The organism is Algoriphagus sp. 10J20-15 (genome assembly GCF_055809615.1).
Genome location: NZ_JBVVUG010000045.1, coordinates 1 through 230,686, shown reverse-complemented (window position 1 = coordinate 230,686; position 230,686 = coordinate 1). Strand labels below are relative to the sequence as shown.

Here is a 230,686-nt window from a genome sequence, read left to right as displayed (position 1 = left end):
AAAAACTTACTAATTGGCGGCGCTCCTGTTGGTTTTTCTTTGAAAGATGAACTGGTTAAAAACGGCATTGAAGCTTACCAAACCTATGGTATGACGGAAACCGTATCTCACATCGCTGTAGCAAAAATCGAAGAAGGAGATTTGATTTATCGCGTTCTTTCAGGAGTTGAATTTGGAGTAGATGAAAGAAATGCCCTATGGGTAAAATCGGCTTCGAGTAACAATGAATTAGTCAAGACAAATGATTTGGTCGAGCTAATCCATCAAAACTCTTTTAAATGGCTAGGAAGAGCTGACTTTGTCGTCAACTCAGGCGGAGTCAAGCTTCATCCAGAACTATTGGAATCAAAAGCTGAAAGTACCATTCATCAATTCTACCCAACTGCTTCATTTTTCTTTTTTGGAATGAAAGATGTAATACTAGGTGAAAAATTATGTTTGGCAGTAGAGTCAACTAATATCAACAAGGAAGTAAGTCAGCAACTTCTAAAAGCGCTAAAGAAAGTCATGAACAAATATGAAATCCCGAAAAACACTTTTGTCATCTCCTCGTTTTCAAGAACGAACACCGGGAAAATAAACAGACCTAAAACCATAGAAAATTTATGAAGCTGGCAATTCTAAGCCTTTTATTTCTTTTCAATTTCAATCCAAGCCAAGAATCGTATGGTACGATTGAGTTGGTAATCTCTGAAACGTCCAGTGACGAAGGCGTTATTCAGCTACTCATTTTTAACCAAGAAAAAGGCTGGCCAGAGTCTTTGGATGATGCCCTAAAAATAGTGACTCTTCAACTCAAGAACGGAACAGCTAAGCAAACTATCCCTAATGTACCCGCTGGAAACTATGCGATAACAGTTTTTCATGACCATGACGAAGATGGGAAAATCAGGAAAAACAAGATCGGCTACCCCATAGACCCTTTTGGCTTTTCTAATAATCCAAGCTTGCTTTTTGGAGTTCCTTCTTTTGAAAAATGTAATCAGAAAGTTACGGCAAGTAAGACCACCCGGTTCGAAATTGATCTACGCTAAATCTTTTTTAATCTAAAAGACCTACTTTTGCAGTGATGAAATCGAGCATTACGAAGAAAATCGCATGCAGGTAGACTTACCCATCTTGCGAGATTCCATGTGCCCTAAAAAATCAAATTATTAACACATGAAAAAGAGTAACGACCACACAAGCGGAGTTGTAATTGAATTTGATTCAGGAGTAATTCCGCCACCATATAGTCATGTGTATAGATTGTCCTTGGACTGGAGCACATCTGAATTAATCGCAGAATTAGAGCTACACTATACTGATAGAGAGGACTTGACCGAAGATGAGATTTTAGATGAAGGATTTACTGCTAATGATGATTTCAGCTTCAAGGGCAAACTTGATATTATGTCTGGAAAAAAGTAGTTTCAATTGAATTCGAAAAACTAAGTGGAGCGGAAGGCATCTAGAAGAAGGCGGGATCGTTCTTTCAGCATTAGAAAACGGTAAACCTGGGCCTCATCAAAAGCTCCTGTTGAGCAGGAAGCCCTGGCAAATGCTTGCTCAGGATGTGATTCAGGCTATTTACGAGACTTCTAAGAAGGAAGCTCCTTTGACAGTGAATTACCGTCAAGTGACCAACGAAGGAAGTAATGATTGCTCAATTACCATGAATTTCTCCACTCGTGAGGCAGTATTCACGCTGAAAAATGAATCCAGAACAATCAACTGGGAATATGCCGTTCAATTACTGAAACTCGTCTTTTCTCCAGATTACAACTATGAGATAGCCAAAGAAACTGCTGGAACAAAACGAGGTGAATACATCGAATGCGGAGATGGGTATTGGCATGAGTTAGGAAAAGGGGTTATCAACATTGACAACTCATTTGATGCTGTTGGAAGAATAAAAGATGGATTTGAAAACCTGATAGAGGAATAAAAACATTCTGCAAATTGCATTTAAAAGCCTGATTCGTTTAACTTTAGCTAAACAGAATCAGGTTTTTTTATGGAAAAGAATAAAATTTTTCTCAGCCACAGACATTCCGACACACAAAGTGATTGTCATCGAATCAGGGAAACGCTAGAACAAGAATTTGGTGAAGATGCTGTTTTCTTAGACATAGAAAATCTTGAGCCTGAAATTCGCTTCGCCGACGCGATAGATAAAGCACTAAAGGAAAGCAAAGTCGTGCTGGTGGCCATAGGCCCAGACTGGTTTGGTGATCCTGACCAAACTGGAGTTACCAGACTTTTTCAAAGAAAAAAAGACTGGGGTCAGAAGAGAAGTAAGTGTCCTGCACTTGCGAAACCGGATACCCGAGTGATTCCTTTGTTGCTGAAGGGTGCTTCTAGACCCACTGCGGATCAGTTGCCTGATGAACTAAAAGAACTTGCAGACTTACAAACTTTTGAAATATCAATCACCCGATGGAAATATGATTTGGGAGTGCTAGTGGAAGCACTTGCGAAACTTATCCCTAGAAAGAAGAAACCTGCTGGTCAATTCCCATACAATCCTACCCCAATTCCAAGACCTAAGAAAAGCTGGTGGGGAAGAAATTACCTTTGGGTACTTGGGATTTTTGTAGTGCTGATGATTGTAATGATCAGCAGTGAGGAGTTTCAAGATGGATATCAAGATGGACTTAATGGTTCAGAAACTGTTTATGATGATGAATTTTTGGATGAACCAGAGGAATCACTAACCAGTATATATGTGATATATACTGGAGATGATTATGGTTGTGCATTAGATCTGAAAATAAATATTGGAGGCAAAATATTCACTCCTGTGGGAAATGAATATTTGATTTCAGGATTAAAACAAGGCACTCAACCCTATTCTATAACTGGAATAATTGGCTGTCCAAATCAAGGAACATGTACTGCGAATGGCTCTGGGCATTTGGAAATTATTCCTAATGGAAATTACTATGTAAGTTGGAATACAACAGAAGTAGGCAATTGTGCTATTAAACTATCCATGCACTAGTTTCTCCGAGATTCTCTTTCAAAACCTTAGAATATTTATTTAACGCTTATCCTTTTAGCGTCCTGAGGTCTGCCCGAGTATCTGAGATCATTTCTCCAAGGTCTTCCAAACTTAATGGCTTTTTCTTGTCACCAGGATTTGGAAAATCAGTACTGATAAAGGCCTTCGCTTCCCATACTTCGACAACATCCTCACCTTTCACCTCGTAGGGTTTGTACTGCTCATTGTCAGAAACCAAGAATAGTTTGCCATTATCGCTCAGGTAATTGAACACGCGCTTATAGACTACACCTTCTGTATCTGTCACGAGCACATAGGTTTTGCCACTTTTGATATCTTTCAACTGGTCGACATACGCACCGATAACTATGGTGCCTGAAGTCAAAGGAAGCATGGAATCTCCCGCTAGCTCAAACGCACGATAGGTAGCCTGCTTAGATAATGTTGGAATCTGAAAACTGAGGCAAGCTCTCCATGTATTCCGTATCGGCAAATCCATTTAGATACCCAGCTGATGCCTTCTGCCCTACCAGCGTGATATTCTCTTTTTCGTCTTCGTCACATGCAATCGTCAAAATATTGATTCCTCGCTTCTGTATTGCCTTTCTCCCCAGACTCTCAATATCATGATTTAGAAGCTCTTCCATTCCCACCTCCAAGATGTCACATAGCTTTCCAAGCGTCAATAACTTTGGTTCAGACCTCCCATCTTCATAGGCTGAGATCATAGTACGCTGCACATCTAATTGATCTGCCAACTCATTTTGGGTGATACCTTTTTGCTTTCGCAAAAACCGGAGGTTGGAAGCAAGGTTTTTCATGCTGAGTACAAATAAAAGTTATGATCTTCTGGACTAGCCGGAATTGGGAAAAATGGATTCATGTTCATCGCAGCACTTCTTCTTGCGCTCCATACGCTGTTTGATCTCTTCAATGATTTCCCCAACAGGCTTTGGACCATTCACAAGCAAATAGCCGTATTGTGGTTTAATCTCGTCTTCAATAAAAAATTTCACTTGGCAATTTCCTGAAGCCAAAGTCTTGGTAGTGATGCTGATCTTCTCTTGATTTTCCATAGTAGATTCTTTTAACATCAGCTAAGATATAAATGTTGCTTTTATAAACATAAAGATGATTGAAAAATAAACATTTTACTCCGACGTAAATTGTCAATTATGTTTTCCACCCTGAGAAAAGCAATAAAACACCTAGAACATATCAGCTTTTTCTTTGAAAACCCATGTATATAAATATATTATTTACTACTCAATAGAGCATTTGACCGCTTAGCCAATTATCGCTCTTTATCTTGAACAATAGTTCGTTCATTTGGCTTAAAGTCTTTGACTAAAATACCACCAAAAAATCTCTCTATGAATGGGAGACCAGCTTTTTTTAAAGCATCCAACTAACCTACACCAATGAAATCTTACCTCTGTCTATTCCTATTATTTTTAATTGCTGTACCCAAACTTTCAGCCCAAACTTATTCGATAAAAGGAAGAGTAAAACAAGCTGGTACAGAAATCACAATTCCAAACGCCACCATTTTACTTCAAAATTTACCTGATTCCATTCAGGTAGATGGAATGATTTCAGATTTGGATGGTGAGTTTGAGATTACAAATGTGAAGAATGGGGAATACTTGCTGAAGATTCAATATTTAGGCTACGAGAACCTTTATAAGTCTATCAATGTCACTCAGGATATTGATATAGGTGTATTAGGCCTAAAGGAAGAAGCTACTGCATTGGATGAGGTGACGATCAGCGCTAGAAGATCCCAAGGAGAACAAAAAGGAGATACTACGCTTTTTAATGCTGATGCGTTCAAAACTATGAAAGACGCTAGTGCTCAGACATTAATTGAAAAACTCCCTGGTGTAATTTCACAAGATGGTTCCTTGCAAGCGCAGGGTGAAGCAATCACTCAAGTATTGGTGGATGGGAAGCCATTTTTTGGTGGAGATGTGACAACAGCACTGCAAAATCTTCCTGCAGAAGTAATCCAGGGAATTGAGATTTTTGATCAAAAAAGTGATAAAGCTCTTCTAAGTGGGTTTGATGATGGTGAACGTATGAAAACCATTAACATTATCACTAAACCAAATCGTAGAAAAGGAATATTTGGAAAAACTACTGCAGGATATGGAACTGACGATCGTTATTTAGCAGGGGCAAGCGTTAATTCGTTTAACGAAGACCAGCGAATTACTATCACAGGACTTAGTAATAACATCAACGTCTTGGACTACTCCAGTGATGCAAATATTCAGAGCAACAACCGTCCTCAAAATGGCATAGTCAATACCAATATCTTTGGAATTAACTATTCGGACAATTGGGGTGAAAAAATAAAAATCAGTGGCAGCTATCAATACAACAACCGTAAAAACACGAATGAATCAAGTCTGATCAGAGAATATGTTACCAGTTCTAATTCTGGCCAAATCTATACAGAAGATAGTCGAGAAACCCGAACTAGACAGGATCACCGCTTCGACATGAGATTGGAATATAACATCAACGAAAATAATAGAATCTTATATCGTCCTAGATTTTCAGCAAGTTTTGAAAAAGAAAACTCTGGTTTTTTTGGGAAAGTGTAAATGCTGAGGGACCTCTTAACCAGACTGAAAATATTCGGTCAGCAGACAATGAAGATTATGACATGTTCCATAGATTGTTTTACAGTCATAAATTCAATAAGGAAGGTAGAACAATAACCCTTAGTGCAAATACTGGTAGTCATGGGAACAATGATAACGCGTTGCGAACGGCTACAAACATTTATTTTCAACCTGATGAGCGGACCGAAATTATCAATCAGAACATCACACGTGACCGCTCTGGCTACGATTGGGAAACAGGAATTTCTTATACCGAACCATTAAGGAAAAAATGGTCAGATGGAGCTGGAATACGAAATCGGCAATAGATTTAACGATTCTGATCAGTTGACTTTTGATATTTTGAATGATGATATCAGTAACCCTAATTTAGAACTCGACACCGCTTTAAGTAATTCATTTGAAAGTAAATACCTTAGACATGAAGTTGAGCTTGGGTATCAATATCAATTGGAGAAATTGAAATTTCAGGCAGAATTGGAATATCAGAACGCAAACCTTAAAAATGATCAACTATTCCCTGCCGTAGGAACAATAGATCGGACCTTCCAAAGCTTCATGCCTACCATCAGATTTGATTATACCATATCATCTACTACAAACTTTGAGATTGATTATGATACTGATGTGGATGCACCGTCGGTGGGTCAATTGCAAAACGTAATAGATAACTCTAATCCACTGCAATTACGAACAGGTAACCCAAACCTAGACCAGTCCTATTCCAATAGAATAAGGTTTAGATTTCGTAGCAACAACCCAAGAAAACGACCGTTCATGGTTTGTTTTTGCCCAGTATAATCTGACAGAAAACGCCGTTTCCAATAGTACATTTACAGCTGAGGAAGCTACTGAATTGCCAGGCGGGATTATCCTGGAAAAAGGTTCTCAGCTTTTCAGGCCAGTAAATTTAGATGGGTATAAAGACTTTAGATCTTGGGTGAGTTATGGTATTCCCCTTGACTTCGTCAAGTCCAACTTTAATATCAACGGAGGATTTAGCAGCACGAAAAGGCCTGTAATGGTTAACAACCAAATAAGCTTCAATAACTCTCAAAGGATCAGTACAGGTATATCGCTAAGTAGTAATATTTCAGATCAGATAGACTTTAATATCTCCACACGTTTTTCATTTAACAATGTGGAAAACACGCTAAACGAAAGCCTGAATAACGACTTCTACAACCAGCGCTCAAGGTTAAACTTAAGCTGGATTATTTGGGAGGGTTTTATCTACAGACTGGATGTAAACCATCAATTGAACTCCGGACTCTCTGAAGGATTTGATGCGAATGTAGTATTGATGAATATGAGTTTAGGTAAAAAAGTTTTTGCTAACCAGCGCGGAGAAATTTCTTTAAATGCTTATGATATACTTGGACAAAACAGAAGTGTGTATAGAAATGTCACTGACGCATTTGTGGAAGATGGCCAAAACAATGTGATGCAACGCTACTTCATGTTGTCCTTCACTTATAATATCCGCCATTTCAATAAAGGAACGGATATGGATGACTACAAAGAACTGTATAATAATTAATAGAAAGGCCTGATGGATACAAATTCATCAGGCCTTCTTTTTCTAATTTACGCTAAAAGAGATTCACATTCCTCTATACAACTTCTGCAAGCCTCTGCGCATTGTCTACAACTGTCATGTGTATGCTTTTCACACTCCCGGGCGCAATTATAACAAGCATCGACACATTGCTGAAGATAAATAGCGGTATCGAGAGAACTTTTGTTTGTTGATGCAATACAGTCTTTGCAGGCATCTATACATCGTTCGCAGTACATTGATACAATCTTGCATCCCAGGCCGATTACTGAGCATGATTCAATACAGATAGTACAAGATTCTATACAGCTTTCAAATGTCACAATAGCATTGTTTTTAATCATCGTTACTGAGCTCATAAGAATATATTTTTTGGTTTAAGAAATGAATTACCTAGGTCACCTAATGGAAATTAAAGCTTAATTGAGTCTCAGAATCTTAGATAAATCATGTTGGTTTTATCCTTTAGGAATTTCAAAAAACCTGCCATATAAAAAACAGCTCAAATAAGCTATTAACATAGTTTTTTAAGGTAGGACCATTCACTATTATCCTTAGTTGAGGTAGAATATTCTCAATTTGTTGAGTTGGGTAGCATGAAAATTCGTCCAATAAAAAGGAATCCCCGAAACTTTCTTGAATGAATTTCAATTTGCTTACTAACTATTAAGCAATCACCTATTTTGAAAATGAACCTACCCTATTCTATACTTGACCTTGCGATCATTCGAGAGGATTACGATGCCAAAGATGCCTACCTAAGAAGTTTACAAGTGGCTCAGAAAGCGGAGGAACTTGGCTATACCCGCATGTGGCTCGCCGAGCATCACAACATGGCCAACGTCGGCAGCTCCTCTCCTCAGGTATTGATTGGCTATTTGGCAAATGGAACTTCAAAAATCCGTCTGGGATCCGGAGGAATTATGCTTCCCAATCACAGCCCACTGATTATTGCCGAGCAGTTTGGTACACTAGCGACACTTTATCCTAACCGAATTGATCTAGGACTTGGAAGAGCTCCAGGAACCGATCAGACGACAGCGACAGCTTTACGAAGAGGGCGACATGAGTCTGTGCAGGAATTCCCAAATGACCTGATGATTTGAGACGCTATTTTTCAGAGGAAAATATGGATTCGAAAGTTCGAGCCTTTCCCGCAGAAGGAATAGACGTTCCTATTTATCTCTTGGGCTCAAGTATGAGCAGTGCAGTATTAGCTTCGCAAAAAGGATTACCCTACGCATTTGCAAGCCACTTCGCACCAGGCTACCTAATCAACGCGTCAAAATACTATAGAGAAAACTTCCAGCCCTCTGAGTCCTCTCAGAAGCCCTATTTCATTTCTTGTGTAAATGTAATCGCTGCGGACACTGACGAGGAAGCTCGACCGACCTTGGCCACTTCGTTTTATCAAACTGCTTTGGGAATTATCCGAGGAAAATCATATCCTATGCAAAAAGCCTGTGAAAAGTATGGAAGGAGTCTGGTCAGAACCAGAAGCTGCTGCAATTCAGAATATGATGGCTTGTACTTTTATTGGAACAAAAGAATCCCTCAAACCACAATTTGAAAGCTTCTTCAAACAAGTGGAAGTCAATGAGCTGATGGTGTCTACCAACATCTACGAGCCTGCAAAAAGGTTAAGATCATTGGAAATCACTGCAGAAGTTTTAGGATAAAATAAAAGGGGATCGAATCCCCTTTTATTTTTTATTCATCTGCTAAACTATCGACTGGATTTCCTAAAGCTGCTTTTACAGATCGGTAACCAACTGTAGTGGCAGTGATCAAAAGTGAAACTGCAATGACCAACACATAGAGGCCTAAAGGAACAGATGTCTGATAGGCGAAATTTTGCAGCCATTGATTTGTGAAGTAATAGCCAAGGGGAACTGCTATCGCAAATGCTATGAATACAAGTAAAATGAATTCCTTCGAAAGCAAGAAAGTTATTTGCGGAATAGAAGCACCAAGCACTTTTCTGATTCCTATTTCCTTTAGCTTCTGACCCACCATAAATGAGATCAAACCATATAATCCAATAGAGGAAATTATGATTGAAAGTACTGCAAAGACTTTATAAACCAGCGCCAATTGATTTTCCCTCTGGTAGAAATTCGCAATAGTTTCATCTAGAAATTTCCCCGAATAGATCGCGTCTGGATAGATAGCCTTGAACTCATTTTCAATACTCGTGAGCGTTTCCTTACCTGCATCTTTATCTAGTTTCAATCCTACAACTTCATATTGAGATTTTTCTGTGGCAATGATAAAAGGTTTGATTTCCTCTCTCAGGGAGTTTTGTGCAAAGTCCTTAACCACGCCGGTAATCGTCATCCAAGGTCCACCTCCACCGATAGTGATCGTCTTGCCAACTGCATCTTGAGGATTCGTTAAATTGAGCTTCTTAGCCATGGTTTCATTAATTACTGCCTCCTTTAGGGTATCGCTTTCTGAAAAACCATTCCCAGCTAAAAACTGTAAACCAAAATTCTCGAAATAATCAGCATCTCCATACTTCAGGAAAGTCATGAATTGTACATCTTCCCTTTTTCCATCAAACCAAAAATTAGAAGCCCAGTTATTATTAGAGGAAGGAACATCACTTGAAATAGTGACACTTTTGATTTGAGAATTCGACTCCAAACGCTGCTTCAGCACATCCAACCTACCGTCTTTTGACTCCTCTGAAGGTAGGTCAAAGTAGTAAACAGCTTCCTTCGAAAAACCTAAATCAGCATCCTGAATCTCTGTCATTTGCTTGACTGCGATCACCGTCGCAATCATCAGCACCTGCGCAATCACAAATTGCAATACTACTGAAACTTCTTCGTAATGAAACCCCGCCTATTTGAGCCACTTGAATCTTGTTTTTCAATGCCTGAATTGGCTGAAAACCGGAAAGAATCAATGCTGGGTATAGTCCTGAAAGAAAAGTGACACCCAAAATTATTGCCGTAGAAAACAAAAGAAATGTAGGAGTAATCAATTGAATAGACTCAGGCACTTCGGCTACTTTGCTGAGAAAAGGAAGCAAAATCGTCGCTGCCAGCGTAGAAATGACAGCCGAAATAAATACAACCATAAATGTTTCTCCAAAAGATTGTCCAATCACCTGCAACCTACTTCCTCCCATTACTTTCCTGATTCCAACTTCCTTACTTTTCCCTATTGCCTGTGCAGTAGATAGATTAACAAAGTTGATAGAAGCCATGATTAGAATAAAAACACCAATCAATCCAAGCGTATAAATTGTCTCTTTTCTAATCATATCGCCACTGATAGGGTCAAATCGAGTATCGAAGTGAATATCTCCCATCGCTTGTAGGAAAAAAGATTTCTTTGAAGTCCCGCGATCCTTGTAGTTCTTTTCTGCGAAAGCAAGTAATTGTTCGTTTACCTGCTCTGCAGACTCAGACTGTGGAAGCTTCAAATACAGTTGGAAATTACTTCCAAAACTTCCCCACTCATCAAAGTAAATATTAAAAACCTCCTCGTTACTTTGTAGCGTTTGATACGAGGCAAGCATGTTAAACTTGAAATTGCTATTGTCAGGAATATCCGCCACAATACCTCCAACGCTTGCCTCCACGTTCTTGGATAAAAGAATAGACTTTCCAAAAGCATTTTCCCAGGTCCCAAAAAGTTTCTTCGCTTCAGTTTCTGTCAGGACCACTTGCCCAGGCTGATCTAAGGCTTTAAGATCACCCGCTAAAACTTTCACATCGAAAAGCGACGAATAGTTACTAGTAGTGAAGAATGCATCCTCCACCATAAAATTATTCTCTCCATTGCTAGTGACTGCATTGTCAATGGTGACAAATACATAGGAAGTCATTACTGGGACAACATTGTCAACGCCTGATAAGTCATTTTTCAATGCTTCGGGCATAGGTGGAGAAACACCAGGAGTATAACTAATACCATCTTGATAATCATCCTGAGTAACCACACGGTATACCCGATCAGAGTTGGATTGAAAATTATCGTAACTGAGTTCGTAGTTAACGACAGTGAAAAGCAAAAAAGCAGCTGTAATTCCCAGCGTCAATCCAAAGATGTTGATCAAGGTCACACGCTTACCTTTTACAAGGTTACGCCAAGCGATTTTAGAGTAAATTTTCCACATAGTTTAAATGTTATAAATTCTGAAAAAGCAGGAGAATCAACTATCCGCCGACGTGAGTGTCCCCACTCACGTCATATAAGAATAGTAAGAATCCCTTGAGCGAAGATTAAACCAGAAAAAAAGTAGCTCAAAAAGCTCTAAACAATGATTTTGAAATATCACGCCCAAATATCCCGAACAATTTTGTTCGCTTTCGGGCGAAGATGAATTTTTTCAAATCAGTAAAAAGTGCCGAATTGAATCGACAATCATCTCCTGATTTTGGCTTTTATATTCGACAAAAAACCCAAAGAATTAAGTCTTTGGGTTTTGTTTTAAAAATACTTCTGCGCCTTCTCTGCGCTTCCTCAGTGCGCTTTGCGGTTATAGAAACATCATCCTCCAAACTTCCCTTTCAGGGCAGCCAGTTTATCAGCCATTGATCCTTCTGGTTCTTTTCTCTCTGGTTTAGAAGCTGGTCTTTTCTCCATCTTTTTACCTCGCTCCGCAAATGGATCTGACTTCATACTCAGCGCAACTCGCTTACGAGGTATATCAACTTCCATCACAGTCACCTGCACTTTTTGATTGACAGAAACAATCTCATTTGGGTCTTTCACAAAACGATCAGCCAGATGACTCAAATGAACCAATCCATCCTGATGAACTCCCACGTCTACAAAAGCTCCAAAAGCCGTAATATTTGTCACTACGCCTGGAAGCTTCATTCCTACTTTCAGGTCAGACATGCTATTCACTGATTCCTCAAAAGCAAAAACTTCGAAGGTCTCACGAGGATCTCTTCCCGGCTTTGCAAGTTCCTCCAAAATATCCTGAAGCGTAGGAAGACCAACCGTTTCAGAAACGTAATTCTTTAGGGAAATCCGATTTCTCAAATCCTCCGAACTCATCAAATCTGACACCGAGGCATTCACATCTTTAGCCATTTGCTCCACCAAAGCATAGCGCTCCGGATGAACTGCAGATGAATCCAACGGATGCTTTGCCTTGCTAATTCTTAAGAAACCAGCTGCCTGCTCAAATGCTTTCTCTCCCAATCTTGGCACTTTCTTCAATTGAGCGCGACTTTTGAATGGCCCATTCTCATTTCTGAATTCAACAATATTCTGAGCCAAAGTTGGCCCCAAGCCAGAAACGTAGGTCAAGAGTTGTTTGGAAGCAAGATTCACTTCCACTCCTACTCCGTTTACAGCAGACATCACAGTATCATCCAAGGCATTCTTCAATGCATTCTGATCTACATCATGCTGGTATTGACCTACTCCAATTGACTTCGGATCGATCTTCACCAGTTCAGCTAGCGGATCCATCAATCGCCTACCGATTGAAACTGCTCCTCTGACAGTCAAATCCAGATCTGGAAATTCCTCACGCGCTACATCTGAAGCAGAGTAAATGGATGCTCCTGATTCGTTCACCATCGTTACGATCACCGATTTTGGAAGACCCAGCCCTTTTATAAAAGCTTCTGTCTCACGCCCAGCAGTTCCATTTCCAATAGCAATTGCTTCAATCCCAAATTTCTCCACCAATCCTTTTACGTTCATCGCAGCCTCCTGACTTCTGCGATTGGCTTCATGAGGAAAAATAGCTTCATAGTGCAGGAATTGGCCTTGTGGTCCTAGGCAAACTAACTTGCAACCTGTTCGGAAACCTGGGTCAATTGCCATCACTGACTTTTCGCCCAAAGGTGCTCCTAGAAGCAGCTGGCGAAGATTCTCAGTAAATACTTTGATTGCTTCCTCGTCGGCTTTTTTCTTGGTAAGCAATCGAATTTCAGTTTCCATGCTTGGCTTAAGCAATCTCCTGTAGCAATCTTTGATCGCTAGCTTCACTTGATCCACAGAAGAATTGGAAGCGTCCTCTAAAATCATCTTTTCCATCTGATAGATAGCAGAAGCCTCTTCAGGAACAGAATCCAACATTAAAAACAATTCTTTCTCTCCTCTTCTCATCGCCAAAACGCGGTGAGATGGAGCCGATTTTATGGGCTCAGACCATTCGAAGTAGTCCTTGTATTTTATAGCTTCCTGTTCTTTTCCTGGCAAAACCTTCGAAGAGAAAACTCCCTCTTCCAAAAACAGCTTCCGCATTCTCTCCCTTAATTCAGCCTTTTCATTGATCCACTCTGCCATAATATCGCGGGCACCTTGCAAAGCTTCCTCTGCATTGTTAACCTCCTTAGAGGCATCCACAAACTTCTCTGCTTCAGCATCCAGATCAATAGATTTTTGCTCAAAAATCTGCTCAGCAAGTGGCTCCAAGCCCTTTTCTCTGGCAATGGTTGCCTTTGTTCTACGCTTAGGCTTATAAGGCAAATAGATATCTTCCAGCTTTGACATAGTCTCCGCTGCCTCCACTTTACTTTTCAATTCAGGAGTTAATTTTCCTTGCTCCTCGATTGACTTGAGCACAGCCTCTTTTCGCTTTGCCAGCTCTCTCAACTGTAATACCCGGTCACGAATAGCAGCTACTTGCACTTCATCCAGTTCACCAGTTGCTTCTTTTCTATATCGGGAAATAAATGGAACCGTTCCGCCCTCGTCCAGTAACTGCACCGTGGCATTTACTTGATGTGGTTTGATTTGTAGTTCTGTGGCTATTTGTACTTCGTAATTCATAATGGATGGAATCAAATCTAGCTTCGAAGGTAAGGCATTAGAATGGGTCGGAATGAATCAAAAAGTCAAAATCTGTGAGGATAGTTACTAAGGGATTGATTTTAAGATTGTAAAATTGGAAGATTTTAAAATTGAAAAATTTCGTCAAATCGAGTGGTTCTACCGTAAATCGTATTTCGTACTTCGCAAAATCATTGTTTATTAAAACTTAAAAGAGTTAAATGTGCTTCCTCGTTGGATTTGGTACATTGGACTTTGGACTCAAAAAATGGATTGGAAAAAAGAAATTAAAAGCTGGGGCATCATGCTCAGCGTAGTTGCATTTTTATATTTCACAGGGCTTTTGCCAGTAATTATGGGCGGAATACAATCTGTCATGCTATCTACAGGCTTGATCAAACCAAAACTGGAAATTCCAGACCTCACCGATAAGCAATTCGACTATCGAGGTAAATTCCTCACGTTTGATGGGCAGCAAATTGATTTGGAAAGCTACCGAGGCAAAACCTTGTTCATAAATCTTTGGGCTTCTTGGTGTGGGCCTTGTCGTGCTGAAATGCCCCATATTTCCGAATTATATAAATCAGTACAGGAAGAGCCCGACTTAGAATTTCTCATGATTGGGATTGACAATAACATAGAGAAAAGTCGTGATTTTATAGAAGGTAAAAGCTGGACATTCCCTACAGCACATGCTAGTTTTGGTTTAAATCAAAGCCTGCAAAGCCAATCTATCCCAACTACTTTGGTAGTAAACCCTGAAGGAAAGATCGTTTTCTACCAGGAAGGAATGAGTAATTTTAACACTGACGAGTTTCGGGAATTTTTATTGGGACAGGCCAAGCTTTAAGTAAAAAAGTCTCGTTATTGGGGTAATTAAAAGCAGGAATTTGAGCAAAAACCAGGTACTATTCGTCAGGCTCTTAATAATTACTCTCTTCAATAGTTTGGAATTTACTTTATTGAAAAGAATTAATTTTAGAGTTACGTTGCTCTTGTAAACTCAATTTTGAGTTTATTTGATTCCCATTTTCAGCATTTATGAACGAAACCATCACTTCTCAGCACGAGCCAGAAATAGACAAAAGCAGGCTGATAGATGCTGTATTGGAAGAATTTCAGAAGTTCACAACGGGTGTAGCTGATCAAGTTGGCTCAGAAGAACTCTACACCTATCTATTCAAAAATGGAAGCAGCTTGCTAGCACACTATTGCGAAGCGGGCGAAGCATGGCTAGACTCTGTAGAAAATAATGTCGAAATCACAGATCCTGACCATTACCTAATTCACTTTTCTTATCCAGACAGGATCAAATCAAGTTTATTACTTGTGAGAGATGTGCTCCTTCAGCTCAGCATAGCCCGGCTTCGGCATTCTGAAGGTTTAGTTTCGGAAGCTAAGATTCAAGAGCATTTTGAGGAGTCTCAAGAGCTGCTCACTACTGAATTAGAAAAATACCTACATTATTTCCAGCTTGAACGTAAAGCTATTTTGGGTAAACCTGAAGTCCTCAGGAAGAAAATTGGAATCAGTCAAACATTTCGCTAATCCTTGGAAAACATTCCATTCCCAATTTCAGACCATCTCTGGCCAATTTGATGAAATAAATCTTAACGATACCAGGCTAAAGCAAACCATTGACCAATACAGTCTGATTCATGAGTTGATTCTACAAATGAGGACAGACGTTCTCAATAAAAATTCCCTCTTTGAGCAGAAGGCCCTTTCCAGCTTAGAAGACCTTACAAAAATCAGCGAAATTGAGCAACTCAACTCCACGTTAAAGTCTTTTGAGGATCTAATTAATTTAGGTGTTGGAATGGAAATCCGGTCGGAAAGCACCTTAAGAAATCTGGAAGATTCAGTAAATAAACTTACATCGCTTTCCGTGCCTGTAGATTCTGAAGGTGGGTATCTAGTAGTGAAAAAAATAGATTTTAGAAAAACTTCAGAAAAATGGCTTGACTACGAAATCCTTCCCTACCTCACTGATCTTTGGGATCTCCAAGAAGCTACTTTTTCTCCGCTGCTGAATATTGCTACGCAAATCAAAAGCAGTTTGCTTGTAGCGAAAAAAACACAACAGATTGCAAGTTTTGACGCTGAAATCAGCTCGTTAAATTCGATCACAGAACAACAAAAAAATGCTATCAAACAGAGTAAAGACCTTATCAAGCATATTGAAGATGTTCTTTCTCAAAGCTACAAAGTAACTGAGCTCTATACTTCAGAAGAATACCTTAAAGTCCCTTTTCAAACTAATTTCTCCAGACTGAAATCAAGTAAACAAGGGAGCTTCCATTCTTATTGGCAGAAAATGGCTCATGTCTTCAAAAATCTAGGTAAGCAGGTGAAAGATGCTAAGGAGAAATCACCACATCAACGATTGGATATTGCCCTACAGATTCTTGAGACAAGAAATGAAAAGGAAACACCAGACCATTATCATTCTTTATTTCTAAACAAAAACTTTATCGGAGACCTATTTTTGGTTAGGCGAAGCGAGCAGGAAAAAGAAATTGAAAAAATTATAGGCTATTGGAAAAAAGGCCAAAATAGGTCATTAGCAGTTTTAGGAGATCCTCTCTGCGGCAAATCAGCCATTTTGGAGTATATCACGCATCAATTCAAATCAAATGAAGTACATCATCTCACTCCAGGATCGGAAATCAGCATAGAAGGCAGAAAACTAAAGGTGGGAAAAAATTTGGAAGAGGTATTGAACTTTGTTAAAAGATCAGTTAGCAATTCCAAACCACTTATAGTACTGGATGATTTGCATCTTTGGCGAGATTCAAGCTCTTCTCTACTCACAAATGCTGAAGCTCTAATTGATTTCATCAGCTCTATTTCTTCCAAAATATTCGTGATAGTAGGGATGACAAATGCACTTCGGGTTCATTTAGATACCAGAATGAAATTCTCTCAAGGGTTTACTAATTTGTTGGATGTAAACACCTCCACCTCCGACGAAATTTATAAGGCAGTAATGCTGCGTCATGGTGCTTCTCATCGATCGATCTTTGAAAAGGATGGAGTTAAAATGAATGAAATCCAGCTTCAAAAGAAAATCGCCGTGGCTTACCAAAAAATTTGATTTTAATATTGGTGCTGTATTGCAAGCGTGGATCTTTTGTACAGATGTTCAGGAAGATGGGTCAATTCGCTTTTCAGAAAAAGAGACACATCTCAATGATTTCTTAGCTATTGCTGAGCTTCTCATATTAAAAAATTGTTTGCTTTTTGGATATTCCAGTGATTTGGAACTCAAAAACTTGTTTACCGACAGATACGAAAATGAGTACAAGCCTGCCGTAAGAAAACTGCTGAATATTGGCGTTTTGGACCGGGATGCCAATGGGTACCTAATCGTAAAAAACACAGTGAGACAAGACCTTTATTCTATTTTGAAATACAGAGAATTACTCGCCTAATCAACCAATTTTACTATGAATCATTGGAATGATCTCCTTGTCTTAATTCTCATCGTATCAGCGATTTACCTAGCACTATCGCTATGTTTTTTCGGTCTTACCCGCTATGTCCGAAAAAGGAGGATAAGTGAAAAATATTTAATTCTGATTAATAAATTTCGACTCTTTTATAAGCCAACGGCTTGGCTAGTAGTTATAGGTGGTTTTATAGCTTTAGACCCGGTTACACATGGTTTTATCATTTTGTTAGTCTTAGGTGTTGGCTACAAGCATCTTGGGAATTATATCAGCGGACTTTTCCTCAGATCTAGTCCCCTGCTCGCTATTCATACGCTGGTGAAAGCTGGGAAAATCCGTGGCAGAGTGAATAAAATCGGAAGCTTAGGAATGGTACTTGGAACCGATCAGGGTGAGCAATGGGTCTGGTTTAATTCCTTCGATCGAGCGGGTTTCACCTTGATTTCCAACCAAACAAATGAGCAACAACGCTCTCTTTATCTTAAATCCGAACATTCGAAGGAAAAGTTAGAGAACTTGATTTTCGATCATCCGATTTTAGCGCTGGGGAAGCCCTCCAATCTAAAATCGCTTAGTGCTGAGAACACGTACTTGCTCCACTATACTTTGGTGAAAGGTGCACAGCAAGAAGATCTCACCAACTACCTGAATGATCACGATATCCAAACTAATTCCACTGAAAAATTTAACTCCTAATGGAACTTATATCCTCTTATAACTTGATCATTGAGTTTTCGGTGATAATTATTTTATCCTTTCTATTCAACGGTCTATCAAAGAAAACGAACATTCCTGCAGTGTTGATGCTGATCGCTCTGGGCCTGATACTTCAATATATCCTCGGATATTTCACCACAGAAACTATCGATTTTTTCCCGATTTTGGAGGTTTTAGGAATCGTTGGCCTTATTATGATCGTATTGGAAGCTGCACTAGAGCTAGAACTCAAGCGTGAAAAGCTCATCCCTATATTAAAATCTCTGGCAATAGCATTGATCGGTCTGATGCTCTCGACCTGGGCAGCAGCAAGTATTCTATATTATTACATTCCTGAGATGACCATGCAGTCCGCATGGCTTTATGCTACCCCACTTTCCATTCTTTCGAGTGCTATTATTATCCCAAGCGTGGCAGGGTTGAAAAGCAAAAAAAGGGAATTCCACATCTATGAAAGTACATTTTCAGACATTCTGGGAATTATGCTTTTCTACTTCCTCACCGGAAAATTAAATCCTGCTGAGGATTCTGGTTTGGTAGGTTTTGGAGGGAATTTCTTGTTGACTGTCGCTATTTCGTTGATAGCTAGCTATGCAATTATTTTGATTTTTCAGAAAATCAAAAGCAATGTGAAGCTTTTCTTGTTGATCGCTGTTTTGTTGCTTCTCTATGCATTAGGCAAAAAAATGCATCTTTCTTCTCTGATTATCATTCTGATTTTCGGGTTGGTGATCGCAAACATGAAGTTATTCTTCAAAGGCAAACTTTCCCGCTTATTGGACTATGCGAAAGCACATCAGATTTACCATGAATTGCACACAATCACTGCGGAAACAGCCTTTGTGGTTCGAACGCTTTTCTTTGTGATTTTTGGGTTAACTATTACCATTACCTCACTTTTTGATCTACAAGTAGCCTTAATCAGCTGTCTCCTGATCGGCTCAATCTATGGAATTCGAATTGTTCTATTACTGATTTTTGAAGGCAAAGACATTATTCCTCAAGTATTCATTGCTCCTAGAGGATTGATCACTGTTTTGCTTTTCTATGGGATTCCTAAGGAAGCTCAAATCGATAGTTTCGAGCCACGAATTTTACTTTTCGTCATCATTGGCACTAGCTTAATCATGACTTTTGCTATGATCTATGAAAAGAAAAGATCGTCGCAAGCAATTGATCAAGCGAATAGCAGAGCTGTGGGATCCGTAAAGTGGAAAGCACCTAGCGTACTCGAAAATTCGGACTCCAAATCTTAAAAAACAGTTACTATACCTACAGAAAACTTCCTTCAAGTCAATTTCGAATAGTTATCGTTGGCGACTTCGAAGATTTATCGTAATCTTAATTTTTCGACCCGATAACCTATGAAAAAGTTCTTGTTGAGCACTGTGCTCATCTTTTGCCTGTACAATTTCAATTTTGCCCAAACTTCCACGATTCTTTGGTACGATCAACCAGCTGTAGAATGGGAAGAGGGACTGCCAGTTGGAAATGGCAGACTTGGAGCAATAGTTATGGGTTTACCTGAACAAGAACACCTTCAACTTAACGAGGATTCTCTCTGGCCAGGAGGATATGAAGATTGGGGATTGGCAGAAGGAAAACGGGCTGATTTAGATCAAATTAGAGCCTACCTACTTGCAGGCGAAAACAAAAAAGCAGACTCATTATTGGTATTGAAGTTTTCCAGAAAAGGAGTGACTCGTTCTCATCAAACAATGGGAGATTTATGGTTTGACTTTGGCTATGTGGAAGCTGAAAACTACCGTCGAAGCTTAAATCTAGAAACTGCTACTGTACTCACTCAATTTATAAGTGAGGGCTTTGAATTCAGCCAGGAAGTTATTGCCTCTGCGCCGGACGATGCGCTAGTCATTAGATTCAAAACCAATCATCCTGAAGGTTTCAACGGTAAAATCACCATGAGTCGCCCAGAAGATAAGGGCTTTGCGACAGCCAAAACAGTAGCCCTAAATGAAAGGGAACTTGAGCTATCTGGAATGGTCACTCAGCGCGGAGGACAGCTTGATTCCAAACCAGTAGAGATTTTGAATGGAGTGAAATTCCGCACCCTACTTTTCGCTCAACATCAATCGGGGGAGATAAGCACAACCGACTCCACAATGGTAATATCTGGAGCCAAAGAATTTATGCTGAAATTGGTTTCTGAGACGTCATTTTATCACGAAGATTATGGAGCAGAAGCGGATCGCCAATTAGAAAAAATCCAGTTAAAAAGCTGGGGAGAAATTCTTCGCTCCCATGAGGCTGAATATGCCTCCTGGTTTGACCGCATGAGCCTGCAGCTTGGAAATGAAGAGCCGGATAAAATCGCCACAGATCAAAGAATTGAGCGAGTCAAAAATGGAGAGTTGGACTTACATCTTGAAAAATTGCTTTTCGACTATGGTAGGTACCTCCTAATTTCTTCCAGTAGACCCGGAACTAATCCGGCAAACTTGCAAGGACTCTGGAACAAGCATATCGCTGCACCTTGGAATGCAGATTACCATGTGAATATCAATTTGCAAATGAATTATTGGCCAGCCGATGTCACAAATCTGAGTGCACTAAACCAACCACTTTTTGATTTTATTGACGGTGTAATAGAAAATGGAAAGAATGCAGCCCGGGAAAACTTCGAGATGGCAGGATCGATGGTTCCTCATACGACAGATCTATGGCAAGTTGCCTTTTTACGTGCTGCTACAGCTTATTGGGGAAGTTGGATCGGTGCTGGAGGTTGGATCGGAAGACATTATTGGGATCATTATTTATTTACTCAAGACAAGCAATTTCTCGAAGAGCGGGCATTTCCAGCATTAGAGACAATCTCAGCTTTCTATTCAGACTGGCTGGTAACCTATCCTTCAGATGGTACTTTGGTTTCCTCTCCTTCCACATCTCCAGAGAACCAGTTTGTCAATGCAAGAGGAGAAGTAGTGGCTTCCACCATGGGAGCAGCCATGGATCAGCAGATCATCGCAGATGTTTTCAACAACTATTTGAAGGCATCAGAGCTTTTGGGAAAGGTGACCCCACTTCGTGAAAAGGTGAAAAATCAACTGGCAAATCTTCGGCCTGGCGTTCAAATAGCGGAGGACGGAAGAATTTTGGAATGGGATCAGCCTTATGAAGAAAATGAAAAAGGGCACAGACATATGTCACATTTGTATGCTTTCCACCCTGGAGATGCCATCACATCAAGTGAAACTCCCGAAGCTTTTGCCGCTGTTCGTAAAACACTAGAATATAGATTAGCTAATGGTGGAGCTGGAACAGGTTGGTCACGCGCTTGGTTGATTAATTTTTCTGCAAGATTATTAGACGGAGAAATGGCTCATGAGCATATTCAAAAGCTGCTCTCACAATCACTCTACCCTAATTTATTTGATGGTCACCCACCATTTCAGATCGACGGGAATTTCGGTTATACTGCCGGAGTCGCTGAGATGCTTGTGCAGTCCCATGAGACAGGCCTCATCCGCTTGCTACCGGCACTCCCTAAAGCTTGGGAGAATGGCAGTGTGAATGGACTAAAAACCAGAGGCGATTATACAATAGATATGACTTGGGAGGCTGGAGAACTAAAAACCTGTAGAATTCATGCCGGGAAGAGCGGTAGAATTTTGGTGTTTTATGACGGATCAGAAATGGATATAGATCTTGAAAGAGGACAAAGCTTCGAAGTGGAATTGTGAACCCTGTTTTGATGTACTATTAAGGTTAATTGAAAAAACTCATCTCTTCTGCACTATTAGAAGTCTTTTTCATGTAGCAATCGCTAAATTCAAACAATGATCAGAAGATTTATCACTTTAATAATATTAACAATATTCATATGGCTTATTTGGTCATTTTATGGGAGAAACACTCCTTTGGAGGAAACCAAAAGCCAAATATCTATTGTCCAGGAGATTAACCCTTGTGACTCACTATCTAGGAATATTCTGGGCATTCAGCCTTACATGGAGGTGCCAGACTATTATAATCAAGCAAATTTCAAAGAGAAAATTCATGGCTATTTGGATGCTGCCATGAGAAAGAACTTCATTCAAACAAACACAATTGTTATTTATCCGGAAAATATAGGCACGTGGCTGTTTTTGATTGATGAAAAGCGTAATCTAAATAAGAAAAAAACACTAAATGAAGCACTGAGAACTCTAGCACTCAGTAATGCTTTTGATTTTTTTTTAGGTTACATCAAAACTGGGGATGAGACAAATAAAGAGTTCTCATCTATAATTAGAATGAAAGCCAAATCAATGCTGAAAGTATATAATGAGACCTTTGGAGAGCTGGCTTTGGAGGCCAATACCTATATAGTTGGAGGCTCCATACTTTTACCTGATCCAAGAGTGGTAGATGGTCAGATTTATTTAAATCTTTTAGGTCCACTTTATAATACTTCCTTTCTATATGGGCCAGATGGGAAAGTTATTGGGGAACCTATCCGCAAGTCATACCTCAATAATTCAGAAGAAAGCTATACAACTCCCGGAAATCCACAAAATCTTCAAATCTTTGATTTACCATTCGGTAAAATATGCATAATACCATTCAATGACACCTGGCATGCTCAGTCTTATGAAAATGTAATTATTGATTCTGCCGAAATTATTTTGAGCACTTCATTTCTAAGAGATAATCAAACCGAGTATTCAACATGGATAGGCTATGATGGAAAAATAGACCCAGAAAACCTGGACCTCAATGATATAGGTAATCTTTCAAACTTAGAAGCTTGGCGGAAATACAGCTTTCCAAAAGGCATTAGAAACACAAATATTAAGGTAGGACTTAATGTGTTTTTCAGAGGAGATATTTGGGATTTACATCCTTCGGGTCAGCCTCTTGCCGTGCTGAATGATCACATTCTTCCTGTCACTCCTGCTGGAAAAGGTGGGGTTTGGTCATTGAATTTCTAGAATGGATAGTTTCTGGCTACAAGTTTTGGATGTTGAAATCGTATTTAATAGTTTGACAATCAAGTTGTCAACTTTCCTAATAAAGCTTACATTACCTTATCACTAAATCCTGTTATCATGAAAACATTTCTAAGTGCGACAGCGGTTTGCCTAGCGATTACCCCAACTTTCTCGCAGGAAGTTGTAATTCCATCCACTGAAGTTCAAATCAAAACAGCAGTAATGGCTGCTCCAGAAGAAAAACAAGCAGATGCAACCGTATTTGGGTACCATGAAAATGGAGAACTTGTAGAATTGAAAAAAGGCACTAATGAAATGATTTGTATCTCAGATGACCCAAGTGCTAAAGGTTTTAGCGTTTCCTGCTATGCTTCAGATTTGGAGCCATTCATGATCAGAGGACGAGAATTGAAAAATGAAGGAAAGTCGTTTCAAGAGATCTTTGACACAAGAGAGGCTGAAGCAAAAAATGGTAAACTCAAAATGCCCAAAGAAGGGGCTACTCTTTATGTGCTAAGTACTGATGCGGAAAAATATAACATGACAACTGGGGAAGTGTCTGATACTTATTTAAGATATGTTGTTTACCTACCTTGGGCAACTGCTGAGACAACTGGTCTTCCACTGAAACCTAGTGCACCAGGTATGCCTTGGATCATGGATCCGGGTACGCACCGGGCGCATATCATGATTACTCCTCCGAGGGATTAAGTGAAGTTCTCAGATTCAAGGGCAATTAATTAAAAGAATGATTTTACTTTTGGTTTATTCTCGATAAATAAATTTCCCTTAAATGCCTCTTTTCGCAGAGCAGACCTTTAAAGGTCTGGACTACACCCAAGTACCACTTTCTCCTTCAGAATATGAACATTGCACCTTTGAACAGTGTAATTTTTCAGGGCTTGATTTGAGAGGTAATAATTTTGAGAACTGTACTTTCAAAAATTGTGACCTAAGCAACACAAAAGTTCCAGACGTATCTTTTCAGCAAGTAAGATTCGAACATTGCAAAATGCTAGGCATTCACTTTCATGCGAGCAATCCATTTCTATTAGAATTTATCTTCAGCGGATGTCAACTTGACTATTGTAGCTTTTACAATCTGAAGATCAAAAAATCAAAATTCATCAATTGTAGGCTTTTGGAAACTGACTTCACACAGGCAGATTTGACTGGATCTGATTTTCAAGGTTCAGACTTAAGCGGAACTACTTTTGACCAAACTATCGCAGAAAAAGTTGATTTCAGGAATGCAAACCACTATTCTATTGATCCGGAAATAAACAGAATCAAAGGTGCACGATTTGATTTGGATGGTTTACCTGGTTTGCTTGGAAGGTATGGGATTAAGATCGGCTAACGTTCTGGATAAAGGCACGGGTATTCACCTTTTATTGGCGCACTTTAGGATGATGATGTAGCATCCTGGTCATTAGTCTTTGATTTGATCCTTATCCTGAATTAATAGAACCCAATCTTCTTCGGGCCCAGAAGTTGGCGGCTGAAGTGAGAGGGAACTAGAAGGTTTCAGTTTTTTAATTGCTGTTTTCTTACCATTTCTCGGGTTATACCAAATTCCTTGAAGCTTATCTCCTGTCATTTCTGTCAAGTCTAACTTCACTTGCCTCGGTTTGGCCAAATAGACTATCACATATGAGCCATCGCTGGCTATAGCTGCTCGAATCTGATCTTCATTTTCTGGGTTTTCGGATAGTATCAAATTCTGATTGGATATAATCTTTGTAAAGTTTATTTCTTCAAAAAACCTCCTGAAATACTTCATTGATTCAGCTCCTGGTCGCTCTAATGCTCCTTTCCAATCAGTAAGCGTAGGAATCACAAAAACCTCCCCTTCCTTATGCATCTGCCAAACAGCATTGTTGCCATAGGTATATCCTGCCACTCCTGCGAGCATATCCCAATAAGCTAGCACCCTAACATCATATCCTGTAAAAAAACCTTCCGGAAAAACCGATTGGTCACGAATATTCCCCTTTTCATCTACCTTATCAGCAAATTCTCCTGACTTAAAAGTCATGTATTTCCAAAACTTCACTGGAATATCTTCATAAGCTGGCTCCCCATCGACCGTTGGTTTCTGAGGCCTTAAAGCAAGATCCTTTCTGGCAAATCGATATACTTCCAAAAACTTTTTCTCATGTCCACTTTGATACATGTTGAAGTCCAGCCAATCGGGATCATCCAATGCATCTGAACTAGAGCTAAATCCCCGGGGATGAAATGTAGTCAAATGGCGGTTTTCGTCACCTTCTTCCAGTCCTTTAGCCATAGCATCCCAAATTTGAGCGACTTCTTCATTAGCTACCATTCGATCACCTCCTAATATCCAAACGAGGTCACTATTTCTATACCGCTCACCCAGAAACCGTCCATAAGTCTTAGCATTTGCCGCATCAAAAATCAATGGACCTGCTCCTGGATTTGCACTAAATATCTTGTCTCCCCAAGTAGGCAAAATCCCCATGGTCAAACCAAGTCTGTTAGCTTCTTCAATAATAAAATCTACATGGGCGAAATAGGCTTCATTGGGTTGGGTAGGATCCAAATTATGAAAAGGCAAATCACCATTTGCATTGGGCGTTTTCACCCCATCTCTTTCTGCCAAAATAACGGCTTGAATTACAGTAAAACCTTGCTTGGCGCGCGTTTGAAGATATAACTTAGCTTCTTCCTGATTGAGTCTATGAAATAACTCCCATGCAGTGTCTCCCAACCAAAAAAATGGTTCTCCTTCAGAATTCTCAAAATACCTACCATTTGGCGTAATCCTCAAATCTTGAGCATTTCCCAGATTTAGGAAGGTAAAAAAGCATATAACTAGTCCTATTATCTTCTTCATATTAGTTGGGAATGTTACGTGTTCTCTACTCCTGCCACTACCATTTTTATAGTATTGTAATCGTATTTTCCTTCAAAATGAATTCTTAGAGCTTGTAGATTTTTGATATTCTCGATTTGCGAACTGATCTCGGAGATCACCTCCATCGGTAAACAGTCTTCTAACTCCACTCTTCCTTCTTGAATTCCTTTTGCCAAATGCCCCTTGATGGTCGATTCGGCTAATCCTCGAGCCACCACGATATCTCCAATGCTCTTACCTTCATTGATCATCGCAAAAGTTATCTCGTAAGTCTCTCCCACTTTCCGCTTCAGATTTTTCTTGCCGGTCTTTTTCCTACCTGTTTTATTACTGGCAAATTTTGGATTATCCGCAGCTGCTTGCTTCGCTGCTTCAGCCAATCGAAGTCGGAGATTGATTTTATCTTGCTCCAAATCACTCATTTTTTCGGGAATACCACCATCCATGATTGAGGAGATCAAACGACTCACCTTGCTGATCTCACCGTACTTTCTCAACAAGCTAACTTCCAATTCTTCCAAGGAATTGGCATAGGTCTTTGTTCTGGAAAATCGCTCCACTTCAGCTCGATGAATAAGTATTTTCTCAAGTGCTGTTTTCAAAAAACCCTTGAAATAGGAAGCTCCCTTGTCCAATCTCTCCATTAATTTCTCTTTGTCATTCTGCTGCAAGAGAAAACGTAATTGATTGCTGAATTTTCCAGCCGTCGCCACTTCATTTCGAATCAATGTGGCGATTTCTCCCACAGCTTTTTGCATCTCAGGATCTTCAAACTCCAATGAGCTATCATTCTTTCGCTGGAAGCTGTTTATTTCTTGAAGCAAACCAGCCAAATCAAAGGTTTCTCCAGACAATAACGAAAGGTATCGCTGCTGATATGCTCCCAAAAGTTCATCCAGTTTCGCGTTCTTTTTGGCAGTCTCCACAAACGACTGTACCTGAGAGTCTGACTGTAAGGCATTATTTTGGATTCTTGTTCGCAAGATTAATCCTTCCAAACTTCTCAGTCTACTAAGAGCGACGTACACCTGTCCAGGTGCAAAGGCATTACCAACATCAATAATCGCCTGATCAAAGGTCAACCCTTGGCTTTTATGAACTGTCACAGCCCAAGCAGTTTTAATTGGATATTGACTAAATGTGCCAATCACTTCCTCCTCCAATTCTTTAGTATCTGGATTGATGACGTATTTCTTATTTTCCCAGATTTCCTTCCGCAATTGGTACAAAATGCGTTTTCCTTCCAGCATCACTTTGATGGAATCTTCTTCCAATTCCTCCACAGTTGCAAGCTTTCCATTGAAGTAATCTTGATTTCCCGATGAATCATTTTTGATAAACATCACCTGGGCTCCTACCCTTAATTCGAGGGATTTGGGAAGGGGATAGATATTTTCAGGAAAATCATTTTCAATTTCTGCTTCATAGAACTTTGACTCACCTTTCAGTGCCATCAACCGATCCCGATTAATCTGGTCAGCTTTATAATTGTGTGTTGTAATTGTAATGCAGTCCTTTACTTCGGCGATTTCTTCCTGCGTCTTATAGTGCTTGTTCAGAAGTGCTATATCTTCAGAAGTCACCATATTCTCCCTGAGGTGATTCAAAACTTGAATAAAGTCCTCGTCTTGCTGTCGGAAAATTTTATCCAACTCTAAATAGACCAAACCTGAGTCTTGCAAAACCCTAGCTTCGAAGAAATGCATACTTGGGTAAAACTTACTGAGCACTTGCCATTCATTATCTCTAACTATCGGCGGTAACTGAAATAGATCCCCAATCATCAATAGCTGAACACCTCCAAAAGGTGTATTAAAATTCCTTTTGACACTCCGAAGTCTATAATCTATAGCGTCCAGCACATCTGCCCGCAACATACTCACCTCATCAATGACCAATAGCTCAATAGATTTTAGCACATTTTTCCGTAGCGCATTTAGCGGATGTTTTCGAACCAGGGTATGTTGAGTAAAACACCCATACTGATCAGAAAAATTGCCCTCGGGCTCATTCACCGGGAGAAAAAAACCAAGTGGAAAAAGGAATTGCGAATGGATGGTAACTCCGCCTGCATTTAGTGCTGCAATTCCTGTAGGAGCTACGATTACGTGGTTTTTATGTGTTTGTAAAGCTAGGTTTTTCAGAAAGGTCGTCTTCCCCGTACCTGCCTTCCCAGTCAAAAAAATCGGTGCTCCGGTATTGTTGACAAATTTCGCAGCCAGCTCAAGTTTGTCAGTACTTTGATTTCCCATTAGACGAAACTACTATTTTTAAAAATGAATCGATTGGAGAATGAAGTCAAAAACTTCATTTAACTAATTTCGATTTTTTATTTGCAATCCGCAAAAAGCTTAAACGCAACTTACAATATAGAAAACAACTTATTTAGTACAGATCAATAATTGTCTTCTAGGTAAGCTCCTAAAACAGAGAAAAGGATTAACTCTCTGAATCTATCCACATATCCGCTGCGCAATTAATTACCCAATTCGCCCGAAGCCAACACATAAAAAATCTTAAAAAAAGAAGGGGAAACGTGCAAAAGGCATCAATTGTCTGATGGCACACCTTTCGTTTCTTATTAATCAACCGCAACCTAACACTAAACCCAACTAATCATGAATACCCAATATCATTTCCCAATTAGTAGTTCAACAGCAGCAAACTGTACCGTCAAAACAATTAGCGATGAAGTAGTAGGAAGTATCAAGGACATCATGCTGGACACCGAAACTGGTGAAATCGCTTATGTAGTCCTTGCGGTAGATACCGGATTTCTAAATCTTGGCAACAAACTCTTAGCTCTTCCTTGGGGGGCATTTGATTTTCACAGTCACCAACGTGGTGTCATTCTGGTAAAGATCAACAAAGAAAAGCTTGAGAATGCTCCAGGTTTTGACAAAGACGACTGGCCTATAGGTCCGCAGCATCAATTCATCAACGACGTTCATACATATTATGGTTTTGACAGAAGAAGAGCGTTAATTGAATAGGCGTGGCGCTCTGAATCTGTTTGGCTCTCCAATCTTGGGGAGCCTTTTTTGGTACCTTAATACCAGAGGGATCAGCATTAAATGAGTTTCATCAATATGGAAAATTTGACCATAACACCTAATCTCCCTCAACAATTGAAAGACTTGGCAATTCCATTGAATTCTGATCACTAATCCTATCTCCTTTTCCCACCATCAGGCGGATCTTGTTCCTTCATCAGGATTTGCATCAGGTCACCTGGTACTATTTCCAGCATTCCTTCTCTTAGAGATTCCCAAATTAGATTGAAAGTACCTCGATACACATTTCGTTCTGTCTGAAAAGTCGCTGTTTTATAATTCTTATTTTCTGGAAGGTTATTGCTTGAGGTAAGAACATTTGCTACGATAGACATCAATTTCTTCTTTTGTGCATTGTCATCTCTTAGCTCAAGTTTGAGATCATCGTACTGGAACTTCATGAAATTAGAAGAGGAGAACCGTGTCGCATCCATTGTGATTTCTAGCTTTTGCATGCTACCTGAAGTAATATTGACAGAAACCAAGTCGCCTAGAATCCCATTAAGTGATGGCAGTGAAAAAGGATCCACACTAGCTTCCAAATGAAAATTCTCTTTGGTACTATCGCTTGTATAAGGAACTTTGACATCCATGCGCATCGGTGCAAAACCGTTCAATACTGCTTCACCATGAATAAGTAGCTCGCCAGACTGTAGAGAATCCAAAGAAACTGCATGGGATATTTTGGCCGAAAGTTGCTCGAAAATTAGGCTCCCAGGTTCAGATTTCCCCTCTGAAATCTGGGAATAGGTGATTTTTGAATTCATCACCTTAATGGTATCTATCTCTAAAGGAAAGGGAATTTGCTCCACCATTCCTTCAAACATAGGTTTTTCTGGTTCAAAAGGCCGCGGCTTATTTTTATTCCTGACATCATGCAAATGCAGGCTATCTATTGTCAGCAATCCAGCCACTACAGCCCAGTTGCCATAGATATTACTTTGTGCATTTATTTGTTCAATCCGTATGTGTTTAACATCTACTTCAATGAAATCCTTTTGAACCTTTGCTTTTTTGGCTACTTCAATATTGGTATCCTTATATTTCAGCTGAAGGTCAAAAAAATCAAATTTTTCCTGTTTAGAATCATAAGCCAAAGAACCTAGGGTGAAAGTTTGATCTTGATTGATGTTTACTAGCAGGTTTTTCATGCTGGTCTTTATACTTTCCAATTTGAATGGAATGGCATAATTCACCCGAACAGAATCTGTCTCAAGATTTACCGCATCTATTTCAAAACCTTCAAAACTCCCAAACTTCCTGACGGAATCAGACTTGGTATAAAACTCCCCTGACCCATCTGTAAGCACTACATTGTGGATAATACCTCGTGACACCAAATCACCAAAAAGGCCTTGAAATTCTTTAGACATATCTGCAGGTTTTGACGCAATAGAATCATTCCTGACAAATATGAAATTTGGTGAATCAAATCGCAGTTCATCTATTTCTGCTACTTTTCCAAAAATAAACCCAAACATATTCACCCCATCTAGACTTAGGGATTTCATCGTGCCAGTGATAGTAACTGACTTTTCCTCTTCCACTGGTAAAATCGAAATGCCATGCAGCCCTATTTTACCTCTAAATAACTGAAAATCAACATCCTCAAAAAGAATAGTATAGGCTCGATCTTCTTTACCATTAATAATTTCAGGTAATTTCTGAACGACCCATTTTTCCAAGATAACAATTGCGACTATGGCTAAGAAAATCAGAATTCCTAAGGCCCAAATAATTTTTTTCAAGGGGAGATTTGTAAACTAGCGTAAGGATAAACCTATCAATGGATAATTTCAAAAAGATACAAATAAATAATAACTAAATCATATTGCATTCTTAGATCAAGGTAGCCACACCAAAGCCTTATCCAACCATATAAATAAAAAGAGAAAACAACGGAATGATTTTAATTCTTTCGAAGCATCAAAAATCATTAACTTCCACTTTGATTCGCTTACTTTTCTTGAAACAAATTAATTTTAGATAGTTAAAAAGTGAGAACGAGCAATTCAATCCAACATGAAAAAAACATCTTTTGTATTAGTAGTTTTTTTACTGGGGCTACACTTCAGTTTATTTGCTCAAGAAAAATATCCAGAATTCAAGGTTCTCACCTATAATATTTACCATGGCGAAAAACCTGATTCTCTAGGCAAGCCCAACCTAGACGATATCGCCAATCTGGTAATTTTACTTCAACCTGAGGTGGTTGCGTTCCAAGAGGTGGACAGTATGACGACTCGTTCCGAAGAAATCTACGGTAAGAAAATTGACTGGATAGCCGAACTTGGAAAGAAGACAGGCTACAGGAGCTACTTCGCAAAAGCAATGGATTTTGCAGAAGGTGCCTATGGCGAAGGTATTTTAATCAAAAAAGCGTTGAATTACACCACCTTACAGCTACCTACACCTGTAGAAGGAGAAGCTAGAGCTGCGGCATGGGCAAAAATTGAATTGAGAGACAGAAAAGAACTTTATTTTGGGGCCACCCACCTATGCCATCAATTCCCAGAGAACCGCCTTGCGCAATTGGATTCTATGATTAGCTATGCAGATTCACTTCCCAATCCAGCATTTTGGGTAGGTGATTTAAATTTTGATCCTGCCTCAGAGGAATATAAAAGTATTCCTGAAAAATGGAGTGATGCCGGAATGGTAGCAAATGACACAACACCAACGTTCAATTCAGAGGAAGGAAAAAGAATTGATTACGTATGGTATGATTCAGAATATTTTGAGCTTGTGAATTACCAGGTAATTGACGCTACATTCTCTGATCATTATCCCGTTTTAGTTACCCTTCGATTAATAAAACCCTATAAAGAATGAAAAAAACAGCCCTCTTTCTGGTCCTGACTTTATCTATTGGATTTTTTTCCTTTCAGCTCTTATCAACAAATACTAAAGATCCTGATTGGCAATCACTTTTCAATGGAAAAGATATGAAGGATTGGATTGTGAAAATCCGTACTCATGAACTGAATGACAATTTCGCAAACACATTTAGAGTAGAAGATGGCTTGATGAAAGTCAGATATGACGGTTATGATCAGTTTGATCAGCAGTATGGTCATATTTTTTACAAAAAGCCATTTTCCAATTACCTGCTTCAAGTAGAGTATAGATTTGTAGGTGAGCAAGCAAATGGTGGTGAAGGATGGGCGACTAGAAATAGTGGTGCAATGCTTCATTGCCAAGACCCTAAGACAATGCTGAAAGATCAAGACTTCCCGATTTCAATAGAAGCACAATTTCTCGGCGGAAATGGAAAGGACAAAAGGAGCACCTGTAATCTATGTACTCCGGGAACTAACGTAGTTATGGATGACAAACTTATAACTTCACATTGTGTAAATTCTACGTCTGAAACTTATCATGGAGATCAGTGGGTCACTGCAAACTTTATTGTACTAGGAAATGGTGACGTACATCATCTGGTAGGAAAAGACACCGTTTTGAGCTATACTAAATCTCAGATGGGCGGAGGTAATGTAAACCCAGTCGATCCAAAAGTAAAAGTAGATGGTCAAATGCTAACTGGAGGGTGGATTTCATTACAAAGTGAAAGTCATCCAATTGATTTTAGAACAGTTCGAATTATTGATCTAGACCCTATCAAAGACGATCAGGCTAAATTAAAGGCTTTGGTCTCTGAAAAACTTAACGATTAAAAGTCAAGATTGGAATCGAGACTTTTACGAAAAAAAACAAAGGCCGCTAATCATAATGACTAGCGGCCTTTGTTTTGATAACCGGAAGTAATAAACCTCCGATACGTTTGCTAAACTCTAACTCCGGTATTACCTCCACCTGATAAGGTGATATTTACAGGGGCATTTGTTTTCCAGTTTCCACCTGTAAAGTCGGGCACATCAATGGAATTGGACCTGTTTGCAACAGACCACTCACTTAGAGGAGATATACTACTCCAAAGTGCTGCATCATAGACATCTTGATCTAAAGGAAGGCCATTTCTCAGGCAGTCAATCAATCTCCAGTCCATCATAAAGTCCATACCTCCGTGGCCCCCTACTTTTTTTGCCAACTCCCCTACTTTTTGGATAATCTCAGGGGTGTATTTGGTTTCCAAATCTTTGAATTCCTCCTCTTTCAACCAGCCATGACCTTTAGCTACTCTTGGTTGAGGATACTTTTGAGCGTAGCCCTCTGTCCCGCTCACCACATGAAGTCGTGAATAAGGACGCGGTGAAGAGACATCATGCTGAATCATAATCGTCTTTCCATGCTTAGTTTTTACCATGGTTGTATTCATATTTCCACGGAATTTTTTCTCAGCATAGGAAGCAAAGAAATTATCCTGTTCAGCCAATTTCACAGCCTCAGCATGCATAGAGAAATCATTGGAAGATGTTGAGGTCAAAAAGTCCATTTGATCTCCTCTATTGATATCCAATATTTGGCAAATTGGACCAAGACCATGAGTAGCATACAGATTACCATTACGGTAATTCTCTTTCAGCCTCCACATGTCCTGATAACCACCATCTTTTTTGAAATTCAATGAAAGTAAATCATGAATGTATGCTCCTTCCACATGAAGAACCTCTCCAAAATATCCCTCACGCTTCATTTTCAAAGTCATCAACTCAAAGAAATCATAGCAGCAATTTTCCAACTGCATGCAATGCTTCTTGGTACGCTCAGAAGTCTCCACCAATTGCCAGCACTCATCAAGTGTTCGCGCTATAGGCACTTCACAGGCTGCATGCTTGCCAGCTTCCATGGCATACACAGACATAGGAGTATGCCATTCCCATGGAGTAGCGATATAGATCAAATCCAGATCATCTCGATCCATCATTTCTTTCCAGGAATAGGCATTCCCAGAGTAACCATCAGGCTTATGCGGAGTATCTTTTAATTGAGCTTTTGCTTTTTCAACTCGCTCAGGCAGCAAATCGCAAAGCGCTTTGATTTCTACATTTTCTATTTTACTCAATCGATCAACAGCACCAGGCCCTCTCATTCCAAGTCCCACTATTCCGATGCGAACTGTATCAATTTTAGGAGCAGCAAAACCACTCATATTGAAAGATTGAATGCGATTAACACCTTGCTTAGCTTGTAAAGGAAGATTCTCAAATTCATTGGCGAGGGTAGATCCCGCCCCGAAAAGCCCCAAACCTACCAAGCCGGTTGATTTCAGAAACTCTCTTCTCTGGTTATTTTTCATTTTATTATTATTAATTATAATGGTCATCCCATAAAGAATCCAGAGGAATCTCACAATTTCAAAAACAGGCCATTTGGCGTGATTTTGAAATGCTCAATTTCAGGATGCGTTTTTTTATTGACTTGGCTAATTAATAAAAAAATTAAGGAAGTATGGGCACCTTACAAATAAAAAAAACCGAAAGCCAGTGGCTTTCGGTTATCTCCAATTATAATTTGGGACTATTAAATCAAATTTTCTTAGCAAGGATTACATTCCAGAAATTAGATAATAGACAAAAAACTAGGGGCGATTATTCACTTTTCAACAACTTTTAAACGAAGGACTGTTTGGATTCTTCGATGCAAAAGTAAATGTTAACTACCCTGGGTAAAAAATGACATAAATCAAAAAACTAACGGCTTTAAGGCTGCAAAATTTAAGATCAAAAGGACATTACTGATAATAAAAGTTATATTGAAAGAAGAAAATTGGTTTTTACAAGACTCCAGCAATTCTAATTATTAGCTAGGTTTCAAATTATTCATTTCGAAAAATGAAGTTTTTCAGATTCCTTCTTCCCTGCCTTCTGATACTTTTGGGTATATATACTTCTAGTGCTCAGGATATCTCTACCGCAAATAAAAACGATACAATTACTCTTGCACAAGCATATATGAACTTGTATCTGGTAGAAATTTATTTTGACACCATTCCTGAAGAACGTTTAAAAAAGATTATTGCATATGAAAATGACCAAATCAAGGCTATAACAAACAGCACTTTTATTAGAGCAAATTCTTCCCTTTATAATTTCACAAATGCACTTTTTTATCAAAATCAAACAAAGCTTCTGCACCGTAGCAGAGATGAAGTAAGTCGTGGCTTATTACGTAGATTGAAAAGTTTACTTGATCGAGGAATTAATTATTACAACTCTGCCAAAATTGAAGATTTCCAAACATTCGATAAAAAAGAAAATAGCTTTTTTGAATTGATCAAATTTGATCAAGAATCAAACCTGCTTTTGAAATCAGAAATCAGAAGCTTGAAAAATGAATTAAACACCTTGTTTAACGAGGATCTTTATCCTGACTTTCAGCGCATTTTTCTAGCTGCAAAAAATAAAAACCAGTTCCATATTGATTCTCTAGAATTCTATGCTGGCATCTATTCTATGCCACTTAGTAGGGAAATCATAACTAATAAGCCTGATTTTCAACCATTTTCTTTTGGGGATCCTAATTTTATTAACCCGGATTATACAGCTGCTTCAAGATTGGATTTGTTATCAAGGTATGTTCAACTAAAATATGTAGTATCTAAAAGAACTCGAGTTGGGCGGAATTTCAATAAAAGACTTTTATATGATCAATTCTATGATTTCAAAAGTAGCGTCACAAGTGAACGGGATAAATTTATTAAAGAAGAATTGAACGCTAAAGTCCTCGAAGCCCTTTATCGAGAGCTATGCAACAAGTTCCCTTTGGATAAGGACAACTTAGGTGAGGAATTAAGTAACGGAGGCTCTGCGATGGTGCAAATGCCTTCTAACAGTTTACAATACTATTTTTTCCCTAACCCAGCTCCACTTGCATCTGCAAATTTCATAAAAGCAGACTTTAAGCCATCCTTATCTACTCTTGGCCAGGTAGATTCATTTCTCAGAAAAGATCTAGTAGAGGCAGGATACAAAAATCAACTCCATTACTATTATGATATGGATGGCTTTGCATTGACCACCAGTTTGGAAAAATTCCGCATCGATGGTTTTTCAGTACCAACAGAACAGCGATTTACTCAAAATCTAGGCGGTGATGGAAAGTTCACCTACTTCGAGATTTTTAAGTCCATGTTTTTTAAGGTAGAGTCTGAGTTTAGGATGTTTGCATTTATCGTCGCATCAAACCCTGCCACAATGAGCAATGTTGCTATGACGCCAGGGGTTTCACAGCAATTGTTAAAAAACAGTTATGACACCCTCCCAGATGACCTGAAAAAGACAAGTCTGCCAAATAAAGTTCTCTCGATATTTGTTTATCATTTTCACCAAAATGATATAGGAGAAGTGCCTGAACTTGATCTTAGCGGAAAGCTTACTGTGCAAGATCATCTAAAAACTGCAGGACTATTAAATATTGTTCAGTGAAAGTTATTCTATCGGAAGTCTTTTTGAAATATATTCTTTAAAAGGGAATTTTTCACGAATAGTAATTCCATTTTCTAAAACAATATCAACTCGAATTGTATCACAAACACCCCAGCCCAAATAGCCAATTGAAAAAGAAGAAGTCTGATCTCTAGAAGTCCGAATACTATCATAAAATCCTTTACAAAAATTGTATCTAACTTCCTTTATTTCATTTTTCCTAAATGACGGAAGCTCAAGCCAAAATGTGAAATTATAATTTTTCTTGCCTCCAGATAAGGTGTTAGAGGGACTAACGGATGCTCTTATTTCCACCAAACTGTCTATTGGAGCAACTCTTTCCATTTCTAATAAACCTTTCAAGTCATCTTCACTTAGATTTTCATATTGATCTCCCTTACCTTCAAGCAATAGTCTAATTAATTCGTCAGAGTAATTCTTTTCTATAGTCACTGCTTTTTCCGCTTCTAAAGCATCATTTGCACTTTTTTGAGCTTTAAATGCGATTAAAATAAAAAGCCCAGCGACCACTACAAACACTCCAACTGCAACTTTCAAAAACATTGACTTCTTACTCTTCACCAAGTCATCATACTTCTGCTTGGCCTCCCTCTGCTTTTCCTTCTTGAGCGCATCTCGACTTTTCTCTATCCAATTAAGCTCCTCTTCACTTAGCTTCAACTTTTTCAAAGATGGCTCGATATAGATAAGCTGCTTCTCAGTGAAATATTCCCTTGCTTCTTCATTTACTCCGACCTGACTTCTAATCAAGCGTTTAACTTCCAGGAGCGAAGTTTCCTCAACACTTCTCCGTTCTGCGATTGGCTTGGCTAGGGAATCATGGGAAATCTCAAACGTATCTGTATTCTCATTGTAGCGAAGGAGTCGGCTATTGGAAAAAACCTCTACCACGTCATTGACCATTTTTTGGTCTAAGTCCGGTAATCGGTCAAACAATTCATCTTTAGTGATAGGGTCTTTTGTACCTTCCAATGTGGCAAATGGAGAGAGTATTTTCCAGATTATAGAAGAATTCAAGGTCGGGTAGTTTCCGTTCAATTCTTTAGAAATATCAGCTACCTGTTCCTCTAGAAAATTGCTCAAGATATCACCGATCTTACCCATTTCATTCACTTTTTCAGAAGTGAATTCAGCCGGTTTTTCTCTCCTTTTGTCTCCAGTTATATTCAGGTATAGCTTATCCAAAAATACCTGCAAAAATGGCAATTGTATGGTCAGGGATTTTTTGTCGCCTTTGATTTTGTGAAAAATAGCTTCAGCAACTGCATCTTCTTCTCCTTCCTTGATAGATATATTTGATCCTTCATATGCCGTAGCTCCAATAATCACTTGCTTGACCTTGTCCAAATTCATTGGTTCCACACGCAATTTCTTGCGAAACAGCTGAGGAATAGCCCGCTCAAAATCAAACAAATACCCCAAATACTCCTCTCGAATAGAGAATATCAACTTTACAGGTTGACCTGATTGGAGAATACCTTGTATTGTTTCTATGAATATTTGCTGCTCGGTAAGAGAGCCAAGGATGAAAAGCTCCTCAAACTGATCAAAGATCAAATACACAGGTCTGAAGTTCTTTTGATAAACTGCCCGAATTGATTTACTGATTGGAGTAAGTTGCTGACTCGAATTATCCGCATCTATTTCCCATTCGTCTAGATAGCTTGTTTCATCAAAATCCAAATTCACCTTTCCTCCAGCCTTTTCCAAAGCTGATTTCAAAGATTTATTGATATCAGATCCGCGTCGGATCATCAGATCCAGCCAATCATGAGGCTGAAACTTGCCAGCCAAGCCACAATTGATCAAACTCGTTTTGCCTGTTCCAGACGCTCCATACACAAGAACTGTTGCCGATTGAAAAACCATCTCGTACAAAGCTTTGATCTCCTCATCCCTTCCAAAAAACACATTTCTATCTTCTCTTTGATAGGAGTCAAGAAATTTGAAAGGGTACTTTTTCATGGGGATTCCAAGTTTGTGGGTTATAAAAAATTAAAATGAGTCTTCAGCAAATTCTTCTTCTACACCTGTCAAGGCTTTTTTAGCTTCGAAAAACAAACTGTAAACCTTATCAAGGTTCATATCTATTCTATTTCCCTTTTTGGAAAGCCAGGAATTAAGCACATTCAAACTAGAGTCGCTAGGTCTTGGATTATCTGATTTACTGATGACTTCCTTGCTATTATCTTCGATAAAACTATAGTTGAGACTTAGATCATCATACGTATTTGCATGAGAATAAAAGCAGATTTTTGAACCACCTTCTAACTTCAATCCATTCAAATCAATGATAAAAGGATCGAGAATTTATATTATTCCGATAATTATCCTTAAAAATAATCACGGCATGAGAAATCACCGGAGATGACTCTCTTCGCACATTACTTTGACTCTCATTATTTGCCAGACTCTCTCCTATCAGCAAGGTATAATTGTGCAGATATAACCCTTCCTGATCATTTCTCTGCTGATTAAAATCTATCTCATTAATAGAGATCATTCTGTATTCTGACAAGAAACTTAGCCTCTCCAATACCACCGCCAGATTTTCTTCTGTTTCCCTACAGTCTTCAAGGGTGTAAGAGGCATTTTTTAAAAGCTGCGATGACTCATTTAGTTTTTGGCAAGCGTTCCATATATCTCCGCCTTCCTGAAGGCCAGGGAGCAAGTCTAGTGATTCGGAAATGAGAAAATCTAATTTATTGTCAGTATATATTTCCAGCAAATGACTTAGCAGTTCTACAAATTCAAGGATATCTTCTTCAGCAGCATTTCTGAAAAACTTGACTAGGGCATTCTTCTGGGATGTAGAAAACTCAATTTTACCGGCTAACTGATGATCCCATAAGCTTCGAAATTAGAGCATAGCAAATAAGTTGTAAGCCTCGCTTAGCCGTAATCTGGCAGTTCTCCAAATACCTCATCATTTTGCTATCAGAATAACCCTCTGCGCCTATAGACATTAACTTTCGGATTTGGCTGCCTATCACCCCAACATATCCACTTATGATAATTCTCTTAGCTGTTTTTACCAAATCCGCATTTGCTGCCCAGTCCGCATTTGCGGATAAAAAATCACCAGCTTTCCGATTATGAGTACTAATAGCTTCTAGTAGACTTTTAGTCAGAACCTCATTAAATCTATTCTCTACCTCTCCCGCCTCCTTTTTAGAGGAGGAATGACTAGCATTTTCAACTTCCTTGGCAGGTGAGCCAGATTCGTATTCCTGCAAAATCATGTCCAGCTGACTTCTGTATTTATTAACGAGATTGTCGATTGAAGTGTATTCAGTGTGAAAATGGCCTAGCTCTCCTAATTTCTTTTTGAAATCTAAAAGGGTATTAATTTCGTCTGTGATAGCGCCCACATTAATGGAAGCATTTTTAAAATAGGTCCAAATCCTAGGTTTACCTTGTGCTTTGAAAATTTCGTATGCAGTGTAAAATTCTTCGGCAGTGTATTTTCCAACCTTGGTATAGAAAAGACATAAAACTAAATCACTCTGGCGAATAGCTTCATTGTATTCATCTTGTAGCCGAGTACTCGAAATGGAATCTTTGAAAAACTCCCATTGCTCTAACTTTAAGTAAATTCCTTTGGTGTGTAAACGATCATTTTCTCGGGAAATAAAAGCTCTAAACTCTTCCCGGTCCTCTTTCAATTCTGACGAAGAGGCAATAAAAATTCGAATCGTTTTCATAGGTTAAATAATTAGTACCGTATCACCTTAAAGAGCTCTCCTCTCAACTAAACCAACATTTATTCTTTAATGCTGCGTTTAATATAGATAAAATTTTGCTTTTGGCAGGCTTATTTTATGGATTACATCCATTAGACTTCAATTCTCTAAAAAATACTTTTGCATCACCTGCTCAGCCATTTTGCCCTGAGGACTAAAGTCAGGCTCGCGATGTTTCCCTTCAGGATACCACTTCCAAAAAAACACCCCAGCCATCAGGATTCTTTCCATGCGGTTTCAAAAAATGCTTCATAGCAAAGCGCCTGCATTTCCTCTGAGAGTTCGGTTTCCCTGCGTTCATTTGGCCAAACCCAAGGCTCTTTTGCTGCATCCACAGTATTGCAATAGCCAATCTCCGTGAACATTACAGTTTTTTGGTATTTCCGAACCACTTTATCAATCCTTCCAATACTCTTTTTCCAACCTGATTTTAGGTCTGATAAATCAGGATCTGCTTTGGTGGAAAGTGGAAAATATGCCTGAATCCCTATGTAATCCAGCGCATCCCAAAATTTGACCTGCTCAAATTCAGTGAAATTGGCAGCATAAATAAGCTTACCAGAATAGACTTTGCGAATTTCAGCAATCACTTTTCTCCAGTCTGCTTCCCGCTCCGAAGTCATTTCCAATTCTGTCCCAACGCATAGCATCGGGATTTGGTGTTCCTCTGCCATCACCGCATAATCAAGAATGAAACCTGTGTAGTTTGCAAACCATTCCTCCCAATCCGCCTCATTTTGCATGGCTATTTCTCCAGGCCAGCTTCCCCTTACCCAAAGATGGGGCTTGAGCATATTCATAATACCATGACGAGCTGAAGAATCAAAAGTCGCTTTGATTCCTTGAGATGATTCACCCCACCATTTATTCTCATTGTGTGTATCCCAGCGGATTTCAGGCTTATTCTTTTCAGTTTGCCATCCGAATGGAGTTTGCGAAAGCGCATCTGCACCAGTCGTCTTCAATGCTTCTAATTCTGGGCCTTGGAGTGGCGACCTACTTCCTACCCAGCATACCCCTCTCCATTTTTCAAGCGCTATTACACTAGTATTTTCAGGTAAAAACCACCAACTCAACCCTAACAGCAGAACGACTCCTACTGAACTAAAAAGATATGTTCTTTGGGTCGAAAGGTTCATTTTGCCAGCATGGTTTGGATTACGATTTCTTCCTGCAGGGTTTTATGAACAGGACATTTGTTGGAAATCTCCAAAAGTCGCTGCCTTTGCACTGAATCCAATTCTCCTTCGATTTCTATTATTCGGGTAAACTGACTGACTTTAGCGGAAGATTCCTCAGGATTTTCACTATCCGCCAAGTGTACTTTCTCATGGTTGAGAAAAACAGAAACTTGTTCCAAAGGCCACTTTTTTCGCTCAGCATACATTTTCAATGTCATAGCGGTACAACTTCCCAACGATGCCATGAGCAGGTCATATGGATTTGGCCCCAAATCTGCCCCACCTACATCTGTTGGCTCATCAGCAATCAAATGATGGTTTGGCGTCATCACCTCAGTCGTATATTTCTCACCGGAAAGACGTACGAAAACCTGATTTCCTCGCGTATCATTCGGTTCTTTTTCTTCTTCAACTATCACATATCGCTGACTCCAGCTTCCAATCACCTCGGCGATATATTCGGAATCCTTTGGATTGGAAATCAAATGGTCAGCGCCATCCAAAGAAATAAAACTCTTCGGGTGTAAAGCCGCATTATATATTTCAGCGGCATTGGATACCTCCACTATTTCATCTTGCGGAGAGTGCATCACCAACAGGGATTTCCGAAGCTTTTTCAGAAAGGTATCTAAAGGCTTTTGTTCCAAATCATCCAAAAACCTCTTCGAAATCGTAAACGGCCTACCACCTATATTCACTTTTGCCTTTCCGTTTCTCTCGATTTCAGCAACACTCTCGGAAAAAAGATTTTGAACATGCCCAGGATATGCCGGCGCGCCGATGGTGACCACAGCTTTGACTTCTGGCATCTCAGCAGCCGCATACAATACTGCAGCCCCACCAAGTGAATGACCAATCAACATCTTCGGAGATTTGTATTCCTCAGCCAAAAAATTGGTTGCATCAATCAGATCACTCACATTTCCGCTGAAACTTGATTCTTCAAATTCTCCCTGACTCATACCCAATCCTGTGAAATCGAAGCTTAGGGTCGCTATCCCATTTTGGGAAAGTGCCGCACAAACACGCGTCACAGCTGAGAAATTCTTCGAACAGGTGAAGCAATGTGCAAAAAGTGCAAAAAAATGAGGTTTCTGATCCGCTGGCAGATATAAATGTGCCGCAAGCTCAAAACCATTTCTGTTATTAAATTTCAGTCGTTTTGGGTTCATTTTCAGATTATTTATCCAAGGGTTGCACGTTGATATTTTCCAGGTTTATCTCTGAAAGTAGCTCTAATTTTCCAGCTTCATAAAGCTCCTGCATCTTTTCTACAGATACCGATTCATCAGCAGGCTTGAGATTCAGGTAGTTTTGAAAGCGAATTCCACCAACTTCCTGGACAGCGCTCACCTCACGCATTCTTACTCCTCCACCATCTGTGTGATAGCTGTAGGCCATATAATCTATAAGAGAGTCCTCTGTACCTATCCAATACAAAAACTCATCATCAAAGTCCTCTCCCCCACCTTCCTCAGCAAAAGTCACTTTGATCAAGTTATATTTCTCACCGTTGAGCGCTGTTTCTCCTAAAGATTCCTTGAATACCGAAGGATCGTTGAGCCCATATGGGAGAAAAGCGAAATAAGCTACCGAGTTAACGGAGCGGGAATATTTACCAATCCATTCCTCAGAAAGTGTATCTATTTTGATACCATTCACAGTTCTAACAAAACCATCGTTATTCAGGAGATCGACTACATTTCCCGTAGAATCAGCAAATTCTCTGATGTATTCAAATCGATCTGGGGTTTTCAGGATAATGTAATGAATGTCCCGAAAGTCAAATTCCACTTTTGAATTCCTATAAGACTCTCCCCCATGCGCTTCAATTGCCTTGTCGACGATTTTCTCAGCTTCGGTTCTGGAGTCACATGCGGAGAAAAGAGTCAAACCACACAGGAATAAAAAGAGGTATTGCAATTTCATATTTCTAAAGTTTGTATAAGCCACGACTTAATTATTCAAAAGTTAACTGATAGTCTGAAAATAAATACTCCGCTTGTACTAACTGAGTTTTTCCGTCTTCATCAATCGTATAGTTTTTTTGTTGCTTTGCCAATAGCAAGCCTGTTGCCTCATCATAGGTAACAATTTCTATTAGCCTCTTTTTACCGTTACTATGCAGTTCTAACGCAACAACTTTTTCAGAGATTGGATCTATGTAAATCCAGTTTTCATCTAATCCTGACATAAGAGATATGCGAATTGACTCTACGGAATTGCCGCCTTTCAACGTCTTCCGGCCTTCATAGCTGAGGTTCGTATTCTCATCTAGGAGCGTCCATGGCTGCGCAAAAGCAAAGTAAGCTGCATCTATTTCAGCTCTTTTCGCTTTCAAAAACCCCTCATTTTCAATGGAATTTTCACCCATTTGATAGCTCGTTCTACTTCCGTTGAAATTAACGACATGAAGAATACGGTCCTTTTTCCAGGTCAACTTTGCTTCGAAATAAGGTTTCAGACGGAATTCTACCCATTGCTCAGATTCACTTTCTATCGTTCCATTTTCATCCAGCAACCGTGTCATCTTTTTAAACTTGATACTCGTAATATTCTCCCAATTCTTTGAAAGTTGATGGGCTTCGATTGACTTTTCAAGGAGTTTCTGCGCCTGCTTTTCTGGGCTGGGCGTGCAAGAAAAAATGAAGAGAGGTAAGAGAAAGAGAATAGAGATTTAAAGTTCATTTGGCTAATAGAGATTTGGTAGATGATCTAAAATAGTCCCAGTATATAGCTAGAGCTAGCAATGAGTATTCTAAGAAAAGGAAAATTGGGTTTTCTAGGTAGTTTGGATCGCTATAGGCTTGGTACGAAAATATCACAGCAAAAGTCCAAATCAGAAAGGCTTTTTGACCAGTAAATAAACTCAAACCAAAAGCCGGAATCAGATACCAAGGGTGAACCACAGGCTGCAAAACCAGATAAAACAAATAGACCAACACCCAAAGGTCTATAAGCTGAAAAAGATTTGAGGTCTCCTTCTCCAAGAAAAATATAGAATTCCGACAAAGGTAATTCCACTTAGAATAGATATCAGTTCCCCGATGACATTATACCCTTTTACCCAATAGCCAACTTCCCGTAGCAGGTAGTAGATCGAGGCATTAAATTCAAATTTACCTTGGTAAAGCTTCAAGCTTTGGAGAAAATGAACCAGGAATTATCAATCAAAAGCCAACCAAAACTCGCAATGATAGCAATGGTAGATCCTATCCAAAAAGCAATAGATTTTCTGGTTTTCTCAAAAGAGAAGAATGTAGGAATCAGCATCAAAGGCAGCAACTTCATCCCAATCGAAAGCCCCCAAAATCCTCCTGTAAGTGCTATTATATTTTTACTCAGCGCATAAACCGACGCCAGTAAAAGTAGTAGTACCAAACCTTCAAAATGAAGATTCCCGGTAATTTCCATGATGACCAGTGGATTCAACCAATACAGAATAAGCTTATTTGAGGAACGCTGAAAATGATCAAACAGCTTTAGTAAAAGAAAGAAAACACCTATTTCTCCTAGAATCAGTAAAACTCGCAATAGCAGAATCCCGCCCTTTGTGTCAAGATTTGCACCCCAAGCAGCGACATAGAATATCGCTTGATTCAAAGGCGGATAAACAGAGAAATACTCCGGCGAATTCATCAGCTCAAAAAGCTTCTCCAAATACAGATTTGAGCTATCTGGATTATTTTGAAGCCAATCTTTAGGAGTTTTCAGATAGGGATTTTCACTCATCTTCACCATCTCCCCATCCCATAGAAATCTTGGATAATCATCCGACCACTTGGGAATAGCAAGTAGTAAAGAAAGGCGGATGAGTAATCCCCCTACAAAAACCCATTGCCACTTCAACTGTGTGCTCAAAAAATAAAGAACAAGCATTCCTCCGAAAAGGAAGCTGTAAGTCGAGAATGTCAACCAGAAATTTTCTCTTGGAATATAATAGGCCAAGTAGAAGAATCCTACTGCCAACAACAGGCAGATCAGAGGAATCAAAAGCCGCTTAGGCGATTTGGTCAAAGCCCTAAGCTTTTGCGAAGCGACTCATCCTGAAGACCATTTTTACGCCAGTAGTCCATCATTTGCACACTTTTTCGCACCGCTGTAGTCACTTCTTCTGTGCCGTCTGATTTGGTTTGGGTTTCTTGCCAAGACATCGATTTCGTATGGAAAGGCATCGACGTATTTAATCAGCAATTTTCTTCCAATTTCTTCATAGATCACTTCAATCTCAGCCTGATTGGAGCCAATCTTTCTCTTAGAGATCACGGCGCTTTCAGCGTCAAGAGGAAGGTGGGGAGAAGCGGTTAAAAATCAAACTAGGAATTAATTTCTTGTGACCTGTAGGAACGAGGTCAGGATTTAATCGGATCAAGTTGAAAATCTCATCTTCAGCCATCGCACTGATGGATAACTCTTGATCCCCTTCGGACTCGAAATAGGAGAACAGATTGGCTTGGTACTTATTGTTTTTCCAATTGAGCTGCGCAAATGACTGTCCACACCATTCAGTCATTGAAGCTGTGATTTTCGGGGAATTCAGATCATCATAAACTGGCGTAAAAACGGACAACATGGTATGATAAGGATATACTCCAGTCACAAAATCCCGGGTCATATTCAGCTTCATCACCTTTATAGCTCCCTTTCCTGCAGCAGAAGGATCATCCACCTTTACCTGCTTGCGTTTGGAAAAGTCCTCCGTCACAAAGATCATTACCGCATTGCCATCCCGCTCTTCACCATATCGCATTTGCTTAAGCTCAAATACATTAATCTCAGCTTTATTCTGATACCAATGCGAAGCAAATTGCTCCTCATCAATGGCTTTTCTGCCGGTGGAATTGCAGGAAGAGAATATGAACAGAATTAGACCGAGGTTGAATAAATTTTTCATATTCATAAAATTACTAAAATCAAATTGAAGCCTTAATAACCAAGTCTTGATACTTATGTCTTGATACTTGTTTCTAAAGCCTCACCAATACTTAAAAATCGTATAAATAATCTTATACCCAGCTCCAAACACCCCTTTTACCGTTCCGCTAACTTTAGATACCCCAATTCTCTTGCGGTAATTCACTGGAACTTCTGTGTAGCGAAGTCCAGCTTTATGCGCTTTGATCTGCATCTCTATAGTCCAACCGAAGTTCTGATCAATCATATTTAAGTCCATTAACTTTGACCAAACAATCGCCCGAAATGGTCCCAAATCAGAGAATTTGGCGCCTTGCATGTATTTCATCATCGTAGTTGCCAGCCAATTTCCAAATACCTGCGGAAAAGTCATCGAGCCAGATTCCCGCTCTCCCATTGCCCTTGATCCTATGACCATCTCAGCTTTGTCATCCAAAATCGGCTGAATCAAATCCAATAACTCTTCAGGATAATCGCTATAATCTCCGTCTAAAAAGACGATAATATCTGGTTGAATATCCTCTTTTTGATCCAATCCATTGCTGTCAAACAAGCTTTTCCATAGCCTTTCTGAGGCTCGAAAACCACCTTTGCACCAGCAACTTCCGCTACTTTTCCAGTAGAATCTGTAGAGTTATTATTCGCAACAACGATATTCCTCACAATAGCCGGAACGTCTCCGATCACCTTCGGAATGGATTTTTCCTCGTTGTAAGCGGGGATAATTACATCAATAATTGGTGGATTGTGCATCAGCTATTATTTGCCTAGACCGTAGGCTTTGAAAGAGGAAAAGAAAACTAGGCCATACCCTACCGCGAGCATGAGGTGAAAAGGTAACATCTCGAACGTGCCCCAATAAATATGAAGGCCAACCATGCCTGAAAAAACCAGCATCAAAATTCCTTCCATCCAGGTAGTTGCAGGAATTTTGAACTTGAGGTAGTGATTGCTTTCTAAGCCAGATCCGCTTTCGAGATTGAATTTCGGAGTACGGATAAAAGGTGATTTTTTACCTGAAAGGCCTTCCCAAACTGCCTGTGCATTGTGCAATGCCAAGCCCATAGAAACCGAAAGGAAAAGAGGCAACATATAGATCGCTTGAATGAGACTTCTTAAGAAACTTCTCTTTTCGTAGAAATACGCAACCAAATAGACTCCAGCAATGATTACAAAACCTATCATGAATATACCAGCAAGTCTAAATAGATTGGCGGAAATCATCCCCTGCATTCCTGCCCACCACACACCAATACTACTTAAACTCACCAAAAAGATTGCGATAAAAAGGCTGCTATTGAACAAATGAGCCATCGCATGTATCTTGATCCCGAAAGGCAAATCTTCCCCCAAAACTGCTTTTGCGTGCTTTCCAGCACACTCGGCACCTCCTTTTGTCCAGCGAAACTGCTGAGACTTGACTGCCGACATAATCGGAGGGAGCTCAGCCGGAGATTCAATTTCTGGTCTGTAGACAAATTCCCATCCTTTGCGCTGCGCGCGATAACTCAAATCCAAATCCTCTGTAAGCGTATCGTCTTGCCAGTCTCCCGCATCTATAATGCAGGACTTGCGCCAAATGCCGCCAGTACCATTGAAATTGATGAAAGCATGCTGGCTATTTCTACCGATTTGCTCGATCAGAAAATGTGCGTCCAAAGCAAATGCCTGTAAGCGCGTTAATAGAGAATAATTTTTATTTAAATGTGTCCATCGCGTCTGCACCATTCCGACTTTTTCTGAAGAGAAATAAGGGATCGTTTTGATCAGAAATTCAGGATCAGGAACAAAATCCGCGTCAAAAATCGCAATGAATTCTCCGCTTGCTTTTGCCAAACCCTCCTTCAAAGCTCCGGCTTTAAATCCAGTCCGATCTGTCCGATGAATGTATTTGAAATTGATGTCTGGAAACTCCTGAATTTTCCTCTGAATAAGCTCAGCAGTCTGATCAGTACTATCATCCAACACTTGGATTTCCAGCAATTCCGAAGGATAATTCATTTTGCCCACAGCCGCTATCAAACGATCAACGACATATAATTCATTGAAAACTGGCAGTTGAATGGTGACTTTCGGCCAAGACCTTGGGATTTGATGAGTCACTTTTTCCAAATACTTTTTTGAGCGAAGAAAGCTCAAAAGCAAATGCCCTTGAGCAAGGCTGTAAAGGAAAATAAACAGCATTCCCAGGGCATAAATCCCAATCAAAATATATAAGAAGATCATTTACGCATTTATCTTGATGGAATCATTTCCAATAATTATTGGCATTTCGTTGATTCGATTTTCGGTTGAGCCATTTTCCAATTTCAGCACCCCACGCGGGCAAACTGATGAGCAAACTCCACATCCTACACAGCTAGATCTGACGATTTCCTGTCCACGCTGTGCATACCAGCGCACATCAATTCCCATCTCACAATGCGTGGAGCAATTGCCACAGGAGATACACTGACCGCCGTTTGTGGTGATCCTGAATCTGGATTTGAAGCGCTGAACTAAGCCTAAATAAGCAGCCAAAGGACAACCAAATCTACACCAAACACGGTTGCCCATGAATGGATAAAAACCAGTTCCGACCACGCCCGCGAATACCGAACCAATCGCAAAACCATAGAACGAATGTAATTGGTTCGTGACATTCCCCAAAAGCGCAAAACCAGAAAAGTAATTAGCTATGGTCAAAGCTGTCATCAGCACCGCCAAAACCAATACACTGTGAATAATAACCCGCTCATATTTCCAAGCCTTCAAGGATTTGTCAGAAAGTTGGCGATAGGGATCACCAAGCGTTTCAGCTAATCCTCCACAGCCGCAAACCCATGAGCAATACCATCTTTTGCCAAAGAAATACGTGAAAGTCGGCACTCCAATTACGATGAGCAAAATCCCCCAAATCAACATAAACAACCCTACTCCACCCGAACTCAAAAAGGTATCGATCTGATAATCGTAGAAGAAATCGTAATCAAGTGGCCAGATGTTTTTGAAATCAAAATAGGGCTGATTGAGTAAAACGAGAATTTCCGGGATCAAAAAAGCAAAAGCTGTCTGGAAAAACATCACCGATGCCGTGCGAAGTTGCTGGTACTTATTGCCTCTATACTTTCTAAACATCCGCACTCCCATCACGATGATTGCAAGTGTGTAAATCGTACCGTAGAGGAACCACTGACTAGCAGGATTACCACTTAGAATCATACTCAGCGGAGTTACCATCCAGACTTGATTCACGATATAGGCTGGAAACCAATACAAAATGATATAGAAAAGAATCAAATACGCTCCAGTTATCATTCCCATCCATCCACGGTTTTTCATTGAGGAATGGAAAATCCCGTTATTTTTGACTCCTGCAGGTTCATCTTGATACTTCGGAAGATTGTACATCAAGCCACCTAAAACCGCAAGTCCGATTGATAAACCGAAGAAAAGCCATGGATTATCCCTCACAGGGCTACTCAAAGAACTTTGCGCTAGCGGAAAACTGTAATCATCCCAGATCACCTCATCCCACTTTGATCCCTCTTTCAGCGCATCATTATATGAGTTGAAATTCTCTTTGAAAGTTGCAATAAATGAGAAATTAGAAGAGTAAGTTTCACCATACATTGGCGTAAGAATCTCAGCCATTTTCTGCTGATGAATATCTTTTGTATTAGCTAAAACTTGTTCTTCAGTAAGTGTATAATTCCCTAAAAAGGGCATCACTGTGAAGATCGCTAAACCAATCAAAAACAATCCTATACCGACAGTCTGGATAATCTTCATACGCTTGCTCCGAATAGTTTTTGGATAAATGATTTTTTGGAAACTTTGACATTTCCTCCGAATTGGTCTTTAAAAGCCTTTTGAATTTCAATATAATAAGGCGCGAAAAACTCAGGATCGAAATTGGCTTTATCAAGTTGGGAAATCACCTTAGCTCCATCCCACTTTTCTTTAATAGCTTGATCAAAAAACTCATGTCTAAGTCTAAAACCGAAATTATTTACACCAATAATTTTATTCTGCTTATCCATGAGCATTCGGAAAGCCACTTTGCCTCCTGCGTGCTCCCAATAAAAAGATTTCACATTTTCGGAATCCCATTGCGCAGGGACTGTGCCGTAGGTCTGGTATTCAATATCCAGAAATTTGGCTGAGTTAAACCAAACCCCAGGCTGGTATTTGACCTTTTCACCTGCCAAGATATAGCCTAAAGTTTCTCCATGCATTCTGCCCGTATACCAAACTTGTTCCACCTGCTTACGGTCTGCTGCCGGTGCCTCATGAAACTCGGCGCAATCACCGATGGAATACACATTTGGAATATTGGTCTGAAAGCCGAAATCTACTTTTACTCCCCGATTGACTTCCAATTCAGTGTTTCTTAGAAAATCTATATTTGGAGTCACACCGGCAGTCAATCCAACAAACTGGCATTGGATTTCTTCTCCTGATTTCGTTCTGATTGCTTTTACCCGGGCATTTGGATCAGAGATAATCTGGTCTAATTCCTCCTTTAGTCTAAGATCGATATGATGCTCTCGCATGTGGCGACTTACCAATTCTGACTCTTCTTTTGGCAAGATATTATTCCAAAAACCAGCTTCTCTTACTAGAAAGGTCACCGGGATCTTCTTGTAAGCAAGCATTTCGGCCATTTCAATACCGATCAAGCCTCCTCCTACGATCACCGCACGTTCCACACCGGATTGGGTGTTTTTCTCCATCAGCTCTAAATCCTTCTTGGAATACAAACCTTGCACTCCTTGCAGATCCTCACCAGGCCAGCCAAACTTATTTGGTTTAGAACCTGTGGCGATGACAAGCTCATCGTAACTCAAATTTTCTCCTGATTTGAAAAGAAGAGTCTTACCAGTAAAGTCAATTGACTTGACCCACGCCTCTTTCAATTCGATTCTGTTTTTCTCCCAGAACCAATTCTCGTAAGGCTGAGTGTGCTCAAATTTCATGTGGCCCATGAACACATACATCAAGGCTGTTCTGGAGAAAAAGTACTTTGATTCACCTGAAATCACGGTAATCCTTAAAGATTCATCAAGCTTCCGTAGCTGGCGAGCACAGGTAATTCCTGCTATTCCATTGCCTATGATGACCACATGGCGATTTGAACTCATTGGTTGGGGGTTGAAATAAGACTCAATTTGAAATTTACCAAAAACTTGGTTCTATTCGTTCAGATTCCAATCATAATCCAAATGGGACACTTTTGCATCTGGCTTAATTTTGACTTTACTATACTTATTTAAAAAGTCAATTAGGCTCCCATTCTTGGTGAAATCACCTTTGAACCAGGAGAAAATTGAAGAAATCTGAATAGCATTTGGGGTGATTTTATTTTTGGTGGAGTCGTTGATAAACCCTTTGGCTACTTTATCCAATTGGGAATCGATTGTTTGGGCTTCGAACGCTTCATTCAGCAATGGTGGACAGGAAACAGAAGCGCAATTAATCGCAAAGTGGATTCTAGGTTCTTCAAATTCTTTTCTCAAAATAGAATGCTCAATTTCATCCAAACTGGATTCTTGGCCTCCTATTGAGAAAAACTTGTAATGCCACACATCTTTGATCATCGGGATCTTCAATTTTGGCCCAAGATCCTTGATGCTTTCCACTGGATAATTATCCACAATTAATTTCACGGTGAAGGCATTATATGCATTGATCCAATAGGCCAATTGCTCATCTTTTGACCAATTTTTACGATCTGGAGCATTTTCACTCAGACTTTTCACATAGGATTCAAGTTTCGCTTTTTCTTTGATAAATCCCTTGTAGTTCACCTTTCCATCCGCGCTCACGTTCGCCTTAAGCAATTCATTCCAAGCTTTATGACTTGGTGGAGTGGTTCCAGCTATTCCTGGGACTGAACTTTGACAGCTAAAAAGTATAATACTCAGCAGGACGATTATATGTGATTTTAGATTTTTCATTTGATATTGTTTTGAACTGATTTACGATCAGAGCCCAAGTAAAGATGTAGGGAAATAGAAATAGGTCGCGGACAAGACCAAAAATGGCAATTAATAAACCTTTTCTCCCTTATTCAACCAAATACCCCAGGATTTGGAATAGGTATGCACTTGATTTGTGGGAGATCCTTCGTGGAAAATTGGTCTTTCTTCGTTTGCCCATTCTATCAGTCCTCCATATAAATTGTATACTTCGCTAAACCCCGCTTCTTTCAGTTTCTTACCTATTTCTTGAGATCGGGCTCCCACAGTGCAATAGACTAAAACGGGCTTATTTTTATCTAACGAAGCCAATTTCTTCATTGAAAAAGTTTCGTAACCCACCCAGTTTGCACCCTCAAGATGACTGACAGCAAATTCTTCTTTTTCACGGGTATCGAGGACTTGATACTTATTTAAATCTTCTATCTGATCCGGTTTTAAAACTGGAAAACCGGGATCGTAAAGTGTAGAAAGTAAAACTTTATATGCTATGGATTGCGCATGAGCCTTGGGTGAAATAGCCCACATACTTACAACTAAAATCAGGGCAAGAAAGAAGGGAGTGATAAGTACTTTCATACTGCATCAACTCCAAAAACCTTGTGGCTGTTCATTTCAGCCATAAAAATCAGAAAGCTTTACTAATCCATTTTTATCCAAAATGATGATCTTCTTGCCTTTGAGTTCGATAAGCTTATCTTTTTTGAATTCAGATAATAGTCTAATAACTGATTCTGTAGCAGTACCAATTAAACTTGCCAATTCCTCACGACTCAGCACCAAATCAATCTGCTGTGGTTCTGATCCATCCAGTCCATAGGTGCTGGCAAGTTGCAAAAGTAGATATGCCAAACGCTCACGAATACTCTTTTGCGAAGCATCTACGAGCTTTTCTTCCATCACTCCGATTTCATGGCTGAGCGCTTTGGTGAGTTTGGTGAAAAATGGTCCGTTGCTAATGACGGTTTTGAGGAAAGACTCTTTGGGTATAAAACAGATTTTGGCATCCTCAATCACCATAGCTGAGTTACTGTAATTTTCCTCCCCAAGTAAAGCCGAATAACCTAGAAGTCCGCCTTTATTAGTTAGATGAATAATTTGCTCCTTGCCATTAGATGCAGTTTTATAAACTTTTACCACACCGGAATTCACACAATACACGCCCAAAGGTTTTGCTCCTTCGTAATAAAGCATCTGCCCTTTGCGATGTGAAATCATATTTTTATTGTCCGAGATATTGCAGGCTTGCTCTTCTGTAAGGTCGGAAAACATGGAGAATTTCCGGCTGGCACAAAGATCACAGGGGTGAATGGAAGAATTCTTGGACATACTCAAATAATATGATTTCAGATACTGCGAGGATACTTCTCGCAGGTAAATTTACAACAATGCATTTAAACTGGAGGTTCAGGGAAAGTTTTCTCTTGAGTAAACTTCTCTGTAGAGGTATTAAAGCTCAGGCAAATATGCTGGAGTCCATTGCTAATGACCAAAAAAGGAGTCTTTAATTCCTTATGGTACATGCATGCTTGCTCTATTGTTTTTTGCGATAGTTTAACCTTAGGCGCCTTGCATTCGATCAGCAAATAGGGTTTGCCATTGGTATCCCAAACCACCAGATCTGTACGTTTCAAAAGTTTGTTATAGACTAAGCCCTTTTCCAACGCTAAGAGCCCTTTTGGGAATTTCAGCTGAGTGATCAGAAAATTAATCCAGTGCTGACGAACCCATTCTTCAGGCGTGAGCACTAATTGCTTTTTGCGAAGCGCATCAAAGACCCACATTCTTCCACCTTTCTCTTGAAGGTGAGGCTCGAAATGAGGGAGATTAAGTTTAGGTAACTGTATTTGATCCAGATTAGAATCCATGTGTCAAAGATGGCGAAAATCGCTCAGTTGGGAAAAGTAGATTTATTGACCTAGTCAAAATCTAAATAAGGGGAAATTTTATCTATCCATTCCTCTTTAAAAATCTTGATTCGTTTCAAATCATCCGAAGAATGAAAATTTCCATGCTGCTTACGAAAAGCTATCAAAACCTTAGATTCTGAATAACTGAAATAAGGATGCTTGCCAAGCTCATCGACTTCAACTTGATTGATTTTTACTTTTTTAAAAATAGCAGGTGAAAAATCAAAATACTCCCAGATGGCATCGATTGTTTCTGGTTTCAAGCCATAAACTTCAGTGAGTTGATTTTTGCTGTGAAGACCACCCAAACTCTCCCGAAACTTAACAATTCTGCTTGCTGTGCTTTGCCCAATACCTGGTACTATCTGTAATAATACCGAGTCAGCTTCTGAAAACGGGATACGCTTTAGGTTATCGAGCTGCTTCTCATTTGACTTTTTGATAATTGTGTCCTCAGGATTGAAAACTGGGTATGGAGAACTCACGAGGACTACTCCCGAAGCTTCTAGACTATCCAATGTTGCCAAATACTGAAGATGGAAATCCTCAGCAGCGCCATTTCTAAGTTCTTTTAGAATCCTAGTAGATAAAACCAAGAGTAACAAAACTGGAATAAGCATCACAAATCCTCGTGATTCCTTTCTCGAAAACCCCAGGTAAATTTTAAGCCAATAAAAAAATCTAGCGTTCATAGTACTTGAAAAAAAATGATGGAACTATTCAACTAAATATAAGTTACTAGTTTTAGATTAAGTTTTCAATAGCTCAAATAAATTTGAAAAAAGAGAACTATCTTATTTAGATAGATTCCAAATTAACAGATCCTTCCACAAAATGGGCACTTCCCGTGCGTATGTCTGTTAAATTTGTAGCCCAAGCTTAAGTATGATGCAAGTCAATTTTAGAGCCCTCAGTTTATCCCACAAAAATGCACCTGTTCAAATCAGAGAAATCATTTCTCTAGACGAAAAGGCCGTACACGGTATCTTGCTGAAAATCAAAGACTTTTTTAACTTAAATGACACATTAATACTTTCCACTTGTAACAGAACGGAAGTATACTACAGTCATGATCAAGATATCAGTACGGAGCTTATCAAGCTAATTGGGCTTGAAAAAGGACTGGTTGATATCGTTAATTACCTGGAGTATTTTGAGGTCATAAATGATGATCGCGCTGCAATTCGACATTTGTTTCGTGTTTCCATGGGTCTGGAAGCTCAAGTCGTAGGTGATATTCAAATATCAAATCAGATCAAAAGAGCCTATCAGGCATCTGCGGATCTGGATATGACAGGACCATTTCTTCATCGTTTGATGCACACGGTCTTTTTCACCAATAAGCGCATAGTGCAGGAAACAGCATTCCGAGATGGAGCAGCATCTTTGTCTTATGCAGCCATTGAATTGATTGAAAGCTTAACTTCGAACACCTTCGAACCAAGAATTCTATTAATCGGTGTCGGCGAAATCGGTGAGGATGTGGCTAAAAACATGGTTCATCTCCCATCCGCAAAAGTCAAAATCACGAATAGAACCTTATCCAAAGCAGAGCCAATTGCTGCAGAAATGGGCTTCGAAGTCGTGCCTTTTGAGAATTGTTTGGACGCAATGGAAGAAGCTGACGTAATCGTATCGTCTATTCAGCGTTCTGAGCCATTTATCACTAAGGAATTGGTGAAGAAATTTCAGATCAATAGCTACAAATTACTAGTGGATCTCTCTGTGCCGAGAAGTATAGAAACATCCGTTGAAGACGTACCAGGTGTAATACTATATAATGTAGATAATATCAGAAGTAAGGCATCTGAGACACTGGAAAAAAGATTGGCTTCAGTTCCAAGGGTAGAAGAAATTATAGAAGAAAGCATCAAAGAGTTTTTCGATTGGAAAAAGGAAATGATCGCTTCTCCTACTATCAATAAGCTTAAGCAATCTTTGGAACAAATCCGTCAGGAGGAAATGGCGAGATTTATGAAAAACGCGGATAAAAAAGAATATGCCGTGATTGACAAAATCACCAAAAGCATGATGCAAAAAGTCCTCAAAGTACCAGTGGTACAACTTCGGGCCGCATGCCAGCGTGATCAAGCAGAGGAAATGATCCAAATCATATCCGATCTGTTTGATCTAGAAAGAGTAAAAACAGAGTAGTTATCGCTAACTTATCTAATAAAAATGACCAAAGGATTGAATCAAACCTTTGGTCATTTTACCTTTAGGACCATTCCGAAAAAACTACATACAAATGCATAAAAATTTTACGTTAATCGTAAGCCTCTTTCTTACTTTTTCTATATCTAAAGTTGCTCATTCTCAATCCTGGGAGGTATATAACACCAATATTCAGCTACAGTCACGCCTGATTTATGATAACATTGATCTGCTGAGTGAAACAGTGAAAATTGGTAAAAAAGGGAATGAACTTTCTTTGCTCTCTAATGACTTGAGGCCGGCCGTTTCCTTAGTAGGAACTGAAGTGTATCAATATCTGGAGCCATGGATTCTTGTCAAAGGACCAAAAGGAATCGGAGCATTTCATGAATATGGGCAGCAGGTTTTGCCATTGGAATACGAAAAAATCCAAACCTACTTCAATATGCTTTTGGCAAATAAAGGGAATGAGTATTGGTTGTTTGAGCGAGGAAAAAACAAAACCACCTATCTCGGGGAATTAGATGAAGCCAAAATCACCAATACAGGTTTGATCATTGTGCGAAAGGGAAGTGAATATTCTATGCCCTTATCTTCCAATCCTGATAAGGTTTTCGATTTACTCTCAGATAATGAAGGCGAGTTTGTCTTGGCCAAGGAATCTAGTGGTTTTGGATTGATCAATAGAGAAGGTAACTACGTTTTGGAGCCTATCATTCAAACATTAGAGCACACTCACGGTAATTTCTTTTATGGATTTAACCAAGATCAGTATTTACTAATCGAAGGAAATGACATCAAATCAAACATTCGATACAATTCATTTCATAAGATCACTTTCGAAAATGATATCATGCTGGAATACATTCACGGCAAACTTCGTCGTGTGATGGAAGACGACGGGATTTTGCTGGATGATGTAGGTATGACTAAAGTGGAAAAAACTGGTAAAGACTTGTATGCAGTTTATTTTCGAGACGATAAATTAGGATTGCTAGGTAAAAAAGGATGGTTGGTACAACCTATGCTTGATGTAGAAGAAATTAAGCGGGGAAGCGAAGGGCTTTTCCCAGCAAAATCTAAAGGTGCGTATGGTTTCGTTAATTCCAAAGGCACTTGGGTCATCAAACCTCAGTATGTGGAAACGACATTATTCTCAGAGAATATTGCGGCATATAAATCAAGCTTAAACTGGGGACTGATCAATTCTACCGGCGAGCTGATATCCGACGCTGTTTGGGAAGAGATCAAGCCTTTTCAGAAGGGATTTGCGATAGCAAAAGCAAACAGCAAATATTTCCTTTTGAACACGTTTGGCTCAGCTGTGAATACAGATGGCTATGACCATATTTACCGAACCAGCGATGGATATTTCATGATAGAGCAATCAGGCAAAACTGGTCTTCTGGACAGTGAAGGTACAGTTGTTATTCCTGCAGAATTTGAAGCGCTACGAAGAGAGCGCAAGAATTTCATTGTAGCTCAAAAAGATGGACTTTCGGGTATCATTGATGAAGCTGGCGAAGTCATTCTGCCTTTGGCCTACGAAGAGATATTGATTGATTTTGCGAATGGTCAGATTCTCACAAAAAATAAATTTGTTCCCACGGTGATTCAAACCGTTGAGGAAACTAGTAAGAAAAACAAAAAAGGGGCCTAAGCCCCTTTTTTTATTTTTTCTCGTTTTTGCCTTTGGTAGAATCTTTCGATTCAGAGTCCGAGTTGGCTATGGATTCCCTCATAGATGTGTCCGACTGGATATTTTCCATTTTATAATAGTCCATCACACCAAGTCTCCCACTTCGGAAAGCTTCTGCTAAAGCTTTTGGAACTTCAGCTTCAGCTTCTACCACTTTCGCTCTCATTTCCACATTTCTAGCTTTCATCTCCTGCTCTAGAGCTACCGCCATAGCACGTCTCTCTTCTGCTCTTGCCTCAGCTACTTTCAAATCAGCTGATGCCTGATCGATTTGTAATTTCGCACCAATGTTTGTTCCTACATCGATATCAGCGATATCAATCGAAAGAATCTCGAAAGCTGTTCCTGCGTCCAATCCTCTCTGAAGAACGAGCTTGGATATTTTGTCGGGATTTTCAAGGACACTCTTGTGTGTAGCAGCCGAACCGATAGAAGTTACAATACCCTCTCCTACTCTGGCAAGAATCGTTTCTTCACCGGCTCCACCTACCAACTGAGCAATATTTGCCCGAACAGTGACTCTTGCCTTTGCGATCAATTGAATCCCATCAGCAGCCACTGCGGCTACATTAGGAGTATTGATCACCTTTGGGTTTACCGAGATCTGAACAGCTTCAAAAACATCTCTACCGGCCAGATCAATCGCAGTCGCCTGCTTGAAGGTCAAATTGATATTTGCTTTATCTGCTGAAATCAGGGCTCTGATTACGTTTGGTATATTACCTCCAGCCATGTAGTGCGTTTCCAGGTCATTTGTAGTCAATTGTAATCCCGCTTTAGTGGCAGTGATCAGGGAATTTACGATAATACTAGGTGGTACTTTTCGGATTCTCATCCCTATTAACTCACCTATTCCTACTCTTACATTAGAAAATTGAGCTGTAATCCAAAGATTTACAGGCACAAAATATAAGAAGATGAATAGTAAGACAATTCCCGCTACTGCTGCCACGAGAATAAACATTGAACTTGATGGGTCTAGTGCCTCCATATTATTTAACTAAAATTGTATTGTTTTCGATTTTCATAATTGTCACGGTTGATTCCACTGGAATAAAACCATTTTCTGACTTCACCTCATACACTTCGTCCCCAAAACTAGCTTTTCCGATTGGTTTTAGATCTGAAGTGGTTTTACCCTGCATTCCTACCTGTAAGTTATCTGTTCGTCCATCAAATGCTCCTCCTGTGATTGCAGACTTAAGAGAGAAGCGATCCCAAACCCCTGAACTGAAACCATAGACGATAGCTGCAAGATTTAAAATAACGGCGACAGCCGTAATCCACCATGCAATAGCCGGATCAAAACTCAAGAATGCATAAGCAATTCCGGCCAAACTTACCGCGAGGCCAAAAATCCCAACTACAGTAGTTCCAGGAACAAAAAGCACCTCAGCTAATAATAGTATAAGGCCAATGAATAAAAGGCTTGATAAAACGACGACTGTCATTGACTAGGTATAAATGAATAGATGTGTAAAATACAAGATTCCTAGTTACCACTCATTAAGAAGTACAAAAAAAGCCCGGATAAATCCGGGCTCTTAAATCAATATGCTTTTGCAAAGAGGACTCTTCCTTTAGAAGGCTTGCCTGAATAGACACAAACTCCCTCCTCCTCTTTCCTGTCCAAAGGAATACATCTAATCGTGGCTTTAGTGAGATCCTTGATTTTCTCTTCTGTCTCAGCAGTACCATCCCAATGAGCAGATAAGAATCCTGTTTTCTCCTCTAATACAGATTTAAACTCATCCCAAGAATTAACTTCTGTAGTCATTTCAGATCTGAAATTTAAAGCCTTAGAATAAATCGTAGCCTGAATTTCCTCAAGCATGCTAGAAATTTTCCCTGAGATTGGCTGAGATACCAATTCAAATTGCTCCTTTGTCAACGTATCTCTTCTGGCAATTTCAATGGTACCATTTTCCAAATCTCTAGGGCCGATGGCAATTCTAAGCGGAACACCTTTCAATTCATGCTCTGCAAATTTGAATCCTGGCTTATGGGTATCACGATTGTCATATTTGACAGAAACCCCAGCTTTGCGAAGCTCTGCCATGATTTCATTTGCCTTTTCAGTTATCGCATCAAACTCTTCCTCTTTTCTGTAGATCGGTATAATTACGACTTGTATTGGAGCCAATTTCGGAGGCAATACTAATCCATTATCATCTGAGTGAGCCATGATCAATGCTCCCATCAATCGTGTACTGACACCCCAAGAAGTACCCCATACATATTCCAGACCACCTTCTTTAGAAGCGAATTTGACATCAAATGCTTTGGCGAAATTCTGTCCTAAGAAATGTGACGTACCTGCCTGAAGCGCTTTGCCATCCTGCATCAATGCTTCAATACATAAAGTATCATCTGCACCTGCAAAACGTTCAGTTTCTGTTTTTCTTCCTCTTACTACTGGCAAAGCCATAAAGTCTTCGGCGAACTGAGCGTAGACATTCATCATTTGCAAAGTTTCTGCTTCAGCTTCCTTTTTAGTTGCGTGCGCGGTATGACCTTCTTGCCAAAGGAACTCAGTAGTCCTTAAGAATAGTCTAGTTCTCATTTCCCAACGAACAACATTCGCCCATTGATTTACTAATAATGGAAGGTCTCGGTAAGACTGAACCCAATTCTTATATGTACTCCAAATAACAGTCTCTGAGGTAGGACGAACAATTAATTCCTCGTCCAGTTTTGCTTCTGGATCAACAATTACACCGCTACCATCTTCAGCATTTTTTAGTCTATAGTGAGTGACTACTGCACATTCTTTTGCAAAGCCTTCAACATGACTAGCTTCTTTGCTTAAAAATGATTTTGGTATGAAAAGGGGAAAATAAGCGTTTAAATGACCTGTCTCCTTGAACATGCGATCGAGTTCAGCCTGCATTTTCTCCCAAATAGAATAGCCGTAGGGTTTGATGACCATGCATCCACGTACTGCTGAATTCTCTGCCAAATCGGCTTTTTTTACTAATTCATTATACCAAAGCGAATAATCCTCGCTTCTCTTAGGTAGTCCTTTACTCATTGTGATTGGTTGAGATACAGATTATAGTTAAATTTGCTTAACTTATGCGGGGCAAATATAAAGTAAAAAGTATAACCCTTCACCCAGGTGCCCGTATAAGAAAGTAACAATTAAACTTCTACTATGAAGAATTCCGTAATACTTACAACATCATTAATCTTAGGATCGCTTTCACTCGTCTCCTGTAGCACTAATAAACTAGCTACAAGTGATGGTGGTGATAATTTGTATTTCATGGCCTCTGATGCTAAAATAGCAACTGAGTATGCGGTGCAAAACAATAATCGCGAGCAATTCCAGACACTCTCATCTACGGAAGCAGTTCCTCAGGAAAGCTTTAGTTCGAGAAATGTTAATCCTGATTACATTGCCAGGTATCAATCCGAAGATCTATCTTCAGATGATGATATAGTCTATTTTGACGAAGGAAGTGAAGAAACAGGAGAAGCAGATATTAATGCTTACGATAATTACCGAGTAAATAATACTGGCTCAAATTTCAATTCCAATACAGCTTTTAATATGGGGTTGAACATGGGAATGGGTATGATGTATGGAATGAATCCATGGAGCATGGGCGGTTTCTATAATCCATATATGGGCTTTGGTTTCAGACCTGGTTTTAGCATGAATATTGGTTTCGGATTTGGATTTGGTAACCCTTACATGAGACCAGGATTTGGTTATGGTGGGTTTTATGATCCATGGAGTCCATGGGGAATGCCAATGTACGGAATGGGTGGTTTTGGATATCCTATCTATGGAATTCCAATGTATCCAGGAAACCCAATCTATGTGCTTCCTGGCGGAGAATACGGAGATAGACGTGTAGTAAGAGGATCTCGAGGCACCCGTGGTTCATCTCTAGCTGCATCTTCCAGAATTGCTGGAGTTTCCAACGCTGCTTTACAACCAAGCACAGCAAGAGCACAAGCTAGAAGAGATGTTTTAAATAATAATGCTTCTTCAAGAAGAGTAATTTCTAATTCAGATAATTCAAGAGTTTCTGCACGGGATTTCAGTTCCTCACAAAACGATTACTATAATTCATCGGCACGTGAAGGAAGCACTAGAAATGTTAATTCTGCCGCAATGAATAGACCCGTCTCTAGAACGAGAAGTGCTATGCCATCAGCAAGACCAAGTATTGGAACGAGCAATTCACGTTCGATCAACACGGGCAGAAGTGGATCATCTGTAAGAACTACATATCCAAATTCTTCTACAAGATCTACTAGTCCTTCTTATAATAGAAGTAATGTTCCGTCAAGAACCTCGTCTCCATCTTATAATAGAGGTACTACAAATACTAGAACCGTTACGCCTACTAGAACTGTAACACCATCAAGAAGCAGTATGCCTACTATGAGTTCACCAACTAGAAGTTCTGGCTCAACTGGAGGTGCTACTACTAGAAGTACTAGCGGCGGAAGTTCAAGCCGAGGTGGTAGAGGAAATTAAAAAACTATAAGTATTTACCAATCATAGGGCAGTGTAATCACTGCCTTATTTTTTTCCAACCAATTATTGGCTTACTCAAAAATCTTTGTGTTAATGAGTAATTTTGAAGAAAGAATAAAGATATAGTAACATTTTCATCTACTTATTACGTTTATTTCTTACACCCAAATCAAATCTAAATGAGAATATCCATTCTGGTTTTATCCTTTTGCCTTATTTCGTCCTCTTTAGCTGTAGCTCAAAGTGGATACTATGAAGATGCTTACAGATTTAGTCTAGTTAAACCCGCTGGTACAGCCAGAATAATGGGAGTTGGCGGAACTCAATGGTCACTTGGTGGTGATGTTTCCAACATTGCAGGTAATCCTGCAGGCCTCGGCTTCTTCAGATCTTCTGAAGGTAGTCTCTCCGTAGGCTACGCAGATTGGGGAGTAGAGACAACTCACTTAGGACAAAACAGAAATTATAATACGACAAATTTTTCCTTGCCGAATTTAAGTTTTGTTATAGCAAAACCTAAAAGTGAATTTGACAGAGGAGCATTCAAAGGTGGGTCATTTGGAATAAGCATTCAAAGAATAGCCAATTTTAATACCGAGTATGGCTTTTTTTCTGACCAGCCAGGCGAAACCTCCATTATTGATTTCTATCTTCAGGATGCTAATGGATTTCCTGAAAATCAAGTTGCCAATTTTGGTGTGACAGGTATGGCTTATAACACCTATCAAATTAATCCAAGACTAGATAGTAATGGAAATGCCATCGTAGGAGAATATGAGCCAATTAATGGTTTCATTGCTCCCTTTCAAGATGAAAACATCACTCAAGAAGGGAGTTCCAGTCAGATCACCTTCGCTTATGGAGGCAATTTCAACTATAAATTATTCATTGGCGGGTCTGTAGGGATAAGAACATTAAATTTTAACTCCAGAAAGATCTATAATGAGGAATTTCCAGAAGGCCCTCTGCTTAACACCAACCTTCAAGAAAATCTTTACATCAATGGTGGAGGCGTAAATATTAATTTAGGTGTCATTTATAAGCCAATCGATTATCTAAACCTAGGTTTTACTTTACAGACCCCTACCTGGTACGCCTTAAATGATGAATACAGCGCAAGTATGGTCGCTAATTATGATAATTACAATTATGAGCCAGAAGACATTGTTCTTGGACGTGTAGAGGATTTTACCGATATAATTGTCAGTTCCTATAACTTGAATACTCCATTTAAAATAGGTGGTGGAGCTACAGTTTTCTTGGGGAAAAATGGATTTATTTCAGCTGATGTTGATTGGGTTGATTACAGTGCAGCCAGACTCAATTCAAGAGATTTTGACGAGGGGCCTGATAATTTAGAAATCCAAAACCTCTACACCAGCACAATCAACTTCAGATTTGGAGCAGAGTTCAAAGCAAGTAATTTCAGATTTAGAGGAGGGTATGGATATTATGGTGATCCTATTCTAGGATCAGATTACGATAGAAGTACCCAACAGATTAGTGGAGGAATAGGAATGAAAATTAATAGATTGAATCTTGATTTTGCTTTAGTGAATCAAAAATTCAACACTCTTTATTCGAGCTATCAGGTCTTAGATAATCAAGGGAATAATATCGGGCCAATTACAGAAATCAAAAATAATCTCATTAATGGAGTTCTAACGCTTGGCCTCAGCTTTTAAGCAATCGAATCAATTCTGAAACCAAAAGCTCAGCGGAGAAATCTTCTCCGCTGAGCTTTATTTTTGATTGGCGATAGAAATAATCTCTTTCCACTTGCAAACTTTTCAGCTTCAACGTGATTTCACTTTGATCCATACCAGAGAACATTGGCCTATTTTGAGCTTTGGCTAAGCCTAATCTTTTAGATATTTCTTCTAAGGGTACATCAAGGTATACAGATACTGATTTCTCATTAATCAGATCCATGTTATCATTAAAACAAGGACATCCACCACCGGAAGCTAGAACATAGGATTCCTCTCTATTTAAAAAATTTCCTAAAACTTCAGTTTCTTGTCTTCTAAACTCTCCTTCTCCATACCTAGAGAAGATGTCAGAAATACTCATTTGTGACCTTGCTTCTATCAATGTATCCAAATCATAATAAGGGAATTTCAATACAGAAGCAAGTTGCTTTCCAAATGTACTTTTGCCCGATCCAGGAAGTCCAACTAAAACTATTTTAAGATCTTTGCCCATTTTCACTTCATAAATAGATCTAGCACCTCACTGGCATCTGGAGTATTATTATGATGAAATTTTGCCAACACTTCACCATCTTTTAAAACCATAACCCCTGGATTGGATCTAATCATGGTTTTCACTACAGTAGCATCAGCTTGTAATGAAAGTACATCCCAAGCTCTAGAGGAAGTGAAATTCTGAATTTCATCCTGAGAGGCTGCTGCTACAAAAACGAGCTGAACGGGTGATCCTGCGAGGGATTTCACTAATTGATCAATCTCTGGTAAATTCGCATCACTCATTTTGGCCATGCTGCTTACTAGGATCAAAACTTTGTTTCCAGTGAAAACTTCTTCAGAAAAATCACCTTCATCGTTCCAAACTGCAAAGTCTGAAATCTTTGGTAAAGCATCTGGGTTTTTCAAATTCATCTCTACAAATTCCAGGCTTTCATCTGAAGGATATTGGTCGAATGTAACGAGCTCACCATCTTTTTTCATAACATATGAATATTCTAGCGTGGCTGAAGGCTGCATATTTTGAGGGATATTTACTCCCACTTTATAAGCTCTAAAATCTATAAAAGGCAAATTTCTAACAGCTGTAATTGCAAGTACAAAGCATAAAATTAAGGCAGACATGGTCACAACTTTTGCCCACTTTGGAGAACTTTTTGGTAAATCATCCTTGAACAAAAATAAAATCCCGATCAGTACAACTAGTATTAAGTCCTTATAAAAAGATTCCCAGGGAGTGAGTTTAATAGCATCACCAAAGCACCCACAGTCTGTCACTTTATTAAAATAGGCGGAGAAAAAGGTGAGAAAAGTGAAAAACAAAATCATCAGTGACAGCGCCCAGACGGTGAATTTTGTTCGAACTCCAAGGATCAGCATGATTCCTAACACCACTTCTAACACCACTAAAAAAATCCCCAACTCCAAAGCAATAGGTTTTAGGTATTCAAAAAAAACAGCTATATCATTGGAGAAAACATCAAAATACTCTTCGAGTTTAATAGAAGTTCCAACCGGATCATTGACTTTTATCAGCCCCGAAAAAATAAAAAGGCCTCCTACAATAAATCGAATAACCCATAAAAACCCTTGCTTAACCATGGTAATTTAATTTAATCAAACAAAACACTGCATAATTGATCATATCCTGATAGTTAGCTTCAATACCTTCAGACACCAAAGTTTGACCTTGATTATCCTCTATCTGTTTGGTTCGAAGTAATTTCATTAATATAATATCTGTAATTGAGCTAATCCGCATATCACGCCAAGCCTCCCCGTAATCATGGTTCTTATTCTCCAAAAGACCGCGTGTTTGACTTACCCAGTGATCATAAGCAGGTTCTAATTCCTCGAAAGGAATCTCCATTCGCTCGTCTTTTAGATAACTTATCTGAAGCAAAGCAATCAGACAATAATTTATAATTCCAACAAAATCATCTTCAATCGGATCATTCACCTTTTGATTTCCTTTTTCTTGAATCGAGCGAATTCTTTGTGCTTTTATAAAAATCTGATCTGTAATAGAAGGTAAGCGAAAAATCCTCCAAGCTGTACCATAATCTATAGTCTTCTTACGAAATAGTTCTTTACAACGGCTGATAACTTCCGTATATTCGTTACTCGTTTGCGTCTCCAAAGTCTTTTAATTTAATGTTTCCTCTACCGGGCAAGTCTTCTAAAATCGAAGATAAATCATTTCCCCAAAAAAACACCCTTCAAATAGATGGACGGCTAATCAGTTGGGATAGGCCACAGCTGATGGGCATAGTCAATCTAACCCCAGATTCGTTTTTCGAAGGAAGCAGAGCAGAAAAATCTCTGGAGAAGGTAGCCAAATTAGTTAAATCTCATATCTCATATGGTGCTAGTATTCTGGACCTAGGGGGTTATAGCTCGAGACCAGGTGCTTGCAGAAGTAAGTCTCCAAGAAGAACTTGACAGAGTGATTCCAGCTGTGAAATGGATTTCATTCAATTATCCTGATATTTTAATATCAGTTGATACCTTTCGGGCAAAAGTGGCGGAGGAGTCAAAATACTCAGGAGCTCATATCATAAACGATATTTCTGCGGGAGAACTAGATAAAGATATGATCCAGACCGTTGCGAAGCTTCAAGTACCATACATCGCCATGCATATGCGAGGAAATCCTCAAAACATGCAGAAAAAAACGAATTATTCAGATATTTTAGGAGAAATATTGTATTATTTCGCTGAAAAACTGGAACAATTCAAAAAGTTTGGCATCAAAGATGTAATAATTGATCCTGGATTTGGATTTGCTAAAACCCTAGAACAAAATTATTATCTGCTCCAAAATCTTCACCAGTTTCAATCGCTTTCATCACCTTTAATGGTAGGTGTTTCGAGAAAATCGATGATATCAAAAGCATTAAATGTAGAAGCTAGTGAAGCATTAAATGGCACCACTGCTTTAAATATGTTTGCTTTATGTCATGGTGCAAACATACTAAGAGTACATGACGTTAAAGAAGCTAACGAAACAGTAAAATTATTCAACACTTTATACCCTTGACCTTACTTTTCAAAATAGGATTTTTAGATATCTCCATCGTTAATATCATTGATATTGCATTGGTGGCCGCCTTATTGTATCAAGTTTATAAACTTCTTAAGGGAAGCGTTGCAATCAAAATATTTCTTGGCTTCCTCTCCATTTATCTGATTTATTTATTGGTGAGAGCACTGAGGATGGAGCTTCTTTCTGCCATCTTGGGTCAGTTCATGGGAGTTGGTGTAATCGCTGCTATTATTATTTTTGCACCAGAAATCAGAAAATTCCTGCTATTAATAGGTAGATCCTCACTCCTTTCCGACGATAATGTATGGAAAGACATGCTGTTCTTCTGGCGGAAAAAAGACAATTCACTTTTCAATATCAGTCCAATCATAGATGCTTCCAAAACTCTTGCGGGTAGTAATACTGGTGCATTGATGGTCATCTCCAAAAGTACTGAATTGAAATTCTATGCTGAAAGCGGCGATATTCTGGACGCAGAATTATCCAAAAGACTTCTCATTTCTATTTTCAATAAATATAGCCCTCTTCATGATGGGGCTGTAATCATACACAACGGCAAAATCAAGGCCGCACGGTGTATTTTGCCCGTAACTGAGCGTGAGGTGCCTGCACAGTTTGGACTTCGTCACAGAGCTGCTATTGGAATGTCCGAGACAACTGATGCGATTGTTTTAATTGTCTCAGAAGAAACTGGTCAATTATCCATGTCCAAAAATGGAAAGATTTTGCATAACATGTCTTTCCAGGAAATCAGAGAGACAATCAATGATTATCTCAACAACCTTGATGTAGATTCCCGCTTCGAAGATATCGAGGAATATGAGTTGAAAAAGCGAAGAAAGCTTGCCATGACTAGCAAATCAGCATCATAAGAAAAACTAACTTCTCATTTTAAGAAGTTGATTTTGGGAAGATACTTTACTTTTAAACCCTTGTTGATTCTGTATGTATTCAGAGAGATCATAAAGATTTCAAGTAAGTATATAAAAAAGATGCCGCCAACTCTGACATATAAATAATTATAGACTAGAGCAGGGCTTACATCACCATTTCCAGAAAAGTTAAAAAACCCCATTAACCAACCACAAAAGGTACTCCATAAGTAATAGACTAAAGCCCAAGTAAGCTGGAAATTCACTAAGCTTCGTCCTAATTCACTCACACCAGCAATTTTATCCTTCCGACTCATCCAGAGTATTAGTGGCAAAACAACACCAAGAAGTGGTAGGACTATGAAAATCAAACCTGACAAATTCATTCCTAGCAGATATCCCTTATCCTCTGTCTGAGTCCAATCCATTACCTCATCAGGACTCAATCCAAAAATTTGAAATAATCGTTTCACAGTGTCCAACCTAGGTACTGCCTCAGCATTCTCCATTCTTTGAACTGTTCGCAAACTAACTCCGGCAGATTCTGCCAGTTCCTCTTGTGAATATCCATTCTTTAAACGAAGAGTTTTCAATTTTACGCCAAGAGCTTTACTATCCATTTTCTTGTTCATTTAGTAGAATTCAAATGTAGTTTTGTGGCTTCACAATACTAGCGACTAGGATACGTCATTCTTACGTCATTTGTGTCATACCGATTAGAAGCTTCTTAAGCTACCGTTCATAAATCCAAAAGTCCTCAAAAAAATTAATTCTGGGATTTATTTCATAAAAAAGTCAAGTTATCGTTTCTAAGTAATGAGAGTCAAAATCACCTTTCTCAAAACTAAATCAAAATAAGTTTTCACCTTGAAATAACTATGGATTAATCTTTGCTTCAGACTAAATTCATAAGCAAGACCCGAATTATCAAGTACCCGTTTACAAATGAAAAAAATTCCATTCTTACAAATTGCATCCTTATTTATACTTTTTTCAGCAGGCGCTTGGGCAACGCAAGCCTATATGCCAGAATTAAAACAGCAACTTAAAGAAACCTATTCAACCTTAACAAGCACTTCTAAACCAAAAAAATCAGCTGAAAATCCCGAACCAATAGAAGTGGAACTGCCTCTACCAAGGATTATTCCTCCCATACCAGAAGGCATTATCACCAAAGAATATGACAAACATCTCTTCGCTGGAGAAAACAATGGCTTTGGTGTAATAGAAAATGAAAGTCACTTCAATAAACTCATCGAAGAGGGCCAACTCATACTAATAAATGAAGGGAATGGATACGAAGTAATGAAACTTACCCATAGCCATCCTTACATCACCCCCTATTCAAAGGTAGTGCTGGAAGAACTCGGGATAGCTTTTCAAACATTGACAGATAAGGAAAGTACCTTCACACTCACATCAGTAACGCGTACTCCAGAACAGCAAAAAAGCCTCAGAAGAAGAAATTCAAATGCAACTTCTGGAGAGAGCTCTCATTCTTATGGAGTCTCTTTTGACATCTCCTATATACGATTTAACGGAAAGAAAAATTGGAATAGAAGCAAACAGAAAAAGCTTGAGAAGATCCTTAATGAGTTTCAGGACGAAGGCAAAATTCTTTTTATAAAAGAAAGAAAACAGAGCTGCTACCACGTGACCGTGAGATAACTGATTCTGGACTAAAGAAGGAAGGGCAAAACCCAATTTTACTTTTTATTAGAAAAATTCATCAAAAAAGCCGGGAATCTCTATAGAATCCCGGCTTTGATATTTCTGAGGTATACTTACCTCCTACCTGCATTATCAGGCAAAAACTTACTCTATTACACCTAATTCTTTTCCAACTTCCGTAAATGCTGCAATCGCCTGATCCAAATGCGCTTTGTCATGTCCTGCAGATATTTGGACACGGATTCTAGCCTGTCCTTTAGGAACTACCGGGTAGTAAAAACCAATGACATAAATCCCTTTTTCCAAGACTTTTTCGGCCATTTTTTGCGAAAGAACAGCATCGTAAAGCATAATCGGCACGATAGCATGCTCACCTGGTTTGATATCAAATCCAGCAGCAGTCATTTTCTCACGGAAGTACTTCGTATTTTCTTCCAATTTATCCCTCAATTCAGTGGTCTCAGAAAGTAGGTCAAAAACTGCTATTGAAGCACCTGTGATAGATGGCGCCAAGGTATTAGAAAACAAATATGGTCTGGAGCGCTGACGTAGGAGTTCCACTATTTCCTTCCTTCCTGAAGTAAATCCTCCTGAAGCTCCACCCAATGCTTTTCCTAACGTACCTGTGATGATATCAATTTTGCCCATCACTCCGCAATGCTCATGCACACCACGGCCAGTTTTGCCCATGAAACCGGTAGAATGACACTCATCCGTCATCACTAGCGCTTCATACTTTTCAGCCAACTCCACGATCTTGTCCAACTGGGCAATCGTGCCATCCATAGAGAAAACTCCATCAGTAACTATGATCTTCTGCTTAGCTCCCTTTGCAACAGCATCCTTCAGCTGAGCTTCCAGATCCGCCATATCGTTATGCTGGTATCGAAATCGCATGGCCTTGCAAAGACGAACCCCATCAATGATAGATGCGTGATTCAATGCATCAGAAATTATCGCATCTTCAGGGCCCAATATCGGCTCGAATACGCCCCCATTTGCATCAAAAGCAGCGGCATAAAGAATCGTATCCTCGGTGCCCAAGAATTCTGAAATCTTCCTTTCCAGCTCCTTGTGAATATCCTGCGTACCGCAAATGAATCGCACAGATGACATTCCAAAACCGTGTGAATCAATCGCAGCCTTTGCTGCTTCGATCACTTTGGGATGAGAAGAAAGTCCCAGATAATTGTTAGCACAGAAGTTCAAAACTTTCTGACCTCCGGCGATAGTGATTTCTGCAGATTGTGGAGAGGTGATTACACGCTCTTTTTTGAAAAGACCTGCTTCCTCTATTCCCTTAAGTTCCTCTTGCAATTTGGGTCTGAACTGATCGTACATGATAGCTAGTTGATTTTATGTTATTCAAAAACGTCTTATTCCTTTGATCAAAAATCCTGCTCAGGAAGCAGTTTTTTCTTAGTTTTGCAGTCGCAAACCCAAATATAAACAAAAACCTAGAGCTCCTCTTAGGTTGATTTTCAAAGAAAGATTAATGGAAAAAATCCTTGTAATAGGCGCTGCAGGACAGTTGGGTTCAGAACTTACTCGTTCTCTGGCAGATCAGTTTGGTGCAGAACAAGTAATTGCTACAGACCTCAATGAATCCGCAAAAGTTAAATTTGACTTTTGCCGCTTTCAGGTTCTCGATGTGATGGACAAGGATGGCTTGAGAAACCTGGTCAAAGATGAAAAAATCACCCAGATTTATCATTTAGCAGCCGTCCTTTCTGCCGTTGGTGAGAAAAAACCTCTTTTTGCCTGGGAACTGAACATGGAAAGTTTGCTACATGTTCTTGAACTTGCCAAAGAATTCAAGCTTAATAAAGTTTATTGGCCATCGTCTATTGCAGTCTTTGGACCGAATACTCCAAAAATCAACACGCCTCAATACTGCGTAAAAGAGCCAAACACTGTGTATGGTATTTCTAAGCAAGCTGGGGAAAGATGGTGCGAATACTACTTTCAGAAGTTTAATGTGGACGTTCGCAGTCTTCGCTATCCAGGTTTGATCGGCTACAAGTCACTTCCTGGTGGTGGCACAACCGATTATGCCGTGGATATTTACCACAAAGCTTTGGCAGGTGAGAAATTCGATTGCTTCCTGCGTGAAGATAGTTCTCTTCCCATGATGTACATGCCCGATGCGATTAAAGCCACCTTGGACTTGATGAATGCTCCCCGGGAATCTGTAAAGATCCGATCTAGCTATAACTTGGCTGCTATGAACTTTACCCCAAAAGAAAGTTATGAGAGTATTTTGAAATACATGCCCGATTTCAAAATCGAATATAACCCTGATTTCCGTCAGGCAATTGCTGATAGCTGGCCGGATAGCATTGACGATTCCTGCGCCCGGAAAGATTGGGGCTGGCAACACGACTATGACTTGGACGCTATGACCAAGGATATTTTGGAAAATCTTCCAAACTTCAGATTCTAATATCATCACCCTGCTCCTTAAAAGCAGGGTGTTTTTTTTTAATCGCTTTGTGCGAAGAGTATAGATGATTCAGAGGATAAGCTTCAATGCCGTCTCCCCTTCTACCACGGAAAGATCACAACAAAAACTGAAAAACACTTTTTTAAATTCATTACCACACACCTATTTGGTAAGTATTAGTCCTTGCGCACTAACAATCTGTAGATATCTTTTTAAACAATCAATTATTCCTTACTTTAAGGTTTCATTACTATCTAGATGAATAAGCTCAAAATCACACTATTCCTTACAATTGCTGTGTTGGTAGCAATTACTGGCTTTTTCTTTTTTGGAACGGAAAGAGAAATAGACTACAGCACAGAGATCAAACCCATCCTGAATAAAAATTGCATTACCTGCCATGGAGGCGTAAAGAAAAGTGGTGGTTTCTCAGTACTTTTTGAAGAGGAAGCCTTCGCCATCACGGAATCTGGGCACGCTGCAATTATCCCGGGAGATCCCAATGGGAGTGAATTGATCAAACGACTTACTTCTTCTGATCCTGAATTGAGAATGCCCTATGAGAAAGAACCTCTTTCCAAAGATGAAATAGAACTACTCGAAACCTGGATTAAGCAGGGAGCGAAATGGGGAAAGCACTGGGCATATCAAACAGTGCAAAAACCTAAAGAAATAGACACTAAACTTGCAGCCGGCCTTTACGCCGACGAGAACTCTGAATCTTCCAATTCCATAGATTTTTATATAGCCAAAAAGCTGGAGGAACAGGAACTTGAATTTTCTCCACAGGAAAACCGCTTGAAATTACTCCGAAGAGCTGCATTGGATATTACTGGGCTCCCTCCTACCAAAGAGATCAAGGAAGCCTTTTCTTCTGAAAAAATCACCTATTGAAGAGGCTGTAGATCAAATGTTGGCTAGCACAAGCTATGGGGAAAAATGGGCTACCTGGTGGCTGGATATGGCAAGATACGCAGATACTAAGGGCTATGAGCGCGATGTAAACAGAACGATGTGGCCTTATCGCGATTGGGTAATCAGGGCATTCAATGCTGATATGCCTTACGATGAATTCACCATTAATCAATTAGCAGGAGATTTACTTCCAAATCCAACAGAAGATCAACTGACAGCCACGGCTTTCCACCGAAATACCATGAATAACGATGAGGGTGGCACACAGGATGAGGAATTTAGGGTTGCCGCCGTGCTGGATAGAGTGAGTACCACCTACGAAGTATGGCAAAGCACCACGATGGCATGTGTGCAATGTCACAGCCATACGTACGACCCGATTAGGCATGAAGAATTCTATCAGTCTGCTGCATTTTTCAATAACACCCGTGATGAGGACACGCATGACGAGGAACCAAGACTCAGGTTCTATTCACCTGAGGAAAAAACTAAAATAGAAAGCATTATCCAATGGGTGAAGGAAAACGAAGGCGTAAAAGCTGCAGAAGCCAAGAAGGAGTTCCTCACCTATCTTGAGCCGAAATACCCATCCCATAGTGCAGTTGACTTTGTAAATGCGACTTTACTGGATAGTAAGTGGTTAGGCATTGAGGGAAACGGTTCCGCATATTTAAAAAACATCAATACGCAGGGATCAGACCAACTTCTGATGGAATATTCTGCAGGGCTGGATGGTAGCACGATGAGCATTAGAAAAGATGGACCTGAGGGCGAACTTTTAGCCTCATTTCCTATCAATAAAACCGGGCAAATTATCCGTCCTATTCCATTCAAATCAGTTGAAGGAACTATTGATTTATTTTTAGAAATCAAAAACCCTAATTCAAAACCTGACCAAACTGCGGCTAGATTTATCTGGTTTGCTTTTGTCCCAAAATTGAAAGGTGAAGAAAAACCTGGCTATGCTGCTATGCAGAAAAGTTGGGTAGATATTCTCAATTTCAATGGAACCAAGCTCCCGATTATGATCGAAAACCCAGACTACATGGCCAGGGACACTCGAGTATTTGAAAGGGGAAATTGGATGATTTTAGGTGACAAGGTAAAACCAGAAACACCAAAAGAGTTAAATCCTTGGAAGGAAGAATGGCCTGCAAATCGACTTGGATTTGCCTATTGGCTGATGGATAAAGAAAATCCATTAACCTCTAGAACCTTAGTAAACCGCGTGTGGGATCAAATCATGGGAAGAGGAATCGTCAGCACTTTGGAAGACATGGGAACTCAATCAGACCCACCTTCACATCCGGAGCTGTTGGATTATCTGGCTTGGAAAACCATGAATGATTACCATTGGAGTATTAAAAGTCTTATTCGTGAAATAGTCACCTCCAAAACCTATAAACAATCTTCAGTAGTTTCTCCGGAACTTTTCACCAAAGATCCTCAAAACAAATATTACGCACGAGGACCAAGGTTCCGGTTAAGTGCGGAACAGGTGCGCGATCAGGCACTTGCAGTCTCCGGTCTTTTGAGTGAAAAAATGTACGGACCTGGGTAATGCCTGCCCAACCCGATGGCATCTGGCAAACAGTTTACAATGGCGGGGACCTGGACAGAAAGTAAGGGAGAAGATGCCCACCGACGGGGCATTTATACCTTCTTAAAAAGAACAAGTCCCTATCCGGTCTTTCCTGTCCTTTGATGCAGGAAGCCGTGAAGTATGTTTGAGTAGACGATTAGTAACTAACACTCCATTGCAGGCCTTAGTGACGCTGAATGACCCTGTTTATTTGGAAGCAGCCTACCATCTTTCTGAGGATATGCTAGCACATGGCAATTCAGATCCTGAGAAAGCGATTAGCTATGGTTATGAGAAAATGATTTTGACTCCTATTTCGGAACAGAAACTAACTGCCTTGGAAATATTACATGAAGAAGCAATAGCCCAGTATTCTAAGAATCCATCAGAACTTGATTCCTTCTTTGGCTGGAAAGACCAAAAAGTAAACGCTGAGCAAGCCGCCATGACAGTTGTGGCGAATGCAATGCTGAATTTGGATGAATTTATAACCAAACCTTAAAATGAAAAGCTTAGATAAAATGCTCGTTGAGTTTGCGCAGCAAAAGCTGGCAAAGCAAACAAGAAGACATTTCCTAATGGACTGTGTCTCCAAAGTTGGTGGGCTGGCAATGGCGCCATTAATGTTTGGCTGTGACACAGGTTCTTCTGCTTCTTCTAAGGGGATTAAATCTTAGTGAAAGAGACCTGAATCCCCTTTCTCCACTGCCTCCACCTTTTGGAGCCAAGGCAAAATCCATTATTTATCTTCATATGGCTGGCGCTCCTTCGCAATTGGAGCTATTTGATTACAAACCTGAATTAGTAAAATATCATAACCAGCCTTGCCCTCAGTCACTGCTGGAAGGTAGAAAATTCGCCTTCATCCAAGGCACTCCAAACATCTTAGGACCCCAAGCCAATTTCTCCCAACATGGACAATCTGGCGCCTGGATCTCAGATTACCTGCCTCATTTTTCCAAACTTGCTGATGACGTTTCATTCATAAAAGCAGTACACACCGATCAGTTCAACCATGGCCCTGCTCAGCTTTTCATGCAGACAGGAAGTGCTAGACTTGGAAGACCAAGTTTGGGAAGCTGGGTAACTTATGGATTGGGTACAGAAAACCAGAATCTACCTGGGTTTGTCGTGCTTACTTCAGGGGGAAAAACTCCTGATGCCGGCAAAAGCGTTTGGGGCTCAGGATTTTTACCATCAGTCTATCAGGGTGTGCAGTGTCGATCCAAAGGCGATCCTGTTTTGTATCTGGATGATCCTGAGGGAATGAGTAGAAATCTGAAGAAAAACGTCATTGACGCTATCAATAAGGTAAATCAGGAGGAATTCAATACCTATGGTGACCCTGAGATTCTAGCTAGAATCAATCAGTATGAGATGGCCTACAGAATGCAAATAGAAGTTCCGGAGGTAATGGATATCAACGATGAACCCGAGTCCATACATGAACTTTACGGGACTAAACCAGGTGCTGAATCCTTCGCCAACAACTGCCTATTAGCTAGAAAAATGGTAGAAAAAGGTGTTCGCTTTGTACAGCTTTATGACTGGGGTTGGGATACTCACGGAACAGACCACGATGGTTCTATTGATATGGGGCTTCGCAACAAATGCCGAGAAATAGACAGACCGATTTCAGCTTTACTTCTTGACTTGAAGCAAAGAGGGATGCTCGAAGACACCTTGGTAGTCTGGGGAGGTGAATTTGGAAGAACTCCTATGCAGGAAAATCGTGGTGGAAAAACTTCAGGGATTTTTGGGTAGAGATCATCACGTAGATGCCTTTACCATGTGGATGGCTGGTGGTGGTATCAAACCCGGCGTAACTTATGGTAAGACTGACGACTTTGGATTTTCCGGAGTTGAAGACAAAGTATCTGTTCATGATATTCACGCTACAATCCTTCATTTGATGGGTTTTGATCATGAGAAATTCACTTATGATTTCCAAGGCCGCCCTTTCCGACTAACGGACGTTGAAGGTGAATTAATTAATAAAATATTAGCTTAATCCTGCATGCTCACAAGAATTACCCTCCTTGCTTTACTATTTACCTTATTTCTTTCTCCAGTTTTTTCCCAACAAAAGATCCAATTCTTCCAGACAGATTGGGGGAATCAACTTCCCATTGACGAGTTTCTGCAACGTGTAAAAAATGATGGATATGATGGGATTGAAACATGGTTTCCATACGATGAAGCCAAACAAAAAGAGTTAAAAGCCGGACTGGAAAAATATGACTTGAAAGTGATTTTCCTTCATGGTACAAGCAAGGGACTTCCATTTGCCGAATCGCTAAAAGTCTATGAAGAAAATCTCCAAAAGATAATTGCATGGAACCCAGTAAAAATCAACTCCCATACAGGATCGGATTATTGGACTTTGGAGGAAAACAAAGCCTTTATCGAGGTAACCACCAAAGCAAGCAAAGCCTCTGGTATTAGCATTGTTCATGAAACTCACCGCAGTAGATTTTCTTTCAATGTCCCACTCACCGTGGAAATGCTCAAGCTAGCGCCGGAATTACGACTAAACCTTGACATATCTCATTGGATGGTAGTTCATGAGCGATTAATCGGTTTGAATGATCCATTGCTACAGCAAATCCTTCCGAATGTAGATCATATACATGCTAGAGTCGGTTTTGCCGAAGGCCCGCAAGTGAACAATCCCGCCGCGCCAGAATGGGCGTCTGCTCTTAAAACCCACTTGGATATTTGGGAGCATATCATCCGTAATTCTGGTCAGGAAGTATTTACGATCACGACAGAATTCGGTCCTCCGCCTTACTTACCTACAGTACCCTTTTCCAACGTCCCTATCGCGGATCAATGGGAAGCCAATGTGTTTATCATGAAAGCAATTAAAGAACGCTTCGCAAATGATTGATTTTATCTTGCCATTGTTCGGGCGATTTCACCCGATTTTAGTTCACTTACCAATTGGCTTTTTGGTGTTTGGAGTTATCCTGATTTTTTGGTTTGGAAAGAAGTACTCGATCTATTCCCCAATCATCCAGTTAGCATTTTTACTGGGTGGTATTTCCGCTGGTCTGGCTAGTATCAGCGGTTTTTTGCAATACCAGAATGAAGGGTATGGCTGGGAAACAGTGAAGTTTCACCTCATCTTAGGTATACTTACAACCATATTTTCTTTTGGCTTGTGGTATCATTTGAAAAGAGCTGCTTCAACTCCAGCACAGTTGAAAATCAAAGGAGCAGGTCTAATTATGATAATAACCATTACAGGCCATCTAGGAGGCAACATTACCCATGGGGATGATTATTTCACAGAAGTATTACCTCCCGAGCTCCAAGCTTTACTTGGAGGAGAAGTAAGCATTAATGAACCTCTTGAACTTCCCGCAGATAATTGGGAAGAAGTAGCGTTTTACACGGGAGCTGTTCAGCCGATTTTGGATCAAAATTGTAAAAGTTGCCATAACCCTAAAAAACTAAAGGGAGAATTAGACCTCAGTTCTTTCAAAGGAATTCAAAAAGGTGGAGAAGATGGTTCGGTGCTTACCTCAAAAGATGCTGAGGAGAGTTCCCTTTTCACGCGAATGATTTTACCTGAGGACCATGACGACCACATGCCTCCAAAGGACAAGCGTCAGCCAAGAAAGGAAGAAATCGAATTGATCAAAGCCTGGATTGAATCAGGAGCATCTGAAAGCAGGAAACTTGGTGAATCCAACATTTCGGAAGAATTGATAGAACCGTTTTTCAAGAAAATTGAAAAGCCTTTCTATCCTGAGATGGAAGTTGGAAAAGTTCCTCAGGATTCCATTTCCAAACTAAAAGACCGAGGTTTTTTTGCGGAAGTAATTAAAGAAGGGTCTTCCTTTCTAAATATCAGCTGCATTAATTTTCCTGCTTTTACCAATGCAGACTGGAATTTGTTAATCTCAGCCCTAGAGCAGATTGTATATCTAGACCTTACGGGTACAGCCATAACTGATGCGATTTTTGAGTCAATTTCCACTCTGCCCAATTTGACAGTTTTGAAGCTAAATAAGACTTCTATCGATGGCTCTCAATTAGATAAACTAAGCAGTAACAAAAATCTAAAGCTGCTCTATCTTAATGAAACCAAGGTAGCAATGGACAAGCTTGACAAACTTCAGGGTCATCCAGCGCTTGAAAAAGTGTTTGTCTACAATACACCGGCAGCAGGATCGGGGGAAACTTCGCAATTCAGTTTTCACCTAGAAACAGGCAATCTCAGCTTACCGCCCTTACCGACGGACACCATTGTTTATTGAAAAACGTCTCCCGCTCCGGCGCAATGGCGCAAAGCTTTTATTCTTGACATTCAAGGAATCTTTAGCTCTTTTCACTTGGACTAATTCAATATATGTTAAACGCTAAATAATGAATCCAAAAAAAATGGGGCTGGTTAACTCAATTACTTTGCGCCGTTGCGCCTTCGCGGGAGACTTTATTTCAAATGCCCCTCAATCACCTCTGCATCAAAGCCTAAACTCAAACTTCCGTCTTTGTAAATAATCACTGGACGCTTGATCATACTTGAGTTTTCTTCAAGTATCGGGATCGCAGTTTCCTCGTTTTCAAGGGCTGATTTCTGCTCATCACTCATTTTTCGGTAGGTTGTTCCTTTCTTATTCACTAAAGAAGAAAGATCTGTTTTCTCCAAAAAACCTTCTAAAAGTGCAGCATCTGGCTTCTGCTTTTTATAATCGATAAAGTCATACTGCACTCCTTTTTCCGCCAGGAAATCGAAGGTCTTCTTCATCGTATTGCAATTCTTAATTCCGTAAACTTTGATGGACATATTTTATTTGTTCTTTTATTAAAACGAATTTGATCCAAAATAGTCCGAAAATCAACTTTTAACCTTTAAAAAATAGCCGTCAATCCAATCAAGAAATTTAAAGCTTAGTGATTATATTGGATGGAGATCCTTAATTATGAAATGGGAATTAGAAGGTTATTTCAATACAATCCTACCTAATGAGTAAATTTGAAAAGCTTTTATTAAAGGTTCTCTCTGGTAAATCGGATAAAAATCTATCCATATCGGATTTGAAAACGTTAATTATTCAGCTAGGCTTTAAAGAAAGAGGCGGTGCAGGTAGTCATACGATTTATAAAAAAGAGGATATTCCTGAAATAATAAATATTCACACAACCAAAGATGGCCAAGCAAAACCCTATCAAGTAAAACAAATCAGAGAAATCATCATCCAATTTAAACTTTCAAAACAATGAGCAAATACGGTATCTTCGTTTACTGGAGTGATCAAGACGAGTGCTTTGTATCAGAAGTACCAGAATTACCCTCTATCAAAGCACATGGTGACAATCAAACAGAGGCATTGGAAAATGCTCAGCAAGCAATAGAACTTTGGCTAAAAATTGCCAAAGAGGATGGGATGAAAATACCAGAACCAAAAGGTAAGCTACAATATGCTTAGCTTGCCCTTTGGCTTTGAATAAATACAAAATCTACAACCCCAATATCTCCACCATTGCTTCCTTATGAGCAACCAAGATCTGGTCGATCACATCATCTTTCAAAGCAGTAGATAAGAACAAACTCTCAAATTGGCTCGGCGCCAAATATACTCCACGCTTAAGCATAGCCTGAAAATATTTCCCGAATAAAGCCGTATCAGAAGCCTTTGCTGTTTCAAAGTCAAACACTGGAGAATCTGTGAAAAACAAGCTATACATACTTCCAAAGCTGTTTACCGTGTAATTCAACCCTAAATCCTTATTGATACTTTTAATGCCTGCGGTCAATCTCTCTCCGATGTGAGTTAACTCCGTATAGACAGTTTGATCTGTATTCAGATGATTTAGCATCGTCAAACCTGCTGCCATGGCAATTGGGTTGCCTGAAAGTGTCCCCGCTTGATAAACAGGTCCAGCAGGAGAAACAAATTCCATGATTTCTCTCTTCCCTCCGTAAGCTCCCACTGGCATACCACCACCAATGATTTTACCCAAGGTCGTCATATCTGGAGTTACTCCAAATACTTCCTGTGCCCCACCTTTTGCTAAGCGAAATCCAGTCATCACCTCATCGAAAATCAACACAATTCCTTCTCTAGTACAGATATCTCGAAGACCTTGAAGGTAACCTTCCTTCGGAAGACACAGCCCCATATTTCCTGGAACAGGTTCTAGTATTAAGGCAGCGATTTCCCCTGGGTTAGCTGCTACCAATTCTTCAATTGCTTCTAGATTATTATAAGGAGCGATCAAGGTATCCTTGGCCGTTCCTTTGGTCACTCCTGGAGAATCCGGATCGCCCATAGTCATCGCCCCTGAGCCGGCAGCGATCAAAAATGAATCCCCATGACCATGGTAGTGCCCTTCCATTTTGATAAACTTATCCCGACCTGTAAAACCTCTAGCCACTCGGATCGCAGACATGGTCGCTTCGGTACCTGAGTTCACCATACGAACTTTCTCGATAGATGGAACCATGCTTACGATCAACTCAGCAATCTCCACTTCACGCGCTGTGGGAGCACCGAAAGAGGTGCCATCTTCCATTGCTTTGATTACAGCATCTTTAACTTTTGGATGATTATGCCCGAGAAGCATAGGCCCCCAGCTATTGATCAGTTCTATAAATTTATTTCCATCCTCATCGTACAAGTAAGCTCCATCAGCTTTTTTGATAAAAAGTGGATCTCCACCTACAGCTCTAAAGGCACGAACAGGCGAGTTCACACCACCTGGAATGAAATTTTGGGCTTTTGCAAAAAGCTCTTTACTCTTAGAAATATTCATGGTTTAATCTAAAGGTTTCAATTCGCCTGCTTCTAATTCAAACAGCGGCACATATTCATTGTTGTGACCTCCTTGAAAATTAAATCCCCAAGTTAATCTACCCGCTTCAAATGCTTTTTGATCTAAGTTTCTTCTCAAATCAAAGCCCTTTGTAGCAGACATATTGGAAGACACCCAGTTGATCAGCTCCGCTCCAAGTGTGGAATTAATGCTAGGTAAATTCAGGTACTTATTGTAAAATCTATTTCGGAATTGCTGCATTGGCGCTCCGTAGAAATTCAAGGTATTGTTGCCAATGAAATAGAAATTTGGAAACTCCAGCATCTCATAATTAGCAAAATTGAAGCTTAACCAAGAATCCATTACTACGGTTGGAATGGAGGTAGTGATAGATTCCATCAAGGAAAACACCGGTTGAGCTATGGAAGGGTCATCTGATAATAAAACAACCTGATCTACAGAAACAGCTCCTTCTCCACTTTTCACACCTAGTCCCTGCATAAAGGCACTGACGTTTCGAGCATTTATTTGTTCGAATTCAGTTAACTGAAATCCAGCTTCTCCCAACTGAGTTTGAAGCATCTTCGCCAGCATCTCATCACGGGAACTTCCGCTATATCCTACTGCAACTCTTTTACCCCAATTCTGCTTCCTCAAACCTTCAACAATCCCATTGGCAATAGAACTCACAGAAGGTCTAAACAAATAGCTATAATTTAACTCTTCAAATCTTTCCCCGAGATTAGACAGGGGATGAACAAATGGAATCTTTGCTGTCTCAGCAAAACTACTGACCAAATCAGACTCTTCTGGATAGATTGGCCCAATTATCACATCAGCTGAAGCAATAGCGGGATCAGCAAGCAAGTTTTGCAAATGCGCAGCATCTCTCTTTGAGTCAAAGGTCAACATGTTCACTTGTGTTCCCTTTATCTTCAATTGCTCTACACCAAATTCTAACCCTTGATACAGTTCAAAGACAAAATCATTTTGAGGAATGCTGGACAAATTAGATCGTGAGGAATTAGTGAATGGTAAAATCACTACGATGTCCAACACCTGATCTTTTACTACATTTTTGTTTTCATTCGCCTTGCCTTGCAACTCATAATAAGCTGCACGTTCTGTGGCTGAGAGAATGGTTTGACTTTCCAAGACTCTTTTCAGAGCTTCTCCATAGCCCTTATTTTCTTTGAATTCAGAAAGATTTGCAATCATAAAACTTGCACTAACCTGCTTCAGGTTTTCAAAAGTGGCATTTTCAGCCATTGACATAATCTTATCGTCCTTTATCTTTTTAATCGTCTGCAGAGCTTCTACATTCTGTTGATTTTTGAAATAAGCTATCGCTAAAAGATATTTAGCCTCATCAGCCTTAGCCCAATTTCCATTTATAATTGGTTCCAAAGCTGCTATTGCCTGGGCAGGTTGATTTGCACCTAATGCAGCTTCTCCTAAATGAAAAGCTGCGTAATTAGCTAGGTTTCCATATTCTTTTGAATCTGTAAATTGCTTAAAAAGAGGGATAGCTTCCCAGTAATTTTTGGCTGCAAGTTCGGATTGTGCCTTGCGATAAGCATCCGGTGTAGGGATTTGAGCATATGCTAAGCTCAGGATGAAAAATACCGGAATTACTAAAAGATTTTTTTTCATTTTATTGAGGTGAATCAAACATCAAAACAGGGTTTGCAAATTTAACCCATTATTTTCAAACCCAAAGTTCAGGCCGAAAAGCCATGAAAAGTAAAAACCCGAAGAAATAACTTCGGGTTTTTATTATTTCAAATTTGAAATTTCAAATCTCAAATTTTTCTATTCCCACTCAATGGTTGCAGGGGGCTTAGAAGAAATATCATAAACAACTCTGTTTACACCTTTAACCTTATTGATGATGTCATTAGAAATCTTACCTAAAAACTCGTAAGGCAAGTGAATCCAATCTGCGGTCATGCCATCCACAGAACCAACGGCTCGTAGGGCAACAACTTTCTCATAGGTACGCTCATCTCCCATCACGCCAACAGACTGAATTGGAAGCAGCATCGCTCCTGCTTGCCATACCTGATCATAAAGACCTGAATCTTTTAAGCCTTTGATGAAAATATGATCAACTTCCTGAAGTGTTTTTACTTTCTCAGCAGTCACATCTCCCAAAATACGGATTCCAAGCCCCGGTCCCGGGAATGGATGACGCCCGATGATAGTTTCCACAATGTCCAACGCTCTCCCCACTTCACGAACCTCATCTTTGAATAGGGTATTCAAAGGCTCCACTACAGAAAGCTTCATGAAATCAGGTAAACCACCCACATTGTGGTGAGATTTGATCGTAGCAGAAGGTCCTTTCACAGAAATAGACTCAATAACATCTGGGTAGATCGTGCCTTGTCCAAGCCATTTCACACCTTCAAGCTTATTTGATTCTTCGTCGAAAACCTCGATAAAAGCATTTCCAATAGCTTTTCTCTTTGCTTCTGGATCAGTAACACCAGCAAGTGCATCATAGAACTTTTGCTTGGCATCTACGCCAATCACATTTAGTCCCATGTGCTTATAAGAATCCAATACTTCTTCGAATTCATTTTTGCGAAGCAAACCATTATCCACAAAAACGCAGATCAGCTGATCGCCAATCGCACGGTGAATAAGTGTAGCAGCCACAGAAGAATCAACTCCTCCAGAAAGCCCCATTACTACCTTGTCTGAACCGATCTTAGCTTTTAAATCTGCAATACTCGCATCGATAAACACATCTGAAGTCCAGTCTTGGGAACAGCCACAGATTCCTACCACGAAATTTCTAAGTAGGTTTTTTCCTTCAGTAGAGTGAGTTACCTCTGGGTGGAATTGAATGCCGTAAGTTTCTTCATTTTGAATTTTGAATGCAGCCACACGAACAGAGTCTGTGCTCGCAATTACTTCAAAATTCTCAGGCAAATTCTTGATCGTATCCCCATGTGACATCCAAACTTGCGAACCATGGCTCATTTCCTTGAGCAAATCGTAATGATTGTCAAGGTGACTAAGATTTGCGCGACCGTATTCTCTAATCTCAGATGGAAGCACTTCTCCGCCATATTTCTGTGCTAAAAGTTGAGAACCGTAACATACGCCCAAAAGAGGAAGTTTGCCTCTCAAAATATCCAAGTCCAAATCAGGAGATCCCTCATCTCTTACCGAGCAAGGAGAACCTGAAAGTATCACTCCTTTAATGTCGGAGGTGATTTCTGGAACTTTGTTATAGGGGTGGATTTCGCAATAAACATTCAGCTCTCTAACTCTTCGGGCGATGAGTTGTGTGTACTGAGAACCGAAATCGAGGATCAAGATTTGTTCTGCCATGCGCAAAGGTAAGCAGGTCAATTAAATTGAGGAAGTGATCTTGGAAAATTTACAGAATAATGTTTGGTCTTAACGGATTGTCGGATTGTAGGATTGTCGGATTGGAAAACTGGAAGATTGGAAGATTTGGGTAAGAAGTTGGAAAGTGGTAAGGTTGGAAAGTGATTACTCTTCGTTAAAACACCCAAAAATCACTGACAACTATTTAATTAACAATCTTTTAGTTAAACAACCTAAAGAAAGTTTAGTATTAAAGAAGATTAGTAGTAATTCGATAAATCAACTTCTAAACTTTCTGTATATGAAATCACATCGACTACTTCTGATCCTTTTCTTTTTTGCATTCACACCGATCTTTACAAATGCGCAGGAAAAACCTAAACTACAATACACAGTAGGCTTAGGCTCTTCCATCGATGGCATGAATGATCTTTATGGTCTCAATTTCTCCAATGAACTCAATGTAAGGCTTGGCAAAAGAACCTCATTCAATACAAGCCTCTCATTCTATCAATCACTAGGCAGCTACAATGAAAAAACCTTGCCTACGTATTCTAGCGGAAAAAATGAGGAACAATCCTCTGGAATTTTTATCACTCCATCTTTTAAGTAGGACATTATTCAGCGGCCTTCCGGATTCAATTTGGCATTTTCAGCTGGACCATCACTACAGCTAGGTGGAGAGACATTTATTCGCTCGGATCCTTTTTCTTCGGAAACAACATCCACTGCCTACATTACCAACAAATATCAGCGTGTCGGCTTGTTTATGGAATTAGAAGCTGAGTGGAACTCCAAGAACCCTAATCGAAAAAATGCGGTCAGCCTCTCTGCTTTCGGAGCAAACAATGCCATGCCGTGGTACCTCAATGCTACATATAAAATGAGATTTAAAGTCGGGAAGAAATAACTCTAAACGGCTATCTTGCGGCCTTCAAGCGATCGAATTCAACTTTCCAATATGTATTTAAAAACTTCCTTTTCCCTTCTTCTCTTCGTTCTAAGCATAAGTTCTTTTGCTCAAAACGCTCCACTTCAGAAAGTTACTGATCCTTATTTTAAGTTGGTAAGACCGGAATTCAAAGGTGATTTGGCCTATGAAACAGTGGCTTTTGTGGAGCAATACTGGAGACTTGCCGGGAATACCGGCTTTAATAATACGGTATATCGAATTGCTGAGAAGCTCGAAGCGTCTGGATATGTTTTGGAGGAAAAAGCAAAGGACTCAGATCGGTTCACCTACAGAATAGAAACCAGGGAGATGCGTCAGCCAACTTGGGAGCCTGTTTCTGCTTCCTTGGAAATAGTTGGTTCCAACGAAACCTTACTTTCCTCGGAGACCAACCGAAACATGATTTATATGTACTCCTCCTCCACTCCTGCTGAAGGAATTACCGGGGAAGTAATTTATGTAGAGAGCAAGGAAGCTCTTTCCTCTGTTGATTTAAAGGGAAAAATTCTCTTTTCGGATCAGGTTGGCTACAGAACTTTGCAGTTAGCCTTAAAAGATAAAGGCGCTGTGGGTGTCTTGACTTATGATATGCCTAGCTATTTGCAACCTGAGAAAAACGTTACTTCTATACAGTTTCGAGGTTTGAGACATGATGCCAATAATCCTGCTTGGGCGATTGCGCTTTCTTTCGAAGCAAAAGAAAACCTGAAAGCTGAGCTGGCAAAAGGAAAGGTGGAAGTATTGGTAAAGGCAGAAACGAAGATTTATGATTCAGCTGAACTTACTATTGTTGCTAATGTCAAAGGATCAGAATTGCCTTTGGAAAGCTTTGTTTTCTCCGCTCACATCCAAGAGCCTGGCGCAAATGATAATGCTACTGGAGTGGGTACTCAATTGGAAATGGCGAAAATCACTGCTGAGTTGATGAAGCAAGGCAAACTTGATCTGAAGCGTACTTTGACTTTCCTATGGGGAGATGAGATCATTTCAACGAGAAGATATATAGAAGAAAAAGATAAGCGTGAAGCCGATATCAACTGGGGAATTTCCTTGGATATGGTGGGAGAAAATACAGACGTAACTGGCGGAACTTTCCTAATCGAAAAAATGCCAGATCCAAGTGCCATTTGGACTCGTGGAGAGGATAAACACAGCGAATGGGGTGGCAGACCTTTGAAAATCGAAGACATGAAACCTCACTATTTGAATGACTTTATCCTGACCAACTTCGAAGCTCAGGGAGAATATGCAAACTGGGTAGTGAAAACCAATCCATTCGAAGGTGGATCGGATCATACCCCATTTCTACAGGCAGATATTCCAGGATTGTTACTTTGGCATTTTACAGATCAGTTTTACCACACGGATAATGATCGTTTGGATAAAGTCTCTCAGAAAACGATGGTCAATGTCGGTACAGGAGCTTTAGTATCGGCTTATACGCTTTTGAATGCGGATGAGACGACGGTAGATCAACTGATGCTAATGATCGCAGCAAAAGCCCAAATACGATTGCTTACAGAAGTTCAGCTTAGCAAAAAAGCTATTGCAGACGGTGGATCCAAAGAAGATGAGCAAAAAATCCTAGACACTTGGGCGGACTATTATGCAAAAGCTATGGATTCTATCAAGGACTTAGTTCCTGCAGATGATGAAAAAACATTGAGGAGAATAGTACTAGCGAAAGAGGCGATCAAGGCGCATGTACCTAAACTTTAGAATCAATGGAAATACGCCCAGCAAAGGCGCTGCGCAAGTACTTCATTTTCTAAACTTCCACCCTCATCACCTCTTTTATTTTAGATAGAACGAAAAGTTATCTTCAGCAAAAATTGAATTTGATAATTGACCATTGATCATTGTCCATTGCTTATTGATCATTGCCCATTTCCAAAAGCTCTTTTAGGATTCTCTTCCAAAAGCAATTTCCAATCAGCTTCATCAAATCCTTTGTCATTCAATACAGGCATCAGCTTTTCGAAGATATTGGTAAAAGGTACAAAATCTCCTCCATCTGGTTTGGCTGGATCGTACCAACCTGCGTCATGAGAAATCAAGACATTTGCCAAAATCTCCTTATCCTTCGCGAAAAGTAAGCGTTCCATATATTCATCCAATCCCCAGCCTATTCCATCCAAACTGATCCAAACTCCAATTTGAGCTGCCTCTAGGTAATTCTGAAAATCCTGCTCTGCCTGGGCATGTACCCAAACAAAAGCTGAAGGATCCACTCCCATTTTCTGAAGAATCTCAACTTCCTGTTTGGCAGTTTTCCAAATTCCTGTGTGGGAATAGATTTTCAAACCGGTTTTCTCATAAGTCAGGCCAGCTGCTCTGACCAGTTTCGAGTCCATTTCCCCCAAAGGATCATCTTCGTTGACCGAGATTTTGATAAAGCCTGGTTTGATGCCAGTTCCTTCTATCCCATCCTCGTATTCAGCAATCCATCTCTCTGACAACTCTTCAGCTGTTTCTGTGAAAGCATAATCAGGCAAAAACTTTCCCTTTTGCGTTCCATAAAGTCCAGTATTTGTGATAAGTTGAATTCCGGATTGCTCACTCAGTTTTTTAAGCAAAACTGGATCCTTTGCTAAATAGGAAGGTGTGCAGTCAAAAAAGGTCTTTACTCCATATTTCTTCACTTCGAGTAAATAAGGCATAACCTTAGCGATTACCTCTTCTTGATCATAACGTGCTGGAGAGACAGAATCCGCACCTATAAAATCCACCAGCATATGCTCATGAATCAATGTTAGCCCCATGGAATCTGTAGAAATCGAACCAGAAACTGTATTAATGTAACTGGTTTCAGAATTAGGCTTGGAGCAGGAAAAAGAAAAGATCAATATACTTAGTCCAACTACTAGAGAATGCTTCATATATAAAGCTAAGCAACTGCTCCAGATTAAGTCAACTGAATTTTAATTGATTTACTTCTTATCAAATATATATCCGCTTTTCAAACAGTAATAAGACAATGATATTATAGGCTTTGGTAAACACTAACACTTAGGCTGCTTCGGTCACCTGTCTTCGGTCTTCTGTCAGGGTGAGCAAAGAAATTATGGGTGCTGGTAACTTTGAGGATAATCATATCTTACTGTTTTAAAGAAGACATTCCTCCGTCTATGTGTAATATTTGACCTGTGACCCAAGAAGATTTATCATCTAAGAGAAATAAGGTTGCTTCAGCTATATCGTCTGGCGTGCCTATTCGACCCAAGGGATGTCTTTTATCTGAAGCTGCGCGCTTTTCGTCCGTGCTTACCAATTGCTTCGCCAGCGGTGTGTCCGTCAAAGATGGGGCAATGGCATTAACTCTTATCTGATTAGGTGCCCATTCTGCTGCCAAGGATCTTACTAATCCTTCCACAGCACCTTTTGCAGATGCTATTCCAGCATGAAATCCCATTCCCGTTTGTACAGCTACAGTGCTGTAAAGTACAACCGAAGCCGCTCCAGATTTTTTAAGACCTTTCATACATGCCTGAAGCGTTTTGACTGCACCAAAAAAATTAACCTCCATCTCAGTTTTAAAATCCTCCATCGAAATCCTATGGAATGGTTTGAGATTGATTGAACCCGGACAGTAAACTACGCCATCGATTACCTCAGGCAAATCCTGCAATTCTGAAGAGTCTTCTGTAATATCGATTTGATAATTTCCTTCACCAGTTCGGGAATAGAGAAACAAATTTGCTCCGCCTTCCTTGGCTAATGCAGCGACAGCTTTTCCTATTCCTGAATTCCCTCCTATGATGACAATATTCTTTCCTTTCATGTGTTTAAATGCTTTTAGGTTAAAGCATTTTGAGAGGGGGATTGTTTGAATTTTGTCCTATTTCAACTCATAAAAATAAATTGTCTGTACGTCCTTCTCCACTGCATCTGGATCTTCACCAGGTTTGGCATTGGAAAAAAGCACATCACGAACTGACCATAAATTAACATCCCATGTTCCTTCCCAGAGTTTTTCTTCTCCCTTGAAAATTTGGTAAAACTGTTTCTCTTTATATTTTTTTACTAAAGCCTCAAAATCAGAACCTCCAACTACATTTTTTGGCAAAGCATCTACTTCATCCTGAGGAGCCGCCCCTTCATACTGGGTCAACAAGTAACCATTTGAAAATGCATAATTAGTATATTGTGAACTGGCTAATGACTTAAAAAAACCATCAAAATTGATATCCCTATTTACTGGTTGTATCTTTTTGAATTGATCTCCAGGATTTAAAGCTTGAAATGATTTAAACTCAAAAGATGGAAGGTCATAAACATATAGCTCTGGGGAGTTGGGAAATAAAGCAAAAATCTCATCACCTATAAAACGCACAATTGGATCTAAACTATTGTATTGCCCAGGGGTTATAGCCATAAGTGACTGCTCAGGAATATATTGTGATTTTAAAATATCCAAGGAATTAATATCTCTAAGCGTCATAAAGGGATAAGATGTACTAAACTCTTCTGAATTATAGACTTTTTCTCCTGAATCATTATCAACAGAAAAAGTATAGAGGTAATTTTTATAAACCTCAGCAGCATTACTTCCTCCAATCCTATGAGTCACAAGGGAAAAATCAAGAGGCTTTTCTTCTTTCAAAATGAAATCAAGATCATAAATGAATATGCCAGCATGCGTTGTAATTAAAATCTCATCTTCCCCATAATAATCAGCAGTGGTAAAATACCTTGCTTTAAAACTATCCCTTCCATCTTCACTCCGATTCGCGCTTGCGAGGACTTCTCCATGTTCACTAATTCTTAAAAGTTCATCTTTCTTCCAATCAAAAAACAAATATTCAGAATGATCTTCTTTAACATCTATCATTCCCAATTCGGTCAATCGATCTATCACCAAACTATCGGTAATCACCAGCTCGGGAATATAGGCATCAGATTGTTTTTCATCGGTCTTTTCGCTGCAAGCGAGGGTAGCAGTAAAAAGTAGGAGCAGTAAAAATTTCTTCATAGGTGTGATTTACTAACAATATAAATTTTTTGATAATTCGCAGTAGGTAAAGTAGTCAAATTTTTGAAAAACTAGTTTATTACCTCTTTCATAGCAATTCAATGAGTTATCACCGAGTCCAAAGCACACTGAGATTCCCCCAAAGTTGAAAAAAGCTCAGTCAAGATTCCCTAATAATCATCAAATAAATGCACCCTATTCCTTAGGCCATTTTGACGAAATTAGAATGTTCACACATTTGCTGATTTAGACTAAATCTTTGTGTCCGATAATTGATTCACTAGATTTAAACTTCAATATGAGGGCTACTTGTGTCTCATGATAAATCTCTGCGTTAAAAAACTACCTAATAAAATTAAGCTTATAGCTATGAAAAAGTATATTTTTCACCTGTTAGTAATATTTTCATTTTCATGTAATTCAGATACTAGCGAGTATTTTGTCATTGATAAAAATTCATCCAACAGGTCCATTTTCATCAGCGAAGATTCCGATGAATTGGTGAAATGGGCAGCTAATGACCTTGCAGAAGACTTAGAATTCATACTCGGAACCGAAGTTACAATTAGTTATACTGATAAATTCAATCCTGATGACAAAGGAATTTATATAGGGAAATTTGATGATCCATTAATTGAATCCTTACCTGAAAAGCTCAATAGAAATTTAAACGGTGAATGGGAAAAATTCCTTATCAATAAGCATGAGGAAAATCTCTTCATTGTGGGCAGCGACATTAGAGGCACTGTGTATGGGATTTTTGAACTTACAGAGCGAATCGGTATATCACCGTGGAAATGGTGGGCAGATGTCCATCCTCAGAAAAGTGAAGGGGTCGAATTGAAATTGCCTGTCGGAGGAATTGAAGCTAGTCCTTCCGTGCAATACAGAGGGATATTTTTGAACGACGAAGATTGGGGATTACAACCTTGGGCAGCTAATACCTTCGAACCAGAAACTGGAGATATAGGCCCCAAAACATACGAGAAGATCTTTCAATTGCTGCTTCGCCTGAAGGCTAACACCATATGGCCAGCGATGCATCCTTCCACTAAGGCTTTTTTTAGCATTCCAGGAAATCGGGAAATGGCGGAGAAGTATCACATTTCCATAGGAACCTCACATGCTGAACCCATGCTCCGAAACAATGTGGATGAGTGGGATGAGGAAGCCTATGGTGATTTCAATTATTTCACCAACAGTGAAAACGTCAAGCAGTATTGGCAGGAGCGAATCACAGAAGCCAAAAATGGGAACAACATTATTAGCATGGGCATGCGGGGAATCCATGATTCGGGAATGCAAGGAAATGCTACTCAAAAAGAACGAGTTGAACTATTAGAACAAATTTTTCAGGATCAGCGGAGTATTTTGTCAAAAACAATCGACAAACCTATCGAAGAAATCCCTCAGGCATTTACAATCTACAAGGAAGTATTGGATCTGTACAATGATGGCTTACAAGTTCCAGAGGACATCACGCTGGTTTGGACCGATGACAATTATGGCTACATCCGCAGGTTAAGCGATGAGCAGGAACAGGCCAGAAAAGGTGGCGGCGGAGTATATTATCATTTGAGCTATTGGGGTAGACCTCATGATCACCTCTGGCTCTCTACCACACAGCCTGGGTTGATATGGTATGAAATGACCAGAGCCTATCAAAACGGAGCCAAAAAACTGTGGATTGCCAATGTAGGAGATATTAAGCCTGCTGAATACGATATAGAGTTTTTCCTAGACCTAGCTTGGGACATCAATAGCATCTCTGAAACTACCATAAATTCCCATTTGGAGGCTTGGAGTTCTCGAGAGTTTGGGGAAGTCCATGGGGAAGAGATCGCCAATATCTTTGCGGAATATTATCGTTTGGCATTTCTACGCAAACCTGAATATATGGGATGGAGCCAAACTGAGCCGACCACAACAACAAGGATCACGGAGTTTAACTCCGAGGAAGCAAACCGCAGACTTGAAGCTTATGCTAAGCTGGTAGAAAAAGTAAATGCGATAAAGTCTTCCCTATCCAAAGAGCGTCTTGACTCCTATTTCCAATTAGTGGAATACCCAATAAAAGGTGCTGCGCTAATGAATGAGAAATTCATCCTTGCTCAGGAATCATACCTAAATCCAACTAGTGATTTAAAGGATAAACTCGCGAAGCAATCGCAACAAGCATACGATAATATTGTGGTGCTTACCAAAGAATATAACCTCAAGATCAGCAATGGTAAGTGGAATAAAATGATGTCTATGCATCCTCGAGACCTACCTGTTTTCTCCATGCCAAACTATCATCAGACAGACCAGTTGCCTGAGAGCAAAAATACAGCAGGAGGCCCCACTCTTTCTCCGCCTATTTTTATGCAGGGAAATGAATATTCTAACGCCCAAGGTGCAGCAAATTACCAATGGAAAGCAGTGGAAGGATTAGGTTACAGCAATGCCGCTATGACGCTATTCCCTTTTGCAAACCTGCTATTTGAATCAGAAAAACCATACTTGGAATATCAATTTGACCTGCAAAATCCAGGAAAGCATGTAGTGGAACTACGATTCTTACCTACTCATTCAAACAATTTTGATCAGAAGATATGGGTATCAATCGATGATCAGGAGCCCAAAGAATTCTCTTTAAATACTCGTGGAAGAACTGAAGAGTGGAAGGAAAATGTATTGAGGAATTTTGTAAAAGTGACTTACCCGATTCTCATTGATAAATCAGGGAAACACAGCCTGAAAATATCAGTCAATCAGGTTGGAATAGTACTAGATCAACTCGCTATTAGTCAAGAGGGGCAGGATAAATTCTATGAAATAGTGAAATGACCGAATGACCAACAGCTGCATAGAGCACCTACCTTAAAATTCCAACTTCCTCCAAGTGAATAGCTACCTTATTGACTAGAAAGAGAAAGTATGGTACTACTATCTAGAGACAAAACTAGTTCACCCCTTGCTAGGCAAGAAAATAAACCCAGTGCTCCTTCACGCTTTCTTCGAGCCCTTTGTGGCTAAAAACTTAAACAAAAAAACCGAGCTTCTCTGCCCGGTTTAGATGTTGGTTCTTGTTTCCTTAATTACTTCTCAAGACTTATGTATTGCATGAACTCGGTACGCGATTGCTCGTCTTTTTCAAACTTCCCAGAATAGAAAGAGGTAACTGTGGAACTTTGCGTGTCTTTCACTCCTCTGGAGCTCACGCACATATGATAGGCATCGATAATGACAGCCACGTCATCTGTTCCTAGCGCTTCTTTCAGTTCATTACCGATCTGCATGGTCAATCGCTCCTGCACCTGAGGCCTTTGAGCGAAATACTGAACGATTCTATTGATTTTAGAAAGTCCAATTACGTTTCCATTGGAAATGTAGGCCACATGGGCTTTACCGTAAATCGGCACGAAATGATGTTCGCAGTGAGAATGCACAGTGATATCTTTCTCCACCAGCATCTCATTGTATTTGTATTTATTTTCAAAAAGCTTAGCCACAGGCTTGTTCTTCGGATTCAAACCTGAAAACACTTCCTTCACGTACATTTTTGCAACGCGATGTGGAGTTCCTTTTAAGCTATCATCCGTGAGATCCAATCCCATGATATGCATGATTTCTCTGAAATGCTTTTCAATTAACTCGACTTTCAGTTCATCATCCATTTCGAAAGCGTCCTCCCGAAGTGGCGTTTCTAGGGAAGTTCCCACATGCTCATCTCCAATATCCTCAGCAGATGCCCTTGCGATATTAATTCCCATCGTATTCAACAAAGTTTCTTTCTGTTTCATAAAGTCGAATTGTTAACTCGAATTTTCGATCAATTTTTTCCCTTAAAATATTCCAAATAACCACTGCAATATTCTCAGCGGTTGGGTTAAGTTCTTTGAATTCATCGGTATCCAGGTTTAAATTTTTATGATCTAATTTTCTTAATACATGCTCTTTGATCAAATCACTGAGCACTTTCATATCGTAAACATACCCAGTTCGCGGATCCACTTCTCCTCTCAATTTCACTATCAATTCATAGTTGTGGCCATGAAAATGAGGATTATTACACTTTCCAAAAACGGCTTGATTTTGCTCGTCCGACCACTCAGGGTTATGAAGACGATGCGCTGCGTTGAAATGTTCTTTTCTATAAACTGATACTTTCATTGAATGCTGAAACAGCCGCTTTTCTGTTTTTGTTTGAATTATTTTCCTATTTATCTGTTAGGATACTTGGAGCGTCCTGAATGACAGTGAAATAATTTTGGGAAGGCAAAATTACAGAATAATAATTTGTACCAAAATCTAAGGCTATCCTTCACCACCCGAAGAACTGAGAAAGTCACTTAGAAGGTTCCCTGAGAAATTTCACATATTTAATGACCAAAATCATAAGATACTGACTTCAAGCTCGTTTGATCTCATGGTATATCCTATTAAATTTGCAAAATCACCCAAATGCTTATGCTTAATCAAACCATTGCGATTACCCTCCTATTGTTCATAGGGATTTTCCCAAACCCAGAATTCAAAGAAAACTCAACAAACATCCTAACTCCCATCGATCCAGTCTCTGTGACTTACGATGCATTACAGGCAAAAAATGGAGTTTTACCTTCCAAAGAAGTTTTCAATTTAGCTATCCAAGGTTGGAATAAAATGAAGGACAATTTAAAGTCAAAAGTACTTACAGTTATTGATTTTAGCCTTCCATCCACCGAAAAGCGCATGTGGATTATTGATCCTGAAAAAGGAGAAATTCTACTGAACTCTGTAGTTTCTCACGGAAGAAATTCTGGAGACCTGATGGCAAAAACCTTCTCAAATGTGCCTGAATCATTCAAAAGCAGTCTTGGCTTTTATAAAACTGCCGAAACCTACTCTGGCAAACATGGCTATTCTTTAAGACTAGATGGTTTGGAAAAAGGCTTCAATGATCAAGCTAGAAATAGAGCAATTGTAATTCACGGAGCTGACTATGCCAAAGAAGAATTTGCTAAATCTGTCGGTAGATTAGGTAGAAGTTTAGGTTGCCCAGCGCTTCCAAGTGAACTTTCTGCCCAAGCAATTGATCTAATAAAAGACGGTTCACTACTTTTTATCTTTGGAAAGGACCAAAATTACTTAACTAAATCAAGCCTGATCAAGGCTTGATTTAGAACTTCTAAGCGCTTTCAGTAGGGCCGCATCTCTTTCATATACATCAGATCGAAAATTAGCTTTTCCATCTTCACCCGCCCAGAAAGTCATATAGACTAGCACGACTGGGATTTCTCTTTCCAATTTCACCACTTCCTCAGTATCCTGATGCATGGCTTCCTGCGATTTTTTCATCATCCCAAGACTTGTCATTGATCAATATCTTAGCGAATTGATCTGGATTCTGAATTCGGATGCATCCGTGACTAAGCGCTCTTGTTTCTCTTTCAAAAAGGCTTCTCGCCGGTGTATCGTGAATGTAAATATTGTAATCGTTTGGAAACATGAACTTTACCAACCCTAAGGAATTATCTCCTCCAGGTTTTTGACGAACACGGTAGCCTGTTTCTTTAGCCAAATTGACTTGGGAAGCTTTTACTACCGCTCCATTTCCGTCTACTACTTCCATGTTTTTCTGAGAGAGGTAATTCGGATTCTTTTTTACAGAAGGTATAATCTCATCATTGGTAATAGATTCCGGGATATTCCAATACGGGCTAAATACAATGTAGCTCATCGGTGCTGTGAAAGTCGGTGACTCATTATATTCTTTACCAACAATCACTTTTGCTGTAAAAGCCGTATCCTGATTTTTCATATAGTCTAACTGATAATTGGCAATATTTCACCAGGACCATCTCCTGATCCCAATCCATCTTGGGCATCCATCGTAGTCTTTCCATATTTATGGAAGCTATATCGATCAGGTTTTGAGGGGATTTATTAAGTGATTCGGCTACTAATGCTCCAATTATTCCGTCAGGATTCATACCATTTGACTCCTGATATTTCTGAAGTCCAGCAAACATGGTGGAATCAAAAAGCGTAGGATCCTCTATTTCATAAGGTTTCAAAAAGTCCCAAAACATGAGACGCTTACGTAAAGCAGGAATAGCAGCGTGCTGATCTCCTACTTCAATCGCACCTTCCACAGGTTTAAATTCCCAGGTAAGCGTATCATTTTTTTGGATTGTATACAATTCCTGTATAGCCTTCCTTCCTTGCGCATACAGATCTGAGTTTGGGTAAAGTTTTTCAAAAGTCTTCTCTACTGAACTTCCTCCAGCTACTTCCTTCAGCATTTCCGAATAGTTATTTTCTGTCTCCTTCTCCTCAAACTTCCAATTTGGATCAAGAGAGGACGGATTTACTTTCCCATTTTCCAAATCATGAGCTAGACGGAAAAAGGCATCGGTAAGCAATAATTCAAGGCTAACTTTCTCATCTGAAGATAAATTTCTGAATTTCTTGTTTTCCTTTTCAGGAGTGGATGATAGTGCATAGATCCGCTCTAGATGGTAATCTTCAGGTTGCAAGCCATCGTATTTCGAATCCTCTATTTGTTCTAATAACTCTTCTCCATTTTTTGAAAGAGACCCGTTGAAGAGCCATACTTCCATATATTCTCGATCAGTATAAAACTCTTCAATGGAAACCGCATAATCTGATTCAGCTAAAACTCCAGCTTCTCCGGATATAAAATACTGCTCAAGTTCGTCAGTGATATCAGATCTTCTTTGGTTAAAAAACCAGACGAGACCTACAGCAAGTAAAACAACTGCAGCGATGGGGATAAATATTTTCTTATTCATAAAAGGCGTATTGTACAGCCTTTTATTAAGTCAAAGTTCGTACGCTTAAATAGCACAACCGATAATAGCCCCAGATTTAAACCTTTCTAATTCATTTTCAAACCCTTAAGAAAAATTTAAACTATGAAGTCAAATCTAAGGAGACTGATCACTGAGACTATATTTCCCAAATTGGGGCAAAACACCTGATTTAATCTCGAAGAGCTTCCAAAACCTCAGCATCGCGATCGTAGATATCCTGACGAAAATGTCCTTGTCCTTTGGAATCTGCCCAGAATGTTAAGTACAATAATACTACAGGAATTTTACGATCAAGATTGACAATCTCCTCTCTGTTCTGGTGCATCGCCGAATTAATCTTATCCGAAGTCCACGCTTTGTTATTGCGCAACAATAGTTCAGCAAAAGTTGCAGGATCTTGAATACGAATACAGCCGTGACTTAAGGCGCGATCTTCTCTTGTAAAAAGACTTCTTGCTGGCGTATCGTGAATGTAAACACTGTGCTCATTTGGAAACATAAACTTCACCAATCCCAAGGAATTAGTAGCACCTGCTTCTGCCTTACCATGTAAGGAATAGATTTACCACTCCAATTCACAGATGCAGGATCTACTGCTTTGCCTGAAAAAGTGACCACTTCCATATTTTTCTGTGACAGGTAATTCGGGTTTTTTCGCACAGCAGGCATCACTTCATTTCGCACAATAGAAGTTGGAAGATTCCAATATGGGCTAAAAACTATGTAACTCATGGCTGAAGAGAAAATCGGTGATTCATGATATTTCTTTCCCACGATCACACGCGTCGAAAAAAGTGTATCCCGATTGCTTAGGTAATCCAATTGATAATTGGCAATATTAACCAAGATCATTTCGGCACCACGTAGCGTATCAGGCAACCAGCGCAGTCGCTCCATATTCACAGAAGCCTTGTCAATCAAATCTGTCGGAGATTGATTGAAAGCATTAATCGTATTTTTACCCAATGCTCCGTCAGGTTCTAAGCCATTTCTTTGTTGGAATTTCTGAACAGCCAAAAACATTGTGGAATCATACTGCTTTTCATCTTCAAAAACGTAAGGTTCCAAAAATTTCCAAAAAGCTAGCCGCTCCCTTAAGTTTGGAATTCCCCCATGAGTTTCCCCAACTTTGATAGTTTTCGAAACTTTGACAGCTTTCCAATTGAGAGTATCCTGCTTGCGGATTTCATCTAAACCCCGGATGACCTCGCGACCTTTTTTGTAAACCGTGATCGTAGGATAAAGAGTCTCTAGGGTTTGACGAATTTGCTTCTTTTCTACAGCTGCTTTGAGTAAATCGGGGTAGGAAACTTTAGAAGTCTTTGTGGTAATTTCCCAATCACCAGCTAACTTCTTTGGATCTACTTTCCCTACTTCCAGATGTGCTGCCAAATGGAAAAAAGCGTCAGAAAGCAATAAATCAACATCTGCTAAGTCATCCAAGGCATTAGGGGTGGCTTGTTTTTTATTGGATTCAAATTGAAAAAAGAATTGATTGATTAAGTCTAGGTGATAATCCTGTGGATTCAGCCCGTCAAACTTACTTTGATTAATTTCAAACCGTAGCTCATAAGCCAATTCTGTAAGCACACCCTTTTCTGTCCAAACAGGATTAAATAACCTATTGGAATAGAAATGATAAATTTCGCCTTTGGCATAAAGCTCCTGCTGTAGCACATTAAGTGGAACATCTGGCTGATCCAGCTCCAGTCTGATACGAATATTATCCTGGAGGTCCGTGTTTTGACCAAAACAAAAAAGCCCCTGAGTAGTACTCAGGAGCAAAAGGAGTATAAATCTCTTGATCATATAGCTTGAAAGATTATTCAACTTCGAAGTCCTGATACTTTCTACCAAGTGTCCATGCTTCTTTTAGCATTTCCAGAAAGCCTCCCATTTTGTGAAGGGGAATCAAATTTGGTCCATCGCTGAGTGCTTTGGAAGGATCTGGATGTGTTTCTATAAAAAACCCATCTATACCCGTCGCCGCTGCAGCCCGCGCCAAAATTGGCGCAAATTCCCGCTGTCCTCCGCTACTTCCGCCTTGTCCTCCTGGTTGCTGTACGGAATGCGTGATGTCAAAAACCACTGGAGCAAACTGACGCATGATAGGAAGTCCGCGCATATCAACAACTAGATTGTGGTAACCTAGGGAAAAACCTCTCTCAGTGAGGCATACATTCTCATTTCCAGTTGACCGCACTTTGGTCACCGCATACTGCATATCCTCAGGTGCCATGAACTGACCTCTCTTGATTTTGACAGCTTTTCCACTTTCGCCTGCGGCTAAAAGCAAATCCGTCTGCCGACATAGGAAAGCTGGAATTTGAAGCACATCCACGACTTCAGCCACATCTTTGACCTGATAGCTTTCATGGATATCTGTCACCAAAGGAACGTTCAAAACATTCCCTACACGCTGTAAAACTTCCAGCGATTTATCCATACCAATACTTCTGAACGAACCAGATGAAGTTCTATTTGCCTTATCAAAAGAAGCTTTGAACACATAAGAAAATCCGTGCTGTTCGGCCCAATCTTTTACTTTGGTACCAATCTCCAGGCAGATATCAAAGTTCTCTACAGCACAGGGACCGGCAAATAAAACAGGTTTTTCTTCTCCCAAAATCACCGAATCAGTGATCCGCATGGGCTTATTATTTCTTATCATTTTCGGTTTGGGATAAAGTGTCAATTAAGGGTACAAGTTGTTCGTTTGAATGAAGAAGCAAATCTCCTACTTCTCTAAAAACGCCCTCTCCTCCTTTAAATCTAGAAACATAGTGCGCAATCGGCTTCACGTATTCCATTGCATCGCTAGAAACTACCGCCAAGCCTACACGAGATAAAATCGGCAAATCAATTAAGTCGTCACCGATGAAAGCGACTTCCTCAGCCTGCAACTCAAGAGTTTCCAAAACCTCATTAAACTTCTTACCCTTGTTCTTGACACCATGGTAATGAAAGTCAAACTTTAGCTCTTCACAGCGATTTTGGACCACGTAAGATTCCCTACCCGTGATGGCACCTACCATTAAGCCACTTTTGCGAAGGTGATAGACGATCAATCCGTCTTTGACATTGAACTTTTTAAACTCCAGCTTATTATCATCGTAGATAATTCCGCCGTCTGTCATCACTCCATCGATGTCCGTGATGATTAATTTTATTTTGGCTGCTCTCTCCCACACTTCATCAGAAATGTGAGCGAAGTATGCAGCTACTATTTTTTCTGTTTCCATTGAATTGAATAAAGATCGAGCCTTCTTTGCTCGAGGTTTCGTACACTTCCCGCTTTCCGCTGCTTTGTCAATAAATCCAAATCCACATCCGCCACAATAATCGTTTCCTCATTTTCGGAGGCCATAGCAACTACTGCATCATGCGGAAAGGAAAAGTCTGAAGGAGAATAAATCGCAGCCTGGGAATATTGAATATCCATGTTTTCTACTTTTGGTAGATTCCCCACAGATCCTGTGATAGCAACATAACATTCATTTTCTATTGCTCTGGATTTTGCGCAGGTATTTACCCGAAGGAAAGCATTCTTGGTATCTGTCCAAAAAGGAACGAACATAATGTCCATTTCCTGTTCAGCGAGGATTCTTCCCAATTCTGGGAATTCCACATCATAGCAGATCAAAATCCCGATTCTACCTGCATCGGTATCGAACACATTGATCCCGTTTCCACCTTGAAGACCCCAGTAGGATGCCTCATCAGGCGTAATGTGCAGCTTGTATTGCTTATCCTGCGTACCATCTCTACGACAGAGGTAACTTACGTTTCTTAGCTTTTTACCATCGTACTCTGGCATAGAACCCGCAACGATATTCACATTATAAGAAACAGCCAAGTCACTCATCCTGCTGACAATCTCATCTGTATAATCTGCCAGATTACGGATGGCTTCAGAAGCATCCATATCATTGAATTCTGCCAAAAGTGGTGCATTGAAGAATTCTGGGAGTAGGCAGAAATCGGACTTATACCCAGACACCGTATCCACGAAAAATTCCACCTGCTGCATCAGATCGTCCACATTGGAGAAGCGGCGCATCTTCCATTGAACTAATCCAAGACGGACAATTGACTTCTTGTTACCGATTAGCTTTTCGTCCTTTTCGTAATAAATATTGATCCACTCGAGAAGCGTGGCATAAGCTCTGGAATCAGTGTCTGATGGTAAATATTTGGTAATAACTTTTCTTACGTGAAATTCATTAGCCAGCTGGAAAGACAAGACTGAGTCAAAAATCTCCTTGTTTTTTACCAGATCTATGTATTTCCGAGGAGTCATCTCGTCAGCGTAATTCGTGTATCCAGGAATTCTACCTCCTGCGATTATAGATCGAAGATTAAGATTCTCGCAAAGCTCTTTTCGCACATCATACAATCTACGCCCAAGCCTCATTCCCCTATAATCGGTATGTACAAACACATCTGTTCCGTATAGGGTGTCGCCATCCATATCGTGGGTGTCGAACTTCCCAAAACCCGTGATCTGATCGTAGGTGTGGTTGTCGCCAAATTTATTGTAGTCGACAACCAGACTCATCGCTGCGGCCACTACTTTACCATTATCTTCTATCGCAATCTGGCCTTCAGGAAATGCTTTTAACTGGTTCTTAAGCTCTTCTTTGGTCCAGGCCCCACCTTGATTTTTATAAATAGAGACCATGATTTCCCGGATATCATCGTAATCCGAGAGTTTAATATTTCTAAGCTTCAGCCTATGCTCCAGCTCTTCTTTTTGCTTGCTCATGTTTCAAAATTAGCCAAATTCAATTAAATATCTCCATTCACTCTTATCCAACAAAAAGAAAACGAACAATGCAAAGGATTGCATGTTTTAACAGAATTATAGTACATTAAATGCAATTCTGGATAGTTGGGGCTAGAAGAAAAATAAAAGTAAGTAAGAATTAAATGCAACAAGAAATAAAAGAAGTGGCAGAGGAAAAAGCGCAGGGTTTTATTGAGTGGATTGAGCAAGTATTCAACTACAGCCTGGTTAACCTTGGAGATTCTAAGCTAACCGTGGGGCTGATTCTCACCTTAATTATCTCATTTGTAATACTTTTTATAGTTACTGAATGGATCAGAAGATTTCTGGTTCACAAGATCTTAAATCGCTATCAGATTGATTCGGGCACAAGAGCTTCGATAGGAATGATAGTGAAGTATGTGCTCATTCTGGCAGGAGTATTCTCAATTCTTCAGACAAATGGCGTTGACTTAAGTGCTTTCGGAATTCTTGCAGGTGCCTTGGGTGTAGGTATTGGTTTTGGTCTACAAAACATTACAAATAACTTTATTTCAGGGTTAATTATACTCTTTGAGCAACCCATAAAAGTGGGAGATCGCATCGAGGTAGGTGATGTGACGGGAGATGTAATTAGAATTTCGGCTCGATCCACCACCATTGTGACAAATGACAACATTACCATAATCGTCCCGAACAGCCAGTTTATTGACAGTCCAGTAATAAACTGGTCCCATAATGATCGAAATATTCGCTTCAATTTTCCGGTAGGCGTGTCCTATAAAGAGGACCCTGAAAAAATAAAAGGCATCTTAATCGAAGCAGCAAAAGAAAATGCTGGAGTCCTAAATACTCCTGCCCCTGACGTACTTTTTGACAGCTATGGAGACAATAGCATCAACTTTACGCTTAGAGTTTGGTCTTCAGAGTATATTAACAGACCAAAAGTGCTGAAAAGCCAATTATATTATGCCATCTTCAAAAAATTTGGTGAGCAAGGAGTTGAGATACCATTCCCTCAACGAGATCTTCACCTTAAATCGGGGTTTGATAAGTTAGAAAATTAGCCTAATTTTCACCCATGATCCCTTTTACGGAAGATCAAGTGGAGGCTTTCTATGAAAAAAATTCTATTCATAATTCTATTACTTTCAACGACAGAAGCCTTCTCGCAAAGTTTTTATCGTTTTCGGTTTGAAGAACCTTGGTCATTTTCTGCAAGTGCTGGAATGACACAGTATTATGGAGAATTGTATTCCTTTTGGAAGTATAATGAAGGTATCCAACCTGACTGGAATGCGAATATAGCAGCACATTATACTTTTGGGACTAATCTCAGAGCTAGAATGGATTTCTCCTACATCAAAATGTCAGGTCAAGATCCCCCCTCAGACCCGAGAGCATACAGAACCCCCAGAAACCTACATTTCAGAGCACAAAACTGGGAGGCTACAGCTATGGTGGAATACTATTTAAATCCTGTAAAAGTCCCAAATATCCATCGCTCCCTACTGAATCCATATATTTTTGCGGGACTCGGTATGTCTACTAACAACCCTACCGCTGAGCTGGATGATGAGTGGGTAGATTTGCGACCTCTGCAACTGGAAAACAATCCTTACAACCGATATATCATCACATTTCCGATGGGGTTAGGATTAAAGTATAAGATGAACGTGTATATGGATCTTTTCCTGGAAGGAAATTACAGATTTACTCTTACTGACTATATGGATGATATTTCAGCCTATAATATCAGTGAATTTTATCTAGACTTGGTAGATGATTATGTGACCGGAAACAATCCGGATAGACTACGATTAGCAGTTAGAAATCCGAATTTCCTTGATGATAATGGGTTACCAGATGTGGATAAGATCCTACGAAATAACGGGAGAATACGCCGTGGTTCTGGTCTGACGCATCGGTATGATGGCTACATGACTATAAATTTTGGAGTGGAAATTTATCTCTCTCCTGACATTTGGGACAACTTCTTCTTTAGAAACAGAGTGTACGAAAAAGCATTCAGATTCTGGTAAGCTAGCCTTTAACACTTAGCACACTCAAACCACTTTTGAAAATCAAAGTTTCGGTAGTTTCTACTAGATAGGAAGGAGCAAGACTATGATCACCCGTTACCAAAATAAGCCATTTAATATTCTGGGTTTCGGCGAATGCAATCATGCCCTTTTCTACTTCTGTGTCATTGAAAATATGCTTATAAAAAGTCAATTCCTCGTGTCCTTTCTTAAACCAATCCATTCTTGAAGTGATTTCTTGAGTGGAGGTGAAATGAGCAGGAATATTGACGAAAAGTAAGTGGACGGTGCTTTTGAAGAGCTTTATAAGTGGCTTGATTTTTTCAAAAGCTACTTTGGATTTTGGTTCAAAATTGGATGCAAAAGCAACTTTCCGGAAATCATTTCCACCTAGAGGTTCTTTCACTGCCAAAACAGGGCAATTAGATTTTCTAAGTACCTTTTGTAAGGTTGATCCAATGAAGTTTCCTTCTTCATACCCTTTACCATAAGCACCAAGCACCAGCATATCAGGATTTTCCTCTTGAACTACCCGAAGGATTAATTCATTAGGAACACCTATTCTAACAATTTGTCGGATTGGGGCTTTGGCTGGAGCAATCTTAAGAATATAATCCGGCAGCACTTCCTGAGCTTCTTCAAATTCTTCGATTAAATCCGGATAGTTTTTTTTCGCCTCATCGGAGAGTAATTCCCAATCCACTTCGGATGGAATAACTGTAACACAGAGTATCTCTGCACCCGATTTAGCACTGATTTTTTGAGCAGTTTTGAGTGCCACCACTGAGTACGAGGAAAAATCAAAGGGAACGAGGATCTTTTTCATGATTGAAAGGGAAATGATTGATCCTAAATCTCTACATATTCAACTCATTTTTAGCTGTCAAGAATCAGTTAAACTCATGATAAAAATTAGTATAAGTCATTCTACAGATCCATTTCCATTTTGATATCGCAGCGACAGTATTTGCCAGGCTCAAGGTCAGAATCTTTAAATCCCAACTTCTCATAAATTCTTAAAGCTGGGATTAGCTTGGAATGTGTGTAGAGCACCACCTTCTTCCCTCCCATTTCCTTGGCTTTTTCTAAAATCGCCAGAGCCAGCATCATTCCTATTCCTTTTCCTTTCGCCTGCGAGGCAACCCCCATTTTGATAAGTTCATAAACCTCATCAGAAACCTTATGCAGACCTACGGTACCAATGATTTGCTCTCCCTGCTTAGCAAAAATAATCGTACCCCCAGGCTGGATAATCGTCTCCTCTGGACGGTCGAACTGGGCCTGATCAAATGGCTCAATCGAAAAATAATCTTCCACCCAAGCTTGGTTTATTGATTTGAAAAAAGGGCTTAATTCAGGTGAATAGGGTATTATCTCAATCTGATCCATCAGTACAACTTTTTAGAATATGAATGCTAAAGTAAAAAGAATCACTTAGCTTAGAAATACTAAAACCACACTTCCTTTTTATGAAAAACAAGAGCTTCATTTTCGTACTTCCCTTACTTTTCTTGGCTTTCCTTGCAAATGCTCAGACACCGGAGCAAAATCTGGAAAAACTGGGGCTCGCCCTACCCGAAGTTGGTACGCCAATAGCAAACTATGTGAAATGGAAACAAGTCGGCAATCTGCTATACGTATCAGGAACTGGACCAGATGTCATAGGGAAAGTTGGCGCAGAGCTGACCGTCGAAGAAGGTTATCAGGCAGCACGAGAAACAGGACTGGAAGTCATCGCTATGCTAAAGGCCGCAACAGGTGACCTAAGCAAAGTGAAACAGTTTGTGAAAGTATTGGGAATGGTTAACTCCGATCCAAAATTCGATAAACAGCCCGCTGTAATCAATGGCTTTTCTGATCTTATGGTAGAAGTCTTTGGAGAAAAAGGTAAGCATGCCAGATCGGCCGTAGGAGTCGCTGCATTACCAAATAATATGGCTGTGGAGATCGAGGTAATAGTGGAACTTGAAGATTAATTTTCAATCACATTTAAATCTCCGATATCTTCCATTTAAAAAGGAAAAGAGAAATGATTATTGTTCTTCTTGATCAACTTCTTTAGGGTCTGAATAAGTTAATTTGCCATTCTCAGATGTATCAACATTCATAATTTCCGTTTTCCTAGGCACATAGAGTTCCATGTAATTGCCTATTTTTCCTGAAATCTCCTGGGTATATACATCCACGCTAAAATGGTTTTTCCAAATAATGAAACTCCTAAATCATTTGCAGATATTATTTCAAGATCAAATTTTTGAGGAGAAATAAAATGCATGATAGAGAGTTTCGAGTTATTTACACAGAGCGTATTAGTATCTGCAACAGTGATAAATAGAGAATCGTGCTTAAAGCCAAATAATTCAATATTAAATCGGTATGAGCTACGAATATGACTTTGAACACCCAGACCTATTGGAATACCCAAGATTGCAGCCTTGTGCTTTGTATAAGATTGAGCTATAATCTCTCAAAGCGCATATTATAAGCTAGCGAGTAATAAGCAGAATAAAATCTGCAGGAATCTAAGAATTTTTATCTCTGCCTATCTGCGGGAGATTCTCAAGAAAGTCAAGGTAAAACCCGGCTTCTGGAGAAGCAGTATAACGATAACAAATAGCTGCCTTCTCTGCGTTTCCCTCTGGGTGCTATGCGGTGAAATAAAAAAGATGCCACCTCCAAACGGAAGTGACATCTAACCACTTAACCCCAACTAATCACTCTTTCTATGCAAGGAAAAGCGAAGCAATCCCTAACACTTGATCTTTGTTAAGCGGTTCATCCCATCCTTCAGCAACTGCCGCCGCATCTATTCCAGTTAGATTTACCACGTTTACACCCCCGTGTGATACGTTATCTTCACCAGCATAAATCGGTTGAGTCGCTGCTGGAAGTGATCCTATAGAGTCATTGGTGATCCATCCTTTCACATCATCCTGACCTTTCTTTGTTCTCAATCTTCTGACCATAGAAGCATGCCTAGCTTCCACTGAGTGTATAGAAAGTGCAGCAGTCAAAACCACATCATTTTCCATAACATTTCCTGCCTGTCCCTTATACGCTCTCACTCCTGTGTCTTCAAAAGCTTGAGAAAGCGCCAAGAATGTAGGGTAATCAGAGAATGGCATAAAGTTGCCTCCAGCCGTAAAATCAAATTCCGGTTCAGCTACTGGTGTTCCCATTAACACGTTAGAAATTACCTCTTGAAGGAAATTCACATGAGCCAATTCATGATCTCTGATTTTGGTGAAAATAGCCATATCAGCCCCATCAATTACGCCTGACTCTATCCCCATCTGATAATATCTATACTCCAAATGCTCCAAGGTTAAGGCGTAATTCAATACACCTATCAAACTTGCAGTATCTGCCTTTGCTACTTTAGGCAAAGCTGACAGAATTCCAAGAGGCACAGCAGCCATAGCTACTTTTTTACTCATGTCTCCAAACTGGCGAAAGGCCTCTCTTCTGGAGAAAAAAACTTCCTTCTCTTCCGGACTATTTGTATCCGGGCACATTTTATCTAGCAATTTTAATAAGTTCATATCTAGTGTAGTTTAAAGTGGTTGATTATGATGTTGGTAGTTGGCTAAAATCTATTGGTGTAGTCACGTACGTACTTGCGGCAGTCAATACCTGGCTGAAAGTCAGCGTACGCTCAAGCCCATTGGCATCGATCAAATCATCACCTGCAAAATCAGCAGAACCTGGATTGATCAAATCTCTGATCGCAGCTGCATGTCTAGCTTCTACCGATACAATTTTCCCCGCTATCAAAAGGTAATCTACGTTCTGAATATACTGACCAGCCCCATTGTATGCAGCTACTCCCAAGTCTTCAAAAGTTTTGGCAGCGCCAAGCACTGATGTTCTGCTGCTGAAATCTATAGAACTAAAATCAACTTCCAGATCCGCAATGGCTGCATCTCCTAATGCTGCTTTGAAAAACTCTCGGTGCGCTCTTTCGTGCTTTTCCAAGTCGCCCATGATCGTTTTTTCTTCCGCACTGGCATTGTTGAAATAGGATCCTTGCAACACTGCAGCATAAAACGCTGCTTCCAATTGCTCGAGTGCATAAGCATAATTTAAAATCCCGATATCTCCTGAGCCTAGCATTACGCCATCTCCTACAGGAGGCATTGGATTCAGATCTTCTACATCTTTACAGCCTACCATGATCAATCCCGCAGCGGCTACTGATAGTGAGCCTGTTTTTAGGAATTGTCGGCGGTTGGCATTTTTGACCAGTCCTTGTGGCTTAATTACTTCATTTTTCATTTTCTGAGTGTTTAGGTTAATAATCCGGTTATGGTTTTCATTTGAAAAGAATCAATCACGCATCAGAATTAGAAGAGGTGATTTGAAAAAGAGTTACGAGCTAGGTTGGTCGATTGGATTTAGGACAAGAGGAATTATTCTAAAAAAAATTGGAAAAAGGACCTAAGTATGAAATGACATAGGTTAAATTGTAGGTTACACCCTATATAATGCCCGCTAAAATCTAAAACATGAAATTATTTTTAGTGCCAAGTTTAATCGCTCTCAATGCTACTGTTCTTTTTGCCCAGCAAAATCCTTCCTCACGAGAGATGGACAGAATCAATTGGATGGAATTTGCAGAGTTTGTTCCCGAGAAAATCCCCACTGTTCTCTTGCCTACAGGCACCCTCGAACCGCATGGCGTGGTCAATAACGGAGCAGATAATACCGCTCCTACAGCTATGGCAAAAGAAATAGCAGAAGATGTGAATGCGCTCATTGCCCCAACCCTAAATTATGGGATCACCGGTAGCATGGCTGCATATCCAGGAGCATTTCAAATCACAGAAGAAGCCTATCGTCATTTTATCAGAGATATCTTAAAAGGTCTTGCCAGAAATGGATTTAAAAATATTATCATTTTAAACGGCCATGGAGGAGGACAAACTAAAGTTCTGCAAGAAGTAACGGCCGAAATTTCAAATGAACTTGGCGTAAGAACCTTGGTAATCAATTGGTGGTCGTTTGCATCCGATGTTACTATGGAGGTTTTCAAAGAAGATGGTGGGCATGCCGGACTGAATGAGACTGCTTACATTCAGGCAATTGACCCTACCCTGGTTCATAAAGAAAGATACAGAGCCGATTTGGCAACTGCCTATCCTGAAGCGGGAACCTGGTCCGCCACTCCATTCCCTTCCTCTATAGCATTATATCAGGAGGGACAGGGATACCCAAATTTTAATCAAGCTCAGGCAGATGAATACTTCCAGAAAGTAAATGCAAAGGTTTCTAAATTTATTAAAGAAATAATTCAAAAATGGGACATGGCTGGACTACACTAAGCATGTAACCGAAGTCTTTGAAGAAAAACCAAAAAGGAATCAATAATCACTACTTGAATTTAAATAGCACCGATTATGAAGCGAAACATTTTTAAACTTGGGTATCAAGGGTTATGCGTCATTATGACTTTATTCCTCTTTACTAATCCAGCTTTTAGCCAAGAACATGAACTGGAATTCAAAAAAACTGTAATTACACGGGATTTTCTCTCTGAAGGAGTGGCAGTGGGCGATATGAATAAAGATGGTCAGCTGGATATAATAGCAGGCTACTATTGGTTTGAAGCGCCGGATTGGACACGTCATGAGATATCTCCTTCTAAAGTTTTTGACCCAAGAAAAGAATACAGCAATTCCTTTTTGAACCTAGGGATGGATGTAAATCTCGATGGCTGGGATGATGTGGTCATTATAGATTATCCGGGTACTCCTGCTTATTGGTTTGAAAACCCAAAAACAGAAAGTAACAACTGGAAAAAGCATATCATCGCAGACTCAGTGGGCATCTCAAATGAGTCTCCTGCATTTGTGGACATTGATGGGGACGGCCGCCTCGACATCTTGTGTGGTGACTATGAAAAAAGACAAATTATCTGGCTCCAAGCTCCAACCACACCTGAAGCAACTGAATGGAAGCGCTTTAATATTTCAGAAGAAAATGTACCTGGAACTGATCGTTTTTCGCATGGCTTAGGCTACGGAGATGTAAACGGTGATAAAATCAAAGACGTAGTGATCTCCGAGGGTTGGTTTGAAGGCAAAGCGGATAAGAATTCCGGAGACTGGATTTTCCATCCAGTGCTCATAAGTGATCCAGCTTCCCACATGCAGGTTCTCGATGTCAACGGAGACATGGATAATGACGTGGTCAGTTCCTCAGCACATTCTATGGGTATATGGTGGCATGAGTACAGGAATGATACAACGTTCAAAACTCACCTCATGAGTAACATAACAGCCCAAACCCATTCCACAATTATGGCTGATCTGAACGGAGATGGAGATATGGAAATGATCACTGGAAAGAGGTACTTGGCACACAATGGAAATGACGCGGGAGACGAAGACACCCCCTACTTGCTATATTTCGAATTCACCCCGATGATAGGCCCGTTTTTCCGCGAGCACATCATTGATAATGACTCGGGAGCCGGTCTAAACATTGCCGTTGAAGACATGAATAAGGATGGAAAACCTGATATCGTTATTGCAAATAAGAACGGGATATTTTTGTTTGAAAATCAACTGAAGTAAAACAGGGAATCAGTTTAACCTTCAATTGGTAACCGTGGTGGAGTCTTTAACTGTGCCCATAAATACACATTTAACCGCTAAGCATCACTTATGCGCCAAAATTCACTGGTACTGAGCTTCTATTGATAATAACTTACCTTTTATCAATGAACCTGATATATTTGAGGGTGCAAATCGCATATTCCGAAATAATAAACCTCTAATATTATTTTTAGCATGTCTAAAATTTCCCTTCCTATAATAGCAATTATAGGCACCTTTCTAGCATTCGGATGCTCAAAACCCGACACCAGAAAAGCTGACTTAGAAGAACTTACCAATTACTATCCACAGTACCCCCTAGACACAGCCAAGCATGGCGCAGACAGTACCGAGCTGATCATGACTAATTTTGCGGGACCGGATATAGTTCCATCACCTGCAGCATTGGCGGTATCTCCCGACGGCAACGTGTTTGTTGGGGTAGATATGATGGGTTCACTTGGTAAAGAGCCTGGAAAAGGAGCAATTGTACGACTCGTGGATAGTAATAATGATGGCGAACTGGATGCCCACACGGAGTTTGTCAAAGTGGATAACCCACGTGGAATAATCGCTGTAAGAGATCAAGTCTTTGTTCTCCACACACAATTTTCCGAAGAAACTGGAAAAGCCGAGGGAATGAACTTGGTAGTTTATGAAGATAAGGATAACGACGGGGTAGCTGATGGCCCATCCAAAATGCTAATTGAGGGAATCTCATCACCTGAATCCATACGTTCCCGTGGTACAGATCACTCTACTAATGGAATCAGAATGGGTATCGATGGCTGGATTTACATCGCAGTTGGAGATTTTGGGTTCCACAATGCCACTGACAGAGATGGAACGCAAATGACTATGCTGGGTGGAGGTATAGTCCGAGTACGGCCAGACGGAACCGAAATGGAAGAATACATCCATGGAACAAGAAATATCTACGATGTCGCGATAGATCCATTTATGAATATTTATACGCGTGGCAATACCAATGATGGAGGTGGCTGGAATATTCGTTTCATTCACTATACCCAATCCGGTGAGTACGGGTACCCTAACTTTTTCAAAAACTTCACGGAAGAAACCATACCAGCACTGGTTGATCTAGGTGGCGGATCAGGTACTGGTAGTTACTTTATGGATGATGATCGCTGGCCAGCAAAATACAATCACGTGCCAATGATGGCGGATTGGGGCCGCAGTCAATTGTACATTCACAGGGTAACTATGGATGGCCCTGGTTTTACTCAGCAGACTGAAGAATTCATCAAACTTCCTCAAATCTCAGATTTAGATGTCGATGCCTCCGGACGCATGTTTCTCGCTGCATGGGATGGGGCTGGCTATTTTGGCAGTGAAGAAAAAGGATATGTAGTAAGAGTAGTACCTAAGGATTGGACTTACGAACCTTTTCCAGACTTGAAAGCCGCAACTCTTGACGAATTAACCGCTTTACTTAAAGCCACTAATTCCGTTGCTCGCTTTCATGCTCAGCGTGAAATGCTAGCTCGTTTCCCTGAGGAAGCTGGTGCAGCAGCACTTTCTGTTGCCACTGATAAAACTTTACCGCTGGAAGCTAGAGTTGCGGGTATCTACACTTATGCGCAGGCTACTTGTGAAAATGGAAATGGGGAATTGGTAAAACTTAGTCAGGAAGAGAAAATCAGAGAATTTGCCTTAAGAGCTCTGGCGGATCGTAAAACCTGCCTTCAGGGAGTTCCACTAGACCCATTCATTGAGGGAGTCACTGATCCTAATGACCGTGTGAAGTCCGCGGCAATTGTTGCTCTGGGAAGAATAGGCAATCCAGAAGCTGCTGAGGAATTGCTAAAAGTGAAAGTTCCAGCTTCATTCAAGCAGCCAGAGAAAGGCACCGAAGGCCCACACGCTACACCTAATTCAGCCATTATTCTTCCACATATTGCAGTAAAATCACTAGTTAAATTGAATGCAGTTGATGCTGCAGTAGATGCTATTGGTACGGAGAATTCAAAAATCGCACTTTGGACTTTGCGCTACATGCATGATCCGAAAGCAGTGGATGGCTTGATCAAAGCCTATGGCGATACTGATGACATGGAGTTGAAAGCTGAGATTTTGGGTACACTTTTCTAGATTGTATAAGAAAGAAGCTCCTTATGACGGTTCATGGTGGTGGGGAACTCGCCCAGACACGCATGGTCCGTATTACAAAGGCATCACTTGGGAGGCTTCAGACAAAATCAAAGACTTCTTGGTAGGTGAACGTAATGCCCAAGAGGACCCAACGAAAAGACAATTCTTCACTGAGCTAAACGAGCGTAATCGAATGGATATAGAAGAGTTTGGTGAAGAGCAATCCAACTTGGTGATTCAGGAAACAGAAGTGGATCTGGAGAAAATCAAAAGCAAAAAAGGACAGGTCGGAGCTTCTTCTATCGAAGATGTGATGATCGCAGTACAAGATCTCAAAGGAGATCCAGTGAAAGGCAAAACCCTCTTCACCAGCCAAGGATGCATAGCATGTCATAGTATCGAGAAAGGTCAGCCGCTGAAAGGTCCATTTATGGGGCAGATAGGTTCTATTATGAACCGTTCTCAGATCACTGAATCTATTCTGAAGCCGAATGCATCTATCTCACAAGGTTTTGCATCAGTTCTGATCGACACAAATGACAACAAATCTTATATGGGGTTTGTCACAGCTGAGACCGCGGACGAAGTTGTAATTCAGGACATTACTGGTACAGCAACTAAACTTGACAAAAGCACTATCAAGACTCGTAAGGTGATGGAAACTTCCATGATGCCTCCAGGGCTTGCTAATTCACTTTCTTATGAAGAGCTAGCTTCGTTAGTGACCTATTTGGAACAGCAGAAATAAAAGACTGCGAGATTTATACCATTTCGAAAACACCTTGGGATTTTAAGATTTCAAGGTGTTTTTTTTTGATTTAACTGCATTACCCTGGAATTGCCCACTAAGTTCGACTCCCCGCCACGGCCAGGCCCTCGGGGTCGTACATTCTTTTTGGTTGTTCGTCAAACCATGGGTTCCACCCATGGCTATTGAAAAGTTAGATCTCCCGAAAAAAATCGGGACAGGCATTTCAGGATCTTTTCATTATCAAATGGTCCTTGATATCGAACACGAAGTGGTAAAACCTTTCAATAACCGCGGGTGCAACCCGTGAATGATCAATTATCAATATTCAAACTCAATGATCAGGGGAGAAAGTTTAAACTCATTCTTGCGCTCTCTGCGAAATCCTCTGTGTCCACCGCGGTTAAAAAATGATTTGTTAGGATTTAACAGCAGAGTGCACGGAGGTTGACGCTGAGGGAACAAGCCAAAGTCGTCCTGCTGCTCCAGAAGCTGCACTGAGCTGAAAATGATCAATTATCAATATTCAAACTCAATGATCAGGGGAGAAAGTTTAAACTCATTCTTGCGCTCTCTGCGAAATCCTCTGTGTCCACCGCGGTTAAAAAATAATTTGTTAGGATTTAACAGCAGAGTGCACGGAGGTTAATACAGAGCTCACAAGCCAAAGTCGTCCTGATGCTCCAGAAGCTGCACTGAGCTGAAAATGATCAATTATCAATATTCAAACTCAATGATCAGGGGAGAAAGTTTAAACTCATTCTTGCGCTCGCTGCGAAACCCTCTGTGTCCACCGCGGTAAAAAAATAATTTGTTAGGATTTAACAGCAGAGTGCACCGAGGTTGACGCAGAGGGAACAAGCCAAAGTCGTCCTGCTGCTCCAGAAGCTGCACTGAGCTGAAAATGATCAATGATCAATATTCAAACTCAATGATCAGGGGAGAAAGTTTAAACTCATTCTTGCGCTCTCTGCGAAATTCTCTACGTCCACCGCGGTTAAAAAATAATTTGTTAGGATTTAACAGCAGAGTGAACGGAGGTTGACGCAGAGGGAACAAGCCAAAGTCGTCCTGCTGCTCCAGATGCTGAACTGAGCTGAAAAATGACCAATGATCAAAGTTTAATCTCAATGAACAAGGACTTGCACTTGGCAAATAGCCATTTCGTACCGTAGAAACGATCCATCTGTAGCCACAGGCAAACATCCTATTTCCTCTAAGTTATCGCAAAGAACCTTTAAAGTGAAGCCTGTTGCGCCTAAGCGACGAGGGTATGAGAAGACGTTTTCAATGAGCAATTTTAAAATTCAAAACGCAAGAAGGAACTCCCTGCAAGGCTGCTTAAAACCCTAGCAAAAAATCATCGATCCATTACCCAACAAATGGAAATTCATTCCAACATAGGGGAAGGTACTCACAGTCCTATCAATGATTATCCGCTTTGGCAGGCCTCAAACCCTACTAGGCTGGGATGGCACAAATCTGGAATAAGTCAGTTAAAATAATCAACTCACTTAACCAACTATCAAGATGAACATTTCAAATAATTTTCAACTTAGTGCATCAGATGCAATATCCCGCAATGTGAAAACCGCAAGAGATGAATCTGTAGGCTCCATCAAGGACATCATTTTCAACACTTCCACCTTTCAAATTGACTATGTGGTATTGAAAGTAGATGATGGATTCCTCAACTTAGGTTCTAAACTCTTGGCTTTGCCGGCAGAATCTTTCAGTTTCCATCCGCATCAAGACGATGTGATCATAGTGAAGGAAACAAAAGAAACCTTGGAAAATGCACCCGGTTTTGACAGCGACGCATGGCCTACTGGTCCGCAGGGTGAATTTCTTCACACGGTTCGTAGCTACTATAGCGCAGAAGATCGTAGTTTGTATGGAAGGTATGATCTGGAAAACAGAGCCTACTATGATGACCAAGATCGCTTCGATATTGGAGCAGAACGTATTCGGGATGAGAGATATGGTGATGGCTTCTTAGAAACGGATCACCGTGGCGATAGACAGTCCGATATAAGAAGAGGTGGAAATCCACTTCTGTAAAAAAAAGATTAAACAAGTCAGACTAAAGGCTAACCCGATATGGGTTAGCCTTTATTAATTTGGGTAAGCTTTCCATGCTTAATGGACGCCATTAAAAAACTCTCATTATGTTTCTGTGAATTCTTACAACTTGGTATCTTCCTATCAAACGATTTTTTACTTTTGAAGAGTTAGTATTTACTAAAACCTTACACCTATGCGTTTCGCACTTTTCACTCTTCTTACTTTTTTGATAGCAAGCTCCGCTTCATTTGCTCAGAAATCATTTCACAAGAATAAAGTAATCGCTCATCGTGGCGCGTGGAAAGCACAAGCACATCCTCAGAACTCTTTGGCTTCTCTCAAAGAAGCTGTGAAGCTAGGCTGTGAAGGTTCTGAGTTTGATGTGTGGATGACCTCCGATGGAGTTTTAGTAGTAAATCATGATGCGGATTTCGAAGGTATGGAAATCGAAACCACTACTTATAAAGACCTTTTAACCATTAAACATGAAAATGGCGAGAAGCTTTCGACCGTAGAAGAATACCTAAAAGCTGGCAAAAAACAGAAAGGCACCAAGTTGATTTTTGAAATCAAGCCATCCAAAATCTCTGTAGAACGAAGCGTTGAAGTGGCAGAAAAGTCCGTTCTAGCGGTGAAAAAAATGAAAGCTCAAAAATGGGTGGATTACATCACATTTAGCTACGAAGGCGGTTTGAAAGCTATTGAAATGGATCCCAATGCAAATGTAGCTTACTTGACAGGAGACAAGACTCCAGCAGAATTGAAAGAGGCTGGATTTTTCGGTTTTGATTACAATATTAATCTGCTAAAAAAGAATCCTCAATGGATCAAAGAAGCGCAGGATCTGGGGCTAACAGTAAATGCTTGGACAGTGAACTCTGCGGAAGATTTGAATTGGTTTCTTGATCAAAACCCGGATTTCATCACCACAGATGAGCCGGAGTTATTATTTAAACTGATCCAAGAAAGGAAGTAATCACGGCGCTTCGACTGCTGACTATTTTCAAATAAACCCTTCGATTTCACAAACCAAAAGCATTGGGTGTCGTTTTTGTTCCTTCTACAGGAATATACCCAATGTTTTATGGACAAGTTTTATCGAAATGTATTTGTACTCCTGAGTGCAGTGAGCAGTTTGTTGTCTTCCTATGCACTTGCCCAATCATCCCAGTACACTTTTCAAATCAACGATCAGCTTGACGAAAGAATCTATGCGATAGACCGCCTTACTTTCTATGAAGACCAGAGCAACGAGCTGGAGCTTAGCGACATACTCTCCAATCCAATTAACGGCAAACTCAAGATCAATCCTGACTTCAACAAAAATAAGTTTTCAACCGAAAGTACCTATTGGGTCAAAGTAGCAATTCAGAAAACACCGCAAAGTAACAAGCAGTGGCTGATGGAATTTTATGATCAGACGATTGATCAAATAACAGCCTACATACCCTCGGAAAGCGGATATAAGGAATTAAAACTCGGTGATAAAGCACCTTTTGGAGACAGAATCTTTGCACATAAAAACTTTCACATCCCTGTAGAAAATGAAACTCCAGGAATAGCCACCTATTATTTCAAAATCAAATCTTCGCAGAAGGCTGACATCCGTATTGCCTTCAGATCCTACAATCGCTTCATCTATTATGCACTAAATGAGTACTTCCTTTATGGCATTTTCTATGGAATGATTCTGATTATTTCACTTTACAATGGATTGATTTATCTGGCTATTAAAGAGGTGAAATACCTGTATTATGTATTCTACTTACTAAGCGTAGGTATTTTTGCAGCTTGTGTAGATGGGATCGCATTCCAGTATTTATGGCCCAATCATCCCGAGTGGAACCAGCCTATATCGGGCCTCTCCAGCTTTTTGATCATCGTATTTGCGCTGCTTTTCTCCACTCACTTCCTCAATTTGAAGAGGAGATTCCCCAGCATGCATCGCTGCTTTCATGTATTGCTCCTAGCTAAAACAATTCTTTTCGCAGCTGGAATTGCTTTTTTTCCAGCGCTGTTAGAAATTCAGATTTACGATATCATTCCCTTCTTTCTCATACTTTTTTCCAGCGTTTATGTCTTGGTAAAAGGCTACAGCGTAGCACGTTTATTTGTAATTGCTTATGCTATTCTTTTTTTGGGAGTAGCACTGAAAGCAATGGTCCACACAGCCATTATTCCACACAGCACAGTAATTTACTACAGTTTGCACATTGCCTTTCTGATGGAGATGTTGCTGCTAACTTTGGCACTTGGTGATCGGGTGAAAATTTCTAAAAGACAATCGTGATCGGGCATTACTTCGCTCTCTTCGTCAAGCAGAGGCAAATGCCCAGCTGAAAGAAAAGGTCAATAGAGAATTGGAGCAAAGAGTCAATGAAAGAACTCAGGAACTGGCTAAAAAAGAACCAACTCCTCCTAGAATACAATCAGCAGATCCTAGAAAAGGATGAAGAAATTAAGCGTATTAACTCCATTTTGGATAAAGACATCTGGAAACTAAAGTCTCAGATCAAGGAGAACCTACAGGCGAGAATCACCAATAAACGGATGAGCTATGAAGATTTCAAAAAGATATTCCCAGATTCTACCGCTTGCCTTCGTTCCCTGGAGCAAGTCAAATGGGACAATGGATTCTCATGCAAAGCTTGCGAGCATACTAAATTCTCGAAGAGCTCAAAGGTTTTTCACCGTCGATGCTCACGTTGCGGTCATATAGAATCAGCTACTGCCGGGACGATTTTCCACGGTATCCGTCTCCCGATTGAAAAAGCATTTTACCTGTCCTACACCGTCATTTCCGAGCATAGCAAACTCACGCTGGAAGAGCTTTCCCAGTTGCTGAATCTCAGAGTAAACGCGATAAGTAGCTTCAGGGTAAAGGTCAAATTGCAACTTGAAATGAAGGGGATTCATCAACCTGAATGGGAGGACATCGTGCTGGAGAGATCGCATGAACTCAACTGATTTCAAGCAATTATCATTGGTAGTCAAATCCTGATAATAAAGCGTGAACGAAATTCTAAAAACGCCCTAAATTAATTAAATAGACGTTTTTTCAATGAAAACAAAGCAGGAATTGACATCCAGAAATCGTTAGTTTCCAAACATTTTTTCAATCGATTTCGAAGTTATTTTTTCTTAAAATCTTCCAGTGGTGGTAGTTTCATTTACCACTGGAGCAAGTATGTGTCTCTAGTTATTAACTAAACCAAACCCAATACGCCAAATGGAAAAATTGCTACCTGAGCGGGGAAATACTTGGCATCTGAACAAGTATTTAATTTTAACCCTTCTCCTATTCTCATTCTTTACTGTCCATGATTCGTTTGGACAAAATGTTCCGGTCAACGGCACTGTTGTCGATGACACTGGATTTCCTCTTCCAGGAGTGAATGTGGTCATCAAAGGAACCACCAACGGAACTGTCACTGACCTTGATGGTAAGTATTCCTTAGAAGTCCCAGAAGCCGCAGTTTTGGTATTCACCTTCGTGGGATTTCAAACGGTAGAGGAGCCAATAAATGGAAGAACTACCATTAACGTGACACTTGGAGAAGATCTATCTGATCTTGATGAGTTTGTAGTCGTCGGATATGGTATTCAGCGTAAAAGCGATTTGACAGGTGCGATCTCCAGTGTCAAATCTGAAGATATCAGTCGACTGCCTGTTTCCGATGTGACCCAATCTCTCCAAGGACGCGTCAGTGGTGTCCAGATTACCCAAAATTCCGGTGCTCCAGGAGCGGGCTCTACAGTTAGGATTCGTGGTGTCGGCACATTGAACAATTCAAATCCTCTGTATGTAGTCGATGGGATGCTGCTTGATGATATCAATTTCCTAAACCCAAATGATGTGGAATCCATGGAGGTATTGAAAGATGCCTCTGCCACGGCTATTTACGGATCGAGGAGAGTGCAAATGGGGTAATCATCGTCACTACCAAACAAGGTTCATTTGACACAGATACGCGAGTAACTGTGGATGCTTACACAGGTGTGCAGCAAGTAGCTAATAAAATCAACCTAGTAAACGCCCGTGAATTTGCGCAACTGGCAAATGAGCTGGAGCAAAATGTAGGGAATCAGCCAATTTATAATGTAAATGATTGCCAGGAAGGAACAGATTGGCAAGAATACATCTTCAGAAATGCTCCAATCAATAACATTAGCATTGGCGCGAATGGAGGTTCAGCGAAAACAAACTTCAACCTAAGTGCGAATTACTTCAATCAACAAGGTGTGGTCAAAGAATCAGAATTCGAACGTTTGACAATCCGATTGAACAACCAGTACAAAATGAGCGAAGCAGTGACTTTTGGTCACAACCTTTCTTTCATCTATTACAATCAGCAAAATGAGCCTGGGGTAATTGGAAATGCATATCGTGCGTATCCGATTTTCGAGCCTACTCAGCCTGATGGAAGCTATACCAACACAGCTCCAGTAGGAAATCCCGCTGCACAGTTTGAGTACAACTCAAATAACCGCACCAACAACTACCGTGGAGTGGGTAACTTCTTCATGGATGTGAAATTCCTTAAGAACTTCACCTTCCGAAGTAATGTAGGTCTGGACCTGGTATTTCAGGACTCTAAGAGCTTTACTCCTGTTTACTTTGTCTCCCCTACCCAGCAGAATCCAGAGAATTCTGTAAATGTTTCCAATATGAGAAATACAAATATTCTCTGGGAGAATACACTGAACTACAGCAAAGAGTGGGAAGACCATCGACTTAACTTGCTGGGCGGTATTACCACCCAAGATTTCTATACAGAATCCCTAGGTGGAGGAAGAAGGAATCTTCCAGGTGAAGACCCTTCGCTATGGTATTTAAATGCCGGTGAACTGACTTCTCAGACCAATTCTAATTCAGGAGAGTCCTGGGCTATGCTTTCCTATCTTTTCAGAGCAAATTATACGTTCAAAAACAAGTTTCTCTTTACAGGTACATTTAGGAGAGATGGATCTAGCCGATTTGGGGAAGAGAGAAGATATGGAAATTTCCCTTCCATTGCACTTGGATATAACATCATCGAAGAAGGATTTCTTCAAAACCAAAATTTCCTTTCCAATCTTAAAATACGCGGTAGCTGGGGAAAAATCGGTAACGACAAGATCTATGTTTATGAAGGCCGTCCTGTAGTAAATGGAAATCAAAACGCCGTATTCGGTGAAAATGAAGAGTTGGTTTACGGTGCGACAATAACCAGGCTTTCTAATCCATTTATTCAATGGGAAGAAACAGTTACCTCAAATATTGGTTTCGAGTTTGGCTTTTTTAATGAGAAATTGACAGGTGAGTTGGACTATTACACTAGAACCACCAACGACATCCTGGTAGCAGTTCCGATTCCATCTTATGTTGGTGCATCCAACAATCCTGTTGTCAATGCAGCAAATGTGAAGAATTCAGGGGTTGACCTTACGTTAAATTGGAGAGATCAAAAAGGTGACTTTTCCTACAATTTTGGAATCGTTGCTTCCACTGTGAATAACGAAGTATTGGATTTGGGAGATGGTAATGAGGCTATCTTCGGAGGAGCTGTAGGAATCTCAGGCTACCTCGGGTCCAGAACGATCGTAGGTGAATCAATCGGACATTACTATGGCTACAAGACAGCAGGTGTGTTCCAAAATGAAGCTGACCTTTCTTCCATTCCAAAGCGAGGACCAGAAGTAGCTGGTGACTTAATCTATGAAGATACCAATGGAGACGGAGTTGTCAACAGCAATGACCGGGTAATTCTTGGAAGCCCAATTCCTGATCTGGTTTACGGTTTCAATTTCGGCTTTGACTACAAAGGCTTTGATCTACGTGCAGATTTCAACGGTACACTCGGAAACGAAATCTACAATGCCAAAAAGCAGACGCGTTTTAATACCTACAATTTTGAAACAACTTACCTAGACAGATGGACTGGTGAAGGAACCAGCAACTCTGAACCTAGAGTAACTAATGGCGGACACAACTACGAAGTCTCAGACAGATTTGTAGAAGACGGTTCTTTCTTGAGATTGAGAAATATCCAAGTTGGCTACAGCTTCTCTGAAGTTGTATTAAGCAAGGTGAAGCTTCAAAACTTCCGAGTTTATCTATCAGGTACGAATGTCTTGACTTGGACAAAATACTCTGGCTACACGCCTGAAATCGGCGGTGGAAATGTACTAGGAACTGGATATGACAGCGGTCTTTACCCAGTAGCAAGAACGTTTAATGTAGGTGTTTCAGCCAGCTTCTAAACCCAAAAACAAATGAAAAATAAGATAAACCATAAAATAGCAGTCCTAGGCCTCGGCATTCTGATGAGTGTTGGGATAGTATCCTGCGAAGATTACTTGGAGAAAGCACCATTAGGTCAACTCACTTCCGAGAATTTCTTCAAAGATGCAACTCAGGCAACTCAAGCGGTTAATGCGATTTACGCGCATCTGAGAAGTTTCAATGTGCATGTATTTTCCTATATAGGTGTAACAGACATCGCTTCAGATGATGCAGACAAAGGTTCTGTGCCCGGCGATGCGGGATTCCTGCAGGACATCAATGACTTCACCTTTGACGCAAATAATTCTGCAGTAAACGGAATATGGTCAGGTTATTTTCAAGGAATATTCCGCGCTAATCAGGTGATCGCAAATGTCCCTGAAATCGATATGGATGAGGAACTAAAAACTCGCCTCGTGGGTGAAGCTAGGTTCCTAAGAGCCTATTTCTACTTCTTTTTAGTGAGAACTTATGGAGACTTGCCTTTGATCGAAACCCCGTTGAACCCTGATGAGTATCAACAAGCGCGGGTATCCAAAGAAACGATTTATGCATTCATAGAGGAAGATTTAGAATTTGCGGCAGCAAATCTGCCAGAGAAGTCTGAATATCCGGCTTCTGAACTAGGTAGAGCTACAGCTGGAGCTGCAAAGTCATTTTTGGCTAAAGTGCACCTTTTTCAAAATGAATTTCAGGAAGCCTATGATATGGCTCAGGAAGTGATCGCCAGTGGTGAATATGAGCTTTATCCCGATTACGAAGGCATTTTCCGTAGAGAAGGTGAGCATTCTTCAGAAAGTATTTTCGAAGTGTCCACCGTTGCGCTCGAAGCTGGTGGTGGCGGATCTCAGTTTAACGAGGTGCAGGGAATCCGTGGCAATCCAAATAACGGCTGGGGCTTCAATGGACCATCGGATGATTTGATGGCTGCTTATGAAGAGAATGATCCAAGACTTGCAGCGACCATAATTAACGAAGGTGATACTTTGCCTTCAGGAGAGATTGTGATGCCAGATCCAAATATGGGTGCTAATGCCCGTTTTAGTAGAAAAGCTTGGTTGCCGGAAAGACCACCGTCTGGCTTTGGTAACAGTGGTGCAAATATCCGCTTATTCAGATATGCTGATTTGCTTTTGATCGCAGCAGAGGCGGCTAACGAAATCGGAAATCCTAGTCAAGCGCTTGAATATATAAATATGGTAAGAGAGCGTGCCCGTCAAGGCAATGCAGATATTTTGCCGGATGTGACTACTACCGATCAGGCAGATCTGAGAATGGCCATCTATCAAGAACGAAGGGTAGAACTTGCCATGGAGCAACACAGATATTTTGATTTGGTGAGACAAGGAAGAGCACAGGAAGTGTTCGCAGCACTAGGAATCACCTGGACTCCTGGCAAGCATGAAGTTTATCCAATACCTCAGTCAGAAATCGACATTAGCGGAGGTTCAATCATCCAGAATCCGGGGTACTAAACCCCTTGACTCCCGCTTACTTGCTGTGGCGGGAGTCTCCTTTTCTTTTATATTTCACCTAATTTTTAAGCTATGAAATCGAACATCAATCAGTCCACAAACCAAAGAATGATCATCCGCGATGTGAGATTCCACGTGACAATTAAAATCAAGTAACACATGAAAAACCCTTTGCCCCTCCCCATTCTCACCTTAGCTGTATTTTCATTTGCTTGCCAACAAGCAGATGAAAATACCAATACCATCAAGGCGACACCATATGATATTCATGTGGAACTCTCTTGGGATAAAGATCCAAAAGCAGACTCCTATGGAGTATGGGTAAGTATGGATGATGATCACTATACCAGACGGGCTGTGCTAGAGGACACGATTTACTTGGATTTCGTGAATGACCTCGGGATGGAACTGGATCTGAACTACGAGGTCAGAGCTTATTCTGGTGAGGATTCTACCATCGTTGGAAGAGCTGCCACCAAAACTCATAAAATGACGGATGAAGAACTTCTGGATATGGTGGAGTTCTATACCTTCCGCTATTTCTGGGATGGAGCTGAACCGAATTCTGGTCTAGCTCCAGAGCGAATTCACATCGATGGAGAATATCCGCAAAACGATGCCCACGTCGTAACAACGGGAGGTTCTGGAATGGGCATCTTCGGTCTGATCGCAGGGATGGAAAGAGGCTGGATCAGTAAAGAACAAGGAGTAGCACGATTTGAGAAAATCGTGGGTTTTCTGGAAAAAGCTGACAAGTTCAAAGGGGTTTGGCCGCACTGGATAAATGGACAAACTGGTAAAGTGCAGCCTTTTGGCCAAAAAGATAATGGAGGCGATTTGGTAGAGTCTGCCTTCCTGATGCAAAGCCTTATCGCCGTTCGGGAATATTTCAAAGATGGAGATGAAAGACAAAAAGCGGTTGCAGACCGAATAGATCAACTCTGGAAAGAAATGGACTGGACATGGTACACTCGAGACGGGCAGGATGTGTTGTATTGGCACTGGTCTCCGGAGTATGCTTGGGACATGAACTTCCCTCTGGAAGGATACAACGAATGCCTCATCACCTATGTACTCGCAGCTTCCTCTCCTACTCACACGATTGATCCAGCAGCTTACCACAAGGGATGGGCAAGAAGCGGAGGAATCAAATCCGATAAGGAAGCTTTTGGCTATGAATTGATCTTAAAGCATAATGGAGCCGAAGAAAAAGGCGGACCACTTTTCTGGGCACATTATTCTTACTTGGGACTGAATCCTATGGGACTGAAGGATCAATACGCAGACTATCAAAAGCTAAATACTAACCATACGCTTATCAACCGAGCACACGTAGTTGAAAATCCAAATGGATTTGCCGGCTACGGAGAAGATCTCTGGGGACTGACTGCTTCCTACTCTATCAACGGCTATAATGCGCATTTTCCTAGAAATGATACAGGAGTAATTTCGCCAACTGCTGCGATTTCATCTATTCCTTACACTCCGGAAGAGTCCATGAAAGTGATCAAAAACCTCTATTACAATTATGGTAAAAAGGTGCTTGGAAGATATGGTTTCTATGATGCTATGAGTCCTGAGCATGATTATTATCCTGAGCGATACCTTGCGATCGATCAGGGCCCGATGGTCGCTATGATAGAAAACTATAGAACTGGACTAGGCTGGAAATTATTTATGGGAGCACCTGAAGTTCAGGAAGGATTGAAAAAGCTGGGCTTTGAAGGTCCAAACATTGCTAAATAGAAAAGTAGATATACTTTTACGATCAGTTAATCCCCCTATCCATAGTTGGCTAGGGGGATTACTTTTTACAGGCTCAATTCACTTTGATCGAAGATCACAATCCTGTAATTTCCGATCAAAATCCCCTATCATGACATCCTCCAATCTTCTGAAAGTAGCGCTAGCTCAAATTTCACCCGTTTGGCTAGACAAATTTGCCACACTTGAGAAAGTAAAAACTTCTATCAAAGAAGCTGCGGCTCAAGGTTGTGAGTTAGTTGTATTTGGAGAGGGGCTGGTACCTGGTTATCCTTTTTGGATGTCAATTACCAATGGATCCGCTTGGGATGATAAAGTGCAAAAGGAAATTCACGCACATTATTTAAGAAATTCGGTTCAGATTGAAAAAGGAGGTTTGCTGGAGATTCAAGAGCTAGCTAAAAGTTTGAAAATTGCTATTTATTTAGGAATCATCGAAAGACCCATAGATAGAGGTGGCCACAGTATCTATTGCTCGCTGGTGTATGTTAACACTGATGGTGAAATTAAATCCGTTCATCGCAAACTTCAACCTACCTACGAAGAACGGCTCACTTGGGCTCCTGGGGATGGAAATGGGCTACAAGTTCATACGTTAAAGAAATTTACTGTCGGAGGGCTCAATTGCTGGGAAAACTGGATGCCTTTGGCAAGAACGGCCTTGTATGGTTTGGGAGAAAATCTCCATATCGCAGTTTGGCCAGGAGCTGTCAGAAACACAGAAAATATTACCCAGTTGATTGCTCAGGAAAGTAGATCCTTCGTTATTTCTGTTTCCAGTTTGATGAGTAAAACTGACTTTCCAGCTGACACACCTCACCTAGATTTGATTCTTGAAAACGCTCCCGAAATTTTAGCGGATGGCGGTTCCTGCATTGCAGGTCCAGATGGCAAGTGGATATTGGAACCTGTAGCAAACAAAGAAGGCCTTTTGATTGAGACCTTGGATTTCAATCGAGTATTGGAAGAGCGCCAGAACTTTGATCCCGTTGGACATTACTCTAGACCTGATGTGCTTCAGTTGAGTGTGAATAGAGAGAGGCAGGCGAGTGTGAAGTTTGTATAACCGCGAAGGACGCAGAGTTTTCCGCAGAGGACGCAATTTCAGGTAAATTATCAATTGAAATTGTTTGAATATTCAACCGAACCCCGCCCAACCCAAAGACCGGCCTCTTGGGGCTAATACAGGCCTTGCCTTTGGGGGATTTTCCAAAAACAATTATTTTTAAATGCATTCATTTCAGTTCAAACAAATGCCAAAGGCATTTATAGTAATAGCCCAGAATGAAATTCTGGGTTTAGAATAAGATTATATCAATAGAGTGCCAAAGGCACGATCAGTTACCTAATTTTCAAAGTTGCCCCATCGGGGCTAACTATGGGTAGAAAGAGAAAAATCCGGTAGGTTGCTGTGCCTTTAGGTACAGCGCTATATTAATAGCTTATTCACAGAGCCGTACCTAAAGGCACGGCCGATGTAAATTTCATCAATCCCCTACCTATAGTTCGGCTCTAACGGGATTGGAAAAATCAAATCTCAAACTACTTGAATCGTAAATCCTAAAACAAGATTTCACTTATAGCTAGGTTATTACGAATCGTGCCTTTGGCACTCTAAATCACTTCCCGTCACCAAATACCCCGAATTTCGCTACGCTGTATTCGGGGCTGATACTAGTTTTGCCTTTGGCAAAATATTCGCATTCCAAGTTGAAAACTCACTTTTACAATTAGGAAAACTGAAATGCCAAAGGCATTTATAGTAAAAGCCCAGAATGAAATTCTGGGTTTAGAATAAGATTACATCAATAGAGTGCCAAAGGCACAGTCGGATCTCCAATTATTAATGATCAATCAAAACTAACTGCTAAATACCAGCGCCCTCTGTGGTGCCTTAGTGTCCTCCGCGGTTAAAAAACCTTTTAATTTCCACATACCGAGACATTTCCCTAGATGTGACGGGAATTGAATCTATTTTTGACGTATGAAATCGAGTATGACTAAAAAAGTCACACACTGGCAAGATCTAACCATGCGAGATTCCATCTGACCATAAAAAAGTAATTATTAACAGATGAATACCATGACTGTAGAAAGAACCATATCCATCCGGGGACTTTTTCGGATCAGCAGACCGATTAATCTGTTGATGGTGGGATTCGCACAGTTCATGACCGCTTATTTTTTGTTAGGCACTACCAATGCCGGCTTGCCTGTTCTTCAGGATTACAAACTGTACTTGATCATTTTCTCCACCTTATTGATCACTGCTGCTGGCTACATGATCAATGACTATTACGATGTCAAAATCGACTATGTCAATAGACCAAATGAGGTTGTAGTGGGGAAAGGAATCAAAAGAAGAGTCATCATTCTGCTTCACTCATTTTTAAATTTCACTGCGATTGGGCTGGGTTATCTCGTCAGTCCAAAAATTGCTTTCATCAATTTTGTAGCGGCATTTTTACTTTGGATTTACAGCAATCAGCTTAAAAGAGAACCTTTTATTGGTAATGTGACCGTTGCATTTCTTACTGGACTTTCTATTTATATCATTGCTATTCATTACCAGAAAGCTGAGTTACTGGTTCTGACCTATGCCATATTCGCTTTCTTCCTTAATCTCATTCGTGAGATAATTAAAGACATAGAAGATAGACAGGGAGATAGAAAACACGGATGCAGAACATTGCCAATAGTACTTGGCTTTCGCAAAACAAAAGCAGTTATTTTCCTAATTGCGGCAGTATTTATCTGTGCAATTTTGATTGTAATGTTCAAACTTGACCGACCCATTATTTTTGCCTATTTCGGTGGTCTGGGCATCTTTTTTATGTATTTCATGTACCGAATCTATGTGGCCGACCGAAAGGACCATTTTACTCAATTAAGTACTATTGCTAAGGTTTTGATGTTGGTTGGGACGCTGAGTATGAGCTTTTTGTAAATATGCTTAACCAAGCTAGTAAGTCATATTAAATTTCAGTAGCCATACAATCTATCTGATTATTTACGACTTACGAATTACGATTTACGACCTCAATAAAACCTCAAGCCCAAACCCCAGGAATTCACCTTCAATTCTGGAAGAAAGCCCCTAAATCTTAAATCCGAAATCATAAGTCACAAATCTTCCCTATTTTCAGGCAAATTTTTCAATCATGCTAGACAGCAAATTACTTGTAATCAAGATCGGGTCGAATGTACTGACTCAGGAAAATGGACTTCCTGATTTAGATCGCATGGAAAAGCTTGTGGCCCAAATCCAAGCGCTAACCTCTCTCGGGAAGAAAGTCGTCTTGGTAAGTTCGGGCGCAGTAGCTTTTGGGAGACAAGCAATTCCTCTTCCCGAGAAACTCAACCCAGTTTTCAAAAAACAAATCTGGGCTTCCACCGGTCAAATCCGACTCATCAATCAATACCAGAATTTCTTCGAAAAACATAAGCAGCCCGTTGCGCAGATCTTGGTGACCAAGGAGGATTTTCGGGATAGAAAGCATTTCTTGAACATGAAAAACTGTGTGCAAGCCTTGCTTTCACAGGGCATCTTGCCTATTATCAATGAAAATGACACGGTTACCATTACCGAGCTGATGTTCACCGATAACGATGAACTGGCTAGTCTCACCGCTGCGATGATCAATGCAGACACCATGATGCTGCTTACGAATGTGGATGGGATTTTCACTGGAAACCCTTCAGATCCCGATTCTCAACTCATAGAAAAAGTAGCTTCTAAAATGCCTGAAGTTTCTAACTATATCTCAGCGTCCAAGTCATCTTTTGGCCGGGGTGGAATGCTTACCAAGTATGCCATGGCCAAGAAATCTGCCGATCTGGGCATTCAGGTTATAATCGCTAATGGCAAGCGGGAGAATGTATTGGGAGAATTTGCTGACAAAAGCTTGCGATGTACTTGGTTTGAACCTCAAAAAGCAAAACATGGTGCAAAGAAATGGCTGGCCCATGGAGAGCATTACTACGTAGGAGAGATCACAATCAATGAAGGAGCGAAAAGCTCCCTCACGGCAGAGGTAATCCGCAGTCTCTTGCCAATTGGAATTATTAAACTTGAAGGAGAGTTTTCCAAAGGAGATATACTTCTGATCAGAGACGAAACAGGTCATAAAATCGGCCTGGGGAGAGCAGAGTATTCCTCCAAAGTAGCCAATGAACGCATTGGCCAAAAGAACCAAAAAGCATTAATACACTACGATTACCTCTATATTTTCGATCATGACTGAGTACCAAGATATTTTTGAAGGAGTAAAAAAAGGAGCTAGAAAACTGACTGGACTCAGTAATGAGAAGGTAAATCAGGTCCTACATAATCTGGCTATTTTGGCGGTGGAGAACACCTACTTTCTCCTCGAAGAAAACCAGAAAGATCTGGATCTCATGGAGCCAGACAATCCCATGTATGATAGGCTTTTGCTGACAGAAGAACGAATTCAAACTATCGCTGGAGAAATCATTCAGGTGAGTGCATTACCAAGTCCGCTTCATCATGTCTTGGAAAGTAAAACCCTTGAAAATGGACTGTCGCTTGAGAAAACTACCGTGCCGCTTGGTGTAATCGGCATCATTTACGAGGCTAGACCCAATGTAACTTTTGATGTATTTACACTGGCTCTCAAATCAGGAAATGGATTGGTACTGAAAGGTGGTTCGGATGCTGATCATTCCAATCGTGCGATTATGAGTTTGATCCATCAAGTGTTAGAAATCAATGAGCTGCCAACGGAAGCATTCCAGCTTTTGCCTGCGGAAAGAACAGCCACGAAAGCACTCTTGGAAGCAGTTGGTTTTGTCGATGTTATTATTCCACGAGGGTCTCAGGGCTTAATCAATTTTGTCAGGGAAAATGCAAAAGTGCCAGTGATCGAAACTGGAGCCGGTATCGTGCATACTTACGTCGATGAATCCGCGGATTTGGAAAAAGCGAAAGAGATTGCCTATAATTCCAAAACCCGTAGACCCAGTGTATGTAATTCTCTGGATTGTCTAATAATTCATGAAGCACACTTGTCCGTTTTAAATGATTTGATTCAGCCGATGTTGGAAAGCAAGGTTCAGGTTTTTGCAGATGAGGAAGCTTTTGCAGCTCTGGATTCTCACGAATTGATTTCAAAAGCTAATGAGTCTCACTTTGGAACAGAATTCTTAGGGCTGAAATTAGCCATCAAAACTGTGGCAAATCTGGATGAAGCCTTAGATCATATTGCTATCTATTCTTCAAAGCATTCTGAAGCTATAGTTGCTGAAAACCAGGAGACTCTTGATCGCTTTTTACTGGAAGTGGATGCAGCGGCAGTTTATGCAAATGCCTCCACAGCTTTCACTGATGGAGCTCAATTTGGTTTGGGTGCAGAAATCGGCATAAGTACCCAAAAGCTCCACGCTCGTGGACCTATGGCGCTGAAAGAGCTTTGTAGCTATAAGTGGATCGTGAGAGGAAATGGACAGGTCAGAAAGTAGTTCGCAGTTTTCAGTGGTCAGTTTTGAGTTTATAGCCCTTCCCTTTTCTTTATGGAAAGATTGAAAAATTGGCCGGAAATGACCTTTGAGGTGTAATCCCAAACGCCAGAGGGTTTGGGATCTCCTCGAAGGTCTTCTACTCGAAACCTTCGAGGTTAGAAAAAAACCTCAATGGTTACCCTGCGCTACAGTAGATTTCCCTTAATTTCGCACCAACCCATCAAAATCAAATATTCCCTTGAAACGTCTCGCAATCTTAGCTTCAGGATCTGGTAGTAATGCTGAAAAAATCATGGAGAATTTCCAGAATTCAAAAATTGCAGAAATAGCACTGGTTGCTTCAAATAAATCAGATGCTTTTGTGTTGGAGCGTGCAAAGAAATTCGATGTTCCTACTTTTACTTTTTCCAGAAAAGACATGGATGCTGGTGTTTTGCTTGAGAAATTACAGGAAGAAAATATTGATTGGGTGATTCTGGCAGGCTTTTTACTGAAAATCCCGGTTGAGTTAACCAGAGCTTTCCCTGATCGAATGGTGAACATTCATCCAGCTCTTTTACCCAAATACGGAGGAAAAGGAATGTACGGAAGCTTTGTGCATGAGGCCGTAAAAGCAGCTGGAGATACAGAAACAGGCATCACCATTCATCTTGTCAATGAAAACTACGACGAGGGAAGAATCGTGTTTCAGGCTTCTACCCCACTCACTTCAGAGGACACACCAGATTCCATCGCCGAAAAAGTGCATGCATTGGAGCATAAGCACTTCCCTGAGGTGATTGAAGGGTTATTGTGACATATAACAACTTATAAACACATCAAAATCATTAACAAGTGAAGTGAGGTATTAAAGCGAAAATCAAATTTATATTCTCACCTATCACCTTACCTGCATCCACTTTTTACTCTCCCGATCCACAAAGGTGATCGGCACAAACTTATCCGTAGGAGCTCCGATAAAATAAACGGTCCAGTTTGGATCATGTTTGGTGAGCATTTCGGAGATACAATCTGCTCTGTGAGCAGTAGGATTCAGACAATCATCCCAATAAAATAATTCTACTTTGTAATGAAGTGACTTCACTTCATTATTGATGATCACCTGGATGTCTATATTTTGTTTGCCAGTGTAGATTCGGGATAGGAATGGCGATGTGACTCATGTGTTTGTGTGTTTTGGGTAAGGATTAATTCATGAATTGGAGATAAAGTGGTAGAAAGTTGGAATGTTGAAAGGTTGAAAATCTCCTGTGGGCATCTTGACTCTTGGTTCTAGATTTTTCAAACTTCCAACCTTAATAGACAAATCCCTTCCACTTCCATGCCATCTAGAAAGCATTAAAATGGCTCTATTTGGCATTAAGCCACTATTTTTAACCGTAAACACCGAACAATTTTGTCCGCATTTGGGAAAAGTATTTTAAGCACTAGTATATTGTTATTTCATGATCAACTCTAAACAATTATGAGCAGCACCAGTCACCACGATGAGAAAATTGCGAAAATGACTTTCTCTTCGGTCTATCCACATTATGTCACCAAAGTGGAGCGAAAAGGAAGGACCAAAGCCGAATTGCATGAGGTCATTACTTGGCTAACTGGTTTTGATGAACAAGGCATTCAAAACCAAATCGAAGTAAAGTCAACTTTTGAGCAATTCTTTGCGGAAGCAAAACTCAACCCTAATGCCAGCCTAATCACTGGCTCCATCTGTGGCTATAAAGTTCAGGAAATCGAAAATACGCTTACTCAGAAAGTACGCTACCTTGACAAGATCGTAGATGAATTGGCGAAGGGGAGAAAAATGGAAAAGATACTGAGGAAAGCTTAAAATGAAATCTTCACCTTGGTTTGTATCTTCACAAACCGAAGTAATCCTAGGAAAGTTTGCCTTTCGTGATGACACGAACGGCGGCAATTGAGCGTGACTCGAACTACATCTTAGGAGTATAAAATGGTAAAGTTTAAGGGTTGCAAAGTCTTGATACTTATGCCCAGATACTTGATAAACCAAACTCACTCACTTTTCAAACTATCCACCGGATTCCTAATCGCTGCTTTAAATGCCTGGGAACTCACAGTTGCTAAGGCTATTAGTATGGCTACCAAACCTGAAACTGCAAATACCCACCACTCAATATCGATTCTATAGGCAAAATCCTGAATCCACTGATTCACCACATACCAGGAAACCGGAACGGCAAGGACGATAGCAACCAATACCAGTTTGATAAAGTCCTTGGAAAGTATAGCGACCACCGTAGTCACCGAAGCCCCCAGCACTTTTCTGATTCCTATTTCCTTAACGCGCTGCTCCAAAGTGAATGAGACTAGTCCAAAAAGCCCCAAACAGGAAATCAGAATGGAAAGCCCCGTCAGCATTCCTACGATGGTATTTACTGTTTGGTCAGCTCTATACAATTCTGTAAAGTGATCGTCGAGAAACTGATACTCAAATTCCCGCTCAGGGATTTGGGTATTCCAGATGGATTCGATCTGGGCAAGCGCTTCAGGGACATTATCTCCACTTATTTTTACAGATAATTCCTCAAAACCCCAATTGCGCTGATTAAAAATGGTCAAGGTTTCGATTTTATGATGGAGAGAATTAAAGTTGAAATCCTTTACCACTCCCACTATCCTACCTGCCGAGTCCATTCCGCTGAATCCAAATTGCGAACCTATCAATGACTCGATATCCCTACCCTCTCCATCTTTCAAAATAAGCTCTTTGGCGAGGGACTCATTGATCAGATAGGTATTTCCATTGTCTGCCTCAGTGTCGTTAAAATTTCTCCCCGCTATCAATTCAATTTCATACACATCCAAAAAATTAGGATCTACTACAACCTGCGACGTAGCCAGATTTACCGCTGGGCCTGTTCCGTGAAATGTAATTCCTGTCTGGTGAAGATTATTGCCAAGTCTCTGGCCGGAAGCCGTCACTTCTTCCACTTGCGAACTCCCCAAAAGAGTCTGTTTGAGCGCTTCATACCTATCCGTAAAACGCTGGCCAAATGGGATAGTGATTATTTGCTCATGGGTAAATCCAAGGTCCTTTTCCTGCATGAACCTTACCTGCCGAGAGGCAAACAAAGTAGAAATAATCAGGAAAATAGCACAGCTAAACTGTACGACTACCAAAACATTTCTGAAATCAGCCTTCCTTTTTCCAGTAACTGGAGAGCCCTTCAATACTTTCACTGGATTAAAATTCGAAAGGTAAAGTGCAGGGTACAAACCGGAAAGAATTCCTACCATAACAGCCCCCAGCAGCATAAATCCAAAGAATAAAGGATTAGTAAATAAAGGAAATTCAAGTTGGCGCTGACTGAATTGGTTTAAAAAGGGTAATGCCAGAAATACGAAAACCGCCGCCAGCACCATCGCCATCAAACTTATCATAATTGATTCTCCAATAAACTGTAAGTACAATTGGGACTTCGATGCGCCTGAAGCTTTCCTCACACCGATCTCCATGGCACGGCTTATTGATTTGGCTGAGGATAAATTGACAAAATTGATCCCCGCAATAAAAAGAACAATCAATGCGATGTAGAAAAATATACGGGTATAGGCTCCGTCAAATTTTTGGTAATTGATATAATCATGGGTAATGTCTGTAGATCCAGCATGGACTTCACTTAGAGGCTGAAGGAAAAGTTCGTACCCTCCTGCTCTTTCTTCTCCCCATATGGGAAACCAAAAAAGCAGGGAATTTCGATTCCATTCCTTCAATATCCGCTCCTTCACTCAATTCCAAGTAAGTAGTCAACCAATTCCCCCCCCAATTTTCCATGGCCTGAGGACCTACATAACTACTGAAAGAAGTCAACCCTTCAAATTTGAGATGGGAGTTTTCAGGAATATTTTCCAATACAGCCGTCACAGTATATGAGATTGTATCTTGTTCTGATAGTGTGAGGGTTTTACCTACAGGGGACTCTTCGCCAAAAATCTTGCACTTTTCTCCGTCAGCACTAAGCTATGAGGCTCGGACAATGCAGTAGCTGGATTTCCTTCTTTCAGTTTAAAATCGAAAATCTGAAAGAAGGAAGAATCAGCCCAAAAGGTATCTGAGAGCATTGATTCCTTACCTTGGTCCTTAAACCTGAGCTCACCACCCCGTCTGATTCTTGTGAAATTCGTGATTTCTGGAAATTCCTCCAGCAAAGTCGGACCCATGGGATACATGGACAAGGCTACTTTCTGTGGTGCCACCATACCTTCCCATTTCTGCACCTCGTCTAAACGATAGATATTCTTGGTGTGAATGCTATCAAAATTCCGTTCATAATTCACAAAAAGCATGATGAGAATACAAACCGCCATTCCTATGGACAGTCCGGCAATATTCAGAAAAGAAAAAAGCTTGTTCTTCCTGATATTTCTGAAGGCGATTTTAAGGTAGTTTTTCCACATTTTTTTTTGAGATTGAAAGATTGGAAAATTGAAATAACTTGTCCGCTGTGGCGGATTGGAAAATTTTCGACTTGGAAAGTTGTAGGGTTATAATGTTGTAAAGTTTTAAGGTTGTAAAGTGGCAAAGTTTGAAGGTGTTACCCTGAGCGAAGTCGAAGGGTTGCAAAGTCATAGCTGCCTCATCTTGGCTCTTGACTCTTGATTCTAACATCTTGATACTTATGTCTTACTACTAGCTACTCTATTCACTCTTCAAGCTCTTCACAGGATTCAGCATAGCAGCTTTTACAGCTTGGAAACTTATTGTCACCAAAGCCACAATTACAGCCAGAACTCCTGAGATCAAGAATACCCACCAATGAACTGGCACCTGGTAAGCGAAGCCTTCCAACCACTTGTTCATTGAAAACCAAGCCACTGGAGTAGCGACTACTATCGCGATCAAAACCAGTTTGATAAAGTCTTTGGATAGTAATCCTACTATACTTCCGATGTTTGCACCTAATACCTTTCTGATTCCGATTTCTTTGGTTCTCTGCTCTGCGGTGTAAGTTGCCAAGCCTAACAAGCCCAAACAGGCAATCAGTATCGCCAAAACAGAAAACGTAGTGAAGATCTGTCTGAACCTGAAGTCAGATTCGTATTGTTTATTAAAATCCTCATCGAGAAAGCTGTAAATGAATGGTCTGTGTGGAGCCAATTCTTTCCAAACTCCCTCAATCTGAGTAAGAGTTGCAGGTAGGTTTTCACCTTTCACTTTGAGGCTCATATAACGGCTGGCGTAGGCTTCAAAAGGCAAAGTCAAGGGTTCCACAGTATTGTGTAGACTGACGTAATTGAAGTCTTTCACTACGCCAATCACATTTCCTGCTCTGCCCCACTGGTCAAACTTTTTCCCAACTATATCAGCAGGATTTGCATAGCCATATTGCCTGGCTGCAGCCTCGTTGATCACCAATGCCAGAGTCGAATCCGAAGGAAAATCTCTGGAATAGGATCTCCCTGCTATCAGTTCCAATCCGTAATGATCTATAAAATCCAAACCTACTTGAAAGATGGGCTGTGCCTGCCCTACCATTTCACCGTCGGAAGTCTCCAGTGTGGTGTAAGCATTTGGAAAGTGACTTCCCGGGACGCTTCTCGAAAAAGCAACTGATAGAATATTGGGGTTTTTCTCCAGCTCACTTTCCAAAGATGAGGAGACGAAGTTCACCTGTTCATCATAGTTGTAATCCACCACGACCATCTGCTCCTTATCAAAGCCCATGTCCTTATCCAGCAAATGACTCATCTGTGAATACACGATAATCGTCCCTGCGATTAGTGCAATGGAAAGGCTGAATTGGAACACAACCAACCCTTTTCTAAGATTGACCCCTCTAGCATCAGATTTATTGATTCCTTTCAGGATCATCACGGGGCGGAAACTTGACAAAACCAACGCTGGATAAGAACCAGCTAAAAGTCCAATTAATAAGATAATTCCCAAAAGGAATGGAATAGTCTGCCAGTTCAGAATTTGGCTGACTTCCAACACTTTTCCTGTTAGGTCATTCATCATTGGCAAAGCCAAGGTGATAAAAATGATAGCGACAATAGCAGCAAGAAGTACAATGATCAGCGATTCTCCTAAAAACTGAAAAACCAAGCTATTCCTATCAGCTCCAATAGATTTTCTAATTCCCACTTCCTTGGCTCGTTCCATAGATCTAGCCGTAGATAGGTTCATAAAGTTGATCATTGCAATAGCCAAGATAAACAGGCCTATGACGGAAAATACGTAGATATTTGAAAGCGACCCCGTATCTCCCGGCTGACGCTGCGCTTCCGTTCTCAGATACACATCCTTCAGCGGTTCTATTGCAATGGTGTAATTTGGACCGTTATTCTCTCCTGCCCTCTCTTTGATAAAATCAGGTATTTTGGCTTCAAAATTTGCCTTATCAAATTCCTCTTTTGCCAGGAAATAGGTATAAGTATCCACATATCCCCAGGCATTGAACACTTCGGGTCTGGATTGCTTAAAAGTGCTAAGCGATAAAAGCGTGTTGAATTTGAAATGAGAATTTGAGGGTAAATCGTGCATGACACCCGTGACGGTATAATCTCCAGGATTGGATCTTCCTGCAGCCTCACTGCCTTTCATGGTTTTTCCTAGTGCACTTTCACCCCCAAAGTATTTCCTGGCTGTTGACTCGGTAAGAACCACACTGTAGGGAGCGACTAAAGCAGTCTTAGGATTCCCTTCCAGCAATTCCCAACTGAACACATCAAACACAGTAGAGTCCATGAAAAAAACACCATCTTCCTGCTGGGTCTCATCTCCTACTGTAAAAAGTATATCTGCCCTTCCAGAAAACTGAACAACTTTTTCTATCTCAGGAAAATCAAGTTGCAATGCTGGCCCCACAGGTGCATTTCCCCAAACCCAATAATCCTCCGTAGAATTTCCATCCTCCACCCCTTCCGTTGAAGTCTCACCATGAAGTACACGGTAGATATGATCTCCCTTCTCATGGTAATTATCATAAGAAAGCTCATCCTGAACAAACATGAAAATGAGCACACAGCAGGCCATGCCAATCCCCAAACCAACAATATTGATAAAGGAATAAACTTTCTTTTTGAGAAGATTCCTGTAGGCGATTTTAAAGTAGCTTTTCAGCATGGTTTCCGATTTTTTTGATTGGAAGATTGAAATAACTTGTCCGCCTTGGCGGATTTGAAAATTAGGAGTTCAGGTGTGGAAAGTGATAAAGTTGTGATAGGTGTCAGACTGAGCAGCTTGCATCGCCGTGGCGTGAAATCGAATTCTTGGCTCTAGCCTCTTGATTCTAAAATCCTATGTCTTGTTACTTAATACTTGTCTCTAACATTTTGAATCTTATGTCTTACTACTTGAGATTCCCCATTACTCGCTCTTCAGCGTCCTTGCCGGATTCGTCAGTGCTGCTTTGATAGACTGAAAACCTACGGTGAGCAATGCGATAAGCATCGTGACCATACCAGTGGCGACAAAAACCCACCATTCTACTCCCACGCTGTATTGATAATCCTGAAGCCATTGATCCATGATATCCCAGGCGAATAGGAACTGAAAGCAGAAAGGCGATCCCAACTAGCTTTAGGAAGTCCTTAGAAAGCAATAGTGATATACTACCTACACTTGCTCCAAGCACTTTTCTCACTCCTATTTCCTTCAGACGATTGGCAGCCATGTACGTGGAAAGTCCAAATAACCCCAAACATGAAATCACAATAGTCAGAATAGTAAAGACTATGGAAAGCTTTGCCGTTCGAGCTGTATCATCAAATTTCCTGGCATATTGCTCATCGGCAAATTGGTATTCAAAAGGGAAATTTGGGTTAAACTCTTCAAAAACGCTCTGAATTTTAGCGAGATTATCTGCTACAGGTTGATCGGGATTGAGACGGATATGTAGGTAACTGAACCAGGAAGATGGTCCAAATACCATTAAGGGGTTAACTGGATCATAAGGGGATTCGAAAATAAAATCCTCAATGATGCCAACTACCGTATAGTTATCTTCTCCATCAGAAACTATCTGCCCCAAAGGATTTTCCAATCCCATTTTTCTTATCGCTGTTTCATTCAATAAAATCGCTGTAGAATCACTAGCAAATTCATAGATATCTATGTCTCTACCTTCTACCAACTTGGTCCCCATTACTTTCATGAAATCGGCATCTGCACTGAACCGAATGAAATCAAGTTTTTCATCCTCTGGCGTACTACCTTCCCAAGAATACCCCCAGCCATCACTGTAGCGCTGGGTAATCGGACTCATTGATTTTGTGATCGCTAGGCTTGATCCGCTGCTTAGAAGCGCTTGTTTGATCGCACTATAGTGCTTCTCTATATCACCCTGCATGTTGATAAAAATCAGGTTATCCTGATTATAACCCAGCTCACGGTTTTGAGCGTGACTTATTTGACGCTGAATAATGATCGTAGAGACGATTAGAATTATAGCAAAGCTAAACTGTATCACAACCAGTATTTTTCGGGGATTAACCGCCGAAGCAGCTGAACGGAAAGTTCCTTTAAGCACATTCACTGGACTAAACGAGGAGAGGAAAAATGCAGGATAACTTCCTGCTAAAAGGCCAGTAAGCAATATAAAGCTGATCAACTGAAGCCAGAAAATCACTTCCGTGTATGGAAGAAATAGCTGCTTACCAATCAGTGTATTAAAGGAAGGAAGCGCCAGCTCCACCAGAAGGATTGCCAAAACCCCAGCGATCAACGCGATCAGCGTGCTTTCTCCAATAAACTGTGCGATAAGAGAAGTTTTTCTAGCTCCTACTACTTTTCTCAAACCTACTTCCTTGGCTCTCTTTTCACTTCGAGCAGTGCTCAGATTCATAAAGTTGATACAGGCAATGACCAGAATAAACAATGCGATAAATCCAAACATTCGGACAGTCACAATCCTTCCTCCTACGAGCTGCCCGTTCTCGCTTTTTCCATAGAGGTGTATCTGTGAAAGCGGATAGCTAAATACATCTGCTGTATTCTCCCCGTTGGTATGTTCCTTGGTTATGTTTATTACTTTCTCGTTGAATGCCTCATGGGAAGCATTTTCTGAGAGCAGTACATAGTTCTCGACGGAGTTATTCCCCCACCATTCGTCATCCCAACCCAGTTTTTTCATGTAAGCCCACGATAGAAAGTAATCCGACTGGAAACGCGTATTATTTGGCAAATTCTCCAGAACTCCCGTCACAGTAAAAATATCTGTACTATCGATCTTGACTGTTTGCCCCACAGCCATCTCAGTACCAAACAATTTTTTGGCAAAATCTTCAGTGACCACCATGTTATACGGATCTTCCAAAGCAGTAGAACTATTGCCTTGCAGCATAGGAAAATCAAACACATCCAAAAAATCTGGATCGATGAAAGAACCTGATTCGTTCATTTTCTTATCTCCAACTGTGAAAAGGAAATTAGCATGATTGATCCGAACCGCTTGCTCTACTTCTGGATAGTCCTTTTCTAGTGTAGGCCCCATTATTTTGGGAGTAGTACCCCATGCCCATAGTTCGCCGCTAAACGTATCTCTGTTATACATTCGATAGATTCGGTCCGACTTGGGATGCTCCCGATCCATACTCACCTCATTCTGTATCCACAGCAAAATCAGAATAGCTGACGCCATCCCAACACCCAATCCTCCGATATTGATAAAAGCGTAACCTTTACTTCTAACTATATTTCTCCAGGCGATTTTAAAGTAATTTTTGAGCATTTTTCAGGATTGAAAGATTGGAATATTTTAAAATTGGAAGATTTCGGGTTCAGAAAGTTGGAAAGTGGTAAGGTGTTAAAGTTGCAAGGTGGTAAGGTTTCATGGTTGTAAGGTTTTCAGTGTTGCCCCTATTCTAATGTCCAAAGTCTTACATCCCACTTCCTTTCTTAGCTCTTGGTTCTAGACTCTTGATACTTATGTCTCTCAATCTCAATTAAACTCCAGATTGATACTTCCGCCTGAGCTCTGCATAGTCACAGGAACTCCTCCCCCATTTATTTTTCCTAGAATCCTGTCCTTTTTAACCTCTCCACTGAAATTGGAAAGCTTTGAATTGACTCTTCCTCCACTGAGATCAAGGTTTAAACCCAAGCCATCAGGAACTATTGCCGTAATACTCCCACCGCTAGATTTCATGGTAAGTTCTTTCTCAATATTTGTAAGCTGCGCTTTGATAGAGCCACCACTTGAGCTAGCTTCTATACTCCCACTAATAGCTTCCAGATTTATACTGCCACCAGAAGTATTTGCGTTCAAGTCCCCAATCAGCTGCTTTACTTTTACGGATCCTCCGGAGCTCTGAACATCCACATTTCCTTCAAAATTTTCCACTCTGAGTGAGCCTCCTGAACTACGAGTATTTATATAACCAGTGCTATTTACTACTTGGATACTTCCTCCACTTGTAGCTATTTCCTGCTGTCCGCTCAAGCCATCTACAGCAATTGATCCACCGCTGGACAGGAATTTAGAAGATATTTCTGTAGGCACCTGGACTTTAAAAGAGATATTCAATTTGCTTCTACCGCTGTTGTTTCGCTTTTTGAGGATCACGGAAATAGTATTTCCACTTTGGCTGATATCCAGAATATAGTTGTCTAGTTCATTCTCTACCTCAGCATCTTCCATTTCGACTTCTTTCCCATTCAACTTCACATACATATCCACGATTACCTTATTTCCACTTGCGCCAGTGACTGCCACCGAAGCCCCGGAAGTTTCTACTTTGAGATTTCCAGAACCATTCAAAGTGAATTGTTTGGTGAGATAGGGATCTGCTTTGAAGTCAGATGCAAATGTTGAGAATTGCAAAGTCACTAGGACTAAAAACAAGAATGCCGGGAAGAATTTTAAGAGTTTCATGGATAAGGTAATAAAATTCAGAGTTGATTGCAGGCCTCATATTCCCATTTGTATGCCATGAAAAAAACTGCGAATCCCCGCTTAAAATGGCATTTTTAGATTTAAAGCATATACTTCTCGGACAGTATTGTCCGCTAGTGGGCAAAGTCCAGTATAGTTTAAAAGTGGAAAGGATGTATAGCGGAGAGAGAATAAAGTTGATTCGTGGTGAAGTCTCTTTAGCCTAAAGGCTTATATCTTTTGCCTTTACTTCTAATTCTAGCTCCTTGACTTTTGGTTCCAGACTCTTCCTTCTTATGTCTTGATACTTACTGCTTACGATTCAAAAGTCTCTTCCCCCTCCTTACTTCCCTGAAAGCTATACAATAGGTAAAAAAGGGAAGGCAGTATAAAAACACTTCCAATCATCAGCGCCCAAGCCAAGGTGTCTATAGGTTTGCCAATAGCAGCGGAATTAAAGACAGAAAGGTTCTCTCCTGATTTGGTGATAATGATATCAGGAAAATAGTGATAACCAAAAGCCAAAAGGATAGCACTAACAATAAAACCACTTAAAAATCGAATTAAGGCCTTACTCCCTCATCCAACTTTAACCAAAAGAACTACAATAGCCAAAGTAGCCAACAGCAAAACAGCAATTGTAATCCACTCCTTCAATAGCAACCCTACAAGAGGAACTGCATCCACAATGGAGGCAGCAAAAACAAGACCGCCTGCCAGCACGGTGAATACTATAAATAACTTAGCTTTTTTTACCACCACCAGTCTAACCTCAGCACTTTTAGCCTCGCCTACTAAAAAAAGCGAAGCCAAAAACCCGCAAATAGCAACGGTGAAAATCCCCACTGAAATACTAAAAAAGTTAAACCAAGGATGAATATAGGCTTCATAAAACCCACTGGCTTCCGTATCTATCTCCCCTCCTATCGCCGCTCCGAAAATAAGCCCTAGAAAAAGAGGCGTGATAAAACTAGAATAGGTGAAAATGAGATTATAAACTTTCTGCATATCGTCCTGATACGCGTCATAATGCCTGAAAACAAATGCTGTCCCCCTTCCTATAATCCCAATAAGCATAAGTGCCAAAGGAATATGGAGATGAACAGAAAGAACGGTGTAAATCGGAGGAAATCCCACAAATAAAATCACGATGGCTATAATCAGCCACATGTGATTTGCCTCCCATATTGGACCAATAGTCTTGTATGTCGTGTTTCGAAGCTGTTCACGCATGGAGGAAGGAGTAACTAATTCCACAATACCAGCTCCAAAATCAGCACCTCCAAGCAACACGTACATCAATAGCGAAAGGCAAAGAAAAATAATAACTACGTAGAGCATAAGAGTAGATTTAAGAGTTGCCTGAGGTTTGAGCGTCTTTAGTCAAGTTTTCATCTAAAGCCTTAATCTGTCTATACAGCAAAAAAGAAACGATTGCAGCAAGTGATACATAAATGGCTGTAAATATGAAAAATGAATACTTAATACCAGGAATTGGCGTCACAGCATCTTTTGTCAGCATAATCTCATAGATAATCCAAGGTTGACGTCCCACTTCGGTAACTGTCCAGCCAGCTTCCAACGCGATAAATCCAAGTGGCGTAGCCAATACAAAAAGCCATAAAAACCACCGTTGAATTTGCCAGTTTTTCTTTTTCCAAAGGGAAATAAAATACAGCAAACTCAGGCCGACCAAAACCATCCCCAGCCCAACCATGATTTGGAAAGCATAATGAACCACAGCAACTGGCGGATGATGCTCCTCCGGGAACTGATCCAAACCTATCACCTCAGCATCAAAATCCCCATGAGCTAGGAAACTCAAAGCTCCCGGAATTTTGATCGCATAGTTTACCTCCTTCGCTTCTTCATCGGGAATTCCCCCAATGATCAGAGGGGCAGCTTTGCTAGTTTCAAAGTGCGCTTCCATTGCAGCCAATTTTGCAGGTTGACGCACTGCAATATCTTTTGCAGAAATATCACCTGAAATAGGCTGAAGTAATGCTGCCACTGCCCCAAATACAATGGCAATGGTGAATGCTTTGCTATGAAATTGGATGTTTTTCCCCCTCAACATCATAAAGGCATGGATTCCTGCAACCGCAAAACCAGTAGCCGTAAATGCCGCTAAAGTCATGTGTAATGCTTGTGTAAACCAGGCATCATTGAACATAGCAGCGATAGGATCTATATTGAGAAATTTACCGTCTACGTAGTCAAAACCACTTGGGCTATTCATCCAGCCATTGGCTGCTACAACTAAGATCCCAGATGCTAAGCCACTGATTCCCACCACTACGCCAGTAAACCAGTGAAACCAAGGTTTGAATTTACCCCAACCGTAAAGAAAGAATCCTAATGCAATTGCCTCTATAAAGAAAGCCGTTCCTTCCAACGAAAATGGCATCCCAAAAATTGGTCCGGCATGTAGCATAAACTCTGGCCAAAGCAATCCTAACTCAAAGGAAAGCATGGTACCCGAAACAGCCCCGGTTACAAAGAATATGGCGACACCTTTACTCCAGGCTTTAGTCAGGTCTTTGTAAAGTGGATTATTGGTTTTCAAATACTTGTAATGGGACGTCGCCATAAAAAAAGGCATCACCATACCAATACAGGCGAAAATAATATGGAATCCCAGAGAAAGAGCCATCTGGGAGCGGGCAGCAAAAAGATCTTCCATGCACACTAGTTGGTTAAATTCAGTCTAGGTAAATAGCCTGAATGTATAAAACTCGTTATAGGATTGACGCTGAAATAAGAGGATTAGTTCATGTTTGATAAACTTAATTTCATACCAACACCAACGCCTATTTACCTTTTCCAAAGTTCAATTCTCAGGAAGTAAAATTATAAGTATTCCTTTCACCCTTTTGTAATTTTTGGCACAGTAATACGCTTATTACTAATGGATTTTTGACATTTTTATGTAGTTTAATTGCAAAAAAATATTTTTATGTACGTAAAACGGTATTACAGTTTTTGGATGACCATTCGCTGGTCCAAACTTTCCCTAATTTATGGTCTGCTCTACTCGACTGTCATCATCGTCCTGTATGAAATCACCAACATCCCTTTTTTCACTTCCTTGGCAACCTATCTCTGTAATAGGTATTGCTGTTGCCTTTTTCTTAGGTTTTAAAAACAACAGTTCCTACGACCGAACGTGGGAAGCAAGAAAAATCTGGGGAGCCATTGTAAATGAAAGTAGAACTTTTGCCACGGCTATTCTCAGTCTGCCAAGTCCTGATTTGCCCAAGGAGGAAAAAAAGAAAATTATATACAGACACCTAGCTTGGCTTCTTGCCCTGAAGCATGTGATGCGAAAGGAAAAAACTTGGGAGCATAATTTACCAGTAGAAAAACTGGTTTTCATCCCTGGATTTATTAAAGAATACTACGACGGAATTTTTGTGGAAATCGAAAAATACGTCTGTGAAGAAGAGCTACAAACCGTCAGGGACAAGTCAAACATCCCCTCTCAGTTACTGAAAATCCAAAGCAAGGAAATCGCCAAGTTAAAAGAAGGAGGATTTATCTCTGATTATAAACAAGTTTGGATCCATCAGATACTAGCAAATTTCTACACCCATCAGGGCATGTCGGAGCGGATTAAGAACTTTCCTTTCCCCCGACAATATGCTTCCACTGGTCTATGGATCACCTATATTTTTTGCGCATTGATTCCCTTTGGTTTACTGGATATTTTTGCTCAAAGCACTGCGTTACATTATTGGCTGACCATCCCTTTTTCCGCAATTATTATTTGGACATTCTTCGTGGTGGATAGAATTGGAGATTACTCTGAGAATCCATTCGAAGGAGGGTACAACGATGTGCCTATTTCATCCATTTGCCGAGCTATAGAAATAGATTTGCTCGAGATGCTGGAAGAGGAAAATATCCCAGCTCCATATCAAACAGAAAATGGGTTTTTGATGTAATAAAGTTGGAAAAGATAGAGTACTCTGCGAAAAACTCTGCGTACCCCTGCAGTAAAATCTACAGCAAAATAAATCCCTCAAACTTTCGTCTGAGGGATTGAAATAAGAGCAAGGCCTTATTATCTTTTTGTTATACTACTTGACCCTGAAGTTCTAATGTTGCCCAACTGTGGGGAACCTGTATAAGTCACATCTCCTGAACCTGAAGAGCTCACTGATAATTTACCCAAGTCCCCTACATTGGTGTCTCCTGAGCCAGACTTGCCAACTACTAATTCACCAATGGCAAACTTCTCTGCATCAAAATCTCCCGAACCAGATTGCTTAATTTCAGCTTGATCTGCAGAGCCATTTGTGATTTGAAGATCAGCAGAACCAGAAATGCCAACTGACAATTTCTTGGCTTCCAGACTTTTCATTGTAATATCTCCTGAACCTGAAAGTGCTGCGTAAAATGAATCCGTCATCACAGGCGAATTCACTTCTATATTTCCTGAACCAGAGCATTTAATTCCCTCAAGTTCTTTATAGGTAATGAAGAACTTCAATTTGACGTTGTTATAACTTCCTTTCACCAAGCCTACGCTGAGCACATCCCCGTCTATCTCAGTTTTCACCTTGCTTAGGTCAACACCTTTCGCTTCGATTCTTACTTCTTCAGTATCCCCTTCAGTTAGGATTACCTCCCAGCTACCGCCAGAATGTACTTTAGTAAAATGTCCGGGAGTTCTAGTTTCTGTAGATTGTGCCTGTACGCAGGACACCATCACCAAAGCGGTCAAAGCAAATGCGAAGATTTTTGTGTAAAGTTTCATGATAAATGTATTGTAAGATTGGAAAATTGAAACATTGGAAAATTTTGTAGTTGAAAAGTGATAAGTGGTGAAGTTTTAAATTCCTTTTCACATCTATAAGATGCTCTAGCTTCAGAAAAGGTTGCATGGGCAGATCTTATTCATTTCTCTTAATCATAAAATCTTGAATCTTAATTCTTGGCTCTTGACTCTAAATACTTGATACTTTGTACTTGATACTTTGTACTTGATACTTTGTACTTAGTACTAAGTACTCATCACTCACTTTTTATACTTTTCACCGGATCCGCCCAAGCAGCTTTTAATGATTGCGACAATACAGTGATGGCAGCTATCGCTCCAGCAATCAACCCCGCCCAGAAAAACACCGTCCAGCTGATTCCTATTGCGTAAGCAAATTCTTCAAGCCAACTGGACATTCTGAACCAGGAAATGGGAATAGCAATAAGAAAACCTATCATTACAAGTTTTAGGAAGTCTTTGCCAAGTGAAACCAGAATATTCCCGGTCTCAGCTCCCATTACTTTCCTTATACCTATCTCCCGTGTTCTTTGCTGTGTAGCAAAAGTTGTAAGTCCTAACAAACCTAAAATTGAGATTATAACCGCTAAGCCTGAGAAAAAGGTAAAAATGGTTTTCACCCGCTCTTCAGCTTCATATTGCCGATTGAATCCCTCGTCTACATAAAGTGGCTCGAAAGGGAAGTCAGGTCTCAAGGCAGCCCATTCTTCCTTGATGTAAGCCATAGTTTGCTCCTGATTCTCAGCAGCTATTTTCAAGCTTACCTGATTATTTCTATCCTGGGAAATCATAAATACTATAGGTACAATCGGCTGATGTAAAGATTCGAAATGAAAATTTTTCATAACGCCAGTCACAAATCCACGTCTGTCACCATACAAGAATTTCTTGCCTATGGCTTCTTCTGGACTTGACCACCCAATTTCTCTAATTGCAGCCTCATTGAGTACAAAAGCTTCCGTGGAATCACTCGCCAGATTGAAATTAAAGTCCCGCCCAGCTACTATTGGAATACCATAGGTATCCAAGAAATTATGTGCTACATGTATATCTGCTATCCGGACATTGAGCTGAGTCATTTCTCCATTTATCTCCGCAGTGCTGCCTTGGTTATCCAAAAGCCTTCCAGAAGGGACTCTACTGGATATACTCACCGATTTTATCCCCTCATGACGCTCTAGTCTATCTTTCAAAATAAGATAATTCTGCTGAATTGCAGGACTTGAAGGAAGTACCACTATATCCTCTTTTTCAAAACCCAGATCCTTGCTTTGCATGAAATCCAGCTGGCGCACAACTACCAGTACTGCTACGATAAGCACTACGGAAATAGCAAATTGCCCAACCACCAACACTGAGCGGAATTGCTCATGACCTTTTCCAGCTTTGAAAGCTCCCTTAAGCACTTTGGCAGGGGAAAAACCTGAAAGAAACAAGGCTGGATAGCTTCCGGAAATCACTCCTACCAAAATAACCAAACCGACTATTCCCAAAATATACTCCGGGTTTTGTAAGAAGTTTAAATTGAGGTCTTTATCTGTAAAATTGGAAAAGGTAGGTAAAAACAAGTACACCAAAATCAAGGCAAAAACCATTGAAATGATGGTAAGCATAAAGGACTCACCCATGAATTGTCTGATCAAACGGCTCTTATCTGCCCCCATTACTTTACGCAACCCCACTTCCATGGATCTCATAGAAGATCGGGCTGTGGACAGATTCATAAAATTAATACAAGCAATAAGGAGTATAAAAAGTGCAACTGCTAGATAAATATAGACATAATCAATGTTGCCATTTGGCTCCATCTCCGAGTCGAGATTAGAATACAGGTGAACGTCTGTCAGAGGCCACAGGAATAGCTTTGTTCCTTTGGACATCGGCACTCCAGATTGGGACTCCCCCATGTATTTATCTACCAAGTTTGGGAGTTTAGCTTCTAATGATTTGTGATTGACACCTTCATTTAAAAGTAAATAAGTAGAGAAATTATTACTGCCGAAGTTACTCATGAAAGCATCCTGACCTCCATAGAAAGCCTCCACGGGAGCCATAGATGCTATGAAATCAGTATGGAAGTGTGAGTTATCGGGCATGTCCTGCATCAAGGCTCTTATTTGAAAAACAGCTTCCTGCCCTTCCAAATTTAGTATCAGATTTTTACCAATAGGATTTTCTTCTCCAAAGTACTTTTTGGACATAGACTCCGTGATCACTAGGCCATCTGAATTGGTAAGCGCCTCCTTAGCGTCTCCTTCTAGGATGTTAAAAGAAAAAACATCAAACACTTCAGGATCTGCGAAAAAGAAATTATCCTCTTCGAAGGCCTTGTCTTCATATTTTACCAGAGGATCATAGTGAAAAAATCTACCCACTGCCGCTACTTCATCACCATAGTCAGCTTGGATCAAAGGACCAAATGGCGGAGCTGCATGTCCAAGATGCAAACTAAATTCTCCATCTGGATTGAACCAAGCTCTCGAAACTCTAAAGATCCGATCAGCATTTGCATGGTATCTATCATAACTCAATTCATGCTGAACAAACAAAAAAATCAAAATACTCACAGCCATTCCTACAGCCAAACCGAACACATTGATAAACATGTAAAGTGGGTTTTTTCGAGTGTTTCTGAGGAGTATTTTAAAGTAGTTTTTTAGCATGATTGTACGTGATTGGAAAATTGTAAGATCCGTATCAGGACCAGTAGTTAATTTGAAAAGTCTTCCGTATCTACTCTTGATTCTTGGCTCTAGACTCTTATTTCTAGATACTTGATCCTCTTTACTTGCGACTTTTTTCTGCTTACTTCTTAATCACCTTTGTAGAGCCTAAGTTACCCTTGCTAATATCCGTGGGATTTCCGCGGTAATACACATTTCCTGAACCGATAGAACCTACAGTAAGATCTCCATCTACACCTATATGTACATCTCCAGAACCTGTTTTGCCTATTTTCACATCACCGGCCATCAGGTCAATACCTTTGAAATCCCCAGAACCTACCTGGCCTATATTGACATCACCGGCTTTTCCACTTGCAATGGAAACAGTACCTGACCCACTCATACCTATATTTAAATCGTCAGTTTCAAGAAATTCCAATGATATCGTTCCAGAACCTGCTTGGCCTATTCCGAATTCTTTAGAATACACATCAGATCGAACCATGATATTTCCTGAGCCAGCCAATCCCAAACTTTCTAGTTTCTTGATGGTAACATAAACTGTAAAGTCTCTATTGTCATCATCATCGTCTTTGAGCTCAATCTCAAGTTTCCCGTCTTCCACTTCAGTAATTACCTCGCTCAAATCAAACCCTTTTGAAACTAGCTTGACTTGATCTATATCACCAATCGTTATGATTACATCCCATGAACCTTCGGAACTTACACCCGTAAATTTCCCTGGAGTTCGAATTTCAGTCTGTGCCTGAGCAGTGGTGCCCATTAAAAATAACAAAAGAACAAGTGCGGAAATTTTAGAGAAAGTCATAGCGATATATTTTAATTCGTGTGTGACTTCTACTTTTCAGAGATTGTGCCAATGAGAAAACCTACCTCATATGCCAATCAACAATGTTTCTGCACAATCTTCTGTCCGAAGCAATACCATTTTGTTCGGAAGCGAACGATAAATGCAAATAAAAAAGAATAACTGCTGTAGCAATCTTAGTAACAACGTAGTAAAAGGAATTCCCATTGACAAGTAAAAATTAATAGCTCTGGGTAGGAAAATTTTGCAATAGTTAAAATCACCAGTTTGATTTTCAGGCATTCAGATGCATCTTTACCTAATACTCCTTTTTATCACCTAAGGATAAAAGCCCACGTCAATCGCCTATATGCTTACTCACTTACTGGTTTGGATGGTTCTATTGATCCCATCTATGCAACAATCACAGACCGATAGTCTTAAGTCGGTTGTAAAGCAGACAGACAATGATTCCATCAAAGCGTCCGGATTTTACAATCTGAGTAGAATCTATTATCCCTACGACCAAGATTCAGCTATTCTATTTGCTACCTCCGCCAAGGAGATTTCAAATGCTAAGAATTTCAAAAAGTTGGAGGCAAATGCCCTCAATATTATTGGGGTTTCCTTTCTGATCAAAGCTGAATATGAAAAAGCACTAAGTACACATTTTGAAGCTTTAGGGATCCGCGAAACTCTGCAGGATACGGTCGGAATGATAGAATCAACGATGAATCTAGGCAATATCTATTACAGACTCGGCGAACCGGAAAAAGCAGTAGCTCAATACCATGAAGCACTGGCGCTGGCACAGCAAATCAACCATGAACGAGCTATGAGTTTGCTCTATAACAATCTGGGAAGTTTTTATAGAGATCGCTGGTTGGCTTTTAAGGATGAGAATGACTTTAATCAGGCCAAAGATTTTTTACAAAAGTCCCTGGACATAAAAGAAAAACTTCAGGACAATCGAGGTATCATCAATACGCTCGGCCAGCTTGGTGAGCTATATTACGAATCAGGTGAAAAGATCAAAGGCATAGAAATGGTGGAAAAATCCTTGGAATATTCTGAGGAACTGAACGACACCGAAGGTAGGCTTTCATCACTGGGGACGCTTTCCGATTACTATCGGGATGAACAGGACATCAGCAAATCTCTACCTTATGCAAAGGAGGCTTACGAACTGGCAGAAAGCACTGATTCCTACTATCATATCGCCATCGCAGCGAGTAGAATGGCTAATTTGTCCGCTTTAAATAAAGATTTTGAAAATGCTTACCAATACCTACTCGTTCATAGAGCCAGTAACGACTCAGTATTCAACGCATCAAGACAAAAAATTCGCGACGAATTGGAAATCCAATATGAGAGTGAAAAGAAGGAGTTGGAAAACCAGAAGTTGACTCAGGATCAAGCACTCGCAGAACTCTCCCTCACTCGTAAAAATGAACTGCTTTGGATTTTCATTTCAGTTGGACTGCTATTGCTCGCTCTCGCGTGGCATCAACGCAAAATCAACCAAAAACTACGGATAGCGCATCGTAAGTTGGAAGAAACCAACCAAAAAGTACAGAACCAAAACAAAAAAATTCAGGAACAGGCAGCGGAACTCAAGAACTCCAACCGAGAGCTCAAAAAAGCAAACAAATTTCGCGAAAAGCTTTTTTCTATCATTTCCCATGACCTGCGTACCCCCTTTGCCTCGCTTAATAATTCGCTGGATCTCTGGCAAGAGGGCGAGCTCAGTATGAATGAGATGAATTACATCCTTTCCAATATCGCCTCTAATACGCGATCAGCCTCTATCCTACTTTCGAACTTACTTACCTGGGCCAGAACTCAGATGAGCTCCGAGCAGGTAGAAAAAACCGAAGTTTCTCCCGCAGAGCTCATTTCCGAAAACCAACAGCTATTCGCCAAGCAATTAGATCAAAAAGAACTCACCCTCCATAATAATATCCCTTCAGGAGTATCCCTGCATACAGATCGGGATAGGTTACGATTTATCCTTCGAAACATTATTTCTAATGCTCTCAAATTCACACCTGCTGGTGGAGAAATCACTGCATCGCTTGATCCAGATTGCCCTTCAGCTATCCTAATCAAAGATAGTGGCATAGGAATGAGCCAAGCCCAGATCGACACCTTGTTTAACAAGAAACAGTACTCTTCTACGGGAACCAACGGGGAACAGGGTACTGGAATTGGATTGATGCTGTGCAAAGATTTTGCTGACAGTATTGGCGCAAAAATTACCGTCAGTAGTCAAGCGGGACGTAGCACAACTTTTAGAGTCGAGATTTGAAGGCATCTTACCTAATCTAATTCAAACTTGGGATAAAAGCCTAATACCAAGATTTACACTCCGAAGTTACTATCCGAAATCAGGATACTAACTAAGTCCGGCATCGGAAATACACCTAAGGCAATTCTTTTCCGTAGAATTGTTGAAAAATATTTTTATTTAAGTAATTTCAACTTAATGTAAATTATTTAATAAGTACACTAAATCACCTTTCCTTGAAAACTGCTGTATTTCCCATTTTCCTTATTTTGACAGGCATCCTAGGTTGCTCTACTCCAACTGACAACCCTTCCGGGGAGCCAAAAGAATCTCAGTTACTCACCCCAGAACCAGTAATCATGGCCTATTATGTGGCAGAGCGAGATTACCAGCCAGAGAAAATTCCAGTAGAAAAACTCACCCATATCATATACTCCTTTACAAATGTTATTGACGGTGAAATGAAATTCCGAAATGAAGAAGTAGCAGGTCCAAAGATTGAAGCCTTGGTGAAGCAAAAAGAGCGTAATCCTGATTTGAAGGTAATGATTGCCTGTGGGGGCTGGGGAGCAGATGGTTTTTCGGATATGGCATTGACAGAAGAAAGCAGAGCAAAATTCATCAAAAGTGCTTCTGAATTCATTACCAAATACAAGCTTGATGGCATGGACATGGATTGGGAATATCCAGGGATTTCCGGAGCTGGTACCATGGCTCGTCCGGAAGACACGGAAAATTTCACAGCTCTGATGAAGGGCCTAAGAGAAATGCTGGATGAATTTGACTCTCCAAAAGTCCTGACCTTTGCCTCAGCAGGCTGGAAACGGTACTACGATTATGTTGATATGGACGAGGTGATGAAGTATGCCGACTATACCAATGTGATGACATATGATCAAGTTTCAGGGGTCTCCATTTACACAGGTCATCATACCCCACTTGGCGATGTGAAGAATGCTGATATAGAAGGCACCCCCTTCCAAGCCCATTTAGATAGCCTTTATGCGAATGGTGAAAATCTTGATTCAGATCCACGTTCCTCTGAAAAAATTGTAGACTTCCTTATAAAAGAAGGTGTAGATCCAAAACAGATCGTCATAGGAGGCGCCTTTTACGGGAGAGTTTGGAAGGGAGTTCCACCTGTAAACAATGGCCTATACCAGTTGAGCAGTGGCTTGCATATTGGCTGGATGGCGTATCATCAGATTCGTAGCCAAATACGAACAGGACAGCAGTTTCACAAGATATTGGGATGAAAAAGCTGAAGCACCTTATATGTATAATGCTTCCGACAGCCTGTTTGTATCCTATGACGACACCGTTTCTGTGGCACTAAAAACAAGGTACACCATGGAGAAAGGTTTGGGAGGCATCATGTTCTGGGAATTGGGAAATGACACCAAAGAAGAAGGAAGTTTGCTAGATGCTATTTATAAGGCAGCAAAGGAATAAGTTTTTAAATCTTCTTGGTTCGTCTTACTACGTTCATGATTCAATATTAGAATTGATTAACACGGCCGTATAAGTATTATGGGTTTTGAAAGATCTCGTAATTCGTACTTCTTAAATCAAATTTCTTTCATCTCGCTTCCAAGCAAATTTCTTACCTTTGCACCTTGCTAAGTTTTCAAATCAACCCATTTCCAAATGGCTACAAAAAAAATAAAATCTGCCCTTATTTCTGTCTTCTATAAAGACAACCTCGAACCTATCATCGCCCTATTGAAAAAACATGATGTCACCATTTATTCAACCGGTGGCACTCAGAAGTTTATCGAGGATCAAGGTGCGGAAGTTATACCAGTAGAAGAGTTGACTAGCTATCCTTCCATTTTCGGTGGAAGAGTAAAAACCCTACATCCAAAGATTTTTGGAGGTATTCTTTACAGAAGAGATAATGAAGGAGATCTTTCCCAAGCTTCAGAATATGAGATCCCTGCTATTGATTTAGTCATTGTGGATTTATACCCTTTTGAGGAAACTGTAGCTTCCGGAGCTTCTGAAGCAGATATTATTGAGAAAATAGACATAGGAGGAATTTCCTTGATCCGTGCTGCTGCCAAAAATTTCAAGGACGTAACAATCATTGCTTCTAAAGATCAATATACAGAACTGGAAGGAAGATTAACGGAACAAGATGGAGCTACTACTCTAGCTGACCGTCGTTATTTCGCAGCTCAGGCATTCCATGTTTTCCAACTACGACACCCATATTTTCAATTACTTCAACCAAGCTGAAAACATTCCAGCACTGAAAGTATCTGAAACTAAAGCAAAAGTGCTTCGCTACGGAGAAAACCCACATCAGAATGCCCATTTCTATGGAGATATGGAAGCACTTTTCGATCAGTTGAACGGAAAAGAACTTTCTTACAACAACTTAGTAGATGTGGATGCAGCAGTTAATTTGATAGCAGAATTCAAAGGGGAAACAGCTTTTGCAATCTTGAAGCATACCAATGCCTGCGGAGTTGCCTTAGCTACTACTGTAAAAGAAGCATATCAGAAAGCTTTTGCGGCTGACACTACTTCTGCTTTCGGCGGTGTTTTGATTACAAATCAAACAGTAGATAAGGATGCAGCAGAAGAAATGCATTCCTTATTCTTCGAAGTCTTGATTGCTCCAGATTTCACAGATGAAGCGCTGGAAGTATTGACCGGCAAGAAAAATAGAATTTTGCTTAAGCAGAAAATGGATCTTCCTGGGACTAAAATGATCAAAACGCTTCTTAACGGCGTGATCGAGCAGGATAAAGATTTGGCAACTGAAACAAAAGCTGATTTCACGGTGGCTACCAAAAAAGCTCCAACAGAAGCTGAGCAAAACGCCTTAGTATTCGCAGCAAAAATCTGTAAGCATACCAAATCAAATACGATTATCCTTTCTAACAGTGATCAATTGTTCTCAAGCGGTGTGGGTCAAACTTCCAGAGTTGATGCCTTACTTCAGGCAATTGACAAGGCAAAAGCATTTGGCTTTGACCTGAATGGTGCAGTGATGGCATCTGATGCCTTCTTCCCATTCCCAGACTGTGTGGAGATCGCTGGCAAAGCTGGAATCACAGCGGTAGTTCAACCAGGCGGATCTATCAAAGATCAGTTGAGCATCGATTATTGTGACGAAAATGGCATCGCAATGGTGATGACAGGAGTAAGACACTTTAAACATTAAAAAAGTAGCAAGTAGCTAGACATAAGTATCAAGACCTTCTGAGATTAAGTCATCAGAAGGTCTTTTTGTATTGCTTAAGCCTTAAAATCAAAAACTTAGTGAGTCTTGGTTTTTGTGAGAATTAATAAAACCTCTATGTTTTGATTTAAGTTTGATATGTAATTTGTACTATCTAATCGAACTACTATGGATGTATCCGAACGAATTAAGAAAAATCTGATTTCCAGAATTAAAGAAACTCAGGACATCGATCTCTTAAAAGACATTGAATCTATTTTTGATTCTAAAAGTGATGAGGTGGTAGACTTAACTGAAGATCAATTGAGAGCTATTGAAACCGGACGTAATCAAATTAAAAATGGTCAATTCAAAGCTCATCAAAAGGTAATATCTGAAATGAAAAAACGGCTAGAAAGCAAATAGTTTGGTCTGACTTAGCTTCAACTGAACTAGCAAGCATTTTAGATTTTTATACTGTTCGTAATGGTAGCAATAGATATAGTTTAAAACTTTTAGATGAGATTGAAAAAGTAGTAAGTGCTTTGATCGATAATGAGCATCCGGGTAGATTAGCTACAAATAAGTTAACTAGGATTTTACCTTTCAAATATTACTTGATTTTTTACGAAGTAAATCACCATCAAATAGAAATCGTTTCGATTTGGGATAATCGTCAAAACCCTGAGAGAAAAAAAGTTTACTGATTTTCTGTACTTAATTTTACAATTCAAGTAAAAAGGTTAAAAACCAATAAAATAAACTGAGATTATTTATACATATCCCATTTTTTCACAAACTTTCATTTCCCCATTTGAAACTGCTATTTTGCAGCCTGAATCAATTTCGGACTTTTTCCGTTCTTGCTTCTTGATACTTGAATCCTGATTCTATAAATGAAATCGCATAATTTAAAGCTATACAACACTCTTTCCCGCAAGAAAGAGAACTTCGAAGCAATCAACCCTCCTTTTGTAGGATTATATGTCTGCGGACCAACTGTCTACGGAGACGCGCATTTGGGCCATGCACGCCCGGCAATCACTTTTGATACTGTTAATCGATATCTGACCCATCTGGACTATCGGGTTCGCTATGTTCGAAACATTACTGACGTAGGCCACTTGCAGGGTGATGCCGATGAGGGGGAAGATAAAATCGCCAAGAAAGCCAAACTAGAGCAGTTGGAACCTATGGAGATTGCCCAGCAATACACGGATTCCTACCACAGGGATATGGCTTTGCTGAATACTTGGAAACCTAATATCGAACCAAGAGCAACCGGACACATTCCAGAGCAAATTGCTTTAGTTGAAGCCATCTTAAAAGAAGGTTTTGCCTACGTAGTAAACGGATCGGTGTATTTCGATGTGATGAAATACAACGAAACAAATGACTATGGTAAGCTTTCTGGCCGTGACTTGGAAAACTTGCTGACTGGCAGCCGTACACTGGATGGGCAGGAAGAAAAGCGGAATGCAGTAGACTTTTCCCTTTGGAAAAATGCGTCTCCAGAACACCTCATGAAATGGGATTCTCCTTGGGGAGTTGGATTTCCTGGCTGGCATTTGGAGTGTACTGCCATGAGTTCAAAATATCTAGGAAAAACCTTTGACATCCACGGCGGTGGCATGGACTTGATGTTCCCACATCACGAATGTGAGATTGCGCAAGGAAACGCATGCAATCATCAGGATCCAGTGAAATATTGGATGCATAACAATATGATCACCATCAACGGACAGAAGATGGGTAAATCCCTAGGGAATTTCATCACCTTACAGGAACTGTTCAATGGAGATCATAAGCTGCTGGATCAGGCTTACAGCCCGATGACGATCCGTTATTTTATTCTAACTGCCCATTACCGCTCCACGTTGGATTTCTCTAACGATGCTCTTCAAGCTGCGCAAAAGGGCTATAAAAAACTCATCAATGGTCTGAGAATTTCTAAGCTATTGAAATATGAGGCAGGTGAGGATGAAAAGGATGAAGAGCAAATCGCTCAAGTAGAACAAATCATCACCAATGCCTACAGGGCGATGGATGATGATTTCAACACAGCACAAGCAATTGGACACTTGTTCAATTTGCTGAAGAAAATCAACTCCATGTATACAGGACAGTTAAAGTCCGCTGTCTTTGGTGAGGAGATATTCAAAAAATTGATTGATACATTTAACACATTCGTTTCGGATATTTTGGGTTTGATTGAGGAGAAATCAGACAACCAAAATGAAATGTTAAACTTGCTTTTACAATTGTATACAGAAGCAAAAACTGCCCGAGATTATACCAAGGTAGATGAAATCAGGGCTGGTTTGAAAGAGATAGGATTTGTGGTAAAAGACATGAAAGATAAAATTGACTGGGCGTATGAAGAATAAATCTTGGCTGCTAGGCCTACTCTTACTTGCCTGGGCATGTTCTAGTCCTGAAAAGAAAGCTGAAACAGTAGCGGAAGTTCCAGTAAAGCCCTACCCTACTTTCTCTGCTGATTCGGCATATGCTTATGTGCAAAAGCAAGTAGATTTTGGACCAAGAGTTCCTGAAACTGAAGCTCATGAATCAACTAAAAACTGGCTTCTGGCTAAGTTTGAAGGTTTTGGCTTTACCGTAGAAACACAGGATTTCGAGGCGAAGACTTACGATGGACTTACCTGGAACTTGAGTAATATCATAGCTTCATATAATCCTCAAGCAAGCAAAAGGATTCTTTTGGCAGCACATTGGGATACCCGACGAATAGCCGATAAAGACACAGAGCGAATTGATGAACCTATTGACGGAGCAAATGATGGCGGTAGTGGTGTAGCGATTTTAATGGAAATCGCTCGGGTGATAGGTACTCAGGAATTAAAGCCAGAAGTTGGAATAGACATTATATTATTCGACGGAGAGGATGACGGTGAGCCTGAAGGAACAGAAATGAGAAACAACGAGCAGGATTTCTGGTGGTGCTTGGGCTCTCAGCACTGGTCCAAAAACAAGCATAAGCCGAATTACTCTGCTTATTACGGGATCTTGGTGGACATGGTAGGTGCGAAAGGAGCCCGGTTCTACCGAGAAGGTTATTCCCGTCAATACGCCTCAGGAATTGTTAAAAAAGTCTGGGACAATGCCCATCAGATTGGGCAGGGAGACTTTTTTATCTATAAAGATTCTCCAGAAATCACCGATGACCATGTATTTGTGAATGCATTTGCAAAAATACCCATGATAGACATCATAGAATTCTCACCTGATTTTGGATTTGCTCAGTATCATCACAAGCACTCGGAGATAATATGGAGATCATTGATCGTCGTACCTTACAGGCAGTGGGAGAAACTGTTCTTTTTACTGTTTACCAAGAGTAAAAACCTTATCTTTCCATCTTAGAATCGTCCAATTTAGATGCTACCAAGTGGATTCCTTAATCATTTTGACTAATGAAATCGAGAACTTCCGAGGTGCGAGATTCCATATGACCACTGAAAATACAATAGTAAGCATATGAAAAAAGGTCACCAGGTAACCATGAAAGAAATCGCCAAGAAATTAGGTGTTTCTGTATCGACTATTTCCAGAGCGCTAAAAGATTCTCCTGAGCTACACCCAGACACTAAAAAGCGTATAGTGGAAATGGCCAAGGAGATGAATTACCAGCCAAATCTCCTAGCTCAAAGTCTTAGGATAAGTAGAACTGAATACACTTGGTGTAATTGTGCCTGAAATCACCTCGCACTTCTTCGCTTCCTGTATCTCAGGCATTCAGGATCATGCCAATAAGCGTGGGTATAATGTAATGATTTGCCAATCGAATGAGACTTTGGAACTAGAAAAGGCAAATATCAGAACTTTAGTTTCCTCTCAAGTGGATGGCTTGCTGATCTCGCTGAGTAGAGAAACTAATAAATACGATCATTTATTTGACCTATATAATAGAGAAATCCCCTTTTTACTATTTGACAGAGTAAATGAAGATATTCCTGTATCGAGGGTGACTTTTAATGATGAGGGAGGAGCCTATCATGTGACCAAGCACCTCTTGGAAACCGGCTGCAAACGCGTAATGTATGTATCCGGTCCTGAAGACTTGTATATAAGTAAAAAAAGGGAAAGAAGGGTATTTACATGCCCTTACAGAGTTTGGGATAGATGCTGATCCTGAATTAGTGAAAGATTTCTGATCTGACTTCCGAAGGCAACGTAAAAATTGCCCATGAAATCGCAAAAATGACAAATCGTCCTGACGGTGTATTCTGTATGATAGACCCGGTCGCTTTGGATTTTATGTCTGTTTGGAAACCCATGGGAATCAAGATCCCTGACGACATGGCTCTAGCTGGATTTACCAATAATCCGGCCTCAGCAGTGATAGAGCCTCCATCGACCACCGTGGCTCAGCCCGGCTATGAAATGGGAAAATTGGCAGTCAGTCATTTGCTCGATCAATTAGAAGGCCAAGCTTCAGATGATCCGATTTCCATTGTTTTAGAAACTACCTTGCTACCCCGTCAATTCGACGAAAGCACTTTAACTTAATGAAGAGATAAAATTGCCCTATCCTTTGAGAATATCTTTGGAAATAAACCCATTATGGCGTTTGCCCCTGGAAGAATCAATTAAATCGCAGAACACACAGACTATCAGGAAGGTCTGGTTTTCCCAGCTGCTGTGGAACAAGGAATATGGGTAGCACTTCAAGAAAACAGCCTCCCACTTGCACAATTTTTTCGGAAGACTATAATGAAGAGTTTGTCTTCGACATCCATTCATTCTCCCCAAAAAAAGGACACTGGGCCACACTGACACCATGGGAATGGTCTCCCAATTTCAACAAGCCGGTTATAGATTAGAAGGGTTTGACTTAGTTTTTGGAGGCAATATTCCCGCATCAGGACTTTCTTCCTCTGGCTGCACTTTCAGTCGCAATTGGTACAGGGTTGACAGAATTATTTAAGTTAACAAGTCTCCAAAAAGTCCATCGTACTATGCGCTCTAAAAGTCGGAGCATCTCTTTGCAGGAGTGAAATGTGGCATCATGGACCCATACGCCTCTGCCTTTGGGAAAGAAGATCATGCGTTAATCTTGGATTGCCGTACCAATAAGCACGAAGAAGTTGCTGTGAATCTTCGGCTCCCATTTCCCTATTATTGGTCAATTCTGAAAGTCAAGACACAACCTGCTGATCCGGCCTACAATAAACGTAGAGAGTCTTGTGAAGAAAGTGTAAGCATACTTCAATCTTATTTTCCAGCGGCCACAACCCTCCGAGACATTCCTATAGGGGGAATTCGAGAAAGTCAAGCAGACCTTACCGGCAACTCTTTTTCCAAAAGCAAAACATGTGATCACCGAAATAGAGCGAGTCAACCTTGCTTCAAAAGCTCTTCATGAAGGTAATTTAACTGTCTTTGGAAACTTATTGAAAGAGTCGCACAGGAGCCTGAGCAGAGACTTCGAAGTCAGTTGTTTGGAATTGGATTTTTTAGCCGATAAAATCCTGAAGTCTACCGGTGTATTAGGTTCCCGCATGATGGGCGGTGGATTTGGAGGTTGCACTATCAACCTGATTTCCAATTCACATAGGGAGAATTTCCAAAATGAAATACAGGCTTCTTACAAAGAAAAATTTGGAATAGATGCAGATTTCATACCTGTTAGTCTTTCTGAAGGAGCTAGAATACTGTAGAAATTTACCGCTTAAAAGCGCAATCCCATCTAGACAATAAATAGCGTATTTTTTTCCAAAAAAATCACCAATTTGTAGTCTTAACTCTCAAATGAGAATATTTGCCTATTATCCTAATAACATTAAACCTATGAATTTCCCAAAAAACCTAAGAAGCATACTGCTGCTTGGAATGATAGCGAGCGTAGGTTTCTGGAGCTGTAATTCTCGCTCTGGAAAACCAAAAGTGCTCGTCTTTAGCAAAACCGCAGGTTACTATCACGCCTCTATTCCCCAAGGAGTAGCAGCTATTCAAAAGCTTGGCGCGGAGAATGATTTTGAGGTGGATACGACCACTCAGTCAGAAATATTCACCGAAGAAAATTTAGCTCAATATTCAGCTGTCATCTTTTTAAGCACAACAGGAGATGTATTGAACAACTACCAAGAGGCCGATTTCGAAAGGTATATTCAAGCAGGTGGTGGATTCGTTGGTATCCATGCTGCCGCAGACACCGAGTATGGTTGGGGCTGGTACGGGAGATTAGTAGGGGGATATTTCGCTGACCATCCTGGCATCAATGATCCACATCCTAACGTTCAACCTGGCGAAATAACGTTGGAGGACAAAAGTCATTCTTCTACTTCCTTTCTCCCTAGCCCTTGGTCAAGAACTGACGAATGGTACAGCTATAAAAACCTGAATCCTGAGGTCAATGTGCTTTTGAGTCTGGATGAAGATTCTTACAAAGGTGGTATGGATATGGGTGAGCACCCTATCGCTTGGTATCATGATTATGATGGAGGAAGAGCTTTCTATACTGGAGGCGGACACACGGATGAGTCATACTCGAGAGGAGCTTTACCTGAAGCATGTGCTGGCAGGCATACAGTATGCCATCGGAAAAAATGCAGAATTGGATTACTCAAAAGCTAAGAGCAAAAGAGTCCCAGAGGAAAATAGATTTTCTAAAACTTCTCTGGTAGGACCAGAATTTACTGAGCCTACAGAAATGACCATTCTTCCAAATTTGGATATCCTTGTCGCTCAAAGAAGAGGAGAAATCTTATTTTTTAACAACGAAACTGAAGAGCTTTCAGAAGTGGCTAAGCTTAACGTTTACTGGAAAACTGATGTAAAAGGAGTTAACGCAGAAGAAGGCTTAATGGGAATTCAAAAAGACCCTAATTATGCTGATAATGGATATGTGTTTGTTTACTACTCACCAGTTGGAGACGAAGAAATCAATAGACTTTCCAGGTTTACTTTCAAAAATAACACCTGGGATATGAGCTCTGAGGTGGTGATCATGGATATTCACTCGGATCGGGATATCTGTTGTCACACTGGAGGTTCCATAGCTTTTGATAAAGAAGGGAACTTATACCTCTCTTTAGGAGACAATTCCACACCATTCAATCAGCCTGATTCTGAGTTCAGAAACAATGGTTTTGCACCTTTAGATCAGAGACCTGGATTTGAGCAATATGACGCGAGTAGATCTTCCGGCGATGCCAATGACCTTAGAGGAAAAATCCTACGGATTAAAGTAAATGAAGATGGTTCTTACGACATTCCCGAAGGAAACCTTTACCCTGTTGGAACTGAAGGCACTAGACCTGAGATATATGTACAAGGAAAGAGAAATCCTTATAGAATTTCCATAGATCAGAAAAACGGCTTTTTATACTGGGGGGAAGTTGGCCCAGATGCAAATGAAGATATGTTCGAAACCCGGGGACCACGAGGTTATGATGAGGTAAACCAAGCTAGAGAGGCAGGTAATTTTGGCTGGCCTTTCTTTGTAGGGAATAATTATCCTTACCGGGAATATGACTATGTCACAGGGGAATCAGGAGCCGCATTTGATCCTAAGGCACCTACCAACACCTCAATTAATAATACCGGAAAAAAGGATTTACCATCGCTGGCGCCTGCCTTTATTTGGTATCCATACGGGGAATCTAAAGAATTTCCACAGTTAGGGACTGGAGGAAGAAATGCAATGGCCGGCCCAGTTTACTACAGTGACATGTACACAGCGGATACTAAACTGCCAGACTATTTTGATTCCAAGGTGTTTATCTATGATTGGATCAGAGGATGGATAAAAGTAGTAACCCTAAAAGAAAATGGGGATTATGATAAGATGGAAGCATTCATGCCTAGCACCAAATTCAATTCTATCATCGATATGGAAATGGGGCCTGACGGTAGAATTTATATCTTGGAATATGGCAATGGTTGGTTTTCAAAAAACCCAGATTCAGGTCTTTCAAGAATTGACTTCAATGGCGGAAATAGAGCTCCAATTGTAACTCAAATCTCCGCTGACAAAACCTCAGGAACGAACCCTTTGACTGTCACTTTCACCACCAAAGCTTCCGATCCTGAAAATGATCCTTTGACTTATATCTGGGATTTAGGCAATGGACAAACTGTAACAACAGATGTACCTACACTTAAGCATACATTTGATGCTATCGGAGAATACGAAGTGACAGTTACTGCCAAAGACCCTAGTGGATTGACAGGAACTAGCGGAATGGAAAGCATTTATTCTGGAAATGTTGCTCCTGAGGTCTCTATTAGCATTGATGGAAATCAATCCTTCTATTTCCCTGAAAAAGTGGCTTACAGCGTAAGTGTGAAAGATGCCGATAATCCTACAGCATCGTCCGATATGAGTACGCTTTACGTATCCGCGGACTACATAGAAGGATTGGATCAGGCAGAATCAGATATGGGTCATAAAGTAATGACTGAAGCTATGATGGGTAAATCACTCTTCACTACTTTGACCTGTAAGACTTGTCACAAAGAAGCAGAGGCTTCTGTGGGACCAGCCTACATCGATGTGGCTGAAAAGTACACCCAAAAAGATGCTGATTACTTGAAAAATAAAATCAAAAACGGTGGTGGTGGTGTCTGGGGAGAAGTAGCTATGCCTGCAAATCCAGACATGAAAGAATCTGATCTTAATGCCTTGGTAGCTTATATTCTCTCCCTAGATCAAGTGACTACGCCTTCACTTCCAGCTTCTGGAACTGTAGATGCCACTGCCGGCAAGGAAGCAACGCCAACAGGAGTATTGATGCTGAATGCATCATATACTGATCAGGGAGGAGACAACATAAAACCCCTTTCAGGTTCTCAAACAGTATTTCTGAAAAGCAATACGATAGATCTTGGCAAAGCTGAAGAACTAATGGGTGGATATGCAGTCAATAGTTACGAAGGAGCAAACTTCCTGACAGTTCCTAAAGAAGATGGATCAGCTCTTATCACAACAGTAGATTTGACTGATGTTGCTTCAGTAACTCTGAACACATTTACAATGGGCGCGCTAACGGGTACGTATGATTTTGAGTTAAGACTAGACAGTCCTTCCGGAGATCTAGTAGGCAAAGGAACCTTCAGTCCAAAAGCATCCACCACAGGAGGAGCACCAATTCAAGGTTCGCTGACTATTCCTTTCACTGGAAATGCTGATGGGAAAATGCACAAGGTATATTTGATTTCAACACCAAAAAATCCTGGCGAAGAAGGAAGGTTTGTAATTCGATCTTTCACTTTCAACGCTAAATAAAGTAACCATGAATAAAGCAAAAGACCCATGCAGTAATCTCTGCATGGGTCTTTTTGTTTTCATTCACCTGGCGCTAAGAGCGTAGACCAGCTACCTTAGGAAGTATGAAATTTTCATAAAAAACGGGATTTAGTCAAATTGACATCTAGAATCTTCTGGCTGCCAGACTATTTTTGAATCCCCCAAATCTGCAAATGTATATTCTCCTTCGATTTGATTACCTCCACAATCCAATAGCAGTAAAGCCCAATTAGCCAAAGGATGGCAATTTCCTGAGTAGAAAACAGTCTCTCCCTCAAAAGTAGCCTGAGCAAGGTAACTGTATTCAGAACTTGAACCAGATTCCGCTGCCTGTTTGATTGCATTGAGCCAAGCCAAATCTTCTACTGGATTAATAACGCCACAAACCATGACAGGATCTCGGTCTTCACTGCAAGCAAAAGAAAAGAGCAAACAGCAGTAAATCGGGTAAATTAACTTTTTCATTGAAGTAGATTTAGTCAAAAAAGAAGTTAAACCCAAAACGAAGCCATCAGCCAATACGCTACTTTTTCGCCTATTTTATCGGTGAAAAAGGAAGGGTTTTATAGAAAATAGCATCTACTTTCTCTACAATCTTCCCGTCAGCTTCAGATAGCTCCTTTGCCTTTACCCAAGCTGGGTCTTTGGCAAAGTTTTGAAAATTAGCTTCAAAAGATGCTTGATTTTTGTCACCCAATAAATAAACCAATTTAGGTTGACTGCCATCTTTTTCAACTGTTACCCAATAGGGATAGTTTTTCAACCCTTGCTTCGCAAACAATTCCTGAGTGTGGTCTTTAAATCTAGTTAGTAGATTATCAAGCCTTCCATCAAAACAAGTATAGGTTCTCATCTGAAAAATCCCACTAGCCTGCGGGAGTGGGAAATCATTCAATCCTGGAGCAAGTTTCATGAATGTTTGATCCACACCTTTTACCAATGCTCCGTTTACCCTTGATTCCTCAAACACTTTTTGCCACACTGGATCATTCATAAATTTACCCCACATCACATCTCTTGACTTCTCATCCGGATAGCCAAGAATGTAGGTCAGTGAATTATCCTCATTATCAATTGGTAGAAAATAGATGATATTTTCCATCCCACTTTTCTCGAAAAGCGAAAGTGTATGCTCTTGAAAACGCTTGATCAAATCAGGAAGCTTTCCTTCATGGGCATAATACTTTCTTATCTCGAAATAAGTCGAAGTGTCACTCAACTTCTGTGCATAGCCTGCGAAGGCAAAAAGCATTGCAATCATACTGAAGATAATTTTTTTCATGAGTTTTGATTTTGAGAATAAAAACGGCGGATTTGCTGACTTATTCAAATGAAAATTAAGCTATTGAAGAAGATAAAGCCTATTTCCTCCAAGATTTCCAGATTGCTGGAAACAACGCAACTAGAATAATTAATAAACCGAAAGTCTCTCTTGATTCTTCCATTGACTGAGTTTTCATACTTAGGTTATGTTGCTCCACTTCTTCAGAAATCCAACCTCCCACATCGCCTTGCCAATAATAAATAGCGCCAATAACACACGCTATTGCAAGAATTGTCAACGGGATTTTAGGGAAAATTCCCCTCACCCCCAACAAACAAAATATAATCGCTACTCCATAAATACTCACCCAAATCTCAGGATCAGGGTCGTTGAACTGCCAATAAGCAAAGAGTGAGAAAATAACAATCCAGATAGCAAAATAGATTTTGTTAAACTTCATAATATTTCAAGGGTTGGTTCATAACTACAGAAAGCAAAGAATTTTATTTAAATTGAAATGCTAACAATTGCCCAAATTACCGCTCTTAATTTTGGCAAACAAGGCATTATTTAAAGCTATTTATGACGTTCAATTTCATTTTAACTAGAGGAATTAAATTAATACTATTTTTCTACCTCATGTATTTTAGTTTTTGTTATGCTGTCAATGCAGCTCAAGAAACTAGTCCGACTACTGCTCCCGAAATAAGTGCAGATACTACTGTAAAAGTGGAAAAAAGCCCGGTTGTCTTTTTTAGTGACACCCTCTATTTCATTTCTGCCAAGCTAGGTCCCTACTCTGCTGCTGAGCGAGCCCTAAATCAAAGTAAAAGGCTGGAAGCACTTATTGAAAATGATGAATTTGATACCTTATTACTCTCCACTTCTGAAGACGTGGTAGCGGTCGAAATACTGCATGGTGAACAAGTCATTGGAAGTATTACCCAAGCAGATGCGGACCTGTCCAACAAAAGTAAGTCTGAGCTAGCTGAAGACTATATTGCAGCTATAAAAATCAGTTTTGCAACGCATAATGACCAGCAAAGTCTAATTACAAATCTCACGAGAACAGGGCTTTTAATCGGGATTTTCTTAGTTCTTATAATCCTTGTCAAATTCATCAATAAGGGATTCAATAAGCTAATCGATTACATCTTACGCAAATGGCATAAATATTTTAAAGGCATAAAAATCAAAGACATAGAAATCCTTTCTGGAGAAAGGCAAGAGAAGTTGTTTTTCTTGGGTATGCGAGTGGTGAAGCTCATCCTTATCATCTTGCTCTTATACCTTTCCCTGCCTATCATTTTCAGCATTTTTCCTGCGACAAAGGGGCTGGCTACTACCCTACTTTATTATATCACCTCACCAGTGAAATTAATTTTGCTAGGTTTTATAGGTTTCATTCCAGAATTATTCATGATTCTCGTCGTGATTTTTATCACGTACTACATCACCAAAGGAATCAATTTTATCTCCTTAGAAGTTGAGAGAGAAACGCTATCAATCCCTGGATTCTACCCTGAGTGGGCAAAGCCGACATTTAATCTATTTAAGATTATTGTCATGGCTTTTGCCTTCATCGTCATCTTTAATTATTTACCTTTTTCTGATTCTCCTGCTTTCCAAGGAGTCAGTGTATTCCTGGGTTTATTAATTTCTCTGGGATCTTCATCAGCTATCAGCAATATCATAGCAGGCTTAGTGATCATATACATGAGGGCTTTTAAGCTTGGGGATCGTGTAAAAATCGGAGATACTACAGGTGATGTGATTGAAAAAACTATGCTGGTTACCAGACTACGTACGATTAAAAATGAAGAGGTCACTATTCCAAATGCCTCGATTTTAGCAGGAAAAACCATCAACTACTCTGTGGAGTCCAATGGACCAGGTCTGATTCTGCACTCTACTGTAACTATTGGATATGATGTTCCATGGCGCAAAGTGCATGAATTACTTATTTCAGCAGCAATGAAAACAGACATGATCCTAAAGGCCCCATCTCCCTTCGTTTTGCAAACTAGCCTAGACGATTTCTATGTGAGTTATCAAATCAATGCCTATACCACTACTCCACAAAAAGCGGCAGTGATCTATTCTGACCTGCACTCATTTATTCAGGATGCGTTTAGTGAAGCGGGTGTAGAAATAATGTCTCCCCATTATCGTGCTTCACGGGAAGGCAACGAACTCACAATTCCTCCAATCTATATTCCTGACGAAAAAAATTCTAACTAAGACATACATAAGTAAAACAAAAAGGGAAACCCTCTTGCGAACGCTTCCCTTTCTCCTACTCTAACCATAGTTAGCGTTAAGAGCCAAGCTACTGTTAAAAGACTTGTCATCCAGTTGCCCAGATTAATAATAATGATTTCTATGCTCAGTCTTCTACACCTTTCGGTTTCGAAAATTTCAATAAACACTTTTGTGGTAAACCATCTCAGACAAAATCCCGGAGGACATTGACATTTCATGCAAATTTGAGAGCTTTCAATCCTTATCCGAGATCGTATTCCCGGTCTTTTTATCTCTTACTTGGTTTAATAAATATCTCCTTAAATTCGCCCAAAGACAACTTTTAGGCTAGTTAGTTTCCCACCATCTTTCCACCAAATTATATTCTAAACAAACAGACTTATCAACCTTAATTAGATGGTTATCAACTTTTTAATCACATCAATTAGAGATATATCATATATCTGCCAATAACTTGTTCTTATTTCATCTTGATTCTCATGAGAAACGCATCGGCAGTCATGTACAAATAATTCTCATCACTGTCAAAAGCACAATTTGCAGTGCCTTGCCCTGTCTTGATGGTACCTAAATGCTTCCCCTCAGGACTGATTACTAAAATACCTCCTGAACCTGAGGCAAACAAAGTCCCCGAACTGTGCACGGCCAGACCATCCGGTAATCCCGGATTCTCACTACCAATAAGCACTGTAGCATCCAGCAATATATTTCCCCCTAGGATATCTCCATTTTCCCCCAAATCAAAAGCATAATACCTTGCTTTTTCGGGATCAGATTGCGCGATGTATAAGGTGCTCTCGTCAGGACTTAACCCAATCCCATTTGGCCTACTCAACGTATCCAAAAGCAGGTTTAAACTCCCATCAGGATCTAATCTATACACCCCTTGAAAATCCAATTCCTTAGTATTCCATGGGTCCAAACCATAAGGAGGATCATTGAAAAACAGCTGTCCAGATTTGTTAAATACTAAGTCATTTGGACTATTGAACTTTTTTCCTTCATAAGTAGAAGCAAGCGCTATAAAATCAGGTTTTGGATCAGAAAGAGAAGCATTCATTCTTGCTACCCTTCGTTCTCCGTGCTGGCAGATTATCAATTGTCCGGATGCATTCAATGCCAAACCATTGGATCCCGGTTCTTTCTTATTGGTCTCTGTTCCCAAATATCCAGAAGGCTCCAGAAATAAGCTTAAGCTATCCTTCTCCGTCCACTTCCAGATTTTATTGGTTGGCACATCTGAGAAGATTAATGCGTTTTGATCTTCCAACCATAGTGGCCCTTCTGACCATTCAAAGCCAGAAGCTATCACCTCTATCTTAGCATCCTCAGGCAAGAAAATACTCAAATCCGGGTCCAATCGTTCGATAGAACCAACAGATTGAAATTCGAAATCTTCATCTTCAATGTTAGATGATGTATTTGGATTAGCACATGCCGATAGTAGAATTAGTAATAAAAAGAGTTTTGAGTTTTTCATTTGGTTTTAGGCAGAGTTACTTGCTAATAATGAGTTAATTAATCGGGAAAAAAAGTATCAAAACATTTAAATATCATCAAGATGATGCTTCCTAAAATAACCTATCCTTCGGGATTTTAAGGAGTAGGCAAAAAAGTGAAGATAAATCTTAGCCTTTTCCTCATGAAACCAATTTATTTTGCAGCCTGCCGTTCGGAAGGAAGTAAACTGAAAATAGGATTTTCTGTATGTGATGAATTCATCAAAGCTTCCATCTCCTTAACTTTTTCGGGATTTTCTGCAGCAATATTATGTTCTTCTCTCCCAGGTCGTACGCTTAAATCATATAATTCAATCTTTGGCATGTCGCTACCAAAAACCTGAAGCTTCACAGCCTTCCACTTGCCCTGCCTTACCGCCTGCTTACCACCTTGCTCATGAAATTCCCAATATAAATACTCATGTACTTTCTGATCTTTTTGCTCCAACATAGAAGGTAAAAAAGAAATCCCGTCTATGTTAGTTGGAATTTCAGCACCAGCTACATCAGCAAATGTTGGTAGCAAATCCCAAAATGCTGATATGTGGTCACTTTTCGAACCCGCTTTGATCTTACCTGGCCCACCAGGCAATCATCGGCGTACGGACTCCACCTTCGTATAAGTCACGCTTATGTCCTCTGAAGGGTCCGTTGCTATCGAAAAAGACTGGATCAGCTCCTCCTTCTTGGTGCGCACCATTATCAGAAGCAAAGATAATCAATGTGTTTTCTGCAATTCCTAGTTCATCCAGCTTAGCCAGCACCTCTCCAACGTAAACATCCATTCGTTCTACCATAGCTGCAAATGCAGCCATGTGGCGTAGGGTGGGATTGGTAAGCAGTGATGTTGATGTCAGGACCATATTCTGTACCCTTTCCAGCTGGATGGGGTTTTTCATCACCAAATTTTGCTTTGTATTTCTCGATAATTTCATCATCCGGAGCAGCTAATTCAGCATGTGGCATAACGATAGGCATAAACAAGAAGAAAGGATTATCCTTGTTGTTTTCCAAAAATGTAATCGTCTCTTTCTGAATCACATCTGGTGCATATACCGTCTTATCGACCCAGCCATTTCCCTCCAAAACAATTTTGTCGCTATTATGCCATAAGTGCGCAGGATAATATCTATGAGCAGTATCTCCGACAATTATATCCGTAAAACTCCTCAAAACCTTGCTGATTTGGATCCCCAGTGGTTCCTACAAAGCCTAGCCCCCATTTCCCAAAAGCTCCTGTTTTGTAACCAGCATTTTCCAACACTTTAGCGACGGTTGGAATAGAATCAGGCATAGGATATTGCCCCTCCGGCTGTACTTCACGATTGCCACGAATAGGCGTATGCCCCGTATGTAATCCTGTCAAAAAAGAGGATCTGGAAGGAGCACAAACAGTTGCTCCAGAATAATGATTAGTAAAAAACATGCCCTCCTTAGCCAGACGATCAATATTTGGAGTTTCTATGTATTCTTGACCAAGAAAACCCAAATCTCCATAACCTAAGTCATCTGCGAGGATAAAAATTATATTAGTCTTTTTTTCTACTTCAGCTATTGCGTTCTCCTTTTTCGAATCACAACTAGTAAAGCCAAGAAATGCAAAAGTAACCAGTAAGGATAGGGGTAAATATTTTCGTATTAACATGCCCCAAGATAACAAGAAATGTAGCGGCTTAAAATAAGTAGCTGTATGATTTTGCTCCGCGTTCCTGCACCAATTTATTGCGAATCATCAGGATTCTATACGCTTCTAAAGGCTCAGCAACTCCCCCAGACCGAAGTCTCGCCTCGCAAACCAAGGACCTCACATCAGTCAAGTACGCCATTTGCAAAATCTCCTGAGCTTCTGAACCCTGCCCCTTTTTCTGAAACTCATTAAGCTTTTCCCGGTACCATGAGCAGCGCTTTTGCATAGGCAATTGTAATAGCTTCCAACGCTTGAATCAAATCGACCAAGGGATCTTGAGTATTATAGCTGGCATCTATCATCCAGGAAATACTTTCCCAAGCCTGTGCTCCATCCAGGTCTCCACTTATTAGTTCAGTAAAAATCAAAAAAAGCTGATACGGCTTGATACTACTAGGATTCATATCATCCTCTCCATACTTACTATCATTGAAATGAAATCCTCCAAGGAGGTTTTGATACATTAGCGTAGCTACAATCTGTTCAATATTAGTTTTTGGAAGATGGTAGCCTAGATCCACCAGCGCTTTGGCCCTTGATCCTAATCGTTTGGCCAGCATACAGGAAGTCCCCCAGTCAGGGACCACGGTATGGTAGCAATTAGGCTCATAGGGCTTGTACTCTAGCATCAGATCCCAGTCTGAAGGCATGATTTCATATATTTCACGGAGAGACTCTTCAGTCCAAGCTAGAGTATTTCTGAAATTCGACTGACCTGGAAAATTACTTCCATCAGCCATCCAAACGGTCAACCCTTTGCTTCCCAGCTTTTTGCCAATGCTAATTACCTCTTCGTTGTGAGCAATAGCTTCTTGCCGGATTGTTTTGTCAGGATTCCCTAAAGAACCTAAAGCGGCGTATTTCTGCTTGTTTTCATCCTGAGAACTTGTACTATTCATGGAATCAAATACCAAATCCAGATCAACAGCCAATTCTTTGGACTCCTGGTAATCCTCAGGCGTATCCCATGGTATATAAACAGATATTGAATTCGTTTTTCTAGTCAACTGCTGCAATAAGCCAACATCCTCCAACTTTTCATTTAAGTTTCGAGGCTCCCCTCCTGTTCTATGCATTTTTGCTCCTGCTCTACCGTTTCCCAACGCTGCACTTGGAATGGCTATTTGAAACTTTTGAATCTTCAGGATAATATCGTCAAAATCTAAGCGCTGATTTGAGAGTCGATCTCTCAATAAATCTACTGATCTGTAATGAAAATTAGTGGTAGAAAAAGATGCTATTTGGTCTTCAGTTATTTTCATAAAATAGGTGGCAGTGTAACTTTTTTACTCATTTTGTTCATAAAAAGGCCAAAATCAAGAAGAGAGGCCTTTCTTCGACTTGTACAATCAGATTAAGATATAAGGTTATTTCACATTCAATTTTTTGCTTTAACGTGTGAGAATAGCTGTTTTCTCCTTCCGGCCCAACTGTTACTTTGGTAGGTAAAACACCCAAAACGAGTACGAGTCAGCTTTTATAACAGATTTAAGAACTTGCTATTAGTGTATTCCCAACTCAGGTTTTTTGGGGAAAAATCATTGATATCTATTCCTATCCCAGTAAGCTGTTGGAATTTGTCCTAGTGATGAAGTATCAAATTGGTCGCCAAAAAAAAGTCCACAAAATCATTTAACTCCATATAAAAATAGAAGTCTACCCTCTGAAACAAATTGAATTTCGCATTCTGCGTACACTCTTCCCCTATGATCTTTATAGATTTTGGATTATACTTTTTAAATTTCAGGTATAAAAAATATCCATAAAGAGAACCAAAATTTTAGAAACAAACAGAAGGACGAGAACACCAAATACTACGGCAACCCTGAAATCCGTTTAATTAAAATTAAATTTCGAATAGTTGGGATATTTACAACAATAATATCATCGCATGATCTTTAGCGAAATATTGTAACAACCACAGGCCAAATAATTAGTGTTAATCTTTAGGTATTCAAGACAGCACAGGATACCTGAAGTAATCTTTTCGCCCATATTCACTATCAGAACAATCTGCTAAACGCAATGAGCATAACAACAAAAAACTTTAAGCATGTAAGTTACCTCTGGGATGATGCTGTAGCATCTAAACTTGAGGGAAAGGAAGTTGATCTTCTAATTTATCGTTCAAATATCCTTGGAGCTGATCTAAGAATCACCAATTACGGAGGTGGCAATACCAGCTGCAAAACCTATGAATCTGATCCGCTCACTAACGAAAAAGTAGAGGTAATGTGGGTCAAAGGCTCCGGGGGAGATATTGGGACTCTAACTAAAGCTGGCTTAGCTGGACTTTATGTGGATAAACTACGTGCTTTGAAAGGCATCTATAGAGGACTGGAATTTGAAGATGAAATGGTTGAACTTTTCAACCATTGTATCTATGATCTTAAGTCCAAGGCTCCTTCCATTGATACACCACTTCACGCATTTCTTCCATTCAAGCATATAGATCACCTTCATCCGGACGCAGCTATTGCAATTGCAGCTGCCAAAGATGGGGAGCAAATTACGAAAGACCTTTGGAACGGGCAGATCGCTTGGGTGCCTTGGCAAAAACCGGGCTTTGATTTGGGCTTACAATTGAAACAAGCCCTAGACGAAAACCCTGGGATCCGAGGAATTATGCTTGGTGGCCATGGACTTTTCACATGGGGCGATACTGCCTTCGAATGCTATATCAACAGCTTGGAAGTGATAGAAACTGCTTCGGAATACCTAGCTCAAAATTACGGTAAAACCCGTCCGGTATTTGGAGGTGAAAAAGTAAAATCCCTAGCTCCAGAACAGCGAAAAAGTCAAGCAGCTAAGCTTGCGCCATTGCTTAGAGGCCTAGCTTCTTCAGAAAATCTGATGGTGGGTACCTTTACTGATGCACCGGAAGTCCTTCAGTTTATCAACAGCAACGACCTTAGCAAATTAGCTCCTATGGGAACAAGTTGCCCGGATCACTTTTTGAGAACAAAAATTTCTCCTTTGGTTCTGGATATTGCAGCAGATCAAGACCTTTCTGACCTTACCGCTTTGAAAGAGCAAATCAGTGTGGCATTCCAGTCTTACAGAGAAATGTATGCTGACTACTACGAAAATCATAAGCATTCCAATAGCCCCGCGATGAGGGATCCTAATCCGGTAATTATCATCTGGCCGGGTGTAGGCATGTTTAGCTACGCAAAAAACAAGCAGACAAGTCGTGTCGCTAGTGAATTCTACATCAATGCAATAAATGTAATGCGTGGTGCAGAGGCAGTTTCTCAATACGTTTCTTTGCCCCTACAAGAAGCCTTCAATATTGAATATTGGTTACTCGAAGAAGCAAAACTCCAGAGAATGCCAAAAGAGCAGCCTCTTTCGAGAAAAGTTGCCTTAGTCACAGGAAGTGCAGGAGGAATTGGTTTGGCTATCGTAGAAAAATATATCCAGGAAGGTGCCTGCGTGGTAGTTACTGACATCGATGAAAACAGACTTCAAACCACTGGAGAGGCACTTTTGAAAAAATATGGAAAAGATGCATTTCTAACTGTGAAGCTAGATGTGACTAATCGCGAAAGCTTGGAAGCTGCGATTGAAGCTACTTGTCTTCAGTTTGGAGGAGTGGATATCATGGTGAATAATGCCGGGATTTCTATTAGCAAGTCTTTTGAAGATCACACGGATCAAGACTGGGACAGACTGAATGACATTTTGGTGATGGGTCAATATCACATTTCCAAAGCCGGAGTAAAAATCATGAAGCTTCAGGGTCATGGTGGAGACATAGTAAACATTGCAAGTAAAAATGGCTTGGTGGCCGGTGCAAAAAATGTGGCTTACGGAACCGCCAAAGCAGCACAATTACATATGTCAAGATTGATGGCAGCAGAATTGGCGGAAGACAAAATCAAGGTCAATGTAGTAAATCCGGATGCAGTGATTGAAAACTCAAACATCTGGGAAGGCGGATGGGGTGAAAATCGCGCGAAGGCCTATGGAATAGAAGTGAAAGACTTGCCACAGTTCTATGCAAATCGTACCTTATTGAAAGAAAGTGTGAAAACTAGTGATATCGCCGATGCTGCATTCGTCTTCGTCAGCGGTCAACTTGGGAAGACAACTGGTAATATGTTGAATGTAGATGGCGGATTAGCCGCTGCATTCCCAAGATAGTTTATGAACTAATAAATCCCGATTCCCCCTAGTACCCCAACAATAACCTAAAACGCCATGTTAGTCGATAAATCAGAGAAAATCCACACGGATTCTCGAACCCCCAAGTACATGCAAGTGGTCAATCTAGTTCTAGATGATCTCGATAGTGGTAAACTGAAGATCGGAGATAGAATTCCTTCTATCAATGAAACCAGTTTTGACTTTTTGCTCTCAAGGGATACCGTAGAAAAAGCCTATAATGAACTCCGGGATAGAGGAATTATAACTTCTGTGAGAGGCAAGGGTTTCTATGTTAATTCGACTAACATGGCTAATAAATTAAAGGTGTTGTTGATATTCAATAAGCTGAGTTCGTATAAGAAAATCATCTATTATTCTATTATAGAGACTTTGGGAAATCAAGCGACGGTGGATCTTCAAATCCATCATTATAACCGCACCATTTTCGAAAACTTATTAGAACGAAACCTGGGAAACTACAACTACTATGTTTTAGCGCCGCATTTCTTTGATGACAACAATCATCCGGAAACCTGCTATGACTTGATTCAGCAAATCCCAAAAGATAAGCTTTTGATAATGGACCGTGATGTAAAGAATCATGAAAATGAATTCCCGGGAGTTTATCAGGATTTTGCCAGAGACATATTTGAAGCCCTGGAATCCGGTATTATTCACTTAAGAAAATATTCCAGATTAATTCTGGTGTTTCCTAAAGGAGACATGTACCCTGTAGAGATAATAGATGGTTTTAAACGTTTCTGCTATTTCCACAATTTCAACAATCTCATCCTAGATGGAATCGATGACGAACCTCTGTATGAAGGAGATTCTTTTATCGTCTTAGCTGAAACTGACCTTGCCAACATTGTAAAAAAATCGCGGGAACAACAGTTACAACTAGGAAGCGACATAGGGATTATTTCTTATAATGAGACTCCCCTTAAAGAGATATTAGCAGAAGGAATCACCACCATTTCTACTGATTTTATGCAAATGGGGAATACAATCGCAAACCAAATCCTAGGTGCAGAGGACAGAATCCCTTTGAAAAGTCCATTCAAAATGATCATTCGAAAATCGCTTTGAAAGCGTAGCTATGAGTAAAATTCCAGTAACGGCTGTTTTTGATATCGGCAAGACTAATAAAAAGTTTTTTCTTTTTGATGAAAATTTAACCGAAGTACACAGTTCATATATTCGTCTGGATGCTGATTCCCGATGAAGATGATTTTCCTAGTGAGCCCTTGGCACCACTTGAAGAGTGGATGCTAAAGACCTTTAGGCAGGCGTTGAAATCAGAAGAATATCAGATCAAACGACTCAATTTCTCCTGTCATGGAGCTTCCTTTGTGCATACCGATGAAAAAGGAATTCCCGCAACTCCTCTTTATGACTACCTAAAGCCATTTCCAGATGAACTTCTTAAAAAGTTCTATGAAGAAAATGGCGGGAAAATGAACTTTTGCAGGGCCACATCCTCACCACCCTTAGCCATGCTAAACTCTGGTTTACAGCTGTATTTCATCAAGCACGAAAAACCAGAATTCTTTAAAAGAATCAAATATTCATTTCATTTCCCTCAATACTTAAGTTTCTTATTTACAGGAGAAATGGTATCGGATTACACGAGTATTGGGTGCCATACTGGGCTATGGGATTATGAAGCGAACGATTACCATGCCTGGGTAGATCGGGAAGGAATCAGAAAGTTACTTCCTCCCATAGTACCCTGGAAATACGCTTCTGAAGACTAAACCTGAACTTGGAAATATCCCCTGTGGCATAGGTGTGCATGACTCTTCTTCAGCATTGCTGCCATATATCAAGCAAGAAATAGAACCATTTGCTCTGCTTTCAACAGGTACTTGGGCTATTTGTATCAATCCATTCAACAAAACTAAACTCACCAAAAAAGAGCTTAAGCGGGATTGCCTACAGTTTTTAAGCATCAAAGGTGAACCGATCAAAATATCCAGACTTTTCATAGGTGAGGAGCATAAGTATCAGGTAGAAAAGCTCTATGAATACTTTCAAATGCCACTGGGTACTTACAAAAAATTAAAATTTAATTCTACCCTCTTTGAAAAAGTGAAGGGCTATACAGCTAAGCGAATCCATTTTCAATACCTAAAACCTAAGCATTATGGTTTGGATCAAGCAAAGGAAAATGATTGGTCTGTTTTCGCTGAATTCAATGAAGCCTATTATACGTTTATTCATGAACTAACAGATCTGCAAGCAGCGGCTATTAAATTAGTCACAGACAATGCTCCTGTTGATAGGCTATTCATAGATGGAGGCTTCAATGCAAACGATATTTTTGTGGAGATGCTGCAGATTAAACTACCTGAATTAAAGATCATTCCAAGTGACTTCCCAAATGGATCTGCATTAGGTGCAGCTATGCTGGTTTCAATGGAATAGATGGCTTAATTTACATTTCAAATGAAAAATAACGTACCACATATAGGCCTGTTTATTCCTTGCTACATTGATCAGTTTTATCCCAATGTCGCAATAGCGACGTTAGAATTATTGGAAAAATTAGGCTGTAAAGTAACTTACCCCTTAGGGCAAACATGTTGTGGACAGCCCATGGCTAACTCTGGTTTTGAGGCTGACACAGAAGGCACCACCTCCAAATTTATCAGGGATTTTGCTGCATTCGATTACATCGTTGCTCCTTCAGGAAGCTGTGTTTTGCATGTAAAAGACCATTCACCAAAGATTAATAACCTTCAAAAAAACCAGGAACACGTACAATCAAACATCTATGAACTAAGTGAATTCATCACTGATGTTCTCAAAGTGGATTCTATCAAAGGTAGCTTTCCGCATAAGATTGGCTTTCATGCTTCCTGTCATGGACTTCGAGGATTAAGATTGGCCAGCGATTCTGAAAGAAATGAACCTAAATTCAATAAAACACTGCAACTGATGAGAGATCTGGAGGGAATGGAAGTAGTAGAACTTACCCGCAAAGATGAATGCTGTGGGTTCGGAGGAACTTTCGCTGTAAGCGAAGAAGCCATCTCAGTGCAAATGGGAAAGGATAGACTTGCCGATCATATGGACAAAGGAGTAGAAATCATAGTAGGTGGAGATATGTCCTGTATCATGCACATGAAGGGAATTGCAGCACGGGAACAGGCCCCGATTCAGCTTATGCATTTTGCAGAAATCCTAAACCAAGCCATCTCATGAGTCATCCAGAGAATGCCACGGTTTTTCTGAAAGATAAGGCGCGTGCCAAATGGCATGATGAAACACTCTGGATAGTACGTGAAAAACGTGACGCAACTATACATCAAATTCCCGAATGGGAGAAACTCCGGGAACTAGCTTCTCAAATAAAAGATCACACACTTTCCAAGCTTGATTTTTATCTGGAAGAGCTGGAGAAAAATGCCAGCGCAAATGGGATAAAAGTTCACTGGGCAGAAAATGCTGAGGAACATAATCAGATAGTTGCGAGCATATTAAAAGAAAAAAATTGCAAGGCGATAGTAAAGAGTAAATCTATCCTAACGGAGGAATGTCACTTGAATCCCTACCTGGAGGAGAGAGGCATTGAGGTGGTAGATACTGACTTGGGTGAGCGTATTATCCAATTTCTCAAGCAGCCACCAAGTCATATCGTAATGCCTGCTATTCACTTGAAAAAGTCCGATATCTCGGATATTTTTCACGAAAAACTGCATACTGAAAAAGGAAATGTGGACCCAGTATATCTGACTCATGCTGCCCGACTCCACCTGCGTGAAAAATTCCTCCAAGCCAAAGTGGCCATCACAGGGGTTAATTTCGCAGTTGCAGAGACTGGTGAGTTTGTCGTTTGCACCAATGAAGGTAACGCAGATATGGGTGTTCACTTGGCAGATACACACATTGCCTGCATGGGCATAGAGAAGCTAATCCCCCGCAGAAAAGACCTTGGCGTTTTCCTTAGACTCTTGGCAAGATCTGCCACTGGTCAGTCCATTACCAATTACAACTCGCATTTTAGAAGCCCTTCTCCCGGAAAGGAACTTCATTTGATTTTGGTGAATAATGGTAGGACAAAACAACTTGGAAGGGAGAAATTCAGAAATTCATTAAAATGCATACGCTGCGGAGCATGCATGAATACCTGCCCGATCTATCGTCGAAGTGGCGGATTTAGTTACGGAAGCACAGTTCCTGGACCTATTGGATCTATCCTTTCACCGGGAATAGACCTTAAGAAATACAGTACCTTACCTTTTGCCTCCACGCTTTGCGGAAGCTGCTCAGATGTGTGTCCGGTGAAAATCAACATTCACGAGCAACTCTACGAGTGGCGTCAAGAAATCACCAAAGCTCAAGGATCTTCCCTCAAAGGCCTATCTATGAAATTGGCAAATGGAATATTCAAAAGCCCCCTTGCATATAGGCTTTCAGGGAAAATGATGAGAGCTTCCTTAAAATCCCTTCCTGACAGTATCATTTACAATCCATTAAATGCATGGGGAAAAGGTAGAAATCTACCTGATTTGCCTGAAGAATCATTTAAAGCTTGGTACAAAAAGAATAGATCATGAGTAGTAGAGAATCCATATTGGCAGCTATAAAAGGACTAAAACTGGAAGAGAAACCGCTACCAGATATTCCAGATTTTGAGATTGCCGATGACCTCCTAGCAGCATTTACCAATTCTCTGAATGCTAATAAAGGAACCGTGGCGACCAAGGAAGAGGTTGAAAAATTGATTGAAGAAACTACATTTCTGAAAATTTACAGTGCTTCACCTGCATTTGAGCAATACAGCAATTGCCAAATACCGAAACATCCAGCCGACTTTGCTGACTTGGATCTGGCTATTATTGAAGGGCAATTCGCATCAGCTGAGAACGCAGCTATATGGCTGGATGAGAGTAATTTAGACCTTAGAGCTCTACCTTTTATCACAGCTCATTTAGTGATTGTGATCAAAAAAGAAAATATCCTTGGGAATATGCACCAAGCATATACTAGAATAGGATTGACCAATTCAGGCTTCGGGATATTCATAGCAGGACCATCGAAAACAGCAGATATAGAACAGTCACTCGTAGTTGGTGCTCATGGTGCGATGAGTCTTAGAGTGGTGATTCTCTAAGCAAGCTTTCTAGATAAAGTGAAGCAATTCTTGTAGTCATTACTGCTGGAATACTTCAATTCAAAATTGATTTTATCAGCAATTCTTTTGCATAGCGGCAAGCCAACTCCAGTACCTTTTTCTTTCTTGGTACCGTATGAGGTCCTAGCTCTGAAAACAAATAAATTCTTTTGATCTGCTGCAGAAATCGTAACTCCCTGATTACACACTAACCAACTTAATTTATCTTCACTTATCCTGAGTTTGAGGTAAATAGTGGAATCTACAGGTGCGAATTTAATGGCGTTATCCATCAAGTTTTTTAGGATAATTTTAATCTCGTTTATCTCCAAAGATATATTTCTATCCTCCCCTTCTATTGAAAAATCTATAAGTTGGTTTTTCGCCTGGGCTTGCATTGCCATCATATCCTTCATCTCTTGAGTCAATTCACTCAAACTAATCTTATGAAGCTGTATTGGCGTATCTTCCAATTCTGTCATCACCCAACTTAATGTGTTATTGAGCACCTTATTCAGATGGTAGGTTTGCCCTTTCAAATTGTAAAGGATTTGCTCCATTTCTCCAGGCTCAAACGCATCCTTTTCTATTAGGCCTAGTGTAGTATGAAGCATTCCAATGGGGTTTTTCAAATCATGAGATAGCAACGCAATCAGCCTATTTTTCTGATCATTGAGCATTTTTACTTCTTCTAGGGAACTGTCCTGTCTCTCTTTGATCCGGTGAAGCAGATGACTTTGATTCAAATAGCTTTTTATGAAAAAGTGTATGACGGTAAAAACAAAGGCACTGATCCACAAAATTGCAAGCGTATGGTCAAAAAACTGATTCTCTACTCCATGATAAAAATTCTCTACAATTATGTACCCTTTCACCTCCCCATAAAAAAGTATGAAAAACATGGAAAGTGACCCTAAATACCAAACCACTTTAAGCCAACCCTGAATCAGGAGGGAGGATACCACAAGCATTAAAAAAAAGGCATATATCGTCGGTCCGTCATTCCCATCATTATATATAAAATTGATGCAAATGATTATATGGGCTATTATCAACAGGATATTCACGATCAGCTGCGACCTCCCGTATTTTGAAACTAAGTAATAGGAAATAATGAACGGAAGTGAAAATGCGATTTTAGAGAGATAAATTACGGGGGACATCCCAAGTAAAAAATCTGTGACGCCTAGAATCAATAACAAGTAAAAAGTTATTATGGCGAATATTTTTGCAATCTGTTCCTGGATATAATCAAGATTGGTGACATTCTCCTCAGTCAGCAATAATCCTTTTGTAATCAGCATAAAAATAGGTATAAACTAAATAGACTCGAAAATAATAAACTTTATCTTAGTTAAAGACTGGTCAATCCTAAATTAACCTCACTATCAAACTTTCTGATTTCTTTGGCAGTCATTAACTAGTGGAATGAAGTGCGATACGATTGCCTTCTGAGTCCAAAAAAACTCCCATATATCCATATTCCGGCGATATCATTCTTTTTTCGATCTGTACTTTACCTCCAGCTTCTTCTACTTTCTTCAATTCGATTGCCACATCTTCAGAAGAAAAATAAATAAGGGGACCGGCTAGTTCACTTGATTTGTAAAAATCTTTATGCAAAACTAAGCTTCCCCCAGCTCCAGAAGCGTCTCCTTCGCCTGGAAACATAGCCATTTTGAAATCACCCATATCCATTTTTTCGAAGCGTGCAGCTAAATACCTTTTGATAAAAAGATATCGCTCTATCCATATCATTAACCGGGATTTCAAACCAGCCTACAGTAACTTTCTTCATAGTCTCGGAGATTTAATTTTTTAATCACAACGTGGCTGAAAATCAATTCAGTGACAGATTTCCATCACACTCTTGTCAACTTTATTGGGTAAGATTTTCCGGCATTCCACTGACATACATAAATATTCTCGTCCTGATCGACACATACGTCATGGCAATGCTTAAATATTGCTTCAGATTGTACCATTAGCTGTAGTTCACCATTTCGGTATTCAGGAGCTGTTCCGCCTGGGTTACGATACGACCTTATTGTCTTTATCCAAGATAGCCACAAAGCCAGAATCAGGTGTTTGCTCCAAATATCGAAGCCTCGACCAACAAACTCCAGCGCTAGAGATTGTCCCCATGAATCACAGGTCTGCAAACAAAAGCACCAGGGCAGAGAAAATCGTTTCCGTATGCTCTCCCCATCCATGGTGAATCGTTTAAAGGAATTATGTCCACGCGGAGGTGCAAAGTTGGAGTAGGCGTCTTGCCTCCTCGCTGATCTACTGTAATACCATCTGCCGTGCTAAACTGCGCGTCCCCAGATCCGCTACCACCGAATTTGCGGATGAACTTGCCATTTTTATCGTAGTGTAGAAAAAACTGAGAACCATAGCCGTCCGCTATATACAAGTCACCGTTCGGAGCAACTGTAGTTTCTGTAGGCACAAAAGACATTTTCTCAGTATAAATCCCTTCGCTTAAAGGTGGGGCTATTTCCGTGACAATGGTGCCATTCGAGCGTAGTTTTTACTACTCTTCCTGCATTATCAGAAATCCATAGGTATTCTGCATCTCCCTCATCTACCAAAGTCAGGCCATGAGCCCGATCCATACCTAGTGTCCAGGCTTTAATGAATTTTCCAGATTGGTCATATATAATCACATTGTTTTTAGGCTCATCAGTGACCATAATCATCCGTCCTTTCCGATCCATCACCATTTCATGGCAATTGTTCACCGGTACTTTGGCTGGATCGAGCATACCCCACTTGGCATCTACTTGATATTTAAAATCGCCGTGACCTATTACTGCATCTGGTCTTTTGGCAAAGGAAAACGAAGGGGAAATTGACATTGCTAATCCTATCAGGGAGGTATTTTGAATAAACTTTCTTCTATTGGAATTCATGAGTATAAACTAAGGCTTCAATTTAAGTATTCTCTCGGAAACTAAATAAAATTATATATTTTAGGTCAAGACTAAATTAAATACAAATGAATAACTATTTAAAAGTAATCTCAATCACCCTACTAGTTGCACTACCCCTTTTCAAATCTCAAGGGCAAGAAATAGCATTACAGCTGTATTCCTTGCGCAATGAAATGAAAATTGACCCTGTAAAATACCATGAGCGTATTGCTGAATGGGGTATCTCTGCTCTCGAAGGCGGTGGCACTTATGGAATGACGGATACAGAATATTTAAAACTACTAGCCGATAATAACCTCAGGGTAATAGGTGTAGGTGCAGAATACCTCCAACTCACCAAAAACTTACAGCCTATACTAGACAAGGCGAAAAAATACGGAGCAAAATATGCGATCTGCTACTGGATTCCTCATGCGGAAGGTCCTATTTCTATGGAGGAAATTAAAATTGCAACTGCTCTTTTCAATGCCGTAGGTGCAGAATTGAAGAAAGAAGGAATCACTTTCCTTTATCACCCCCATGGATATGAATTTGCCAAGGATCGAAATAAGGTCAGATTCAATTACATGCTGGAAAACGCCAAAAATTTTGCCTTTAACATGGATGTGTACTGGGTAAAAATGGGCGGTGGAGATCCACTGAAAATCATGAAAAAATACATGGAAAATTCCCGATTCTACACCTCAAAGATCGTAGAAAAGGAACACTTGGATCTAAAAATGGTCAAGGCGATGTGGAAACCAATGTAATTCTCGGTACAGGAGATATAGATATTGCTGGAATCATCAAGGAAGCTAAAAAACAAGGTACCGAATACTTAACAATCGAAGATGAAAGTTCCAGATCCGTCACCCAAATCCCATTAAGTGTAGCATTTATCAAAAGAGAACTGGAGAAAAGCAACTAGCCCTCGAAGAGCAGATACATCAACTAGTGAGAATGGGATTGGTTCGTAAAATGCGGGAAGTTTTGTTGGAAGTAAAAGGTGAAAAGTATCCGAGCCTATACTAACACAAAAAAAACAGGGGTTTCTTTTCATTTTCTGTTTTCTTTACGCTGAAAATTTACTTTGATTTCAATTGCACACATGAATGATTATCAGGTTGCGGTCATAGGCAGTGGGCCATCGGGCGCTATGGCAGCCTATTATTTAGCCGAAAAAGGTATTTCCACAGTTATCCTAGAGAAAGAAACCTTACCTAGGTATAAAACCTGTGGAGGAGGATTGGTTTTCAGAGGTAGACGCAAATTACCCTTTGATATTTCATCTGTGGTGGACCGAGAATACGACCGAATGAAGGTCTACATGGCGGGTGAATCGAAAGTACTTACCACAGTGCGGGACGTTCCGGTGATCAGCATGGTGATGCGGGACAAGTTTGATAATTTCCTGATCGAAAAAGCGAAAGAAGCCGGGGCAACTCTTAAGCAAAATCATAAGCTAACTTCTATTACTTTTGGTGAAAACCCCATCCTTCACACCAGTCAAGGAGATATTCAGGTTAGGCTGATAATTGCGGCAGATGGAGCGCTCAGTCCTACTGCCAAACTCGCCGGCTGGGAAGAAACCCGTAAACTTATCCCTGCGCTAGAATACGAAGTTGAAGTAAGTCCTGCAGATTTCGAGCGATTGTCAAAGGAAGTGCGCTTTGATATGGATAGTGTTCCTCATGGATACGCTTGGAGCTTTCCCAAGGAAAATCACCTTTCTCTAGGCATTGCTTCTACCAGAAGGAAGAGAATTGATCTCAAAGCGTATTATAAGAAATACCTGGAACTGTTGGAGATTAAGGAAGTCATCAGCGAAAAAGCACATGGGTTTCAGATCCCAATTACTCCAGAACAGATGGTTTTTACAGAAAAAATGTCTTGCTGATCGGAGATGCTGCAGGTTTCGCAGATCCAGTGACCGCAGAAGGAATCTCGAATGCGCTTTGGAGTGGGGAATTGGCTGCTGAAGCAATTATAGAATCTGAGCTAAATCCAGAAAGGGCTGGCAGCATTTACCAGCAAAAACTGGAAAAAGAGATGCTTCCTGAGATCAGAACATCCCAAACAGCAGCCAAATGGTTCTACAGCTACCGGATCATCCGAAATATGCTCTGAGAAAATATGGAGATTACGCCATCAACTTCATGACTGACATCTACATCGGTAACAGAACTTATCCAAAAGATCTGATGAAGACCATCAAAAATAAAATTCTAGAGATCAAAAACCCATTAGCGTAAAGGGGCCATTTTAAGTGAAGTAGAAAAGTTGAAATCCCGACCTTACTATTTGCCTTCAAGCCAAGAACGTTTCGAATAGAACTCTGCAGGGAATCAAGGTTATTCATTCTGGAAATAGTGAATTTAGCTGCTTTCGGTTCCTGTCTTATTTTCCTTAATTTCTAGGCCAGCATATCCTAAAAAAGTATCGTAATCCAGCTCCTTCGTGGTGTACACATCTTCAAAAATCTCAGTCAAGGGAATTCCAGCCATTTCTTCACAGGTTTGCTGAAACTCTGCATCTGTAAATCCCCTGCCTAGATTTTGATAATAATGGGTGTAAAGTCTTCGCATGACATCATCCAAAGAAAGCTTATTTTCAGAGGCATTTCTGATCCCGAAATCAAGCAGCATACCCACCACAGGTCCTTTCGCATAATAAGAAATAGAACGGTCTAAGGACCCTCAGCCATCGTGCCAAAAGGTCCATCGCCCCAAGTAGCAAAACTTGCTTCCACTAATGATTGATGAACTTTTCCGGGATCATTTCTCAAATTCATTGATATTACTTCCAGGTTTTCGAAAAGCTCTTTTTCACTCATCAATCCACCTCTAAGTGTCACCAAATACTCATCAGTAAACAGATAGCCCTTCGCTCACCCAAAGCAAGTTTGTCTTAGTGCCTTTGTCATAGTCAAATGGTCCCAATTCAAAAGGGCGGATACGCTTAACATTGTAATGATGAAAATACTCGTGTGCGAGAAAATTCATCATTCTGAGCACACCTTCCTTATACTCCATCTGCTTGCCATCGAAGCTGACTGTAGTATTATTTAGATGCTCAATACCTCCTCTTCCTGGACCTATTGCTATAAAAGTATATTCCTCAAAAGGTATGTCTCGCATAATCTCCACGGATGATTCTACCACCTTTTTGAGATTTTGCATAAACGCCACTCGATCAAATTCACCCATTTCATAGCCAATAAACCTATGTTTCACGCCTTTAACTTCGAATGATGGCAACTCTTCCAACTCCCCGATCAAGAATGGACTGTCATATAAAACATCAAAATCCTCAGCGAAATAGGTCCTTTTATCATCAGAAATTTGCTTGAGTCCAGTGGCTACATCGGCCCATCGATCTACATCAACAGTAACGCTTACTGGTCTATTGATTTCTCCTTCCAAATACATAAACAAACCTGCCGGTATTAAATACGCATGGGTAGAATCAACCAAACTATTGGCAACAAACTTCTTATCCGCTTTCACTTCATAGCTCAGCATAATCTCAGAATTTTTGCCTGACTTCAATTGCCAAGTATTGGAATTGAGTTCGGTAATCGGGATTTCAGTACCATCTTCCCCTTTTGCAATGACATTGGAAACCTCCTCAGAATAATTCATCAATTGATAATAGCCTGGCATCCAATTAGGCATTTTGAGTGTTACTGTGTCATTCTCTCCCACCCATACATTCAGATTTACCTGAATTTTCTGATTCTGCGGATCATCGATTGATACTCGGTAGTGAAAATTAGGAGCTACTTGCTGTGAAAAAAGTAAATCCCCGCTTCTTGCAAATAAAATCAAAACAAGAAGTAGAATACACTTAGGACTAGAACACGTCATAAAAGATCAAAATTTAAGGAATGGTCAAAGATAAAATAAATGACTGTTTAGAGATGGGAAATACTTCTTAGATTGCTCTATAATCAATATCATTTATCTCACTTATGAAAAACAACAAACTCTTTTTATCGGCATTTGCCTTGATTCTCTTTTTCTCAGTTTCAAACACCTCTTTTGCGCAGCTACAAGCACCAGCACCTAGTCCAGCAGCTTACGTTTCCCAAAATGTGGGCTTCACCAAAATCAGCATTGACTACTCCTCTCCTGCTGTCAAAGGCAGAAAAGTTTTTGGTGAACTTGAAAAACATGGCGTTACTTGGAGAGCTGGCGCAAATGGCCCAACAATCATTGAATTCAGTACCGGAGTAAACATTGCAGGTAAAAACCTAGCTGCAGGCAAATATTCACTATTCATCACACCACAAGCTTCTGGTGACTGGACCGTCCACTTGAATGGAAAAGCTAATGCAGTTTTTGCCTACATGAAAGATGGTAAAATCGACGAGGAAGCAATGGCAAAAGACGATGCGGTTGCGATCAAAGTGACGCCGATTACAGCTCCTGAAACCTTCGAAAGACTGGCATACTTCATCTCTGCTGAAGACAATAAAGTTGCAACGGTAACCTTTATGTGGGCAGACGTAATGTTATGGTTTGAGGTAGATACCCAAGTGGATCAGAAGCTAGAGCAATTCAAAGGCGTTTTCTAACTTTCAGCAAACTTCAAATTTTATAAGGCCCGGATCAATTCCGGGCTTTTTTTGATTAAGACAATTCTCCTTAAGTTGCATGTAGGATTTTATTAGAGTCAGCCCACTTAACCTTCGTAGATCCATGGTACTTAATCCAAAACTTATTTTTCATCTGATCCTTGGTATTGGACTTCTGCTTTTACAATCCTGCAAGCCAGAAACCAAAGAAATCACCAAGCCAAATATCGTCCTCATCGTGTCAGATGATCAAGGTTGGGGTGACTTGGGAATCAATGGAAATCCAAACGTACATACGCCCAATATTGACAAGCTAGCTGAAAATGGAGTGCAATTCAGTAGATTCTACGTAAACCCAGTTTGCTCTCCTACCCGAGCGGAGATTTTGACCGGCAGATATCATCCTCGTGGCGGAGTATATTCTACATCCAGAGGTGGTGAGCGATTGGATCTGGACGAAAAAACCATTGCGGATATCTTCCAATCGAATGGGTATAATACGGCTGCATTTGCCAAATGGCACAATGGCTCCCAACCTCCTTATCACCCAAATAACAGAGGCTTTGAAGAGTACTATGGCTTTGCCTCCGGCCATTGGGGCAATTACTTCAACCCTATGCTGGAGCACAACGGTGAGGTAACCCAAGGAAAAGGATTCATCATCGATGACCTCACAGATCATGCGATGGAATACATGGAGAAAAACACAGATCAACCTTTCTTTGTTTACTTGGCATACAATACTCCACATAGTCCTATGCAGGTTCCTGATGTCTGGTGGGACAAATACAAGGATGCAGCTATAGATACTACTCATCGCTATGCCGATAAAGAAAAGATGGATAAAACACGAGCTGCTTATGCACTATGTGAAAACCTGGACTGGAATGTTGGCAGAGTTGTAGACAAACTCGATAGTCTGAAGCTTTTGGAAAACACGATCGTGATCTATATGTCTGACAATGGACCAAATGGCTGGAGATGGAATGATGGACTAAAAGGCATTAAAGGAAGCACTGACGAAGGCGGCGTACGTTCTCCTTTTATCATGTATTGGAAGGAAACATTAAAACCACAAATCATCTCCCAGATTGCCAGCACGATTGATATTTTGCCTTCACTGATGGACATGGCAGGAATCACAAATCCCTTCGAAAAGCCTCTTGATGGCGTAAGTTTGAAGCCTTTACTTATGGGTTCACAGGAAGAATGGGAAGAGCGAAATGTGTATAGCCATTGGAATGGCAGAGTCAGTGTACGTAACCAAAACTATATCTTGGATAGCGATAATCAGTTGTATGACTTAAAAGCAGATCCTGGACAGGATCAGCCTATTGCTCAGGCTCCATCTGCTGCTTTTACAGAATTATCTAAAGCAAAAGAAGAGTGGATCAATTCTGTGTTATCAGAGCTTGATCGCGACAGGCAGGAGATATTTCCAGTAGGATACAAAGACAGCAAGTACACACTCCTACCAGCCCGAGATGGGATTCCCCATGGAGGCATCGAGCGGTCCAGCATTCATCCCAATTCCTCCTTTTTCACCAATTGGACATCCACTACCGATAGCGTCACCTGGGATACTGATATTCTGACCTCAGGGAAGTACAAAGCAACTGTTTATTATACCTGTAAGCCTTCAGCAGTAGGTGCTACGCTAAAACTGAAACAGGGAGCAAATGAAGTCAGCACTCCCATCAATGAAGCCCATGACTCAGACTATTTAGCCGTGGAATATGATCGCTCTCCTCGGGATGAATCCTATGAGAAGGATTACAAACCCTTGGAAATCGGAGTAATTCAATTGGATAAAGGCCATCATCCTATTACCATGAAAGCTTCAGAAATAAAAGGCCCGGAATTTATTGAGGTTAGGTTGCTGGTTTTGGAGAGAATTGATTAAATCCAAACCTCCTTCATTAAGTTTTTCAGTCTCTAATTCCTATCTAAATCACGAGAGGTCAAAAATTCTTCTAACTCACCATTAAAACCTAAATGGAACTTTTAGATTCGTTGCAATCGGCTGATTGTCGTCAACTTGGGCAGGGATAAACTTCGGCAAGGAACTCATCACCCTTATGGCTTCTGCTTCCAACGCTTCGCCATTTTCAACCGTTTCCAAAACCTCCACATTACTCACATCTCCATTTTCATCTATACGCACATTCAGAAGTATCCGGCCTTTTGTCTCTGACTTTGGAGCTTTAAGATTTTCACTGATATGCTGTGAAATTTTAGCGTAGGTGCATTTTTCAATCTCCTGAGACGTACCCGAATCCTCACAGCCAAATGCTATGAATCCTCGTTCATTCGGCTTTCGATTTGGTTTGATGTAGGAAAAAGGTTGACCATTTACATTTAGCCCAATCATTCCTAAGCCTTTTTTGTAATACAAATTATAGACTGTCCCTTCCCGTTCTGAACTTTCCGTTTTCACTTCCAAGAGATCTGAAAATTCACAAAATGGAGTCGAATACGTGCTAGTCAAACTCACCACTTCATAGCTCCAGACCTGATCGCTACTTTTCCATTTTGTACCTACTTCTGGATTAGAAGGAAACTCCATGGATTGCCTGTTTTTCTCCTGATTCAAACTAAAAACGGCCTCATCCTCAGTACGCCAATACTTAGTTTTCACATCACCATTTGAATAGGATTGAGTTTCCACTAAAAAATATTTGCCCTCAAACTCTACGCTATCCCCAGCGAAAGTCGAAACATAGGAATTGTTTCCATAGGTGAGGTTTTTCTTCAACCCTACCTCCACAGGCCAATAGGCACCAGAAGCATTTTCAAAGCAGTTACTTTCCTGTCCAAAAAGATGAATAATAGACAGGAAAAAGATAGAAATTGAGAGTGGGCACTTCATTGATTTGAATCTCATAGGTAACGACATTTCTGAGCTAAAAATACTGCTATTTTTGAATGGGAAAGAAACTAGATATAAATCCCCCAGCCGTGGTCTGTGTCTCACAGACCACTTCGTTCACAAATCATTTCGGTCTGTGAGACACAGACCGAGGCGATGGCTATTAGTTGATAGCGCTCAAGGATAAAGCAAATACTTTTCTCGCATTTTCTTATAGGCAGTAAGCTCAGGTTCCCAGCCTGCTCGAATCTCTTCCATAGGAACACCATCAATGATTTGCTGTCTGAAATCCCCCCTACCTATCTGCATTTCGATGGTATTCATCTGGTTGCTGAGCTTAGAATCAAAAAACTTTTCCTTCTCTGGGCTAGCTTTATAAAGCTCACGGATCCATTCAAAATTGATTTGTCCGCTAGCTCTTAATTTTTCAGTGTCATATTCCCGCAGATCAATTCCATAGCAAACCTGATCCATAAAAAGTGGGGTTTCAGCCATGCCTTTGATACCTGTTGGGGTGAAGCTGAACTCGTAGATTCCCTTGTAAGCAGGACTTCCCAACACGGTAAAAGGAAAATAAGTACCGCGTCCAAGATTGATGTACGTTCCTTCAAACATGCAAAGGCTAGGATAAAGCAAGACCGACTGCGGAGTATTCAAGTTTGGCGAAGGAGACACCGGTAAATCGTACCGCATATCATGCGCATAATTTGCGACAGGAATTACCTGTATATCCGCTTTCACCTTGTTTGCCAACCAACCTTCTCCGTTGGCCATCATCGCAAACTCCCCTACGGTAAGACCATGAGCCATAGGAATAGGAAACATCCCGATTCCTGATTTGTAGTTCATATCCAGCACCGGACCATCGATCAAATACCCGTTTGGATTTGGCCTGTCCAGGATAATCAAGCGCTTACCATTTTCCTGACAAGCTTCCATGAGCCGAGCCAAGGCATTGATATTGGTGTAAAATCGTACTCCCACATCCTGCAAGTCATAGATCAGAATATCCACATCTGCCAAATCCTCCTTGCTAGGTTTGCTTTTTCTACCATAAAGGGAAATTATAGGAATCCCTGTTCGCTCATCTTTCTCATCACTCACTTTTGCGCCAGCACTGGCATTTCCTCTAAAACCATGCTCCGGCCCAAAAACTTTTACGATGTTGATTCCTAAGCTCTGTAAGCTATCTACCAAGTGAGTTTTACCGATAATAGAGGTTTGGTTGGCCAGTACGGCTACGCGTTTGCCTTTCAAAAGCGGCAAGTACAATTCCGTTTGATCTGCTCCGGTTTTGATTTCTTGATCGGTTCCTTTGGCTTGTTCTGCAGGAAGTTTTGTGGTGCAAAAACAAAGGAGTATGCTCAGCGCAAAAAGTGAGATCGATTTCATGAGTTGGTTAAGTTTATTTCAGGATTTTTAAAAATACGTCATTGGGATGAACTAGGCAATTCAGATTATATAATGTGTCAGGCAGAGCGGAGTCAAAAGCGGTGTCAGATCTCCACTGTCTTATTGTTGTTAAAAAATATATCTGTATCTGCTTAGCTGCACATACCTACTTTGAATTAAACCTAGAAGTTCAAATTTGGCAATTCCCCCTTCCCAAAAGGGGGCAAGGGGAATTATTTTTGGCTAGTGCCAGATAAAATTCCTCCACCGTGGTCTGTGTCCCACAGACCACTTTAGGTTTATTTCGTTTCGGTCTGTGGTGATCCGCCACGGCGGATAGGCACAGGCCGAGGTATATAAAATCCTAACCACCCAACCTCCTGGTCACCACTTTATCAATTGCTTCAAAAAGCTGTTTGGGGTGACGGGTTCGCCAACTCACATCGTTTAACTTCCCTCCCATGACCAAGTACCGGTCTACACCAAACCTGCTCATTTCAGACAGGACATGATCCTGCAGGTTTAGCATGACGATCCAGCCGTCTTCTAATTCATCCTGCCATTCGTCGTAGTAATCATCAGCCTCCAGATCACCATGGAAGTTGAGCACATTCTCACAAATCAGTATGTATTTATTGATGCCCTCTGCGATCATCAATTCGATGATATTCCGCTTCAAGGTCATAATATCATTGTTCAGCAGGTCATTCCACTCACCTATAAATTCAATCACAGCAAAACCAAGGTGATAGTCCGCATAGAGTACTTTCAGAAAAAGCGTCTCAGATTCCATGCTATCCCACTGTGGGTGAATCAGAAAATTATAGATCTGATCGGTAAAGTGAATCTCGCTGTTTTGATATTCAAAAAACGGAGATTGAGGATCCTCCGAAGCGATGTAAAGATGTCTCCAGTTAAAATATGGCTCAAGCGTATGCATGGTAGGTAAACAGAACTGACCTAGGCAAAGTTGCAGTTGATCCCTCCATTTACACTTCCCACCCCGTGGTCTGTGAGACACAGACCACTTTCATTCCCCATAGTCTGTGTCCCACAGCCTCTTTTTTTTCAGTTTATGTCGTTTCGCTCTTCTAGTATAGTTTATTTCGGTCTTTGGTGATCCGCCAAGGCGGACAGGCACAGACCTAGGTGAAAACTGCAATATTTTTATTCCAAGCCTGCCTGCAGCAGGCAGATCTGAAGACTTGAACCAAGAATCTTGAAAGGCCTAAGCACCTACTTTTGTGCCAACGGCACCACAAGTAACAGCCCTGAATACAGCGAAGCGAAATTCAGGGTAGGTGAAATTGATGTTGAAGCCAAGAGTGCCAAAGGCACGATCTGTATCCCTTGTTCTGTGTCCCATAGACCGTGGTGAGCAAGGAGTAAGGTTGTATAAACCTTCCTTATTTAAACATAAATCTTTTAACGCTCTCAAATAGCCTAAAAGCATTAGGAATTAAAAAAACTGCTTTTCGTTTTCGGGGTAAATGATATCTTTAGGAATCAATTTTTATCAACTACCCGAACATGGCTCATTTTTATACATCAATTGCTGAAAAAACTTGCAGATGCCTGTCCAAAATCACCCGAATCGATGCCCAAATCGACGATTTGGTGTATGAGTTAAATGGATTGACAGAGGAGGAGATTAGGATCGTGGAGGGGGTGAAGGATGAGTTACACTAGGCCAAAAAATATTGAATTTTGTTATATTTCAATTCACATAGTGAATAAATGTTTAATTGAAATCAGTCAAATAATTGGTCATAAAAGTCAAGATAAGTCACCAATTGCATTGTCGGATACTTTTAAGTTTTACTTATTCACTTTGCATAATACATTTATATTAGAACTCACCAAACTTCTGGAAAGAGATAATAAAAAAGAAAAATGAACATTTCGCTAGTCTTGAGAAGTTAAATAATAAATTACTAAACATAGTTGGCTTACAATATAAAAGTCAGTTTAACAAAAACAATGTACTTATTAATGAAATTAGAGAAAGTCTTATATTTAATAAAATATTAATCCTAAGAGACAAAAAGGTAGCTCACATAGATAATTCAAGATTGATTAGTGAATTTTCATTTCTCACATTTTCGATTGAAGAACTCAGTGATTTAAATACTGTTTTAGGTAAGATTAAAATATTGTTTAATAATTGTTTATCTGTGTTTGATATAGAATTGCTCTTGCCATCATTTACACAAACTTCCAATTTTTTAACTATTCATGAAGAATATAGAAGTTTTTCTCACAGTAAACCTAGTGAGTTCTAGAAATGGAAAAATGAAAACTTTAAATAAATTTAAAATAATTAGAATATAATAAATCGGCGGACAACAAACCTCCTATAAATGACTCAAAGACCGCAAAGGCCGTCAGCTAGATTTCCAAGATATTCTGCATTATCAAAAAATCATCAAGGCGCTTGTGGAGACGGATAGGGTGATGAGGGAGATAGATGGGGAGGGGGTGGTATAAAGTTAAAATCAATTAATGTAATTATGAGTGAAGAATATTTAATTATTAATTCAATTTTAGAAATAATTAAAACTAATGAAAGAGTCATCGACAGCTCAATTGTAAATAGCATAAAGAGGAGTGTGTGGGATAATAAATTTAGCATAAAATATGATCAAAACATCCATGATAGTTATATTAGAAAATTAGAAAATGAAGGCTTTATAAAAATTAATGTTCGAAGAAGCGGAGGTAAAACAACTTACAGTAGCATAAAATCAGGTCCATTATCTAAAATAGATTATTTAGAATATATAGAAAATAAGGAAAAATATGCTAAAGAGCAATATATTTATTTAATAAGTAATAACTATCAGCCATCAGGCACTATAAACCCATTTCACATTGAGGAATTATCTACAGATCATATCGACAATATTAATAAAAACCTGTCTTCTCAACAAGAGAAAGGAGGTACTAAAGCCATGCCTTCCACTTGGAGGTCTAAATTTAACAATATTACTTTCATATTATTTTTAATATGCGCAGCAATATTTGTTGTTTTTTTTGTGTTGGTTATAGGGCCGTATTTAATAGGGATGATTTCAATTGTTGGCCTTATGTTTATAGTATATTTATTTTTATCTGAGAAAAAATCTAAATGGTAATTCCCCATCCCCTAGGTGTGAAACTAGTGTTGTTCTATGCGTAGCTTATATCTATGCTTTTTTTTTATTTTTCAAATTGAAAAAGCTCTCTAAAAAGTTCAACCCCTCTGGGGTTGACATTTCAAATCAAGATCACCTATCCACGGGTTGCACCCGCGGTTATTGAAAAGTTGGACCTCTACGTGGTCATAAGGTGAAAGCAAAAACTTACCTATTTAAATAATCCTGAAATGCATGCCCATTTCGGTTGAAATCTAATCTTTCAATAACTGTTCTGAACAAATGATCCTGAAAGGATCAAACCTCTCAATAGCCATGGGTGCAACCCACGGTAAAAGAGCATCCAAATCCACCCCACGACCCCGAAGGTGGTCGAACTTTTTACATAATACCCATTGCCAATACCACCCAAATTCCCGAAATTCCAACACTCCACTAAGAGTAGAAACCTATACTAAGCGTAGATTGTATCTATCCTTTTTTATATTCTAGCATTTGCAATTCCCGATATGTTCAACCCCTCCGGGGTTGCCATATCCCATCACTATTTCACTTCCACGGGTTGCACCCGCGGTTATTGAAAAGTTGGACCACTCCGTGGTCATAAGGTGAAAGCAAAAACTTACCTATTTAAATAATCCTGAAATGCATGCCCATTGCGGTTGAAATCTAATCTTTCAATAACCGTTCTGAACACATGATCCTGAAAGGATCAAACCTCTCAATAGCCATGGGTGAAACCCACGGTAAAAGAGCATCCAAATCCACCCCACGACCCCGAAGGTGGTCGAACTTTTTACATAATACCCATTGCCAATACCACCCAAATTCCCGAAATTCCAACACTCCATTTTTCCACTAAATCCAGATTTTTATGAGCACTTACACACAGCTTATGTACCACATAGTTTTTTCCACCAAACACCGGGAACCCACACTTATCAAAGACGACAGACGCAGACTTTTTGCCTACATCCATCAACTCCTCACCAACAAAAATTGTCACCTATATCGGATCAATGGCGTGGAAGATCACCTACATATTTTAACCCATATCCATCCGACGATTGCGATTGCTAATCTGGTAAAAGACATCAAATTGGCCAGTGATGACCTGATAAAGGAGGAGAAGATTTTTCCTGATTTCCAGGGTTGGCAGGATGGCTATGGCGCATTTTCAGAAACTATAAAAGCCAAAGAAAGGCTAATGAAGTACATCAAAAACCAAGAGGAGCATCATCGTACCATTTCATTTGAAGATGAGTACAAATCCTTGTTGAATGAGTATGAAATCAAATTTGATCCTAAATATCTATTGTGATTTTTACATTGCAAGAGGTTCACCCACTCCGTGGTCGTGCTTGTGAATTTAGAACTAAAAGCAAGACCCCGAATGGGGTCAAACCATTAATAACCATGGGTGCAACCCATGGTAAACGAATATCCCAAAGTGAACCCCACGACCCAGAATGGGTCGAACAATATCAGATTGAAACTCTTGACTATCACCTTCGATCTCCGAATTATCAGTTCAGAACACATAATTATCACCTCGGAATGATTAGCGAGCGGCTAATAGGCGATAATGAGCAGCTCTGATCAGATTTTTTGCAGCTTCAGGGGAATGGTCCTATAGATGAGACATTCCGGGTTTTGAAAACCTCAAAGGTCTTTGGGTAACTTTGCTTTTTATTCCTGGTCTTTTTGGTTCACCCATAAAAAAAACGAAGAATTTTCTTTTTTGACCCGTCTGAGCGTAGTCAAATCATTGATTGGAACTGCGTGGGATTTGTAACTACACCCTCCTATTCTAACCAATTTATAATTGGTAATCTCCCCAAAGTTTTCTAAACCTTTTCTCTCCTGTCCAAGTAAAAACTACTATGAAGATCTTGGGAATACTTTTTTTCGCGATGTTGAGTTCTGGATTGCATGCTCAGTCGGTAATCGTAAATCCAGATGGAACTCACTCAGTGGTTATTGATCATGGCGTTCACAAAGTAATAGTCAATCCTGACGGAACCCACACCGTTGCCGTGAATCCGGGCAGCAACAATATCTTGGTAAATCCCGATGGTACTCATTCACAAATTATTGGGAATGGAAACTCGAAAATCATTGTAAATCCAAATGGAACCCATTCCATCCTATTCTCACAAGATGATTCCCAGCAAGTAGCTGCAAAACCAAACTCAGGATACCCATCCTTTTTCTTTAAAAAACGGGGAACCAAAACAATCATCCTTCCTGATGGGTCGGTTCTTCATTTCAAGAAAGTGAAGAAAAAGAATAAGTCACAAATTAATAATAGACCTTCGAGGTTTTAAAAACCTCAAAGGTCTAATCTACTTTTCAGATCTCAGCCTTTAGCTTTCTGACTTGGCTCTTGTGTCTTGAATCTTAGGTCTTACTTCTTGATACTTGCTACTCTAAAAACTACTCACTTTTCAATGAATCCACTGGATTTGAAGTAGCAGCCTTAATCGATTGATAGCTCGTAGTCAGCAAGGCAATCAGAATAGCGAATAAACCTGCACCAAGAAATACCTGCCAGCCTAACTCCTGCTTGAATTGGTAGTCTTCCAGCCACTTTTGCATGGCATACCAAGCGATAGGTGATGCGATCACAAATGCGATAAGAACTAGCTTGGCGAACTCCTTAGAGAGTAATACTACAATACTTCCTATGCTGGAACCCAGCACTTTTCGTATGCCGATCTCCTTGGTTCTTTGCTCTGCCGTAAAGGCTGTCAAGGCAAATAAACCCAAACAAGCAATCACTATTGCAAAACCAGCAAAGATGCCAAAGACTTTGCCTAGACGGGTTTCTGAGGCATACATTTGCCCGAATCTATCGTCAAGGAAAGAATAAGTAAAGGGTTGCCCCGGAGCCAGTTCACTCCATTTTGCCTCGATGAAACTTACTACCTCATCTGTATTTGCAGAATTGAACTTGAAGGAAGCAATGCCGCTTGGACTTTCACTCAGAAAGATCATCACTGAACCTATATTTTCTTTGAGCGACTCGAAGTTGAAGTTTTTGACCACCCCTACCACAGTCTTACTTTCCAATTCATCCAAATTAGCGGTCTCGTTATTACCCGCCATGGAGTAGATCTTTTGACCTATAGGATTTCCGATGAAGTTGAATTTCTTTGCGGCTGTTTCGTTGAGAATCACAGCGCTGGAATCAGAGGGGAAATCCATGGAAAAATCTCTCCCTTCCACTATTTCCATTCCCATGGTCTTCACGTAATCGTAGTCCACCTGCCAGTTTTGTAAGCTGACCATATTTTCGGTTTGCTTGGGATCCCTGCCCTCTGCCCACCAAGGCGTGTCTGATCTCCAGGTTCCAGACACGGGCAGATATCCGGTAATTGTCCCCGACTCCATCATACTATTTGCCAGAATCTCTCGCTTGAAGGTCTCCGCCTGACCCTCTAAAGCATAGATATCATCCACGGTGATAATCTGCTCCTTATTGAAGCCGATCTTCTTGTTTTGTATGTAATTCAGCTGGTTGAAAACTGCGATAGTGGCGATCACCAAAATGATAGAGATCGCAAATTGAAATACCACCAGCGAGCTTCGAATCATTCCACTTTTCATTCCCATGGAAACCTTTCCTTTCAGAATGCTAATCGGCTTGAAACCGGAAAGGAAAAATGCCGGATAAATACCTGCAAGTACGCCCGTACCAATCGCTCCTAAAATCAAAATCAGATAAAAAGACCCAAAGCTAAATGGCATGGCAAGTTGCCGAGCTGCCAAGTTATTAAACAGAGGAAGTAACAAAGAAACCAGAGGCACCGCGATCAAAAAGGAGATAAAGCTCAATAGTATGGATTCCATCAAAAACTGTCGAATCAAGTGCGTTCGGAATGAACCCATCACTTTCCGAATTCCTACTTCTTTGGCACGGGAAGAAGATCTCGCCGTGGACAAATTCATAAAATTGATACAGGCAATAACCAGAATAAACAAGGCAATTGCCACAAACAGATAGACGTAGGTAACATTGAAATTAGGCTCAAATTCCCCCATCAGGTCACTTTTCAGGTGGATATCCAAAAGAGGCTGAACTTCATATTCCATTTTCCCACCATTTACAAACATAGTCTCCAGCGAAGCTCCTTCGCCGAATAGGTTACCCAACTCAGGTGTTATGTTCTTTTCTACCAGAGATTGTAATTTTTGATTTAAAGCGTCAGGATCTGTGCCTTCTCTTACTTTCAGATAAGTCTGGAAATTATTACTTAGCCATGAACTGGTCTGCGCTTCTTCCAATCCCTCCATGGCCAATAAAAAATTGAAGTGGAAATGACTGTTTTGAGGAATATCTTCATAGACTCCAGTGATCCTAAAATCCATGTCATTATCCAAAATCAAGGATTTCCCTATGGCACTTTCCCCTGGGAAATACTTCTCTGCGATACTCTTGCTGATGGCCATGGTATTTGGTTCTGCCAATACCCCATCTCGGTTTCCTTCTAGAAGCGGAGTTCCAAAAACATTGAAATAGTCCTTGCTTGCCCAGATTACGCCATTTTCCTTGATGTTCTGATCTACTTTTTTCACCAGGTAAGAACCACGTCCTCTAAAGTTAACCGCATATTCCACCTCAGGGAATTCCTCAGGAAGAGCTTCAGCCATTGGAGCCGGTGCTTGGACCATATTCCAATGATTCCCACCAAAAATGATATCCGCATGAATCCTGTAGATCTGATCGGCATCTTTGAAGTGCTTGTCGTAGGAAAGCTCGTTGATTACAAAAAGTGAGATAATCATGCAGACCGCCACGCCCACCGATAGCCCTAGGATATTGATGAAGGTGTAGAACTTATGCTTCTTTAAGTTTCTGAGGGCGATTTTGAAATAGTTCTTAAGCATGGTTAGATAATTAAGGATTGAAACATAGGAAAATTGGAAGATTTAAAATTCAGATTTTGGAAGGCGGTAAGGTTGCCAGATATCTGGTTGTCTTTGTCCTCCAATCTATAAGTCTTTCCTTTTTATTCGATCTAGCTTCTTGGTTCTTGACTCTTGATTCTAGTTACTTGGAACTTGCTACTTAAGTCTTATTATCAGCTACTTCCTACTCACTTTTCAAAGACTCCACAGGATTTGCAGAGGCTGCTTTAAACGCCTGATATCCTACGGTAATCAGAGAAATCACAATCAAAAGCACACCTGATCCAGCAAATATCCACCAGCTCAAATCTGTCTGGTAGGCATAGCTTTCAAGCCAGTTATTCGCGAAATACCAGGCAATAGGAATGGCAATCAGGATAGAAACCAGGATCAATTCGATAAAGTCTTTTGAAACCAAAGTCAGCACGCTCATTAAAGAAGCTCCCATGACTTTGCGCACTCCAATTTCCTTTTTGCGCTTCTCTGCAGTAAATGCGGCCAAGCCAAACAAACCTAGACAAGACAGGAAAATCGCCATAACACCGAAGTATTTTGCCAGCTTGGAAACCCGCTGCTCGGAGGCATAAAGCGACTGGTAATCTTCATCCATAAAGGAGTAGTTCAAGGGCTGTCCAGTAAATTTTTCATAGACATCGGAAACACCTGCAATACTAGCCTGCTGATCATTTGACTCAATTCTCACCATTACCTTTTGAGCAAAACTCGGATCATATTTCAAAAAAGCTGGCTTTACTTTTTCCTTCAAAGATTCAAAATGGAAGTCCTTCACCACACCGATCACCTCTTTGTCCTCGCCCCATAAGTTGACTATTTGACCCACTGGATCTTGGAAACCTATAGTTTGAACTGCTGCTTCGTTTAGGATTATTTTATTTTCTTCCTCCCCATACTCAGGAGAAAAGGCTCTTCCTGCCGCCATGTCAAAACCCATGGTTTCAATCAATCCCATGTTGATACTGATATTTTCAAACTTGACTTGTTCCTCTTCATTTTTACCCTCCCAAGTCAGACCGATAGTCGCACTGGCAAGTCCAACCAATGGGTGTGATAAGCTGGATGCATTGCTTACCCCAGCTACTTTTTTGGTTTCTTCAAGATAGGCCTCCAATTGGTTTGGAGTTATTCCAGAGGCATTCAATTCCAATAATTGAGCTTGATTATAACCCAGATTTTGATTTTGGATATAGCTCATTTGCTTGCTCAAAACCGTGATCCCGATAATCAGTAGAAGTGAGATTGAAAACTGAAATACTACCAGGCCTTTTCTGGCTAAAAGCTCTCCAAAACTTCCCTTGATAGTAGTTTTCATCACCTCCACTGGCTTAAACTTGGAGAGATATATAGCTGGGTAAATCCCTGCCAATAATCCGGTAATCAACCAGACACTGAATAAGATGATCAGCACATCTGGCTTAAATGATAGCGTCAGGGATTTGGAAGTGACCTGATTGAAAAAGGGCTGAAGAACAAAAGACAACAACACTGCTAAGACTAGGGCAAATAGGGTCAAAACCAGTGATTCTGATATGAATTGGCCGAAAAGACCAGCTCTACTTGCTCCCATGGATTTCTTCACACCAATTTCCTTTAACCTACTCATAGATCTGGCCGTGGTCAAATTCATGAAATTGATGCATGCGATAACCAGGATAAAAATGGCGATCACTGAAAAGATTTTTACGTAGCTGATTCTTCCGCCGGCTACTTTTCCATCCTCATAAGTGCCATACAGATAGGTATCTCCAAATGGCTGTACAAAGACGGAGACATTGGACTCTACTTCCTTATTTGTGATGAAATCAGAGATCTGGGCATTAAAACCATTGATGTCAGTTCCTTCTTTTAAGAGGACAGTTGTGGTAGAATTGTAATTATCCCAATGGGCGCCCTCTCCCAGCATTTGTTTGAAATAGGGAAATGCAAGCAGAAAATCAGGCTTATCAAGGTCTAGTTTCCCGAAGTCCTTATAAACTGCGGTAACTTCTACCTCATTCGCAAATTCAAAAGCCTGCCATTTCAGAGACTTGCCTAAAGCCAATTGTGGACTTCCAAAAAGTTTGGTAGCCAAAGTTTCAGAGAGCGTGACGGCATTGATATCCGTTAATGCTTTTTGCGGGTTTCCAGCAACAAAATCCACATCGAAAATCTGGAAATACTCCTGATCTACAAAAAACCCACCCCCGGTCATTTTAGTATCTCCCTGCTCGAAAGTAACACCATCAATAAAAGAAGAATGCGCTGTTGCCTTTTCCACCTGAGACAATTCCACATTCATGGCTTCAGCCATCAACGCAGGGGTGTAAGGCACGGTGACAATCCCGGTGGAATTATCATGATTCGTCATCACCTGGTAAATCTGATCTACCTGAGTATGGTAGCGATTTATACTCATTTCATCCTTCACCCATAGCAAAATCAGAATGACCGTAGTCAGACCAACCGTCAACCCAAAGAGATTGATAGCAAAAATATGCTTGGACTTCATGAAGCTGCGGAAGGCGAGGAGGATATGATGGCGGAGCATGGGGAGTGGGAGGTTGGAGGTTGGAAGTGGGAGGTTATTTATCGGTTGATTTTAGTGTATTCCTAAAGGCGGCGATGCTATTCATCAAGTCAAAAGCTTGTTTATAACTATTCTGAAAGGATTCTTCTTCAATGTATCCGCGAAGTTTTGCTTTGTGAAGGCAGGTCACTACCTCAGCTAGTGATCTTAAGGAATAGCCAACAAATTTCCTGAATTCAGCTTGAGAATTACCAGTCGCTCCTTCTGCAATATTCAATGCAATAGAGTCAACTGCTCTACGGATTTGAGAAGTAAGGCTGTACAATTCCTCTTTTGGAAAATCTTTAGACATTCCAAAAATCATCTCGCCAAATACCATTGAAGTTTGCCAGATACGAAGTTTTTCAAATTTAAAATCCATCAATTATTCGTTTTAAATTATATATCAATCGACAACAAAGCTCAATAACCACATATACTGTGATCACCAAACTTCCTACATCCCGACTTCCTACTCCCTAACCTCCTACTTCCCGACTTTAAACGTGAAACTGCTCCCTAATATTCTCAGTCACTACTTTACCATCAAATAGGTTGATGATTCGGTGAGCATAGTTAGCATCATGCGGAGAGTGAGTTACCATGACGATGGTAGTCCCCTCGTTATTCAATTCTTCCAAAAGACGCATTACTTCCTCGCCATTAGTAGAGTCCAAATTACCTGTAGGTTCATCGGCAAGGATCACGGATGGCTTAGCTACAATTGCTCTGGCAATAGCCACACGCTGCTGCTGACCACCAGAAAGCTGCTGAGGGAAGTGATTTCTTCTGTGCATGATATTCATTCGGGTAAGCACTTCTTCAACCCTTTTTTTGCGTTCATCGGCTGCGATTTTAAGGTAAAGCAGTGGTAGCTCAACGTTTTCGAATACAGTCAATTCGTCGATCAGGTTAAAGCTCTGGAAGACAAAGCCGATATTTCCCTTTCTGAGTGAGGAACGCTGTCTTTCAGAGAATTTTGCAACTTCATGTTCAAGAAAGTGATACTCTCCATCATCAGGATTGTCCAGCAAACCAAGGATATTCAGGAGAGTGGATTTACCACAACCTGAAGGACCCATGATAGCGACAAATTCGCCTTTTTTGATTTCAATCTGGATGTTATCCAAAGCAGTTGTCTCTACCTCCTCGGTAGCGTACATTTTTCTGAGATTGACAGTTTTGATTACGTTCATGTTTGTTATTGTTAGATGTCCGATGTCGGGTGCCCGATGTGGGCCCCTAAGTCGTTGTTAGATTTTTATTGTTAGATGTCGGATGTCCGATGTCCGATGACCGATGTCGGGTGCCCGATGATTTGGGAACCTTAATCATTGTTTATAATTTTTTTTAAGATATCTATTAACCTCTGTGTTTCAAGGCACTTCATTTCTAGCTAATTAATCTTTGACTTGAAGGATTGCATCATGTTCATTAGGTGAAAAGCCTCTGCATATAGTTTATTAAACTGTTCTTTATCAATATATTTTCTTCTTTCAGCTTTATGAATGCAAGTGACAACTTCTGCTAAGGATCGAATTGCATAGCCTAAGAACTTCTTGTATTCAGGGTTAGATTGAGAAATCGATCCTTCAGCAATATTTAAAGCAATGGAATCCGCAGCACGCCTTATTTGTGAAATCAAGTTATATATCTCGTCCTTATGAAAGTCCTTGGTCACAAGGAATATATCTTCTCCAAAATCCATGGCCTTTTGCCATATTTGAAGCTTTTCGAATTTAAAGTGAGGCACATATTCTTCCATAGCTCTATATTTTAAAACAAGAAATCACTAGTCATTCCACCCTCAATACCTGTCATCGGACACCAAGCATCGGACATCAAGCACCCCACATCGGTCATCCGGCATCGGTCATCCAGCATCGGTCATCGGTCATCCGACACCCAACATCACTTTAGATCCAAAATCTCATTCTTCCCAAAATTCTCATACCCAGAAATAATCACTTTCTCTCCTTCTACCAATCCTTCCAGCACTTCGTAATATTCAGGGTTTTTATTGCCAAGACGGATATTTCGCTTTTCGGCATTTCCATCGGAATTGATCACGAACACCCAGTTTCCGCCAGTATCCTTGAAGAATCCGCCTGTAGGTAGCAATAAACTTTGCTCGCTGTCGCTTAGCTGTAATCGGATTCTTACACTCTGCCCTCTTCGGATTCCTTGTGGGCTTTCCCCGGTAAATCTCATATCCACTTCAAATCGCCCGTTTGTAATTGTAGGGTAGATCTTCGTGATCTCCAATTCGTGATCTACACCACTGAGAGTGAACTTTCCTCTCAGCCCACGACCGATTCTTGGTAGGTACAATTCATCGATCGGCACTCGAACTTTGAATTCATCCTGTACATCAATCTGACCATATCGCTCACCTGAATTGATCGCCTGACCAACTTCAATTTGCTCCATAGCTAGCTGGCCTGCAATGGGTGCTTTGATAACCAAACCATCAAGGATCTGCCCTACTCCATTCAGCGAAGCATTCATCCTGCTCTCAGACTGGCGGAGCTGCGCCAACTGGTACGATCTGGCAATGGAATCACTTTTATACGACTTATAAGTCAATTCCTTTCTTTTCAGGTTGTATTCATATTGCTCAGCTACCTCTTCAAATTCCCGGTCAGAAACCAGTTTCTTCTCATGTAGCTCTTTGAATCTTTTATATTGTGGCTCAAGTAAACTGATCTGATAATCTATCTCTGCTAATTGACCTTGCTGGCTCAAATCGTTTTGATCGAGGAAAAGACGGGTTTGACGTAAGTTGTTGATTTGCTCATAAAGCATGGTCTCACGCTGCATCACATCCAATTGCAAATTGGAATTAGCCATAATCAAAATCGTATCCCCCACTTCCACTACCGCTCCTGATTCACGAACGATCTGTGCTACCATACCGCCTTCGACTGCATCGAGAAAGAATGTCTGAGCTGGTTCGATCTGACCAGACACTAATATGTAATCGGTAAACTCCCCTTTCGAAACTGTCGCGATACTTAAGCGATCCTTCTCCACATTCATAGTAGAGCGATGATCTGCAAATCCGATTTGATAAATAATGCCGGCGACTAAAACAACTCCGCCTACTATCCAGGCGATACGTTTAGGGGTCCAGGTTTTCTTAGCTATTTTTCTATCCATTGTGTGTAAATGCCATTTTCGGGCTATCCCCTTTATGCCAAATGGTATGCCATGCAAAAAATCGTCCTTACAAGCTTGTTTCGTTGATTTATAGAAAATCCAGAGCGAGACTCGCGAACATTTTCGTCCGCGAGCGAACAAAAGAATTCAAAGTCGAATATTTTTTCCCTAACTTATCTCCCACCTCATTTTCTAAAAAACATGCCTAGTTTGTCCGAAATCAAACGTTTTGTATCAAATTTAAACAGGATGGTTTTTCGGTATGCTTTTGGAACAAGGGGGTACAACACGACGGAAATTTTTCCGCGTCTGAATAAATTCTTTAAACCATGAGCGAGCAACGAACAGGCAAAATTCTAATTGTAGATGATAACGAGGACCTATTAAAGGCAGCGAAAATTTTTCTAAAGCGGCATTTCTCTCAAGTGGATACGGAAACCAATCCAGACCTACTACCTATCCTCACTCATAATGAATCCTATGACGTGATTCTATTGGATATGAATTTTACCAAAGATGTGAGTTCGGGTCAGGAAGGATTCTACTGGCTGGATCGTATTCTCGAGCTTGACCCTTCGGCAGTCGTAGTTTTGATCACTGCTTATGGAGATGTAAACCTTGCGGTGAAAGCAATCAAGGAAGGTGCAACGGACTTTGTACTGAAGCCTTGGGAAAACGAGCGCTTGCTAGCTACGCTGAATTCTGCTCTGCAGCTTCGCAAAAAGAAAATGGAAGTGGATCTGCTTCGGGATCAGAAGCAGACGATGCAGCAGGATATAGATAATAAGTTCAAGGATATCATCGGGCAAAGTGATGCCATGCAGAAAGTCTTCGAGACTATAGAGCGCGTGGCTGTCACCGATGCGAATGTGTTGATTTTGGGAGAAAACGGTACCGGGAAAGAATTGATTGCACGTGCGATTCACCGGCATTCCAGAAGAAATAGAGAAGCTTTTGTGGGAGTGGATTTGGGTTCTATTACTCAGACACTCTTCGAATCAGAGCTTTTTGGACATAAAAAAGGATCTTTTACTGATGCCAAAGAAGACCGGGCAGGTAGATTTGAGCAGGCTCACAAGGGAACGCTTTTCTTGGATGAAATAGGAAACCTCCCTCTCGCGCTACAGTCTAAACTTTTAGCAGCTTTGCAAAACCGACAAGTAACTCGTGTGGGTGCAAACCGTCCAGTAGATGTGAATATTCGCTTGATCTCTGCCACCAATATGCCTATACATAATATGGTGTATGAAAATGGCTTTCGTCAGGATTTGCTCTATAGAATCAATACTATAGAAATCCAGCTTCCTCCACTTCGTGAGCGTGTGGAAGACATTCCACTTTTAGCAGATCACTTCATCGCCTTTTACTCTAAAAAATACAACAAAGACATACGTAAAGCTTCGGAACCACTGGTAAAACGCATGACCAAGTACCACTGGCCGGGTAATATCCGAGAATTACAACATAGTATTGAACGTGCGGTAATCATGTCCAATCATAATGTGCTGCAACCCGAAGATCTGTTTTTGCAGAAAATGGCTCAACCCGAGCGACAGGATGAATCGGTAAGTTTGGAGCATTTAAACATTGAGGATGTAGAGCGTATTTTAATCAGAAAGGCCCTGCAAAAGCACAATGGACATATCACCCGGGCGGCAGAAGAACTTGGACTAACTCGATCCTCTTTGTATCGCAGACTAGAAAAATATGGTTTATAAGCGGTTTTCCTTTGGCGTTGGACTTCGGATAATCGGTATCATCCTGAACCTCTACCTTGCGCTTTACCTTTATTACAGTCAGGACCTTTGGCTTGCTCCGGCAATCTTAGGTTTGATTGCTTTGATTCAGATTGGGGAAATGATTTATTATGTCAATTCCATCAACCATAAGCTGGCTAGATTTCTCGATTCCATACGATACGCAGATTTTTCCAGCTCCTTCACTTCGGACAGTAAAATGGGTAATTCCTTCCGTGAGGTAAACACTTCTTTCAATGAGGTCATGGAGGTGTTCAAACAAACCCGAGCTGAAAAGGAAGAACAGATGTTGTTTCTCCAAGTCATCATTCAGCACATCAATACCGGGATTATTTCCTTCAATGATGCTGGAAAAATTGGCGTGATCAATAACGCTGCAAAGCATTTACTGCAGATCCCGCAGTTTCGTGACATCACAGACCTAGGCAAACTCTCTCCAAAACTTCTGGAAGATGTAATGGAAATGAAGCCAGGTCGAGCGTATTTCCAAGAAGGTGAATCTTTCCCTCCACCTTATTATTCAATCAACTTCCCTGAAGATGGGCGGCCAAAGCTGGACTTTGCTTTCCCTTCAAAATATCAATGCAGAACTACAATCCAACGAACTCGAGGCTTGGCAAAACCTAACTAAGGTACTCCGACATGAAATCATGAATTCCATTACGCCGATTTCCAGTTTGGTAGAGTCACTTCGTACCATTTTGGATGAGGATAGTTACGTGCAGCAAGAGGGATTTCTAATTAAAAGAGATGGCTTTATGGATATGCAGGAAGGTCTGGATACCATTGCCAATCGTAGCCGCGGACTGGTGAATTTCGTCAATGCGTATAGAGATTACACCAACATTCCAGCCCCGAAAAAAGTCACCATGCCCGTGAGCGAATTATTCGAAAATGTACTCAATCTAATGCGGGAAGAGCTGAAATCTGCTCATGTGAAAATAGAAACTAAAATCCACCCGGTTGATCTGGAGATTCATTGTGATCCTGATCAGATTACCATGATCTTGATCAATTTACTAAAAAACGCATCTGAATCCCTTCAGAATCAAGCAGACCGTACGATTTGGCTTTCTTCTATTGGACAGGGAGATCTAGGGTTGATGATACAGGTGGAAGACTCCGGACCTGGAATTATTCCTGAAGCTTTGGAGCGGATATTTGTTCCCTTCTACACCACCAAAAAAACAGGGAGTGGCATTGGATTGGCGATTTCAAGGCAAATTATGAATCTGCACAAAGGCAGTTTGGAAGTCACCTCCATCCCGAATGAACGGACAGTATTCACGATGAATTTCAGGTAACATCTAACCTTTGAGGTCTTCAAGACCTCGAAGGTTTAATAAATTTGCAGTACCAGAATTTTTAACCGCAGAGCACACGGAGAACACGCAAAGGCCACAATTTAGTGTTAGCCAATTAATCCAGAGGTATGCTTGGTTCAAGTCTCATGACTTGGACCAGATCTAACGCAGTCTTCAGATTGCGATTATTCAAGCCTTTAATGAATCATTCCCTGTTAGTTCTCCACTAACAGTCCTGCCTGATTTCTAATGCTATTCGAGATTAGCAATCTGGAAGTACTAGTCATATCATTTTGCATCACCTTCAAAAAATACCACACCAACTTCATTTCATTGTTAATCAATACTTTGTAACTTATACAAAACGGATTATAAAATGGGAAACAACTTTTTAACACAAACCCAAGTAGCTTTTCACAATTTAAATGGCTTGGTTAATGATATCGCCATGGATGGACGAATCACTAGAAACGAATACGAGGCACTCAAAGCTTGGTGTCAAACTCATGAAGGACTTTGTACGCAGGAACCTTTTGATTCTTTTTATAAGGAGATTTCTGCTAAGGTCAGAATAGGAACTGTAGGTGCTGAAGAGATATATGAACTCAAAGAAATTCTGGAAAAACATGCACCGAACTTTGAAGAGACGGATAAAACCAAAGCCGATCTACACTTTCTCCAAGGAGTTTGTTATGGTATCATGGCCGATGGAGATATCAATAAATATGAAGATAGTAATGCTGAAAAAATGGATGGATGAGAATGACCATTTGAGTGCATCTTATCCTTTCAATGAAATCCATGAGGTGGTGGAAAATGCAATAGAAAAGGGTAAAATTGATTCAGAGGAATACAAGGACCTGGTGAAGTATTTCAAAGAATTCCTAAAAATCGAATAGCAATTATCATTTGTAGAAAGATGGTTGTACACATGGAAAAAAGCCTCTGAGATCAAATGATTTCAGAGGCTCTATTTTAATTTGGAAGCTGTTTTACAGGCATATTTTCTTGTCAGGCTAAGGGAAGTTGAAGCCTTTAAGATGCCCATTTCGACTTCGCTACATATGACAATAATGCGTTATAAAACGGCAACAACTTAATTTCAAACTACTCAAAACTTATACATCGCAGTCACCCCAAACGTCGCTGGATTTCCCAAATGTGAAGGGCCGAAGTTGTATGCATAGTCAATGTAGGTTTCATCGAAGATATTTTTAGCCCAAAGGGTCAGTTCCATCGTGTCGGAAACCACCCCGAACTTTGCATTGGCGATCTGATATGCATCTTGGCTGATCGTATTTTCCAGATTGAAAAACTGCTCTCCGAAGTACAACCACTCCCCTCTTACCATCCAATCCAGCGTGCTGTAATTGAAAAACTGAGGTGTCCACTGCACGGCAACCATAGATGTGAAATCCGGGGTGAAAATCTGCCTGTTTCCAGCGTAATCCACTTCTCCCGATTCTCCAGGAAGGATCAGATTATCAAATGTCGCGTGTGTGTATCCGAAGCTCCAATCAATGCTCAAGTCATTGGTAGGAATAGTGTTGATCTCCCACTCTATTCCCTTGCTGGTCAGATCACCGGCATTTTGGGTCACCACGATTGCATCCGGCAATACTAAACCTGGAATTTGTACATCAGAAATTGTGGTATAGAATAGCGCGACATTTGCGCGAACTCTTCTATTGAAAAAGTAATTCTTACTTCCAATTTCAAAATTGTTTGAGAACTCAGGATCATAGGCAAATAACGGTGGATTGCTAGGATCAGAACCTATTTGGGTCAAGCCTCCAGGTCTGAAGCCACGGCTGTAACTTCCATATACCTCGTTTGTATTAGCCAGCTGATATGCCAAAGCAACTTTAGGGGAAATAGCATTGTAGTCTACATTTCCAGTGGTATCCGGCTGAGTCACCATAGGGTCCCCTTGACCAAAGTCCATCTCCTGCCCAACAGTCAACTCCTTTTTCTCATAATCAGAACGTAATCCAGCAGTCAGTTTCAACTTCTCTGTCAAACTGTAGGTTGCCTGCCCGAAAAACGCATAACCGTAACCAGTTGCTATATTGGTATTAATGGTAGTGAAATTGGAAATTGGAGAACCTAGCAGTGCTCGCATCATCACCGAAATAAACGCCCTGCCGGGTAGGTGCATCAGAGGTGAATCCAAAAAACCCGACTTGCCAATTCAGTTTCTGACCTGAATTCACAGAAGCCAGCCTGAATTCCTGAGTCCAAACGGACACAGTATTCCAATCCTTGCCATAATCATTCACAATGGATACTCCATCAATAGGTGAAAAATCCCCATCAATCGGAGTCTTGTAGTAGCGGTAGTTCTTTTGGAAGGAAGTCTGGGAAGAGAAGTTGAACTTCGGTCCAGTATTTTTGATCACCAAGGAAACATTTTGACTGTCATCCAACATTTCAGTGGTTGCATTTTGATTGACCTCAAAAGGATTTTCTATAGCAGAATCAGGATCTGGAGCTAAAGAGAACGGACCATTATTTCTTCCTGAGTTGCTCTTGAAATTCACTATTGCTTCCCAGTTTTTTGCAAAGAGGTAATTCAAATTCCCGGCAAACAGCAAATTCTTTTGCTTGTCAAAATGGCTGTCGTTATACAAGTTAGTGTAGTATCCATCTATTTTATCAGACAAAATAGAAAAGCCAGCATACAATTTTTGCGGAAGCACCATGGTCTTCACACCGGCAGCAATCCTAGAAAAACCATAATTTCCTACATCTGCACGAATAAATCCGGAGAGCTCGTCAGACTTAGGTTTGGTGATAATATTCATCACCCCTCCCATAGCATTTCTGCCATAAAGCGTTCCCTGTGGACCTCTAAGTACTTCTATTCTTTCCACATCATTTAGCAGGAAAAAGTAGGTATCCAAACCAAATTGATTCACTCCATCCACGTAAGTTGCCACTGCTGGCTCGTAAGAAGTGGTGGTGATACCACGAATGGAAATAACGTTTCTGTTGTCTCCAGGATTGGAAGAATACAAGTTTGGAATATATCCTCGAAGATCCTTCGTCTGCCAAAGGTTCATTTCCTCCACTTTCCGATCATCCACTACCGACACGGATATGGGAACCTTCTGGAGATTTTCAGTTTCTTTCTGCGCAGTTACCATCACTTCTCCGAGCTGAGTCAGGGGAATAGTATCGTTGCTTTGGGAAAAAGAAATTTGGGAAACTAGGCTAAGTCCTGTGACAAAGCACATCTTCGTCACAAATTGGGTATTAAAAATTGACATAAACGAATAGGTAGGTTTAGTCTTCAAATTTAGGGCTGGAAGATTGAAAACCCGATTTTTCAATAACTAATTACTTCCCAAAATACATGGGAATAAATTTGATTTGCTTATGCTATTGTTTGGAAAACGTATTTTTCTCCCAGAAAAGTCAGCCACTTTTACCTGTGATGATTCTGTGACTTACCCTTTGATAATTTACACTTCATAGGAAGACCAACAAAAATTCGACAATTTCATAGCTTTCAAACCTATTTCGATACTTGGAAATTAATTTAGGAACAGTTTCATGTGTCTAACCTAGCTTTCTAAATGCTCACCATAGAATACCTACCCCTCATCTTTTTCATCATCGCCTTATTTTACAGTTCAGTCGGCTTCGGAGGCGGATCTAGTTATTTGGCTATCATGAGTTTATTTCTGACGGATTTCTACGAAATACGCTCCACCGCCCTGATCTTGAATATCTGTGTAGTCACGATCGGGACGATAATCTTCATGCGCAACAAGGTGTTTGACTTTAAGCTCTTTTGGCCATTTCTGGTTTCCAGTATTCCATTGGCCTATTTGGGAGCGCAGCTGAAGCTTTCACAGCAGGCATTTTTTCTAATTCTAGGTGGTGCCCTGATTCTTTCGGGTGTGGCAATGATGCTTCGCTACCTTCAAGCCAAACTAGAATCACATGAATTTAGCCTGATCAAAAAATTGAGTTTGGGTGGTAGTGTAGGGTTACTGGCCGGAGTTTCCGGTATTGGAGGGGGAATTTTTCTTAGTCCTACACTCAATCTATTGAACTGGGCAAACCCAAGAACGGTAGCTGCACTTGCTTCCGTATTCATACTTGTGAATTCCATTTCCGGGCTAATAGGGTTAACCGTTGCAGGCACTTTTCAGCTTGATCCAGATTTGATCTGGAAACTTGTACTCGCAGTCGTGCTGGGAGGAAGCCTAGGATCCTATCTATCAAGCAAAAAATTTAATCTGAGAATCCTTGGTGGACTGACTGCTGTTTTGGTCATTTATGTCGGTCTAAGGCTTGTATTGATGCATGGGTTTGAGATAAATATTTAATATGATTATCCGCAATGATGCCAGTCACCTTAGATTCTTTGCTTATCAGGTTGGAAGACCGATGACCGAAGACTCCCGTACTAACGGGACAGGCTGAAGTGGCCTCAAATCTTAAGTCTAACAGATCTTACATTGCTTTTGCCACCTTATTGGTAGAAAAGGGGGAAAAGCACTCAATATATTTCAATTCGTCTCACAACAACTTCATCCCATCCAATTTCCTGAAAAAATCCTCCCGATAATTCCTGCTGATAGGATAAAGCTCCTTTCCTATCAAAACCTCATTAGCCTGCACTTCATCGATATGCCGCATATTGATGATAAAAGATCGATGGATACGGACGAATTCTCCCGGCAAAGCGTTGGCAATCCCGGTCAGGGAAACCAGGGACATTACTTTTCGGCTTGGTGTTATAAATTTCACATATTCTCTTTGCGCTTCAATCGCCTGGATTTCTGAAAAAAGAAACTTCACGATGCGGGTATCGGTCTTGATAAAAAAATAATCAGGTTTCTCAGCGGTTTCTTCTGTAGTCACCTGCGCCGAAAGGTATTCTGTAGCCTTTTCGATTGCCTTTGTAAACCGCTCAAAGGAAACCGGCTTCATCAGGTAATCAATCACATCCAGCTCATAGCCTTTGACTGCATATTCCTCATAGGCAGTCACAAAAATAGTGAGTGGCTTTTCCTCCAATTCATTCAGCAAATCCATACCAGTCATCAGCGGCATGCGAATGTCAAGCAATAGGATATCAACCTGATTTTCTTTTAAAAACCCCAGCGCTTCCTCCCCGTTTTTGCACACCCCAGCGAGTTCCAAATTTGACATTTTGGATACATAATCGGAAAGCAACTTCCTTGCTGGCGGCTCGTCGTCTACAATTAAAACATGGTAGCTCATCCTAATTCAATGGTTAACTTCACTTCAAAGTACGTCGCATGCTGATCCAAGATCAATTCATGCTTTCCAGGATAGATCAGATTCAATCGCTTTTTCACATTAGAAAGCCCCACTCCACTTTCTTCCTCTGCTGTCTTTCGGGCATCGATCACGTCATTTCTACTATAGAAATGTAACCTATCATCTGAATCAATAGTCAGTTTGATATCAATCGTACCATCAATTGTATTTCCATGTTTAAAGGCATTTTCCAGAAAAACCAGAAATATCAGATGGGCAATCATGTGCCGATCTTTCACACCTTCATACATGAAAAATATCTTGGGCTTCTCATCCAATTTCAATCGCCACAGCTCAATAAAATTCTCCATAAAGGTGATTTCCCTGGAAAGGGATACAAACTTTCCCTGATCTTCATAGAGCATATGCCGCATCATCTCGGAGAGTTTCATGATCGCCGGAGCGGTATTATTCTCTTTGAAATAAGCCATGGAATAAATGTTATTCAGGGTATTAAAGAGAAAATGTGGGCTGAGCTGTAGCTTCAGAAACTTCAGTTCGGAGGCCAATTGACTATTGCGAAGTTCAATTTCATTTCGCTGTGCTTTGATCAGATTGGCAAAGAACCAGACCACCGTCGTGACCAAATAGAAACCAATGGCCGGAACTGATCTGATGAAATAAGTATAAGCTACAGATTGATGTGACATGCCAAGAATATTGACCCTCAGAAGCACAATGACAATCACCAAAGCAAGTGAAGCGAAAACGTAGGAAAGATGCTTGCCTTTAGCATACAGCCTGGGCAGGAGCAAATAGTAATTCAGATACGTGATGGCGGAGGAAGTCAACACATCCGAAATGACGATTTTCCAGATTTCCAACGGAGAATCAATCCAGCTGCTAAGTGAAGCAAATAATATGGCTCCATAGCAAAACCAGAAAAGTACATGCAGCGCATAGAATGCCGGACGCGATATGACAGTATTCTTCATTTTCGAAATTTAGAATTTTAAATAACACCAAATCTCAGCGATCATCCAACTGACTGTTGCGCTCTACAGAAGACAGGATTTCTCCAACCAATGGCAAAAGCTGTCTTTTGAGGCAATTTGTAGAATTGCACTTTTTTCATTCGTAGATCAAATCAGTTGACTGGGTGAGAGAACCTTGCTGTCTATTGATTTCCCCCAAACCCTAGGATTTTTTTTCGTCTATTAGTACTGATGAATTGGGTTAATCCAATTTACAACCAATTGAAAACTAGCACTTCAAAAACAAACTAACCATGAAAAAACTCCTCTTCATTTTTACCCTCCTATTATTCAGCGTTTCCTTCACTTTTGCCCAATCTTCCACGGAGCAGGAAATCGAAAAGCTTTCCATGGACAAATGGCAATGGATGGCAGATAAGGACGTAGCCAAACTGGAAAATTTATTCGATGATAAAGCAAAGTTTGTTCACATGAGTGGAAGCTGGAAAAAAGACCGGGAACTGGAAATCATCGAATCCGGAAGCATTTGGTACAAGAATGCGGATGTACACGATACGGCGATTGAGATCTCTGGAAACACTGCGTTGGTTTGGAATAGAATCACCTTGACTGCTCACGTGAGAGGAAATGATGTGGAAAATGAATTTACCGTGACAGAAGTATATCAAAAGCAGGGCGAAGAATGGAAAATGCTCGCGCTGACCTTCAGTAGTGTGCGTGATACACATGAGATAGAACATTAATCCTAAAACCAAGCAACCATGAAAAAGACAATCCTAGGAGTATTAATTCTTCTTTTTGCAATCCAGTTCACCTACGCGCAGGAGGAGGCTACCAAACAGGAAATCATTGAGCTCTCCAAGACCAAGTGGCAATGGATGGCAGATAAGGATGCTGATAAACTTGCGGATCTATTTGATGACAAATCGGTTTTCGTGCACATGGGCGGTGCCTGGGGCAAAGACCGCGAAGTTGACATCATTCGGAGCGGTGGTATCTGGTATAAAAAAACCGATGTCCATGAGGTTTCTGTAGAAATCATCGACAATACCGCTATTCTACTTAATAGAATCACACTGATCGCCGAAGTCGGTGGTAATGAAGTCACCAATCCATTTGAAGTCACGGAAGTATACATTAAAAAGGCTGAGGGATGGAAACTCGGCTCGCTCTCATTTACCAAACTAATGGGGCCTGGCGACCGATAAACTCCTCGTCCAATGAAAAATTTCCTCCTGTTCATCTTCCTCTTCAGCTCGCTGAGCTGCAGCAGTCAAACACAGCCTGAAGTGCAGCTGAGTGAGGTAGCATCGGAAAAAATTCTAATTGTTTACCTCTCACGCACCAAAAACACCAAAGCTGTGGCGGAAATGATTTACGAAAAGGTAGGTGGAAGATTGGTTAGTCTGGAATTGGAAACTCCCTATCCGGAAGATTATGCAGCAATAGTCGCACAGGTAGCTCAGGAAAATGAAACTGGGATTCTGCCTCCCTTAAAGACTAAAATTAATCTTACTCAGTATGAAGTGGTCTTTTTAGGTTTTCCTACATGGGGAATGCAACTGCCACCACCTATGAAAACCTTCCTAAGTGAAAATGACATGAGTGGAAAGACTGTCATTCCATTTAATACCAATGCAGGTTATGGAATAGGAAGCAGCTTTGATAAAGTAGAAGAGCTCTGCCCTGATAGTAAGATTCTGGAAGGTTATACTACAAAAGGAGGCATAGAGCGGGATGGTATCCTGTTCGTCATGGAGGGTACCAAAGAAGTGGAAGTGAAAAAAGAAGTCAATGACTGGCTGAGCAGCTTGGGTTTTTAAAACCTCAATATGAAGACAGAAAAAATTAACCAGAACTAAAAACAAGATGATTCGGACAGCAAGTAAACCACCAATAAGAATAAAAACTGATATGTCAGGAAATACTGCCGCAAGCAGGATCAGTGCAGATTTTATGGAACTGTTGGATAGTCAATTTCCTGTGACAGACCTGCGAAATACAATTAAACTAAGATCAGCTTCGGACTTTGCCCAAAAGCTCAATATCCATGTAAATCATCTTAACAGAAGTGTCAAATCGATTTTCAATAAGGCAACATCGGTGATTATCCGGGAAAGAATTCTGGCAGAATCCAAGCGTCTTCTAAAGCAAAGCGACTGGAATGTATCAGAAATAGCCTATGCCTTGGGTTTTACAGAAGTGACACATTTCAACAACTTCTTTAAAAAGGAAATGGACATGAATCCCTCACAATTTCGCAGATCGAAGATTGAAAATATAGATTGATTGGGTTACAAGAGAAAGTCCAGTGTCCATGTGGGTCTGGACTTTCTGCCTTCTGGGCTCGGCGAACCTGCCTACCCTCCTGTCTTTGCAGCTTTGGCAAATGCCTTATATAGAGGAACTGGAAAAAGCTTCTATGATCAGCCATTTATCAATCAGTTAACTAGCTAGTGAAAATTTAGAACCCATTTAAATTACTCCTATCAGCGGCAGAATATGCGTTTCGTTTGAATTTCGTAAGCATCACTCCTTGTAAATAATTAATTTAGAGATAAATACAACACTTATGGCACAGTACAACTTAACTATCAATGGTAAATCTCTCAACGTAGACGTAGATCCTAGCACTCCTATGCTTTGGGTTTTGAGAGATCATCTGGATCTGGTCGGTACCAAATTTGGCTGTGGCATCGCACAATGCGGAGCCTGTACCATTCACCTGGATGGCAATGCGGTGAGATCTTGCCAATTGCCAGTTTCGGCAGCAGAAAATGCTGAAATAACCACCATAGAAGGTATCTCCGAAAAAGGTGATCATCCTGTACAGAAAGCCTGGCTGGAGCATGATGTTCCTCAATGTGGCTACTGCCAAGCAGGTCAGATTATGTCAGCCACTGCACTTTTGAAAAGTAATCCCAGTCCTAATGATGAGGACATCGATAATGCGATGAACGGTAATATCTGCCGCTGTGGAACCTACACTAGAATCAAAGCAGCGATCAAAACTGCCGCTAAATCAGCTTAAATCCCGAGATCATGACATTACTAGATAAAAAGTTAAATAGAAGATCCTTTCTGAAAGTCTCCACTCTTGCAGGAGGCGGAATGATGCTGAGCTTTAGTTGGCTGGCAGGATGTAAGCCTACTCCTGAGCAGGTTCTGACCATGCCTAAGGAATGGTTTGAAATCAACAGCTACATCAAAATCGGTGATAATGGGGCAGTTACGCTTTTCAACCCAAATCCTGAATTTGGTTCAAATGTAAAGACTTCCCTTCCTATGCTTCTAGCAGAAGAACTGGATGTGGATTGGAAAAATGTATTTGTAGAGCAGGCAGATTTTTATCCTAAGCGATTTGAACGTCAGTTTACAGGTGGTAGCCAGGGAATCCGTTCTGGTTGGACTCCTTTGCGTACAGCAGGCGCGACAGCGCGTCAACTGATAGTGAATGCAGGCAGCCCAAACCTGAATGTGCCTGCAGGAGAAATCACCACCAATGCTGGAACGGTAGAACATACAGGCTCAGGCAAAAAAGCTGGGTACGGTGAGTTGGCTTCTTTGGCAGGAACCTTAGAAGCTCCAGATCCTGAGACAGTCAAATTGAAGGATATTTCTGACTTCAAAATCATTGGTAATTCTAAAAAGAATGTGGATGGATCCAAAATCGTAACAGGCAAACCTATGTTTGCTATGGATCATAAGGTAGAAGGGATGAAGTATGCGGCTATCGTTCATCCACCGGCATTTGGGATGAAGATCAAATCCTTTGACAAAAATTCGGTGACTTCTATGCCTGGAATTCAGGATGCATTTGAAGTAAAGATTTTTAAAGATGATTATGGCCGTAATTTCTTTGACACCACGACATTCCCGGAGATCATTGCCATAGTTGGCAATTCCACCTGGGAAGTATTACAGGCCAAGAAAAGCATCAAAGCAGAATGGGAAGAAAGCACCGGAAAGCAATTTCAAAATGGCTGGATGGGGAGGAAATATATCTGACGTCAAAGTTCCTAGCGGGCTGGAGAACTCCAATACGCATAAGGAAAAGATGGCCGAGTATATCACTAAACCTGGAAATGTGCTTAGAAAAGACGGTGATCCTGAGGCTGCTTTCAAGAAAGCTGCAAGAGTTCTCGAGAGAACTTATACCGCTCCTTTTTTGGCACATAATACCATGGAGCCTATGAATGCATTTGCGGATGTGAAAGGAGACAAAGCCGTCATCTATGGACCAACCCAAGCTCCTGAACAGATCAGTCAAACGCTTTCAAGCAGTCTGGGAATACCTAAAGAAAATATTCAAATCAACCTTGCCCGTATGGGCGGTGGATTTGGCCGAAGGGCTTATAGCCATCATTTGACTGAGGCCGCCTTGATTTCACAGAAAATCCAGGCTCCAGTGAAAATGGTCTATACCCGGGAAGATGACATGAGTTCTGGAGTTTATAGGCCAACCTATTCTGCCACTTACCGTGCAGCATTGGATGAGAATAATAACCTGCTTGCTCTTCATGTAAAGGCTGGTGGAATTCCGGAATCTCCGATACATGCCAATAGATTCCCTGCCGGGGCAATCGATAATTATTTGGCAGAAAGCTGGCAGATCGAATCAAACATTACTATTGGCGCTTTCAGGGCTCCTCGATCCAACTTTATCGCTGGAGCAGAACAAAGCTTCCTGGACGAATTGGCAGAGGAAATGGGCAAAGACCCAATTGAATTCCGACTGGAATTGCTGAAAAAAGCAGAAACAAATCCCGTGGGCAAGGACAATGACTATGATCCTAAGCGATATGCAGGAGTGCTGGAATTAGTGAGGGATAAGTCCAACTGGTCTAACGTTCCAAATGGAATTTCCCGAGGCGTATCAGCCTATTTCTGTCATAACTCTTATGTAGCCGAAGTGGTGGATGTGAGTATCAAGGACAATCAGCCCGTAGTAGAAAATGTCTATGCAGCGGTGGATTGCGGAATCGTAGTAAATCCAGACGCAGCGGCCAACATGGGTGAAGGGGCGATAATTGATGGGATAGGCAATGCATTCTATGGGGAAATGGCATTTGAAGACGGAGCTCCTACCAAAAGAAATTTCGACACGTATAGAATGATCCGACACTCAGAAGCTCCTAAGAAAATTGAGGTTCATTTCGTGCAAAACAACGAGGCTCCGACAGGACTTGGAGAACCACTCTTCCCTCCTGTTTTTGCTGCTTTGGGAAATTCGCTTTACAAGGCAACTGGCAAAAGGCTTTATGAGCAACCATTCCAGCCCCAAATACTGGAAATGAAAAATTTAAGAATGTAAGTTCTTATCCAAAAGAATCGACTTTGGCTATGTCAATGAGGGCTTGATTTCAAGCTATTGACATAGTCCAAGTGTTGATTTGGTTACTCCAAATTTTTAGAAGGTGAACTGCAAATAAGCGGACTACTGGAATAACAAATGGACCAAAAAAAGAATATTTCACTATTCTCACGATCCAGAGAGTACGCTTCTAACTCTTAATTGAAAACCTTAGGCTCAAGCCAAATCAAAGTCAAAACCAACAAAAACATCCCAAACCAAAGCCAATCAGAGATTTTCTCTTTCGAATTAGCAATGGTTGAAGAAGTATCCTTTTTCGAATACATAGTCAAAAAATCAGCCCGGAGCTTAGCAGCTCTCAAACTTGGCCATTCACCAGCTGCAAAGCTATAAAACTCCAAGCTATCTACTAAAGAAACCCACCCGGAGTCTAGACTCACAAAGCGCCCAGTCTTGCTAAAAGGATTTACCAGAGATGGTTGTAAAAAAACTGAATCGGATTCAATAGTAATAAAATCAGCTATGGATTCTTCTTCATTGATCAGAGTTTCAGCCTGCAAGCCTTCAAAAACAGGTTGATTAAGTTCAACAGCTCCAGATTCCTGAGGTAGCATAGCTCCCAGGATTTGCTGCCAAATGGCCTGATATCTCAAGCTATCGCCGGCAAGTTTGATGGGGAAAGTGCTTTCTAAAAGACTCAGGCCTATCTTGGCATTTCCAATTTGCTGAACAGCAAAAGCATTATCGAAGAGTAGTTTCTGTGCGATAATGGATTCAAATTCATATGGATCACTTCCCAAACCCCCATCGATCTCCCGACTTTCTTCGTTGCTTGTTCGCTTTACTTTAAAGCTGGTGCCAAAGGCCTTGTTAATAGCGGCGACATCGTTGTTTACCTCGTATCCATTCATCACCAAAACTGATGCTCCCTCTTCGATGGCATCCAGCGTTGACTTCTTGGAAAGTTGAGCAGGATCAATAATCAAGATCTGCAGGGAATCAGGTATAGAATTTCCGGAACGGATTACCGCCTTTTTTGAAATTGCAATTTGCTCATTCACCTGTTCCCCTGAGTTGATTAAATACTGAGTCAAAGTTCTGATTTCGGCATCAGGAAATGCAAACTGCAACTTATACTGGATTGGTTTGGACGGCTGAACAAAGAAATTAACCCTTCCCAGCAGACTATCATTCCTCATCAAATCCAACTCATTTCTCCCCACTACCTGTGCAGGAAATTCGAATTCAAAAATCCCAGAGTTTGCTTCTATGGTGGTTTCCGCCAGTAATTCACCTTGCTGCGTCAGTGATAACCTCAGAGTATCCGCGGATTCTATTCTTCCTTTAACTACTTGCATTTCCGCTTTCCTGAGAATGCCTTTCCACTTCAAATAAGTTATTGACCCGCGTTCAGAATCAGTTACCCATCGAATATCTTTATTCCCGAGACCCAACAATTGCTGTTTTGAAAAATCGGAACCTAGTAGATAAACTGGATTTCCATCCCCTTGAAATTTAGAGATCTGCTTAGTCCTTTTGACCTTTAAACTATCTTTCCAGAAACCAATTTCATCTTTAGATAGCTCTGAGGAATATAGCAATATCGCTTCCTCCGGTCGATTGGAGGTCCAAGTAGGTTGAAAAACATAAGCTATCAGCAAGAGCCCAAAAAGGAAGTTCAATGCCATTCTAATTGCTTTCCTTGAGCTACTAAGATTCTTCTTCAGTATCCAAAAAAGCTGAACGCAAAGAATAACGCAAATTGCCACAGCGAATAGCCAAGCCCAGAGTCCAGGAAATCAGAGGTTCAAAGTGAATCATTGTAACTTACTCCAAAAGGCTTTTTCTAATTCTTTTTGTTTGAGAAAAGATACATTCACACCTTCTCTGCGGGCGATCAAAGGATATAATTTTTGAAACAGTTCCTTCTTTCCTTCCTCGCTAATTTTGCCGGAATTCAATTCCTGAAGCTGCAATAACACCGACCAATCTTGCAAACCGGAATAGTTCATACGGGCTGTCCAGAGTTCTCCGAATTTCTGCACCAAAGCCTTATCGACCGCAGAAAGCTGCAGCTTTGGCAACAAGCCTAGAACCTGAGACGCCAAAGGTGCTAGTCGGCTTTCCATAGCAATTTGCTCTATTTCAATTTGATCCTTCAAATCGTCCAATTCACCTGTCAGTCTCTTCTCCTCTTCCTTGATCGGAGGCGGATCAAAACCCGTTCTCTTCACATAAGCTCGTGATTTTTGCTGTACGCTTTTCAGGTATTCCAGTGCTTTTTGTTGAAATGGCAGGGCTTTTTCCGGTTCAAATAGGCGAAGATGCAGCTCAGACTCCCACATTTCCTCCAAGGCCATTTTCAAAAGGCTCATCGATGAATTCTCATCCATTTTGGCCTTCGTAGATGTCTGGGTTTTATTCAGAAATGCACTCATAAGGCCTCCCATTCCGTCTTCGAGGTTGTTTGTCTCTGCTTTCTTAGATTCGCTACCCGATTTTTCCTTTTCAGGTTCAGCTACCAAATTGACAACTCCAGCTTCATGAGGATGATCATGGTCATGGCCAGCAAGGAAATCCACAGGCTCAGAGCCATTATTAGTTTCTGAATTTTCCTCACCTAGGTACTGACCGTATCGCATTCTTAGTAGCTTCTGATCGCTACCTATCAGGTTGGATGTTGAATTAAATTCTTTCTCAGACATACTTTTCTGAGTAGCTATTAGATTTTCAGTATCAATAATAATCTGCCGCTGGCTACGGAAATACTCAGGCATCACATGGATCGCCATGCCTATCAGGTCCTGTTCTTCCACCCCTGTGGAATCTACATAATTGAGAAAGTAGGTGTCAGAGCGGGAGAAATTAGGCTCAGGCAATCTATTATCCATGGCGGCCCAATAGTAATACAATTCATCCCCGGGCTGAAAATCGAATGATTTCAAAATCCAGGGTGACTGCTAGCTCTTCAGATTTGAAATCCTGTTTAGGTATGGAAATTCGGTTCTCTCTGAACTTTACATTCTCGCCAGAACCTCTTGCCAATGTTGCCACCAGATAAACTTCCTTTATTTTGAAATCATCAGAAACTTTGGCTTTCACTTGCATGACCTGTGGATCCTTGATGAAGTGGTACTTGTAAAGCTCCTTTTCACTGGGCTGAATCACAGGAGCCAAATCGTCAATGGCCTCCAATGGAAAAAAATCAGATTCGTATACCACCTTTTCATCTCTCCTTGCCTGAAGGGCATAAATCCCAGATCCAATCACTTTATCCTGAAGAATAAATTTTTCTTCGGATTTGGTAAAAGGCAGACTTTTCCCATTCGAATTGATCAATTCTAAAGATACATCCTTGGCATTCACCATTTCCACAACCCACTTAATATCAGAGTTTATAATTGTCTTAACCGAAAGTTCTGATTGAAGAGTATTTGGCAAGCCGGTATAGGCTGGCGGGATGATGGAAATTTCCACAGAACTCATTTCCACTGGCAAATTTGCCACTGAATTCACCTCCAATTTATCTTCCGGTTTTGCCTGAGTATTGGTTGAATTTTCCGTCGGTACACTCAAAAGCGATAGGCCATAGACTGCGAAAATTAGAAGTACCGCACTCAGGAAAGGCCCGGTATTCTTATACCAAATCTGGATTGCTCTCCCTTGAAAAGTAGCATTCACCCGCTCCCATTGAAGTTGCTCTGCACTATTTTTTGATGGTTTGGAAAGGAGTTCCAGACTGAATTCCAAGTCAGGAAAACTATCATGAAGTAGCTTTATAGCCTGTGTTCGCTTAGGTTGGAACAAATCCAAAAAGTACCCGAAAACAAAGAATCCAATTACTCCTATAACACTAATCGCAAAGTTAGATGAAGTGAAAATCATGGAAAATACAGCCAGAGCTAACCCTGAGAGCAACGCTTTCAACCCAACTTGCAGATAGAGTTGACGCTCAATATTGGCGATATAACGCTCGATTTTGCTCATATCCCTTGCTGGTTTGCAAAGTATCGCTCGGCTGCAAAACAAAGCAGCAATAGCCCTAAAAGGAGCAAATCGAGGTTGGCTTTCTTTTCCTGGGTATTTCTCCCTCCAACTATAAACCTGCGCTCAAACTGAGACTGACTCAACTTTACGTCTTGCTGCTCAATTCCAGAAAATGAGAGAAATTCCTTCAAAATCACTTCTGGAAGCTTTCCTGTCTGAACTAACTCAGATTCCTCAAAATCCAACTGATCCGGGAAAGTAAGCAAGTTTGATTGCTCTGAATAGGAATAATTATCCGAGACAAAGTAAAGCTTGTCACTCTTCCTTTCAGCTGGCAGCTTGTTATCGAAAATCAACTTTGCCTCTTCCAACTGCTGCATTTCTTCAAACTCAAACCCGTAAACATCATTGATTGCCTCTAGAGCGGCTTGGATAAATGTCCGCTCTGAAGAAGACACTTCATTCAAAAAGTATCCAAATCGTTCCTTCTCAAGCACTCTTTCCCCTTCGGCTTCTTGCCCTTTTGGAAGAGAATCCAATAATCCTTGCTCGTTTACTACCAGAGTTTTTTCTCCACCTAAAGAAACGGGCTGAGGCTTAGATCTAGCAATATCAGCACTTCCTAAGTACAGGTTTGGTTCGATGTTGCTTAAAAAGAACGATGAACCAAACGTGTTTTCCGAATTGCTCAAATACAGATTCAGGTCAGTAGCTTCAGAAGGAAGCTTATTCAGAGATGCCTGTAGATTTAAAGTCATATCCTCAAAAAGCAAATCTTCTATGGATTCAATTGGGGTCAAAGCTTCATCTGCCCAATAGACTTCTTCACCTTTTTCCAGCGCCTGCTGAAGCTCAAATTTATATTCCTCAGTGATCTGTTCACGAGGTTGCACCAGATGAATAATCCGCTCTTCAGGGACTTTACTAAGCTTTGGAACAAACAGCTTACTTAGCAATAATACCAATAACACGAGCATCAGAATCCGCAGCAAAAGCACCAAGATATTTTCTAATCGTATGCCTTTTGCAACAGAACTTTCCTGAGTTGGGAGCCAATGCATCGCTGCCCAAGACATTACCTTTCCCTTTCTTCCACGCCACAGGTGGATAAGAAAAGGTATGCTAATTCCGAGCAAACCCCAAAGCAATATGGGCTGTAGCAACTGCATCAGAATAGGGATCTTTGTGATAAAAATTCACTGATCACACCGGCGATAGAATCCGTCAATCGCACCTGAAACAAATGAACTTGAGGTAGAAGTAAAGATTGTTTAAATTCTGATAAATAGTTATTTATAGAATCGTTATAGGTTTTTTCTATCGCCTTTCCATCTAGAATAATTGATCGATCTGACTCCAAATCCTGAAGTGTGAAATTGCCCTTTAAATCAAACGCCATTTCCTGATTTCCTAAAATCTGGAATAGCACAATCTCTTTTTTGGGGTGGCGCATTTGCTCCACTATGTCCAGCCACTCATTATCCTTTTGCAAAAAATCAGAAACCAGAATGATCAATTCCTTCTGCCTGCTTTTCAAGACTGGGAACACCTGCTTTGACACTGACCAAGAACCAGCTGCTGTCTCTTCTTCCAAAAAGTACAGCATGCGTTGGAACGCTTTGGGAGAGGCAGAGACCTTCTGCTCCACTCTACCATCCTGACAGGTAAAGTAACTCAATGAATCGCCTTGCTGATGTGCTAGGTATGCTAGGGAAGCAAGGAGGTTTTTAGCGTAGTCTAAGCGCTTAATCCCATTTTCCTCGTAGTTCATCGATCCGGACAAATCAAGCATCATACGGATCTGTAAATGGCTCTCTGTTTGGGATTCCTTGATCATATGCTTGCCAGACCTGGAAAAGTACTTCCAATCTATCCGCTTAGGGTCGTCACCTGGTTCGTAATACCTGTACTGCTCAAACTCAGAACCCACACCAACCCGCTTACCGAGATGTACGCCATGCTTCAGCTGCTCGCTGATGATCTTAGCGGCGAGCTTAAGGTTATTAAGTTTGATGATTTCCAGATTACTTGCCTTCATGTATCGGGAGCGCTTCGAGGATTTTGGAGATAACCGCATCTGGCTGGATATTCTCAGCTTCTGCCCGGAAATGAAGGGAAAGCCTATGCCTCAAGACAGGATATGCGAGTGTTTTGATATCCTCAGGAGTGACTGAATAGCGACCTTTCACCAAGGCTCTAGCTTTGGCACAAAGGATCAAAGCCTGTCCGGCACGGGTGCCTGCACCCCACTCTACATAATCTATAACTGACTGTATTTGTGAATTATCAGGCCTTGTAACTCGAATTAACTTATTGATGTAAATCAACAGCTGAGAATCTATATGAACCTCTCTTGTCAGCTTCTGTAAGTTTTGAATATCGCTACCGGTGAAGACTACTTCAGGTTTGCCTTTGTAAGTCCCAGTAGTCTTTTCCAGTACATCCAGCTCCTCCTGCTCGGAAGGATAACCTAATTTGATGTATAAAAGAAAGCGATCTAGCTGCGCTTCTGGTAACGGATAGGTTCCGGCTTGCTCAATCGGGTTTTGCGTCGCTATGATCAAAAAAGGAGCCGGTAGCGGATGATGCTGCCCTCCGTAGGTCACCACCTTTTCCTGCATGGCTTCCAATAGCGCTGCCTGAGTTTTGGGAGGCGTTCTATTGATTTCATCAGCCAGCACCATATTGGCGAAGATCGGACCTCTATTGAACTGAAAGAACTTCTTCCCTGTCTCATGGTCTTCTTCCAAGATCTCAGTTCCCAGAATATCCCCTGGCATCAAATCGGGTGTAAATTGAATTCTTTTGAAGTTCAGCTCCATCCCTTGCGAAAGAGAATTCACCATCAATGTCTTTGCTAGGCCAGGCACTCCTTCCAGCAAACAATGCCCCCCTGCTAACAGGGTAATGATAATCTCTTCGATCACAGATTCCTGACCGACGATGACTTTAGCTATTTCTTTTTTGAGCTGGGGAATCTTAGCCACCAACTCCTTATATGCTGTTAATTCTGTGTTTTCCAAACTCATTGTGTTAATGCATAAACCACTATGTTGACACCAAATTTAGTGTTATCGACTTTCAGGAATCGCTTGTTTCTAAAGTCATAATCCCATTCGCAGCCATAATCTTTATTACTATAAAGGACTCCTATTCTGCCATTTATCACAATTGCCTTCAAGTAATCATGAATAAGGTCATCTCCCCAGCCATTGAGTTCAAATGAGGTAGCCGGAGGGCCATCTTCGAATTCAAAGAAGGAGGAATAAATTGGGTGGTTATTGGGGATTTTCTGGAGCGCATCAGCTCCAAAGGTTTTAGCCATTTCGGCTTCAAAGGATTTTGCGAAAAGCCCATCGATGTCATGATTGCAATCATCGGCAAAGACAAAGCCTCCATTTTCTACATAAGTTTTGAAGTTCTGCCGCTCTACCGAGGAGAACTCCACCAACTTATGTCCGCTGATATAGCAGAAGGGACTTTTGAAAATCTCCTTGCTACTCAGCTCCACTATTTTTTCCTTTTCGTCCACAGGAATGGTAGTGTATTCCACTAATGAATTTAGGAGGTTAATCGGCATGCGCTGATCTGTGTCCCAATTGCCGGAATTGTATTTTATTCTAGTGAAGAAGAAAGGTTGCATTTCAGTGAATAGTATTCAGTATCATCGCAGCTACGATTAACAGTAGTCAGTCGCTGTTTCAGTTTATAGAAAACAAGTTTCAATAAATAATCAGTGATCAGTAAGCAGCCGAACTGAGACTGCAAACTGATCACTGTAAACTGGTTTAAACTGCGTCAGATAAGCTAGTAAAGGTAAAGTCCCGGATCTTCATCGCAGGAATCAGATCACCTCCCACTCGCTGAGGTTTACCCATTGCTTCAATGTTGTTCAACATGATAATCGGACTCTCATTGAAACGGAAGTTTTTCACAGGGAATTTGATCTGACCGTTTTCAATGTAGAAAGTACCGTCACGGGTCAAACCAGTAAACAATAGGGTTTGAGGATCTACAGCTCTGATGTACCAGAATCTAGTCACAAGCACACCTCTTTCGGTGCTTTTAATCATATCTGCAATTGACTCGTTTCCACCAGCAAAGATATACCCACCTCTTCCAGGACTTGAAAGTGGCGGTACACCTTGCTTCTCGGCCCAATACCTAGAGTAAGCGAGATTTTTTACAACACCGTTTTCCACCCAGGTAGTCTTTTGCCTCGGCAGGCCATCACCATCCCAAGGAGACGAAGGGATTTCTGTATTGGTAGGATCAGAAGTGATGGTCACGCGCTCGTCAAATAACTTCTCTCCGAGCCGGGTTCCACCGCCTTTTTTGCTCATAAAGCTTCGCCCCTCGTCAGCGCTTCTGGCATCAAAACCTCGTGTGAGTAGCCCCATCAAATCTCCGGCTGCTGTAGGCTCTAAAATCACTGTGTATTTGCCTGGCTCTATAGCTTGTGCATTTGCAGATGCTTGTGCCTTTTGCATTGCTATGCTTGTTACCTCTTTTGAATTCAAAAGGTTTACATCATTAAAATCACGTGTAGCATATCCAGATCCTGTTCCGTCGGTTGTTCTCACTGTGATAGAAAAATCTACAGAGGTGCTGGTATTATAACCGAATAGCCCTTTGCTGTTTCCAGTTGCTACGAATCCTGAGAAGTCTTCCAAGTAACCTGCAGCCGTCAGATCTCCTCCACTACTCACCTCTATACTGTCTCCTGCAAGTTTAGCACGAAACTCAGGATCTATTTTATCAGTAGCCGAACTGAAGGTAGCAGCTTCTGGATAAGTTTGTGGTCCGACCATAGGCATATACTCTGGGTTTTCTGGAGCTAACTTTGCGATTTCCTCTGCACGCGCCACCACCTTTTTGAGCGATGCATCATCCAGTTCGTTGGTAGAAGATGACCCTACTTTTTTGCCAAATACCGAATTGACACTTAGTCTAATTTCATTGGTCTCACCACTGGTGTTAACAGTGTTTCTGGCATATCTAATATTGCCTGTTCTTCCCCCGAAAATGGAAACTTCCATCTCGTCTGCTGTGGAATAGGAAAGTACTTTATCTATAATTTGCTTTGCTTGTTCTTTAGTTAATATGGCCATAATTTCCGCGTTGAGGTTAAATATTTCTTCCCGTATTGATCACGTTCACACCGTCAAAACGGGTAGTTGAACTGCCATGAGAAACTGCTGATGATTGTGCAGGTTGACCTTTGCCGTCATTGAATGACCCAAAGAACCTGTAATCATCTTCATCACATATTTGGGAGCAAGTAATTCCAAAACTCCTGCGTGTTGGACTGATAAGCTACGTCTTCTAGCATTCCTGCGATTTTACCATCCTTGATTTCGTAGAACAACTCGACCTCCAAACTGGAAGTTGTAACGCTGCTGATCGATGGAATATGAACCTCGTCCAAGGATGTAAATCCCTTTTTCGACATTCTTAATCATATCAGCTGGACTCAACTTTTCCTTCCCAGGGCGCAAAGAAACATTTGGCATACGCTGGAACTGAACTGAACTCCAATTATCTGCAAAAGCACAACCGTTGGATTCCTTTTCTCCTAATATTTGAACTCTGATCACGGATAGCCTGATAATTCACAAGAATTCCATCCTCTGATCAGATCCCACTCCTTACATTTTACGCCTTCATCGTCATAGCCTGTATTTCCCAGGGAATAAGGCTGAATCTTATCTGCAACGATATTTACCTTATCAGAACCATACTTAAAGTCACCAGATTTCCATTTGTCCAGTGTAGCAAAGCTAGTACCTGCATAATTTGCCTCATAGCCCAGTACACGGTCCAACTCAAGCGGGTGACCTACAGATTCATGAATCGTCAGTCCTAAGTGATCAGGGTCGAGTACTAGGTCATATTTGCAGGGATCACTGATTTTGCGGAGATTTTCTCTTTGGCATGTTTCGCTGCATTGACTGCATCTTCCACCATGTCATACGAATTTTTATAGCTATTAAAGCCAGCAGGATTCATCATTTTATCCTTGGCTAAGCCATCCATGTATTAGGTGC

The 230,686-nt window shown here is 40.6% G+C and carries 220 protein-coding genes and 9 pseudogenes (1 of these 229 cut by a window edge); 115 read left to right on the top strand and 114 right to left on the bottom strand.

Annotated elements, in window-relative coordinates:
- From AC0L6R_RS20790 to AC0L6R_RS20770, 5 genes are all read left to right on the top strand, one after another.
- Positions 1-609: the 3' portion of an AMP-binding protein gene (locus AC0L6R_RS20790; protein WP_473272952.1), read on the top strand. Its footprint begins 459 nt before the window's first position; 609 of the gene's 1,068 nt are visible here — the last part of the coding sequence; its start codon lies off the left edge, out of view; the stop codon is at positions 607-609.
- Positions 606-1,034: a DUF2141 domain-containing protein gene (locus AC0L6R_RS20785; protein WP_473272950.1), complete on the top strand. Its 429-nt coding sequence runs from the start codon at positions 606-608 to the stop codon at positions 1,032-1,034. The genes AC0L6R_RS20790 and AC0L6R_RS20785 overlap by 4 nt, the downstream gene beginning before the upstream one ends.
- Positions 1,035-1,161: 127 nt before the next feature.
- Positions 1,162-1,410: a hypothetical protein gene (locus AC0L6R_RS20780; protein ID WP_473272949.1), complete on the top strand. Its 249-nt coding sequence runs from the start codon at positions 1,162-1,164 to the stop codon at positions 1,408-1,410.
- 109 nt (positions 1,411-1,519) lie between these two features.
- Positions 1,520-1,927 (top strand): hypothetical protein, encoded by a 408-nt coding sequence (locus AC0L6R_RS20775; protein ID WP_473272948.1) that lies wholly within the window; start codon positions 1,520-1,522, stop codon positions 1,925-1,927.
- A 69-nt stretch (positions 1,928-1,996) separates the two neighbouring features.
- Complete coding sequence (locus tag AC0L6R_RS20770; RefSeq protein WP_473272947.1) at positions 1,997-2,983, top strand: toll/interleukin-1 receptor domain-containing protein; 987 nt, start codon at positions 1,997-1,999, stop codon at positions 2,981-2,983.
- A gap of 46 nt (positions 2,984-3,029) precedes the next feature.
- Here the strand turns inward: AC0L6R_RS20770 and AC0L6R_RS20765 are convergent.
- Together AC0L6R_RS20765 and AC0L6R_RS20760 are read right to left on the bottom strand one after the other, a co-directional pair.
- A pseudogene (locus AC0L6R_RS20765) lies at positions 3,030-3,804 on the bottom strand (XRE family transcriptional regulator).
- Between the two features lie 33 nt (positions 3,805-3,837).
- Positions 3,838-4,059, bottom strand: coding sequence for a hypothetical protein (locus tag AC0L6R_RS20760; protein ID WP_473272946.1), 222 nt, complete (start codon positions 4,057-4,059; stop codon positions 3,838-3,840).
- A 345-nt stretch (positions 4,060-4,404) separates the two neighbouring features.
- On the opposite strand from AC0L6R_RS20760, the gene AC0L6R_RS20755 reads away from it, so the two are divergent.
- The 3 genes from AC0L6R_RS20755 (at position 4,405) to AC0L6R_RS20745 (ending at position 7,153) form a co-directional block, all read left to right on the top strand.
- On the top strand, positions 4,405-5,592 hold the full coding sequence (locus AC0L6R_RS20755) for a carboxypeptidase-like regulatory domain-containing protein (protein WP_473272945.1): 1,188 nt from the start codon (positions 4,405-4,407) through the stop codon (positions 5,590-5,592).
- A 300-nt stretch (positions 5,593-5,892) separates the two neighbouring features.
- Entirely contained in the window at positions 5,893-6,414 is a 522-nt protein-coding gene (locus tag AC0L6R_RS20750; protein WP_473272944.1) for an outer membrane beta-barrel protein, read from the top strand.
- Positions 6,415-6,469: 55 nt separating this feature from the next.
- A complete protein-coding gene (locus tag AC0L6R_RS20745; RefSeq protein WP_473272943.1) occupies positions 6,470-7,153 on the top strand; it encodes a porin family protein in 684 nt (227 codons plus the stop codon).
- 47 nt (positions 7,154-7,200) lie between these two features.
- Here the strand turns inward: AC0L6R_RS20745 and AC0L6R_RS20740 are convergent, their stop codons facing one another.
- Complete coding sequence (locus AC0L6R_RS20740; protein ID WP_473272999.1) at positions 7,201-7,515, bottom strand: four-helix bundle copper-binding protein; 315 nt, start codon at positions 7,513-7,515, stop codon at positions 7,201-7,203.
- A 345-nt stretch (positions 7,516-7,860) separates the two neighbouring features.
- Between AC0L6R_RS20740 and AC0L6R_RS20735 the strand changes: the two genes are divergently transcribed.
- Positions 7,861-8,277, top strand: coding sequence for an MsnO8 family LLM class oxidoreductase (locus AC0L6R_RS20735; protein WP_473272942.1), 417 nt, complete (start codon positions 7,861-7,863; stop codon positions 8,275-8,277).
- Between the two features lie 23 nt (positions 8,278-8,300).
- Positions 8,301-8,741 (top strand): hypothetical protein, encoded by a 441-nt coding sequence (locus AC0L6R_RS20730; RefSeq protein ID WP_473272941.1) that lies wholly within the window; start codon positions 8,301-8,303, stop codon positions 8,739-8,741.
- A gap of 140 nt (positions 8,742-8,881) precedes the next feature.
- Here AC0L6R_RS20730 and AC0L6R_RS20725 read toward each other — a convergent pair whose 3' ends face one another.
- The 3 genes from AC0L6R_RS20725 to AC0L6R_RS20715 form a co-directional block, all read right to left on the bottom strand.
- Positions 8,882-9,928 (bottom strand): ABC transporter permease, encoded by a 1,047-nt coding sequence (locus tag AC0L6R_RS20725; protein WP_473272940.1) that lies wholly within the window; start codon positions 9,926-9,928, stop codon positions 8,882-8,884.
- Positions 9,906-11,300 (bottom strand): ABC transporter permease, encoded by a 1,395-nt coding sequence (locus AC0L6R_RS20720; protein WP_473272939.1) that lies wholly within the window; start codon positions 11,298-11,300, stop codon positions 9,906-9,908. Before AC0L6R_RS20720 ends, AC0L6R_RS20725 begins: the two co-directional genes overlap by 23 nt.
- A gap of 374 nt (positions 11,301-11,674) precedes the next feature.
- A complete protein-coding gene (locus AC0L6R_RS20715; RefSeq protein ID WP_473272937.1) occupies positions 11,675-13,921 on the bottom strand; it encodes a Tex family protein in 2,247 nt (748 codons plus the stop codon).
- 268 nt (positions 13,922-14,189) lie between these two features.
- Here AC0L6R_RS20715 and AC0L6R_RS20710 point away from each other — a divergent pair, with 268 nt between their 5' ends.
- From AC0L6R_RS20710 to AC0L6R_RS20665, 10 genes are all read left to right on the top strand, one after another.
- A complete protein-coding gene (locus AC0L6R_RS20710; RefSeq protein ID WP_283411417.1) occupies positions 14,190-14,771 on the top strand; it encodes a TlpA family protein disulfide reductase in 582 nt (193 codons plus the stop codon).
- A 191-nt stretch (positions 14,772-14,962) separates the two neighbouring features.
- Complete coding sequence (locus tag AC0L6R_RS20705; RefSeq protein ID WP_473272936.1) at positions 14,963-15,469, top strand: hypothetical protein; 507 nt, start codon at positions 14,963-14,965, stop codon at positions 15,467-15,469.
- On the top strand, positions 15,444-17,018 hold the full coding sequence (locus AC0L6R_RS20700; RefSeq protein ID WP_473272935.1) for a P-loop NTPase family protein: 1,575 nt from the start codon (positions 15,444-15,446) through the stop codon (positions 17,016-17,018). The genes AC0L6R_RS20705 and AC0L6R_RS20700 overlap by 26 nt, the downstream gene beginning before the upstream one ends.
- Positions 16,969-17,355, top strand: coding sequence for a hypothetical protein (locus AC0L6R_RS20695; RefSeq protein WP_473272934.1), 387 nt, complete (start codon positions 16,969-16,971; stop codon positions 17,353-17,355). The genes AC0L6R_RS20700 and AC0L6R_RS20695 overlap by 50 nt, the downstream gene beginning before the upstream one ends.
- A 15-nt stretch (positions 17,356-17,370) precedes the next feature.
- A complete protein-coding gene (locus tag AC0L6R_RS20690; RefSeq protein WP_473272933.1) occupies positions 17,371-18,069 on the top strand; it encodes a hypothetical protein in 699 nt (232 codons plus the stop codon).
- Complete coding sequence (locus tag AC0L6R_RS20685; RefSeq protein WP_473272932.1) at positions 18,069-19,346, top strand: cation:proton antiporter domain-containing protein; 1,278 nt, start codon at positions 18,069-18,071, stop codon at positions 19,344-19,346. The genes AC0L6R_RS20690 and AC0L6R_RS20685 overlap by 1 nt, the downstream gene beginning before the upstream one ends.
- Before the next feature lie 108 nt (positions 19,347-19,454).
- Positions 19,455-21,791, top strand: a complete 2,337-nt coding sequence (locus AC0L6R_RS20680) for a glycoside hydrolase family 95 protein (RefSeq protein WP_473272931.1) — start codon at positions 19,455-19,457, stop codon at positions 21,789-21,791.
- 96 nt (positions 21,792-21,887) lie between these two features.
- The gene (locus AC0L6R_RS20675) at positions 21,888-23,021 is read left to right on the top strand and encodes a hypothetical protein (protein WP_473272930.1); all 1,134 of its coding nucleotides are present in this window, start codon (positions 21,888-21,890) and stop codon (positions 23,019-23,021) included.
- A gap of 117 nt (positions 23,022-23,138) precedes the next feature.
- The gene (locus AC0L6R_RS20670; protein ID WP_473272928.1) at positions 23,139-23,732 is read left to right on the top strand and encodes a hypothetical protein; all 594 of its coding nucleotides are present in this window, start codon (positions 23,139-23,141) and stop codon (positions 23,730-23,732) included.
- An 82-nt stretch (positions 23,733-23,814) separates the two neighbouring features.
- Positions 23,815-24,381: a pentapeptide repeat-containing protein gene (locus AC0L6R_RS20665; RefSeq protein WP_473272927.1), complete on the top strand. Its 567-nt coding sequence runs from the start codon at positions 23,815-23,817 to the stop codon at positions 24,379-24,381.
- Between the two features lie 72 nt (positions 24,382-24,453).
- Here the strand turns inward: AC0L6R_RS20665 and AC0L6R_RS20660 are convergent, their stop codons facing one another.
- Positions 24,454-25,881 carry a glycoside hydrolase family 140 protein gene (locus AC0L6R_RS20660; protein WP_473272926.1) on the bottom strand — a complete coding sequence of 476 codons (1,428 nt, stop codon included), beginning with the start codon at positions 25,879-25,881 and terminating at the stop codon, positions 24,454-24,456.
- A gap of 14 nt (positions 25,882-25,895) precedes the next feature.
- A complete protein-coding gene (locus AC0L6R_RS20655; protein WP_473272925.1) occupies positions 25,896-28,154 on the bottom strand; it encodes a helix-turn-helix domain-containing protein in 2,259 nt (752 codons plus the stop codon).
- Between the two features lie 366 nt (positions 28,155-28,520).
- Here AC0L6R_RS20655 and AC0L6R_RS20650 point away from each other — a divergent pair, with 366 nt between their 5' ends.
- Positions 28,521-28,895 carry a PRC-barrel domain-containing protein gene (locus AC0L6R_RS20650; RefSeq protein WP_283411426.1) on the top strand — a complete coding sequence of 125 codons (375 nt, stop codon included), beginning with the start codon at positions 28,521-28,523 and terminating at the stop codon, positions 28,893-28,895.
- A gap of 176 nt (positions 28,896-29,071) precedes the next feature.
- Here AC0L6R_RS20650 and AC0L6R_RS20645 read toward each other — a convergent pair whose 3' ends face one another.
- Positions 29,072-30,703, bottom strand: coding sequence for an AsmA family protein (locus AC0L6R_RS20645; protein WP_473272924.1), 1,632 nt, complete (start codon positions 30,701-30,703; stop codon positions 29,072-29,074).
- Between the two features lie 274 nt (positions 30,704-30,977).
- On the opposite strand from AC0L6R_RS20645, the gene AC0L6R_RS20640 reads away from it, so the two are divergent.
- Positions 30,978-31,787: an endonuclease/exonuclease/phosphatase family protein gene (locus AC0L6R_RS20640; protein WP_283411428.1), complete on the top strand. Its 810-nt coding sequence runs from the start codon at positions 30,978-30,980 to the stop codon at positions 31,785-31,787.
- Positions 31,784-32,629, top strand: a complete 846-nt coding sequence (locus AC0L6R_RS20635; protein WP_473272923.1) for a 3-keto-disaccharide hydrolase — start codon at positions 31,784-31,786, stop codon at positions 32,627-32,629. Before AC0L6R_RS20640 ends, AC0L6R_RS20635 begins: the two co-directional genes overlap by 4 nt.
- A 110-nt stretch (positions 32,630-32,739) precedes the next feature.
- Here the strand turns inward: AC0L6R_RS20635 and AC0L6R_RS20630 are convergent, their stop codons facing one another.
- On the bottom strand, positions 32,740-34,152 hold the full coding sequence (locus tag AC0L6R_RS20630; protein ID WP_473272922.1) for a Gfo/Idh/MocA family protein: 1,413 nt from the start codon (positions 34,150-34,152) through the stop codon (positions 32,740-32,742).
- A gap of 535 nt (positions 34,153-34,687) precedes the next feature.
- On the opposite strand from AC0L6R_RS20630, the gene AC0L6R_RS20625 reads away from it, so the two are divergent.
- Positions 34,688-36,280: a hypothetical protein gene (locus tag AC0L6R_RS20625; protein ID WP_473272921.1), complete on the top strand. Its 1,593-nt coding sequence runs from the start codon at positions 34,688-34,690 to the stop codon at positions 36,278-36,280.
- A gap of 3 nt (positions 36,281-36,283) precedes the next feature.
- Here AC0L6R_RS20625 and AC0L6R_RS20620 read toward each other — a convergent pair whose 3' ends face one another.
- The 21 genes and pseudogenes from AC0L6R_RS20620 to AC0L6R_RS20520 form a co-directional block, all read right to left on the bottom strand.
- Complete coding sequence (locus tag AC0L6R_RS20620; RefSeq protein ID WP_473272920.1) at positions 36,284-38,266, bottom strand: nSTAND1 domain-containing NTPase; 1,983 nt, start codon at positions 38,264-38,266, stop codon at positions 36,284-36,286.
- 30 nt (positions 38,267-38,296) lie between these two features.
- Positions 38,297-38,578, bottom strand: coding sequence for a hypothetical protein (locus AC0L6R_RS20615; protein WP_473272919.1), 282 nt, complete (start codon positions 38,576-38,578; stop codon positions 38,297-38,299).
- Positions 38,579-38,588: 10 nt separating this feature from the next.
- Positions 38,589-39,029, bottom strand: a complete 441-nt coding sequence (locus AC0L6R_RS20610) for a hypothetical protein (RefSeq protein WP_473272918.1) — start codon at positions 39,027-39,029, stop codon at positions 38,589-38,591.
- A gap of 97 nt (positions 39,030-39,126) precedes the next feature.
- Positions 39,127-40,005 carry a hypothetical protein gene (locus tag AC0L6R_RS20605; protein ID WP_473272917.1) on the bottom strand — a complete coding sequence of 293 codons (879 nt, stop codon included), beginning with the start codon at positions 40,003-40,005 and terminating at the stop codon, positions 39,127-39,129.
- Positions 40,006-40,143: 138 nt separating this feature from the next.
- Entirely contained in the window at positions 40,144-40,275 is a 132-nt protein-coding gene (locus AC0L6R_RS20600) for a hypothetical protein (RefSeq protein ID WP_473272916.1), read from the bottom strand.
- Positions 40,260-41,183: a glycoside hydrolase family 113 gene (locus tag AC0L6R_RS20595; protein WP_473272914.1), complete on the bottom strand. Its 924-nt coding sequence runs from the start codon at positions 41,181-41,183 to the stop codon at positions 40,260-40,262. Before AC0L6R_RS20595 ends, AC0L6R_RS20600 begins: the two co-directional genes overlap by 16 nt.
- On the bottom strand, positions 41,180-42,397 hold the full coding sequence (locus AC0L6R_RS20590) for a bifunctional alpha/beta hydrolase/OsmC family protein (protein ID WP_473272913.1): 1,218 nt from the start codon (positions 42,395-42,397) through the stop codon (positions 41,180-41,182). The genes AC0L6R_RS20595 and AC0L6R_RS20590 overlap by 4 nt, the downstream gene beginning before the upstream one ends.
- A 7-nt stretch (positions 42,398-42,404) precedes the next feature.
- Positions 42,405-43,154, bottom strand: a complete 750-nt coding sequence (locus AC0L6R_RS20585) for a DUF6503 family protein (RefSeq protein WP_473272911.1) — start codon at positions 43,152-43,154, stop codon at positions 42,405-42,407.
- Positions 43,155-43,185: 31 nt separating this feature from the next.
- A complete protein-coding gene (locus tag AC0L6R_RS20580; protein WP_473272910.1) occupies positions 43,186-43,755 on the bottom strand; it encodes a hypothetical protein in 570 nt (189 codons plus the stop codon).
- A 605-nt stretch (positions 43,756-44,360) separates the two neighbouring features.
- On the bottom strand, positions 44,361-45,242 hold the full coding sequence (locus AC0L6R_RS20575) for an MptA/MptB family glycosyltransferase (protein ID WP_473272909.1): 882 nt from the start codon (positions 45,240-45,242) through the stop codon (positions 44,361-44,363).
- Positions 45,239-45,379, bottom strand: coding sequence for a hypothetical protein (locus tag AC0L6R_RS20570; RefSeq protein ID WP_473272908.1), 141 nt, complete (start codon positions 45,377-45,379; stop codon positions 45,239-45,241). Before AC0L6R_RS20570 ends, AC0L6R_RS20575 begins: the two co-directional genes overlap by 4 nt.
- 125 nt (positions 45,380-45,504) lie before the next feature.
- Positions 45,505-46,119 (bottom strand): hypothetical protein, encoded by a 615-nt coding sequence (locus AC0L6R_RS20565; RefSeq protein WP_473272907.1) that lies wholly within the window; start codon positions 46,117-46,119, stop codon positions 45,505-45,507.
- An 81-nt stretch (positions 46,120-46,200) separates the two neighbouring features.
- Positions 46,201-46,892 (bottom strand): annotated as a pseudogene (locus AC0L6R_RS20560) (glycosyltransferase family 2 protein).
- 6 nt (positions 46,893-46,898) lie between these two features.
- Positions 46,899-48,365 carry a cellulose synthase family protein gene (locus AC0L6R_RS20555; protein ID WP_473272906.1) on the bottom strand — a complete coding sequence of 489 codons (1,467 nt, stop codon included), beginning with the start codon at positions 48,363-48,365 and terminating at the stop codon, positions 46,899-46,901.
- Complete coding sequence (locus AC0L6R_RS20550) at positions 48,366-49,910, bottom strand: 4Fe-4S binding protein (protein ID WP_473272905.1); 1,545 nt, start codon at positions 49,908-49,910, stop codon at positions 48,366-48,368. It lies immediately after the preceding gene.
- On the bottom strand, positions 49,907-51,262 hold the full coding sequence (locus AC0L6R_RS20545) for an NAD(P)/FAD-dependent oxidoreductase (protein ID WP_473272904.1): 1,356 nt from the start codon (positions 51,260-51,262) through the stop codon (positions 49,907-49,909). Before AC0L6R_RS20545 ends, AC0L6R_RS20550 begins: the two co-directional genes overlap by 4 nt.
- Before the next feature lie 51 nt (positions 51,263-51,313).
- Positions 51,314-52,078, bottom strand: a complete 765-nt coding sequence (locus tag AC0L6R_RS20540) for a DUF547 domain-containing protein (RefSeq protein WP_473272903.1) — start codon at positions 52,076-52,078, stop codon at positions 51,314-51,316.
- A gap of 90 nt (positions 52,079-52,168) precedes the next feature.
- Positions 52,169-52,678, bottom strand: a complete 510-nt coding sequence (locus AC0L6R_RS20535; RefSeq protein ID WP_473272902.1) for a rhodanese-like domain-containing protein — start codon at positions 52,676-52,678, stop codon at positions 52,169-52,171.
- A 36-nt stretch (positions 52,679-52,714) separates the two neighbouring features.
- Positions 52,715-53,371, bottom strand: coding sequence for a Crp/Fnr family transcriptional regulator (locus AC0L6R_RS20530; RefSeq protein ID WP_473272901.1), 657 nt, complete (start codon positions 53,369-53,371; stop codon positions 52,715-52,717).
- Positions 53,372-53,493: 122 nt separating this feature from the next.
- Positions 53,494-53,967: a type I restriction enzyme HsdR N-terminal domain-containing protein gene (locus AC0L6R_RS20525; RefSeq protein ID WP_473272900.1), complete on the bottom strand. Its 474-nt coding sequence runs from the start codon at positions 53,965-53,967 to the stop codon at positions 53,494-53,496.
- Positions 53,968-54,017: 50 nt separating this feature from the next.
- On the bottom strand, positions 54,018-54,701 hold the full coding sequence (locus tag AC0L6R_RS20520; protein WP_283411448.1) for a ComEA family DNA-binding protein: 684 nt from the start codon (positions 54,699-54,701) through the stop codon (positions 54,018-54,020).
- A gap of 196 nt (positions 54,702-54,897) precedes the next feature.
- Here AC0L6R_RS20520 and hemA point away from each other — a divergent pair, with 196 nt between their 5' ends.
- Entirely contained in the window at positions 54,898-56,163 is a 1,266-nt protein-coding gene (gene hemA / locus AC0L6R_RS20515) for a glutamyl-tRNA reductase (protein WP_283411810.1), read from the top strand.
- 94 nt (positions 56,164-56,257) lie between these two features.
- Entirely contained in the window at positions 56,258-57,823 is a 1,566-nt protein-coding gene (locus tag AC0L6R_RS20510) for a WG repeat-containing protein (protein ID WP_473272899.1), read from the top strand.
- Positions 57,824-57,833: 10 nt separating this feature from the next.
- On the opposite strand, the gene floA is transcribed toward AC0L6R_RS20510, so the two are convergent.
- From floA to proS, 3 genes are all read right to left on the bottom strand, one after another.
- Positions 57,834-58,853, bottom strand: a complete 1,020-nt coding sequence (floA, locus tag AC0L6R_RS20505; protein WP_473272898.1) for a flotillin-like protein FloA — start codon at positions 58,851-58,853, stop codon at positions 57,834-57,836.
- A 1-nt stretch (position 58,854) separates the two neighbouring features.
- Entirely contained in the window at positions 58,855-59,313 is a 459-nt protein-coding gene (locus AC0L6R_RS20500; RefSeq protein ID WP_473272897.1) for an NfeD family protein, read from the bottom strand.
- A gap of 98 nt (positions 59,314-59,411) precedes the next feature.
- Positions 59,412-60,893: a proline--tRNA ligase gene (proS, locus tag AC0L6R_RS20495; RefSeq protein ID WP_283411452.1), complete on the bottom strand. Its 1,482-nt coding sequence runs from the start codon at positions 60,891-60,893 to the stop codon at positions 59,412-59,414.
- Between the two features lie 123 nt (positions 60,894-61,016).
- On the opposite strand from proS, the gene AC0L6R_RS20490 reads away from it, so the two are divergent.
- Both AC0L6R_RS20490 and AC0L6R_RS20485 read left to right on the top strand, forming a co-directional pair.
- Positions 61,017-62,354, top strand: coding sequence for a hypothetical protein (locus tag AC0L6R_RS20490; RefSeq protein WP_283411453.1), 1,338 nt, complete (start codon positions 61,017-61,019; stop codon positions 62,352-62,354).
- Positions 62,355-62,533: 179 nt separating this feature from the next.
- Positions 62,534-64,039 (top strand): OmpP1/FadL family transporter, encoded by a 1,506-nt coding sequence (locus tag AC0L6R_RS20485; protein ID WP_283411454.1) that lies wholly within the window; start codon positions 62,534-62,536, stop codon positions 64,037-64,039.
- On the opposite strand, the gene AC0L6R_RS20480 is transcribed toward AC0L6R_RS20485, so the two are convergent.
- The 3 genes from AC0L6R_RS20480 to AC0L6R_RS20470 are packed head-to-tail and all read right to left on the bottom strand — an operon-like array spanning position 64,029 to position 66,200.
- Positions 64,029-64,559 (bottom strand): shikimate kinase, encoded by a 531-nt coding sequence (locus AC0L6R_RS20480; protein WP_473272896.1) that lies wholly within the window; start codon positions 64,557-64,559, stop codon positions 64,029-64,031. The two genes, AC0L6R_RS20485 and AC0L6R_RS20480, sit on opposite strands and share 11 nt — an antisense overlap.
- Positions 64,560-64,561: 2 nt before the next feature.
- Complete coding sequence (locus tag AC0L6R_RS20475) at positions 64,562-65,662, bottom strand: BT_3928 family protein (protein WP_473272894.1); 1,101 nt, start codon at positions 65,660-65,662, stop codon at positions 64,562-64,564.
- Positions 65,655-66,200 (bottom strand): DUF1599 domain-containing protein, encoded by a 546-nt coding sequence (locus AC0L6R_RS20470; RefSeq protein ID WP_473272893.1) that lies wholly within the window; start codon positions 66,198-66,200, stop codon positions 65,655-65,657. Before AC0L6R_RS20470 ends, AC0L6R_RS20475 begins: the two co-directional genes overlap by 8 nt.
- Positions 66,201-66,214: 14 nt before the next feature.
- Between AC0L6R_RS20470 and AC0L6R_RS20465 the strand changes: the two genes are divergently transcribed.
- The 3 genes from AC0L6R_RS20465 to cdaA are packed head-to-tail and all read left to right on the top strand — an operon-like array spanning position 66,215 to position 67,978.
- On the top strand, positions 66,215-66,502 hold the full coding sequence (locus AC0L6R_RS20465; protein WP_473272892.1) for a dihydropteroate synthase: 288 nt from the start codon (positions 66,215-66,217) through the stop codon (positions 66,500-66,502).
- A complete protein-coding gene (folP, locus tag AC0L6R_RS20460) occupies positions 66,468-67,100 on the top strand; it encodes a dihydropteroate synthase (RefSeq protein ID WP_473272891.1) in 633 nt (210 codons plus the stop codon). The genes AC0L6R_RS20465 and folP overlap by 35 nt, the downstream gene beginning before the upstream one ends.
- Positions 67,097-67,978: a diadenylate cyclase CdaA gene (cdaA, locus tag AC0L6R_RS20455; protein ID WP_283411459.1), complete on the top strand. Its 882-nt coding sequence runs from the start codon at positions 67,097-67,099 to the stop codon at positions 67,976-67,978. Before folP ends, cdaA begins: the two co-directional genes overlap by 4 nt.
- A 14-nt stretch (positions 67,979-67,992) precedes the next feature.
- Here the strand turns inward: cdaA and AC0L6R_RS20450 are convergent, their stop codons facing one another.
- Positions 67,993-68,598: a magnetosome magnetite crystal formation protein family gene (locus AC0L6R_RS20450; protein ID WP_473272890.1), complete on the bottom strand. Its 606-nt coding sequence runs from the start codon at positions 68,596-68,598 to the stop codon at positions 67,993-67,995.
- A 325-nt stretch (positions 68,599-68,923) separates the two neighbouring features.
- Here AC0L6R_RS20450 and AC0L6R_RS20445 point away from each other — a divergent pair, with 325 nt between their 5' ends.
- On the top strand, positions 68,924-69,646 hold the full coding sequence (locus AC0L6R_RS20445; RefSeq protein ID WP_283411461.1) for a DUF5715 family protein: 723 nt from the start codon (positions 68,924-68,926) through the stop codon (positions 69,644-69,646).
- Between the two features lie 147 nt (positions 69,647-69,793).
- Here AC0L6R_RS20445 and kbl read toward each other — a convergent pair whose 3' ends face one another.
- The gene (kbl, locus tag AC0L6R_RS20440) at positions 69,794-70,990 is read right to left on the bottom strand and encodes a glycine C-acetyltransferase (protein WP_283411462.1); all 1,197 of its coding nucleotides are present in this window, start codon (positions 70,988-70,990) and stop codon (positions 69,794-69,796) included.
- Positions 70,991-71,144: 154 nt separating this feature from the next.
- Between kbl and AC0L6R_RS20435 the strand changes: the two genes are divergently transcribed.
- The 7 genes and pseudogenes from AC0L6R_RS20435 (at position 71,145) to AC0L6R_RS20405 (ending at position 78,854) form a co-directional block, all read left to right on the top strand.
- Positions 71,145-72,092 carry an NAD-dependent epimerase/dehydratase family protein gene (locus tag AC0L6R_RS20435; RefSeq protein WP_473272889.1) on the top strand — a complete coding sequence of 316 codons (948 nt, stop codon included), beginning with the start codon at positions 71,145-71,147 and terminating at the stop codon, positions 72,090-72,092.
- 258 nt (positions 72,093-72,350) lie between these two features.
- Positions 72,351-72,986 carry a c-type cytochrome domain-containing protein gene (locus AC0L6R_RS20430; protein WP_473272888.1) on the top strand — a complete coding sequence of 212 codons (636 nt, stop codon included), beginning with the start codon at positions 72,351-72,353 and terminating at the stop codon, positions 72,984-72,986.
- 16 nt (positions 72,987-73,002) lie between these two features.
- A complete protein-coding gene (locus AC0L6R_RS20425) occupies positions 73,003-74,568 on the top strand; it encodes a DUF1553 domain-containing protein (protein ID WP_473272887.1) in 1,566 nt (521 codons plus the stop codon).
- A gap of 166 nt (positions 74,569-74,734) precedes the next feature.
- Positions 74,735-75,091, top strand: coding sequence for a DUF1553 domain-containing protein (locus AC0L6R_RS20420; RefSeq protein ID WP_473272886.1), 357 nt, complete (start codon positions 74,735-74,737; stop codon positions 75,089-75,091).
- Position 75,092: 1 nt separating this feature from the next.
- A pseudogene (locus AC0L6R_RS20415) lies at positions 75,093-76,600 on the top strand (DUF1501 domain-containing protein).
- A gap of 6 nt (positions 76,601-76,606) precedes the next feature.
- On the top strand, positions 76,607-77,479 hold the full coding sequence (locus AC0L6R_RS20410) for a sugar phosphate isomerase/epimerase family protein (protein ID WP_473272885.1): 873 nt from the start codon (positions 76,607-76,609) through the stop codon (positions 77,477-77,479).
- Positions 77,472-78,854: a c-type cytochrome domain-containing protein gene (locus AC0L6R_RS20405; RefSeq protein ID WP_473272884.1), complete on the top strand. Its 1,383-nt coding sequence runs from the start codon at positions 77,472-77,474 to the stop codon at positions 78,852-78,854. The genes AC0L6R_RS20410 and AC0L6R_RS20405 overlap by 8 nt, the downstream gene beginning before the upstream one ends.
- A 176-nt stretch (positions 78,855-79,030) precedes the next feature.
- On the opposite strand, the gene AC0L6R_RS20400 is transcribed toward AC0L6R_RS20405, so the two are convergent.
- Positions 79,031-79,384 (bottom strand): Spx/MgsR family RNA polymerase-binding regulatory protein, encoded by a 354-nt coding sequence (locus tag AC0L6R_RS20400; RefSeq protein ID WP_283411468.1) that lies wholly within the window; start codon positions 79,382-79,384, stop codon positions 79,031-79,033.
- Positions 79,385-79,563: 179 nt separating this feature from the next.
- Here AC0L6R_RS20400 and AC0L6R_RS20395 point away from each other — a divergent pair, with 179 nt between their 5' ends.
- Both AC0L6R_RS20395 and AC0L6R_RS20390 read left to right on the top strand, forming a co-directional pair.
- Complete coding sequence (locus AC0L6R_RS20395; RefSeq protein ID WP_473272883.1) at positions 79,564-79,821, top strand: type II toxin-antitoxin system HicA family toxin; 258 nt, start codon at positions 79,564-79,566, stop codon at positions 79,819-79,821.
- On the top strand, positions 79,818-80,027 hold the full coding sequence (locus AC0L6R_RS20390; RefSeq protein ID WP_339863907.1) for a type II toxin-antitoxin system HicB family antitoxin: 210 nt from the start codon (positions 79,818-79,820) through the stop codon (positions 80,025-80,027). Before AC0L6R_RS20395 ends, AC0L6R_RS20390 begins: the two co-directional genes overlap by 4 nt.
- 31 nt (positions 80,028-80,058) lie before the next feature.
- Here the strand turns inward: AC0L6R_RS20390 and hemL are convergent, their stop codons facing one another.
- From hemL to guaA, 3 genes are all read right to left on the bottom strand, one after another.
- Positions 80,059-81,354, bottom strand: coding sequence for a glutamate-1-semialdehyde 2,1-aminomutase (hemL, locus tag AC0L6R_RS20385; protein WP_473272882.1), 1,296 nt, complete (start codon positions 81,352-81,354; stop codon positions 80,059-80,061).
- A 3-nt stretch (positions 81,355-81,357) separates the two neighbouring features.
- Positions 81,358-83,007 (bottom strand): ABC transporter substrate-binding protein, encoded by a 1,650-nt coding sequence (locus AC0L6R_RS20380; RefSeq protein WP_473272881.1) that lies wholly within the window; start codon positions 83,005-83,007, stop codon positions 81,358-81,360.
- A gap of 159 nt (positions 83,008-83,166) precedes the next feature.
- The gene (gene guaA, locus AC0L6R_RS20375) at positions 83,167-84,696 is read right to left on the bottom strand and encodes a glutamine-hydrolyzing GMP synthase (RefSeq protein ID WP_473272880.1); all 1,530 of its coding nucleotides are present in this window, start codon (positions 84,694-84,696) and stop codon (positions 83,167-83,169) included.
- Between the two features lie 301 nt (positions 84,697-84,997).
- On the opposite strand from guaA, the gene AC0L6R_RS20370 reads away from it, so the two are divergent.
- From AC0L6R_RS20370 to AC0L6R_RS20360, 3 genes are read left to right on the top strand one after another with little or no spacing between them, the layout of a single operon-like run.
- Positions 84,998-85,309: a hypothetical protein gene (locus tag AC0L6R_RS20370; RefSeq protein WP_473272879.1), complete on the top strand. Its 312-nt coding sequence runs from the start codon at positions 84,998-85,000 to the stop codon at positions 85,307-85,309.
- A gap of 30 nt (positions 85,310-85,339) precedes the next feature.
- The gene (locus AC0L6R_RS20365; RefSeq protein WP_473272878.1) at positions 85,340-85,606 is read left to right on the top strand and encodes a hypothetical protein; all 267 of its coding nucleotides are present in this window, start codon (positions 85,340-85,342) and stop codon (positions 85,604-85,606) included.
- 51 nt (positions 85,607-85,657) lie between these two features.
- Positions 85,658-87,367 carry a M28 family peptidase gene (locus AC0L6R_RS20360; RefSeq protein WP_473272877.1) on the top strand — a complete coding sequence of 570 codons (1,710 nt, stop codon included), beginning with the start codon at positions 85,658-85,660 and terminating at the stop codon, positions 87,365-87,367.
- 158 nt (positions 87,368-87,525) lie between these two features.
- Here AC0L6R_RS20360 and AC0L6R_RS20355 read toward each other — a convergent pair whose 3' ends face one another.
- From AC0L6R_RS20355 to AC0L6R_RS20345, 3 genes are all read right to left on the bottom strand, one after another.
- The gene (locus AC0L6R_RS20355) at positions 87,526-88,527 is read right to left on the bottom strand and encodes a phosphotriesterase family protein (protein ID WP_473272876.1); all 1,002 of its coding nucleotides are present in this window, start codon (positions 88,525-88,527) and stop codon (positions 87,526-87,528) included.
- A gap of 218 nt (positions 88,528-88,745) precedes the next feature.
- The gene (locus AC0L6R_RS20350; protein ID WP_473272875.1) at positions 88,746-89,429 is read right to left on the bottom strand and encodes an SDR family NAD(P)-dependent oxidoreductase; all 684 of its coding nucleotides are present in this window, start codon (positions 89,427-89,429) and stop codon (positions 88,746-88,748) included.
- Positions 89,430-89,486: 57 nt separating this feature from the next.
- Complete coding sequence (locus AC0L6R_RS20345) at positions 89,487-90,620, bottom strand: hypothetical protein (RefSeq protein WP_473272874.1); 1,134 nt, start codon at positions 90,618-90,620, stop codon at positions 89,487-89,489.
- A gap of 369 nt (positions 90,621-90,989) precedes the next feature.
- On the opposite strand from AC0L6R_RS20345, the gene AC0L6R_RS20340 reads away from it, so the two are divergent.
- On the top strand, positions 90,990-93,449 hold the full coding sequence (locus AC0L6R_RS20340; protein WP_473272873.1) for a glycosyl hydrolase 115 family protein: 2,460 nt from the start codon (positions 90,990-90,992) through the stop codon (positions 93,447-93,449).
- 251 nt (positions 93,450-93,700) lie between these two features.
- On the opposite strand, the gene folE is transcribed toward AC0L6R_RS20340, so the two are convergent.
- Together folE and AC0L6R_RS20330 are read right to left on the bottom strand one after the other, a co-directional pair.
- Positions 93,701-94,405 carry a GTP cyclohydrolase I FolE gene (folE, locus tag AC0L6R_RS20335; protein ID WP_283411480.1) on the bottom strand — a complete coding sequence of 235 codons (705 nt, stop codon included), beginning with the start codon at positions 94,403-94,405 and terminating at the stop codon, positions 93,701-93,703.
- Positions 94,365-94,775 (bottom strand): 6-pyruvoyl trahydropterin synthase family protein, encoded by a 411-nt coding sequence (locus AC0L6R_RS20330; protein WP_283411481.1) that lies wholly within the window; start codon positions 94,773-94,775, stop codon positions 94,365-94,367. Before AC0L6R_RS20330 ends, folE begins: the two co-directional genes overlap by 41 nt.
- A 297-nt stretch (positions 94,776-95,072) precedes the next feature.
- On the opposite strand from AC0L6R_RS20330, the gene AC0L6R_RS20325 reads away from it, so the two are divergent.
- Positions 95,073-95,762 (top strand): murein L,D-transpeptidase catalytic domain family protein, encoded by a 690-nt coding sequence (locus AC0L6R_RS20325; RefSeq protein ID WP_283411482.1) that lies wholly within the window; start codon positions 95,073-95,075, stop codon positions 95,760-95,762.
- Here AC0L6R_RS20325 and AC0L6R_RS20320 read toward each other — a convergent pair.
- The 8 genes from AC0L6R_RS20320 to AC0L6R_RS20285 all read right to left on the bottom strand — a co-directional run bounded on the left by AC0L6R_RS20320 (position 95,742) and on the right by AC0L6R_RS20285 (position 102,185).
- Positions 95,742-95,942, bottom strand: coding sequence for a hypothetical protein (locus tag AC0L6R_RS20320; RefSeq protein ID WP_473272872.1), 201 nt, complete (start codon positions 95,940-95,942; stop codon positions 95,742-95,744). The two genes, AC0L6R_RS20325 and AC0L6R_RS20320, sit on opposite strands and share 21 nt — an antisense overlap.
- Positions 95,905-96,405 (bottom strand): L,D-transpeptidase family protein, encoded by a 501-nt coding sequence (locus AC0L6R_RS20315; protein ID WP_473272871.1) that lies wholly within the window; start codon positions 96,403-96,405, stop codon positions 95,905-95,907. Before AC0L6R_RS20315 ends, AC0L6R_RS20320 begins: the two co-directional genes overlap by 38 nt.
- The gene (locus tag AC0L6R_RS20310) at positions 96,359-97,399 is read right to left on the bottom strand and encodes a L,D-transpeptidase scaffold domain-containing protein (RefSeq protein WP_473272870.1); all 1,041 of its coding nucleotides are present in this window, start codon (positions 97,397-97,399) and stop codon (positions 96,359-96,361) included. Before AC0L6R_RS20310 ends, AC0L6R_RS20315 begins: the two co-directional genes overlap by 47 nt.
- Positions 97,400-97,589: 190 nt before the next feature.
- Positions 97,590-97,928 (bottom strand): L,D-transpeptidase family protein, encoded by a 339-nt coding sequence (locus AC0L6R_RS20305; RefSeq protein ID WP_473272998.1) that lies wholly within the window; start codon positions 97,926-97,928, stop codon positions 97,590-97,592.
- Entirely contained in the window at positions 97,925-99,229 is a 1,305-nt protein-coding gene (locus tag AC0L6R_RS20300) for a L,D-transpeptidase scaffold domain-containing protein (RefSeq protein ID WP_473272869.1), read from the bottom strand. Before AC0L6R_RS20300 ends, AC0L6R_RS20305 begins: the two co-directional genes overlap by 4 nt.
- A 13-nt stretch (positions 99,230-99,242) precedes the next feature.
- Positions 99,243-100,091: a 3-deoxy-8-phosphooctulonate synthase gene (gene kdsA, locus AC0L6R_RS20295; RefSeq protein WP_473272868.1), complete on the bottom strand. Its 849-nt coding sequence runs from the start codon at positions 100,089-100,091 to the stop codon at positions 99,243-99,245.
- On the bottom strand, positions 100,078-100,662 hold the full coding sequence (locus tag AC0L6R_RS20290; RefSeq protein ID WP_283411486.1) for a KdsC family phosphatase: 585 nt from the start codon (positions 100,660-100,662) through the stop codon (positions 100,078-100,080). Before AC0L6R_RS20290 ends, kdsA begins: the two co-directional genes overlap by 14 nt.
- Positions 100,644-102,185, bottom strand: coding sequence for a carbon-nitrogen hydrolase family protein (locus AC0L6R_RS20285; RefSeq protein ID WP_283411487.1), 1,542 nt, complete (start codon positions 102,183-102,185; stop codon positions 100,644-100,646). The genes AC0L6R_RS20290 and AC0L6R_RS20285 overlap by 19 nt, the downstream gene beginning before the upstream one ends.
- 164 nt (positions 102,186-102,349) lie before the next feature.
- On the opposite strand from AC0L6R_RS20285, the gene AC0L6R_RS20280 reads away from it, so the two are divergent.
- Entirely contained in the window at positions 102,350-103,252 is a 903-nt protein-coding gene (locus tag AC0L6R_RS20280; RefSeq protein ID WP_283411488.1) for a mechanosensitive ion channel family protein, read from the top strand.
- A gap of 51 nt (positions 103,253-103,303) precedes the next feature.
- The gene (locus tag AC0L6R_RS20275; protein ID WP_473272867.1) at positions 103,304-104,227 is read left to right on the top strand and encodes a hypothetical protein; all 924 of its coding nucleotides are present in this window, start codon (positions 103,304-103,306) and stop codon (positions 104,225-104,227) included.
- Position 104,228: 1 nt separating this feature from the next.
- On the opposite strand, the gene AC0L6R_RS20270 is transcribed toward AC0L6R_RS20275, so the two are convergent.
- Together AC0L6R_RS20270 and AC0L6R_RS20265 are read right to left on the bottom strand one after the other, a co-directional pair.
- Positions 104,229-105,053 (bottom strand): universal stress protein, encoded by an 825-nt coding sequence (locus AC0L6R_RS20270; protein ID WP_473272866.1) that lies wholly within the window; start codon positions 105,051-105,053, stop codon positions 104,229-104,231.
- A 101-nt stretch (positions 105,054-105,154) separates the two neighbouring features.
- Positions 105,155-105,616 carry a GNAT family N-acetyltransferase gene (locus tag AC0L6R_RS20265; RefSeq protein WP_473272865.1) on the bottom strand — a complete coding sequence of 154 codons (462 nt, stop codon included), beginning with the start codon at positions 105,614-105,616 and terminating at the stop codon, positions 105,155-105,157.
- An 80-nt stretch (positions 105,617-105,696) separates the two neighbouring features.
- Between AC0L6R_RS20265 and AC0L6R_RS20260 the strand changes: the two genes are divergently transcribed.
- Positions 105,697-106,203, top strand: coding sequence for a RidA family protein (locus tag AC0L6R_RS20260; RefSeq protein ID WP_473272864.1), 507 nt, complete (start codon positions 105,697-105,699; stop codon positions 106,201-106,203).
- Positions 106,204-106,260: 57 nt separating this feature from the next.
- Here AC0L6R_RS20260 and AC0L6R_RS20255 read toward each other — a convergent pair whose 3' ends face one another.
- The 3 genes from AC0L6R_RS20255 to AC0L6R_RS20245 all read right to left on the bottom strand — a co-directional run bounded on the left by AC0L6R_RS20255 (position 106,261) and on the right by AC0L6R_RS20245 (position 108,502).
- Entirely contained in the window at positions 106,261-106,413 is a 153-nt protein-coding gene (locus AC0L6R_RS20255) for a hypothetical protein (protein WP_473272863.1), read from the bottom strand.
- Positions 106,414-106,950: 537 nt separating this feature from the next.
- Positions 106,951-107,769, bottom strand: a complete 819-nt coding sequence (locus AC0L6R_RS20250; RefSeq protein ID WP_283411498.1) for a ferritin-like domain-containing protein — start codon at positions 107,767-107,769, stop codon at positions 106,951-106,953.
- Between the two features lie 25 nt (positions 107,770-107,794).
- On the bottom strand, positions 107,795-108,502 hold the full coding sequence (locus tag AC0L6R_RS20245; RefSeq protein WP_283411499.1) for a ferritin-like domain-containing protein: 708 nt from the start codon (positions 108,500-108,502) through the stop codon (positions 107,795-107,797).
- A gap of 230 nt (positions 108,503-108,732) precedes the next feature.
- Between AC0L6R_RS20245 and AC0L6R_RS20240 the strand changes: the two genes are divergently transcribed.
- From AC0L6R_RS20240 to purN, 16 genes and pseudogenes are all read left to right on the top strand, one after another.
- Positions 108,733-109,548, top strand: coding sequence for a creatininase family protein (locus AC0L6R_RS20240; protein ID WP_473272862.1), 816 nt, complete (start codon positions 108,733-108,735; stop codon positions 109,546-109,548).
- Positions 109,549-109,671: 123 nt separating this feature from the next.
- Positions 109,672-110,802, top strand: coding sequence for an FG-GAP repeat domain-containing protein (locus AC0L6R_RS20235; protein WP_473272997.1), 1,131 nt, complete (start codon positions 109,672-109,674; stop codon positions 110,800-110,802).
- A 216-nt stretch (positions 110,803-111,018) separates the two neighbouring features.
- Positions 111,019-113,683, top strand: a pseudogene (locus AC0L6R_RS20230) (DUF7133 domain-containing protein).
- 1,530 nt (positions 113,684-115,213) lie between these two features.
- The gene (locus tag AC0L6R_RS20225) at positions 115,214-115,744 is read left to right on the top strand and encodes a PRC-barrel domain-containing protein (protein ID WP_473272861.1); all 531 of its coding nucleotides are present in this window, start codon (positions 115,214-115,216) and stop codon (positions 115,742-115,744) included.
- 196 nt (positions 115,745-115,940) lie between these two features.
- The gene (locus AC0L6R_RS20220) at positions 115,941-116,723 is read left to right on the top strand and encodes a glycerophosphodiester phosphodiesterase (protein ID WP_473272860.1); all 783 of its coding nucleotides are present in this window, start codon (positions 115,941-115,943) and stop codon (positions 116,721-116,723) included.
- A gap of 108 nt (positions 116,724-116,831) precedes the next feature.
- Positions 116,832-118,037 (top strand): 7TMR-DISM family protein, encoded by a 1,206-nt coding sequence (locus tag AC0L6R_RS20215; protein WP_473272859.1) that lies wholly within the window; start codon positions 116,832-116,834, stop codon positions 118,035-118,037.
- Between the two features lie 86 nt (positions 118,038-118,123).
- Positions 118,124-118,714, top strand: coding sequence for a transposase (locus AC0L6R_RS20210; RefSeq protein WP_473272858.1), 591 nt, complete (start codon positions 118,124-118,126; stop codon positions 118,712-118,714).
- A 262-nt stretch (positions 118,715-118,976) separates the two neighbouring features.
- Positions 118,977-119,678 carry a TonB-dependent receptor plug domain-containing protein gene (locus AC0L6R_RS20205; RefSeq protein ID WP_473272857.1) on the top strand — a complete coding sequence of 234 codons (702 nt, stop codon included), beginning with the start codon at positions 118,977-118,979 and terminating at the stop codon, positions 119,676-119,678.
- Positions 119,609-121,990, top strand: coding sequence for a SusC/RagA family TonB-linked outer membrane protein (locus AC0L6R_RS20200; protein ID WP_473272996.1), 2,382 nt, complete (start codon positions 119,609-119,611; stop codon positions 121,988-121,990). The genes AC0L6R_RS20205 and AC0L6R_RS20200 overlap by 70 nt, the downstream gene beginning before the upstream one ends.
- Before the next feature lie 12 nt (positions 121,991-122,002).
- On the top strand, positions 122,003-123,487 hold the full coding sequence (locus tag AC0L6R_RS20195; RefSeq protein ID WP_473272856.1) for a RagB/SusD family nutrient uptake outer membrane protein: 1,485 nt from the start codon (positions 122,003-122,005) through the stop codon (positions 123,485-123,487).
- 159 nt (positions 123,488-123,646) lie between these two features.
- The gene (locus tag AC0L6R_RS20190) at positions 123,647-125,233 is read left to right on the top strand and encodes a glucoamylase family protein (protein WP_473272855.1); all 1,587 of its coding nucleotides are present in this window, start codon (positions 123,647-123,649) and stop codon (positions 125,231-125,233) included.
- Between the two features lie 130 nt (positions 125,234-125,363).
- On the top strand, positions 125,364-126,317 hold the full coding sequence (locus AC0L6R_RS20185) for a carbon-nitrogen hydrolase family protein (protein WP_473272854.1): 954 nt from the start codon (positions 125,364-125,366) through the stop codon (positions 126,315-126,317).
- A gap of 1,017 nt (positions 126,318-127,334) precedes the next feature.
- Entirely contained in the window at positions 127,335-128,198 is an 864-nt protein-coding gene (locus AC0L6R_RS20180; protein ID WP_473272853.1) for a geranylgeranylglycerol-phosphate geranylgeranyltransferase, read from the top strand.
- Between the two features lie 214 nt (positions 128,199-128,412).
- On the top strand, positions 128,413-129,495 hold the full coding sequence (gene proB, locus AC0L6R_RS20175; RefSeq protein WP_283411522.1) for a glutamate 5-kinase: 1,083 nt from the start codon (positions 128,413-128,415) through the stop codon (positions 129,493-129,495).
- Positions 129,488-130,729, top strand: a complete 1,242-nt coding sequence (locus AC0L6R_RS20170) for a glutamate-5-semialdehyde dehydrogenase (RefSeq protein WP_473272852.1) — start codon at positions 129,488-129,490, stop codon at positions 130,727-130,729. The genes proB and AC0L6R_RS20170 overlap by 8 nt, the downstream gene beginning before the upstream one ends.
- A 238-nt stretch (positions 130,730-130,967) precedes the next feature.
- On the top strand, positions 130,968-131,525 hold the full coding sequence (gene purN / locus AC0L6R_RS20165) for a phosphoribosylglycinamide formyltransferase (RefSeq protein WP_473272851.1): 558 nt from the start codon (positions 130,968-130,970) through the stop codon (positions 131,523-131,525).
- Positions 131,526-131,609: 84 nt separating this feature from the next.
- Here purN and AC0L6R_RS20160 read toward each other — a convergent pair.
- Positions 131,610-131,892: pseudogene (locus AC0L6R_RS20160) on the bottom strand (hypothetical protein).
- Between the two features lie 302 nt (positions 131,893-132,194).
- On the opposite strand from AC0L6R_RS20160, the gene AC0L6R_RS20155 reads away from it, so the two are divergent.
- Positions 132,195-132,560 carry a DUF2200 domain-containing protein gene (locus tag AC0L6R_RS20155; RefSeq protein ID WP_283411529.1) on the top strand — a complete coding sequence of 122 codons (366 nt, stop codon included), beginning with the start codon at positions 132,195-132,197 and terminating at the stop codon, positions 132,558-132,560.
- Between the two features lie 185 nt (positions 132,561-132,745).
- Here AC0L6R_RS20155 and AC0L6R_RS20150 read toward each other — a convergent pair whose 3' ends face one another.
- The 8 genes from AC0L6R_RS20150 to AC0L6R_RS20115 form a co-directional block, all read right to left on the bottom strand.
- Positions 132,746-134,482 (bottom strand): FtsX-like permease family protein, encoded by a 1,737-nt coding sequence (locus tag AC0L6R_RS20150; protein WP_473272850.1) that lies wholly within the window; start codon positions 134,480-134,482, stop codon positions 132,746-132,748.
- A gap of 180 nt (positions 134,483-134,662) precedes the next feature.
- Complete coding sequence (locus tag AC0L6R_RS20145; protein ID WP_473272849.1) at positions 134,663-135,151, bottom strand: ABC transporter permease; 489 nt, start codon at positions 135,149-135,151, stop codon at positions 134,663-134,665.
- Positions 135,152-135,392: 241 nt separating this feature from the next.
- Positions 135,393-137,819 carry an ABC transporter permease gene (locus AC0L6R_RS20140; RefSeq protein WP_473272848.1) on the bottom strand — a complete coding sequence of 809 codons (2,427 nt, stop codon included), beginning with the start codon at positions 137,817-137,819 and terminating at the stop codon, positions 135,393-135,395.
- Between the two features lie 226 nt (positions 137,820-138,045).
- The gene (locus AC0L6R_RS20135) at positions 138,046-140,424 is read right to left on the bottom strand and encodes an ABC transporter permease (RefSeq protein ID WP_473272847.1); all 2,379 of its coding nucleotides are present in this window, start codon (positions 140,422-140,424) and stop codon (positions 138,046-138,048) included.
- 210 nt (positions 140,425-140,634) lie between these two features.
- Positions 140,635-141,567 carry a DUF4097 family beta strand repeat-containing protein gene (locus AC0L6R_RS20130; RefSeq protein WP_473272845.1) on the bottom strand — a complete coding sequence of 311 codons (933 nt, stop codon included), beginning with the start codon at positions 141,565-141,567 and terminating at the stop codon, positions 140,635-140,637.
- Between the two features lie 315 nt (positions 141,568-141,882).
- Entirely contained in the window at positions 141,883-142,092 is a 210-nt protein-coding gene (locus AC0L6R_RS20125) for a hypothetical protein (protein WP_473272844.1), read from the bottom strand.
- A gap of 54 nt (positions 142,093-142,146) precedes the next feature.
- Positions 142,147-142,908 (bottom strand): cytochrome d ubiquinol oxidase subunit II, encoded by a 762-nt coding sequence (locus AC0L6R_RS20120; RefSeq protein WP_473272843.1) that lies wholly within the window; start codon positions 142,906-142,908, stop codon positions 142,147-142,149.
- 10 nt (positions 142,909-142,918) lie between these two features.
- Positions 142,919-144,250, bottom strand: coding sequence for a cytochrome ubiquinol oxidase subunit I (locus tag AC0L6R_RS20115; RefSeq protein ID WP_473272842.1), 1,332 nt, complete (start codon positions 144,248-144,250; stop codon positions 142,919-142,921).
- A gap of 373 nt (positions 144,251-144,623) precedes the next feature.
- Here AC0L6R_RS20115 and AC0L6R_RS20110 point away from each other — a divergent pair, with 373 nt between their 5' ends.
- Complete coding sequence (locus AC0L6R_RS20110; RefSeq protein ID WP_473272841.1) at positions 144,624-145,511, top strand: bestrophin family protein; 888 nt, start codon at positions 144,624-144,626, stop codon at positions 145,509-145,511.
- A gap of 119 nt (positions 145,512-145,630) precedes the next feature.
- Here the strand turns inward: AC0L6R_RS20110 and AC0L6R_RS20105 are convergent, their stop codons facing one another.
- From AC0L6R_RS20105 to AC0L6R_RS20095, 3 genes are all read right to left on the bottom strand, one after another.
- Entirely contained in the window at positions 145,631-146,326 is a 696-nt protein-coding gene (locus AC0L6R_RS20105) for a head GIN domain-containing protein (RefSeq protein WP_283411536.1), read from the bottom strand.
- Positions 146,327-146,583: 257 nt separating this feature from the next.
- Positions 146,584-149,010: an ABC transporter permease gene (locus tag AC0L6R_RS20100; protein ID WP_473272840.1), complete on the bottom strand. Its 2,427-nt coding sequence runs from the start codon at positions 149,008-149,010 to the stop codon at positions 146,584-146,586.
- A gap of 142 nt (positions 149,011-149,152) precedes the next feature.
- Entirely contained in the window at positions 149,153-149,842 is a 690-nt protein-coding gene (locus AC0L6R_RS20095) for a head GIN domain-containing protein (protein ID WP_283411538.1), read from the bottom strand.
- Positions 149,843-150,191: 349 nt separating this feature from the next.
- On the opposite strand from AC0L6R_RS20095, the gene AC0L6R_RS20090 reads away from it, so the two are divergent.
- The 16 genes and pseudogenes from AC0L6R_RS20090 (at position 150,192) to AC0L6R_RS20015 (ending at position 164,524) form a co-directional block, all read left to right on the top strand.
- Positions 150,192-152,129, top strand: coding sequence for an ATP-binding protein (locus tag AC0L6R_RS20090; RefSeq protein ID WP_473272839.1), 1,938 nt, complete (start codon positions 150,192-150,194; stop codon positions 152,127-152,129).
- A 215-nt stretch (positions 152,130-152,344) separates the two neighbouring features.
- Positions 152,345-153,364 (top strand): glycoside hydrolase family 18 protein, encoded by a 1,020-nt coding sequence (locus tag AC0L6R_RS20085; protein ID WP_473272838.1) that lies wholly within the window; start codon positions 152,345-152,347, stop codon positions 153,362-153,364.
- A gap of 19 nt (positions 153,365-153,383) precedes the next feature.
- Positions 153,384-153,560 (top strand): glycosyl hydrolase family 18 protein, encoded by a 177-nt coding sequence (locus AC0L6R_RS20080; protein WP_473272837.1) that lies wholly within the window; start codon positions 153,384-153,386, stop codon positions 153,558-153,560.
- A 195-nt stretch (positions 153,561-153,755) separates the two neighbouring features.
- Positions 153,756-155,280, top strand: a pseudogene (gene purH, locus AC0L6R_RS20075) (bifunctional phosphoribosylaminoimidazolecarboxamide formyltransferase/IMP cyclohydrolase).
- Positions 155,281-155,466: 186 nt separating this feature from the next.
- Positions 155,467-155,703: a hypothetical protein gene (locus AC0L6R_RS20070; protein ID WP_473272836.1), complete on the top strand. Its 237-nt coding sequence runs from the start codon at positions 155,467-155,469 to the stop codon at positions 155,701-155,703.
- A complete protein-coding gene (locus tag AC0L6R_RS20065) occupies positions 155,700-155,984 on the top strand; it encodes a type II toxin-antitoxin system RelE/ParE family toxin (RefSeq protein WP_473272995.1) in 285 nt (94 codons plus the stop codon). Before AC0L6R_RS20070 ends, AC0L6R_RS20065 begins: the two co-directional genes overlap by 4 nt.
- Positions 155,985-156,173: 189 nt before the next feature.
- Positions 156,174-157,664, top strand: coding sequence for a cysteine--tRNA ligase (gene cysS, locus AC0L6R_RS20060; RefSeq protein WP_473272835.1), 1,491 nt, complete (start codon positions 156,174-156,176; stop codon positions 157,662-157,664).
- Positions 157,654-158,636, top strand: a pseudogene (locus AC0L6R_RS20055) (M28 family peptidase). Before cysS ends, AC0L6R_RS20055 begins: the two are co-directional and overlap by 11 nt.
- 136 nt (positions 158,637-158,772) lie before the next feature.
- On the top strand, positions 158,773-158,991 hold the full coding sequence (locus AC0L6R_RS20050) for a LacI family DNA-binding transcriptional regulator (RefSeq protein ID WP_473272834.1): 219 nt from the start codon (positions 158,773-158,775) through the stop codon (positions 158,989-158,991).
- Entirely contained in the window at positions 158,984-159,424 is a 441-nt protein-coding gene (locus AC0L6R_RS20045; RefSeq protein ID WP_473272833.1) for a substrate-binding domain-containing protein, read from the top strand. Before AC0L6R_RS20050 ends, AC0L6R_RS20045 begins: the two co-directional genes overlap by 8 nt.
- Positions 159,425-159,441: 17 nt before the next feature.
- A complete protein-coding gene (locus tag AC0L6R_RS20040) occupies positions 159,442-159,804 on the top strand; it encodes a substrate-binding domain-containing protein (protein WP_473272993.1) in 363 nt (120 codons plus the stop codon).
- Between the two features lie 84 nt (positions 159,805-159,888).
- Positions 159,889-160,071, top strand: coding sequence for a galactokinase family protein (locus tag AC0L6R_RS20035; protein WP_473272992.1), 183 nt, complete (start codon positions 159,889-159,891; stop codon positions 160,069-160,071).
- Positions 160,072-160,303: 232 nt separating this feature from the next.
- A complete protein-coding gene (locus AC0L6R_RS20030) occupies positions 160,304-160,660 on the top strand; it encodes a hypothetical protein (protein WP_473272832.1) in 357 nt (118 codons plus the stop codon).
- 28 nt (positions 160,661-160,688) lie between these two features.
- Positions 160,689-160,955: a hypothetical protein gene (locus AC0L6R_RS20025; RefSeq protein WP_473272831.1), complete on the top strand. Its 267-nt coding sequence runs from the start codon at positions 160,689-160,691 to the stop codon at positions 160,953-160,955.
- A gap of 130 nt (positions 160,956-161,085) precedes the next feature.
- A complete protein-coding gene (locus AC0L6R_RS20020; protein WP_473272830.1) occupies positions 161,086-161,871 on the top strand; it encodes a ThuA domain-containing protein in 786 nt (261 codons plus the stop codon).
- Positions 161,774-164,524, top strand: coding sequence for a PQQ-dependent sugar dehydrogenase (locus tag AC0L6R_RS20015; protein WP_473272829.1), 2,751 nt, complete (start codon positions 161,774-161,776; stop codon positions 164,522-164,524). Before AC0L6R_RS20020 ends, AC0L6R_RS20015 begins: the two co-directional genes overlap by 98 nt.
- A gap of 129 nt (positions 164,525-164,653) precedes the next feature.
- On the opposite strand, the gene AC0L6R_RS20010 is transcribed toward AC0L6R_RS20015, so the two are convergent.
- The 3 genes from AC0L6R_RS20010 to AC0L6R_RS20000 form a co-directional block, all read right to left on the bottom strand.
- The gene (locus AC0L6R_RS20010; RefSeq protein ID WP_473272828.1) at positions 164,654-165,010 is read right to left on the bottom strand and encodes a hypothetical protein; all 357 of its coding nucleotides are present in this window, start codon (positions 165,008-165,010) and stop codon (positions 164,654-164,656) included.
- A gap of 70 nt (positions 165,011-165,080) precedes the next feature.
- Positions 165,081-165,827: an NIPSNAP family protein gene (locus tag AC0L6R_RS20005; RefSeq protein WP_473272827.1), complete on the bottom strand. Its 747-nt coding sequence runs from the start codon at positions 165,825-165,827 to the stop codon at positions 165,081-165,083.
- A gap of 79 nt (positions 165,828-165,906) precedes the next feature.
- Entirely contained in the window at positions 165,907-166,269 is a 363-nt protein-coding gene (locus AC0L6R_RS20000; RefSeq protein WP_283411550.1) for a transmembrane 220 family protein, read from the bottom strand.
- A gap of 179 nt (positions 166,270-166,448) precedes the next feature.
- Here AC0L6R_RS20000 and AC0L6R_RS19995 point away from each other — a divergent pair, with 179 nt between their 5' ends.
- The gene (locus AC0L6R_RS19995) at positions 166,449-168,050 is read left to right on the top strand and encodes a mechanosensitive ion channel family protein (protein WP_473272826.1); all 1,602 of its coding nucleotides are present in this window, start codon (positions 166,449-166,451) and stop codon (positions 168,048-168,050) included.
- Between the two features lie 481 nt (positions 168,051-168,531).
- On the opposite strand, the gene AC0L6R_RS19990 is transcribed toward AC0L6R_RS19995, so the two are convergent.
- The 7 genes from AC0L6R_RS19990 to AC0L6R_RS19960 all read right to left on the bottom strand — a co-directional run bounded on the left by AC0L6R_RS19990 (position 168,532) and on the right by AC0L6R_RS19960 (position 172,519).
- Positions 168,532-169,551 carry an SMP-30/gluconolactonase/LRE family protein gene (locus tag AC0L6R_RS19990; RefSeq protein WP_473272825.1) on the bottom strand — a complete coding sequence of 340 codons (1,020 nt, stop codon included), beginning with the start codon at positions 169,549-169,551 and terminating at the stop codon, positions 168,532-168,534.
- A 173-nt stretch (positions 169,552-169,724) separates the two neighbouring features.
- Entirely contained in the window at positions 169,725-170,096 is a 372-nt protein-coding gene (locus AC0L6R_RS19985) for a sulfatase/phosphatase domain-containing protein (RefSeq protein ID WP_473272824.1), read from the bottom strand.
- Between the two features lie 46 nt (positions 170,097-170,142).
- Positions 170,143-170,355 carry a sulfatase-like hydrolase/transferase gene (locus AC0L6R_RS19980; protein WP_473272823.1) on the bottom strand — a complete coding sequence of 71 codons (213 nt, stop codon included), beginning with the start codon at positions 170,353-170,355 and terminating at the stop codon, positions 170,143-170,145.
- Positions 170,324-170,743, bottom strand: coding sequence for a hypothetical protein (locus AC0L6R_RS19975; protein ID WP_473272822.1), 420 nt, complete (start codon positions 170,741-170,743; stop codon positions 170,324-170,326). The genes AC0L6R_RS19980 and AC0L6R_RS19975 overlap by 32 nt, the downstream gene beginning before the upstream one ends.
- A complete protein-coding gene (locus AC0L6R_RS19970) occupies positions 170,700-171,215 on the bottom strand; it encodes a sulfatase-like hydrolase/transferase (protein ID WP_473272821.1) in 516 nt (171 codons plus the stop codon). Before AC0L6R_RS19970 ends, AC0L6R_RS19975 begins: the two co-directional genes overlap by 44 nt.
- 28 nt (positions 171,216-171,243) lie before the next feature.
- The gene (locus AC0L6R_RS19965) at positions 171,244-171,483 is read right to left on the bottom strand and encodes a hypothetical protein (RefSeq protein ID WP_473272820.1); all 240 of its coding nucleotides are present in this window, start codon (positions 171,481-171,483) and stop codon (positions 171,244-171,246) included.
- A complete protein-coding gene (locus tag AC0L6R_RS19960) occupies positions 171,446-172,519 on the bottom strand; it encodes a sugar isomerase (protein ID WP_473272819.1) in 1,074 nt (357 codons plus the stop codon). The genes AC0L6R_RS19965 and AC0L6R_RS19960 overlap by 38 nt, the downstream gene beginning before the upstream one ends.
- 763 nt (positions 172,520-173,282) lie before the next feature.
- Here AC0L6R_RS19960 and AC0L6R_RS19955 point away from each other — a divergent pair.
- The 7 genes from AC0L6R_RS19955 to AC0L6R_RS19925 all read left to right on the top strand — a co-directional run bounded on the left by AC0L6R_RS19955 (position 173,283) and on the right by AC0L6R_RS19925 (position 180,525).
- Positions 173,283-175,403, top strand: a complete 2,121-nt coding sequence (locus AC0L6R_RS19955) for a bifunctional aldolase/short-chain dehydrogenase (RefSeq protein WP_473272818.1) — start codon at positions 173,283-173,285, stop codon at positions 175,401-175,403.
- Between the two features lie 57 nt (positions 175,404-175,460).
- Complete coding sequence (locus tag AC0L6R_RS19950) at positions 175,461-176,495, top strand: GntR family transcriptional regulator (RefSeq protein WP_473272817.1); 1,035 nt, start codon at positions 175,461-175,463, stop codon at positions 176,493-176,495.
- Positions 176,496-176,614: 119 nt separating this feature from the next.
- Positions 176,615-177,163 carry an FGGY family carbohydrate kinase gene (locus AC0L6R_RS19945; protein ID WP_473272816.1) on the top strand — a complete coding sequence of 183 codons (549 nt, stop codon included), beginning with the start codon at positions 176,615-176,617 and terminating at the stop codon, positions 177,161-177,163.
- 55 nt (positions 177,164-177,218) lie between these two features.
- On the top strand, positions 177,219-177,833 hold the full coding sequence (locus AC0L6R_RS19940; protein WP_473272815.1) for a hypothetical protein: 615 nt from the start codon (positions 177,219-177,221) through the stop codon (positions 177,831-177,833).
- Positions 177,834-177,854: 21 nt separating this feature from the next.
- Positions 177,855-178,613 (top strand): (Fe-S)-binding protein, encoded by a 759-nt coding sequence (locus AC0L6R_RS19935; RefSeq protein WP_283411558.1) that lies wholly within the window; start codon positions 177,855-177,857, stop codon positions 178,611-178,613.
- Positions 178,610-179,968 carry a lactate utilization protein B gene (locus tag AC0L6R_RS19930; RefSeq protein ID WP_283411559.1) on the top strand — a complete coding sequence of 453 codons (1,359 nt, stop codon included), beginning with the start codon at positions 178,610-178,612 and terminating at the stop codon, positions 179,966-179,968. The genes AC0L6R_RS19935 and AC0L6R_RS19930 overlap by 4 nt, the downstream gene beginning before the upstream one ends.
- On the top strand, positions 179,965-180,525 hold the full coding sequence (locus tag AC0L6R_RS19925) for a LutC/YkgG family protein (RefSeq protein WP_283411560.1): 561 nt from the start codon (positions 179,965-179,967) through the stop codon (positions 180,523-180,525). The genes AC0L6R_RS19930 and AC0L6R_RS19925 overlap by 4 nt, the downstream gene beginning before the upstream one ends.
- On the opposite strand, the gene AC0L6R_RS19920 is transcribed toward AC0L6R_RS19925, so the two are convergent.
- From AC0L6R_RS19920 to AC0L6R_RS19900, 5 genes are all read right to left on the bottom strand, one after another.
- Entirely contained in the window at positions 180,522-181,829 is a 1,308-nt protein-coding gene (locus tag AC0L6R_RS19920; protein WP_473272814.1) for a sensor histidine kinase, read from the bottom strand. The two genes, AC0L6R_RS19925 and AC0L6R_RS19920, sit on opposite strands and share 4 nt — an antisense overlap.
- A 112-nt stretch (positions 181,830-181,941) precedes the next feature.
- Positions 181,942-182,217, bottom strand: coding sequence for a VOC family protein (locus AC0L6R_RS19915; protein WP_473272813.1), 276 nt, complete (start codon positions 182,215-182,217; stop codon positions 181,942-181,944).
- The gene (locus AC0L6R_RS19910; protein WP_473272991.1) at positions 182,210-182,278 is read right to left on the bottom strand and encodes a hypothetical protein; all 69 of its coding nucleotides are present in this window, start codon (positions 182,276-182,278) and stop codon (positions 182,210-182,212) included. The genes AC0L6R_RS19915 and AC0L6R_RS19910 overlap by 8 nt, the downstream gene beginning before the upstream one ends.
- 375 nt (positions 182,279-182,653) lie before the next feature.
- On the bottom strand, positions 182,654-182,977 hold the full coding sequence (locus AC0L6R_RS19905) for a hypothetical protein (protein ID WP_473272812.1): 324 nt from the start codon (positions 182,975-182,977) through the stop codon (positions 182,654-182,656).
- Positions 182,978-182,990: 13 nt separating this feature from the next.
- Entirely contained in the window at positions 182,991-183,440 is a 450-nt protein-coding gene (locus tag AC0L6R_RS19900) for a hypothetical protein (RefSeq protein WP_473272811.1), read from the bottom strand.
- An 86-nt stretch (positions 183,441-183,526) separates the two neighbouring features.
- On the opposite strand from AC0L6R_RS19900, the gene AC0L6R_RS19895 reads away from it, so the two are divergent.
- The 5 genes from AC0L6R_RS19895 (at position 183,527) to AC0L6R_RS19875 (ending at position 185,692) form a co-directional block, all read left to right on the top strand.
- Positions 183,527-184,210: a sugar phosphate isomerase/epimerase family protein gene (locus tag AC0L6R_RS19895; protein ID WP_473272810.1), complete on the top strand. Its 684-nt coding sequence runs from the start codon at positions 183,527-183,529 to the stop codon at positions 184,208-184,210.
- Complete coding sequence (locus tag AC0L6R_RS19890) at positions 184,195-184,368, top strand: hypothetical protein (RefSeq protein ID WP_473272809.1); 174 nt, start codon at positions 184,195-184,197, stop codon at positions 184,366-184,368. The genes AC0L6R_RS19895 and AC0L6R_RS19890 overlap by 16 nt, the downstream gene beginning before the upstream one ends.
- Before the next feature lie 180 nt (positions 184,369-184,548).
- Positions 184,549-185,337 (top strand): geranylgeranyl reductase family protein, encoded by a 789-nt coding sequence (locus AC0L6R_RS19885; RefSeq protein WP_473272808.1) that lies wholly within the window; start codon positions 184,549-184,551, stop codon positions 185,335-185,337.
- Positions 185,331-185,567: an NAD(P)/FAD-dependent oxidoreductase gene (locus tag AC0L6R_RS19880; protein WP_473272807.1), complete on the top strand. Its 237-nt coding sequence runs from the start codon at positions 185,331-185,333 to the stop codon at positions 185,565-185,567. The genes AC0L6R_RS19885 and AC0L6R_RS19880 overlap by 7 nt, the downstream gene beginning before the upstream one ends.
- A complete protein-coding gene (locus tag AC0L6R_RS19875) occupies positions 185,528-185,692 on the top strand; it encodes a hypothetical protein (RefSeq protein WP_473272806.1) in 165 nt (54 codons plus the stop codon). The genes AC0L6R_RS19880 and AC0L6R_RS19875 overlap by 40 nt, the downstream gene beginning before the upstream one ends.
- A 123-nt stretch (positions 185,693-185,815) precedes the next feature.
- On the opposite strand, the gene AC0L6R_RS19870 is transcribed toward AC0L6R_RS19875, so the two are convergent.
- Genes AC0L6R_RS19870 through AC0L6R_RS19860 form a run of 3 tightly spaced genes read right to left on the bottom strand, consistent with a single transcriptional unit; the run spans position 185,816 to position 187,306 of the window.
- Positions 185,816-186,085: a hypothetical protein gene (locus tag AC0L6R_RS19870; RefSeq protein WP_473272805.1), complete on the bottom strand. Its 270-nt coding sequence runs from the start codon at positions 186,083-186,085 to the stop codon at positions 185,816-185,818.
- Between the two features lie 41 nt (positions 186,086-186,126).
- Positions 186,127-186,294, bottom strand: a complete 168-nt coding sequence (locus tag AC0L6R_RS19865) for a hypothetical protein (RefSeq protein ID WP_473272990.1) — start codon at positions 186,292-186,294, stop codon at positions 186,127-186,129.
- 10 nt (positions 186,295-186,304) lie between these two features.
- A complete protein-coding gene (locus AC0L6R_RS19860; RefSeq protein ID WP_473272804.1) occupies positions 186,305-187,306 on the bottom strand; it encodes a M61 family metallopeptidase in 1,002 nt (333 codons plus the stop codon).
- Positions 187,307-187,410: 104 nt separating this feature from the next.
- On the opposite strand from AC0L6R_RS19860, the gene AC0L6R_RS19855 reads away from it, so the two are divergent.
- Positions 187,411-188,016: a DUF2911 domain-containing protein gene (locus AC0L6R_RS19855; RefSeq protein WP_473272803.1), complete on the top strand. Its 606-nt coding sequence runs from the start codon at positions 187,411-187,413 to the stop codon at positions 188,014-188,016.
- A 124-nt stretch (positions 188,017-188,140) separates the two neighbouring features.
- Complete coding sequence (locus AC0L6R_RS19850) at positions 188,141-189,919, top strand: arylsulfatase (RefSeq protein ID WP_473272802.1); 1,779 nt, start codon at positions 188,141-188,143, stop codon at positions 189,917-189,919.
- Between the two features lie 81 nt (positions 189,920-190,000).
- Here AC0L6R_RS19850 and AC0L6R_RS19845 read toward each other — a convergent pair whose 3' ends face one another.
- The 4 genes from AC0L6R_RS19845 to AC0L6R_RS19830 all read right to left on the bottom strand — a co-directional run bounded on the left by AC0L6R_RS19845 (position 190,001) and on the right by AC0L6R_RS19830 (position 193,643).
- Positions 190,001-190,885, bottom strand: a complete 885-nt coding sequence (locus tag AC0L6R_RS19845; protein ID WP_473272801.1) for an energy transducer TonB — start codon at positions 190,883-190,885, stop codon at positions 190,001-190,003.
- A 177-nt stretch (positions 190,886-191,062) separates the two neighbouring features.
- Positions 191,063-192,277 (bottom strand): exo-beta-N-acetylmuramidase NamZ family protein, encoded by a 1,215-nt coding sequence (locus tag AC0L6R_RS19840; RefSeq protein WP_473272800.1) that lies wholly within the window; start codon positions 192,275-192,277, stop codon positions 191,063-191,065.
- A gap of 364 nt (positions 192,278-192,641) precedes the next feature.
- Entirely contained in the window at positions 192,642-193,217 is a 576-nt protein-coding gene (locus AC0L6R_RS19835; RefSeq protein WP_473272799.1) for a hypothetical protein, read from the bottom strand.
- Positions 193,218-193,505: 288 nt separating this feature from the next.
- On the bottom strand, positions 193,506-193,643 hold the full coding sequence (locus AC0L6R_RS19830) for a hypothetical protein (protein WP_473272798.1): 138 nt from the start codon (positions 193,641-193,643) through the stop codon (positions 193,506-193,508).
- Between the two features lie 164 nt (positions 193,644-193,807).
- On the opposite strand from AC0L6R_RS19830, the gene AC0L6R_RS19825 reads away from it, so the two are divergent.
- From AC0L6R_RS19825 to AC0L6R_RS19810, 4 genes are all read left to right on the top strand, one after another.
- On the top strand, positions 193,808-193,966 hold the full coding sequence (locus tag AC0L6R_RS19825; RefSeq protein WP_473272797.1) for a hypothetical protein: 159 nt from the start codon (positions 193,808-193,810) through the stop codon (positions 193,964-193,966).
- 821 nt (positions 193,967-194,787) lie between these two features.
- A complete protein-coding gene (locus AC0L6R_RS19820; protein WP_473272796.1) occupies positions 194,788-195,411 on the top strand; it encodes a hypothetical protein in 624 nt (207 codons plus the stop codon).
- Between the two features lie 874 nt (positions 195,412-196,285).
- The gene (gene tnpA, locus AC0L6R_RS19815; RefSeq protein WP_283411574.1) at positions 196,286-196,732 is read left to right on the top strand and encodes an IS200/IS605 family transposase; all 447 of its coding nucleotides are present in this window, start codon (positions 196,286-196,288) and stop codon (positions 196,730-196,732) included.
- A gap of 562 nt (positions 196,733-197,294) precedes the next feature.
- Complete coding sequence (locus AC0L6R_RS19810; protein WP_473272795.1) at positions 197,295-197,738, top strand: hypothetical protein; 444 nt, start codon at positions 197,295-197,297, stop codon at positions 197,736-197,738.
- Between the two features lie 109 nt (positions 197,739-197,847).
- On the opposite strand, the gene AC0L6R_RS19805 is transcribed toward AC0L6R_RS19810, so the two are convergent.
- The 6 genes from AC0L6R_RS19805 to AC0L6R_RS19780 form a co-directional block, all read right to left on the bottom strand.
- Positions 197,848-200,301, bottom strand: coding sequence for an ABC transporter permease (locus AC0L6R_RS19805; RefSeq protein ID WP_473272793.1), 2,454 nt, complete (start codon positions 200,299-200,301; stop codon positions 197,848-197,850).
- A 205-nt stretch (positions 200,302-200,506) separates the two neighbouring features.
- On the bottom strand, positions 200,507-202,867 hold the full coding sequence (locus AC0L6R_RS19800) for an ABC transporter permease (RefSeq protein ID WP_473272792.1): 2,361 nt from the start codon (positions 202,865-202,867) through the stop codon (positions 200,507-200,509).
- 34 nt (positions 202,868-202,901) lie between these two features.
- A complete protein-coding gene (locus tag AC0L6R_RS19795) occupies positions 202,902-203,267 on the bottom strand; it encodes a four helix bundle protein (protein ID WP_473272791.1) in 366 nt (121 codons plus the stop codon).
- Positions 203,268-203,385: 118 nt separating this feature from the next.
- Positions 203,386-204,081 (bottom strand): ABC transporter ATP-binding protein, encoded by a 696-nt coding sequence (locus tag AC0L6R_RS19790; RefSeq protein ID WP_283411580.1) that lies wholly within the window; start codon positions 204,079-204,081, stop codon positions 203,386-203,388.
- Positions 204,082-204,281: 200 nt separating this feature from the next.
- Positions 204,282-204,650, bottom strand: a complete 369-nt coding sequence (locus AC0L6R_RS19785; protein WP_473272790.1) for a four helix bundle protein — start codon at positions 204,648-204,650, stop codon at positions 204,282-204,284.
- A 146-nt stretch (positions 204,651-204,796) separates the two neighbouring features.
- Positions 204,797-206,044 carry an efflux RND transporter periplasmic adaptor subunit gene (locus AC0L6R_RS19780; RefSeq protein ID WP_473272788.1) on the bottom strand — a complete coding sequence of 416 codons (1,248 nt, stop codon included), beginning with the start codon at positions 206,042-206,044 and terminating at the stop codon, positions 204,797-204,799.
- A gap of 329 nt (positions 206,045-206,373) precedes the next feature.
- Between AC0L6R_RS19780 and AC0L6R_RS19775 the strand changes: the two genes are divergently transcribed.
- The 5 genes from AC0L6R_RS19775 to AC0L6R_RS19755 all read left to right on the top strand — a co-directional run bounded on the left by AC0L6R_RS19775 (position 206,374) and on the right by AC0L6R_RS19755 (position 210,004).
- Positions 206,374-207,762: a sigma-54-dependent transcriptional regulator gene (locus tag AC0L6R_RS19775; RefSeq protein ID WP_473272787.1), complete on the top strand. Its 1,389-nt coding sequence runs from the start codon at positions 206,374-206,376 to the stop codon at positions 207,760-207,762.
- Complete coding sequence (locus tag AC0L6R_RS19770) at positions 207,752-208,432, top strand: hypothetical protein (protein WP_473272786.1); 681 nt, start codon at positions 207,752-207,754, stop codon at positions 208,430-208,432. The genes AC0L6R_RS19775 and AC0L6R_RS19770 overlap by 11 nt, the downstream gene beginning before the upstream one ends.
- Entirely contained in the window at positions 208,341-209,105 is a 765-nt protein-coding gene (locus AC0L6R_RS19765; protein ID WP_473272783.1) for a sensor histidine kinase, read from the top strand. Before AC0L6R_RS19770 ends, AC0L6R_RS19765 begins: the two co-directional genes overlap by 92 nt.
- 376 nt (positions 209,106-209,481) lie before the next feature.
- Positions 209,482-209,865 carry a hypothetical protein gene (locus AC0L6R_RS19760; RefSeq protein ID WP_473272782.1) on the top strand — a complete coding sequence of 128 codons (384 nt, stop codon included), beginning with the start codon at positions 209,482-209,484 and terminating at the stop codon, positions 209,863-209,865.
- Positions 209,858-210,004, top strand: a complete 147-nt coding sequence (locus AC0L6R_RS19755; protein WP_473272781.1) for a hypothetical protein — start codon at positions 209,858-209,860, stop codon at positions 210,002-210,004. Before AC0L6R_RS19760 ends, AC0L6R_RS19755 begins: the two co-directional genes overlap by 8 nt.
- 212 nt (positions 210,005-210,216) lie before the next feature.
- Here the strand turns inward: AC0L6R_RS19755 and AC0L6R_RS19750 are convergent, their stop codons facing one another.
- Together AC0L6R_RS19750 and AC0L6R_RS19745 are read right to left on the bottom strand one after the other, a co-directional pair.
- The gene (locus AC0L6R_RS19750; protein WP_473272780.1) at positions 210,217-211,227 is read right to left on the bottom strand and encodes a TonB-dependent receptor; all 1,011 of its coding nucleotides are present in this window, start codon (positions 211,225-211,227) and stop codon (positions 210,217-210,219) included.
- Positions 211,181-212,374 carry a TonB-dependent receptor gene (locus tag AC0L6R_RS19745; RefSeq protein ID WP_473272779.1) on the bottom strand — a complete coding sequence of 398 codons (1,194 nt, stop codon included), beginning with the start codon at positions 212,372-212,374 and terminating at the stop codon, positions 211,181-211,183. The genes AC0L6R_RS19750 and AC0L6R_RS19745 overlap by 47 nt, the downstream gene beginning before the upstream one ends.
- Positions 212,375-212,683: 309 nt before the next feature.
- Here AC0L6R_RS19745 and AC0L6R_RS19740 point away from each other — a divergent pair, with 309 nt between their 5' ends.
- Complete coding sequence (locus AC0L6R_RS19740; protein ID WP_283411587.1) at positions 212,684-213,442, top strand: sulfite exporter TauE/SafE family protein; 759 nt, start codon at positions 212,684-212,686, stop codon at positions 213,440-213,442.
- A 193-nt stretch (positions 213,443-213,635) separates the two neighbouring features.
- On the opposite strand, the gene AC0L6R_RS19735 is transcribed toward AC0L6R_RS19740, so the two are convergent.
- Both AC0L6R_RS19735 and AC0L6R_RS19730 read right to left on the bottom strand, forming a co-directional pair.
- Positions 213,636-214,343 carry a LytR/AlgR family response regulator transcription factor gene (locus tag AC0L6R_RS19735; protein WP_473272778.1) on the bottom strand — a complete coding sequence of 236 codons (708 nt, stop codon included), beginning with the start codon at positions 214,341-214,343 and terminating at the stop codon, positions 213,636-213,638.
- On the bottom strand, positions 214,340-215,338 hold the full coding sequence (locus AC0L6R_RS19730) for a sensor histidine kinase (RefSeq protein ID WP_473272777.1): 999 nt from the start codon (positions 215,336-215,338) through the stop codon (positions 214,340-214,342). Before AC0L6R_RS19730 ends, AC0L6R_RS19735 begins: the two co-directional genes overlap by 4 nt.
- 293 nt (positions 215,339-215,631) lie before the next feature.
- On the opposite strand from AC0L6R_RS19730, the gene AC0L6R_RS19725 reads away from it, so the two are divergent.
- From AC0L6R_RS19725 to AC0L6R_RS19695, 7 genes and pseudogenes are all read left to right on the top strand, one after another.
- Positions 215,632-216,081, top strand: coding sequence for a nuclear transport factor 2 family protein (locus tag AC0L6R_RS19725; RefSeq protein WP_473272776.1), 450 nt, complete (start codon positions 215,632-215,634; stop codon positions 216,079-216,081).
- A gap of 18 nt (positions 216,082-216,099) precedes the next feature.
- Entirely contained in the window at positions 216,100-216,546 is a 447-nt protein-coding gene (locus AC0L6R_RS19720) for a nuclear transport factor 2 family protein (RefSeq protein ID WP_473272775.1), read from the top strand.
- Positions 216,547-216,558: 12 nt separating this feature from the next.
- Entirely contained in the window at positions 216,559-217,161 is a 603-nt protein-coding gene (locus AC0L6R_RS19715) for a flavodoxin family protein (RefSeq protein WP_473272774.1), read from the top strand.
- A 91-nt stretch (positions 217,162-217,252) separates the two neighbouring features.
- Positions 217,253-217,627 (top strand): helix-turn-helix domain-containing protein, encoded by a 375-nt coding sequence (locus AC0L6R_RS19710; RefSeq protein WP_245942139.1) that lies wholly within the window; start codon positions 217,253-217,255, stop codon positions 217,625-217,627.
- The gene (locus tag AC0L6R_RS19705; RefSeq protein ID WP_473273001.1) at positions 217,628-217,795 is read left to right on the top strand and encodes a hypothetical protein; all 168 of its coding nucleotides are present in this window, start codon (positions 217,628-217,630) and stop codon (positions 217,793-217,795) included.
- 115 nt (positions 217,796-217,910) lie between these two features.
- Entirely contained in the window at positions 217,911-218,369 is a 459-nt protein-coding gene (locus AC0L6R_RS19700) for a (2Fe-2S)-binding protein (protein WP_283411595.1), read from the top strand.
- Positions 218,370-218,380: 11 nt separating this feature from the next.
- Positions 218,381-220,652 (top strand): annotated as a pseudogene (locus tag AC0L6R_RS19695) (xanthine dehydrogenase family protein molybdopterin-binding subunit).
- A gap of 197 nt (positions 220,653-220,849) precedes the next feature.
- On the opposite strand, the gene AC0L6R_RS19690 reads toward AC0L6R_RS19695, so the two are convergent.
- The 9 genes and pseudogenes from AC0L6R_RS19690 to AC0L6R_RS19650 all read right to left on the bottom strand — a co-directional run.
- Positions 220,850-222,340: a hypothetical protein gene (locus AC0L6R_RS19690; protein ID WP_473272772.1), complete on the bottom strand. Its 1,491-nt coding sequence runs from the start codon at positions 222,338-222,340 to the stop codon at positions 220,850-220,852.
- A 129-nt stretch (positions 222,341-222,469) separates the two neighbouring features.
- Positions 222,470-223,597 carry a hypothetical protein gene (locus tag AC0L6R_RS19685; protein WP_473272771.1) on the bottom strand — a complete coding sequence of 376 codons (1,128 nt, stop codon included), beginning with the start codon at positions 223,595-223,597 and terminating at the stop codon, positions 222,470-222,472.
- Complete coding sequence (locus AC0L6R_RS19680; RefSeq protein ID WP_473272770.1) at positions 223,566-224,639, bottom strand: hypothetical protein; 1,074 nt, start codon at positions 224,637-224,639, stop codon at positions 223,566-223,568. The genes AC0L6R_RS19685 and AC0L6R_RS19680 overlap by 32 nt, the downstream gene beginning before the upstream one ends.
- Positions 224,636-225,808, bottom strand: coding sequence for a BatA domain-containing protein (locus AC0L6R_RS19675; protein WP_473272769.1), 1,173 nt, complete (start codon positions 225,806-225,808; stop codon positions 224,636-224,638). The genes AC0L6R_RS19680 and AC0L6R_RS19675 overlap by 4 nt, the downstream gene beginning before the upstream one ends.
- A complete protein-coding gene (locus tag AC0L6R_RS19670) occupies positions 225,808-226,677 on the bottom strand; it encodes a DUF58 domain-containing protein (protein ID WP_473272768.1) in 870 nt (289 codons plus the stop codon). Before AC0L6R_RS19670 ends, AC0L6R_RS19675 begins: the two co-directional genes overlap by 1 nt.
- Positions 226,664-227,662 carry an AAA family ATPase gene (locus tag AC0L6R_RS19665; RefSeq protein ID WP_473272989.1) on the bottom strand — a complete coding sequence of 333 codons (999 nt, stop codon included), beginning with the start codon at positions 227,660-227,662 and terminating at the stop codon, positions 226,664-226,666. The genes AC0L6R_RS19670 and AC0L6R_RS19665 overlap by 14 nt, the downstream gene beginning before the upstream one ends.
- 2 nt (positions 227,663-227,664) lie before the next feature.
- A complete protein-coding gene (locus AC0L6R_RS19660; protein WP_473272767.1) occupies positions 227,665-228,282 on the bottom strand; it encodes a DUF4159 domain-containing protein in 618 nt (205 codons plus the stop codon).
- Positions 228,283-228,427: 145 nt separating this feature from the next.
- A complete protein-coding gene (locus AC0L6R_RS19655) occupies positions 228,428-229,750 on the bottom strand; it encodes a TldD/PmbA family protein (protein WP_473272766.1) in 1,323 nt (440 codons plus the stop codon).
- 16 nt (positions 229,751-229,766) lie between these two features.
- Positions 229,767-230,678 (bottom strand): annotated as a pseudogene (locus tag AC0L6R_RS19650) (TldD/PmbA family protein); the annotation flags it as partial.
- Between the last annotated feature and the right edge of the window lie 8 nt (positions 230,679-230,686).

Excerpts from the sequence above, each read along its gene's own strand:
- AC0L6R_RS20315 (WP_473272871.1), bottom strand. The coding sequence starts at position 96,405 with ATGAAAAATCAGGATACGGCTTTTACAGCAAAAGTGATTGTTGGTAAA.
- AC0L6R_RS20755 (WP_473272945.1), top strand. The coding sequence starts at position 4,405 with ATGAAATCTTACCTCTGTCTATTCCTATTATTTTTAATTGCTGTACCC.
- AC0L6R_RS19830 (WP_473272798.1), bottom strand. The coding sequence starts at position 193,643 with ATGGGACACAGAACAAGGGATACAGATCGTGCCTTTGGCACTCTTGGC.
- AC0L6R_RS19725 (WP_473272776.1), top strand. The coding sequence starts at position 215,632 with ATGAAAAAACTCCTCTTCATTTTTACCCTCCTATTATTCAGCGTTTCC.
- AC0L6R_RS19935 (WP_283411558.1), top strand. The coding sequence starts at position 177,855 with ATGAAAAATAACGTACCACATATAGGCCTGTTTATTCCTTGCTACATT.
- AC0L6R_RS20660 (WP_473272926.1), bottom strand. The coding sequence starts at position 25,881 with ATGAAGAAGATAATAGGACTAGTTATATGCTTTTTTACCTTCCTAAAT.
- tnpA (WP_283411574.1), top strand. The coding sequence starts at position 196,286 with ATGAGCACTTACACACAGCTTATGTACCACATAGTTTTTTCCACCAAA.
- AC0L6R_RS20750 (WP_473272944.1), top strand. The coding sequence starts at position 5,893 with ATGGAGCTGGAATACGAAATCGGCAATAGATTTAACGATTCTGATCAG.
- AC0L6R_RS20770 (WP_473272947.1), top strand. The coding sequence starts at position 1,997 with ATGGAAAAGAATAAAATTTTTCTCAGCCACAGACATTCCGACACACAA.
- AC0L6R_RS20225 (WP_473272861.1), top strand. The coding sequence starts at position 115,214 with ATGAACATTTCAAATAATTTTCAACTTAGTGCATCAGATGCAATATCC.
- AC0L6R_RS20000 (WP_283411550.1), bottom strand. The coding sequence starts at position 166,269 with ATGAAGTTTAACAAAATCTATTTTGCTATCTGGATTGTTATTTTCTCA.
- AC0L6R_RS19825 (WP_473272797.1), top strand. The coding sequence starts at position 193,808 with ATGGCTCATTTTTATACATCAATTGCTGAAAAAACTTGCAGATGCCTG.
- AC0L6R_RS19735 (WP_473272778.1), bottom strand. The coding sequence starts at position 214,343 with ATGAGCTACCATGTTTTAATTGTAGACGACGAGCCGCCAGCAAGGAAG.
- AC0L6R_RS20355 (WP_473272876.1), bottom strand. The coding sequence starts at position 88,527 with ATGAAGCATTCTCTAGTAGTTGGACTAAGTATATTGATCTTTTCTTTT.
- AC0L6R_RS19930 (WP_283411559.1), top strand. The coding sequence starts at position 178,610 with ATGAGTCATCCAGAGAATGCCACGGTTTTTCTGAAAGATAAGGCGCGT.
- AC0L6R_RS19785 (WP_473272790.1), bottom strand. The coding sequence starts at position 204,650 with ATGGAAGAATATGTGCCTCACTTTAAATTCGAAAAGCTTCAAATATGG.
- AC0L6R_RS20030 (WP_473272832.1), top strand. The coding sequence starts at position 160,304 with ATGGACCCATACGCCTCTGCCTTTGGGAAAGAAGATCATGCGTTAATC.
- AC0L6R_RS19745 (WP_473272779.1), bottom strand. The coding sequence starts at position 212,374 with ATGTCAATTTTTAATACCCAATTTGTGACGAAGATGTGCTTTGTCACA.
- AC0L6R_RS20565 (WP_473272907.1), bottom strand. The coding sequence starts at position 46,119 with ATGAAAAATTTATTCAACCTCGGTCTAATTCTGTTCATATTCTCTTCC.
- AC0L6R_RS19950 (WP_473272817.1), top strand. The coding sequence starts at position 175,461 with ATGTTAGTCGATAAATCAGAGAAAATCCACACGGATTCTCGAACCCCC.
- AC0L6R_RS20785 (WP_473272950.1), top strand. The coding sequence starts at position 606 with ATGAAGCTGGCAATTCTAAGCCTTTTATTTCTTTTCAATTTCAATCCA.
- kdsA (WP_473272868.1), bottom strand. The coding sequence starts at position 100,091 with ATGATAAGAAATAATAAGCCCATGCGGATCACTGATTCGGTGATTTTG.
- AC0L6R_RS20100 (WP_473272840.1), bottom strand. The coding sequence starts at position 149,010 with ATGCTAAAAAACTACTTTAAAATACTCCTCAGAAACACTCGAAAAAAC.
- AC0L6R_RS19970 (WP_473272821.1), bottom strand. The coding sequence starts at position 171,215 with ATGTTAATACGAAAATATTTACCCCTATCCTTACTGGTTACTTTTGCA.
- AC0L6R_RS20070 (WP_473272836.1), top strand. The coding sequence starts at position 155,467 with ATGGATGTATCCGAACGAATTAAGAAAAATCTGATTTCCAGAATTAAA.
- AC0L6R_RS20350 (WP_473272875.1), bottom strand. The coding sequence starts at position 89,429 with ATGAAAGGAAAGAATATTGTCATCATAGGAGGGAATTCAGGAATAGGA.
- folE (WP_283411480.1), bottom strand. The coding sequence starts at position 94,405 with ATGAAACAGAAAGAAACTTTGTTGAATACGATGGGAATTAATATCGCA.
- AC0L6R_RS20340 (WP_473272873.1), top strand. The coding sequence starts at position 90,990 with ATGAAAAAGTATATTTTTCACCTGTTAGTAATATTTTCATTTTCATGT.
- AC0L6R_RS19780 (WP_473272788.1), bottom strand. The coding sequence starts at position 206,044 with ATGGATAGAAAAATAGCTAAGAAAACCTGGACCCCTAAACGTATCGCC.
- AC0L6R_RS20600 (WP_473272916.1), bottom strand. The coding sequence starts at position 40,275 with ATGGAAAGAATCCTGATGGCTGGGGTGTTTTTTTGGAAGTGGTATCCT.
- AC0L6R_RS20235 (WP_473272997.1), top strand. The coding sequence starts at position 109,672 with ATGACTTTATTCCTCTTTACTAATCCAGCTTTTAGCCAAGAACATGAA.
- AC0L6R_RS19660 (WP_473272767.1), bottom strand. The coding sequence starts at position 228,282 with ATGCAACCTTTCTTCTTCACTAGAATAAAATACAATTCCGGCAATTGG.
- AC0L6R_RS20185 (WP_473272854.1), top strand. The coding sequence starts at position 125,364 with ATGACATCCTCCAATCTTCTGAAAGTAGCGCTAGCTCAAATTTCACCC.
- AC0L6R_RS20330 (WP_283411481.1), bottom strand. The coding sequence starts at position 94,775 with ATGAAAGTATCAGTTTATAGAAAAGAACATTTCAACGCAGCGCATCGT.
- proS (WP_283411452.1), bottom strand. The coding sequence starts at position 60,893 with ATGAGTAAAGGACTACCTAAGAGAAGCGAGGATTATTCGCTTTGGTAT.
- AC0L6R_RS20110 (WP_473272841.1), top strand. The coding sequence starts at position 144,624 with ATGAAATCACCAACATCCCTTTTTTCACTTCCTTGGCAACCTATCTCT.
- AC0L6R_RS20180 (WP_473272853.1), top strand. The coding sequence starts at position 127,335 with ATGACTGTAGAAAGAACCATATCCATCCGGGGACTTTTTCGGATCAGC.
- AC0L6R_RS20730 (WP_473272941.1), top strand. The coding sequence starts at position 8,301 with ATGGATTCGAAAGTTCGAGCCTTTCCCGCAGAAGGAATAGACGTTCCT.
- AC0L6R_RS20435 (WP_473272889.1), top strand. The coding sequence starts at position 71,145 with ATGGAAAAAATCCTTGTAATAGGCGCTGCAGGACAGTTGGGTTCAGAA.
- AC0L6R_RS19885 (WP_473272808.1), top strand. The coding sequence starts at position 184,549 with ATGAATGATTATCAGGTTGCGGTCATAGGCAGTGGGCCATCGGGCGCT.
- AC0L6R_RS19680 (WP_473272770.1), bottom strand. The coding sequence starts at position 224,639 with ATGAGCAAAATCGAGCGTTATATCGCCAATATTGAGCGTCAACTCTAT.
- AC0L6R_RS20570 (WP_473272908.1), bottom strand. The coding sequence starts at position 45,379 with ATGTCTTGGCAAGAAACCCAAACCAAATCAGACGGCACAGAAGAAGTG.
- AC0L6R_RS19925 (WP_283411560.1), top strand. The coding sequence starts at position 179,965 with ATGAGTAGTAGAGAATCCATATTGGCAGCTATAAAAGGACTAAAACTG.
- AC0L6R_RS19800 (WP_473272792.1), bottom strand. The coding sequence starts at position 202,867 with ATGCTCCGCCATCATATCCTCCTCGCCTTCCGCAGCTTCATGAAGTCC.
- AC0L6R_RS19805 (WP_473272793.1), bottom strand. The coding sequence starts at position 200,301 with ATGCTTAAGAACTATTTCAAAATCGCCCTCAGAAACTTAAAGAAGCAT.
- AC0L6R_RS20205 (WP_473272857.1), top strand. The coding sequence starts at position 118,977 with ATGGAAAAATTGCTACCTGAGCGGGGAAATACTTGGCATCTGAACAAG.
- AC0L6R_RS20140 (WP_473272848.1), bottom strand. The coding sequence starts at position 137,819 with ATGCTGAAAAGCTACTTTAAAATCGCCTACAGGAATCTTCTCAAAAAG.
- AC0L6R_RS20405 (WP_473272884.1), top strand. The coding sequence starts at position 77,472 with ATGATTGATTTTATCTTGCCATTGTTCGGGCGATTTCACCCGATTTTA.
- AC0L6R_RS20360 (WP_473272877.1), top strand. The coding sequence starts at position 85,658 with ATGTATTTAAAAACTTCCTTTTCCCTTCTTCTCTTCGTTCTAAGCATA.
- AC0L6R_RS20120 (WP_473272843.1), bottom strand. The coding sequence starts at position 142,908 with ATGCTCTACGTAGTTATTATTTTTCTTTGCCTTTCGCTATTGATGTAC.
- AC0L6R_RS20680 (WP_473272931.1), top strand. The coding sequence starts at position 19,455 with ATGAAAAAGTTCTTGTTGAGCACTGTGCTCATCTTTTGCCTGTACAAT.
- AC0L6R_RS20735 (WP_473272942.1), top strand. The coding sequence starts at position 7,861 with ATGAACCTACCCTATTCTATACTTGACCTTGCGATCATTCGAGAGGAT.
- AC0L6R_RS19810 (WP_473272795.1), top strand. The coding sequence starts at position 197,295 with ATGAAGATCTTGGGAATACTTTTTTTCGCGATGTTGAGTTCTGGATTG.
- AC0L6R_RS20325 (WP_283411482.1), top strand. The coding sequence starts at position 95,073 with ATGCTTAATCAAACCATTGCGATTACCCTCCTATTGTTCATAGGGATT.
- AC0L6R_RS20760 (WP_473272946.1), bottom strand. The coding sequence starts at position 4,059 with ATGGAAAATCAAGAGAAGATCAGCATCACTACCAAGACTTTGGCTTCA.
- AC0L6R_RS20620 (WP_473272920.1), bottom strand. The coding sequence starts at position 38,266 with ATGAAAAAGTACCCTTTCAAATTTCTTGACTCCTATCAAAGAGAAGAT.
- AC0L6R_RS20015 (WP_473272829.1), top strand. The coding sequence starts at position 161,774 with ATGAGTCATACTCGAGAGGAGCTTTACCTGAAGCATGTGCTGGCAGGC.
- AC0L6R_RS19850 (WP_473272802.1), top strand. The coding sequence starts at position 188,141 with ATGGTACTTAATCCAAAACTTATTTTTCATCTGATCCTTGGTATTGGA.
- AC0L6R_RS20080 (WP_473272837.1), top strand. The coding sequence starts at position 153,384 with ATGTATAATGCTTCCGACAGCCTGTTTGTATCCTATGACGACACCGTT.
- AC0L6R_RS20705 (WP_473272936.1), top strand. The coding sequence starts at position 14,963 with ATGAACGAAACCATCACTTCTCAGCACGAGCCAGAAATAGACAAAAGC.
- AC0L6R_RS19730 (WP_473272777.1), bottom strand. The coding sequence starts at position 215,338 with ATGAAGAATACTGTCATATCGCGTCCGGCATTCTATGCGCTGCATGTA.
- AC0L6R_RS20250 (WP_283411498.1), bottom strand. The coding sequence starts at position 107,769 with ATGAACTTATTAAAATTGCTAGATAAAATGTGCCCGGATACAAATAGT.
- AC0L6R_RS20520 (WP_283411448.1), bottom strand. The coding sequence starts at position 54,701 with ATGAACGCTAGATTTTTTTATTGGCTTAAAATTTACCTGGGGTTTTCG.
- cysS (WP_473272835.1), top strand. The coding sequence starts at position 156,174 with ATGAAATCGCATAATTTAAAGCTATACAACACTCTTTCCCGCAAGAAA.
- AC0L6R_RS20725 (WP_473272940.1), bottom strand. The coding sequence starts at position 9,928 with ATGACAGAGATTCAGGATGCTGATTTAGGTTTTTCGAAGGAAGCTGTT.
- AC0L6R_RS20650 (WP_283411426.1), top strand. The coding sequence starts at position 28,521 with ATGAATACCCAATATCATTTCCCAATTAGTAGTTCAACAGCAGCAAAC.
- AC0L6R_RS19920 (WP_473272814.1), bottom strand. The coding sequence starts at position 181,829 with ATGCTGATTACAAAAGGATTATTGCTGACTGAGGAGAATGTCACCAAT.
- AC0L6R_RS20695 (WP_473272934.1), top strand. The coding sequence starts at position 16,969 with ATGAAATCCAGCTTCAAAAGAAAATCGCCGTGGCTTACCAAAAAATTT.
- AC0L6R_RS19765 (WP_473272783.1), top strand. The coding sequence starts at position 208,341 with ATGGGCGGCCAAAGCTGGACTTTGCTTTCCCTTCAAAATATCAATGCA.
- AC0L6R_RS20550 (WP_473272905.1), bottom strand. The coding sequence starts at position 49,910 with ATGAAGATTATCCAGACTGTCGGTATAGGATTGTTTTTGATTGGTTTA.
- AC0L6R_RS20685 (WP_473272932.1), top strand. The coding sequence starts at position 18,069 with ATGGAACTTATATCCTCTTATAACTTGATCATTGAGTTTTCGGTGATA.
- AC0L6R_RS19915 (WP_473272813.1), bottom strand. The coding sequence starts at position 182,217 with ATGGGTGATTTCAAAATGGCTATGTTTCCAGGCGAAGGAGACGCTTCT.
- AC0L6R_RS20670 (WP_473272928.1), top strand. The coding sequence starts at position 23,139 with ATGAAAACATTTCTAAGTGCGACAGCGGTTTGCCTAGCGATTACCCCA.
- AC0L6R_RS20270 (WP_473272866.1), bottom strand. The coding sequence starts at position 105,053 with ATGAAAAAGATCCTCGTTCCCTTTGATTTTTCCTCGTACTCAGTGGTG.
- AC0L6R_RS20465 (WP_473272892.1), top strand. The coding sequence starts at position 66,215 with ATGTTTCCTCTACCGGGCAAGTCTTCTAAAATCGAAGATAAATCATTT.
- AC0L6R_RS19980 (WP_473272823.1), bottom strand. The coding sequence starts at position 170,355 with ATGGATGTTTACGTTGGAGAGGTGCTGGCTAAGCTGGATGAACTAGGA.
- AC0L6R_RS20020 (WP_473272830.1), top strand. The coding sequence starts at position 161,086 with ATGAATTTCCCAAAAAACCTAAGAAGCATACTGCTGCTTGGAATGATA.
- AC0L6R_RS19760 (WP_473272782.1), top strand. The coding sequence starts at position 209,482 with ATGGGAAACAACTTTTTAACACAAACCCAAGTAGCTTTTCACAATTTA.
- AC0L6R_RS19900 (WP_473272811.1), bottom strand. The coding sequence starts at position 183,440 with ATGAATTCCAATAGAAGAAAGTTTATTCAAAATACCTCCCTGATAGGA.
- AC0L6R_RS20545 (WP_473272904.1), bottom strand. The coding sequence starts at position 51,262 with ATGAGTTCAAATCGCCATGTGGTCATCATAGGCAATGGAATAGCAGGA.
- proB (WP_283411522.1), top strand. The coding sequence starts at position 128,413 with ATGCTAGACAGCAAATTACTTGTAATCAAGATCGGGTCGAATGTACTG.
- AC0L6R_RS19960 (WP_473272819.1), bottom strand. The coding sequence starts at position 172,519 with ATGAAAATAACTGAAGACCAAATAGCATCTTTTTCTACCACTAATTTT.
- AC0L6R_RS20635 (WP_473272923.1), top strand. The coding sequence starts at position 31,784 with ATGAAAAAAACAGCCCTCTTTCTGGTCCTGACTTTATCTATTGGATTT.
- AC0L6R_RS20245 (WP_283411499.1), bottom strand. The coding sequence starts at position 108,502 with ATGAAAAATGAAGTAATTAAGCCACAAGGACTGGTCAAAAATGCCAAC.
- AC0L6R_RS19795 (WP_473272791.1), bottom strand. The coding sequence starts at position 203,267 with ATGGATTTTAAATTTGAAAAACTTCGTATCTGGCAAACTTCAATGGTA.
- AC0L6R_RS19945 (WP_473272816.1), top strand. The coding sequence starts at position 176,615 with ATGCTGATTCCCGATGAAGATGATTTTCCTAGTGAGCCCTTGGCACCA.
- AC0L6R_RS20780 (WP_473272949.1), top strand. The coding sequence starts at position 1,162 with ATGAAAAAGAGTAACGACCACACAAGCGGAGTTGTAATTGAATTTGAT.
- AC0L6R_RS20145 (WP_473272849.1), bottom strand. The coding sequence starts at position 135,151 with ATGTGGAAAAACTACCTTAAAATCGCCTTCAGAAATATCAGGAAGAAC.
- AC0L6R_RS20370 (WP_473272879.1), top strand. The coding sequence starts at position 84,998 with ATGAAATCACATCGACTACTTCTGATCCTTTTCTTTTTTGCATTCACA.
- AC0L6R_RS20285 (WP_283411487.1), bottom strand. The coding sequence starts at position 102,185 with ATGAGCAAGCAAAAAGAAGAGCTGGAGCATAGGCTGAAGCTTAGAAAT.
- AC0L6R_RS20490 (WP_283411453.1), top strand. The coding sequence starts at position 61,017 with ATGAAGAATTCCGTAATACTTACAACATCATTAATCTTAGGATCGCTT.
- AC0L6R_RS20715 (WP_473272937.1), bottom strand. The coding sequence starts at position 13,921 with ATGAATTACGAAGTACAAATAGCCACAGAACTACAAATCAAACCACAT.
- AC0L6R_RS20220 (WP_473272860.1), top strand. The coding sequence starts at position 115,941 with ATGCGTTTCGCACTTTTCACTCTTCTTACTTTTTTGATAGCAAGCTCC.
- AC0L6R_RS19755 (WP_473272781.1), top strand. The coding sequence starts at position 209,858 with ATGGATGAGAATGACCATTTGAGTGCATCTTATCCTTTCAATGAAATC.
- AC0L6R_RS19775 (WP_473272787.1), top strand. The coding sequence starts at position 206,374 with ATGAGCGAGCAACGAACAGGCAAAATTCTAATTGTAGATGATAACGAG.
- AC0L6R_RS19715 (WP_473272774.1), top strand. The coding sequence starts at position 216,559 with ATGAAAAATTTCCTCCTGTTCATCTTCCTCTTCAGCTCGCTGAGCTGC.
- AC0L6R_RS20260 (WP_473272864.1), top strand. The coding sequence starts at position 105,697 with ATGAAAAACAAGAGCTTCATTTTCGTACTTCCCTTACTTTTCTTGGCT.
- AC0L6R_RS19835 (WP_473272799.1), bottom strand. The coding sequence starts at position 193,217 with ATGCATACGCTTGAGCCATATTTTAACTGGAGACATCTTTACATCGCT.
- AC0L6R_RS20720 (WP_473272939.1), bottom strand. The coding sequence starts at position 11,300 with ATGTGGAAAATTTACTCTAAAATCGCTTGGCGTAACCTTGTAAAAGGT.
- AC0L6R_RS20595 (WP_473272914.1), bottom strand. The coding sequence starts at position 41,183 with ATGAACCTTTCGACCCAAAGAACATATCTTTTTAGTTCAGTAGGAGTC.
- AC0L6R_RS20290 (WP_283411486.1), bottom strand. The coding sequence starts at position 100,662 with ATGGAAACAGAAAAAATAGTAGCTGCATACTTCGCTCACATTTCTGAT.
- AC0L6R_RS19990 (WP_473272825.1), bottom strand. The coding sequence starts at position 169,551 with ATGAAAAACTCAAAACTCTTTTTATTACTAATTCTACTATCGGCATGT.
- AC0L6R_RS20240 (WP_473272862.1), top strand. The coding sequence starts at position 108,733 with ATGAAATTATTTTTAGTGCCAAGTTTAATCGCTCTCAATGCTACTGTT.
- AC0L6R_RS19710 (WP_245942139.1), top strand. The coding sequence starts at position 217,253 with ATGTCAGGAAATACTGCCGCAAGCAGGATCAGTGCAGATTTTATGGAA.
- AC0L6R_RS20580 (WP_473272910.1), bottom strand. The coding sequence starts at position 43,755 with ATGACACGGTTGCTGGATGAAAATGGAACGATAGAAAGTGAATCTGAG.
- AC0L6R_RS19690 (WP_473272772.1), bottom strand. The coding sequence starts at position 222,340 with ATGGCATTGAACTTCCTTTTTGGGCTCTTGCTGATAGCTTATGTTTTT.
- AC0L6R_RS20630 (WP_473272922.1), bottom strand. The coding sequence starts at position 34,152 with ATGAAAAATAACCAGAGAAGAGAGTTTCTGAAATCAACCGGCTTGGTA.
- AC0L6R_RS20525 (WP_473272900.1), bottom strand. The coding sequence starts at position 53,967 with ATGGATTCTAATCTGGATCAAATACAGTTACCTAAACTTAATCTCCCT.
- AC0L6R_RS20410 (WP_473272885.1), top strand. The coding sequence starts at position 76,607 with ATGCTCACAAGAATTACCCTCCTTGCTTTACTATTTACCTTATTTCTT.
- AC0L6R_RS20445 (WP_283411461.1), top strand. The coding sequence starts at position 68,924 with ATGAAAAAAATTCCATTCTTACAAATTGCATCCTTATTTATACTTTTT.
- AC0L6R_RS20130 (WP_473272845.1), bottom strand. The coding sequence starts at position 141,567 with ATGAAACTCTTAAAATTCTTCCCGGCATTCTTGTTTTTAGTCCTAGTG.
- AC0L6R_RS19750 (WP_473272780.1), bottom strand. The coding sequence starts at position 211,227 with ATGCGAGCACTGCTAGGTTCTCCAATTTCCAATTTCACTACCATTAAT.
- AC0L6R_RS20005 (WP_473272827.1), bottom strand. The coding sequence starts at position 165,827 with ATGAAAAAAATTATCTTCAGTATGATTGCAATGCTTTTTGCCTTCGCA.
- AC0L6R_RS20265 (WP_473272865.1), bottom strand. The coding sequence starts at position 105,616 with ATGGATCAGATTGAGATAATACCCTATTCACCTGAATTAAGCCCTTTT.
- AC0L6R_RS19700 (WP_283411595.1), top strand. The coding sequence starts at position 217,911 with ATGGCACAGTACAACTTAACTATCAATGGTAAATCTCTCAACGTAGAC.
- AC0L6R_RS20430 (WP_473272888.1), top strand. The coding sequence starts at position 72,351 with ATGAATAAGCTCAAAATCACACTATTCCTTACAATTGCTGTGTTGGTA.
- AC0L6R_RS20195 (WP_473272856.1), top strand. The coding sequence starts at position 122,003 with ATGAAAAATAAGATAAACCATAAAATAGCAGTCCTAGGCCTCGGCATT.
- AC0L6R_RS20555 (WP_473272906.1), bottom strand. The coding sequence starts at position 48,365 with ATGATCTTCTTATATATTTTGATTGGGATTTATGCCCTGGGAATGCTG.
- AC0L6R_RS20275 (WP_473272867.1), top strand. The coding sequence starts at position 103,304 with ATGAAAAAAATTCTATTCATAATTCTATTACTTTCAACGACAGAAGCC.
- AC0L6R_RS19655 (WP_473272766.1), bottom strand. The coding sequence starts at position 229,750 with ATGGCCATATTAACTAAAGAACAAGCAAAGCAAATTATAGATAAAGTA.
- AC0L6R_RS19820 (WP_473272796.1), top strand. The coding sequence starts at position 194,788 with ATGAGTGAAGAATATTTAATTATTAATTCAATTTTAGAAATAATTAAA.
- hemA (WP_283411810.1), top strand. The coding sequence starts at position 54,898 with ATGCAAGTCAATTTTAGAGCCCTCAGTTTATCCCACAAAAATGCACCT.
- AC0L6R_RS20535 (WP_473272902.1), bottom strand. The coding sequence starts at position 52,678 with ATGAAAGTACTTATCACTCCCTTCTTTCTTGCCCTGATTTTAGTTGTA.
- AC0L6R_RS19840 (WP_473272800.1), bottom strand. The coding sequence starts at position 192,277 with ATGAAATCGATCTCACTTTTTGCGCTGAGCATACTCCTTTGTTTTTGC.
- AC0L6R_RS20050 (WP_473272834.1), top strand. The coding sequence starts at position 158,773 with ATGAAAAAAGGTCACCAGGTAACCATGAAAGAAATCGCCAAGAAATTA.
- AC0L6R_RS20510 (WP_473272899.1), top strand. The coding sequence starts at position 56,258 with ATGCATAAAAATTTTACGTTAATCGTAAGCCTCTTTCTTACTTTTTCT.
- AC0L6R_RS20625 (WP_473272921.1), top strand. The coding sequence starts at position 34,688 with ATGAAGTTTTTCAGATTCCTTCTTCCCTGCCTTCTGATACTTTTGGGT.
- AC0L6R_RS19845 (WP_473272801.1), bottom strand. The coding sequence starts at position 190,885 with ATGAAGTGCCCACTCTCAATTTCTATCTTTTTCCTGTCTATTATTCAT.
- AC0L6R_RS19740 (WP_283411587.1), top strand. The coding sequence starts at position 212,684 with ATGCTCACCATAGAATACCTACCCCTCATCTTTTTCATCATCGCCTTA.
- AC0L6R_RS19895 (WP_473272810.1), top strand. The coding sequence starts at position 183,527 with ATGAATAACTATTTAAAAGTAATCTCAATCACCCTACTAGTTGCACTA.
- AC0L6R_RS20540 (WP_473272903.1), bottom strand. The coding sequence starts at position 52,078 with ATGAAAAATCTAAAATCACATATAATCGTCCTGCTGAGTATTATACTT.
- hemL (WP_473272882.1), bottom strand. The coding sequence starts at position 81,354 with ATGAATATTTCTAAGAGTAAAGAGCTTTTTGCAAAAGCCCAAAATTTC.
- AC0L6R_RS20395 (WP_473272883.1), top strand. The coding sequence starts at position 79,564 with ATGAGTAAATTTGAAAAGCTTTTATTAAAGGTTCTCTCTGGTAAATCG.
- AC0L6R_RS20210 (WP_473272858.1), top strand. The coding sequence starts at position 118,124 with ATGAAAGAACTCAGGAACTGGCTAAAAAAGAACCAACTCCTCCTAGAA.
- AC0L6R_RS19855 (WP_473272803.1), top strand. The coding sequence starts at position 187,411 with ATGAAAAACAACAAACTCTTTTTATCGGCATTTGCCTTGATTCTCTTT.
- AC0L6R_RS20345 (WP_473272874.1), bottom strand. The coding sequence starts at position 90,620 with ATGAAGAAATTTTTACTGCTCCTACTTTTTACTGCTACCCTCGCTTGC.
- AC0L6R_RS20475 (WP_473272894.1), bottom strand. The coding sequence starts at position 65,662 with ATGGTTAAGCAAGGGTTTTTATGGGTTATTCGATTTATTGTAGGAGGC.
- AC0L6R_RS20675 (WP_473272930.1), top strand. The coding sequence starts at position 21,888 with ATGATCAGAAGATTTATCACTTTAATAATATTAACAATATTCATATGG.
- AC0L6R_RS20485 (WP_283411454.1), top strand. The coding sequence starts at position 62,534 with ATGAGAATATCCATTCTGGTTTTATCCTTTTGCCTTATTTCGTCCTCT.
- AC0L6R_RS20010 (WP_473272828.1), bottom strand. The coding sequence starts at position 165,010 with ATGAAAAAGTTAATTTACCCGATTTACTGCTGTTTGCTCTTTTCTTTT.
- AC0L6R_RS20380 (WP_473272881.1), bottom strand. The coding sequence starts at position 83,007 with ATGAAAAAAAATCTTTTAGTAATTCCGGTATTTTTCATCCTGAGCTTA.
- AC0L6R_RS20400 (WP_283411468.1), bottom strand. The coding sequence starts at position 79,384 with ATGTCCATCAAAGTTTACGGAATTAAGAATTGCAATACGATGAAGAAG.
- AC0L6R_RS19875 (WP_473272806.1), top strand. The coding sequence starts at position 185,528 with ATGGTTCTACAGCTACCGGATCATCCGAAATATGCTCTGAGAAAATAT.
- AC0L6R_RS20480 (WP_473272896.1), bottom strand. The coding sequence starts at position 64,559 with ATGGGCAAAGATCTTAAAATAGTTTTAGTTGGACTTCCTGGATCGGGC.
- AC0L6R_RS19870 (WP_473272805.1), bottom strand. The coding sequence starts at position 186,085 with ATGCTGCTTGATTTCGGGATCAGAAATGCCTCTGAAAATAAGCTTTCT.
- AC0L6R_RS20500 (WP_473272897.1), bottom strand. The coding sequence starts at position 59,313 with ATGACAGTCGTCGTTTTATCAAGCCTTTTATTCATTGGCCTTATACTA.
- AC0L6R_RS20530 (WP_473272901.1), bottom strand. The coding sequence starts at position 53,371 with ATGTTTTCCGACCTTACAGAAGAGCAAGCCTGCAATATCTCGGACAAT.
- AC0L6R_RS20310 (WP_473272870.1), bottom strand. The coding sequence starts at position 97,399 with ATGAATAAGAAAATATTTATCCCCATCGCTGCAGTTGTTTTACTTGCT.
- AC0L6R_RS20590 (WP_473272913.1), bottom strand. The coding sequence starts at position 42,397 with ATGAACCCAAAACGACTGAAATTTAATAACAGAAATGGTTTTGAGCTT.
- AC0L6R_RS20390 (WP_339863907.1), top strand. The coding sequence starts at position 79,818 with ATGAGCAAATACGGTATCTTCGTTTACTGGAGTGATCAAGACGAGTGC.
- AC0L6R_RS20640 (WP_283411428.1), top strand. The coding sequence starts at position 30,978 with ATGAAAAAAACATCTTTTGTATTAGTAGTTTTTTTACTGGGGCTACAC.
- kbl (WP_283411462.1), bottom strand. The coding sequence starts at position 70,990 with ATGTACGATCAGTTCAGACCCAAATTGCAAGAGGAACTTAAGGGAATA.
- AC0L6R_RS19770 (WP_473272786.1), top strand. The coding sequence starts at position 207,752 with ATGGTTTATAAGCGGTTTTCCTTTGGCGTTGGACTTCGGATAATCGGT.
- AC0L6R_RS20105 (WP_283411536.1), bottom strand. The coding sequence starts at position 146,326 with ATGAAACTTTACACAAAAATCTTCGCATTTGCTTTGACCGCTTTGGTG.
- AC0L6R_RS20135 (WP_473272847.1), bottom strand. The coding sequence starts at position 140,424 with ATGCTCAAAAATTACTTTAAAATCGCCTGGAGAAATATAGTTAGAAGT.
- AC0L6R_RS20320 (WP_473272872.1), bottom strand. The coding sequence starts at position 95,942 with ATGAAAAAATCGCAGGAAGCCATGCATCAGGATACTGAGGAAGTGGTG.
- AC0L6R_RS20115 (WP_473272842.1), bottom strand. The coding sequence starts at position 144,250 with ATGGAAGATCTTTTTGCTGCCCGCTCCCAGATGGCTCTTTCTCTGGGA.
- guaA (WP_473272880.1), bottom strand. The coding sequence starts at position 84,696 with ATGGCAGAACAAATCTTGATCCTCGATTTCGGTTCTCAGTACACACAA.
- AC0L6R_RS20190 (WP_473272855.1), top strand. The coding sequence starts at position 123,647 with ATGAAAAACCCTTTGCCCCTCCCCATTCTCACCTTAGCTGTATTTTCA.
- AC0L6R_RS20605 (WP_473272917.1), bottom strand. The coding sequence starts at position 40,005 with ATGAAAACGATTCGAATTTTTATTGCCTCTTCGTCAGAATTGAAAGAG.
- AC0L6R_RS20170 (WP_473272852.1), top strand. The coding sequence starts at position 129,488 with ATGACTGAGTACCAAGATATTTTTGAAGGAGTAAAAAAAGGAGCTAGA.
- AC0L6R_RS20740 (WP_473272999.1), bottom strand. The coding sequence starts at position 7,515 with ATGATTAAAAACAATGCTATTGTGACATTTGAAAGCTGTATAGAATCT.
- AC0L6R_RS20155 (WP_283411529.1), top strand. The coding sequence starts at position 132,195 with ATGAGCAGCACCAGTCACCACGATGAGAAAATTGCGAAAATGACTTTC.
- AC0L6R_RS19965 (WP_473272820.1), bottom strand. The coding sequence starts at position 171,483 with ATGCAAAAGCGCTGCTCATGGTACCGGGAAAAGCTTAATGAGTTTCAG.
- AC0L6R_RS20710 (WP_283411417.1), top strand. The coding sequence starts at position 14,190 with ATGGATTGGAAAAAAGAAATTAAAAGCTGGGGCATCATGCTCAGCGTA.
- AC0L6R_RS20425 (WP_473272887.1), top strand. The coding sequence starts at position 73,003 with ATGTTGGCTAGCACAAGCTATGGGGAAAAATGGGCTACCTGGTGGCTG.
- AC0L6R_RS20585 (WP_473272911.1), bottom strand. The coding sequence starts at position 43,154 with ATGAAATTGCAATACCTCTTTTTATTCCTGTGTGGTTTGACTCTTTTC.
- floA (WP_473272898.1), bottom strand. The coding sequence starts at position 58,853 with ATGGAGGCACTAGACCCATCAAGTTCAATGTTTATTCTCGTGGCAGCA.
- AC0L6R_RS19720 (WP_473272775.1), top strand. The coding sequence starts at position 216,100 with ATGAAAAAGACAATCCTAGGAGTATTAATTCTTCTTTTTGCAATCCAG.
- AC0L6R_RS20300 (WP_473272869.1), bottom strand. The coding sequence starts at position 99,229 with ATGATCAAGAGATTTATACTCCTTTTGCTCCTGAGTACTACTCAGGGG.
- AC0L6R_RS20655 (WP_473272925.1), bottom strand. The coding sequence starts at position 28,154 with ATGGGAAATCAAAGTACTGACAAACTTGAGCTGGCTGCGAAATTTGTC.
- AC0L6R_RS19860 (WP_473272804.1), bottom strand. The coding sequence starts at position 187,306 with ATGACGTGTTCTAGTCCTAAGTGTATTCTACTTCTTGTTTTGATTTTA.
- AC0L6R_RS19675 (WP_473272769.1), bottom strand. The coding sequence starts at position 225,808 with ATGCAGTTGCTACAGCCCATATTGCTTTGGGGTTTGCTCGGAATTAGC.
- AC0L6R_RS20450 (WP_473272890.1), bottom strand. The coding sequence starts at position 68,598 with ATGGATAGTAAAGCTCTTGGCGTAAAATTGAAAACTCTTCGTTTAAAG.
- AC0L6R_RS19790 (WP_283411580.1), bottom strand. The coding sequence starts at position 204,081 with ATGAACGTAATCAAAACTGTCAATCTCAGAAAAATGTACGCTACCGAG.
- AC0L6R_RS20665 (WP_473272927.1), top strand. The coding sequence starts at position 23,815 with ATGCCTCTTTTCGCAGAGCAGACCTTTAAAGGTCTGGACTACACCCAA.
- AC0L6R_RS19670 (WP_473272768.1), bottom strand. The coding sequence starts at position 226,677 with ATGAAGGCAAGTAATCTGGAAATCATCAAACTTAATAACCTTAAGCTC.
- AC0L6R_RS19955 (WP_473272818.1), top strand. The coding sequence starts at position 173,283 with ATGAGCATAACAACAAAAAACTTTAAGCATGTAAGTTACCTCTGGGAT.
- AC0L6R_RS20095 (WP_283411538.1), bottom strand. The coding sequence starts at position 149,842 with ATGACTTTCTCTAAAATTTCCGCACTTGTTCTTTTGTTATTTTTAATG.
- AC0L6R_RS20280 (WP_283411488.1), top strand. The coding sequence starts at position 102,350 with ATGCAACAAGAAATAAAAGAAGTGGCAGAGGAAAAAGCGCAGGGTTTT.
- AC0L6R_RS20215 (WP_473272859.1), top strand. The coding sequence starts at position 116,832 with ATGGACAAGTTTTATCGAAATGTATTTGTACTCCTGAGTGCAGTGAGC.
- AC0L6R_RS19995 (WP_473272826.1), top strand. The coding sequence starts at position 166,449 with ATGTATTTTAGTTTTTGTTATGCTGTCAATGCAGCTCAAGAAACTAGT.
- AC0L6R_RS20690 (WP_473272933.1), top strand. The coding sequence starts at position 17,371 with ATGAATCATTGGAATGATCTCCTTGTCTTAATTCTCATCGTATCAGCG.
- AC0L6R_RS20090 (WP_473272839.1), top strand. The coding sequence starts at position 150,192 with ATGCTTACTCACTTACTGGTTTGGATGGTTCTATTGATCCCATCTATG.